The organism is Pseudomonas sp. AP3_22 TE3818 (assembly GCF_053628995.1).
Genome location: NZ_JBRJHL010000001.1, coordinates 5698431 through 5877500, shown reverse-complemented (window position 1 = coordinate 5877500; position 179070 = coordinate 5698431). Strand labels below are relative to the sequence as shown.

Genomic DNA, 179070 nt, shown 5'->3' with positions numbered 1-179070 from the left:
GTGCCGAGCATGGGAGACACACGGCGGGTGCTAACGTCCGTCGTGAAAAGGGAAACAACCCAGACCGTCAGCTAAGGTCCCAAAGTTATGGTTAAGTGGGAAACGATGTGGGAAGGCTTAGACAGCTAGGAGGTTGGCTTAGAAGCAGCCACCCTTTAAAGAAAGCGTAATAGCTCACTAGTCGAGTCGGCCTGCGCGGAAGATGTAACGGGGCTCAAACCATACACCGAAGCTACGGGTATCACCTTCGGGTGATGCGGTAGAGGAGCGTTCTGTAAGCCTGTGAAGGTGAGTTGAGAAGCTTGCTGGAGGTATCAGAAGTGCGAATGCTGACATGAGTAACGACAATGGGTGTGAAAAACACCCACGCCGAAAGACCAAGGTTTCCTGCGCAACGTTAATCGACGCAGGGTTAGTCGGTCCCTAAGGCGAGGCTGAAAAGCGTAGTCGATGGAAAACAGGTTAATATTCCTGTACTTCTGGTTATTGCGATGGAGGGACGGAGAAGGCTAGGCCAGCTTGGCGTTGGTTGTCCAAGTTTAAGGTGGTAGGCTGAGATCTTAGGTAAATCCGGGATCTTAAGGCCGAGAGCTGATGACGAGTTACCCTTTGGGTGACGAAGTGGTTGATGCCATGCTTCCAAGAAAAGCTTCTAAGCTTCAGATAACCAGGAACCGTACCCCAAACCGACACAGGTGGTTGGGTAGAGAATACCAAGGCGCTTGAGAGAACTCGGGTGAAGGAACTAGGCAAAATGGCACCGTAACTTCGGGAGAAGGTGCGCCGGTGAGGGTGAAGGACTTGCTCCGTAAGCCCACGCCGGTCGAAGATACCAGGCCGCTGCGACTGTTTATTAAAAACACAGCACTCTGCAAACACGAAAGTGGACGTATAGGGTGTGACGCCTGCCCGGTGCCGGAAGGTTAATTGATGGGGTTAGCTAACGCGAAGCTCTTGATCGAAGCCCCGGTAAACGGCGGCCGTAACTATAACGGTCCTAAGGTAGCGAAATTCCTTGTCGGGTAAGTTCCGACCTGCACGAATGGCGTAACGATGGCGGCGCTGTCTCCACCCGAGACTCAGTGAAATTGAAATCGCTGTGAAGATGCAGTGTATCCGCGGCTAGACGGAAAGACCCCGTGAACCTTTACTATAGCTTTGCACTGGACTTTGAATTTGCTTGTGTAGGATAGGTGGGAGGCTTTGAAGCGTGGACGCCAGTTCGCGTGGAGCCATCCTTGAAATACCACCCTGGCAACTTTGAGGTTCTAACTCAGGTCCGTTATCCGGATCGAGGACAGTGTATGGTGGGTAGTTTGACTGGGGCGGTCTCCTCCTAAAGAGTAACGGAGGAGTACGAAGGTGCGCTCAGACCGGTCGGAAATCGGTCGTAGAGTATAAAGGCAAAAGCGCGCTTGACTGCGAGACAGACACGTCGAGCAGGTACGAAAGTAGGTCTTAGTGATCCGGTGGTTCTGTATGGAAGGGCCATCGCTCAACGGATAAAAGGTACTCCGGGGATAACAGGCTGATACCGCCCAAGAGTTCATATCGACGGCGGTGTTTGGCACCTCGATGTCGGCTCATCACATCCTGGGGCTGAAGCCGGTCCCAAGGGTATGGCTGTTCGCCATTTAAAGTGGTACGCGAGCTGGGTTTAGAACGTCGTGAGACAGTTCGGTCCCTATCTGCCGTGGACGTTTGAGATTTGAGAGGGGCTGCTCCTAGTACGAGAGGACCGGAGTGGACGAACCTCTGGTGTTCCGGTTGTCACGCCAGTGGCATTGCCGGGTAGCTATGTTCGGAAAAGATAACCGCTGAAAGCATCTAAGCGGGAAACTTGCCTCAAGATGAGATCTCACTGGGACCTTGAGTCCCCTGAAGGGCCGTCGAAGACTACGACGTTGATAGGTTGGGTGTGTAAGCGCTGTGAGGCGTTGAGCTAACCAATACTAATTGCCCGTGAGGCTTGACCATATAACACCCAAGCAATTTGACTACTCGAAAGAGCATCAGATTGCGGTGTGTGAAGACGAAACGAACCGAAAGTTCGAGAGACTCGCAAAACACCAGACTATCACCTACCCAATTTGCTGAAGCGAGGCCACCTGGCCGCGACTCAGTACCCGAATTTCTTGACGACCATAGAGCGTTGGAACCACCTGATCCCATCCCGAACTCAGAAGTGAAACGATGCATCGCCGATGGTAGTGTGGGGTTTCCCCATGTGAGAGTAGGTCATCGTCAAGATTAAATTCCGAAACCCCAATTGCGAAAGCAGTTGGGGTTTTGTTTTTGCGCCTCCATACACCTCAAACGCTGTTCCCTGTAGGAGCGAGCCTGCTCCGGGCGGCGTTCCGACGAAGAACTTCAGGGCACCGCGTTACCCCAGACAACCCCCGTCATCGTTGACGACCTTCGCGAGCGAGCTCGCTCCTACAAATGCTAAAGTCGTCCCTCGAATTTGCATTTTCCAAGGAAGCCTTATGCCGGACGCAACGTCCCTCAGTGCTGGATTCATGGTGGTTCACGGCAACCGCCTGGACGAGTTGCGCAGCCTGGTGGTCAGCTGGATGCGGCGCTACCCGCTGGCTCCCCTGGAGAATGAAATCGCGTTGGTGCAAAGCAACGGCATTGCCCAATGGCTGAAGCTGGCCCTGGCGGAAGATTCTGAAGAAGACGACATGGGCGGCTGCGGCATCGCCGCCGCCATCGACGTGCAGTTGCCCGGCAGTTTCATGTGGCAGCTCTATCGCATGGTCCTTGGGCGCGATGAAATTCCGGCCAAGTCCCTGCTCGATAAAGCCCCGCTGACCTGGCGATTGATGCGCCTGCTGCCGCAGTTGATCAACCAGCCACACTTCGAGCCGCTGCAGCGCTTCCTGACTCATGACACCGATCTGCGCAAACGCTATCAATTGGCTGAGCGTCTGGCGGACCTGTTCGACCAGTACCAGGTCTATCGGGCTGACTGGCTTGAAGACTGGGCAGAAGGTCGACATCAGACAAGAAGCGCCAGGGGCGAGGCCAAACCCCTGACGCCGGCCAATTGCTGGCAGGCAGAGTTATGGCGCGCACTCTTGCTGGATGTCGGAGAGCAAGGTATGGCGCAAAGCCGTGCCGGGGTCCATCAGCGATTCGTCGAGCGCATCAACAACCTCGAAACAGCTCCCCAGGGATTGCCCTCGCGAGTGATCGTTTTCGGGATTTCTTCGCTGCCTGCCCAAGCCCTGGAAGCACTGGCGGGGCTGGCACGATTCAGTCAGGTCCTGCTGTGCGTACACAACCCGTGTCGTCACCATTGGGCGGACATCGTCGCCGATAAAGACCTGTTGCGGCATCAATACAAGCGTCAGGCTCGCAAGAGCGGCATGCCGGTAGTGATCGATCCGCAAACCCTGCACCAGCATGCTCACCCGCTGCTGGCTGCCTGGGGTAAACAGGGGCGGGACTACATCAACCTGCTCGACAGTTACGACGATCCCAACAGCTATCGCTCGGCATTCCGTGACGGGCGCATCGACCTGTTCAGTGACGGTCAGCCGCTGAATGTGCTCAACCAGTTGCAGGATGACATCCTCGAGTTGCGTCCCCTCAACGAGACTCGGGAGCGCTGGCCGGCTATCGATCTGCACACGGACGAATCGATCCGTTTTCACATTGCCCACAGTGCCCAGCGAGAAGTCGAGATTCTCCACGACCAACTGCTTGCGCGCTTCAGTGCCGATCCGGCATTGCGCCCCCGGGATATCATCGTCATGGTCCCGGACATCGACAGCTACGCCCCGCACATTCGTGCCGTGTTTGGCCAGCTCGACCGTCAGGACCCCCGCTTCATTCCGTTTACGCTGGCTGACCAGGGCCAGCGTGGTCGCGATCCACTGCTGATTGCGGTCGAGCACCTGCTCAAGCTGCCTGACAGCCGATTCCCCGTCAGTGAGATTCTCGATCTGCTCGACGTCCCGGCACTGCGCGCCCGCTTTGGTGTCGAGGAGCGTGACCTGCCGACCCTGCACCGCTGGATCGAAGGGGCCGGCATTCGCTGGGGCATGAATGCCGAGCAACGTGCCGGGCTCGGGCTGCCCAATGAACTGGAGCAAAACAGCTGGCGTTTCGGCTTGCGACGGATGTTGCTCGGTTATGCCGTTGGCAGCGCCGATGCCTATGAGGGTATCGAACCCTACGACGAGATCGGTGGTCTGGACGCTGCGCTCATTGGTCCGCTGGTTGCTCTGCTGGACGCGCTGGAGGTGGCTCACCACGAACTCTCTCAGCCGGCACCGCCGTGGCAATGGGGGGGGCGCTTGCAGGCGTTGGTGCAGTTGTTCTTCCTCGCCAGCAACGAACACGATGACTACTTGCTGGCCCAGCTCGAAGAGCTGCGCGAGACCTGGCTCGAGACCTGCGAATCCGTCGGTTTGCTGGACGAGTTGCCGCTGACGGTTGTCCGTGAAGCCTGGCTTGCAGGCCTGGACCAGGGCCGTTTGTCCCAACGCTTTCTGGCCGGTGCGGTCAACTTCTGCACCTTGATGCCCATGCGCGCTATCCCGTTCAGACTGGTCTGCCTGCTGGGCATGAATGACGGCGATTATCCGCGTGCGCAACCGCCGCTGGATTTCGATCTGATGGGCAGTGATTATCGGCCCGGCGATCGCTCCCGACGCGAAGATGACCGCTACCTGCTACTGGAGGCCTTGTTGTCGGCACGCGATCAGCTCTATATCAGTTGGGTGGGTCGCAGTATCCGCGACAACAGCGAGAGGCCGGCGTCGGTATTGATCGGCCAGTTGCGTGACCACTTGGCCAGCGGTTGGCGATTGGCACAAAGTGGCGAGGATCTGCTTGAAGCCATGACCCGGGAACACCCGTTGCAACCTTTCAGCGCCCGCTACTTTCACGAAGGGGATGCGTCGTTCAGCTACGCCACCGAATGGCAGGTCCTCCATCAAGCGGCAGAGCAACAGGCGAGCGCCGAAGTGCTCGGGCCCCACGTTCAGGACGAGCCCCTCAGCCTCGGTCAGCTGCAGGATTTCCTGCGCAATCCGGTACGGCACTTTTTCAGCCAGCGACTGAAAGTCTTCTTCGAGGCAGCTGAAGTGCCGTTGGCCGATGAAGAGCCTTTTGTCCTGGATGCGTTGCAGCGTTACAGCCTCAGCGACCGTTTGCTCGAAGCGGCGCTGGCGGATTCGGGAAATACCGCACAGGCACTGGAAGATCAGGCCAAACGCCTGCAAAACAGCGGGCTGCTGCCCATGGCCGGTTTCGGTGAGTGCCTGCAACGTGAATTGATCGAACCATTGCCCGACTTGTTGCAACGCCACCAACAGCTCCTGGCTTTGTGGCCGACACCGCTCAGCAGTGCGTTGCCGGTCAATCTTGAACTGCAAGGCCTGCACATCGAGGGCTGGCTCAGCGGCCTGCATCAGCGCGCTGATGGGGGGTTGCTATCTGTCACGACGATCCCCAACAGTATCGGCTCGATCAAATCGCGCAAATGGCATCGACTGACGCGCCCCTGGCTCACCCATCTGGTGGCTTGTGCCAGTGGTATGGCGTTGACCACCGCACTGGTGGCCAGCGACGACAGCCTGTTGCTCGCACCGATGGACGAGTCCACGGCACGGAAAATTCTCGGTGACCTGTTGATGGCCTGGCAGTCGGGTATGCGCCAGCCTCTACCGATCGCGGTCAAGACCGCCTTCGCCTGGCTGGGGCAAACCGACCCGGTCAAAGCCGCGGCCGCTGCGCGCAAAGCCTATGAAGGCGACGGACAGACGACGGACGGAGAGCGACGCGAAAGCCCGGCACTCGCACGCCAGTTCGCCGATTACGATGCCCTGAGCGCCGATGAAACCTTCCCCGATTGGTGTGATGCGCTCTATCGCCCGCTGCTTGAAGCACCCTGGCGTTCACTGTCCAGCGAGGAGTCGCGTTGATGAGTACGAAGACACCGCTGGCCCTGGCCTTCCCGCTGCGTGGCAGTCAACTGATCGAAGCCAGCGCCGGGACTGGCAAGACCTTCACCATTTCCGCGTTGTACCTGCGCCTGGTGCTGGGCAATGGCGGAGAGCACAGTGGCTTCGGACGTGAGCTCTTGCCGCCGCAAATCCTCGTCGTGACCTTTACCGACGCCGCCACCAAAGAGTTGCGCGAACGCATTCGCACGCGACTCGCCGAGGCTGCACGCTTTTTCCGCGATGAAACGCCGGCCCCCGACAGCCTGATTGCCGAGCTGCGTGATCAGTACTTGCCCGAGCAATGGCCCGGGTGCGCAAACCGCCTGGATATCGCCGCCCAGTGGATGGACGAGGCAGCGGTGTCGACTATCCACAGTTGGTGCCAGCGCATGCTGCGCGAGCACGCCTTCGACAGCGGCAGCCTGTTTACCCAGAGCCTGGAAACCGACCACAGCGACTTGCTGGGGGAAGTCCTGCGCGATTACTGGCGGTTGTTCTGCTACCCGATGCAAGGCGATGCGCTGAATTGGGTACGCAGCAATTGGGGGGGGCCAGCGGCGTTGCTGCCGCGGATTCGTGCGCTGTTCGCCAGTGAGCGCGATACGCTTCAAGGCAAAGAGCCCGCCGAGATAATTTCGCAATGCTTGCAAGAGCGACGGGCTGCCCTGATCGAGCTCAAGAAGCCATGGCCGCAGTGGGCGGACGAGTTGCTTGCCATCTGCCACGAGGGCGTTGCCAGCAAGGCTGTCGACGGTCGCAAGATGCAGGCACGCTATTTCGAGCCCTGGTTCGAAAAAATCAAAGCCTGGGCCGAAGACGAATCCCTCGAGCAACTGGATATCGGCACCGGTTTCACGCGCCTGACCCCGGATGGCATGGCCGAAGCCTGGAAGGGCGAAGCGCCTCGACATCCGGGGCTCGATGCGATGGCCGGCCTCAAGGCCTGTCTCGACGGGTTGCCAACGCCCGATGCCGCCGTACTGCAACATGCCGCCCGCTGGGTCGGGGCACGATTCGAAGAAGAGAAACGCCGTCGTGCGGAAATGGGCTTCGACGACATGCTGCTGCGCCTTGATGCGGCCTTGCAGTCCGACGGCGGCGAGCGCCTGGCCACCCTGATTCGTGAACAGTTTCCGGTTGCCCTGATCGATGAGTTCCAGGACACCGACCCGGTGCAATACCGGATCTTCGAGAGCATCTACCGGATTGAAGAGAACAGCCCCGAGTGCGGCCTGTTCCTGATCGGCGACCCGAAACAGGCGATCTACGCTTTTCGCGGGGCCGACATTCATACCTACCTGCGTGCCCGGCAGGCCACCACCGGCCGCCTGCACACCCTGGGCACCAACTTCCGCTCAAGCCATGGCATGGTCAACGCGGTGAACCATGTGTTCGAGCGTGCCGAAGCCCGGGAGTCGGGACGGGGCGCATTCCTCTTTCGGGAGCCGAATGGCAATAACCCGGTTCCGTTCATGCCGGTGGCCTCCCAGGGCCGCAAAGAAGTCCTGCATATAAATGATCAGGCAGTCCCGGCCTTGAACATCTGGCACTTGCCGGCAGAACAACCGTTGTCCGGTGCGGTGTACCGGCAACATCTGGCGGCGGCCTGCGCCAGTGAAATCACGGCATTGCTCAATGGCGGACAGCAGGGGCAAGCGGGGTTCTCCCAGGACGGTAAAGCCTTCAGAGGGCTGCTGCCGGCGGACATCGCCATCCTGGTACGCGATGGCAAGGAAGCGCAGGCGGTGCGTGGCGAATTGGCTGCGCGGGGCGTGCGCAGTGTCTACCTGTCGGACAAGGACTCGGTGTTCGCCGCCCAGGAGGCGCATGACGTGCTGACCTGGCTCAAGGCCTGCGCCGAGCCGGATGTCGAGCGTCCGCTGCGGGCCGCGTTGGCCAGCATCACCTTGAACCTTTCGTTGACCGAGCTGGAGCGGCTGAATCAGGACGAGTTGGCCTGGGAATCCCGGGTCATGCAGTTCCGTGGCTATCGCGAAGTCTGGCGCAAGCAGGGTGTGCTGCCGATGCTGCGTCGTTTGCTGCACGACTTCCGCCTGCCCCAGGCGCTGATCGCCCGCAGTGACGGCGAGCGGGTCTTGACGAACCTCCTGCACCTGTCCGAATTGCTTCAACAGGCCGCCGCCGAACTCGACGGCGAACAAGCGCTGATCCGGCATTTGTCCGAGCATCTGGCGTTGTCCGGGCAGGCGGGCGAGGAGCAGATCCTGCGTCTGGAAAGTGATGAGCAACTGGTCAAGGTCGTGACCATCCACAAGTCCAAAGGCCTCGAATACCCCTTGGTGTTCCTGCCGTTTATTTGCTCGGCGAAGCCGGTAGATGGCAGCCGCCTGCCGTTGCACTACCACGATGAATCAGGCAATGCCCAGGTCACGTTGAAGCCGACGGCAGAATTGATTGCCCTGGCCGACGATGAGCGTCTGGCCGAGGATCTGCGCTTGCTCTATGTCGCACTGACCCGGGCGCAACACGCCTGCTGGCTGGGGGTGGCTGACCTCAAGCGCGGCAACAACAATGGTTCGGTGCTGCATCTGTCGGCGTTGGGTTATCTGTTGGGGGGCGGTGCGCCATTGGCCGACTCCACGGCGTTGCAGCAGTGGTTGCGCGACCTGCAACAGGACTGCCCGGCGCTGGCGTATGCCCAGATGCCTGATGCGACAACAGAGCATTACCAGCCACCGCAAAACGACGCGGCGCTGCTGGCTCCGCTGATCCCGAAACGCAAGGCCAGTGAAAGCTGGTGGATCGCCTCTTACAGCGCATTGCGCATTGGCGACACCCTGAGTGTCGGCACGGACGAGGCGCCGGAGAGTCCGCAGGCGCAAAAACTGTTCGATGACGAACGTCTCGACCCGCAGGCTCCCAGGGAAGTGGTGGCCAGTGGCGGCGATATCCATCGCTTCCCGCGCGGCCCGAACCCCGGCACCTTCCTCCATGGTCTGCTCGAGTGGGCGGGGGGCGAAGGGTTTGCCGCGGCGCCACAGGAGGTGATCGACGCCATTGCCCGTCGCTGCAATCGCCGAGGCTGGGAGGGCTGGATCACCACGCTGAGTGACTGGCTGCAGCATCTGCTCAAGTCGCCGTTGCAACTGGGAGCCGATCAGGCGCCGGTGATATTCGCGCAGTTGACGCAATACCAGGTCGAGATGGAATTCTGGTTTGCCAGCCACAAGGTCGATGTACTCAAGCTCGATGCGCTGGTGTGCCAGTACACCCATGGCGGCATGGCCCGGGTGGCCGCCGAACCGGTGCTGCTCAACGGCATGTTCAAGGGCTTCATCGACCTGACGTTCGAGCACGACGGCCGCTATTACGTTGCCGACTACAAATCCAACTGGCTTGGCGCCGATGATGCGGCCTACACCGTGGCGGCCATGGAGCAGTCGATTCTCGACAACCGCTATGACCTGCAATACGTGTTGTACCTGTTGGCCCTGCATCGCCAGCTCAAGGCGCGTCTCGCCGATTACGACTACGACCGGCATGTCGGCGGTGCGTTGTACCTGTTTCTGCGGGGTACGCGTGCGGCCAGCCAGGGGGTGTTTTTCACCCGTCCGCCAAGAGAACTGATCGAGCGTCTGGACAGGCTGTTCCAAGGCAAGCCAGAACCCAAGGCCGAGCCCGCCTGGGAACAGGGAGTACTGTTATGAGTCGCACCTTCACCGATTTGCTGCCGACATCGCTGGCAGCCGAAAGCCTGGCCGATCTGGCGCTGCTGAGTCGTGCCGACGATTTGCTGTTGCTGCTCACGCGCTGGGTCGAACGTGGCTGGCTGCGCGCGCTGGACAAAGCCTTTGTGGCGTTTCTGCATGAGCTGGCACCGGAGGATGATCCGTTGGTCTTGCTGGCAGCCGCGTTGACCAGCCACCAGTTGGGCCACGGGCATGTCTGCCTCGACCTGTTCGAGACGCTGAAAGAACCGGACTTCGCCCTGTCATTACCGCCCGAAGGTGACGTACAAGGCGGCGCCATGCTGTTGCCGTCGCAATTGCTCGGATCGCTGGACGGTGCTCATTGGTGCAAGGTGCTGGCCGCCAGCAACCTGGTCGCCCTGGCCGCTGACAGCCGTGACAACGTGCGTGACCGACCTTTGGTGTTATCGGGCAAACGCTTGTACCTGCGCCGCTATTGGGCCTACGAGCGGCGGATCGACCTTTCGCTGCGCGAGCGCCTGACGGAGCACGAATCCACGCCGAACGACCTGCTCCAGCGCCTCACCGGTTTGTTCGGGCCTGCCCGGCCGGGTGAAGTGATTGACTGGCAGAAGCTGGCCTGCGCCCTGGCGACGCGCAGCGCCTTCAGCATCGTGACGGGGGGGCCGGGGACCGGCAAGACCACCACCGTCGTGCGCTTGCTGGCGTTGCTCCAGGCGCCGGCGGTCGAGGCCGGCATGCCTTTGCGCATTCGCCTCGCCGCACCGACCGGCAAGGCCGCGGCGCGTCTGACAGAGTCCATCAGCCAGCAAGTCCGGACCTTGAAGGTCAGCGAAGCCATACGCGAGAAGATCCCGTCCGACGTCACCACCGTTCACCGTCTGCTGGGCAGCCGGCCTGGGACACGTCATTTCCGGCACCACGCGGGCAATCGCCTGCCGCTGGATGTGCTGGTGGTGGACGAGGCCTCGATGATCGACCTGGAAATGATGGCCAATCTGCTCGACGCCTTGCCGGCCCATGCACGCCTCGTGCTGTTGGGGGACAAGGACCAGCTGGCTTCGGTCGAAGCCGGTGCGGTACTGGGGGATCTGTGTCGCGACGCAGAGGCTGGCTGGTACAGCCCGCAGACACGCCAGTGGCTGGAAGCCGTCAGCGGCGAAAGCCTGCAGGCCGGCGGACTGCAGGAGGATACGCAGGGCGCTCATCCACTGGCCCAACAGGTGGTGATGTTGCGCCATTCCCGGCGATTCGGTGAAGGCAGCGGTATTGGCCAACTGGCTCGTTGGGTCAACCAGCAGCAACCGGAAGAAGCCCGCAAGTTGTTGTCTGCGCGAAGCCATGACGATGTGTATGGCTTGTCCCTCAAAGGGGAGCAGGACCGGACCCTGGAGCGTTTGCTGCTCGAAGGTCACGGTGAGGGCCCGCAGGGTTATCGGCATTACCTGACCTTGCTGCGCAAACAGCGGCCGCCACTCGACAGCCCGCTGGAAGATTCACGCTGGACTGACTGGGCCCGGGAGGTGTTGCAAGCCTTCGACGCGTTCCAGCTGTTATGTGCGGTGCGCAAGGGGCCGTGGGGTGTGGAGGGCTTGAACCAGCGAGTGACCGAGGCCTTGCTCAGGGCACGCCTGATCGACAGCGACCAGCAGTGGTATGAAGGTCGCCCAGTGCTGATGACCCGCAACGATTACGGCCTGGGTTTGATGAACGGCGATATTGGCATCGCCCTCAAGCTCCCGGAACAGGAAGGCCATGGAAAACAGGTTTTGCGTGTGGCGTTCCCACGCAATGACGGCCAGGGCGGCGTGCGATTTGTCCTGCCAAGCCGCCTGAATGATGTCGAAACCGTGTACGCCATGACCGTGCATAAATCCCAGGGCTCGGAGTTCGCGCACACCGCGTTGATTCTTCCTGATGCCTTGAATCCGGTCCTCACCAAGGAATTGATCTACACCGGGATTACCCGGGCCAAGGACTGGTTCACCCTGATCGAATCGCGCCCAGGTGTGTTTGAAGAGGCGGTGAAACGCCGGGTCAAGCGTTTGAGCGGGCTGATGCTGGAGCTCGGCACCGACTAATCGGCAAACAACATCTCCCGGCTTTCCCCCATCAGCAGGCCCTGATTCTGCTCGGTGACCTGGCGGATGTAATCCCACAGCAGGGTGATCCGCTTGAGCTTGCGCAGATCCTCCCGGCAGTACATCCAGAACTGTCGGGTGATGTTGATTTCCTGTGGCAACACCGGCAGCAGGCGCGGGTCCTGAGTGGCGAGGAAGCACGGCAGGATCGCCAGTGAACGCCCCTGCTGCGCCGCCACGAACTGCGCGATCACGCTGGTGCTGCGCAGGTTGGCGCTGGCGCCGGGCAGTACATTGGCCAGGTACAACAGCTCCGAGCTGAACGCCAGGTCGTCGACGTAACTGATAAACGAATGTTTCGCCAGGTCTGCCGGGCGGCGGATGGCCGGGTGGTTGTCGAGATAATCCTGGGTCGCGTATAGCTGCAACCGGTAGTCGCACAGTTTGCAGCAGACGTACGGCCCATGCTCCGGACGCTCCAGGGCGATGACGATGTCGGCCTCGCGCTTGGACAGGCTGATGAAGTGCGGCAGTGGCAGGATGTCCACCGAGATCGCCGGGTAGGTGTCGACGAAGTGGCTCAACTGCGGCGTGATGAAAAAGCTGCCGAAGCCTTCGGTGCAGCCCATGCGCACATGACCGGACAGCGCCACGCCGGACCCGGAAACCTGCTCGCACGCCATGTGCAAGGTACTTTCGATCGATTCGGCATACCCCATCAACCGCTGGCCTTCGGCGGTCAGGACGAAGCCGTTGGTCCGGGACTTCTCGAACAGCAAGGTGCCCAGCGCCGTTTCCAGCGAACTGATGCGCCGCGACACCGTGGTGTAGTCCACAGCCAGGCGCTTGGCCGCGGTGCTGGCCTTGCGGGTGCGGGCGACTTCGAGGAAAAACTTGAGGTCATCCCAGTTCAGCGAACCGAGGGAGGTGATGTTTTTTTGCATGTTGGACCGGTTTTTATGTGCGTTCTTATCAGAAGTTTGCACATCTATACTCCAAAAACAGTCCGAGAACCAATTCGCGACACACAGCTCATCTCAAGGCGACTTGCTCGCCTTGGCTCCCAAGATAACAACAAAGATCCGGAGACCCACATGAACGTATCGCTCACGCCTAACGAAACCACCGTGCAAAAGGTCAAACTGTTGATCGACGGCGAGTGGGTCGAGTCCAAGTCCACCGAATGGCACGACATCATCAACCCGGCGACCCAGCAAGTGCTGGCCAAAGTGCCGTTTGCCACCGCCGAAGAAGTCGACGCCGCCATCAGCGCCGCTCATCGTGCGTTCCAGACCTGGAAGCTGACGCCAATCGGCGCGCGGATGCGCATCATGCTCAAGCTCCAGGCGCTGATTCGCGAGCACTCCAAGCGCATCGCCGCGGTCCTGAGCGCCGAGCAGGGCAAGACCATTGCCGACGCCGAGGGCGATATTTTCCGTGGCCTGGAAGTGGTCGAGCACGCCTGCTCCATCGGCAGCCTGCAAATGGGCGAATTCGCTGAAAACGTCGCCGGTGGCGTCGACACCTACACCCTGCGCCAGCCGATCGGCGTGTGCGCGGGCATTACCCCGTTCAACTTCCCGGCAATGATTCCGCTGTGGATGTTCCCGATGGCCATCGCCTGCGGTAACACCTTCGTGCTCAAGCCGTCGGAACAGGACCCGATGTCGACCATGCTCCTGGTGGAACTGGCGATCGAGGCGGGCATTCCGGCCGGCGTGCTCAACGTCGTGCATGGCGGCAAGGATGTGGTGGACGGGCTCTGCACCCACAAGGACATCAAGGCGGTTTCCTTTGTCGGCTCGACCGCCGTCGGTACTCATGTCTATGACCTGGCCGGTAAACACGGCAAGCGCGTGCAATCGATGATGGGCGCCAAGAACCACGCCGTGGTGCTGCCGGACGCCAATCGCGAACAAGCACTGAATGCGCTGGTCGGTGCCGGCTTCGGTGCTGCCGGTCAACGCTGCATGGCCACTTCGGTGGTGGTGCTGGTGGGCGCCGCCAAGCAATGGCTGCCGGACCTCAAGGCGCTGGCGCAAAAACTCAAGGTCAATGCCGGCAGCGAGCCGGGCACCGATGTCGGTCCGGTGATCTCGAAAAAAGCCAAGGCGCGGATTCTCGACCTGATCGAAAGCGGCATCAAGGAAGGCGCCAAACTTGAACTGGACGGTCGCGAGATCTCGGTTCCGGGTTACGAGAAGGGCAACTTTGTCGGCCCGACCCTGTTCTCCGGCGTAACCACCGACATGCAGATCTACACACAGGAAATCTTCGGCCCGGTGCTGGTGGTGCTGGAAGTCGCCACCCTCGACGAGGCCATCGCCCTGGTCAACGCCAACCCGTTCGGCAACGGCACGGGCCTGTTCACCCAGAGCGGTGCAGCGGCACGTAAATTCCAGAACGAGATCGACGTCGGCCAGGTCGGTATCAACATCCCGATTCCGGTGCCGGTCCCATTCTTCAGCTTCACCGGTTCGCGCGGCTCCAAGCTCGGCGACCTCGGTCCGTACGGCAAGCAAGTGGTGCAGTTCTACACTCAGACCAAGACCGTCACCAGCCGCTGGTTCGATGACAACAGCGTCAACGACGGTGTGAACACCACGATCAACCTGCGATAAGGAGCCGGACATGAAAATCGCTTTTATCGGTCTGGGCAACATGGGCGCGCCGATGGCGCGCCACCTGATCAAGGCCGGCCATGCACTGCGCCTGGTGGACCTGAACAAGGCTGTACTGGCGGAGCTGGAACAGTTGGGCGGCAGTATCAGCCCTTCGGCCCGTGAAGCGGCGGAGGGCGCCGAACTGGTGATCACCATGCTGCCTGCCGCAGTGCATGTGCGCAGTGTGTGGCTGGGTGAAGACGGCGTGCTCGCCGGTATCGGTCAAGGCGTACCGGCGGTCGATTGCAGCACCATCGATCCGCAGACCGCGCGGGACGTGGCCGCCGCCGCTGCCAAACAGGGCGTGACCATGGCCGATGCGCCGGTCTCTGGCGGTACCGGTGGTGCAGCCGCCGGGACCCTGACCTTCATGGTCGGCGCCACGCCTGAACTGTTCGCCACCCTGCAACCGGTACTGGCGCAGATGGGCCGCAACATCGTCCATTGTGGTGAGGTCGGCACCGGGCAAATCGCTAAAATCTGCAACAACCTGCTGCTGGGGATTTCCATGGTCGGCGTCAGCGAAGCCATGGCGCTGGGTGATGCGCTGGGCATCGACACCAAGGTGCTGGCGGGCATCATCAACAGTTCCACCGGGCGTTGCTGGAGTTCGGAGATGTACAACCCGTGGCCGGGTATCGTCGAAACGGCGCCGGCGTCGCGCGGTTACACCGGCGGTTTCGGGGCCGAACTGATGCTCAAGGACCTGGGGCTGGCCACTGAAGCGGCGCGTCAGGCGCACCAGCCGGTGGTGCTTGGCGCGGTGGCCCAGCAGTTGTATCAGGCGATGAGTTTGCGTGGGGAAGGTGGGCAGGACTTTTCGGCGATCATCAATGGCTATCGCAAGCCGCAATAACAAAAACTGTGGGAGCGAGCTTGCTCGCGATGAGGTCGTTACAGTCGACATTGATGGTGACTGACCCACCGCTATCGCGAGCAAGCTCGCTCCCACAGGGTACGGCGCTTACCTAAAGACTTTTGACCGGGAGATCACGTCGGGTGATCCCCCGGTTTTTTTGTATCAGGCAAACACGAAATATTTGCGCACGGTTTCCACCACTTCCCAGGTGCCTTTCATCCCCGGTTCGATGACGAAAATATCGCCGGCGCGCAGGTGGATCGGCGCCATGCCTTCGGGGGTGATGACACAGTAGCCTTCCTGGAAATGGCAGTACTCCCATTTCACATATTCCACGTACCACTTGCCCGGCGTGCAGATCCAGGTGCCCATGATCTTGCTGCCGTCTTCACTGGTGTAGGCATTGAGGTTGACGGTGTGCGGGTCGCCTTCGAGTTTTTCCCATTTGCAGGCGTCGAGTACGGGCAGCGGATGGGTGTCGCGCAGAACGGTGATCGGTGCGGTCATGATGACTCCGGGCAGTGGGCTCAAGAACTGAAGTCGCACCCTATAGCGCCCGGCGCGACATCAGTTGTCTGTGCTCGACATTGATGTATCCAGAAACGCAGCGGGCGGTATCTGGCCGCGTTAGCCGAAGCGGTTGAAATTTACCCTCGATAATTGATCGATTTGCGGCGGTTTCTGCGAAAGATCCGAGCATTACCGAAAGTTTTCGCAAGAACATGCACAGGTATCCCTCGTATCATTCACTTCGGAAAAGGCCGAGAGCTTTGCTATGAAAAAAACAATGTCGTGGTGGGACATCAGCCCGCCCTTGAGTACCGCAACCCCGACCTGGCCGGGTGATACGCCGTTTCAGGAAGAGCGCGTCTGGAGCTTCGGGCCCGAGTGCCCTGTGAATGTCGGGCGCATCACGCTGTCGCCGCACACCGGTGCCCATGTCGACGCGCCGCTGCACTACAGCGCGGATGGCAAGGCCATTGGCGAAGTGTCGCTGGACGTCTACATCGGGCCTTGCCGGGTATTGCATTGCCTGGACAGCGGCCAACTGGTGCAGCCGGAGCAATTGCGGGGGCGTCTTGAACATCTCCCTGAGCGCGTCCTGCTGCGTACCTATCGAAACGCACCGCTGACCACCTGGGACCCGGACTTCACCGCCGTCGCCAAGGAAACTGTCGATCTGCTGGCCAGCCTCGGCGTGCGGCTGATCGGCATCGATACGCCGTCGCTGGACCCGCAGCAATCCAAGACCATGGATTCGCACAACGCGGTGGCGCATCACGGCATGGCCATTCTTGAGGGCATCGTGCTCGACGAAGTTCCCGAAGGCGATTATGAGCTGATCGCGCTGCCGCTACGTTTTGCCAATCTTGATGCCAGCCCGGTCCGGGCCATATTGCGTCCACTGAATTCACCGCAACGTGAGGAGCCTGCTCAATGAGCCAATGTCCCTATTCATCGGCCAATCCGACTGCGGAATGGCATAACGCCGAGTTGAATTTTTCCGACTCCATGAGCTACGGCGACTACCTGGACCTGGGGCGCATTCTCAGTGCGCAGCACCCGTTGTCACCCGACCACAACGAGATGCTGTTCATCATCCAGCACCAGACCTCCGAGCTGTGGATGAAGCTGATGTTGCACGAGCTCAAGGCAGCCCGCGAACACATGCGCTTGGGCGAGTTGCCGCCTGCCTTCAAGATGCTGGCGCGAGTCTCGCGCATCTTTGATCAACTGGTGCATGCCTGGACGGTGCTGGCGACCATGACGCCCACCGAGTACCACTCGATCAGGCCTTTCCTGGGGCAGTCGTCGGGCTTCCAGTCGTTCCAGTACCGCGAGATCGAATTCATTTTGGGCAACAAAAGCGCGACCTTGTTGCGGCCCCACGCGCATCGTCCGCAGCTGTTGGAGGAACTCGAAAAAGCCATCGCCACGCCGTCGCTGTATGACGAAGCGATTCGCTTGATGGCCAGTGCCGGTCTGACGATTGATCCGCAGCGTTTCGAGCGTGACCCGACCAGCCCGACGCAGCATGACGCCTCGGTTGAAGCCGCGTGGCGAGTCGTCTACAAGGACCCTTCGCGCTATTGGGACCTCTATCAGCTGGCCGAAAAACTCATCGATCTGGAAGACTCGTTCCGCCAGTGGCGCTTCCGCCATGTGACCACGGTCGAGCGGATCATCGGTTTTCAACCAGGCACCGGCGGCACTGAAGGCGTCGGCTATCTGCGCAAGATGCTCGACACCGTGCTGTTTCCGGAGCTGTGGCGAGTACGTTCTACTCTCTGAGACGCAGGGCCTGATCCAAAATAAAAAAGCCCCGGCATTCATTGAGTGCCGGGGCTTTTTTTGGGTTTCGACTCGCGGTCTCCTGTAGGAGCTGGCTTGCCAGCGATGGTCGTTAACGATAACGCTGTGAACCGGATAAACGCGGCGCACTTGAGTCCATCGCCGGCAAGCCGGCTCCTACAGTTTTCCGGGTTTGCGTAAAGAACCCTGTTGAACGACGGGTAAACCGCGATCCTTCGCGACACGCACCCGGTAGAACGCGTAGATGATCAACACCCACACTGGAATGGCGATGACCGACGCGCGTATGCCCGGAATCATCCACATCACGCAGACGATCATGGCCATGAACGCCAGGCACAGGTAGTTACTGAAGGGAAACCAAAAGGACTTGAAGCTTGGCACGATGCCTTGTTGGCCCATGATTTTGCGGAACTTGAGATGGGTCAGGCTGATCAGCGTCCAGTTGATCATCAGCGACGCGACCACCAGGGCGAACAGCAGTTCGAGCGCTTCATGTGGGGCGAGGTAGTTGACCAGTACCGACAACATCGTGATGAGCGCCGAGATACCCAGGGCCCGCAATGGCACCCCTTGTTTGTTCAGCTTCATCAGCGATTTTGGGGCGTCGCCCTGTTCGGCCAGGCCATAGAGCATGCGGCTGTTGCAGTAGACGCCGCTGTTGTAGACCGAGAGCGCTGCGGTGAGCACCACGAAGTTAAGGATGTGCGCGGCGGTGTCGCTGCCGATCAACGAAAAGATTTGCACAAACGGACTGCCGCCATAGGCATCGCCGGACGCGCCCAGGGTTTGCAGCAGTTGATCCCACGGATACAGCGACAGCAATACGGTGAGTGCGCCGACGTAGAAGATCAACACGCGATACACCACCTGATTGATCGCCTTGGGAATGACCTTTCTCGGATCACTGGCTTCAGCGGCAGTGATGCCGACCAGCTCCAGGCCACCGAAGGAAAACATGATGAAGGCCATCGACATCAGCAGACCGGTGGTTCCGTTGGGGAAGAAACCGCCGTGGCTCCACAGGTTACTGACCGAAGCCTGTGGGCCGCCCGTGCCGCTGAACAGCATGTAGCAGCCCAGGACGATCATGCCGATGATGGCCGCGACCTTGATGATCGCGAACCAGAACTCCATCTCACCGAAGACTTTGACGTTCATCGTGTTGATCAGGTTGACCAGCACGAAGAACACCGCCGCGCTGACCCAGGTCGGCACCTCAGGCCACCAGAACTGCACGTACTTGCCGACGGCCGTCAGTTCGGCCATGCCCACCAGCACGTACAGCACCCAGTAGTTCCAGCCGGACAGAAAACCGGCATAACCGCTCCAGTACTTATGGGCGAAATGACTGAATGAGCCGGCCACGGGCTCTTCGACAATCATCTCGCCCAACTGGCGCATGATCAGGAACGCAATGAAACCGGCAATCGCATAGCCGAGGATCATCGACGGCCCGGCCGACTTGAGCACACCGGCAGAGCCGAGGAAAAGCCCGGTACCAATCGCCCCGCCCAGGGCGATCAGTTGAATATGACGATTTTTCAACCCCCGCTTGAGCGTTCCCTGTTGCAAGATTTCATCTGCCATCTCGTTCCCTTCTGGTTATTGTTGTCAGGCTTGATTTGCAAGATCAGATATTACTCTCGGTGAACTTTTCGTAGTACAGGTGCACGCTGTCCAGCGCCTGGGTTTGCAACCAGCTCTTGATCGACTCGACCATCGGCGGTGGGCCACAGACGTACATGTCGACCGGCGCGTCGCGCAGTTCGCTGCTGTCGAAATGCTCGGCAATGTAGCCGCGTTTTCCCGTCCATTGCGGCGAGGGTTCGCTGACCACTTCGGTGTAGCGAAACCCCGGAATGCGTTCGGCATAGGCTTCGATACGCGCGCGTTCGCACAAGTCAGCCGCATCCCGCACGCCGTAATACAAATGCACCGGTTGCCCGCAGCCGCGCTCGGCCAGTTCATCCAGCATGCCGAGCAGTGCGGAAAGCCCGGTGCCACCCGCCACCAGAATCAGTGGTTTGGCGACGTGGCGCAGATAGAAGGCGCCCAGCGGCGCCTCCAGCACGATGTCATCACCCACCTGGCAGCGTTCGCGAATGTAGTTGCTCATCACCCCGTCGGGCAGCAGGCGAATCAGGAACTGCAGTTGATTGCTGCTGCTCGGGCGGTTGGCGAACGAGTAGGCGCGCAGGCTCTCGGTGCCGGGAATCTGCAGCCGGGCGTATTGCCCCGGCAGGAAATCCAGTGGCTGACCGACCGAGCCCAGGTCCAGATGCAGAATCGCCGTGCTGGCCGAAACCTGCTTGACGTCAGTGACGGTCGCAGTCAGGCGGTCCGGGCCGGCGGCATTGCACAGGCTGGAGGCGAAGTCGAAATAAAACGCCGCGTCGGACTTCACCCGCGTCTGGCAGGTGAGCATTTTGCGCTGTTGCAGGTCCAGGCTGGAGAGGGCTTCCTCGTCCACATAGTCTTGGCTGTAGTCGCCGGATTCACAGCGACCCTGGCAGGTTCCGCAGACGCCTTCGCGGCAATCCAGGGGAATGTTGATGCCGTTGCGCAGGGCGGCGTCGAGCAGGATTTCGTTGGGCTGTACCGGAAAGAACAGGGTTTTGCCGTCGGCAAAACTGAACGCTACTTTGTGATTCATGCCTCGGTCTCCATGGATTCAGAGGTGGTAAAAGTCGAGTACCGAGTTGATGGTGTCGTTGAGCAGCAGCACATGCTTGCGGCTGATCAGCCAGCTATCGGCATGAGGCTTGAGCCGATAGGTCGCGCGGCCAAAGAACTGCTCGGCCGTGGCCAGTCGATAGAACAAGGTGTGCCAGTTCAGGCGTACCTCCAGCTCGCCGTCCTGCTGTTCGTCGACCCGCACGTTGTTGATCAAATGCAAGGTGCGCGGCATCGGCGTCGAGGATGCGGACTTGCCCGTGCGCAGGCGGAACACGCGGTCTTCCAGGCCGGAACGGTTGGGGTAGTAGATCAGCGACATCTCGCGTTTTGGGTCGCGGGTGTAGACGTGCTCCGAGTCCCATTGCGGCAGGTGGAACTCACTCTGTTCGTCGAACAATTGGAGATAGGCGTCCCAATCCTGGGCGTCGCACAGTTCGGATTTGCGATAGAAAAACTGTTCGATCTGGTACTGCAGTTGCGCATTCATCATTGCACCTCACGGAGTTTCAGGGATTTCGCGTCCAGGCCATCGAGCAGGAATTTCTGCCAGTTGCTGTGCTGGTTGACGTACAGCCCTTCGTGGGTGAATTCAGTGCCGGTCATGGCGGGGGCAATGCCGATGGCTTCGCTGTTGGGCGTGGCGCCGGTGGCCCATTGGTGACTGCCTCGGGAAATGTCGCTCCAGCGCTCCAGGCGCGCCTGGAAACCGCGCTGGGCTTCACGGAATTCCACCAGGTCGTCCGGTGTACCCAGGCCCGAGACGTTGAAGAAATCCTCGAACTGGCGAATGCGGTTTTCGCGGTCGGCGTCCGACTCGTTTTTCACCCCCAGGCACTGGCTGATGATCTCGGTCTTGTTCCAGGCCACCGGGCGGATGATGCGCAGTTGCGAGCTGATCTGATCGAGGAAAAACAGGCTCGGATAAATGTTCAGGTTGCGCAGGCGATGCATCATCCATTCGGCCTTTTGCTGGCCGTGTTCTTCGACCAGGCGCGGCATGATGGTCGCGTAGCCGGAGCGTACTGACGGGTTCGGCATGTCGCTGAACAACACGCTGTGACCGTTGTTGAAGGCGAACCAGCCGTCATCGGTGTTGGCGTCGCCGGCTCCGAGTTTGCTGTAGTCGAGGGTGCCGCCGCTGCTGGTGCCGTTCTCGCTGTTGACCTGCTGGCGGTGCTGCACCGTGGCCACGTAGTTATAGTGAACGGTGCTGACGTGATAGCCGTCGAGGCCGTTTTCGTTCTGCAGTTTCCAGTTGCCGTCGTAGGTGTAGGCCGACTTGCCGGGCAGTACTTCAAGCTCACCGGTGGGTGACTGGGCAACCATCATGTCGAAGAACACCTTGGCGTCGCCGAGGAAGTCTTCGAGGCTGTTGTCGGCGTGCACGTCGAGGCTGATGAACACGAAGCCCTTGTAGCTTTCGATACGGGCCTTTTTCAGGCCACGGGTGGCCTTGTCGAAACCTTCCGGGTACTCACCGGGCGCCTTGACCTTCACCAGGCGGCCGTCGCTTTTGTAGCACCAGGCGTGGAACGGGCAAGTGAAGGTCGACTGGTTGCCCTTGCCCACGCGGGTCAGGGTGGTGCCGCGATGCTGGCAGGCGTTGATCAGCGCGTTGAGTTTTCCTTCGCCGTCGCGGGTGATGATCATCGGCTGACGGCCGGCGCGCAGGGTGACGAAGTCGTGATTATTGACCAGTTCGCTTTCGTGGCAGGCGTAGATCCAGTTCTTCTCGAAGATCAGTTCCATCTCCAGATCGAACAACTGCGGTTCGGTGAAAATGTCCCGGGCGATGCGGAACACGCCCTCCACCGGACGGAAATCCAGGCAGCCTTGGATAAACGCTTTCCATTGCTCGACGTTTTTTTCGCCACTCATGGGTGTGTACCTGTTTTTATTGGGGCTAATCGTGGGCTCATTAGAAGGAGCGGGGCGGGTCGGGGTCTATCCGGTTAGTCGGCGAAGGCAGTCCATAAAATTGGTGCGGTAACACCCGTCCGGTATCAAGCTGGGCAGCGCCGACTCAAACGGCGCACCACGCGATGAACGGCTGCCCCTGTTTGCAGTAATCAGGTACTGTTTTGTGCAGCGTCGAATGCTGTTTGATCGCGATTACCAGCCTCTGGCCGGTGGCGTTATCCGCTTAGTCGAGGATTGTTATCCGCTAAGTTGGCGCTGATGTTTTGTGGCTTGGAACTTGCCTTTCCAATCCGGAGACGCGCCGTCAGAGCGCGCCGAAAAAATAGCCCGTGAGTGCACCGTGATGAACAGCAAAACTGATCCGCAGTGTCGCGACATTCGTGTCGACAGCGATGACCTTGAGGCCGCGAGGAGCTGGATGTCCGGGATCTGCGGGCCGCATCGACTCGTCACCACGACGCCCGAACGGATCCGTTTTCATCATAGCGCCAATATGTTCAAGTCGATGGCCACGACCCTTGGCACCATCGAGTACGGCACCGATGTCACCATCGATATCGAAGACGCCGAGCACTTCAGCAGTTACAGCCTGAGCCTGCCGCTGGTGGGCGAGCAGGAGTTGAGCAAGAACGGCAGCGTGGTGAAGTCCGACCGCGATCAAGGGGTGATCATTTCCCCGAATGAAAACCAGCTGCTGGCGATCTCCGGCGATTGCCGCAAGGTCCAGGTGGTGATTACCCGAGTCGCCATGAGCGAGTCGCTGGAGGGGCTGCTACAGCGCCCTCTGGATACGCCGCTGCGCTTCGAACCGGTGATGGATGCGGTCGATGGGGCATCGGCTTCATGGTGGCGCATGGCGCGCTATTTCATCGCCGAACTGGAGCGCAGCAGCGAACTCTATGAGCAGGTGGCCTTCACTCGTGACATTGAAAGTTCGCTGATCAAAGGCTTGATCCTCGCCCAGCCGAACAACTATTCCGAAGAGCTGCGGGAGGTGCTGGGCGTGAAGTTGCCGCACTACCTGATTCGCGCCCGGCAATACATCCACGCAAACGCCCGCGAAGCCCTGCACCTGGAGGACATCGAAGCCGCCGCCGGCGTCTCGCGCTTCAAGTTGTTCGAGGCGTTCAAGAAGTACTTCGCCTTGTCGCCGATGGTCTACCTGAAAAAACATCGCTTGAACGCGGTGCGTCAGGAGATTCTCGAGCACGGTTCTGCACGCAATATTTCCGCGATTGCCATGGGCTGGGGCTTCACCCATCTCGGGCGTTTTTCCGCCGAGTACCGCAAGTTGTTCGACGAAACCCCGACCATGACCTTGCAGCGCAACGAAGCCCGCCGCATGCGTGGCTTCTGAGGGGCAGGGCGCCTTTACTTGCGCACCACCAGATCGAGCAATTCGTCACGCTCCTTGATTTTCTGCAGGACGATTTCCGAGCGAATATCGGTGACGCCCGCCGTGCGGTTCAGGTGATTCACGATGAAATCCGAGAAGTGCTTCAAGTTGCGCGCCTGCACTCGCAACACGTAGTTGCTCGCCCCGGTAATCACATACGCGGTGACCACCTCCGGCCACGACTGGACCTTCTTGATGAAGGTCTCGTGCCAGTCCGCAACGTCCTGTCGCAACGACACATGAACGATGGCTTCCAGCTCGATTCCCAGCCGTTCGGCATTCAGCACCGCGCGATAACCGGTGATGATTCCCTCGCTTTCCAACAGGCGTAATCGACGCAGGCAAGCCGACGGCGACAGCGCAACTTTCTCTGCCAATTCCTGATTGCTGATACGGCCATCCTGTTGCAGTTGATGGAGGATTCGCAGGTCGGTCGAGTCGAGATTCATGGTTGAAATAAATCCGTTGTTATTGGAGTTAAATTCGAATTTTCTGCGAGATAAGTACTATACGGCCGCTCACTTTGCACGAAAATTCTCCAATGATTCGTTCATTATCTCTCCACCGAAAAGGCGCCAATAGCGCCTGAAACAGGGCGCTGGGCGCTCTGTTCGCCTCGACTTTCACGATGTGCCCGGACGGCATGTCATTCAAACAAACAGGACATCCAATGACTACAAGAAACGATTGCCTGGCGCTTGATGCACAGGACAGTTTGGCTCATCTGCGTCAGCAGTTTGCGCTGCCTGAAGGCGTGATTTATCTCGATGGCAACTCCTTGGGCGCACGGCCTGTCGCGGCATTGGCTCGCGCTCAGGCGGTGATTGCCGAGGAATGGGGCAATGGCCTGATCCGCAGCTGGAACAGCGCGGGCTGGCGCGATCTGTCCGAGCACCTGGGCAACCGCCTGGCCACACTGATTGGTGCTCGCGAAGGCGAAGTGGTGGTGACCGACACCACCTCGATCAACCTGTTCAAGGTGCTCAGTGCCGCGTTGCGCGTGCAGGCCACCCGGTCGCCAGAGCGCCGGGTGATCGTCACCGAAACCAGCAACTTCCCTACCGACCTGTACATCGCCGAAGGCTTGGCCGACATGCTGCAGCAGGGGTACACCTTGCGTCTGGTCGACAGCCCGGAAGAATTGCCGCAAGCGATTGACCAGGACACCGCCGTGGTGATGCTCACCCACGTCAATTACAAGACCGGCTACATGCACGACATGCAGGCCCTGACCAAGCTGAGCCACGAGTGTGGCGCGCTGGCCATCTGGGACTTGGCGCATTCCGCCGGGGCGGTGCCGGTTGATTTGCACCAGGCGGGTGCCGACTACGCCATCGGTTGCACTTACAAATACCTCAATGGCGGCCCGGGTTCGCAGGCGTTTGTCTGGGTCTCGCCGCCGTTGTGCGATCTGGTGCCGCAGCCCTTGTCGGGCTGGTTCGGCCATTCGCGTCAGTTCGCCATGGAGTCTCGCTACGAGCCGAGCAGCGGTATCGCCCGCTACCTGTGCGGCACCCAGTCCATCACGTCATTGGCGATGGTGGAGTGTGGGCTGGATGTTTTCGCCCAGACCGATATGGCTAGCCTGCGCCGTAAATCCCTGGCCCTGACCGACCTGTTTATTGAACTCGTCGAGCAGCGCTGCGCTGCTCATGAACTGACCCTGGTCACGCCACGCGAACACGCCAAGCGTGGCAGCCATGTCAGCTTCGAGCATCCCGAGGGTTATGCCGTGATCCAGGCCCTGATTGACCGCGGTGTGATCGGTGACTACCGCGAGCCGCGGATCATGCGCTTCGGCTTTACCCCGCTGTACACGACGTTCACCGAGGTCTGGGATGCCGTGCAGATCCTCGGCGAAATCCTCGACCGGAAAACCTGGGCGCAGGCGCAATTCCAGGTCCGCCACAGCGTCACCTGAGTTAACCGATGTCCGCGTCTTGCTGTCGGGTTTTCCTGGCGGCAGGGCTTCGGGTGCCGTCAATCAAGAGTTCTGTGCAAACACAATAATAAGGAGCACGCAGAATGAAGTTGTCCCCTTGGCACGCCTTGCCGCTCGCCATCACCAGTTGCCTCGGTCAAATGGCTAGCGCCGCAAACGACAATGGATTCGTCGAAGACAGCAGCCTGATCCTGACCAACCGCAACTTCTATTTCTACCGCAACAACCTCAACAACCCGGGTGGCCAGAACTATCGGGACGAATGGGCCCACGGGATCATGCTCGATTACCGGTCCGGGTATACCCAGGGCACGGTGGGTTTTGGCGTCGATGCCTATGCGCAGTTGGGCCTCAAGCTCGACAGCGGCAAGGGACGCACCGGCACCGGTTTGCTGCCGGTCGGTTCCGACGGTCGCCCCGAGGATGAGTATTCCGAAGCGGGTGGTGCGCTCAAGGCGCGGATCTCCAGTACCGAACTCAAATACGGCAACCTGACCCCGCTCAACCCGGTGTTCGGCACGGGCAATGCGCGCCTGTTTACCAGCATGGCCACCGGCTTTCAGCTGACCAGCAATGAACTCAAGGCGCTGCAAGTGGACATCGGCCACTTCACCGCCGGCAACGACAGTAACTCCACCAACGCCAATGGTGCTCTCAAAGCGCTGTATGCCGGGGTGGAAACCCGCAGCGTCGATTACCTGGGCGGCAGCTATGCAGTGAGCGATCAACTGAGCGTCAGCCTGTATGGTTCGCAGTTCACCGACATCTGGCGGCAGTATTACGCCAACACCAACTACACCTTTGTCTTGAGCGAAGGGCAGTCGCTGAACCTGGATTTCAATATTTACCGTACCAACGACGATGGCCAGAGCCTGGCCGGCAAGATCGATAACACCACCTGGTCGTTGGCCACAGCGTACAAGTTTGGCGCCCATCGTCTGACTCTGGCGTATCAACGCGTCGATGGCGATGAGCCGTTCGATTACCTGGGGTTCGATCAACAACCGGGGACTTCGATTTTCCTCGCCAACTCGATCCAGGTGCTCGATTTCAACGCCCCCAACGAACGTTCCTGGCAACTTCGCTACGACCTGGACATGGCGCCATTCGGCGTGCCGGGCCTGAGCTTCATGTCGCGTTATGTCAGCGGTGACCATATCGACGACAGCCACTACGATGGCGGCCCCAACGGCGCTTACGGGCGTTACGGCGATGACGGCAAGCGCTGGGAACGCGATCTCGAAGCGCGCTACGTCGTGCAGTCGGGCAAGGCCAGGGATCTGTCGGTGCGGGTACGTCAGGCCAGTGTGCGTTCGACCGCTCAAGTGGCGCGCGCCGACACCACGGACAACAACGAAGTCCGCGTCATCATCGAGTATCCACTGAGTATTTTCTGATCCGTGTCCTGCTGTGCGTGGCTGATCCCCACGAGACCATCCAACCACGTGCTCTCTTCAAGACAGACAATATTCAGAGGACAGACAAATGACCGATAACTCCGGTTTTGAAACGATATCCAACCGTGAACAAGGCTTGCGGCGTCAACTGACGTCGGGGCAGATGAGCATGATCGCCATTGGTGGTGCGATTGGCACCGGGTTGTTCATGGGCAGCGCCTATGCCATCGGCTATGCCGGGCCGAGCGTGCTGCTCAGCTACGCCATCGGCGCGATCATCACCCTGCTGTTGATGGGCTGCCTGGCGGAAATGACCGTGGCCCATTCGACCTCGGGTTCATTCGGTGCCTATGCCGAATTCTATGTCAGCCCGCTGGCCGGGTTCCTGGTGCGCTATGCCTACTGGGCGGCGATCGTGCTGGCGGTCGGTACGGAAGTGACGGCGGTCGCGATGTACATGAAGTACTGGTTCACCAACGTGCCGGAATGGATCTGGATCGTCTCGTTCTCCAGTGTGCTGATCGTGCTCAACGCCATCAGCGTGAAGACCTTCGGCACCTTCGAGTACTGGTTCTCGACCATCAAGATCGGCGCGATCGTCGGCTTCATCATTCTGGCGGTGTATGTGGTGTTTGGCTCCGGCAACCCGGAATACGGCGTGCATAACTACACCTCCCATGGCGGTTTTTTCCCCAACGGTTTGCAAGGCATGTGGGTCGCGGTGATCGTGTCGATCTTCAGTTACCTGAGCGTCGAGATGATCGCGGTGGCCGCCGGTGAGGCGAAGGATCCGGAGCAAGCGGTGAAGAAAGCCTTTCGCGCGACCATCGTGCGCCTGGTGGTGTTCTACCTGCTGACCCTCGCGCTGATGCTGGCGATTGTGCCGTGGGTCCAGGCCGGCAAAGCCCAGAGCCCGTTCGTCACGGTCATGCAGTCGATCGGGATTCCCGGCGCGACCGGTGTGATGAATTTCGTGATTCTGATTGCGGCGTTGTCGGCGATGAACAGTCAGTTGTACATCACCACGCGCATGATGTTCAGCCTGTCGCGTGGTGGTTATGCGCCGAAGTCCATGGGCGTGTTGAGCAAGAGCGGGATTCCGCTGAACGCACTGCTGCTGTCGAGCTCGGGCATCGCCCTGGCGACCTTGCTCAATATCCTGTATCCGGAAAGTTCGTTCACCCTGATGATGGCGATCTCGATGTTTGGCGCCATCTTCACCTGGTTCATGATCTTCCTGACGCACTACTGCTTCCGTCGTTATCACCAGCGCAACGGCGAACGCAAACTGTCGTTCCGCATGCGGCTGTTCCCCTACTCGACCCTGTTGGGGCTGGTGTTGATGGGCGCGGTGATGATCACCACCTACTTCACCGACGCCTTCAAGATGACCCTGGTCTTCGGTGTGCCTTTCCTGGTGGTACTCACGGTGATCTACGGCATCTTTTTCAGAAAACCCAAGACGGCCGAAGCCTTGCGCCCGTTGCCCAAGGTCTAGTCTGCAAGCAACTCGCAGGGGCGGCAGTCTTCAAAGGCTGTCGCCCTGCAATGCCTCGAACAAGGCTCTGGCATAACCGGGCAGGTTGTCGAATGAGCGGGCACAGAGCAGCAGTTTGCGCCGCGCCCAGTCTTCCTCTAGCGCGACACTTTTCAACGGCTCATCGAGCGACCAACGCTGGATCGCCGCCAGCGGCACAATCGCTAATCCGGCACCGTGGGCGACCATGCGCATCAAACCGTCGAAGCCGTCGGCGCGAATGCGGATCTGCATTCGCGAGCCGGTGTGCAGCGCCTGTTCCTCCAGGTACACGGCGAGGGCGCTGTTGGCGTTCAGGCCGACGTAATCGTGACGCAGCGTGTCGCTGAAACTCACCGAGGCCCCCCGTGCCAAGGGATGTTCGCGGGGCATGATCAGCACCAGCGGATCATCGCGAAACGGGCGGGTTTGCAGGTCGTGGGTGTCGATGGCGTCGGAGACGATACCGAGGTCCGCCGCCCCCTGGCGCAAGGCGTGGGTGATACGGGCGCTGGGCAGTTCCTGCAGGTCGATGTCGAGGTTGGGGTGGCTGTGCAGGAAGTCCGCGAGCAACTCCGGCAGGTATTCGGTGATGGCGGTGGTGTTGCACAACAAGCGCACCTGGCCTTTGACGCCCTTGGCGTATTCGGCCAGTTCCTGTTGCAGGCGTTCGGCCTGTTGCAGCAGAACCCGCGCGTGCCGGGCCAGGGCATCGCCGGCCGGCGTCGGACTGACCCCGCGACGGTTGCGCTGGAGAAACTCGACGCCCAGCGACGCCTCCATGGCGCGAATCCGTGCGCTGGCCGCCGCGAGTGACAGATGACTGCGTGCGGCGCCGGCGGTGATGTTGCCGGTGTCGAGGATGTTCAGGTACAGGCGCAGGTCGGTCAGGTCGAAGTGCATTGTCATCCCCGGTTTATTTGCTGTCTGGACTGGCCCCTTCGCGCGCAAGCCCGCTCCCACAGTGGTTATGTGTCGTTCACAAATCCCCTGTGGGAGCGGGCTTGCCCGCGAAGAGGCCAGTCGCTTCAGCGAAATATTCAGCCTCTGTCAAAGCAAGAGGCAACCTCAGTATATGGCAGATTTTCAATCAACCCCCGCGGGCTCACCATAGCCCCATGAACACACTCTCGGCGTTGTACCAGAATCTCGGATTGGCCCTGTCACTGTTGGTGATCGGCACCTTTGTGCTGGCCGGCATGATCAAGGGGGTGATCGGCCTCGGCCTGCCAACGGTTGCCATGGGCCTGCTCGGCCTGGCTATGGCGCCGTCGCAGGCAGCCGCGCTATTGATCATTCCGGCAACGCTCACCAACGTCTGGCAACTGGCATTCGGCGGGCATTTGTCCGGGCTGGTCAAACGACTGTGGCCGATGTTGCTGGCGATTTTCATCGGCACCGGGGCGGGCACGCTGTGGATCGGCATGAGCGGTGGCCATTGGGTGGTGCGAGGGTTGGGCGCTGCGCTGTTGCTGTATGCGCTGAGCGGATTGTGCCTGCCGTCCTTGCGCGTGGGGCGGCGCAGCGAACACTGGCTCGGTCCACTGTGTGGCCTGCTGACCGGCGTCATCACTTCGGCCACCGGCGTGTTCGTGATTCCGGCGGTGCCCTACCTGCAAGCGCTCGGTTTGCGCCGGGACGAACTGGTGCAGGCGCTGGGCCTGTCGTTCACCGTCTCGACCCTGGCCCTGGCCGGTGGCTTGTTATGGCGCGGTGCGCTCGGCGGGGGCGAGTTGAGCGCGTCGCTGCTGGCGCTGATCCCGGCCATGCTCGGCATGTGGCTGGGGCAATCGCTGCGCCAGCGGATCAGCGCCCTGTGGTTCAAGCGCGTGTTTTTCGTTGGCCTGGGTGTGCTCGGCGGCCATTTGCTGATCAGCGGCTAGCGGACGACGGGCTGATCATGTCGATGGCGCGGATGTCGAAGTCCCGTTCCAGATACTCATCGCGCTTCTCGAGGAACTGCTTCATGTGCGGCAGGTTCGAGTGCACGTCCAGATGGGCCTGGGACTGCCAGATCTCGTAGAAAATGAACAGGGTCGGGTCCTGTTTGTCGCGCAGCATGTGGTATTCGATGCAGCCGGGTTCGGCGCGACTTGCTTGCACGTAGCCGCTGAAAAACGCTTCGAAGGCGTCGGATTTTTCCGGACGGGTCTTGGCGTGCAGGATGAAGCCCTGGATTTCACTCATCTACATCTCTCCTCAGGTCAGAATGGGCGCCAGTCTAAAGCAACAATCGACTGTGGATTCGTGCCTGTGGGTCAAATGAGTTTTGTCATTTCGACGCTTATTCCGCGCGAGGCCGATCGGTACTCTGCCGCCATCCAATTCCCGACCCTTCCCGAGACCTTCCATGAAAAAAGTCCTGTTGCTCAACGGTGGCAAACAATTTGCGCACTCCGACGGCCGCTACAACACCACCCTGCATGAAGCCGCGTTGAGCGTGCTGGATCGCGGTGGTGTGGATATCAAAACCACCTTCATCGACGAGGGCTACGACGTCGCCGAAGAAGTGGCCAAGTTTCTCTGGGCCGACGTGATCATTTACCAGATGCCCGGCTGGTGGATGGGCGCGCCGTGGACCGTGAAGAAGTACATCGATGAAGTCTTCACCGAAGGTCATGGCAGCCTCTACGCCAGCGACGGCCGCACCCGTTCCGACGCCTCGCAGAAATACGGCAGCGGCGGCCTGATCCACGGCAAGCAGTACATGCTGTCGCTGACCTGGAACGCCCCGCAGCAAGCTTTCGACGACCCGACCGATTTCTTCGAAGCCAAAGGTGTGGACGCGGTGTACTTCCCGTTCCACAAGGCCAACGAGTTCCTTGGCATGACCGGTTTGCCGACGTTCCTCTGTGTGGACGTGATGAAGCGCCCGAACATCGAAGGCGATGTGGCGCGTTATGAGCAGCATTTGACAGAGGTGTTTGGCCTCAAGGCATGACGCTCGGCTACTATCGATACCTGAAGCCAGAACCTGTAGGAGCCGGCTTGCCGGCGATGGCGCTCATGAGGACGCAATCGCCGGCAAGCCGGGCTCCTACGAAAAGCGATTTAAGCGTTGTGCTGAATTATCGATAAGGGACACACGTGAAAGCCAGATCCGATGAATTGCAGATATTCGTCTGCGTGATTGAATGCGGGTCGATTTCTGCGGCGGCCGAGCAGGTCGGGCAAACGCCTTCGGCGGTCAGCCGTACGCTGTCGCGGCTGGAGGCCAAGCTCGACACCACCTTGATCAATCGCACCACGCGACGCATGGACCTGACCGAGGAGGGCAAGTACTTCTTCGAGCACGCCAAGCGCATTCTCGATCAGATGGACGAGCTCGAAGAGCGGCTGTCCTCACGCCAGCAAACACCGTCCGGGCGTCTGCGAATCAACGCGGCATCACCCTTCATGCTGCACGCCATCGTGCCCTACATCGATGAATTCCGCAGGCTCTACCCCGACATCCAGCTCGAACTCAACAGCAACGACTTGATCATCGACCTGCTGGAGCAGAGCACCGACATCGCCATTCGCATTGGCACCCTGACCGACTCGACACTGCATGCCCGCTCCCTCGGTTGCAGCCCGCTGCACATCGTCGCCAGCCCGGCCTACCTGGAAAAGCACGGTATACCGCAAGCGGTGGCTGACCTGGCCGACCATACACTGCTGGGGTTCACCCAGAACGAAGGCCTCAACCAATGGCCGCTGCGTTACGTGCATGGCGATCGCTGGCCGATCCAGGCGTCGATCAGCGCCTCCAGCGGCGAGACCATCCGCCATCTGGCACTGGACGGCCAGGGCATCGCCAGCCTGTCGCACTTCATGACCATCGAGGACATTCGTGCCGGACGCTTGAAAGTGTTGCTGGCCGAATTCAACAGCGGCTACCGCCAGCCGATCAATGCGGTGTACTACCGCAACTCGCAGCTGGCCTTGCGGATTCAATGCTTCCTGGACTTTATCCAGGGCAAGTTGGCGGATTATGCGAGCGCGGATTTCAAAGGCTGATTCGTGACCCCTGCGCAAAAGTGAATTGGGTCAGAGGGCATTTTTCGGCAGTCATCGCTGCCGGATACTCCTTGCATCACTTATCCACGCAGGGAGTTTCTCCATGAACGTATTCGTTACCGGCGCTGCCGGATTTATCGGCGGTTCCATCGCCACGGGCCTGGTCCAGGCCGGCCACGCTGTCACCGGTCTGGTGCGCAGCGCCGAACAGGCCGATGAGCTACGTGCACTGGGCATTTCTCCGGTGGTGGGCAGTCTGGACGACCGCGACCTGTTGACCGATCAGGCGCTCGCTGCCGATGCAGTGATCAACGCGGCCAGCAGCGATCATCGTGGTGCGGTGGAAGCCTTGCTCGATGCTTTGCGCGGCTCTGGCAAGGTGTTCCTGCACACCAGCGGTTCGAGCATTGTCGGTGATGCCTCGGGTGGCCAATCCAGTGATGTCATCTACTTCGAAGACAACCTGCCGGAACCGACCGTCGACAAGGCGGCGCGCGTCGCCATCGATAACCTGATCCTGGCGGCGGCCATGGAGGGGGTGAACTCGGCGGTGATCTGCAACACCTTGATCTACGGCCATAGCCTGGGCGTCCATCGCGACAGCGTGCAGTTGCCGCGCCTGCTCAAACAGGCGCGCAAAAGCGGCGTGGTGCGCCATGTCGGCACGGGCCGCAACATCTGGTCCAACGTGCACATCGAGGACGTGGTTGCGCTGTACCTGCTGGCGCTGACCAAAAATGTACCGGGCACGTTCTACTTCGTTGAAAGCGGTGAAGCGTCGTTCGTCGATATGACCACGGCGATGGCCCTGGCGCTGAACCTGGGCGAGCCACAGGACTGGCCGCTCAAGGATGCCGAAGCCGAGTGGGGCTATGAAATGGCCAACTATGGTCTGGGTTCCAACAGTCGGGTTCGCGGCAAGCATGCGCGGGAACTGTTGGGTTGGGTGCCGAAGCGCACTTCGGTGGTTGAGTGGATTCGCGACGAGATGGTGTGAGTTCGCGTTAGACCGCGTCATCGTTCATCGTCGGAACGCCGCCCGGGGCAAGCCGCGCTCCCACAGTTTCTGCGTCGTTCGATAATTTTGTGAACGGCAAAGTACCTGTGGGAGCGGGCTTGCCCGCGATGGCATTTTCGATGACACAGATGATGGCCGGTCGGCCCTCGATTCCGTAACATCCGCACACTCTTTTTCGTCTCTACCTGTGTGCGGTCCCCCCCATGAAAGCAAAACGTCTACACGCCGATGTCCTGGCCGGGCTTACCACGTCCTTCGCCCTGTTGCCCGAGTGCATCGCTTTCGCCCTGGTGGCCCACCTCAATCCGCTGATGGGCCTCTATGGCGCATTCATCATCTGCACCCTGACCGCGCTGTTCGGCGGGCGACCGGGCATGGTGTCCGGCGCGGCCGGCTCGATGGCCGTGGTGATCGTCGCGCTGGTGGTGCAACACGGCGTGCAGTACTTGCTGGCCACGGTGTTGCTGGGCGGGCTGATCATGATGGCGTTCGGGCTGCTCAAGCTCGGCAAACTGGTGCGCATGGTGCCGCACCCGGTGATGCTCGGCTTCGTCAACGGCCTGGCGATCATCATTGCCCTGGCGCAACTGGAGCACTTCAAGGACGGTGAGGCCTGGTTGAGCGGCACGCCGCTGTACATGATGCTTGGCCTGGTCGCGGTGACCATGGCCGTTGTCTACGTACTGCCGCGCTTGACCCGCACCGTGCCGCCGGCGCTGGTGGCGATTCTCGGCGTGGGCCTGGCGGTGTATCTGCTTGGCTTGCCTACCCGCACCCTGGGCGACATGGCGCACATTGCCGGTGGCTTGCCGACGCTGGCGCTGCCGGACATTGCGTGGAACCTGGACACCCTGCGCATCATCGCGCCCTACGCGATCCTGATGGCGCTGGTCGGGTTGCTGGAAACCCTGTTGACCCTGAACCTCACCGACGAAATCACCGAGAGCCGTGGCTACCCGGATCGCGAGTGCGTGGCGCTGGGGGCGGCGAATGTGGTGTCGGGTGCATTCGGCGGCATGGGCGGTTGCGCCATGATCGGCCAGACCGTGATCAACCTCAGTTCCGGTGGCCGCGGGCGTTTGTCCGGGGTGGTGGCCGGGGTGTCGATCCTGCTGTTCATCCTGTTTCTGTCGCCGCTGATCGAGCGCATTCCATTGGCCGCGCTGGTCGGGGTGATGTTCGTGGTGTCGCAACAGACCTTCGCCTGGGCCTCGTTGCGGGTGCTGAACAAGGTGCCGCTCAACGACGTGCTGGTGATCATCGCGGTGACAGTGATTACCGTGTTCACCGACCTGGCCACCGCGGTGCTCTGCGGCATCATCATCGCGGCGCTGAACTTTGCCTGGCAGCAGGCCCGCCAGCTGTATGCCGACAGTCATCTGGAGAACGACGGCAGCAAGCTGTACCGGGTGCATGGCACGCTGTTCTTCGCCTCGACCACACCCTTTCTCAATCAGTTCGATCCGGCCAACGACCCGGCGCAAGTGACCCTGGATTGCCAGCACCTGAGCTTCGTCGACTACTCGGCCATCGCCGCGCTGGGCACCTTGCGCGAGCGGTACGCCAAGGCCGGCAAGCACTTGCGTGTGCTGCATTTGTCCGAGCGCTGCAAGAAGTTGCTCAAGCGTGCCAGTGAGCATCATGACTGATCGTTCCCACGTTCTGGACTGACCCCAAAGGTTGGACGATCGTAAATCTATGTATGAGCGGATTGACCTCTGTATTCAGCAGGCTCAAGCCGCTCAAACACCTCTTTCAGCATCCTCCCTGCGGTTTCTTGACTATGTCGAAAATGATTTCGCCGTTATTAAAATCTAGGATGGGCGAGAGATATAGTTTTTTGCCCGCCGTTCTACGGCTGCCTGCAGCCGTCTTGCTTCCACAGGATTGAACGGACCCTGTGGAAGCAAACTGGCTCTTGAAGACGTAACAGGCCGCTCTACCCCAAGTAACGCAACATCCACCCGCCGAAACGCAAGTTGGCATCCGCCCACGAAGCACAAATCACAATCCGACCATCTTTCATGACTACCACGTCATCTGAAGTGTGAGTCCCTATCTCATTCTCGTAAACAGCAAAGCCCTTGCCATTGTTAAAGGTCGAATCTAAGGAGCCGTCAGTACAATAGCGTGCCGTTACCAGGGACAGATCTCGACTACCTATTTCTCCCCCCACCCCAACTACAATGATTGAGCCATTGGACTGCAATGCACATTGTCGCCAATACAATGATCCAGGTATGAGGTTGGAGTACAAGGGGGCTCCATTATTGAACACAAGATTGTAAGAGCCACTGGTGTTTAGCACGACGATTAGCCCGTGTTTTACGCCATCCCGAATTGCTTCGCCTGCCACTAAAATTGCAGTTTCGCTTACATGGATAGAGCGAAAATCAATATACTCCGAAGAGGTGATAGTTACTGGACGGTTGAGATTAAACTGGGCGTCTACTTTGCCTTCCGTGTCAAAGCGCATCACGAAGACTGCTCTGTGAGCGCCGTCACCATATTGGCCACAAACCAATACTTTGCCGTCCTGAACCGCCACCCCCCGAGCGCTGCTCCAAAGATGTTCAACACCTTGAAGCTCGACAACCGCGAACCCCCCGTTAAAACTTTGGTCGGTCGAACCATTTGAGTTCAGGCGTAGCGCAACCGCCTTTTGACGACCGGTGAAATCAATAGTGTTGCTAACCAGGACGATTTTTCCATGCGGATCCTCTGCTGCAGAAAAACCCTCATTACTTTGTGCCGTGGAGGGGCCATTGCCGTCATTTTCAGTCTCTCGATCTACACACACTTCTCCATTGGACGTTCCTAACCGAAAGTCCTCTTCAGGGATAAGGCGAATACCGCCATTACCAAAGGACTCCTCAAGGTTCCCATCCTGGCGTAGCCGAATGACGATCAAACCTCGAGTGCCTCCTGAGCTGTATAGACCTGTAATTACACATCCACCATCAGCTAGCGCACCGATCCTCAATGCTACCCGGTCAATTCCGATCCCTTCGAAAGACAATTCAACGAAGCCCAGCTGTCTATCGCCATACGAGGTATCAAATGTTCCATCCTCATTAAGCCGTGCCACCGCAATCGGACCAGACCCTTGCCAAGGTATGACAACAAGAGTTTTGTTCTGGGGAAGTGCTAGAGCACACTGCGCCATGTCTCCAGGAATTCTAGGAAGTGGTAGTGATAACACTCCCTTCTCGGCGAAGGAAGGGTCGAAAGTACCCGCGCTCAACGATGTTTGTTTCTGGCTCATGAGTTTTGCTCCCCTCAAGATGAATGAACGTCCGTTATGGAATTCAGCTTCTAAATAGAGCCCAGATACGAGTGATTAGTCAGCTGTCAGAAATAACAGGTTTAATGTCTAAGCAAGACAATTCCCTGACCTGACGAGCCACCCTGAGAGTCATTCGGTGTTGATTTTCAATGATGGCAAGCTCCTGATTGGTGACCGCCCGGGCAATACACCCTATTGACGCCATCGCTCAAGGCGATGCTGTCCACCTGCGTAGGAACGATCTTCCTGGCGCGATGAAAATCCGCCTGCCTGATTTTCATTATTTGCGACAACTCATACCTCTGAGCGACACGCCTTACCTCTTTACGAAAATTACTTTCACCTCGTTTGAAAATCACCGACCGAAATGTTTTAAGAGTTTCACAAATATTTCGACGTGACCCTCTCGAGGAGTACCGCATGACCCCGTCCTTCGGCTATTGGCTGCTGGTGTATGCCGCCGTTGCCATCATCGCGCTGATCGTTCTGATCGCCCGTTACCGGCTCAATCCGTTCATTGTCATCACCCTGATTTCCCTTGGCCTGGCGCTGGTCGCCGGGATGCCTCCGTCCGGTGTGGTGGGGGCGTACGAGGCCGGTGTCGGCAAAACCCTGGGGCACATCGCACTGGTGGTGGCGCTGGGGACCATGCTCGGCAAGATGATGGCCGAGTCCGGCGGCGCCGAGCAGGTGGCGCGGACCTTGATCGACCGCTTTGGCGAGAAGAACGCGCATTGGGCGATGGTGACCATCGCGTTTCTGGTCGGGCTGCCGCTGTTCTTCGAAGTCGGTTTCGTCTTGCTGGTGCCAATTGCCTTTACCGTGGCGCGGCGCGTGGGCGTGTCGATCCTGATGGTCGGCTTGCCGATGGTCGCCGGGCTCTCGGTGGTGCATGCGCTGGTGCCGCCACACCCGGCGGCGATGCTGGCGGTGCAGGTATATCAGGCGTCGGTGGGGCAGACGTTGATGTACGCGATCCTGATCGGCATTCCGACCGCGATCATCGCCGGTCCCCTGTACGCCAGGTTCATCGTGCCGCGCATTCCATTGCCGGCGGAAAACCCGCTGGAGCGCCAGTTCCTCGAGCGTGAACCCCGCGACAGCCTGCCGGGTTTCGGCATCACCATGGCGACCATCCTGCTGCCGGTGGTGCTGATGCTGATCGGCGGCTGGGCCAATCTGATTTCCACGCCGGGCAGTGGTTTCAACCAGTTCCTGCTGTTCATCGGCAACTCGGTGATCGCGCTGTTGCTGGCCACCTTGCTGAGCTTCTGGACCCTCGGCCTGGCCCAGGGCTTCAACCGTGAATCGATCCTCAAGTTCACCAACGAATGCCTGGCGCCGACCGCGAGCATCACCCTGCTGGTGGGCGCCGGCGGTGGACTGAACCGGATCCTGGTGGACGCCGGCGTCACCGATCAAATTGTCGGCCTGGCCCACGAGTTTCATCTGTCGCCGCTGTTGATGGGCTGGCTGTTTGCTGCGCTGATGCGCATCGCCACCGGTTCTGCCACTGTGGCCATGACCACCGCCTCAGGCGTGGTCGCACCGGTGGCCATTGGTCTGGGTTATCCCCATCCGGAGCTGCTGGTGCTGGCGACAGGCGCGGGGTCGGTTATCTTTTCCCACGTTAACGACGGCGGTTTCTGGTTGATCAAGGAATACTTCAACATGACCGTTGCCCAAACCTTCAAGACCTGGACCGTGCTCGAGACGTTGATCTCGGTCGTTGCCTTCGGACTGACCGTTGGCCTTTCTTACCTGATTTAGCCGGAGCCACTAGCATGGACATCCTCTACCAGATCCGCGCCCGCCAGGATTCCTTCAGCGCCGGTGAAGGACGCATCGCCCGCCTGATGCTCGACGATGTAGGCTTCGCCGCCTCCGCCAGCCTCGATGAACTGGCGCTGCGGGCAGAGGTCAGCAGCGCCACGCTGTCGCGTTTCGCCCGCACGGTCGGCTGCAAGGATCTGCGTGATTTGCGCTTGCAACTGGCCCAGGCCAGCGGTGTCGGCAGCCGCTTTCTCGACCCGGCGGGCACCCCCGAGCAGTCGGCGTTCTACGGGCAGATTGTCAGTGACATCGAATCGACCTTGCGCCAGCACCTGGCGGCATTCGATGAGTCGCGTTTCGCCGATGCGGTAAAACTGCTGGGCAAGGCGCGAATGATCCACGCCTTCGGCATGGGCGGCTGCTCGACCCTGTGCAGCGATGAACTGCAAGTGCGCCTGGTGCGCCTGGGCTATCCGATCACGGCGTGCCACGATGCGGTGATGATGCGCGTCACCGCCGCCAGCCTCAGTGCCGAACAGGTGGTGATTGTCTGCTCGCTGACCGGGATCACCCCGGAACTGATTGAAACGGTGGAGCTGGCGCGCAACTACGGCGCGCGCATCCTGGCCATCACTCGCGGCGATTCGCCGCTGGCGCAACTGGCCGACATCGTCCTGCCGCTGCAAAGCGCTGAAACCTCGTTCATCTACAAACCCACGGCGGCGCGCTACGGCATGCTGCTGGCCATCGATGTGCTCGCCACCGAGCTGGCCCTGGCCAACCCTGAAGACAATCAAGAACGTCTGCGGCGGATCAAACTCGCCCTCGACGAATACCGCGGCGGCGACGATCACTTGCCGCTGGGAGACTGACATGCAGTACGACACGCTGATTCGCAACGCCCTGATCATCGACGGCAGCAACAGCCCCGGTTACCCCGCCGACGTGGCGATTCTGAACGGGCGCATCGAGCGTATCGGCGACTTGCGCGATGCCCGTGCCAACGAAGAAATCGACGCACAGGGCCATGTGCTGGCGCCGGGTTTCATCGACGTGCACACCCATGACGACACCGTGGTCATTCGCCAACCGCAGATGCTGCCCAAGCTCAGCCAGGGCGTGACCACGGTGATCGTCGGCAACTGTGGAATCAGTGCTTCACCGGTGAGTTTGCGCGGTGATCCGCCGGATCCGATGAACCTGCTCGGCACGGCCGCTGCATTCGTTTATCCGACCTTCCGCGACTATCGGGCGGCGGTCGAAGCGGCGAACACCACGTTGAACGTCGCCGCGCTGGTTGGTCATACCGCGTTGCGCAGCAACCACCTCGACGATCTGTTGCGCACCGCCACAACCGATGAAATCGCCGCGATGCGCGAGCAACTGCGCGAGAGCCTGGAGGCCGGTGCGCTGGGCTTGTCCACTGGCCTTGCCTATGCCAGCGCCTTCTCGGCATCGACCGATGAAGTGATGCAGCTGACCGAAGAGTTGACCGCGTTCGGCGCGGTCTACACCACCCATTTGCGCAGCGAATTCGAACCAGTGCTGGAGGCCATGGACGAGGCGTTCCGGATCGGCCGCCATGCGCAAAGCCCGGTGATCATTTCCCACCTCAAATGTGCCGGTGCCGGAAACTGGGGGCGTAGTCCGCAACTGCTGGCGTCCCTGGAAGAAGCAGCGAAATCGCACCCCGTGGGCTGCGATTGCTATCCGTATGCCGCGAGTTCATCGACCCTGGACCTCAAGCAGGTGACCGATGCCCACCGCATCACCATCACCTGGTCGACGCCGCACCCGGAGATGGGCGGCCGCGACCTGATGGACATCGCCGCCGAATGGAATCTGTCGTTGCTCGATGCCGCCCGTCAACTGCAACCGGCCGGTGCGGTGTACTACGGCATGGATGAGGCGGATGTGCGCCGGATCCTCGCGCATCCGCTGTCGATGGTCGGCTCCGACGGCTTGCCGGAAGACCCGTTCCCACACCCACGCCTGTGGGGCGCATTCCCTCGGGTACTCGGACATTTCAGCCGTGACGTAGGACTGTTCCCGCTGCACACTGCCGTGCACAAAATGACCGGGCTGTCGGCCGCGCGGTTCGGTTTGAAGGAGCGCGGTGAGATCCGCGAAGGTCATTGGGCGGACCTGGTGCTGTTCGATCCGGCGACCATCCGTGATGTCGCCGATTTCAACGATCCGCAGCGGGCGGCGGAGGGCATTGAAGGGGTATGGATCAACGGTGTGTTGAGTTACCGCGACGGCCAGGCCAACGGGCGCAGGGAAGGGCGGTTCCTGGCCCGGGAAGGGGATTTGCGCACGGGTTTTCAGTGAGTTTCGCGGATTGCGTCACAATGATGGCACTTTGAGATTAAAGATTGGCATTTCCGCGCCGAAGGACTGACATCAAACCCGGCTACCATTGCGGGTCAGTACGTCTGTATAGGAGCGAGCTTGCTCGCGATGGACAAAAGAGCGCCGCGTTTATCCAGTAGAGACGCGTCATCGTTAACGACCATCGCGAGCAAGCTCGCTCCCACCGGTTTTTCAATGTCTGGGAGCAACCCGATGAGCTTCGGTAAAACCACTCCGATCCTGCGCATTTTCGACGAAGCCAAGGCAGTGGAGTTCTACGTCGACTTCCTGGGGTTCCAGATCGACTGGCAACATCGATTCGAAGCGAATTTCCCGCTGTACCTGCAAATCTCCCGTGGCGAATGTGTGCTGCACTTGTCCGAACACCATGGCGACGGGACACCGGGTTCTGCGCTGCGGATCGAGACCGATGAGCTGGAGAAGTTTCAGCAGCAACTGTTGGCCAAGCAATACCGGTTTTCCCATCCACAGATCCAGGCCATGCCGTGGGGCAGCCAGGACATGACCATTGCCGACCCGTTCGGCAATCGGCTGGTGTTCACCAACGCGATCAGTCTCTGAACCCTTCAGCCCCTCAGCCTTCGTTCGGCACCCGGTGGCTTTGGCGAAACTCGCCGGGCGGCATCCCGCGCCGGCTTTTGAACGTGCGGTGAAACGAGCGGGGTTCGGTGAAGCCCAGGTATTGGGCGATGTCCTGAATCGGCAAGGTGCTGTTGAGCAGGTAGTGCTCGGCCAGTTCCTGGCGCAGGTCATCGAGGATCTGCTGGTACGACGTACCGGCCTGATGCAGCTGGCGTTGCAGCGTGCGCACGGACACAGCGAGATGCTCGGCCACCTGCTCCTTGCGTGGCAGACCCTCCTTGAGCAGCTGGCGCAGGATGCTTTTGACCCGCTGTTCCAGCGACGCGTCCTCCAGTGTGGCCATCAACCCCTGGGCATGTTCTTCCAGGGTGCGCAGCAATTGCGCATCGGCCTGGCGCAAGGGCAACTGCAAATACGGCAACGGCACAATCAGCGCCGAATAAGGCTGGTCGAACAGTACCGGGCAATCGAAGAACTGCTCGTACTCTGCCAGCGTCGTGTCGGCCGGACAGGCATGTTCCAGCCAGACGGCGGCCGGCGACAGTTGCGTGTCGGCGATCCAGCGCGCGTACTGCAGCCAGGAGCCGAGCACGTTTTCCACCAGGTGCCGACGGATTCGCGGGCGTTGATGGCGGCAGGTCCAGATCAGATGTACGTCGCTGCCTTGCACCTCGGCGCGGCTGACGCCCATGTCTCCCACCAGCTTCTCGAACGGCATGATGCGGCTCATCGCATCGCCCAGTGTCGCGCAGTTCATGGTGATGTAACCCAGCACGCTCCAGGAGTTGGGCAACACAAAACGCGCGGCGTTGAGACCGAACAACGGATCGCCCGAGTGTTCGCAGAAATAATCGAGCAGCCGTTCATGGGCTTCGCCGGGCAACCGCAGGCTGTTGTCGCTCAACTGCTGTGCCTGCAACCCGGCAGCCGTCAACGCAGGCTCGATGGCCATGCCCAGTTGTTCGGCATGACGCAGGTATTTGAGCAGCGGCGGAACGGAAGTGAAGCCCAGGGATTGCATGATCGTATTCCTTTGATCAAGGCCCGCGTGCGCGGATGAATGCCCTGAAAGGTAATTTGAAACCACGGCTAAAGTAAATGGCTGACGCCTGCGCGACGTTTGACTCAATTGGCTACTCGAACTGGCCCGATGCGACCGTGACACTTTCCGGCGGCTGACTAGTATGGGGGCCTGAAATTTCACTGATCAGAACCGCAAAAGGACACACGCATGCGACGCTGGAACGGCTGGGGAGATGCAACCACGGTGGTCGAACTGCCGGCCCAGGGCGCGAGTTTTCTCGCCCGGCGGGTAGGTGACGGTCGAGCGCTGCCCGACGCGACGCTCGAGACGGCATTGGCCCGCGTGCCCCCGTCGCGGTTGCAGCAACACTTCCTGTACAGCGTGGATGCCCATGATCGTTTGCTGCATGCTCGCGGCCAGAGCCTGCCGGACTGGCTGGCGTTGCGTGAGGGCGAACTGGGCAATTATCCCGACGCCGTGGCCTATCCCACGAGCGCTGAACAGATTCGCCAGTTACTGCGGCTCGCCCATGAACAGGACCTGTGCCTGATTCCTTATGGCGGCGGCACTTCGGTGGCCGGTCACATCAACCCGCCGAGTTCCGCGCGGCCGGTGGTGACAGTTTCCCTGGCCCGCATGAGTCGCCTGCTGGACCTCGACGAAGAGAGCCTGCTGGCCACCTTCGGCCCCGGCACCAGCGGACCGCAGGTGGAAAGTCAGTTGCGCGCCCGTGGTTACACCCTGGGGCACTTCCCGCAGTCGTGGGAGCTGTCGACCCTGGGCGGCTGGGTCGCCAGCCGCTCCAGTGGCCAGCAGTCATTGCGCTATGGGCGGATCGAGCAACTGTTCGCCGGCGGGACCCTGGAAACCTTTGCCGGACCTTTGGACATTCCCTCCTTTCCGGCCTCGGCGGCCGGCCCCGATCTGCGCGAAGTGGTGTTGGGCTGTGAGGGCCGTTTCGGGATCATTTCCGAGGTCAAGGTACGGATCAGCGCACTGCCCGCCGATGAACGTTTCTACGGGGTGTTCCTGCCCGATTGGCCCAAGGCGCTGCAAGCCATCCGCCAGTTGGCCCAGGCGCGGGTGCCGCTGTCGATGCTGCGCCTGTCCAATGCGGTGGAAACCGAAACCCAGCTGGCGCTGGCCGGTCATCCGCAGCAGATCGCCTGGCTGGAAAAGTACCTGGCCCTGCGCGGCGCCGGCGAGGGCAAATGCCTGCTGACGTTCGGCGTGACCGGCAACCGTCGGCAAAATGCGCTGTCCCTGCGTCAGGCCCGGCAGCACCTCAAGGCGTTCGGCGGGGTGTTTACCGGCACCTTGCTCGGCAAGAAGTGGGCGCAGAACCGCTTCCGCTTTCCCTACCTGCGCGAGAACTTGTGGAACGCCGGTTACGTGGTCGACACCCTGGAAACGGCCACCGACTGGAGCAACGTCGATAACCTGCTCACCCTGATCGAAAGCAGCCTGCGTGACGCCTTGGCGGCGCAGGGCGAACGGGTCCACGTGTTCACCCACCTGTCCCACGTCTACGGTGAAGGGTCGAGCATCTACACCACCTATGTGTTTCGCCCGGCGGCGGATTACCCCGCCACCCTGGCGCGCTGGCAGGCACTCAAGCAGGCGGCCAGCCAGACCATCGTCGACAACCACGGCACCATCAGTCACCAGCATGGCGTGGGCAAGGACCACGCGCCGTACCTGCTGCGCGAAAAGGGCGCGCTGGCGATGGACACCCTGCAGGCACTGAGTCGGCACTTCGATCCGGCCGGGCGACTGAACCCTGGCACGCTGTTGCAGGAGTGACGGCCATGAGCCTGGACTGGAACGCGGCGTGGCGTCAGCAGGTGCTGCCGACGCTGGCGGCCGAAACCTGGGACCTGATCGTCATCGGCGGCGGCATCAGCGGCGCCGGCATCCTGCGCGAAGCCGCGCGCCGAGGGTGGCGTTGCCTGCTGCTGGAGCAGCGCGATTTCGCCTGGGGCACCTCCAGCCGCTCTTCGAAAATGGTCCATGGCGGCTTGCGTTACATCGCCAAGGGCCAGTGGCGCCTGACCCGCGATTCGGTGCATGAACGCCAGAGGCTGCTGGACGAAGCGCCGGGGCTGGTCGAGCCGATGAGTTTCATGATGCCGCATTACCGTGGCGGTTTTCCCGGACCGCGGGTGCTGGGTGGTTTGCTGTCCATCTATGACGCGTTGGCCGGGCGGCGCAGCCATCGCTTTCATGACGCGCAGCAACTGCGGTATCTGGCGCCCGGGGTGAAGGAACATGACCTGCTGGGCGGCACCTGTTTTGTCGATGCGCTGACCGATGATGCCCGCCTGGTGATGCGCGTTTTGGGCGAGGCCCGGGCCGACGGCGCCGTGGTGCTCAACGGCATGCGCGTGCAGCAATTGCTGCGTGAGGAGGGGCGCGTTTGCGGGGTTCAGGTCGAAGACTGCGAGGGGGGCGGATCACTGACAGTGCGTTGTGGGGTGTTGGCCGTGGCCACCGGCGCGTGGGCCGAGCGCTTGCGCCTGCCCGATGCGCCTCGCCAGTTGCGCCCGTTGCGCGGCAGTCATCTGTTATTGCCGGGCTGGCGCCTGCCCGTGGCGCAAGCCTTCACCTTCCTGCATGAACGCGACGGTCGACCGGTGTTCGTTTTCCCCTGGGAGGGGGCCACGGTGGTCGGTACCACGGACCTCGATCATCGCGAGGATCTGGATCAAAGCGCGAGTATCAGCGCTGAGGAGCTCGACTATCTGCTGGCGGCTTGCGCTCAACAATTTCCCGGCGCTGAAGTGGTCGCAGCCGATGTGCTGTCGACCTGGTCGGGCGTGCGCCCGGTGGTGGGCAACGTGGCGGGTGAACTCAAGCCGTCGAATGAAACCCGTGAGCATGTGCTGTGGCAGGAGCCGGGTTGTGTGACCCTGGCCGGCGGCAAGCTGACCACCTTTCGCCCGCAGGCGATCGAAGTGCTCAAGGCCTGCGCGAGCATGCTCGAGCGGCCCTTCAATGATGACGCCGCGCCGGTGTTCGCCGTCGTGCCGCCGCTGGCGATACCCGGACTCAGCGCCAGCCAGTGGCGGCGCCTGGCCGGGCGCCATGGTCGTGACCTGCCGAGGCTGGCGCAACGGATCGCCCAATTGAGCCATGAAACGGTAGGCAGCACGGACACCTTGTGGGCGGAACTGGCCGTTGCCTGCGAGACGGAAATGGTTCTGCATCTCGATGACTTGCTGCTGCGCCGCACCCGTCTGGGCCTGCTGCTGCCGCGTGGCGGCGAGGATTGTTTCGCGGCCATTCGCCAACTCTGCCAGCCACGACTGGGCTGGGACGATGAGCGTTGGCTGCAGGAGATACAGCGTTATCGGGAGTTGTGGCAACGCCATCACGGATTGCCGGATGCCACGCATTGATGCCCATTGAAGAGAGCTCCATGGATAACCACCCGAACAAGCGTTACCTGTTGGCCATCGACAATGGCACCCAGAGCGTGCGCGCGCTGCTCTTCGACCTGCAGGGCAATCTGCTGGGCAAAGGCAAGGTCGAGTTGCAGGCCTATTACTCGGCACAACCGGGGTGGGCCGAGCAAGACCCGGAATATTACTGGGATAAGTTAGGTGAAGCCTGCCAGCAGGTGTGGCAGCAAACCGGGATCGATCGCTCGCAGATTGCCGGCGTGTCCCTGACCACCCAACGCGGCACGGTGATCAACGTCGATGCCCAGGGCAAGCCTTTGCGCCCGGCCATTCTGTGGCTCGATCAGCGTCAGAGCGAAGTCGAAGGCAGTATCAAGGGACCGTGGGGCTGGTTGTTCAAACTGGTCGGCGCGCAAGCCACGGTGGACTACTTCCGCGCCCAGGCCGAGGCCAACTGGATCGCCCGCCACCAGCCTGAAGTGTGGGCGGCGACCGACAAGTTCCTGCTGCTCTCGGGGTTTCTCACCCATCGTCTTTGTGGGCGCTTTGTCGATTCCGTGGGGTGTTGCGTCGGTTACTTGCCCTTCGACTTCAAACGCCTGAAATGGGCCGCACCCACCGACTGGAAATGGCAGGCGCTGGCGGTGCGTCCCGAGCAACTGCCGAGCCTGCACAAGCCCGGTGAAACCCTCGGCTACATCAGCGCCGAGGCCAGCCGCCACACCGGCATTCCCGAGGGGCTGCCGCTGATTGCCGCGGGTGCCGACAAGGCCTGCGAAGTCGTGGGTTCCGGCGTCGTCGACGCCAGCACCGTGTGCCTGTCCTACGGCACCACGGCGACGATCACCAGCACCCGCTCGCGCTACCTGGAAATCGTCCCGTTGATTCCACCTTACCCGTCGGCGGTGCCGGATCAATTCAACTGCGAGGTGATGATCTATCGCGGCTATTGGATGGTCAGCTGGTTCAAGAACGAGTTCGGCCTGCGGGAAATGCAGCAGGCCAAAGCCCAGGGCGTGGAGCCCGAGCAACTCTTCGATGCGCTGGTCGAGGCCGTGCCGCCGGGCTCCATGGGGTTGATGCTGCAACCCTACTGGTCGCCCGGCATTCGCGAGCCGGGTGTGGAAGCCAAGGGCGCGATGATCGGCTTCGGCGACGTGCATACCCGTGCGCACATTTACCGGGCGATCCTCGAAGGCCTGGCGTACGCCTTGCGCCAGGGCATGGAGAAGATCGAGAAACGTTCGGGGGTCTGCGTCACGCGCTTGCGCGTCGCCGGTGGCGGCTCCCAGAGTGATGCCGCGATGCAACTCACGGCGAACATTTTCGGCCTGCCGGCCGAGCGTCCGCATGTCTACGAAGCCTCCGGCCTGGGCGCGGCCATTTGCTGCGCGGTGGGGCTGGGGCTGCACGCGGATTTCCCCACGGCGATGGCCGCCATGACACGGGTCGGTGCGGTCTTCCTGCCGCAACCCGAAGCGCAACAGGTCTATGAGCGACTGTACAAAGAGGTCTACCTGCGCATGTATCGACAGCTCAAGCCGTTGTACCAGAGCATCCGCAAAATCACCGGTTACCCTGCCTGAAAGAACACCGAAGATCCCCTGTGGGAGCGGGCTTGCTCGCGAATGCGGAGTGTCAGTCACTATGGATTTCACTGACACACCGCATTCGCGAGCAAGCCCGCTCCCACATTGATCCGTGGTGATTTTTGCACCGGAGTTTGGCGCTATCGGAGAACTTTTCTGGTGAGATTGGACAGTGTCAGGGGCAGGGTCGGTTGTTAGGCTCAACCCTCACTGCACATCCAATAAGAACCAGGCAATGAAGCTGACATTCCTCCTGTTGCTGCTTTGTGGAACGGCGCCGATGGCGTGGGGCTGGTCCAACCATACGGTGGGCAGCTACCTGGCGTTGCAGGACCTGCCGGCCTTGCGCGACGCACCGCAGGTCGACGTCGAGCCTTTGGAACAGTTTCTCTCGCAACAATACGAGGCCGTGAGCGCGTTGCTCGACGAGCAGGAGCGCTTCGCCCGCGAGCACTTCGCCCAGTACCCGCCGCGCCCCGACAACCTGCGATTGCCAGTCGTACCTGGGGACAATCTGCGCCACGACTTCCTCACCGCACTGCGCATCAATCCCGGGATTCATCTGGCGATGGTCATCCAGCCGATGCCGGGCAAGGATCAACCCGAGCGTGAACACCTCAAGGCCGAGCAGGTCATGGTCGAGCAGACGCTGTCACCGTGGAATCGCCAGCGCTTCATCGTTGTAACTGACCACGAACAAGTCGCGCCCCTGGCCGTGTTGGCCAGCGCCGCCGATGAGCCTGACTACGGCCACGACATCAACCTGTTCAGCGACAACCCCGGCGACGTCGGCGCGCTGTACGGCTTCGGCCCGCAGCCGTTCGGTGATGCGCGGTTTCAATACAGCTCCCAGGCGCCGTTCCACATGGGGTTCTTCCATGAAAGCCCGGTGGTGTACGCCGCTGCCGGATTTCTCGAACGCAGTTGGCCCGACTGGCGCGCCTATCAATACATGGGATTGGCGCGACTGGCCTTTGCCACCGGCCATCCTTATTGGGGTTATCGCTTTCTCGGCTGGGGCCTGCACCACATTCAGGACCTGACCCAGCCTTATCACGCCAAGCCACTGCCCGGTGTCGACCTCGCCAGTCTTCTTCTGCTGGAGGGCAAGGCACTGGCCGGTTTCGCGGCCGACAAGCAGGCGTCCATCGAACGCGTTGCGACCCGGCACATGGAAGTGGAGAAGTATCAGTCGAGCTGGCTGCGTCGTTTGCTGCGCACGGGCCAGCCCCATCCGATGCTCGACGCCTATGCCGATTCCGCCCAGGACGCCCGTTACCCGCCGTACTCGGTGGACTACCTGCGCGAAGTGGTGAGTGCCGAGTCCGTCGACGCGTCCGCGGCGTTCGATGAAGCCATCGGCCAATGGCTGGACACAGCACCGATCACCGGTGATTTCAGCCGCGGTAATCAGCTGCAGCGCGAAGACTTCGACCATCCGGCACTTAACCGACAGTTGTTCAAACTGCTGGGACATTTTGGCGCGCACAGCCGGATTTATGCCGGTGCGGGATTGGCGCCCCAACCCTCGCAGTAACGCACACAACAACAATAAATCCAGGGAAAGAGGAACAGATCATGAGCACTCGATTTCGCCTGTCTGGCGCGGCGCTTCCCGGCGTGGGCCTGGCAGGGCTGCTGCAACTGTGCGCGGTCGACGGCGTGCAGGCCGAGGAGTTCAGCGTGCTGGACAACCAGGTCACCGGTTCATTCGACAGTACCTTGTCTTATGGCCGCTTGTGGCGGGTCCAGGGCCGGGACAAGAACAACGACGACGTCAACACCAACGACGGCAATCGCAACTTCGACACCGGGCTGGTTTCCGAGGTGTACAAGATCACCTCGGAGCTCGAAGCCAACTATCAGAACTACGGGATGTTCGTGCGCGGTACCGCGTTCTATGACACCCAACTGATGGACAAGCGCAACGATTACTACGGCAACAACAACCCGTCGCAACCCAGTCAGAGTTACCCGCAGGACGACCATTTCACCAGCCAGACCCGCGATATCGCCGGTAGCCGGGTGGAGTTGCTCGACGCCTACCTCTATGGCAACTGGGACGTCGCGCAGATGCCGGTCACCGCACGTATCGGACGCCAGGTGTTCAACTGGGGCGAGGGGATTTTCTACCGTGGCGGGATCAACACCACCAACCCGGTGGATGCGGCCAAGTACCGTCTGCCCGGGGCCGAGGTCAAGGAAGTGCTGGTCCCGGTGGAAGCGCTCAGCTTCAACATCGGCCTGACCGACAGCCTGACTATGGAAAGCTTTTACCAGACCAACTGGAAGGAAACCCGCATCGACCCGGTCGGCACGTTCTACTCGCAGACGGACCTGTTCGCCGACGGCGGCAACACCGCCTACAACAACTTCAGCGGTACCGCGCTGGACACCCCGGTGCCTGGCTTCGGCAACGTGATCGATCTGTACAGCGCACTGGGCAACAACCCGCTGCTCAACCAGGCCCTGAGTACCACCGGACTGTATGCCAACGGGGTCACCCCGACCTTCGGCAACACCGTCAAGGTGGCCACGATCGGCAAGGATTTCAACGCGCGCAACGACGGCCAGTTCGGTTTCGCTTTTCGCTACATCGCCGAAGCACTCAACAGCACCGAGTTCGGGTTGTACATGGTCAACTACCACGCCAAGGAGCCGACCATTTCCGCCGATCTGGGCGGGTACCAGGGCATCGACATGAATGCCCTGACCAACCTGTTGACCGGTGTCGCCGGCAGCCAGGCGGGGCAGTTGGCCAACGGCCTGGCGACCGTGGATGTGCTGGGCAATATTCAGGCGCACCGGCGCTACGCCGAAGACATCCGCATGTATGGCTTCAGTTTCAACACCACCCTGGGCCAGGCGTCGGTGTTCGGTGAAGTGGCGTATCGGCCGAACCTGCCCATCGGGGTCGCCGCCACCAACGACCTGATCGGCGACCTGGCCAACGGCGCCGCCGCAGCGGCAGCCGGCCAGACCATCAACATCGGCGGGCAGCAGGTCACGCTCGACAGCCAGATCAATAACGCCGAGCGGGTGGAAGCGTTCAACACCTCCCTGGGCACCATTTACAACTTTGGCCCGAGCCTGTCGTTCGACTCGATGTTCGGCGTATTCGAGCTGGCGTCCGAGCACCTGCGCGGCAGCAACCTGCAATACACCGCTTATGACGGCAGTAACCGTTACTACGCGGGCACCGGCAACTTTTCCTATGTGTCCGGTGGCGAGCGCGACGACCAGGTCAACCGCAACTCCTACAGCTACACCGCGATGCTCAACGGCACCTGGAACGACGTGTATGCCGGGGTCAACGTCTCGCCCTATGTCGTCTACAAGGATGACTTCGAGGGCAACAGCTATCAGGCGGGCAACGTCATCGAGGGCCGCAAGGCCTACACCCTGGGGATCAAGGCCAACTACCAGAACAGGCTGGAGGCCGAGCTGCAATACACCGAGTTCTATGGCGGCGGGCAGGACAACGGCCTGCGTGACCGCGACAACATCGGCTTCAACCTCAAGTACTTCCTTTGATTGTTGCGCACACCCCCCTTGTGGGAGCGGGCTTGCTCGCGAATGCGGTGTATCAGGCGACACCTGTGCTGGATGTGCCGCCCTCTTCGCGAGCAAGCCCGCTCCCACATTGGATCTTTTGTGTATTTCGGAGAACGTCCATGTTTGACTTACCACGACTGACCAAGACCACCCTGGCGCTGTTCCTGAGCCTGGCCGCCGGCAGCGCGCTGGCCGCGGTCACGCCTCAACTGGCCGAACAACTGAAAACCACCCTGACCCCAATGGGCGCCGAGCGTGCTGGCAACGCCGCCGGGACCATTCCGGCCTGGACCGGCGGCATCACCCAGGCGCCGGCGGGCTACAAGCCTGGCCAGCATCACCCGGACCCGTATGCGGCGGACAAGCCGCTGTTCACCATCACCAAGGCCAACCTTGACCAGTACAAGGCCCACCTCAGCCCGGGTCAGCTCGCCCTGTTCAACAGCTACCCCGACACCTTCCAGATGCCGGTCTATCCCTCTCGCCGCTCTGGCTCGGCGCCGCAGTGGCTGTATGACAACACCTTGAAGAATGCCACCGCGACCAAGCTGCTCGATGGCGGCACCGGTTTTGCCGATGCCTATGGTGGTGTGCCGTTCCCGGTGCCCAAGGACGGGGTCGAGGTGCTGTGGAACCACATCACCCGTTATCGCGGCATCTATGTGGTCCGTCGTGCCTCCGAAGCGCCGGTGCAACGCAACGGCAGCTTCGCACTTGTGACCTCGCAACAGGAGGGACTCTTCAACTATTACCGCCCGGGTGGGCAATTCGCCGACCTGAAAAACATCCTGTTCTACTACCTGGCCTTCGTGAAGAGCCCGGCCCGCCTGGCGGGTGGTGCGGCCTTGGTTCACGAGACCCTGGACCAGCTCAAGGACCCGCGTCAGGCCTGGGTCTACGATGCGGGCCAACGCCGTGTGCGCCGGGCGCCGAACCTCGCCTATGACACCCCGATCGCCTCATCCGACGGCCTGCGCACGGCGGACGATACCGACCTGTTCAACGGCTCGCCGGACCGCTACGACTGGAAGCTCAAGGGCAAGCAAGAGGTCTACATTCCCTACAACAACTACAAAGTCGGCAGCCCCGAGGTGAAGTACGCGCAGTTGCTCACACCGGGCCACCTCAACCCGCAATACACCCGTTATGAGCTGCACCGGGTCTGGGTGGTCGAAGGCACGCTCAAGCCGGGCGCGCGGCATATCTATTCCAAGCGCGTGCTGTTTCTGGACGAGGACAGTTGGGGGGCCGCATTGGTGGATCAGTATGACGGGCGAGGGGAGTTGTGGCGGGTGTCGATGGCCTACCTGAAAAACTTCTACGACCTGCCCACCACCTGGAGCGCGCTGGACGTATTCCATGACTTGCAGGCGCGTCGTTACTACGTGCAGAACCTGGATAACGAAGAGCAGGGCACTGTGGACTTCACCCAACCGGTGCCGGAAGACGCGTACTTCATGCCGTCGGCATTGCGCCAGCGTGGGACGCGCTGATATTGGCCATTCGGAAGATTGTCGGGTTTTGGTTTGCCAGGATGTGCTAGCCTGCAATCAATGATTTCACTGATTGCAGGAGGCATCATGGCCAGCATCACAATTAGAAACCTTGATGAGAAGCTCAAGGAGCAACTGCGCATCACAGCGGCTCATAACGGACATTCCATGGAAGAAGAGGCTCGCCTGATTCTGGGCAGGGCCTTGGCGACTGTTGATCGCGCCGGTGGACTTGGAAGCAGGATCCGCAATCGTTTCAGCACTCTGGGCGGAGTCGAGCTTGATCTGCCAGCGCGTTCAGAGAAAGCAACGGCGGTGGATTTTTCTGAATGATAGTGCTCGATACCAACGTTCTTTCAGAGTTTATGCGAGTCGAGCCTGAAAGCCGGGTGCTTGCCTGGGTTGATGCGCAGCCGGCGATGGATCTGGCAGTCAGTGCGGTAACGGTGGCGGAAATACTCCACGGCATCGCACGCCTGCCTTCGGGCAAGCGCAAACAAAAACTTGAAGCCCATGCCATGGCCATGTTCGAAGAGGACTTTGCCGGACGCATTTTGCCGTTCGATGCTCATGCCGCTGTTGAGTACGCAGCGCTGACAGCGGGTGCTGAAGCAAACGGGCGTGCAGTTTCAATGGCAGATGCGCAAATTGCCGCCACTTGCCGAAGCCATGGGGCGGTAATAGCCACCCGCAATGTTCGAGATTTCGGATTTTCCGGGATTGAAGTCATCAATCCTTGGGAGGCCTGAACATCTTCGCTGACAGGTAGATTGCCATCGCGGGCAAGCCACGCTCCCACAGGGTTTTGAGTCGTTCACAGATTCTGTGTTCGACACCTTACCTGTGGGAGCGGGCTTGCCCGCGAATGGGTCTTTCAATCACCGCAGGTATACGGTCACACGCGGAAGTGGCTCACCATCTGCTGCAATTGACCACCCAACCGCGCCAGTTCAACGCTGGACTTGGCGGTCTCATCGCTCGCAGCAGCCGTCTGCTCCGACACATCGCGCACGTTGATGATGCTGCGGCTGATCTCTTCGGCCACGGCGCTTTGCTGTTCGGCCGCCGCGGCGATCTGCTGGTTCATCGACTGGATGTTGGACACCGTGCGGGTGATGCTCTCCAGTGACTCGCCGGCCTTGCGGGTCAGGGCCACGCTGCTGTCGGTGAGGACGCGGCTGTTGTTCATCACGGCGGACACTTGTTGCGTGCCGTTCTGCAGGCCGGCCACCAGCCCTTCGATTTCCTCGGTGGATTTCTGCGTGCGCTGGGCCAGGCCGCGAACCTCGTCGGCCACCACGGCAAAACCACGACCGGCTTCACCGGCGCGGGCCGCTTCGATGGCGGCGTTGAGCGCCAGCAGGTTGGTCTGCTCGGCCACGGCCTTGATCACGTCCATGACGCTGCCGATCTTGTCGCTTTCCTGTTGCAGCACGCTCATGGCTTCGGTGGAACGCACCACTTCGCTGGCCAGGCGCTCGATCTGGGCGATGGCTTCGTTGACCACTTTGTCGCCTTCACGGGCTTCGCCGTCCGCCGCCGCAGCGGCTTGCGAAGCTTCTTCGGCGTTGCGCGCGACTTCCTGCACGGTGGCGGTCATCTCGTGCATGGCGGTCGCGACCTGATCTGTCTCGACTTTCTGGCTGTTGACCCCGGCGCTGGTCTGTTCGGTCACGGCCGACAGTTCCTCGGCGGCGCTGGCGATCTGGGTCACGCCGTCGCGGATGCCGCTGATCAAGTCGCGCAGGGTCACGCCCATGCGTGCGATGCCTTGTTGCAACACGCCGAGTTCGTCACGACGGGTGACCAGCACGTTCTGGGACAGATCGCCGCTGGCGATGCGGTCGACCACCGCCAGGGTTTCGCGCAATGGACGGGTGATCTGGCGCGTGATGACTACGGCGGCAATGATGCCCACCAACAATGCCAGCAGCGTACTGATCAGCTGCAGCGTGCGCGCCCGGGCGCTTTCGGCGTCCCGGCGGTCAAGCTGGATCTGATACAGCTGATCGCTCTGGGACACGATGGCGGCGCCCTGGTCGGTCATTTCCTTGCGCGCCTGCACCGCGTCATTGCTGGCGACCTTGTAGGCCTGCAAGGCACTGCGGTAGTTGCCCAGCGCGGTTTCCAGCTGACGCAGGGCGTCTTGCTGGGTGTCAGCGAAATGCGCGTTCAGCGGTTTCAGGCTGGCGATGGCGGCGTCCAGTTGGCCGACCGCTTTTTGCTCGGTTTCGGTATTGGTGGTGGCGGTGTAACCACGGACTTCGTATCGCGCCAACAGGAACGCTTCCTTGGCCGCTGTAATGGCCTGGAACTGTTCGAAACGCTGGTCGCTCAGGGGCATTTGCTGCACGCGGGTGTTGATGTCATTGATCAGCGAGTTGGCGGTTTCGGCATTGACGCTCATGGCGTCGCGGGCGCTGTTGCCGGCGCGATAAGCGTTGCGCATTTTTCCCAGGGACGTCCTGTAGGCGTCGATCACGGTGCCCTGCTCCCGAAGCAGCTTGAGGTTTTCCGGGCTCTTGAACTTCGCCAGCAGGGCCTGTTGCTGGGCCGAGAAGGCATCGAGGGTGGTCTGCACGCCTTGCGCGGCGGTTTCGTCGCCGTTGGTCAGCATGTATTGCAGGCGAACCACGCGCAGCTTGGTCAGGCCGGCGTTGAGCTGGGTGATGTCGCTCATCCAGTTGCTGCGGTCGATCAACCCGCCCAGGCTGGTCCAGCCGGTCAGGGCGAGGACGCAGGTCAGTGCCAGCACGAGGCCAAACCCAAGGCCCAGTTTCAGGTTCACGCTGATGTTGCCGAACCAGCTATTCATCAAATTCCTCCAGGAACGTAGTGCTACTTTTTGTCGGTTGGCTGGAAGTTTGTTTTTTTTGGGGGCCGCCAAGCTGTGTAAGCAGGATGTATCGGCAGCAATGGCGGGAGCTGAAAGGATTTTTCAAAACGGATTCTGTAACAAGATTTTTACAGTGCTTTTAAGCTTTTTTTCACATGTGTTTCACCTGCCACCGACGCACGCTTCTTTAACCTCCCGGGATCTAATGAGGTGGTGCATGCCGGCGAGGCGGCTTGATGTGGAATTAAGACTGAGTCTTTTCGGGATAAAACGCTCGATCGATCTGAAGCGCTTCGCCCGCTATCGCAACGCTGCGGTGGTGTTGGCCTCGGCGCTGCTGGTGATCCCGTTGACCTTTTTTTTGCTGCGTCCCGCCACCACACCGGACCTGGCCCACGGTAATGTGGCCGGTGCACAGGCTTTGATGACGGGATGGGCCAAGGGCGACGTGATCGTGCTGGTGCGCCACGTCGAGCGCTGCGATCACTCCTCGGCCCCTTGCCTGGTTGGCAACGATGGCATTACCGAGCGCTCTCGCAGTATTGCCCAGAGCCTCGGGTCGCAGTTCAAACACCTGGGCCTGGGCAAGGCCGATATCTATCACAGCCCGATCCTGCGTACGGCTCAGACGGCCAACTTCATGTTCAACAAGGTTGGCACGGGGGAGGACTGGCTGATCAGTTGCAAGGGCACCATGCTGCGCGACGCGCTTGCGCATAAAGTGGCCGGGCGTAACCTGGTTCTGGTGACCCACAGCGAGTGCATGGAGCAACTGGAAAAAGAGCTCAATTTACCGCCTTCGACCCTGGGTTATGGCGCTTCACTGTTTATTTCCGCCGAAACCCCGCAGACTCCGCGCATGCTTGGCTTCATCGAAGCTTCCGACTGGAGCTCGGTGAGCACCTATTGAGTTTTTCCTTCCTCTTTCTGAATCAGGATTCACAATGCTGACCGCCTCTCGCTACCGCTTTTACTGGGTGAATTTCGGTATTCCGCTGGCCTGCGCGGTCGTGGTGTTCCTGATGTTCGACATGACCAGCATCGACATTGCCTTTAACAACTATTTTTTTGATCCGGTGACGCAGACGTACCCGCTGGACCAGGTCCACCTGTTCGAAAAAATCACCCACAAATGGGCGCGGATCATCCCGAACTGGACCGGCGAAATTGCGATTATCGGTGCCTTGCTGTCGTTTCTCTGGCCGCGCCTGAAGGCGGAAAAGCATTCGAAAATCATCGCCTTCCTGGAAAAAATAAAAGTCGCACCGGTGCTGCGCTTTGCCACCCGCCACCGTCGCGACTTTCTCTACGTGGTGTTCGCGTTTTCCATCAGCACCGGGGTCATTCACTACCTCAAGGGCCACACCAGCGTGTATTGCCCGATCGAGACCACCCTGTACGGCGGCAAAATGGAGCACGTCGAGTGGTACGAGAATTTCGACCTGCTGAAAGTTGCCGGTCCGGGGCGCTGCTGGCCGGGCGGACATGCCTCGGGCGGTTTCACCATGCTGGCGTTGTACTTCGTGGCTCGCCGTTATCGCTGGCGCTATTCCAAGGCGATCATGTACGGCTCGCTGACCCTCGGCTTCATCTACGGCACAACGCGGGTGCTGCAAGGCTGGCACTACATGTCCCACACCTTCTGGGCCGGGATCTTTGTGTGGCTGGCGTGTTTGCTGACGGCGCTGGCGTTTTACGGGCGAGCGAGGCTGGAACAGCCGGTGCTCTCCAAAGCGCAACAATCGGTGCCGGTGGCTCAGAGTCAGCCAGTGAATTGAGTGGGCGTAGCCGGGGAATTGCAGGAGCCAGCTTGCTGGCGATGGACTCCAGTACGCGGCGTTCATCCCGTTCCCACGCGTAATCGTTAACGACCATCGCTGGCAAGCCAGCTCCTACAGGGGGCCATGCCCACGCTGAAACTGTAGGAGCCGGCTTGCCGGCGATGGACTCAAGTACGCCGCGTTCATCCCGTTCCCACGCGTAATCGTTGACGACCATCGCTGGCAAGCCAGCTCCTACAGGGGGCCATGCCCACGCTGAAACTGTAGGAGCCGGCTTGCCGGCGATGGACTCAAGTACGCCGCGTTTATCCGGTTCACACGCGTTATCGTTAACGCCCATCGCCTGCAAGAGTCGAAAAACCAGTGAAAGCCCAAAAAAAAGCCCGCGGGAGGGCGGGCAAACCGTAGTTTCTTGAATGAGCGAGCGAAATGTACAGGCTGGCGCGAGAAGGTGGGGTGAAGAAAAATTCATCTCGATCAAAGCCCCGCACCAGAGCCTGCGACACCGCTACGGCAAATGATCGGCAGCAAAGTCGGCTTCCGACCGCGCACGCAAACGGCCCTTGCGGCAGGCTTGCTGGAAACGCTCGAAATCTCGCTCGTTCTGCTCGGTATAGCCCTGGGCGTATTTATAAAGCGCATCGGCCAATGCCTCGCTCTTGCCGATGTAGCCGCTGATCACCGCCGCCTGCCCGGAAGACTTGGCATGGGCGCGAGCCAGGGCCCGGCCACAGAGCCGGCCATAGGCCGCGAAGGCTTCGCCATCGAAGGTCTCGAGTTCGGCGGAAATTTTCATATCGCGCAATTGCCGCACATAGAAATGCCGCCCGCTGGGGCCGGTGGTCCAGCCAAGGAACAGGTCGCTGGCCGATTGCATCAAGCGTTGACCCTCGACCACCCGCTGCCCTTCATGCCGCACCCGCGACTTGGCCTTCACATAGCCGGCGAGTACCGAGCGCCGCGCTTCCTTGAATTGCAGGAACAACGGGAACTGCTGATCGTCGGTCAGCAGCGCGACCAGGCAACGGGTGCCGACACTGCCGACGCCCACCACCTTGAACGCCATGTCCTGTACGTGAAAACGCGACAGCAGATCACGGCGGTCCGCTTGCAGGGTGCCGCGATAGTCACGCATGAAGGTGTCGTAGAGCGGACGCCAGTCCGAGAGACGCAACCAGTCATCATCGGCGTCCAGCAGCGTGGTGTTCTTGTGCAGGTGGAAAATTTCCGGCAGGTCATCGCGAATGATCAGGCGCCCATGGGCGTCGCGTTCGCTGATTTTTGGCAGCAGTTCCGCATGGGTGCGACGCTCGGCTTTTGCGATAGCGCGCTCCACGTGTTCCAGGGTGCTTTTGTTGGCCTGCGCCAGCAGGTCGTCATAGCTGATGGATTCGTACCAGGTTTCCAGCGAACTTTGCTCGGCGCATTCGAACATGGTTTTCTGATAGGCACTCACCACCTCATGGCAGATGGTTTCTTCAACCGACTCGCCATGGCGCAAGTCGTGGGCGGCCACCAGAAAACTCGCCACCAGGCGCTTCAAGTCCCACTCCCACGGCCCGGGATGGGCTTCGTCGAAGTCGTTGACGCTGAACAGCAGGTTGCGTTCAGGGGTTGCGAAACCGCCGAAGTTCATCAGGTGGCTATCACCACATATCGGCGACACCAGCCCCATGTTCGAGGTGCTCGCCAGGTCATGGGCCTGCAGCAGCGCATTGCCGCGATAGAAGGAGAACGGCGACACCAGCATGCGCCCGTAACGCAGCTCCACCAGCGATTTGATGCGTCCTTCACTCGACGCCTTGATCAGCGGTATCGGGTCGCGATCGACATTGCCCAGGGCTGCTTGCGAACTGCGCGAGCACTTCTTGCGTGCATCTTTGCCTTGCTTCAAACGGTCGGTGAGGGTCGTCATGGGGGCCTATTCGACGGGTGTTTTAGGGCGTTTGCGAATGGAGTGTAGAAGGGCTTTGTGGGTTCGTGTTTGCCCGGCGACTGACCTGTCTGGCATCGGCATGGATCGATCCATCTCAAGCCTCTGCTTCCTCGAGGGGCGCGATGTTGTCCAGAGCCCGGTTCACCAGCAATTGCGCCAGCACGGCCAACTGCTGGATCGCCAGGGCGATGTTGCGACGCGAACTCTCAAGCTCGCAGGCAAGGTCGGTGCTCATGACGTTGAGCGAGGCGAGGGTTTCGCTGGCGTGGGTGAGCAGGGACGGCGTGTCGATGTCGGGGCGGATCGTAAAGACGTGGCTGACGGGGTCGAGGTGATTGGGGTTGCGCAGGCGGGCGCTGATGGCGGGTTCGGTGGTTTTGGATAGGTTGGATAAGTCGGGTGATTCGGTGGTTGTATCAGGTGAAGTGTCTTGCAGGGTGGGGCTGTGTCTTTTCATGATGGAGATCCTGTTTTGTTTATAGGAGCTGCCCCGTTTTTCAGCCTGTCAAAGCCGGTCGCTGATTTGTAGCGACCCCTGAAGGCTATCGTCGAGAAGCAGCCCCCGCCAGTTCATGAAAGGCGATGCGTTTTGCGGGAAATGTCCTAGGACGTGGTGAAGTCACAGGTCGCCCGATCTCACTGTGTGCTTGAAATGATGCTCCCAAAGCCGGACCCCCAGCTCGCCCGTCCGGTCCAGCGATGACCCCACCGTCAAATCCGTAATCAAAGTTGGCTGCAAGCCCGCATCAAACAGCGCAAACCCCGCCGCCAGGCAGCAGGTTTCGGTCTGCAGGCCGCACACCAGCACGCGCTCGACGTTCAGGCTTTTCAGGTAGTCGATGGTTTGCGGCGTGGGGGCGTAGCCGTGCTTGATGAAAATCCGGTCGGCGGGGATCAGGCTGTCATCGTCCGGCGCGGGGTGCCAGCCAAGCTGTTTTTCGAAGGGGGTTATGGACTCGTCGTGACGCTCGACCGTGGCGACACTGGGCAGGGTGCCGATGAGTGCCTGGATACCTTCGACCAGCCACTGTGGTGGGGCGAAGCTGGGTTGTACGTCGATGATCAGGAGGGCTTGGCGCATGGGCTTCTCCGGGAGAGAGGGTGGTGACGCGGGGACCTGCGGTTGGAAAACATCCGGGCGGTTTCGCTGGCCTCTTCGCGGGCAAGCCCGCTCCCACAGGGTGCGGTGTGAGGCGTGAATGATCAAACCCCAGATGCAATAAGGCCCACACTGGGTGGGCCTTGTCAGCTTTGATTGGTGGGCCGGGTCAATGGGTTACCACAATGCGATGTCATAAGTCAGGTACAGGCGATAGTTATCTCGATCGCTGGCGTAGGTAGAACGATAAGTGGCTTTTCGCACTTCGATGCCTATGCCTTGGAACGCGCTGCTCTGTATGACATATCGCAGATTGGTGTCGGATTCCCACTCCCGGGCTTCGCGTCCTTTGTAGTCCCCGTTCTCGCCCTTGTAGTAACGGGTCATCAGGCTCAGGCCAGGCACAAACGCAGCGAAGTCATAGTCGTAGCGCAGCATCCAGGTCTGCTCTCCGGCCTGGATGAACTTTCCGACGCCGGCATTGGAGAACGAATAGACCGTCGACACGCTGGTGTAGGGCAATGCCGTATCGCCGCTGACCTTCTGATAACCCAGACCAAGTGCATGGCCGCCGAGGCGATAGGTGAAAAGGCCGCTGAACATATCGGCATCCACCGCACCATTGCGCGCCTCGCCGGCATCGCCACTGATGAAGTAGCGCAAATCGCTGGTCAGGCTGCCAATGCCTATCGGTAGTTTGTGCACCAGACCGAAAAACTGCTGCCGGTAGAACTCGCGCATCTCCCCGTAATACCAGGTGCCGCTGAGGGTTGGCGTGAACTTGTAAGTGGCTCCGGCAAAATCAAAGTCAGTGCCTTTGCTACCGGTGTAGCCCTGTGGATAGATATCGACGCTGTCGGTGGAGTTGCGCTGCTTGAACTTGTCCAGATGACCGCTGTGCAAGTACAGATCGCGAATGCCGCTGTACTCGATTTGCGTACCGCGAAAGGTTTGCGGCAACAGGCGCCCATCGTTGTAGACCAGCACCGGAATCCTCGGCATCAGGTTACCGGTCTTGATCACGGCCTCGCCGATACGCATTTTTGCAGTGATACCCAGGCTGGAAAAACCATCCGCTGCATGGCCATCATCGTGCACCGGCAGCAAACCGGTGCCCGCATGGGTCGGGCTGGAATCAAGCTTCAGGCCGGCCAGGCCCAACGCATCCAGACCGAACCCCAGCGCACCCTCGGTGTAACCCGATTGCAGGTTGAGCAAGAAACCCTGCGCCCACTCTTTGCGGTCCTCGCCACCGTCGCGATAACCATCGTTGAAGTAGTAATTGCGCAAGGTCAGTTTGCCTTGGGAATCTTCGAAAAATCCTTGGGCCATCAGCGCTGGCGACAGACCCGCCAGCAATCCTGCGGACACAATGCCGCCTCTCGTGAACAGTCCACGCATGGTGTTTTCCTCAGCCCCGCATTATCGGTTTTATGGGCAGTCGCAAAGGTCCCGGAATCGGGATGGGTCTCGATTTTGTTGGTCTGCGAAGCTGGACTTAGCGGCGCATTGCGGCGGACACTAACGGCTCGACAGCGCGTCCACAACGTTATGCGCGAAGCGCATCAGGCTATGCGAAAGCTGGTTTTTCGCAGGCGTGCACCGTTGCAAAACCAGGGGAATCGGTAGCGTGAATCTCAAGCAACTCGAAGCTTTCAAAGCCATCATGGCCTCCGGTTCGACCATCGGCGCCGCCACTCGCATGGGGCTTTCCCAATCGGCCGTCAGCCGCTTGCTGACGCAGTTGGAAGAAGCATTGGGCTTCGCTTTGTTCCTGCGTAAAAAGGGCCGTTTGATGGCCACGCCGGAAGCCGAAGAGCTGCTCGCCGAGGTCGCGGGGCTGGTGGAAGGCATGCAGCGCATTCAACGCATGGCCGATGAGCTGCGCATCGGTCGCTCGCACAAGAGCCTGCTCAAGGTGGGCGTGCCGACCAGCATGACCCAGGAGCTGCTGCCGAAAATCGTTGCCGAATTTCTCAAGAGTCACGACGACATCGTCGTCGAGTTGCTCACCGGCTCGTACGACACCATCGAGCGCGCCGTGCTCGACCGGTCTGCCGATCTCGGCTTCGTGCGTTTGCCTACGGAACTGTCCGACTTCGACATTGAACCGGTACTGGAAACCGAAGGTGTCTGCGTCATGCCCGCGGATCATCCGTTGACCCGCCATGCAGTGATCGATGTGCAGCATCTGCGCAATGTGCCGCTGGTATTGCTGGGCCGGCAACGGGCCTTGCGCGCCGAACTCAATCAGGTGTTTCGCGCCGTCAACCTGACACCGCAAGTGCGCATCGAAGTGCATTCGGTCGGTGCCGCCTGCAGCTTTGTCGCCGAGGGCCTGGGGGTGTCGATCGTCAATGGATTGCTGGCCAGTCACTTCACTCACTTGCCGGTTGTCACCCGACCTTTTCGCCCGACACTGCGCTACGAATTCGGTCTGGCATTCCGTCGGGACGAGCAGCGCCCACCGATGGTGAGTGCCTTTGCCGCCCATCTCAAACAACGTCTGAACGAGTCGATGAAGACCGACCACGCATCACAAAACGCATAGCCCGACCCGCTCCACGCATAACGTTGTAGCCCCTTGGCGTTTGCCCTAGTGTCTGCCCCATCGAAACATTGACACTCAAAATAAAAACACCAAAGGGCTCACCGCCATGTCCCAGATCGACCTCGCACAACCGGGCGCTGCCGAAAGTCAGACGCAACCCGTCAAGCCGACTGTACGCAAAACCATCAACCCGGCCATCATCCTGCTGAGCATCGTGTTGCTCGCGGTCGGGTTCACGTATGCGGTCAACTCCGGCAGCTTCCAGCGCCAGAACGGGCTGGTGGTACCGGGCTCTTATCAAGTCCTGGAAAAGAGTCATTCCCTCACTCATCTGTTTGCTGTCGAACCACGCGCAGCCAAGGATGCGGTGGCCCGCCCGGTGTCGCTGATCGAAGGGTTCATGGCGATCCCGCAGGGCATCGAGAAACGCGCCGGGCTGATTTTCATGGTGCTGTTCATCGGCGGCATGTTCGGCGTGCTGAACAAGGCCGGGGTGATAGACGCCGGGCTCGAACGCCTGCTCGGCATGACGCGCGGCAACATCTACGTGCTGGTGCCGATGCTGATGCTGGTGTTCTCCGCCGGCAGTACCTTCATGGGGTTGGCCAAGGAATTCATCCTGATCGTGCCGCTGATGGTCGCGATGGCCAATCGACTGGGGCTGTCGAACCTGATCGGCCTGGCCATCGTCTGTATTTCAGTGAAGATCGGTTATCTGGCATCGATCACCAATCCGGTCGCGCTGTCCGTGGCACAACCGATGGTCGGGCTGCCGATTTTCAGCGGCATGAGCATGCGCATTGCCGCTTACGCATTGTTCCTCGCCGTTGGCATTGTCTTCGTGCTGTGGAGCATTCGTCGCCACGGCTATGACGCCAACGCGGTCATTACCTTCGAAAGCCAACCGCTGCCGTTGCGCCATTTGCTCAACCTGCTGGTGCTGGCCTTCGGCGTGGGCTTTATGGTGTTTGCGTCAAACCGCTGGGGCTGGAAGTACCACGAACTGTCGGCGTTCTATCTGCTGCTGAGCGTGATCTTCGCAGCCATCCACGGCATGGGCGCCAGCACCGCCGCCAGTGCTTTTGTCGACGGCATGAAAAAAGTCCTGATCGCCGGTGTGTTGATCGGTCTGGCGACTGCGGTGGAAATCATCCTCAGCACCGGTCAGGTGCTCGACACCATCGTCAACGGCCTGGCCAGCGTGGTCAGCGATCATGGCCCGGTGGTTTCGGCCTACGCGATGTTCTTCTCGCAGCTGGGCCTGGATGTGCTGATCCCGTCCACCTCCGGTCAGGCGGCCGTGACCATGCCGATCTTTGGCCCACTCGGCCAACTCTCCGGTGTCAGCCCGCAAACCACGGTGTATGCGTTTTTGCTCGGCAATGGCCTGACCAACATGATCACCCCGACCTCCAGCGGTCTGCTTGTACTGCTCGCCACCGCGCAAGTCGGCTGGGGTCAGTGGGCGCGCTACATCTTGCCGTTGTTCCTGATCTATACCGTGCTGGCGATGGTGTTGCTGGCGGTCGCAGTGACCACCGGCTACTGAGTTCCAGGGCGTCCACCCGCAAGGGGACGGGCGCCGGTTTCCACAAGGTTCTGATATGACTTCGCTGAACGAACAGGCATTGCCCGCCATGCGCTTGCTGCGTGACCAGATGATCCGTCTGCGTGACGGCATCCACCTCGCGACCGATATTTACCTGCCAACCGATAGCGCAGGCCCGTGGCCGGTGGTGATCGAGCGCACGCCCTACAACAAGAGCAGCCCCTCGCGCTCGGAAAAACAACTCGACGCCCAGCACATCTCCCGCGGGGCCATGGCCGCGCGTTTCACTGCGCAAGGCTTCGTGGCGATCTTTCAGGATTGTCGCGGGCGCTACGCCTCCGAAGGCGTATTCACCAAATACACCTCGGAAGGCGAAGACGGTTTTGACACCCTCGCCTGGATCGTCGAGCAACCCTGGTGCAACGGGCGAATCGGCAGCATGGGTTTGTCCTACGCGGCCCATACGCAATTGGCGATGGCCTGCCTGCATCCACCTGGACTGAAAAGCATGGTGCTCGACTCCGGCGGCTTTGCGAACGCGTTCCAGTGCGGCATTCGCCAGGGTGGCGCGTTCGAATTGAAACAGGCGACGTGGGCCTGGCGGCAGGCCAAGGAAAGTCCCGCCGCGATCGCCAACCCAAAGATCCGCGAAGCCCTCGAGCAAGAAGACATACACCAGTGGTTCGCCCGCATGCCGTGGCAGGCCGGACACTCGCCGATTCGCCATGTTCCGGAGTACGAAGCCTATCTACTGGAACAATGGTCGCAGGGTACTTTCAGCGATTACTGGCGCAAGCCCGGCATTTATGCCGAAGGACACTACGACAACCTGCCGGATATTCCGGTGCTGTTCATGTCCAGCTGGTACGACGCGTATGTCAGCTCGACGCTGGCCAACTACCGTGCCTTCAGCCGCCACAACCGCAGCGCCCAGCATTTGATCATGGGACCGTGGCTGCACGGCGATCGCAACATCAGCCATAGCGGCGATGTCGAGTTCGGTGCGGCGGCCAACTTCGATGGCAACGTGGCGCGCACCTGGCTGGATTGTCGACTGGACTGGTTTGCACGCTCGCTCAAGGACCAGACCGGCGAGGCTGCGGCCACGGCGCCGGTCCAGGTATTTCTGATGGGCGGGGGCGATGGTTCGAAAGATCAGCACGGCCGACTGCAACATGGCGGACGCTGGTTGAAGAGCTCGCAGTGGCCGCTTCCGGGCAGTCGGTCCCTGAGCCTGTACCTGAATGCTCTGCGCCAATTGACCACGGATCAGCCTTCAGTGCGCGAGTCGAGCCTGAGCTATCGCGCCGATCCCGATCATCCGGTGCCGACCATCGGGGGCGCACTGACCTCCGGTGCTCCGGTATTCGTCGGTGGCGCGTTCGATCAACGTGAGCGAGCGGATTTTTTTGGCACACAGGGTAATGACCGGCCATTGGCCGACCGTGCCGATGTGCTGAGTTTCCAGACCCTGCCATTGACCGAAGACATGATCGTCGCTGGCCCGCTAAGCATTGAACTGTGGGTGGAAAGCGACGGCCTCGATACCGACTTCACCGCCAAACTGGTGGACGTTTATCCGGATGGCTATGCGATGAACATCACCGACGGAATCGTGCGCTGCCGTTACCGCGACTCGTGGGAGAAGCCGCAGCTACTGACTCCGGGGCAACGGGTAAAAGTCGTGATCGAGCCGTTTGCCACCTGCAACCTGTTCAAACGCGGGCACCGCGTGCGCCTGGACATTGCCAGCAGCAATTTCCCGCACTTCGACGTCAATCCCAACAGTGGTGAGGCCGAGGGCCAGGCCTTGTACAAGCGCATCGCGACCAACACGGTTCATATGTGCGCAGACTTCGCCTCACGCCTGGTGCTGACTACCCTTGCACCCGAAGTGCTGGCGAATCTGGATTGTGAGGTTATCGATTCGGATTGATGCAGGGCGGCCGGTGTTGTTGTTTATCAACCGGGGCCGAGAGCTATCTCTGACCCTGTTTTGATTTTCCAAAAAAAGGCTCTTCACGCATTGCCGGGAAATTGTAGGAGCCGGCTTGCTGGCGATGGACTCAGGTGCACCGCGTTTATCCAGCTCACACGCGTTATCGTTAACGACCATCGCTGGCAAGCCAGCTCCTACAGTAGACTGCGTCCGAGTCAAAAATGAAGTGACCTCCAAACTGGTGAAGGCCCCCAAAAAAAAGCATTGGATGGCTTGGAACACCGTTTGGAACACCGTTTGGAATACCCAAGCGGCTGGAGCGCAAAGAAACCTCTGCGCAGCCCAATAGCGCTAAAACCCTTGATTTCACTGGATTTCAGGCACAAAAAAAGACGTCCGAGGACGTCTTTAGATGATGAAGTGGTGGAGCCGGGGGGATTTGAACCCCCGTCCGCCAGTACTCCGCTGTCGGTACTACATGCGTAGCCGTGTCTATTAAGTTAACCCTCAGCGACCCGACGGGCAGGGTGCTTTGGGCGAGTTGTGTAAGTTTTAGCCGCTTCGTCCACAACGTACTGCACGGCGATTCTGTTCTATATGACAATCACTTTGGGTTTACAGACATCCCCTGATGATTGCTGGACCCGAAGGTACCAGGAGGGAAGGGCTAAGGCTGCTTACGCAGCGAGAGCGTATTCCCCGTAGGTTTCGTCATTGGCAACTATAGGAAGTTGCAACAGTGGATTTACGAGTTCTGTTACCAACTCGGCATGCACCTAAAGTTTCGCAACCGGCGTCGAATCCTAAACGGCCCCGAGCCTGGTGCTCTGTGAATCAATTGAGCAACAAGCCTGCACAGTGTACGTCAACGCGACTCAGAAGGCCAACCCGAAGGTAGGCCACCACACATTATGGGGTTGGCTGGTTGCTCTGTTTGTCAGCGAGTGCCAATGCCTGGGTGGCTTCGGTGACGCATTTTGTGTCGTCTCCGGAGGCTTGTGAGGCTTCAGCGCTGGACATCAGTCTCTTGATCTCCATGGCGGTGCTTCCGGAGGTCGCCGGCAGCGCGTTCACTTTGCCTTTGAGCTCTTGCAGTTTGCTCGTACACAGGTTGTTGTCCGCAGCAAATGCAGGAGAGGCCAATATTGCAGCGGAAATGAACAGACCAGCGAGTGTGGTGCGCTTCATGGGTATCACCTTGAACGGATGGGGCCTACCTCAAAGACTACGATTCAACACAAGAATTCGGTTTTTTCAGACAACGTGCCAAGCTTTTCCCGCGATGCGGGCGGTTACACATTCCCTGACCCCCGATGCAAAAAAACCCGCCGTTGGCGGGTTTTGTTTTGCTTCGTATCGGATTACTTCCCGCCTTTTTTCGCGTCGGTGAGGGCCTTGATGACGTCGTTGGTCTCGGCGATGCAATCATCAGTGCCCTGCTTGGTGCCTTTTGCATGGTCGGCTTCGGCTTGCTCGACGGAGGCTTTTACCTGGTCAACCATTTCCGGAGGAATCTGTGCCTTTGCGTTTTCGATGGTTTGCAGATTGACCGCGCACTGATCTTTTTCTGCGGCAAACGAGGGGGAGGCGAGCATAGAGGCAGTAATAAACAAACCTAACAGCACAGAACGATTCATGTGTATCTCCTTGAGCTGAAGGGCCAGGCATTGCTGGCCATCAAATCGAGCTACCGAGTGTTGGGAGAGTCCCGCATTGGCGGGACTTGATCAGTGGACTGCGGTGGCACCTCAGGGTTCTGTTTTTTACTGTGGAGCTATCGATTCCGGCAAGTAGGTACATCTATGCACCTTCCTTGGGTCCTGCTATCAGGGCACCCTAGCCTGGGTAACGCGGTCCACCAGATAGACTAGACCGTGGTAATCAATGCCGCCATGTTGCGTCAAACCGATCTCACAGGTGCGGCTGGTGGAAATACCTTCGCTGCATTGTTGCACCGCATCCTTGAGCGTGCGCAGCGAATGGGCATTCAATTGCGGCGTGGTGAAACCCTTGTCGCCGGCGAAGCCGCAGCAGTGAATGCCTTCGGGAATGACCACGTTTTTGCTGCATTTGCGCGCCAGATCGATCAGCGCCTGACTTTCGCCGAGGTGCTGAGTGCTGCAAGTGACGTGCACTGCAATCGGCGCTTCCTGCGGTGTGAAGTCGAGGCGATCCATCAGGTGCGTGCGGATGAACCGCACCGGGTCGTAGAGGTCCAGTCGAACGTCGCCAAGGTCTTGAGTGAGCCGTAACGTACAGGGACTGGTGTCGCAATAAATCGGGTCGAGCCCGCCGCGACTGGCGTGCAGCAAGGCGCCGATCAGTTCCTGGCGTTTGTGTTCGGCGTGTTCGGCGTAGCCTTTGGAGGCGAATGGCTGGCCGCAGCAGAGGTTGTCCAGATTGTCCGGGAAGACCACCTGGTAACCAGCCTTTTCCAGCAGCCCGCGGGTTTTGTCGTACAACGACACCTGCTCTTTATCCCCCGCCGCTGGCCCCATGACCCGCGACACACACGCCGCCAGGTACACCACCCGAGGGCGTTCGTCCGACACTGCGGGACTGAAGCGGATGGCTTTTTCCGGCTGCGGCATGGCGTTGGTCCATTGCGGGACCTGACCTTTGGACAGCTTCGTCAGCGTTGCCGAGAGTTTTGCCAGGCGTGGCGCGCCCAACAACATCCGTGCGCCATTGGCGACGTGCAGGGTGAGCCGCGCCCCTTGTAACGCCGTGGCGAAATTTCCTTCAAGCCAGTTGGCGGTTTTCGTATGGGTGGCCGTACGGCTACGGAGTTTTTTCACCAGCTCGCCGGTGTTGATACCGACCGGGCAACGTTGCGCGCACAGGCCGGTGGCGGCGCAGGTATCGATGCCCTGGTATTCGTACGCGGCTTCGAGTTCGGTGGTATCGATGCCGGCGCGTTTTCGCGCCTGAATGTCGCGCCAGATCACGATGCGTTGGCGTGGGCTCAGGGTCAGGCCCTTCGATGGGCAGACCGGTTCGCAGAAGCCGCATTCGATGCACTTGTCCACAATCTCGTCGGCGGCCGGCAAGGGCTTGAGGTGCTTGAGGTGGATCTGCGGATCTTCGCTGAGCACCACGTCCGGGTTGAGAATCCCGTTGGGATCGAGCAGGCGCTTGAGTTGCCACATCAACTGGTAGGCATCGCTGCCCCATTCCAGCTCGACGAACGGCGCCATGTTGCGTCCGGTACCGTGTTCGGCTTTCAGCGAACCGCCGAACTCCACTGCCACCAGTTGCGCCACGTCGTCCATGAACGCCTGATAGCGTGCGACTTCTTCCGTGTTGTTGAAGCCTTGGGTGAAGACGAAGTGCAGATTGCCTTCCAGTGCGTGTCCGAAAAGGATCGCTTCATCGTAGTGATGTTTGTCGAACAGTTCGATCAGGCGATTGACGCCGATGGCCAGTTGTTCGACCGGGAAGGTGACGTCTTCGATGATCACCGTGGTGCCGGTCTTGCGCACCGCGCCGACGGCGGGGAAGGTGTCTTTGCGGATGGCCCAGAGACGGGCGTTTTCCCGTGGGTCCTCCGTGAAGTCGACCTGTTTTTCCACCGGGAACGTCTGCAGCGACGCCATGATCTGCGCCAATTGTTCATGCAGCAGGGCGGACGAGGCGGCGCGGGATTCGATCAGCAGGGCGCAGGCATTGTTCGACAGATGCTGTACGAAAGACGGCATGCCGGGTTTGTCCTGCACTGAGCGCAGGCTGCGCCGGTCCAGCAGTTCCACGGCCGACACCGGTTGGCTTTTCAGTACGGTGACCGCGTTGCAGCAGGTCTCGACATCCGGGAAGACAATCAGGGCCGATGCCTTGTTCGGGTGGTCGATCACCGTGTCGTAGGTCACCGCACTGATGAACCCGAGCGTGCCCTCGGAGCCCACCAGCAAGTGGCTCAAGATATCCACAGGCTCGTCGAAATCCACCAAGGCATTGAGCGACAGGCCGGTGGTATTTTTCAGACGGTATTTGTGGCGGATTCTCGCAGCCAGATCAGCGTTGGCGCGGGTCTCGCGACCCAGAGTCGCCAGGCGCTCCAGCAACGCGGCATGGCTTTGGCGAAACGCCGCGACGCTGGCGGCATCTTCAGTGTCGAGACGACTGCCGTCGGCCAGCACCAGACGAATGCCGGCCAGGGTGTGGTAGGTGTTTTGCGCCGTGCCGCAGCACATGCCGCTGGCGTTGTTGGCGACGATACCGCCGATCTTGCAGGCGTTGATCGAGGCCGGGTCCGGGCCGATCTTGCGTCCGAACGGCGCCAGCCAGGCGTTGGCCTGGGCGCCGATCACACCCGGTTGCAGGCGGATTTGCGTGCCCTGGTCGCGGATCTCGCGCGCGTTCCAGTTGTCCCCCAGCACGATCAGCACCGAGTCGCTGATCGCCTGGCCGGACAGACTGGTGCCAGCGGCGCGGAAGGTCACCGGCACCTGATCGCGTTGCGCCAGTTGCAGCAGTGCCACGACTTCGTCTTCGGACTCGACGCGGATCACCAGTTGCGGAATCAATCGATAGAAACTGGCATCGGTGCCGAAGGCCAGGGTCGACAGCGGGTCGTCAAAACGTCGCTCTTGTGGAATCAGTTGCTGTGCATCGCGCAGGAAAGCGGCCGGTAGACTCATTGGTCCTCCAGGATCAACACCACCAGGTCTTTCGGGCCGTGGGCGCCGTACGCCAGCACTTGTTCGATGTCGGCGGTCTTCGACGGGCCGGACACCAGCAACGCGTTGGTCGGCATGCCTTGGGCCCATTCGAATTCCTGTTGCACCTGATAGAAGTTGTCGCGGATTTCACTGGCCTTGAGCAGGGCGAAATGCACCGGTGGCGCCAGGCTCATCAAGCGCGGTTCTTCCCGGGTCGGCCAGATAATCAGGCTGCCGGTTGCCGCGATGGCGCCGAGGCTGCCGGTCAGGCTCGCCGGGGTATCGTTGAACAACTCGGCTTTCCATTCTTCGACCGGACGGTCGTAGGCCTTGAGCGTCGGCAGATCGGGATTATTCGCCCAATGCTGTGTGATGCGTTGACCGTGGGGCGTTGTCGGTGCGATCAGCAGGCTTGGCAACTGGCGGTCCCGCAGCAATTGCGCCAACAGCGCCGGCCATTGTTCACCGGACGTCAGGTGGATTTCCGTGTGCACCGCCTCCATCAGTTTGCGTAGTTGTGGAATGCGTTGCTCAGGCGCGTAGGTGTAAGGCTGGGTCACCAGATCGACATCAAAGTTGTCGGCCACCGGCGTGGTGCCTGTCAGACTTTTACGCAGTTTGGCGAGGATATTTTGCTTGGCGCTCATCAGCGGTCTCCCTGTTTGGCCAAATGCTCGCGGGCCATGTCATGCAGTGAGCGGGCGGCGGGTTTCGGTGCGCTGTGGTTTTGCGTCCACGGGCCGACATTACTCGGCGTGAGGGCGCGCAAACGGGTGGCGAAGAAGCCGAACAGGCGATACAGCGTCGGCGAACTGTTGAGCTTCGCCCAGGCGTTCCAGAGGAACCGCTCCTTGCGCGAATACTTGCTGCCCTGGCCACGCATCACTTGATGGGGGCTGTCCGGGGCCTTGACGTTTTCTTCCCGCAGACGTCGCAGCAGAGCAGGGATCGGGATTTTTACCGGGCAGACTTCGCCGCAGGCACCGCACAGCGAAGACGCGCTCGGGTGATCCGGGACTTTCGCCAGGCCGACCATGTGCGGGGTGACGATTTTTCCGATAGGGCCGGGGTAGACCTCTCCATAGGCATGGCCGCCGATTCGGGTATACACCGGGCAATGATTCATACAGGCACCGCAGCGGATGCAGTTCAGGGTCTGGCGTAATTCGCTGTCGGCAAAGGCCTGGCTGCGACCATTGTCGAGCAGTACCAGGTGCACTTCCTGCGGGCCGTCGAGTTCATGTTCCTTGCGCGGGCCGGAGATCATGTTGACGTAGGTCGTGATCGGAATGCCCAGGGCCGAGCGGGTCAGCAGCGACAGCAACGGCACCACGTCGCGCAGGTTTTCCACGACTTTTTCGATGCCGGTAACGGCGATGTGCACGGGCGGTACGGTGGTGGTCATGCGCCCGTTGCCTTCGTTTTCCACCAGCAGCAGGGTGCCGGTTTCGGCCACGGCGAAGTTGACACCGGAGACGCCGATGTCCGCTTCGAAGAATTTCTGCCGCAAGACCTTGCGACCGATCTGAATGAGTTGGTCAACGTCCTTGGTGTATTCCACCCCAAGTTTGTCGTGGAACAAGGACGCGACCTGACCGGCATTCTTGTGGATCGCCGGCATGATTATGTGTGAAGGCTTCTCGTGGTCGAGCTGGACGATGTACTCGCCCATGTCCGATTCCAGGCATTCAATGCCCCGGTCAGCCAGGAAATGGTTCATCTCCATCTCTTCACTGACCATCGATTTGCCCTTGATCACTTGCCGCCCCTCGTGAGCGCGGATGATCGAGAGGACGATGCCATTGGCCTCGTCCACCGTTTCCGCCCAGTGCACTGTCACACCGTTGCGGGTCAGGTTCTGTTCCAGTTGCTCGAGCAGGTCGGGCAACTTGGAGAGCGCGCGGGCACGGATTGCATTGCCCAGTGCGCGCAAGTGTTCTCTTTCATGGGCATCGCTGAACGCCGCTGCCCGTTTGGTCATCAGTGAATCCATCGCCTTGCGAAAGTTGCCTCGCAATTGCGCGTCACCCAGCGCGTTGTGGGCGCGGGTGCGGAAATCTTCTTCTACGGCAACCGTAGGAATAATCGTCGAGGTGCTCATTTCGCACCTCCGGTACGCTGCCAGAGGAAGCTGGCCAGATGTTGGCCGCGCAGCGCTTCTTTCTGTTTCTCCAACGAGCCGTTGATGTTCATCAAGCAGCCGCAATCGGCACTCAATACCTTGTGCGCGCCGGATTCCTTCAACGCCCGGGTCTTGTCAGCCACCATCGCGCCGGAAATGTCTGGCATACGGACGCTGAATGTTCCGCCAAAGCCACAGCACTCACTTTCGTGATCGTGATTGACCCGCTCCACATTGCTCAACTGCGACAACAACTCGCGGCCGTGCAGGTGGGTGTTCATTTCGCGGCGTGCCGAACACGAAGTGTGCAGCGCCACTTTCACCGGCTCGCCGCTGTCCTTGAACTGCACCTTGCAGACAAACAACAGGAACTCGGCCAGCTCAAAGGTTCTGGCAGCCAGCGCCTGAACCTGTTTCAACGTGTGTGGCTCGTCCTTGAACAAGTCGGCATAGTGTTCGCGCAACATCCCGGCACAAGAGCCCGACGGCACCACCACCGGATAATCCCCGGCGAACAGCGCCAGTTGTGAGCGCGCCACGGTCCGTGCCTGTTCGGTGTAACCCGAGGTGTAGGCCGGTTGTCCGCAGCAGCTTTGCCCTTGCGGGTACTCGACACGAATGCCTTCGCGTTCCAACAGGTGGATCGCATCCATCCCGGCTTCGGGGTAGAACAAATCGACCACGCAGGTCCCGAACAGGTAGACCCGTGACGGTTTCTCGCTGGGGTATTGCCGAGGCTCGGGCAGTGGCGGGGCGACACGGGTCGCATTCGGCACAGCGTTGTAAAAAAGCTCGCTCATCAGGCGGTCTCCGGGTGGTCCCGGTTATTCGTCTGTTGAGGCCGCTGAATATAGTGAGGGAAGCTTTCAGCAGCCTTACAGACCGGGGTGTGAATTGCGGACGCCGGGGGCGTGGCCCGGCGTCGGTTTTTACCGTTTTGCTTGTAGTCCTTAGTGCACCAGCATGCCGGTGAACCAGTAGGCCTGAGCCAGGGTGATCAAGCCGACAATCGTTGCAAAGAATAGGCTGTGCTTGAGGGTGAAGCGGAACAGATCCGATTCCTTGCCCACCAGGCCGGTCGCGGCGCAGGCCACGGCGATCGATTGTGGCGAGATCATCTTGCCGGTCACGCCGCCGCTGGTGTTCGCCGCCACCAGCAAGGTGTCGTTGACACCGATCTGGTGCGCGGTGGTCGCTTGCAGCGAACTGAACAGGGCGTTGGACGAAGTATCGGAGCCGGTGAGGAACACGCCCAGCCAACCGAGGAACGGCGAGAAGAAGGGGAACGCCGCGCCCGTCGCCGCCAGTACCAGGGCCATGGTCGAGGACATGCCCGAGTAGTTGGTGACGAAGGCAAACGCCAGCACCATGCCGATGGACAGGATCGGCCAGCGCAGTTCGTAGAAGGTCTCCTTAAAAGTGGTAAGACCAGTTTTGACGTTGATCTTCAGCACCAGCATCGAGATCAGCGCCGAGAAGAAGATCGCTGTGCCAGTGGCAGAAATCGGGTCGAGTTTGAACACTGCCGGAATAGCCGTTGGCGTAGCCACGATCGGCGCGACCTTGATCACCATCTGGTCCAGGTGCGGAATGGCGAAGTTGAACACGAAGCTGTACATCGAACCGCCGGCGGCGAACATCGCCTTGAACGGTTTCAGGGTCCAGATGGTGACCAGTACGGTCAGAATCAGGAACGGCGACCAGGCCTTGAAGATTTCCCCAAGGCTGTAGGGCGAAGCCACGGTTGTGCGTTTCTGGCCGAAACCACCGACGCTGGCGCTTACCACGGAGGCCGAGACAGCGCCGACGATGTGCTGGCCAGCGGCGCGTTTTGGTTGCCAGACTTTCAGGAACAGGGTCAGGGAGATCAGTGCGGCCAGGGCCGAGGTGATGTCCGGCAGTTCCGGGCCGATGAAGTTCGAGGTGAAGTACTGGGTCACGGCAAAGCTCAAACCGGCCACCAGCGCTGCCGGCCAGGTTTCCCGCACGCCGCGCAGGCCGTCCATCATGAACACCAGCCAGAACGGCACGAACAGCGACAGCAGCGGCAGTTGGCGGCCGGTCATGGCGCCGATCTTGAAGGCGTCGATACCGGTCACTTGCCCGGCCACGATGATCGGAATGCCGAGGGCGCCGAAGGCCACCGGCGCGGTGTTGGCGATCAGGCACAAGCCGGCGGCGTACAGCGGGTTAAAGCCCAGTCCTACAAGGAGTGCAGCGGTAATCGCCACCGGCGCGCCGAAACCGGCGGCACCTTCCAGGAATGCACCGAAGCAGAAGCCGATCAGCAGTACCTGCAGGCGCTGGTCATCGGTGATCGACAGGACCGAACTGCGGATGACTTCAAACTGGCCGCTCTTGACCGTCAGTTTGTAGAGGAACACCGCGGCCACGATGATCCAGGCAATCGGCCACAGGCCATAAGCGAAGCCATACCCGGCGGCGGCGAGTGCCATATCGACCGGCATCTGGAAAGCGAAGATCGCCACCAGGATCGACAACGCCAGGGTGATGCTGCCGGCCACGTGCCCTTTGAGGCGGAACACGGCCAGGGCCAGGAAGAAAAACACGATGGGGATGACGGCTGCGAGTGCGGACAGGCCGAGGCTGCCGAGCGGGGTATAGAGCTGTTGCCAGGTTTGCATATGGGGTGGCCCCTAATTGTTGTTGGTCAGGCACTGATCAGCGTTCTTGGGTAATTGGTAAGACCAATTTACAATCGCTGTTGGCTAGGGTAAAAGCCTTGTAGGCGGTGTGTCAATTTGCCGCCCTAAAACTTTTGTCGAATGCAAAGTGCGCAGGTCGTCCGTCTGGTATGACCAAATGCGTTGTGGCAGGTGCTGGCGCGGCGCCGATAGGCCAGAATAGAGCCCCGGCGAGCCGTCGGATCGTGGAGAAATCGAGTTATGGGGTTTGATCAGATTCGTCAGCGCCGTTTGTCTGACGATATTGTCGAGCAGCTTGAGGGCATGATCCTCGAGGGCACGCTGAAGGCTGGAGAGCGCTTGCCGGCCGAGCGCGCGTTGGCCGAACAATTTGGCGTGTCCCGCCCTTCGTTGCGTGAAGCCATTCAGAAGCTGACCGCCAAGGGGTTGCTGGTCAGTCGCCAGGGCGGTGGCAACTATGTGGTGGAATCACTGGGGACCACCTTCAGTGATCCCTTGTTGCAGCTGCTGGAAAGCAACCCCGAGGCGCAGCGCGATCTGCTCGAGTTTCGCCATACGCTGGAAGCGTCCTGTGCCTACTACGCGGCGTTGCGCGCCACTGATGTGGATCGCGAGCGGCTGACCGCGGCATTCAACAAGTTGCAGGACTGCTATTCGCGTCACGAAGAGGTGAGTCGTGCCGAAGAGGGGGCGGCGGACGCAAGCTTTCACCTGGCGATCGCCGAGGCCAGCCACAATGCCGTGCTGCTGCATACCATCCGCGGGCTGTTCGACTTGCTCAAGCGCAACGTGGTGACCAACATCGGTGGCATGTACAAGCAGCGCACTGAAACCCGCGACATGCTGATCACGCAGCATCGGGAGTTGTACCAGGCGATTATCGAAGGGCGGGCGGAGCAGGCACGGGAAGTTTCCAGCCGGCACATTCTGTATGTGCAGGAGGTGCTGGAAGAGGTGCGTCAGGAAGTGCAGCGCGTGGCCCGGGCGGAGCGGCGCAAGGGGATGTAGTCAGTCGGATTTGTATGGCTTGTGGGATTGCTTTCGCGGGCAAGCCCGCTCCCACAGGGTTTCAGGGTTGCCGCAAAAACTATTGGCAGCCACAGACCTTGTGGGGGCGGCGGTGCGGCGATCCGACTTGCCCGCGAAGGGGGCCTCAAGGCGAAGGAGTTACTCTTCCTTGCCCTTGTTGCGCACCGCACGCTGCAACTCGCGACCTGCGTCGCGTTCGCGCTCGGTATCACGCTTGTCGTATTCCTTCTTGCCCTTGCCCAGGGCGATCTCGCACTTGACCATGTGCTTGCTCCAGTACCAGGACAGGCACACGCAGGCGTAACCCTTTTGCTGCACCGCAGCGGACAGCTTGTCCAGCTCGCGACGGTTGAGCAGCAGCTTGCGGCTGCGCACCGGATCGGCGATGACGTGGGTGCTGGCGGTCGTCAGGGGCGTGATGTGACTGCCGAGCAGCCAGGCTTCGCCATCCTTGAGCAGGACATAACTGTCCACCAGTTGCAGCTTGCTTGCCCGCAGACTTTTTACTTCCCAGCCGGCCAGGACCAGACCAGCCTCGAACTTGTGCTCGATGAAGTAATCGTGTCGCGCCTTTTTATTTTGCGCGATGGTCCCTGTTGGGTGTTTCTTCTGTTTAGCCATAGGGGCGGCATTATAGGGAGTTACAACAGAGTCGGCTACGGGGTTGCTACGTGCTTGAGCAGGTTGATTGAATCCCGGACAATGCGGCCTCTTTTTTTGAACGCTTGGGCGTGATAACGATGTCGACAGACAAGGTTTCTGTCCACGGCAGTTGGGCTAGCCGCTGGGTCTTCATACTCGCCGCGACCGGTTCGGCCGTGGGGCTGGGTAGTATCTGGAAATTCCCGTACATGGTCGGCGTCTATGGCGGCGGTGCCTTCGTGCTGATGTTCCTGGCCTGTATCGCGCTGATCGGCGTGCCGGTCATGCTGGCCGAAACGCTGATCGGCCGGCGTGCACGGCAGAGTCCGGCCAATGCCTTGAAGGTGCTGGCGGTCGAGGCGGGGCACTCGGGCAAATGGTCCTGGGGTGCATTTGCCGGAATGATCACGGCGTTGCTGATCCTGTCGTTCTACAGTGTGGTGGGTGGCTGGTCGCTGGATTACATCATCGACATGGGGCGTGGCGACTTTCAGGGTGTGACGGCGGATCAGGTGGGCGCTTACTTCGGCAATGTCATTGCCGATCCCTGGCGCCTGACACTTTGGCACACGATTTTCATGCTGCTGTCAGCGGTGGTGATCGCAAAGGGCGTGGTCGCCGGGCTTGAGCGCAGTTTGCGCATCATGATGCCGTTGTTGTTCGTGATGGTCCTGGTGCTGCTGGGCTACAGCATGACCACCGGTCATTTCATGGAGGGCGTGCATTTCATGTTCGACTTCCACCCGGAAAAGGTCCTGGACGGCTTGTTGCCCGCGATGGGGCATGCGTTCTTTTCCCTGAGCGTGGGCGTCGGCTCGATCATGATCTATGGCGCCTACATGCCGAAGAGCTCGTCGATATCGGGGACTGTCGTTGGTGTGGCGCTGCTCGACACCTTCGTTTCCCTGGTGGCCGGCCTGGCATTGTTTCCGATTGTTTTCGCGGCGGGCCTGAACCCGAGCGAAGGGCCGGGGCTTATGTTCGTCAGCCTGCCGTTTGCCTTCGGCAACGTGGCGTTCGGGCAATTGATGGGGGTGGTGTTTTTCGTGCTGGTGGCGGTCGCTGCCTGGAGCTCGGCGATTTCCCTGCTTGAGCCGATGGTGGCCTACCTGGTCGAGCGCACTAAAGTGAGTCGTGCCTGGGTTACCTTCTGGCTGGCTTTCAGCTGCTGGTTCGTCGGTCTGGGCACGGTGTTCTCCTTCAATATCTGGAAGGAGGCCAAGTTCTTCGTGAACGAAGGTGGGATGTTCCACCTCTACCAATGGGGAGCAACCGGTGGTCTCGACTTCTTTGGCGTGATCGATTTCTTCACCTCGCGACTCATGTTGCCGCTTGGCGGTTTGTGTTTCGTGGTGTTTGCGGGCTGGATCATGGGGCGTGAAGCGGTGCGCGACGAGTTGTCGATCCGTAACCCTGCGCTGTTTGGTCTGTCCTTGTTCTTGATGCGCTATGTGGCGCCCATCGGCATCCTCGTAGTGTTTGCCGCCCAGCTGTGGAAGTGACGCTGACATGACGACACACATTTCGCGTTCGGCCTTGCTGCCGTACCCGGCACAAGCGCTGTATGACCTGGTCAACGACGTCGCGCGCTACCCGGAGTTTCTGCCGTGGTGCTCGTCGGCCGAAGTCCTGGAGAGCTCACCCGAGCATATGCGGGCGAGCGTCGGCGTGGCGAAGGGCGGCCTCAGCCAGCATTTCGTCACGCGCAACACCCTGGTTCCTGGGCAGTCGATCGAAATGAACCTCGAAGAGGGTCCTTTCACCCAATTGCATGGCATCTGGGTATTCAAGGCGTTGACCGACAAGGCCTGCAAGATCAGCCTTGATCTGTCGTTCGATTACGCCGGGCCACTGGTTCGTGCCACCTTGGGGCCGCTGTTCAATCAGGCCGCCAACACCCTGATGGATGCGTTCTGCCAGCGCGCCAAGCAGATACATGGTTGAGGTCATGATTGAAATCGAAGTGGTCTACGCGGCGGTAGACCGTCAGGTGCTGCTGACAGTGGCTGTGCCTGTCGGAACGTCCGTGCGTGCGGCCTTGCTCAGGTCGACCGTGGCTGAAGAGTTTCCGGAACTGGATCTGACCCATTGCCCTGTGGGGATCTTCGGCAAGGTGGTAGCTGACCCGGAGAGTCGGGCAGTCCAGGCCGGGGATCGTATCGAGATTTACCGCCCGTTGCTGGCCGACCCGAAAGAGGTGCGCCGACTGCGCGCGGCAAAAGCTGCCGAGGCCAAGACCCGGAATCAGTGAGTGGCTTGAACGCCAGACAATAAAAAGCCCGGGCATGCCGGGCTTTTTATTGCGTCGCAAATTATTGCGGCGAGGTGTCCAGTGGTTGCGGCGTCGGGACCGGAACGGTTTCTACGCCGTCGACGTCCTTCTGGATCTGGTCCAGCAACGAACCTGGCTTGACCGGCTTTTCCGGTTTTGGCTTCTCGACGTTTTCTGTCGGGGCAGCCACTGTCGTGCCGCTGTCCTTGCCGAGAATGGCTTCGTCACGGCTCACGCCTGGCATGAAATCACCAGAGAGGCTGACAAGCTGATCATTTGGGTTGAAGATAACGCTGATGCGTTCCTGTTGGCGTTCACCGCCACCCGGTTGCAGGCTGTACAGATAATCCCAGCGATCGGCATGGAACGTGTCAGTCAGCAGAGGGTTGCCCATGATAAACCGTACTTGCTTACGGGTCATTCCCGGGCGTAACTGGTCTATCATGTCCTGCGTGACGACATTGCCCTGCTGGATGTCGATTTTGTAAACCCCGGGGAATGAACAACCGGCGAGTGCGAGCAGTCCCACAAAGGTGAAACTGGTTAGCAAGAGCTTGGTGTTTTGCATCGGTGGGCGACTTCCACTATCTTGGCTGGGACAACGTAAACGCCGATCATACCCGCATTAAGAGAAGCTGCGAAGCAGCATCGCGAGAAAGCTGACCATGGTTGAAAATAGCGAACTACGCAAAGCCGGCCTCAAAGTGACCCTGCCAAGGGTCAAAATTCTGCAAATGCTCGATTCCGCCGAGCAACGCCACATGAGTGCCGAGGATGTCTACAAGGCCCTTATGGAGGCTGGTGAGGACGTCGGTCTGGCCACGGTTTACCGTGTTCTGACCCAGTTCGAGGCAGCTGGCCTTGTGGTGCGGCACAACTTCGACGGAGGCCACGCGGTCTTCGAACTGGACGACGGAAAGCATCACGACCATATGGTCAACGTCGAAACCAGCGAAGTGATCGAATTCTTCGACGAAGAAATCGAGCGGCTTCAGAAAGCAATCGTCGACAAGTATGGCTTCGAGATGGTTGATCACAATCTGGTGCTGTACGTGCGCAAGAAAAAGTAAGCATGTCGCGCGAGCCTCCGTTCGCGAAACGAGCGAAGGCGACCCCAGGGTCGCCTTCGTGCTTTCTGGCGTTACTCAAGCTTTGGCGGCAACCACCATTTTTTTCGCGTGAGCCAGTGACTCCTTGGTGAGATCGATGCCGCCCAGCATTCGCGCGACCTCTTCGACGCGCTCGTTTTTGCTCAATTTGGAAACCGCCGTGCGGGTGGCATCTTCGCCGCGCACTTTATGCACAAATAGATGCTGGTGACCTTGCGCTGCCACTTGCGGCAAGTGGGTCACGGTCAGCACCTGCCCGCGCTCGCCGAGCCTGCGCAGCAACTGGCCGACGATTTCTGCGGTCGGGCCGCCAATGCCGACGTCGACTTCGTCGAACACCAGGGTCGGTACACGGGAGGTCTGTGCGGTGATCACCTGAATCGCCAGGCTGATCCGCGACAGTTCGCCGCCGGACGCCACTTTCGCCAGGGCCTTCAGCGGCTGGCCGGGGTTGGCGCTGACCAGCAGTTCTACCTGTTCGAGCCCGTTTGGCAGCAGTTCGTTGCCGCTGTTCGGGCGCAGTTCAATGGTGAAGCGGCCGCCGGGCATGCCCAGTCGCTGGATTTCCTGCTCCACGGCGCTGGCCAGGCTGTTCGAGGCTTGATGCCTTAGATCGCTCAGTTCCCGGGCCTTTTCCTGATAGTGCCGGGCATAGGACGACAGCTCATCGCTCAGGCGCTCGATGGATTCGTCGTTGGCGTTCAGGGTCTCGATTTCATCCAGCAGTTTCTGCTGCATCTCGGCCACTTCAGTCGGCTGGATGCGGTGTTTGCGCGCCAGGGTGTAGATCGCATCGAGGCGTTCTTCGAGGTATTGAAGGCGCGATGGATCGGCATCGAAATTGTCGAGGAAACGGTTCAGTTCACCCACGGCCTCTTCAACCTGGATCTGTGCGCTGGTCAGCAAACTGCTGGCTTCGCCCAGGGCGCCGATCGAGCTGTTCACGCTCGACAGGCGGTTGAGGCTGGCGGTGAGGGCGTTGAGGACATTCCCGGAATCACTTTCGCTGCATTGTTCGACGACTTGCCGGCAAATGCCCAGCAGGGTTTCGGCGTTGGTCAGGTTCTTGTGTTCCTGTTCCAGCTGCTCCAGCTCATTGTCGCCGAGTCCAAGGTTTTCCAGCTCTTCGAGCTGGTAGCTGAGCAGCTGATGGCGGGCGCGTTGCTCGTCGCCGGAATTGGAGAGCCGCTCCAGTTCCTGGCGGGTCTGGCGCCAGCGTTGGGCGGCCAGTTGAACCTGGCGGGCCAGATCCGTCGCGCCGGCATATTCATCGAGCAGGCGACGGTGGGTATCGGTCTTGAGCAGGGATTGGTGTTCGTGCTGGCTGTGAATGTCGATCAGCAGCTCGCCCAGCGCCTTGAGATCGCCAAGCGGGCAGGGCGTGCCGTTGATGTAGCCGCGCGAGCGACCTTCGGATGTGATCACCCGGCGCAGGATGCACGGGCCGTCGTTTTCGAGGTCGCGTTCGGCCAGCCAGGCGCTGGCTTCCGGAATGTCGGCCAGATCGAAGGTGGCCAGGATATCGGCCTTGTCGGCGCCGGGGCGGACCACGCCGCTGTCGGCGCGATCGCCGAGGGTCAGGCCCAGCGCGTCGAGCATGATCGACTTGCCCGCGCCGGTTTCCCCGGTGATCACGCTCATCCCGCGATCGAGTTCGAGATCGAGATGTTCAACGATGGCGTAGTTGTGTACGGACAGGTGCACCAGCATATGGGCCGCTCCCAGGTGTTAGGTCTGGTTATTTATACAGTGTTTTGTTTCTGGCTGACAATGCCCCTCGTTAGCTCGATTCGCTTGGTCCCACGAAACCCTTATCGCGAGCTGGCATGACAATGCGATTGTTTTTTGTAGGGTTAATCATTGGCGCCCCTTGAAGCCGGATTTTGCGGCCCCATATAGCTGGGCAGAAGCGCGAGTTGAGCTCGCGGACGATATTGAAAGGAGAAATCTATGGCTGACGAACAGACAGTGGATACGCAAAACCCAGACGCCAACCAGGCGCCCGAGGCTTCGGGTGAAGACCTGGCGGCTCGTGTACAAGTGCTCGAAGAGCAACTGGCAGGCGCTCAGGATCAGGCTTTGCGTGTAGCCGCCGATCTGCAGAACGTCCGCCGTCGCGCCGAGCAGGATGTGGAGAAGGCTCACAAGTTCGCGCTGGAAAAATTCGCCAGCGACCTGCTGCCGATCGTCGACAGCCTGGAACGCGGCCTGGAGCTGTCCAGCCCGGACGACGAAAGCATCCGTCCGATGCGCGAAGGCATCGAGCTGACCCTGAAAATGTTCCACGACACCCTCAAGCGTTATCAGCTTGAAGCGATCGACCCGCATGGCGAACCGTTCAACGCCGTTCACCATCAGGCGATGGCCATGCAGGAAAGCGCCGATGTCGAGCCGAACAGTGTTCTGAAGGTGTTCCAGAAGGGCTATCAGCTCAATGGTCGCCTGCTGCGCCCGGCGATGGTCGTGGTCAGCAAGGCGCCTGCGCCGGTTTCGCCTTCGATTGACGAGCAGGCTTGAAATCCGCCGCAAGGCCCCCATTTATAAGTCAAGCGTTTAAGTGCTACCGCAGTTAGCCACCACTGCTGCGGCAACCAAATCCAAAGTTTCGGGAGAGTGAACATGGGCAAAATTATCGGTATCGACCTGGGGACTACCAACTCCTGCGTCTCCGTGCTGGAAAACGGCAAGGCAAAAGTTATTGAAAACGCTGAAGGCGCGCGTACCACGCCGTCGATCATCGCTTACGCCAACGACGGCGAAATTCTGGTTGGCCAGTCGGCCAAGCGTCAGGCTGTGACCAATCCGCACAACACCCTGTATGCGGTGAAGCGTCTGATCGGTCGTCGTTTCGACGAAGAAGTCGTGCAGAAAGACATCCAGATGGTCCCGTACAAGATCGTCAAGGCTGAGAACAGCGACGCCTGGGTTGAAGTGAACGGCCAGAAAATGGCACCGCCACAAATCTCGGCTGAAATCCTGAAGAAAATGAAGAAGACCGCCGAAGACTACCTCGGCGAGACCGTGACTGAAGCGGTGATCACCGTTCCGGCCTACTTCAACGACAGCCAGCGTCAGGCGACCAAGGACGCCGGCCGCATCGCCGGTCTGGACGTAAAACGTATCATCAACGAACCGACCGCCGCTGCTCTGGCTTACGGTATGGACAAGGCGAAGGGCGATCACACCGTGATCGTTTACGACCTGGGCGGCGGTACTTTCGACGTTTCCGTGATCGAGATCGCTGAAGTCGATGGCGAGCACCAGTTTGAAGTACTGGCCACCAACGGTGACACGTTCCTGGGCGGTGAAGACTTTGACATTCGTCTGATCGACTACCTCGTCGACGAATTCAAGAAAGAAAGCGGCATGAACCTCAAGGGTGACCCGCTGGCCATGCAGCGCCTGAAAGAAGCCGCTGAAAAAGCCAAGATCGAACTGTCCTCGAGCCAGTCGACCGACGTGAACCTGCCGTACATCACTGCAGACGCCACCGGTCCGAAGCACCTGAACGTGAAGATCTCCCGCGCCAAGCTCGAAGCATTGGTGGAAGACCTGGTTCAGCGCACCATCGAGCCTTGCCGCATCGCAATGAAAGATGCCGGTATCGACGTTGGCGCGATCAACGACGTGATCCTGGTGGGCGGTCAGACCCGTATGCCACTGGTTCAGAAGCTGGTCACCGAGTTCTTCGGCAAAGAAGCGCGTAAAGACGTCAACCCGGACGAAGCGGTTGCCATGGGTGCTGCCATCCAGGGCGCGGTACTGGCCGGTGACGTGAAAGACGTTCTGCTGCTCGACGTCAGCCCGCTGACCCTGGGTATCGAAACCATGGGTGGCGTGATGACTGCGCTGATCGAGAAAAACACCACGATTCCTACCAAGAAATCGCAAGTGTTCTCGACTGCCGACGACAACCAGGGCGCCGTGACCATTCACGTGCTGCAGGGCGAGCGTAAGCAAGCTGCTCAGAACAAGTCCCTGGGCAAGTTCGACCTGGCCGACATTCCACCGGCTCCACGTGGTGTGCCACAGATCGAAGTAACCTTCGACATCGACGCCAACGGCATCCTGCACGTAGGTGCGAAGGATAAGGCTACCGGCAAGACTCAGTCGATCGTGATCAAGGCCAACTCCGGTCTGTCCGACGAGGAAATCGAGCGCATGGTGCGTGATGCCGAGGCGAACGCCGAGGAAGACCGCAAGTTCGAAGAGCTGGCTGCTGCCCGTAACCAGGGCGACGCACTGGTTCACTCGACGCGCAAAATGGTGACCGATGCCGGCGATAAAGTGACTGCCGAAGAGAAGACTGCAATCGAAGCTGCCGTAGTTGCCCTGGAAGCCGCCGTCAAAGGTGACGACAAGGCCGCTATCGACGCCAAGGTTGAAGAGCTGTCGAAAGTCTCCGCTCCGGTGGCGCAGAAGATGTACGCCGAACAGGCTCAGCCTGCTGAAGGCGCTGCACCGCAGGGCGAATCGGCTGAGAAGGCTGACGACGTTGTCGATGCCGAGTTCGAAGAAGTCAAAGACCACAAGTAAGTTGTTGGTCGGCCGGTTGACTGCCTTTAGGCGGTGACTGGTAGGATGTCGCCGCGCGGGAGCTTGCTCCCGCGTTGGCGTATCTGGAATACGCGAATTTTTACAGCATGCGACAGCGTTCGCGTGCTGGCGGTATGGCCGGAAATGCTCCTGCTTTTCGAGCTGAAAGTACCGCATCGAATCAAAGACCAGGATCGTTGAATTGACGTGAGTTGGGTCCGGGCCTGTATTGGGGCTCAACGAGTTCGGCAAACTCAGGAGGGTTTTGCCGGACGTCCTCAAGAGTGCAAAGACTTATGGCAAAGCGTGACTATTACGAAGTATTGGGTGTTGAGCGTGGTTCAAGCGAAGCGGACCTGAAAAAGGCTTACCGTCGCCTGGCGATGAAGCACCACCCGGACCGTAATCCCGATGACAAGGCGTCGGAAGAGATGTTCAAGGAGGCCAACGAGGCCTACGAAGTGCTTTCCGATTCCAGCAAGCGCGCGGCGTACGACCAGTACGGCCATGCCGGTGTCGACCCGAGCATGGGCGGCGGCGGTGCCGGTTTCGGTGGCCAGAACTTCTCCGACATTTTTGGCGATGTCTTCAGTGACTTCTTCGGTGGCGGTCGCGGCGGTTCCCGTGGCGGCGCTCAGCGCGGCAGTGACTTGCGCTACACCCTGGAACTGGACCTGGAAGAAGCGGTACGCGGCACGACCGTGAATATCCGCGTTCCGACGCTGGTCAATTGCAAGCCGTGCGATGGCTCCGGTGCCAAGAAAGGTTCTTCGCCGGTGACTTGCCCGACGTGCGGCGGTATCGGCCAGGTGCGCATGCAGCAAGGCTTCTTCTCGGTACAGCAGACCTGCCCGCGCTGCCATGGCCAGGGCAAGATCATTTCCGATCCGTGCGATTCCTGTCACGGCGAAGGTCGCGTCGAAGAGTACAAGACCCTGTCGGTGAAAGTGCCGGCCGGCGTCGATACTGGTGACCGCATTCGTCTGTCCGGCGAAGGCGAGGCGGGTGCCCAGGGTGGCCCGACCGGCGACCTGTACGTGGTGATCAACGTGCGCGAGCATTCGATCTTCCAGCGTGATGGCAAGCACCTGTTCTGCGAAGTGCCGATCAGTTTCGTCGATGCGGCGCTGGGTGGCGAGCTGGAGATTCCGACCCTTGATGGCCGGGTCAAGTTGAAGATCCCCGAGGGGACCCAGACCGGCAAGCAGTTCCGTGTGCGTGGCAAGGGTGTCGCGCCTGTGCGTGGCGGTGGTGCGGGCGACTTGATGTGCCGTGTGGCGGTCGAGACGCCGGTCAATCTGAGCCGTCGCCAGCGTGAAATGCTCGAGGAATTCCGCAGTTCGCTGGCGGACGACAACAGCCATTCGCCGAAAACCACCGGCTGGTTCGAAGGCGTGAAACGCTTCTTCGGCGATTTGTAAGGAGACAGGCATGCGACGTATTGCAGTGATGGGCGCCGCCGGGCGCATGGGCAAGACCCTGATTGAAGCGGTGCAACAGGCGCCAGGCGCCGGGTTGACGGCGGCTGTGGATCGTCCTGACAGCACGCTGGTCGGTGCGGATGCCGGTGAACTGGCGGCTATCGGTCGCATCGGCGTGCCGCTGTCCGGCGATCTGGACCGGGTGGTCGACGAGTTTGACGTGCTGATCGACTTCACGCACCCGACGGTGACCCTGAAGAACCTGGCTTTCTGCCGTAAACACGGCAAGGCCATGATCATTGGGACCACTGGCTTCAGTGTTGAAGAAAAGCAGTTGCTGGCGGAAGCGGGCAAGGACATCCCGATTGTCTTCGCGGCCAACTTCAGTGTCGGGGTCAACCTGTGCCTGAAGCTGCTCGACACGGCCGCTCGCGTTTTGGGTGACGATGTCGATATCGAAATCACCGAGGCTCACCATCGGCATAAAGTCGACGCGCCGTCCGGCACTGCCGTGCGTATGGGCGAGGTGATTGCCGATGCGTTGGGTCGTGACCTGAAGAAAGTGGCGGTGTATGGCCGTGAAGGTCAGACCGGTGCGCGTGATCGTGAAACCATCGGTTTCGCCACTGTACGTGCCGGCGACATCGTCGGTGATCACACCGTGCTGTTCGCCGCCGACGGCGAGCGTGTCGAGATCACCCACAAGGCGTCCAGTCGCATGACCTTTGCCAAGGGCGCGGTACGTGCTGCATTGTGGCTGGACGGGCGCGAGCCTGGCCTATACGACATGCAAGACGTGCTCGATCTGCGTTAAGATGCACCCGAAATCGGGCTCGCGCACAGCGTTTGAGCCCGGTTTTGTTCCGCCAAGCGACGTCCTGTCGCATTCTCCAGCCTTTAAGGCTCATTGGCGGTAGACCAAAAAGGCCTTTTTCTGTAAGCTACAGCTTTAGTGTGTCCACTAAAAGCGCGCAGAATAATTCAGTGAAGAAGCGGGGTGACGTGTCCATACGTCACTCCGCTTTTTTACAACCTGCGATCGCCCTTTCAGGCTTTATTTACGGGAGGTCTTCTTGACTAAGCCAGCCATACTCGCCCTTGCTGATGGCAGCATTTTTCGCGGCGAAGCCATTGGAGCCGACGGTCAGACCGTTGGTGAGGTGGTGTTCAACACCGCAATGACCGGCTATCAGGAAATCCTTACCGATCCTTCCTACGCCCAACAGATTGTTACCCTGACTTATCCGCACATCGGCAACACCGGCACCACGCCGGAAGACGCCGAGTCGAACCGCGTCTGGTCCGCTGGCCTGGTCATCCGTGACCTGCCACTGGTGGCGAGCAACTGGCGTAACACGATGTCCCTGTCCGACTACCTGAAGGCCAACAATGTTGTGGCCATCGCCGGTATCGACACCCGCCGCCTGACGCGCATCCTGCGTGAAAAAGGCGCGCAGAACGGCTGCATCATGGCCGGTGACAATATTTCCGAGGAAGCCGCCATCGCCGCCGCCCAGGGTTTTCCTGGCCTGAAAGGTATGGATCTGGCGAAGGTTGTCAGCACCAAGGACAGCTACGAATGGCGTTCGACTGTCTGGGATCTGAAAACCGACAGCCACGCGACCATCGACGCTTCCGAACTGCCGTACCACGTGGTTGCCTACGACTACGGCGTCAAGGTGAACATCCTGCGCATGCTGGTCGAGCGCGGTTGCCGCGTGACCGTTGTGCCGGCGCAAACCCCGGCTGCCGATGTGCTGGCGCTGAAGCCGGACGGCGTGTTCCTGTCCAACGGCCCTGGTGATCCGGAGCCATGCGACTACGCGATCCAGGCGATCAAGGACGTGCTGGAAACCGAGATCCCGGTCTTCGGTATCTGCCTCGGTCACCAACTGCTGGCCCTGGCCTCCGGTGCCAAGACCCTGAAAATGGGTCACGGTCACCACGGTGCCAACCACCCGGTCCAGGACCTGGACACCGGTGTGGTGATGATCACCAGCCAGAACCACGGTTTTGCGGTAGACGAAGCGACCCTGCCGGCCAACGTTCGTGCGATCCACAAATCGCTGTTCGACGGCACCCTGCAAGGGATCGAGCGTACCGACAAGAGCGCCTTCAGCTTCCAGGGTCACCCGGAAGCCAGCCCTGGCCCGAACGACGTAGCGCCATTGTTCGATCGCTTCATCAACGAGATGGCCAAGCGACGCTGATCGCTCGCCTTGATGTAGCAAAGCTTGAGGGTGGCCCCGCACCGGCGGCCCCCTCAAGGCTTCAGAGATTGAACAAGACGGCTTGCCGACTGACCTGCGGATTTGAGTGACAAACCCATGCCAAAACGTACAGACATTAAAAGCATCCTGATTCTCGGCGCTGGCCCGATCGTGATCGGCCAGGCCTGCGAATTCGACTACTCCGGCGCCCAGGCCTGCAAAGCCCTGCGCGAGGAGGGTTACCGCGTCATCCTGGTGAACTCCAACCCGGCCACCATCATGACCGACCCGGCCATGGCCGACGCCACCTACATCGAGCCGATCAAGTGGCAGACCGTTGCCAAGATCATCGAGAAAGAACGTCCGGACGCGCTGCTGCCGACCATGGGGGGCCAGACCGCCCTGAACTGTGCCCTGGACCTGGAGCGCGAAGGCGTTCTGGAGAAGTTCGGCGTAGAGATGATCGGTGCCAATGCCGACACCATCGACAAAGCTGAAGACCGTTCGCGTTTCGACAAGGCGATGAAGTCCATCGGCCTGGCGTGCCCGCGTTCCGGTATCGCTCACAGCATGGAAGAGGCCAACGCGGTCCTCGAGAAGCTCGGCTTCCCGTGCATCATCCGTCCGTCCTTCACCATGGGCGGCACCGGTGGCGGTATCGCTTACAACCGTGAAGAGTTCGAAGAAATCTGCGCCCGTGGTCTGGATCTGTCGCCGACCAAAGAGCTGCTGATCGACGAATCGCTGATCGGCTGGAAAGAGTACGAGATGGAGGTTGTCCGCGATAAGAAGGACAACTGCATCATCGTCTGCTCCATCGAAAACTTCGATCCGATGGGCGTGCACACCGGTGACTCGATCACCGTGGCTCCGGCACAGACCCTGACCGACAAGGAATACCAGATCCTGCGTAACGCCTCCCTGGCGGTGCTGCGCGAGATCGGCGTGGAAACCGGTGGTTCCAACGTTCAGTTCGGTATCTGCCCGAACACTGGCCGCATGGTCGTGATCGAGATGAACCCGCGCGTATCCCGTTCCTCGGCGCTGGCTTCGAAAGCCACCGGCTTCCCGATCGCCAAGGTCGCGGCCAAGCTGGCCGTGGGCTACACCCTCGACGAGCTGTCGAACGACATCACCGGTGGCAAGACCCCGGCGTCCTTCGAGCCGTCCATCGACTACGTCGTGACCAAGCTGCCACGTTTCGCCTTCGAGAAGTTCTCCAAGGCTGACGCGCGCCTGACCACGCAAATGAAGTCGGTCGGTGAAGTCATGGCCATCGGCCGTACCTTCCAGGAATCCCTGCAGAAAGCCCTGCGCGGCCTGGAAGTCGGTGTTTGCGGCCTGGACGAGAAGGTTGACCTGAGCAACCCGGAAAGCATGAGCGTGCTCAAGCGCGAGCTGACCGTGCCGGGCGCCGAGCGTATCTGGTACGTGGCGGACGCCATGCGCGCCGGCATGACCGTTGAAGACATCTTCGGCATGACCATGATCGATCCTTGGTTCCTGGTGCAGATGGAAGACCTGATCAAGGACGAAGAGAAGGTCAAGACCCTGGGTCTGACCAGCATCGACCGTGACCTGATGTTCCGCCTCAAGCGCAAGGGCTTCTCCGATATGCGCCTGGCCAAGCTGCTGGGTGTGACCGAGAAGAGCCTGCGTGCTCACCGTCACAAGCTGGAAATCTTCCCGGTCTACAAGCGCGTCGACACCTGCGCTGCCGAGTTCGCCACCGATACCGCTTACCTGTACTCGACGTACGAGGAAGAGTGCGAAGCCGCTCCATCGGGTCGCGACAAGATCATGATCCTGGGTGGTGGTCCGAACCGTATCGGCCAGGGCATCGAGTTCGACTACTGCTGCGTACACGCGGCACTGGCCCTGCGCGATGACGGTTACGAGACCATCATGGTCAACTGCAACCCGGAAACCGTTTCCACCGACTACGACACCTCCGATCGCCTGTACTTCGAGCCAGTGACCCTGGAAGACGTGCTGGAAATCGTTCGCGTCGAGAAGCCGAAAGGCGTGATCGTCCAGTACGGCGGCCAGACCCCGCTGAAACTGGCCCGCGCCCTGGAAGCTGCCGGCGTGCCGATCATCGGCACCAGCCCTGACGCCATCGACCGTGCCGAAGACCGTGAGCGCTTCCAGCAAATGGTCCAGCGCCTGAACCTGCGTCAGCCGCCAAACGCCACCGTGCGCAGCGAAGATGAAGCCATTCGTGCCGCCGCCAAGATCGGTTACCCGCTGGTAGTGCGCCCGTCCTACGTACTGGGCGGTCGTGCGATGGAAATCGTCTACGAAGAAGAAGAACTCAAGCGCTACCTGCGCGAAGCGGTTCAAGTGTCCAACGACAGCCCGGTGCTGCTGGACCACTTCCTCAACTGCGCCATCGAGATGGACGTTGATGCGGTCTGCGACGGCAAAGACGTGGTAATCGGCGCGATCATGCAGCACATCGAGCAGGCCGGTGTTCACTCCGGTGACTCCGCGTGCTCGCTGCCGCCGTACTCGCTGCCGGCGCACATCCAGGACGAGATGCGCGAACAGGTCAAGAAAATGGCCCTGGAGCTGGGCGTGGTCGGCCTGATGAACGTGCAGCTGGCGCTGCAAGGCGAAGACATCTACGTCATCGAAGTCAACCCGCGTGCTTCCCGTACCGTACCGTTCGTGTCCAAGTGCATCGGTGTTTCCCTGGCGATGATCGCAGCACGCGTGATGGCCGGTAAAACCCTGAAAGAGCTGGGTTTCACCAAGGAAATCATCCCGAACTTCTACAGCGTGAAAGAGGCGGTGTTCCCGTTCGCCAAATTCCCTGGCGTTGACCCGATCCTCGGCCCAGAGATGAAGTCGACCGGTGAAGTGATGGGGGTGGGCGACACCTTCGGTGAAGCGTTCGCCAAGGCCCAGATGGGTGCCAGCGAAGTGTTGCCGACCGGCGGTACTGCGTTCATCAGCGTACGTGACGACGACAAGCCGCTGGTTGCGGGCGTGGCCCGTGATCTGATCAACTTGGGCTTCGAAGTGGTTGCCACTGCCGGGACTGCCAAGCTGATCGAGGCCGCAGGCCTGAAAGTGCGCCGTGTGAACAAGGTGACCGAGGGTCGTCCGCACGTGGTCGACATGATCAAGAATGACGAAGTCACGTTGATCATCAACACCACCGAAGGTCGTCAGTCGATCGCTGATTCGTACTCCATTCGTCGTAATGCCCTGCAGCACAAGATTTACTGCACCACCACCATTGCTGCTGGCGAAGCCATCTGCGAAGCGCTGAAGTTCGGTCCCGAGAAGACCGTACGCCGCTTGCAGGATCTACACGCAGGATTGAAGGCATGAGCATAACGAAGTACCCAATGACCGTTCAGGGCGCTCGCGCCCTGGAAGAAGAGCACACTCACCTGACCAAGGTCGTTCGTCCGAAGCTCAGCCAGGACATCGGTACGGCCCGCGAGTTGGGTGACTTGAAGGAAAACGCCGAATACCACGCTGCCCGCGAGCAGCAGGGTATGGTCGAGGCGCGGATCCGTGACATCGAAGGCCGCATGCAGAACGCGGTGATCATTGATGTGACGACCATTCCTCACACCGGCAAGGTGATTTTCGGCACCACCGTCGAAATCGCCAACGTCGAAACCGATGAAAGCGTGACTTACCAGATCGTTGGTGAGGACGAGGCTGACATCAAGCTCGGCAAGATTTCCGTCGGTTCGCCGATCGCTCGCGCCTTGATTGCCAAGGAAGAGGGTGATGTGGTCGCTGTGAAAACGCCTGGCGGTGTTATCGAGTACGAGATTGTCGAAGTTCGCCACGTCTGAAGGCCGGCGCCCGTTTCGTGCGGGCGCCATGCTTTGGCAACTGACCCAGATGTTGTGGGTCGGTGGCTTGTGGCTGTTACAAGTTGGTCTGTTGCCGGTGCTGGGCCGAATTGGCCTGGCACCGCTGCTGATCGACGAAATTGCAGGCACGCTCAATGCGTTGGTAGTGGGATTCGCTACGGCGTGTTTGATTTTTCAGGCTTTGGTGCTGATTAAGGCCGAGGGCCTTGTCAGTCTATGGCGGGATATACGCGGGCAACTGCTGTTGATGGCACTGTGTGCGTGCGCGATGTACTTCGTGGTGCGCTTCGGTTGGCCGGATGCGCTGCGTTGGCAGGCGTTCAGCTATCTTGTTCTGGGCTTTTCCGGGTTGGTGCTGGTGTTGCAGCCGGTGCCGGGATGGAGTGGCAGGGTGCGCCAGGCACACCCTTGACCCTTGCCATCACTTGAAGCGATGGACGTTCGACAGCTGCTTGTTGACGCTGAAGTTCTTGCGGTAGATCAGCGCCATCTTGCCGATGACCTGAACCAGATCCGCTTTGCCGACCTTGCAGAGCTCTGCAATGGACGCCAGGCGCGATTCGCGATCGAGGATGTTGAGCTTGATCTTGATCAGCTCGTGATCCGCCAAAGCGCGTTCGAGTTCGGCTAACACACCTTCAGTCAAACCATTGTCTGCCACAATCAAAACCGGTTTCAGATGGTGGCCAATGGATTTGTACTGTTTCTTCTGCTCTTGAGTGAGCGGCATAATCTGACCCCTGCGTCTGATCTTGTAAAAAGCGGCGGCCAGTTTACCCGAGCGAGTCCGGGACCGCCCAGTTAATCACGACCCGTTTTAATTCCGAGGTATCCCGTGGCCCGTTCCAAGACAAGCCTTAAGTGGCTGCAAGAACATTTCAACGACCCATTCGTCAAAATGGCACAGAAAGACGGGTACCGTTCCCGCGCCAGCTACAAACTGCTGGAGATCCAGGAAAAGGACCGTTTGATCCGCCCTGGCATGAGCGTAATCGACCTGGGTGCGGCTCCGGGTGGCTGGTCGCAGGTGACCAGTCGTCTGATTGGCGGGCAGGGCACACTGATCGCTTCTGACATTCTTGAAATGGACAGCATCCCCGACGTCACCTTCATCCAGGGCGACTTTACCGAGGATGCCGTGCTGGCCCAGATCCTCGACGCCGTCGGAAATAAAGAAGTAGACCTTGTGATTTCCGACATGGCCCCCAATATGAGTGGATTGCCGGCCGTTGATATGCCGCGTGCGATGTTCCTGTGCGAACTGGCACTGGATCTGTCGACGCGGGTGCTCAAGCCCGGTGGTGATTTTTTGATCAAGATCTTCCAGGGTGAAGGTTTCGACGAATTCCACAAGAGCGTTCGCCAGCAGTTCGAGAAGGTGCAGATGCGCAAGCCGACCTCGTCGCGCGACCGTTCTCGCGAGCAGTACCTGCTGGGTCGCGGTTTCCGCGGTCGCAGTGAGGAATGAGTGAATTTTCGATCAGGGTGATAGGATTTTTGTATTACGCCTTGTCAGAATTAGCGAATATTGTGTAGGAAGTGTTTCACAAAGGGTTACAGACGGCGCCTGCCAAGTTGTAGGTAATGTAGTAAGTTAGGCCGGTGAATATCATGCGAAGCGCGCGCCAGTAGCGGAGCTTGCTTCAGAGGGTAGTTAATTGAACGATATGGCAAAGAATCTGATCCTGTGGTTGATCATCGCGGCTGTCCTGGTGACGGTGATGAACAACTTCTCCAGCCCTAACGAGCCGCAGACCCTCAACTATTCCGACTTCATCCAGCAGGTCAAGGATGGCAAGGTCGAACGCGTGGCGGTTGATGGCTACGTGATTACCGGCAAGCGCAACGATGGCGACAGCTTCAAGACCATTCGCCCGGCGATCCAGGACAACGGCCTGATCGGCGACCTGGTGGACAACCACGTCGTGGTCGAGGGCAAGCAGCCTGAGCAGCAAAGCATCTGGACCCAACTCCTGGTCGCCAGCTTCCCGATCCTGGTGATCATCGCCGTGTTCATGTTCTTCATGCGGCAGATGCAGGGCGGTGCCGGTGGCAAGGGTGGGCCGATGAGCTTTGGCAAGAGCAAGGCACGCCTGCTCTCCGAGGATCAGGTGAAAACTACTCTGGCTGACGTTGCCGGTTGCGACGAAGCCAAGGAAGAAGTCGGTGAGCTGGTCGAGTTCCTGCGTGATCCGGGCAAGTTCCAGCGCCTGGGTGGCCGCATTCCTCGCGGTGTGCTGATGGTCGGTCCTCCGGGTACCGGTAAAACCCTGCTGGCCAAGGCTATCGCCGGCGAAGCCAAAGTACCTTTCTTCACCATTTCCGGCTCCGACTTCGTCGAGATGTTCGTCGGTGTGGGTGCCAGCCGTGTTCGCGACATGTTCGAACAGGCCAAGAAACACGCTCCATGCATCATCTTCATCGACGAAATCGATGCGGTCGGTCGCCATCGTGGCGCTGGCATGGGTGGTGGTCACGACGAACGCGAGCAGACGCTCAACCAGTTGCTGGTCGAGATGGACGGCTTCGAAATGAATGACGGCATCATCGTCATTGCCGCGACCAACCGTCCTGACGTGCTGGACCCTGCGTTGCTGCGTCCAGGCCGTTTCGACCGTCAGGTTGTGGTCGGTCTGCCGGACATTCGTGGCCGCGAACAGATTCTCAAGGTTCACATGCGCAAAGTGCCAATGGGTGACGACGTTGCTCCGGCCGTGATCGCTCGTGGTACTCCAGGCTTCTCCGGTGCCGATCTGGCCAACCTGGTGAACGAGGCGTCGTTGTTCGCTGCCCGTGCCGGCAAACGCATCGTCGAAATGAAAGAATTCGAACTGGCGAAAGACAAGATCATGATGGGCGCTGAGCGCAAGTCCATGGTCATGTCCGAGAAAGAAAAGCAGAACACGGCTTATCACGAAGCGGGCCACGCCATTGTGGGGCGCGTCGTGCCTGAGCACGATCCGGTGTACAAGGTGTCGATCATCCCGCGCGGTCGCGCGTTGGGTGTCACCATGTTCCTGCCGGAAGAGGATCGTTACAGCCTGTCCAAGCGTGCATTGATCAGCCAGATCTGCTCGTTGTATGGCGGTCGTATCGCTGAAGAAATGACCCTGGGCTTCGATGGCGTGACCACCGGTGCTTCCAACGACATCATGCGTGCCAGCCAGATTGCGCGGAACATGGTGACCAAGTGGGGGCTTTCGGAAAAGCTCGGTCCGTTGATGTATGCCGAAGAAGAGGGTGAAGTGTTCCTCGGTCGCGGCGGTGGCGGTCAAAGTGCAAGCTTCTCCGGTGAGACAGCCAAGCTGATCGACTCCGAGGTGCGCAGCATCATCGATCAGTGCTACGGCACGGCGAAGCAGATCCTCACCGACAACCGTGACAAGCTCGATGCCATGGCTGATGCCTTGATGAAGTACGAAACCATCGATGCCGAGCAGATCGACGACATCATGGCGGGGCGTACGCCTCGCGAGCCGCGTGACTGGTCGGGTGGCACGGGTACTTCCGGCACCCCGCCGGTGGTACAGGATGAGCGTCCCGAAACACCGATCGGCGGTCCTGCTGCTGACGTATAAGGTTTGAAATGACTTCTGTTCAGTCCTCGACCCGGTTGCCTTGCGGCAACCGGGTTCTTGATTTGGCCCAGACGCATGTCATGGGTATCCTCAATGTCACTCCAGATTCGTTCTCCGATGGTGGCCAATACAGCCAGCTCGACGCGGCCATGCGCCACGCCGAAGCCATGGTGGCGGCCGGCGCGACGCTGATCGATGTCGGTGGCGAATCCACCCGTCCTGGTGCCAGGGCGGTGTCGCCGTTGGAGGAGCTGGAGCGCGTAGCGCCGATTGTCGAGCGCATTGCTCGCGAGCTGGACGTCATCATCTCGGTCGACACCTCGACGCCAGCCGTCATGCGTGAAACTGCGCGTCTGGGGGCCGGATTGATCAATGACGTACGTTCGTTGCGTCGCGATGGTGCACTGGATGCCGCAGCGGCCACCGGTCTGCCGGTTTGTCTGATGCATATGCTGGGCGAGCCAGGCGATATGCAGGACAATCCGCAGTATCAGAACGTTACAAGGGAAGTCGGTGAGTTTCTCGCCGAGCGCATGGTTCAGTGTTCGTTGGTGGGTATTCCAGCGGAGCGGATCATTCTTGACCCCGGCTTTGGTTTCGCCAAGACCTTGCAGCACAATCTGAGCTTGTTCAAACATATGGAAGCCCTGCATGCCCTGGGGCGGCCCCTGTTGGTCGGGGTTTCGCGAAAGAGCATGATTGGCCAGGCATTGAATCGTCCGGTGGGAGACCGGCTGTATGGTGGTTTGGCGCTCGCGGCGCTGGCTTCGGCGAAAGGTGCGCGTATATTGCGCGTCCATGATGTAGCCGAAACAGTGGATGTGGTGCGGATGATCGCCGCAGTGGAATCAGCCGAATAAGAATGATGGAGCACTTATGAGCAAAAAATATTTTGGTACCGATGGTATTCGTGGGCGTGTCGGTGAATACCCGATTACTCCTGATTTCATGCTCAAGCTCGGCTGGGCTGCCGGCATGGCGTTCCGCAAGATGGGCGCCTGCAAGGTATTGGTAGGCAAGGACACCCGGATCTCCGGCTACATGTTCGAGTCTGCACTTGAGGCGGGGCTCACTTCCGCGGGTGCCGATGTGATGCTCCTGGGTCCAATGCCGACCCCGGCGATTGCCTACCTGACGCGCACCTTTCATGCCGAGGCCGGCATCGTGATCAGTGCGTCGCACAATCCGCATGATGACAATGGCATCAAGTTCTTCTCCGGCAAAGGCACCAAGCTTCCGGATGAGGTTGAGCTGATGATTGAAGAATTGCTCGATACGCCAATGACCGTGGTGGAGTCGAGCAAGATCGGCAAGGTGTCGCGAATCAATGACGCATCGGGACGCTACATCGAGTTCTGCAAGAGCAGTGTGCCCACCGGCACCAGCTTCACCGGCATGAAGATCGTGATCGACTGCGCTCACGGTGCGACTTATAAAGTGGCGCCGAGTGTGTTCCGTGAGCTGGGCGCGGAAGTCGTCGTGCTGTCGGCGCAGCCGAACGGGTTGAACATCAACGACAATTGCGGTTCGACCCACATGGGTCCGCTGCAGGCTGCCGTCGTGGCTGAGCATGCCGATCTGGGTATCGCCTTCGATGGTGACGGCGATCGCGTTCAGATGGTCGACCACACGGGTGCGGTGGTGGATGGTGACGAATTGCTGTTCATCATTGCCCGTGACCTGCATGAGCGCAACAAGCTGCAGGGCGGCGTGGTCGGAACCTTGATGAGTAACCTGGGGCTGGAGCTGGCCCTGGCTGATCTGGGTATTCCATTCGTGCGTGCCAATGTCGGTGACCGCTACGTCATTGCCGAGCTGCTGGAGCGCAACTGGATCGTGGGTGGTGAAAATTCCGGGCACATCGTGTGCTTCAGCCACACCACTACGGGTGATGCAATTATTGCGGCGCTGCAGGTGTTGATGGCGCTGAGCAGGCGTGACGAAGGCCTGGCGCAATCCCGACAGGCGCTGCGCAAGTGCCCTCAGGTGTTGATCAATGTGCGTTTCGGCGGCGGCGCAAGCCCTCTCGATCATCCATCGGTCAAGGAAGCCAGCGAGCGTGTGACCAAGGCCATGGCAGGGCGTGGGCGTGTGCTGTTGCGCAAGTCCGGAACCGAGCCGCTGGTGCGTGTGATGGTCGAAGGCGAAGACGAAACCCTGGTTCGCGGCTACGCCGAAGAGCTGGCAAAACTGGTTACTGAAGTTTCTGCCTGAATTCGGCTTGCCAGCCTTGATTGTGTTGGGTAACATCTGCGCCCACTTTGACCGACGAGGTACAGCATGCGTCGCCCTATGGTAGCTGGTAACTGGAAGATGCACGGTACCCGCGCCAGCGTCGCTGAGCTGATCAACGGCCTTCGTGACTTGGCCTTGCCGAGCGGTGTTGATGTCGCGGTATTTCCGCCTTTCCTGCATATCAACCAAGTGATTGATGGCTTGAAAGGACAGTCGATTTCGGTCGGCGCGCAGAATTCTGCGGTGGAGTCCGGGCAAGGTGCGTTGACCGGTGAAGTTGCGCCGAGTCAGTTGGTGGATGCAGGTTGTTCCCTGGTGCTTGTCGGGCACTCCGAACGCCGCCAGATCATGGGCGAGCAGGACGGAATGCTGATCCGCAAGTTCGCAGCGGCACAGGCATGTGGCTTGATTCCGGTGTTGTGCATAGGGGAAACCCTTGAGCAGCGTGAAGCCGGAAAGACTCTTGAGGTTGTCTCGCGTCAGCTGGGCAGTATCATTGAGGAGCTGGGTGTCGGTGCCTTTGCCAAGGCAGTGATCGCTTACGAGCCGGTCTGGGCCATTGGCACCGGACTGACTGCAACGCCACAACAGGCGCAGGATGTGCATGCAGCCATTCGCGCCCAGTTGGCGGCAGAGAATTCTGAGGTCGCGCAAGGTGTGCGGCTTCTATACGGCGGCAGCGTGAAGGCGGCCAATGCGGTCGAACTGTTCGGCATGCCGGATATCGATGGGGGCCTCATTGGTGGGGCTTCCCTGAATGCAGATGAGTTCGGTGCGATTTGTCGCGCCGCGGGAAACTGAAAAAATGCTGGAAACAGTCGTAGTCGTTTTTCATCTGCTGGGTGCATTGGGCGTAGTAGCTCTGGTTTTGCTGCAGCAGGGTAAAGGTGCGGACGCTGGCGCGTCTTTCGGAGCAGGTGCTTCAAATACTGTGTTCGGAAGCCAAGGTTCCTCTACCTTTCTTAGTAAGTTTACTGCTATACTTGCCGCAGGTTTCTTCATAACCAGCTTGGGGTTAGGTTACTTTGCTAAAGAGAAGGCTCACCAGCTGACTCAAGTAGGTCTCCCAAATCCAGCGGTACTGGAAGTTCCAAAGCAACAACCGGCTTCTGATGATGTCCCGGTGCTTCAAGAGCAAAAGTCGGCTACTCCAGCGACTGACGTACCTCCAGCTCAAGAGCAGAAGTAAGAAGGGTTTCAAACGTAGTATTGCCGAGGTGGTGGAATTGGTAGACACGCAACCTTGAGGTGGTTGTGCCCATAGGGTGTAGGGGTTCGAGTCCCCTTCTCGGTACCAATTAGTCAGGAGAGCCCGCTGTTGCGGGCTTTCTTGCAGGTGGAAGGTTACATTGACCCTGTAGGGGATCGGTCGTATACTTCCGCCCCAGCTTTGTCGCGGGGTGGAGCAGTCTGGTAGCTCGTCGGGCTCATAACCCGAAGGTCGTCGGTTCAAATCCGGCCCCCGCAACCAGTTTAAGGAGCCCCTTTTAAGGGGCTTTTTGTTAGCTGGACACTTTCTACGCCGCTGTTCGACGGCGTTTCAAGGATGGGCGTTTCGCCCATTTTTTTATTTTGCATAGCATGCACATACATGCACTAGGGGGTTCAGGTGTCGAGCAAGCTAGAAGAGTTGCAGGCCTTGCTGGCCCCGGTGGTCGTGGCCCTAGGCTATGAATGCTGGGGTATCGAGTTTTCGGCTCAGGGTCGTCACTCGATGTTGCGCGTTTATATCGATAAAGAGGGCGGCGTGCTGGTGGACGATTGTGCCATCGTCAGCCGTCAGATCAGCGGTGTGTTGGACGTTGAAGATCCAATTTCCGTTGAATACACCCTTGAAGTTTCCTCGCCTGGCATGGAACGCCCTCTGTTCACTCTTGAGCAGTTTGCAAAATTTGCCGGTGAACAAGTGAAGATCAAGCTGCGCTCGCCTTTTGAAGGACGACGCAACTTTCAGGGCCTTCTGCGCGGCGTAGAAGAGCAGGATGTCGTGGTGCAAGTAGAAGACCACGAGTTCCTGTTGCCGATCGATATGATCGACAAGGCCAACATTATTCCCAGTTTTGACTGAGGCGTGCCAGATACTGCGGATCCCGCGGATCCAATGGCTTGCGAAAGGCGAGGCGTACGATGAGCAAAGAAGTACTGCTGGTTGTTGAGTCGGTATCCAACGAAAAGGGTGTACCGGCAAACGTGATTTTTGAAGCGCTGGAGCTGGCCCTGGCCACTGCGACCAAAAAGCGTTTCGAAGACGAAGTTGATCTGCGTGTGGAAATCAACCGCCACACGGGTGCCTACGAGACTTTCCGTCGCTGGACGGTCGTCGAAGAGGCAGACCTGGACGATCCGGCCATCGAAACCTGGCCGAGCAAGGTTGCTGAAACGCACCCTGGCGCCAAGGTCGGTGACGTTGTCGAAGAGAAAATCGAGTCCATCGAATTCGGCCGCATTGCTGCCCAGACTGCCAAGCAAGTCATCGTGCAGAAAGTTCGCGAAGCCGAGCGCGCTCAGGTTGTTGACGCTTATCGCGAGCGCCTGGGTGAAATCATCTCCGGCACCGTGAAAAAAGTCACCCGCGACAACGTGATCGTTGATCTGGGCAACAACGCTGAAGCGTTGCTGGCCCGTGAAGACATCATTTCTCGCGAAACTTTCCGGGTTGGCGTGCGTCTGCGTGCGCTGCTCAAGGAAATCCGCACCGAGAACCGCGGCCCGCAGCTGATCCTGTCGCGTACCGCGCCGGAAATGCTGATCGAGTTGTTCCGCATCGAAGTGCCGGAAATTGCCGAAGGCCTGATCGAAGTGATGGCTGCGTCCCGTGATCCGGGATCCCGCGCCAAGATCGCCGTCCGCTCCAAGGACAAACGCATCGACCCGCAAGGCGCTTGCATCGGTATGCGCGGTTCGCGCGTCCAGGCAGTGTCGGGTGAGTTGGGCGGTGAGCGTGTTGACATCGTTCTGTGGGACGACAACCCGGCTCAGTTCGTGATCAACGCCATGTCCCCGGCCGAGGTTGCGGCAATTATCGTTGACGAAGATGCCCACGCAATGGACATCGCCGTTGGCGCAGACAATCTGGCTCAGGCCATTGGTCGCGGTGGTCAGAACGTGCGTCTGGCCAGCCAGTTGACTGGCTGGACCCTGAACGTGATGACCGAATCGGACATCCAGGCTAAGCAGCAAGCAGAAACCGGCGACATCCTGCGCAACTTCATCGACGAGCTGGAAGTCGACGAAGAACTGGCTCAGGTGCTGGTAGATGAAGGCTTCACCAGCCTGGAAGAGATTGCCTACGTACCGCTGGAAGAAATGCTCAACATCGACGGCTTTGACGAGGAAATCGTCAACGAGCTTCGCGCTCGTGCCAAGGATCGCTTGTTGACCAAAGCCATCGCTACTGAGGAAAAGCTGGCAGACGCCCATCCGGCCGAAGACCTGCTCTCGCTTGAGGGTATGGACAAGGATTTGGCGATGGAACTGGCGGTGCGCGGCGTAGTTACCCGCGAAGACCTGGCCGAGCAGTCTATTGACGACCTGCTCGACATCGACGGCATTGACGATGATCGTGCCGGCAAGTTGATCATGGCCGCCCGAGCCCACTGGTTCGAGTAATTAGGCGCGGCCTGAGGAGAGAAGTGCATGACGCAAGTCACGGTGAAACAACTGGCCGATGAGGTCAAAACACCGGTAGAGCGCCTGTTGCAGCAGATGCGTGAGGCAGGTCTGCCGCACACCGCCGCCGAAGAAAGTGTGACTGACAGTGAGAAGCAATCGTTGCTGACTCACTTGAAAAGCAGCCACAAGGCGAAAGTGGAAGAACCACGCAAGATTACGCTGCAGCGTAAAACCACCAGCACCCTGCGGGTTGCCGGCAGCAAAAGCATCAGCGTTGAAGTACGCAAGAAGAAAGTCTTCGTACAGCGCAGCCCGGAAGAAATCGAAGCCGAGCGCAAGCGTGAACTGGATGAACGTCGCGCAGTAGAAAATGCTGCACGTCAGAAGGCTGAAGAAGAAGCCAAGCGTCGCGCCGAAGAAGAAGCGCGTCGCCAGCCTGCTGCTGCGCCGACCGCTCCAGCCGAAGCTGTTGCAGCGCCTGCTGTGGTCGCCGAACCAGTGCGTGAGAGCGCACCGGTTGTGGCAGCTGCTCCGGCACCTGCGGCAGACACTCGCAAGCGCGACGAACAGCGTCGTCCGGACAAACCACGTGCCGACGACAACAATCGTCGCGGTGGTGGCGATGGCGAGCGCAAAAACGCTCCGCATCGTGCTTCGGTCAAGGAAAAGGCGCCAGCGCCACGCGTTGCCCCACGTACTACCGACGAAGAAAGCGATGGCTTCCGTCGTGGTGGTCGCGGCAAGGCCAAGCTGAAGAAGCGCAACGCCCACGGTTTCCAGAGCCCGACCGGCCCTGTCGTGCGCGAAGTGAAGATCGGCGAGACCATCACTGTGGGCGATCTGGCCCAGCAGATGTCGGTCAAGGCTGCTGAAATCATCAAGTTCATGTTCAAACTGGGTACTCCAGCGACCATCAACCAGGTACTGGATCAGGAAACTGCCCAGTTGGTTGCCGAAGAGCTGGGCCACAAAGTGACCCTGGTCAGCGACACCGCCCTGGAAGATTCCCTGGCCGAGTCCCTGAAGTTTGAAGGCGAGGCTGTTTCCCGTGCACCCGTCGTGACCGTAATGGGCCACGTTGACCACGGTAAGACTTCCCTGCTCGACTACATCCGTCGTGCGAAGGTTGCAGCTGGCGAAGCCGGCGGCATCACCCAGCACATCGGTGCGTACCACGTTGAAACCGACCGTGGCATGGTGACGTTCCTCGACACCCCTGGTCACGCCGCGTTTACCGCGATGCGTGCCCGTGGTGCCAAGGCGACCGACATCGTGATCCTGGTGGTTGCAGCGGACGACGGCGTAATGCCGCAAACCATCGAAGCTGTTCAGCATGCCCAGGCTGCTGGCGTTCCGCTGGTTGTCGCTGTGAACAAGATCGACAAGCCAGGTGCTGACCTCGATCGCATCCGTAGCGAACTGTCGGTACACGGCGTGACCTCGGAAGAGTGGGGTGGCGACACTCCATTCGTACCGGTTTCGGCGAAGATGGGTACCGGTGTAGACGAACTGCTCGAAGCCGTTCTGCTGCAAGCCGAAGTCCTGGAACTGACTGCAACCCCATCGGCTCCTGGCCGTGGTGTCGTGGTTGAATCCCGCCTGGACAAGGGCCGTGGCCCGGTGGCTACCGTGCTGGTCCAAGACGGTACCCTGCGTCAGGGCGACATGGTCCTGGTCGGTTCGAACTATGGCCGCGTTCGCGCCATGCTCGACGAGAACGGCAAGCCAATCAAGGAAGCCGGTCCTGCCATCCCTGTCGAGATCCTCGGCCTGGACGGTACCCCGGACGCTGGCGACGAGATGAGCGTGGTTGCCGACGAGAAGAAAGCCCGTGAAGTGGCTCTGTTCCGTCAAGGCAAGTTCCGCGAAGTCAAACTGGCTCGCGCTCACGCAGGCAAGCTGGAAAACATCTTCGAAAGCATGGGTCAGGAAGAGAAGAAGACGCTCAACATCGTCCTCAAATCCGACGTCCGTGGATCGCTCGAAGCGTTGAACGGCGCCTTGAACGGCCTGGGTAACGACGAAGTGCAAGTGCGTGTGGTCGGTGGCGGCGTCGGTGGTATCACCGAATCCGATGCCAACCTGGCACTGGCCTCCAACGCTGTACTGTTCGGCTTCAACGTGCGTGCCGATGCCGGCGCGCGCAAGATCGTCGAGCAGGAAGGTCTGGATATGCGTTACTACAACGTGATCTACGACATCATCGAAGACGTCAAGAAAGCCCTGACCGGCATGCTCGGTAGCGATGTTCGCGAGAACATCCTGGGCATCGCCGAAGTGCGTGACGTGTTCCGTTCGCCGAAGTTTGGCGCGATCGCCGGTTGCATGGTTATCGAAGGTGTTGTGCACCGTAACCGTCCAATCCGTGTACTGCGTGAAGACATTGTTATCTTCGAAGGCGAGCTGGAATCCCTGCGCCGCTTCAAGGATGACGCTTCCGAAGTACGTGCCGGCATGGAATGCGGTATCGGCGTGAAGAGCTACAACGACGTCAAGGTCGGTGACAAGATCGAAGTCTTCGAGAAGGTGCAGGTTGCTCGCAGCCTCTAATTCGCGCACTTCAGGAGCCGTGACGGGTAGCCGCATGCAAATGCGCAATTCGTCACCAGGACTCTAAACGCAACGCCCGGTCTGGCTTTTGTCAGGCCGGGCGTTTGCCGCTTTCAGACCTTACGGGTTTCACCGTGGGGCAGTTACAGGTAACAAGACATGGCAAAAGAATACAGCCGTACCCAACGTATCGGCGATCAGATGCAGCGTGAGCTGGCACAACTGATCCGTCGTGAAGTCAAAGACCCGCGCGTCGGCCTGGTCACCATTACCGCAGTGGAAGTCAGCCGTGACGTCGGTCACGCCAAGATCTTCATCACCGTGATGGGGCAGGACAGCGCCGAAGAAATCGCACAAAGCATCAAGGTGCTGAACTCTGCCGCCGGTTTCCTGCGCATGCAGCTGGCTCGCGAGATGAAGCTGCGCAGCGTTCCACAGCTGCACTTCCACTACGATGAAAGCGTCGTGCGTGGTGCGCATCTGTCGGCATTGATCGAGCGCGCAGTGGCTGAAGACAATCAGCATCCGGTTGCGGCAGAAGCCGAAGACACCAAGGAGTAATCGGTGGCTCAGGTCAAACGTATCCGTCGCAACGTCAGCGGCATTATCCTTCTCGATAAGCCGCTGGGGTTCACCTCCAACGCGGCCTTGCAGAAGGTTCGCTGGTTGCTCAACGCCGAAAAGGCAGGCCATACCGGCAGTCTCGATCCCTTGGCCTCCGGCGTGTTGCCGCTGTGCTTCGGCGAGGCCACCAAGTTCTCGCAATACCTGCTCGACTCCGACAAGGGTTACGAAACCCTGGCGCAACTGGGCAAGACCACCACCACGGCGGATGCCGAAGGTGAAGTTTTGCAGGAACGCCCGGTGACCGTTGGTCGCTCCGATATCGAGGCTGTACTGCCGAAATTTCGTGGGCAAATCAGTCAGATACCGCCGATGTACTCGGCGCTCAAGCGTGATGGCCAGCCGCTGTACAAGCTGGCTCGTGCAGGCGAAGTAGTGGAGCGCGAACCGCGTTCTGTTACTATTACGCGCTTGGAATTGCTGGCCTTCGAAGGAGATACTGCGCGGCTGGCGGTGGATTGCAGCAAAGGCACCTATATCCGTACCCTGGTGGAGGATATCGGTGAGCAACTCGGTTGTGGCGCTTACGTTGCAGAACTGCGACGTACCCAGGCCGGGCCATTCACCCTGGCGCAGACGGTTACCCTCGAAGAGCTGGAAGCGGTACATGCCGAAGGCGGCAACGAAGCGGTCGATCGCTTCCTGATGCCATCGGACAGCGGCCTGCTGGATTGGCCACTGTTGCAGTTCTCCGAAGCAAGCGCGTTCTACTGGCTCAACGGCCAGCCGGTACGTGCCCCGGACGCTCCGAAGTTCGGCATGGTGCGGGTACAGGATCACAATGGTCGCTTCATCGGTATCGGTGAAGTGAGCGAAGACGGGCGCATCGCGCCACGTCGACTGATTCGGTCAGAATGACCGAACGAGGGTGGCTGTTAACAGGCACGGTCACTACTCATTTTTAGATACAGGGATTTGTCCCTGGCCTGTTGAAACTGTTTTTCGACAAACAGTTTCCTGATAGAAGGATTGCCTCATGGCTCTCGACGTTCAAGAAAAAGCTCAAATCGTTGCTGACTACCAGCAAGCTGTTGGTGACACTGGTTCGCCAGAAGTGCAAGTTGCACTGCTGACCGCCAACATCAACAAGCTGCAAGGTCACTTCAAGGCCAACGGTAAAGACCACCACTCCCGTCGTGGTCTGATCCGCATGGTTAACCAGCGTCGTAAGCTGCTGGACTACCTGAAAGGCAAGGATCTGGGTCGCTATCAGACTCTGATCGGTCGCCTGGGTCTGCGTCGCTAATAAGCGATTGCGCTAGAGGTTGGTTGTCTGTCGTGCACCAGCGGGTTTCCCGCCGGCGCATGGCAGGCTCCCAGCCTCAAGTTTTATCTGGATACCTGCTTTGCCTGAGTAACACCTGGACAAACCGGTCGGGCCGACTCCCGACATTGCCCAAGAATTTCGCAAGAAACCAGTTCCCCCAAGAGCCACAAAGAAGGTAGGACACCGTGAACCCGGTAATCAAAAAATTCCAGTTCGGTCAGTCGACCGTTACCCTCGAGACTGGCCGTATCGCCCGTCAGGCCTCCGGCGCAGTATTGGTCACCGTTGACGACGACGTCAGCGTATTGGTGACCGTAGTCGGTGCCAAGCAAGCCGATCCAGGCAAGGGCTTCTTCCCTCTGTCTGTTCACTACCAGGAAAAGACTTACGCTGCCGGTAAGATCCCTGGCGGTTTCTTCAAGCGCGAAGGCCGTCCTTCCGAGAAAGAAACCCTGACTTCCCGACTGATCGACCGTCCGATCCGTCCGCTGTTCCCTGAAGGCTTCATGAACGAAGTGCAGGTAGTCTGCACCGTCGTTTCCACCAGCAAGAAGACCGATCCGGACATCGCTGCGATGATCGGTACCTCGGCTGCCCTGGCGATCTCCGGCATTCCTTTCGATGGCCCGATCGGCGCTGCCCGCGTTGCGTTCCACGAAAGCACCGGCTACCTGCTGAACCCGACTTACGAGCAACAGGCTGCTTCGAGCCTGGACATGGTCGTTGCCGGTACTTCGGACGCCGTGCTGATGGTTGAGTCGGAAGCCAAAGAGCTGACCGAAGACCAGATGCTGGGCGCGGTACTGTTTGCTCACGACGAATTCCAGGTTGTGATCAACGCGGTCAAAGAACTGGCTGCCGAAGCTGCCAAGCCAACCTGGACCTGGGCTCCTGCGCCAGAAGCCACCGAACTGCTGGGCGCTATCCGTGCCGAGTTCGGCGAAGCGATCTCCCAGGCCTACACCATCACCGTCAAGGCCGACCGTTACGCTCGCCTGGGCGAGCTGAAGGACCAGGTCGTTGCCAAGCTGTCCGGTGAAGAAGGCCAGCCTTGTTCCAGCGAAGTCAAAGCGGCTTTCGGTGAAATCGAATACCGCACCGTTCGCGAAAACATCGTAAACGGCAAGCCGCGTATCGACGGTCGCGACACTCGCACCGTACGTCCGCTGAACATCGAAGTCGGTGTTCTGCCAAAGACCCACGGTTCGGCCCTGTTCACCCGTGGCGAAACCCAGGCCCTGGTCGTTGCAACGCTGGGTACTGCCCGTGATGCACAGCTGCTCGATACCCTGGAAGGCGAGAAAAAAGACCCGTTCATGCTGCACTACAACTTCCCTCCGTTCTCGGTGGGCGAGTGTGGTCGCATGGGTGGCGCCGGTCGTCGTGAAATCGGTCACGGCCGTCTGGCCCGTCGTTCGGTTTCGGCCATGCTGCCTGCCGCTGACGTGTTCCCGTACACCATCCGTGTAGTGTCGGAAATCACCGAATCCAACGGTTCGAGCTCGATGGCTTCCGTTTGCGGCGCTTCCCTGGCCCTGATGGACGCTGGCGTTCCAATGAAGGCGCCGGTTGCCGGTATCGCCATGGGTCTGGTCAAAGAAGGCGAGAAGTTCGCCGTCCTGACCGACATCCTGGGTGACGAAGACCACCTTGGCGACATGGACTTCAAGGTAGCCGGTACCGCCAAAGGCGTCACCGCGCTGCAGATGGACATCAAGATCAAGGGCATCACCGAAGAAATCATGGAGATCGCTCTGGGCCAAGCCCTGGAAGCGCGCCTGAACATCCTCGGCCAGATGAACCAGATCATTGGCCAGTCGCGTACCGAACTGTCGGCCAACGCTCCGACCATGATCGCGATGAAGATCGACACCGACAAGATCCGTGACGTTATCGGTAAAGGTGGCGCGACCATCCGTGCGATCTGCGAAGAAACCAAGGCTTCGATCGACATCGAAGACGACGGTTCGATCAAGATCTTCGGCGAAACCAAGGAAGCGGCTGAAGCTGCACGTCAGCGCGTTCTGGGTATCACCGCTGAAGCCGAGATCGGCAAGATCTACGTCGGCAAGGTTGAGCGCATCGTCGATTTCGGCGCATTCGTCAACATCCTGCCAGGCAAGGACGGTCTGGTTCACATCTCGATGCTGAGCGACGCTCGCGTAGAGAAAGTGACCGACATCCTGAAAGAAGGCCAGGAAGTGGAAGTGCTGGTACTGGACGTGGACAATCGCGGCCGTATCAAGCTGTCCATCAAAGACGTGGCAGCAGCCAAGGCTTCGGGCGTTTAATCGCGCCTCACGCCTGACCGCTTCAACGTTGTAAAAAATGCCCCGCCGTGAAAACGGCGGGGCATTTTTTTGTCTGCGAAACATCGAGACATTGCGCGAAGTTGCCGGACCTCGATAGCAATGCTAGGTTTAGCCCACCGCCCGTGTAGCTCAGCCGGTAGAGCAGCGCACTCGTAACGCGAAGGTCGCAGGTTCGATTCCTGTCTCGGGCACCATCTCCCCCCTGGTTATTTCACTCGCTGCTGTCTGAACTTCCCACCGCCATCAGCACATCCTGTGCACAACTTTTTGTGGGGAGATGTAAAGAGACGTGCAAATCGTCCGAAAAACATCCTATATTCGGAGCCTGCATGAGCTTCGCCCAGCAGTTTTCAGATGATCCCGAATGGTTCTGAAGGCCAGACAGACCGGACTACAAGCGGTTCTTCTGCGTCAGAGAGATCCTTGATGATCCAGATCCATCTTCCATTCCCCAGATCAGCGAGAACAACATGACCGTAAAAGAATTGAGCCAAGAAGAAAGACACGAAGAAGCCCTCAAGAAGTACGTGCTGGACGCGCCCGAATTGATGGACGAGATCAAGGACTTGAGTCCGGACGATCAGAAAGACCAGATTCAATGGGCTTTCGAGGATGAAGCCGAAGCCCAGGGCTTGCAGCCGTGGGAGTTGAGTCTCAAGTACACCTCGACCCCGGAGGAGTACGAGGCCGCCCGCCTGCAGTTGCACAAAGAGGCGGCCGAAGTCTTGGGTGTCGAGTGGGAAGAGTACTGCGAGATGAACAATCTGGTGGTTTGAGCAACCTGCCTGCCAGGCCGCTTTTGTAGGAGCCCGGCTTGCCGGCGATGGCGATCTCAAGGACGCTATCGCCGGCAAGCCGGGCTCCTACACGATTGCTTTGCTTCTCAAATACTCAAGCGCATCGACAGATCGACCGCCTTCACATCCTTGGTCATGGCACCGATCGAAATGTAATCCACCCCGGTCCGGGCAATCGGCAGCAACGTGCTCTCGTTGATCCCGCCGCTGGCTTCCAGCTTGGCCTTGCCGGCATTCAGGCGCACGGCTTCGCGCATGTCGTCCAGGCTCAGTTCGTCGAGCATGATGATGTCGGCACCGGCCGCCAGCGCTTCTTTCAGTTCATCCAGGCTTTCCACTTCAATCTCGACCGGTTTGCCCGGGGCGATCTTGTGCGCGGCCGCAATGGCCTGCGCGATGCCGCCGCTGGCGGCGATGTGGTTTTCCTTGATCAGGAAGGCGTCATACAGGCCGATGCGGTGGTTGTGGCAACCGCCGCAGGTCACAGCGTACTTCTGCGCCAGGCGCAGCCCCGGTAAGGTTTTGCGGGTGTCGAGCAGCTTGACCTGAGTCTCGGCCACGAAGTCCGCCAGGTATTGCGCGCGGGTTGCCACGCCGGAGAGCAATTGCAGGAAGTTCAGGGCGCTGCGTTCACCGGTCAACAGTGAACGCGCCGGGCCTTCGAGGTGGAACAGCGCCTGATTGGGCGTCACCCGTTCACCGTCGGCAACCTGCCAGTGCACCGCCACCCGTGGGTCCAGTTGCCGAAACACGTTATCCACCCAGGCGGTGCCGCTGATGACGGCCGCATCGCGGGTGATGATGGTGGCTTTGGCCAGGCGTTCAGCCGGGATCAACTGTGCGGTGATGTCGCCGCTGCCGATGTCTTCAAGCAACGCACGGCGCACGTTGGCTTCGATTTCGGCGGTCAGATCGGCGAGACGTAGATTCGGCATAACGGACTCCACAAACAAAGTGGCTCGATTATAGGGCCATGGCACGGACCAACCCAAGGCATCAGAGCGTTACGTTGGCAATGGCGCCTGCATTTGGTCGAATCCCTGGGGGTGTCGGTGTGGACCATCGATACCGAGCAAACGCCTGTTTGAGATGGGGTGCAGAGTCTTCTGGCACAAAGGTGAGGTTTTACAAGATAATTCGCCTTGTATTTGACGTCATCGGTTTGACGAGTCGAAGCATTACCGTTCCAGGGAGGCCGAATGCACAACGACGGGAATGTAGTGCCTTTGCACAAGGCAACTACCGACCAGGTGGCTCACTCGCCACTCGCCCGACTGCCGGCGATTCTTCTCCAGGTTCGCGACAAGGCCGCGCAACAGCTGCGGCACGGATTGCAGGCGTTGTTCGATAACGCCGACGACACCCTCTTCGAAATGGCCGACCGAGCCCGCTGTGACGTCGAGCAGAACATCGTCTTTCAAACAATGCGCGATTTGCGTCTCAAGCACAAAAGCATCGAACGGGTGTTTCTCGAGCAGTTTTTCGATGCGTTCATCCGGCTTGCCCAATACCACCCCGCCATTGCGGCCATGCCCCAGGCCTTGGCGGCCGATGCATCCTTGGCGCAAACCGATGACGAGCGGGAGCGTACAGTCGCGGTGGAAGCGATGGTCAGCCGGGTGCTGGGGCGCGACGGGTTGGCCCTGGATCAACTGACGGCCCGACTCAGCGCCTTGTCGGGCAAGGCGTTGGGCGATCTGCACAACCCCCTGAGTCCGGCGATGCTCTGCGAATACTTCTTGCAGGCTGCACGCCAGCTGGGGCTGGAGATCAAGGTCAAGCTGATTATCCTCGGGTTGTTCGAGCGTTATGTCCTCAGCGAGACCGATCAGCTTTACGCCGAAGCCAATCAACTGCTGCTCGCTACCGGTGTGTTACCCGACCTTAAACCGGCCCCGGTGCGCCGTACCATGGACCGGCCCGACAGCGCCCCCGTCGAATCGACCGATGAGGGCGCCACCCCGGCCTGCTTGCCCATCGATGACAATGTCCAGGCGGTTTTCGCCGCGTTGCAGGCCCTGCTGTTCAACGTTCGCGGCAGCCTGTCGCCAACGCTGGAAGTCAGTGCCACTGCGCTGCCGATTTCCACGCGCGATCTGTTGCGCCTGCTGTCGCATTTGCAGCAATACGTGCCGGCCCCGGCAGTCGTGGACGATTTTGACCTGCGCAACCAGCTCGAACAGTTACTGACCCGGGTCAGCGTCAAAAGTGGCAGGTCGCGGGTTTTCGAGGAGGCCGATGAAGATGTGATCAACCTGGTCGCCATGCTGTTCGAATGCATGCTCGATGATCGCAATCTGCCGGATCCGCTCAAGGCGCTGATCGGCCGATTGCAGATTCCCTTGGTCAAGGTGGCGGTGCTCGACAAGAGTTTCTTCAGTCGCAGCAGTCATCCGGCACGCCGCCTGCTCAACGAAATCGCCAATGCGGCAATGGGTTGGGACGCCTGTGACGATCATCAGCGTGACAGCCTGTACGTGCGCATCGATCAGGTCGTACAGCGTTTGTTGAATGACTTTGTCGATGACCCCGCGATATTTTCCGAACTGCTGGCCGACTTTCTCGCGTTTACCCAGGACGAGCGCCGTCGCAGCGAGTTGCTCGAGCAACGCATTCGTGATGCCGAGGAAGGACGAGCCAAGACCGGGCTGGCCCGCCAGCGTGTCGAGCAGGTGCTGAATCAGGCGTTGTTTGGCAAGTCCCTGCCGCAAGGCGTGCTGGGGTTTGTCCAGGAGGCCTGGAGCAAGGTACTGCTGCTGACGTACCTCAAGCATGGCGATCAGTCGGCTCAGTGGCATGCCGATGTGCGTACCCTGGAGCAATTGGTCTGGAGCGTTCAGCGCCACCACGAGTCCGATGCGACCAGGATGTTGGCCCTGGTACCGGATTTGCTCAAGTCGTTGCGCGACGGGCTGAACTCGTCGGCGTTCGATCCGTTTGCCGCCAGCGAGTTTTTCAGCGAGCTGGAAAGCTTGCACGTTCAGGCAGCGGGGGGCTCGCCCGCCAGTGCGTCGCGGATGATCGAGGTGCTGACGCCTGTCGTCCTGCACATGGCCGAGGAAAGTCAGGTGCACAGTGAGCCGCTACGTTTGCTGGCGGACGATGCGGGTTTGCGCCAGGTCGATAAAATGCTTCCGGGCTGTTGGGTCGAGTTTCGGGAAGACCCGGAAAACGGCCTTCGCTGCAAACTGGTGGCCATCATTGCAACCACCGGCAACTACATCTTCGTCAACCGCACCGGCATGAAAGTGCTCGAGCGCAGTCGCCCTGACCTGGCCCTGGAGCTGCGCAATGGCGTGGCGCGAGTGCTTGACGACACCTTGCTGTTCGAGCGAGCTCTCGAGCGGGTGATCGGCAACCTCAAGCGCCTCAAGCGCGGCAAGTGATCGCGCCTTGGGGGAATATCGCGGCATACTGTGCCAACACAGTCGACGTTGAAGGAATCGGTATGCAGTTGGACCCCGCGAGCGGTTGGATTCAGGGTGTGCATGTCTGCCCCTCACCCAACTTCAATGCGCGCCCCACAGACGAGATTTCCCTGCTGGTGATCCACAACATCAGCCTGCCACCGGCGCAGTTCGCCACTGGCAAGGTGCAGGAATTTTTCCAGAATCGCCTGGATGTCACTGAACATCCCTATTTTGAAGGGATTGCGGATTTGCGGGTGTCCGCGCACTTTCTGATCGAGCGTGACGGAACGGTCACCCAGTTTGTTTCATGCCTTGAGCGTGCGTGGCATGCAGGGGTCTCGAGCTTCGAGGGGCGGGAAACCTGTAATGATTTTTCCGTGGGCATCGAGCTCGAAGGCACGGATGATCTGCCGTTCACTGACGCGCAATACAGCGCGTTGACGGCCCTGACCCGTCAGTTGCAACGGACGTTCACGGCGATCACTACAGAGCGTATCTGCGGGCACAGCGACATTGCACCCGGGCGAAAAACCGATCCGGGGCCAGCGTTCGACTGGGCACGTTATCGCGCCGCTCTGGCACAAGAGGATGGGCAATGAGTTTTCTGGTGTTGCTGTTGGCGGTGTGGATCGAAAAGTTCTCGGCCCTGCGCCATCGGGTTCAGCGTGACAGTGGCTGGACACACGAACTGAACAAGCTTGAGGCCAGCCCGCGGCTTTCGGGTCGGCCATGGCTGGTGTTGTCGGTAGTGGTCTTGTTGCCGGTGGCGTTGCTGGGATTGCTGCTGGTCGTCATCGAGCCGGTGGCCTACGGGTTGCTCGCGTTGCCGATCCATTTGCTGGTCGTGATCTACAGCCTGGGGCGCGGCGACCTGCTGGGCGATCTCGGGCCATTCCGCGATGCCTGGCGTCGGGAGGACCTGCAAGCAGCGGCCCTTGTCGCCAAGCGCGATCTGGATATCTGTGCAGACAGTGGCGAGCAGTTGCTGGAGCAGGTCGAAGGGCATTTGCTGTGGGAGGCCTACCAGAGCTTTTTCGCGGTGATTTTCTGGTACTTCCTGTTGGGCCCGGTCGCGGCGCTGAGTTATCGGCTGCTGGCGCTGGCCGAAGAGCACGGGAAAAACCCGGCGCTGGTCGAGCGCGCCGGGCAGCTGCGTCACGCCTTCGACTGGTTGCCGGTGCGTCTGCTGGCGGCGAGCCTGGCGTTGGTCGGCAATTTTGTCGCAGTCAGTCGGGTGATGCTGCATGAATTGCTGAACTGGAACATCAGCGCCGCGCAATTGATCGTGAAAGTCGGGCTGGTGGCCGGTGAAATTCCGGCACCGGTGGCTGGCGCAGAAGGTATCAACAACCTGGACCGCATCTGGGACCTGCTGCTACGTGCCGCCGTGCTCTGGTATGCCGGGTTTGCGTTGTGGACGGTCCTGCATTAGGCCAGCAGTTGATGCTCTTGTGGTGAGGGGCAAGCCCCCTCACCACAATGGTTCATCCGCACTGGCGGATGAAACCTGTCGTTAACCTTAAGTTACAAAACTTCCTGCCGATTTAAGTTATACAGAGATAGCGCCGCATAGTGGCTATCTGCTGTCTGTCTGCGCCTGCCAATAAAAAAAATAAGAAATTGAAGGGAGACATCCAGTGAAGAGCTTGCTCTATCCCGCTGTCGCACTGATGAATCGCCTGAGCTTCGGCATGAAGTTCAGCCTGATCAGCGTACTGTTCCTGGTGCCGATGCTGGTGACCAACTTCTATCTGGTGCGTGACTCCTACCGTGAATTTCAGGGCACGCGCATCGAACTGCAAAGTCTCGACCTGTTGGGCAGCAGTCTGACGTTACGTCGCGATCTGGAAACCCTGAACAACCTGGTGCAGATCAATGTCAGCCTCGGCCAATCCGGCAAGGCCGGCAATGTCGAATCGAAGATCAGCACCCTCGAGCAGAATATTCTGACTCGCCTGCAAGGGCTGACGGCGATGACCAGCGACCCGGAGCAGGTCGCGGTGTTTGATGGCAAGCGCGATGAGATGATCGCCGCGTTCAAGGCCCAGCAAACGGAAAACTCCCTGCAAAGCAAAAGTGCCCTGATCGGCAAGCTGGTGGGCAGCGCGCAGATTTTCGGCCAGCTCATCACCAGCCAGTCCGGTCTCAGTCGCGACAACCAGAGCGACATGCGCCTGTTGAGTGAACTCGTCACCCTCGTCACACCACGTGTCACCCAGATTCTGGGCGAAGGTCGGGCAATGGGGTCTTACTCGTTGGGGCAGGGTTTCATCAACTCGGCGTCGAGTACCCGTTTCGATGAATTGCTGGTGCAGATTGAAAAGCTCCAGGCCGAATATGGCCTGAAGTTGCAGGACGCCTTGGGTTCCAGCAAAGCCGCCCGCGATACCCTGGCCGCTCAGGCCGATAGCAGCCGGGCATCCTTGAAGAAAGCCAGCGAGCTGTTCGAGGAGCAAGTGATCATGGCCGATACCCTCGATGCGCCGTGGCAGGGCTTTTACGATCAGGTCAGCGCCCTGATGGAGCAGACTTACCAACTCAACGAAGCAACCCTCAAGTATCTGGGGCCGCAGTTGCAGCAGCGGCTGGACCAGAACCGCACGCACATGGTCTTGCAGGCCGTGGCGTTATCAGTCGTGTTCGTGTTGATCTTTTATCTCTACGGCGCTTTCTATGTCTCGACCCGCACCACGCTCAAGCGCTTGGGAGCGGTGATGGACAAGGTGGCTGCCGGCGACATGACGGTGACCTTCAGCGCCCATAGCCGTGACGAACTGGGCGAGTTGGGCGAGGTGTTCAACGGCACCGTGAAGAAAATCCATGACCTGATCGAGCGGGTCGGGCAGACCGTCAGCGAAGTCGAGCGCCAGGCCGGTCAGGTGCAAAGCGTTTCCGCGCAAAGCAACCAAGCCGTCGCCGGGCAGCGCACACAGATCGAACAAGTGGCCACGGCGATGAACCAGATGTCGGCCACTTCTCAGGAGGTCGCGCGCAGTGCTGCTGCGGCGGTGAGTAGCGCCCACAGCGTCAACGACGAAACCATCAGCGGTCGCGGTCTGGTGGAGTCGCAGCAAGGCAGCATTGCCGCACTGGCCAGCGAAATCGATCAGTCGGTGCGGGTGATCAATCAACTGGCCAGCGACAGCCAGTCCATCAGCCGCGTTCTGGAAGTGATCAAGAGTATCGCCGAGCAGACCAACCTGTTGGCGCTCAATGCCGCTATCGAGGCTGCACGGGCCGGTGAGCAGGGGCGCGGTTTCGCCGTGGTAGCCGATGAAGTCCGGACCCTGGCCAAGCGTACCCAGCAATCGACCGAAGAAATCGAGCAGATGATCGCCAAGCTCCATGGCGGAGTCGGCGCGGCGGTCAAGGCCATGGGCACCAGCCATGAAATGGCCAGCGGCACGGTGGGGCAGTCGGAAAAGGTCCAGCGGGCGCTGGAAAACATCCTGGGCGCGGTCGGCATGATCGTCGACCAGAACCAGCAGATTGCCGCCGCCGTGGAGCAACAAACCGCCGTGGCCCACGACATCGACCAGAATATCGTCGAGATCAATCGCGCCGGTGAGCGTACCGCTGAAGGTGCGCATCAGACCGAAGACGCCAGCCGGGCGTTGTCGGCTCAGGTGGTGGAGTTGAAACAGTTGATCAGTGCATTCCGGGTCTGACAGTCTCCTCGGGACCCTGTGGGAGCGGGCTTGCCCGCGATGGCGTCGGTACATCCAGCATCAATGGGACTGAACGATCGCTTTCGTCGGATCGCCGCCCGGAGCAAGCCCGCTCCCACGGTTTTGTTGTACTGTCGGAGAGTTTCGTAATACTTTTTCCCTTTCGCGGAGAGAATCTTCCTGATTCTCTCCGTGCGCTGGCTATTGGATTTCAATCAAGGAAGAGTTACGCGGCTTACCCCCATGGAGGAGCTTGGTCATGTCTGCTGCAACAACAGGAGTCCAGGGGCGCTGTGCGCATTGTCAGCGCACGTTGCTGCTTCAACCCTGGCAACTCAACGCCATTGCGATCAATGAAGCGTTTGCCTGTGCCCACTGCCGGAAACACGTTCAGTTACGTTGTCCGGAACAGATCAAGCGCTTCAAGTCTCTCGACTCTTTTTCGCTGTTGCGCGCCAGCCTGCGGGTGATGGTCTGCACGGCCTTGCTGGTGGCGCTGGTGATGGAGTGGCTGGGAATGCTCAGCGTCATCGAACAGCTGAATGCTTCGCTGATCGTCTTGTTCGTGTACTTCGCGGTGGTTCGTTACTTCCGCCAGCGTCAGCACCTGACGCTGATTCTGGAAGCTGCCAGGGCTCACGCTGACTGATTACCAGCCGAACACTTCGCAGCTGTTGGCGGTGCTGGCAGCCGCCAGTCGTGCCGGGCTGATTGCCATCCATTGCGCCAGTGCCGCGCAGATTGCCGGCAAGTGGGCCGGGCTGTTGCGCTGGCCGGGGAACATGGCGGGCGCCATGTCCGGCGAGTCGGTTTCCAGCACCACCGAATCCAGTGGCAGCTCGGCGAGCACGCGGTGCATGCGCAGCGCCTGTGGCCAGGTCGGGGCCCCGCCAAGGCCGAGCTTGAAACCGAGCTTGATGTATTCCCGCGCCTCCTCCTTGCTACCGGCGAAGGCGTGGATGATCCCGGCACGTTTCAGCCGAAACCGTTTGAGCGTGGCAATCACCGCCGCATGGCTACGCCGCACATGGATCAATGCCGGAAGATTGAAGTCCGCCGCCCGTTGCAATTGCGCCTCGAACAACGCCTGTTGGCGGTCGCGATCGAGGGATTCGATGAAGTAGTCCAGGCCGATCTCGCCCACGGCACACAGTTGCCGATGGCCAGCCAGACGGGTCAGCCAGTCACCGAGTTCGCTCAGGTGTTGCGGGCGATGATCGTCCAGATACACCGGATGCAGCCCGAACGCCGCATGCAGGTCGGGATCGGTTTGCACCAGCTCCCAGACCCGCTGCCAATTGGCCTGGTAAACCCCCAGCACCACGATCCGCCGCACCCCGAGGGCGCGGCTTTCGGCCAGCAACGCCTGGCGGTCGGCGTCGAAGTCCGGAAAATCCAGATGGGTGTGGGTATCGATCAGCTCCACGGTTCAGTCCTGGCGAATACGCTGCTTGAACGTGCGCGCAATGGCTTGTACGCCGGGCCGGTAATCCGACTGCTCGATGGCCGCCAGAGCGAGCGCGAGGGCCTTGTCGGCGATCAACTGGTGTTGCTGGGCCATGGCGTTGACCGGCAGCGGCAGGAAGTCCAGCAGCTGGGTGTCGCCGAACGTGCCGAGGCGCAGCGGGCGGTTTTTCAACGGGAAGTCGTGCAGCGCATCGAACACGCCCTGAAGCAGTACGTAGGAGGTGGTCAGCAGCGCATCGGGCAAATGGCCCAGGCGCAGCAGCAACTCTTCCATCAATTGTTTGCCGCACTCGCGGCTGAAGGATTCGCCTTCTTCGATCAGTACTTCGCCGTTGAACCCGGTGAGGGCTTCTTTGAAGCCCGCGGCACGTTCCCGGCTGATGCTCAGTTCCGGGCGGGCACCGATCAGGGCGATCTGCTTGGGCTGCGGCTCCAGCAGGCTGCGGGTCAGTTGCAGGCTGGCCTCGCGGTCGTCGCTGATCACAGAGCAGAAGCGCTCGGGGTCCATGACCCGGTCGATGGCAATGATCGGTATGCCCTTGGCTTGCAACTGGCGATAGCTGTCGTCGCCGGCCGGCAGGCAACTGGCAACAATCAGCGCGTCACAGCGCCGGGCGCGGAACAGTTGCAGCAATTGCCGCTCGCTGTCCGGGGCATCGTCGGAACTGGCGATCAGCAGCTGATAACCGCGGGCGCGGGCGCCTTGTTCCAGTAATTTGGCGATTCTTGCGTAACTGGGGTTTTCCAGATCCGGCAGAATGAACCCCAGCGTGCGCGTGTGTCGGCTGCGCAAGCCGGCGGCCTGTGGATTAGGCGTGAAGCCATGTTGCTCGACCACCGCGCGCACGCGTTCGACGGTGGCGCTGCTGATGCGCTGCTGTTCGGCCTTGCCATTGATGACATAGCTGGCGGTGGTGACGGACACACCGGCCAACTGGGCAATATCACTGAGTTTCAACCCGCTGTTTCCTTGTTTTTTCGAGATTGCCTCGACATTTTCGTCAATCCTAACCGATTAAGGCAGGCGACCATTGTCGCAACGCATCCGACAAGTTGAGCTTCAAGGATGGGACATTATCGAGTAACGTGCCATTCATTCTAGATTAAACGTTTCAGCAAGCGTATTTTCTACGTTAAAGGCGCCTTTGGCCGGTTCTGCCGTAAAACCGCCAAAAGTGACGACCACGCGCCTGAGCTGATTCATTCAAAACAATACCTGGCACCACAAGGCGCCAAAAAGGAGAAAGCATGCTCGAGCTCACAGTAGAGCAGATTTCCATGGGCCAGTCGGCCGTGGACAAGTCCGCGGCGCTGCAATTGCTGGCCCGGCATCTGGTCGCCGACGGCCTGGTTGCCGAGGGCTATCTGGCCGGTTTGCAGGCGCGGGAGGCCCAGGGCTCGACCTTTCTCGGTCAAGGTATTGCCATCCCCCACGGTACCCCTGAAACCCGCGACCTGGTGTTCACCACGGGTGTGCGCCTGATGCAGTTCCCTGAGGGTGTGGACTGGGGCGACGGTCATATCGTTTACCTGGCGATCGGTATCGCCGCCAAATCCGATGAGCATCTGCGTCTGTTGCAATTGCTCACCCGCGCCCTCGGTGAGACGGATCTGGGCCAGGCCCTGCGTCGCGCCGGTTCCGCTGAAGCGCTGCTGAAATTGCTGCAAGGCGCGCCGCAGGAGCTGGCGCTGGATGCGCAGATGATCGGTCTCGGTGTGGCGGCCGAAGATTTCGAAGAACTGGTCTGGCGCGGCGCACGTTTGCTGCGGCAGGCCGACTGCGTGAGCAATGGTTTCTCCGCCGTGCTGCAACAGGTTGAAGCGCTGCCGTTGGGCGATGGCCTGTGGTGGCTGCACAGCGAGCAAACGGTGAAGCGCCCCGGCCTGGCCTTCGTCACCCCGGACAAACCGCTGCGCTATCTCGGGCAGCCACTTAATGGACTGTTCTGCCTGGCGAGCCTCGGTGAGGCCCATCAAGCACTGCTCGAGCGTCTGTGCGCGTTGTTGATCGAAGGACGTGGCCATGAATTGGGGCGCGCCACCAGCAGCCGCAAAGTCCTCGAAGTGCTCGGTGGTGAAGTGCCCGCCGACTGGCCCAGTGCGCGCATTGCCTTGGCCAATGCCCACGGTTTGCATGCGCGGCCGGCGAAGATCCTCGCGCAACTGGCGAAAAGTTTTGAGGGTGAGATCCGCGTGCGGATCGTCGATGGCCACGACAGCGCGGTGTCGGTGAAGAGCCTGAGCAAGCTGCTCAGCCTCGGCGCCCGTCGCGGGCAGGTCCTGGAATTCATCGCCGAACCGGGCATCGCGGCGGATGCGTTGCCGGCCCTGTTGGCCGCCATCGAAGAAGGCCTCGGTGAAGAAGTCGAGCCGCTGCCGCCAGTCAGCCAGGCACGGGAAGTCGTTGCCGAGATGGCCGAAGTGATCCTCGCCCCGCTATCCGGCAGTGTGGTCCAGGCCATTGCCGCCGCACCGGGCATCGCCATCGGTCCGGCGCATATTCAAGTCCTGCAAACCGTCGATTACCCATTGCGCGGTGAGTCCGCCGCCATCGAGCGTGAACGTCTCCAGCACGCGCTGGCGCAGGTGCGCCGGGACATCCAGGGATTGATCGAGCGCAGCAAAAGCAAAGCCATTCGCGAAATCTTCATCACCCACCAGGAGATGCTCGACGACCCGGAACTGACCGATGAGGTCGATACGCGCCTCAAGCAGGGCGAAAGCGCGGAGGCCGCGTGGATGGTCGTGATTGAAGCGGCGGCCCGGCAGCAGGAAACGTTGCAGGATGCCTTGCTCGCCGAGCGCGCTGCCGACTTGCGCGACATTGGGCGTCGGGTTTTGCTGCAACTCAGTGGTATCGAAACCCCGAGTGAACCGGATCAGCCGTACATTCTGGTGATGGACGAGGTCGGCCCGTCCGACGTTGCGCGTCTCGACCCGGCTCGCGTGGCCGGAATTCTCACCGCACGGGGCGGCGCTACGGCGCACAGTGCGATTGTCGCCCGGGCCCTGGGCATTCCGGCATTGGTCGGCGCCGGCCCCGGCGTGTTGCTGTTGGCGCCGGGTACGCCATTGCTGCTCGATGGCCAGCGTGGGCGTCTGCATGTGGACGCTGACGCGATGACCTTGCAGCGTGCCACGGCCGAACGCGATACCCGCGAGCAGCGCTTGAAGGCAGCCGCCGAGCAACGCCACCAGCCGGCACTGACCACCGACGGCCATGCCGTCGAAGTGTTCGCCAATATCGGCGAAAGTGCCGGCGTCACCAGTGCGGTGGAGCAGGGTGCCGAAGGTATCGGCCTGTTGCGCACCGAACTGATTTTCATGGCCCACCCGCAAGCGCCCGACGAGGCGACCCAGGAAGCCGAGTACCGCCGTGTCCTCGACGGCTTGGCCGGGCGGCCGCTGGTGGTGCGTACCCTCGATGTCGGTGGCGACAAACCGCTGCCGTACTGGCCGATTGCGAAGGAAGAAAACCCGTTCCTCGGCGTGCGCGGCATTCGCCTGACCTTGCAGCGTCCGCAGATCATGGAGGCGCAACTGCGTGCCTTGCTGAGGGCCGCCGACAACCGTCCGCTGCGGATCATGTTCCCGATGGTCGGCAGCGTTGATGAATGGCGCCAGGCCCGTGACATGACCGAACGTCTGCGCCAGGAAATCCCGGTTGCCGACCTGCAACTGGGGATTATGATCGAAGTACCGTCGGCGGCATTGCTGGCGCCAGTGCTGGCCAAGGAGGTCGACTTTTTCAGCGTCGGTACCAACGACTTGACGCAATACACGCTTGCCATCGACCGTGGCCATCCGACGCTGTCGGCCCAGGCCGATGGCTTGCACCCGGCGGTGCTGCAACTGATCGACATCACCGTGCGCGCGGCCCATGCCCACGGCAAATGGGTCGGCGTGTGCGGCGAGCTGGCAGCCGACCCGCTGGCGGTGCCGGTACTGGTCGGCCTCGGAGTGGATGAACTCAGTGTCGGTGCGCGCAGTATTGCCGAGGTCAAGGCGCGGATTCGCGAACTAAGCTTCACTCAGACTCAAACCCTTGCCCGACAGGCCTTGGCCGTGGGCAGCGCGAATGAAGTGCGCGCACTCGTGGAGGCCCTGTAATGGCACGGATTCTCACCCTGACCCTCAACCCGGCGCTGGACCTGACCGTCCAGTTGCCGCGCCTTGAAGCCGGTCAGGTCAATCGCAGCGATGCCATGCACACCCACGCCGCCGGTAAAGGTGTGAACGTGGCGCAAGTGCTGGCCGACCTCGGGCATCAGTTGACCGTCAGTGGTTTCCTTGGCGAAGACAACCTGCAAGCGTTTGAAACGCTGTTTGCCAAACGCGGTTTTGTCGACGCCTTCGTCCGCGTTCCCGGTGAAACCCGCAGCAATATCAAGCTGGCGGAAAGCGACGGACGCATCACCGACATCAACGGACCGGGGCCGCAGGTGAGCGAAGCGGCGCAGCAGGCCTTGATGGATCGACTGGAACAGATTGCCCCGGGTCACGATGCGGTGGTAGTCGCCGGAAGCTTGCCGTTGGGCGTCAACGCGCAGTGGTTGCAGGCGCTGATTTTGCGCTTGAAGACGCTGGGTCTGAACGTTGCCCTCGACACCAGCGGCGATGCGTTGCGTGCAGCGCTCAAAGCGGGACCCTGGCTGATCAAGCCCAACGCCGAAGAGTTGGCCGAGGTGCTGGACTGCGAGGTCGTGTCGAACAGTGCGCAGGCCTTGGCGGCGGAGCGTTTGCACGCCCAAGGCATCGAGCATGTGGTGATTTCCCACGGCGCCGAAGGCGTGAACTGGTTCAGCGTCGGTTCGGCGCTGCATGCCACGCCACCCAGGGTCAGTGTCGCCAGCACGGTGGGCGCGGGTGATTCATTACTGGCGGGGATGCTCCACGGCTTGCTCAGCGCCGATACGCCGGAGCAAACCTTGCGCACTGCCACGGCGATTGCCGCGATGGCAGTGACCCAGATCGGATTCGGCATTGGCGATGCAGCGCAACTGGCGCAGCTCGAACAGGGTGTGCGCGTGCGTCCCCTGACAGAACAATAAGAGGGTTTGTCATGAAGTTAGCCATCATTACGGCCTGCCCGAACGGCATGGTCACCAGTGTGCTGTGTGCCCGGCTGCTGGATGCCGCGGCCCAGCGTCAGGGCTGGAGCACCAGTGTCGAAATCACCGATGCCGCGCATCCGGAAAAGCAATTGTCGGCGGCCACCCTCGACGCGGCCGAGTGGGTGCTGCTGGTGACCGGCGCGCCCGTGGACATGGCGCGGTTTGTCGGCAAGCGAGTGTTCCAGAGCACCCCGGCCCAGGCCCTGCAAGACGTGGAAGCCGTGCTGCGACGTGGTGCGCAGGAAGCACAGGTTTACGCCGCTTCCGAAGCGGTCATCGAGCCAGTGGCTGTAGCCCGACACGCGCCACGACTGGTGGCCGTTACCGCATGCCCGACGGGCGTCGCTCACACGTTCATGGCCGCCGAGGCTTTGCAGCAAGCGGCCAAACGCCTGGGCTATGACTTGCAGGTGGAAACCCAAGGCTCGGTCGGTGCGCGCAATCCACTGAGCGCAACGGCGATTGCCGAGGCCGATGTGGTGCTGTTGGCGGCCGATATCGAAGTCGCCACCGAGCGTTTCGCCGGCAAGAAAATCTTTCGCTGTGGCACCGGCATTGCCCTCAAGCAAGCCGAAGCAACCTTGAAAAAAGCCTTGGCCGAAGGGCAGCAGGAAAGTGCAGCGAACGCTGCCCAAACAACGGCCAAACAGGAGAAGACGGGCGTCTATAAACACTTGTTGACCGGCGTGTCGTTCATGTTGCCGATGGTGGTCGCCGGCGGCTTGCTGATCGCCTTGTCGTTCGTGTTCGGCATCACCGCGTTCAAGGAAGAGGGCACGCTGGCGGCAGCGTTGATGCAGATCGGCGGTGACACGGCGTTCAAGCTGATGGTGCCGCTGCTGGCAGGCTATATCGCCTATTCCATCGCCGACCGTCCGGGCCTCGCACCGGGGATGATCGGCGGTCTGCTGGCGAGCACCCTGGGTGCCGGTTTCATTGGCGGTATCGTTGCCGGTTTCCTCGCCGGTTATGCGGCCAGGGCGATCAATAAATACGCGCGTTTGCCCCAGAGCCTTGAGGCGCTGAAACCGATCCTGATCATTCCGTTGCTGGCGAGTCTGTTCACCGGTCTGGTGATGATCTACGTGGTCGGCAAACCGGTGGCCGGGATGCTTGCCGGCCTCACGCATTTCCTCGACAGCATGGGCACCACCAACGCGATCCTGCTCGGTGTACTGCTGGGCGGCATGATGTGTGTCGACCTCGGCGGGCCGATCAATAAAGCGGCCTATGCCTTCTCGGTCGGCTTGCTGGCCTCGCAGAGTTACGCGCCGATGGCGGCGACCATGGCCGCTGGTATGGTGCCGCCGATTGGCCTGGGCATCGCCACGTTCATTGCCCGACGAAAATTTGCGCAGACTGAACGCGAAGCCGGTAAAGCGGCGCTGGTTCTGGGGCTATGCTTTATCTCCGAAGGGGCGATTCCGTTTGCGGCGAAAGATCCGTTGCGGGTGATTCCGGCGAGCATCGCTGGCGGCGCGCTGACCGGTGCGCTGTCGATGTATTTCGGCTGTAAATTGATGGCGCCCCACGGCGGTTTATTCGTGCTGGCGATTCCGAATGCGATCAACCATGCACTGTTGTATCTGCTGGCGATCGTCGCGGGGAGTCTGTTGACGGCGGTGGTGTATGCGCTGGTCAAACGGCCGGAAACGGTGGAACTGGTGGTAGAACCGGTCACCGCCTGACCCCTGTGGGAGCGAGCTTGCTCGCGATTGCAGTGTTTCAGTCGACATAAATGTTGAATGTGAGACCGCTATCGCGAGCAAGCTCGCTCCCACAGGGATCTATGATGTTGGCAGTTTTTGTGTCATCCCCGAGTCATCCAGCCATGCTTTGGTTTTCCACTGAAGGGGGGAGCACCATGAGCGATTTCAACCTCGGGCGCCGTCGTGTCATGCAAGCGGTCGGTGTCGGATTGCTGCTGCCGGGGCTGGCGCCGGCGGTGATCGCTTCGGTCAAGGATCGGCCGCAGCTCACCGACGGCGTGCAGTCCGGCGACCTGCTGGGCGACCGGGCGATCATCTGGAGCCGCTGCGACCGCCCCGCACGGATGGTGGTGGAGTGGGACACCCGCAGCCTGTTTCCCAACCCTCGGCGATTCGTCTCGCCCCTGGCCGATGCGCGCACCGATTTCACCGCCCGGGTCGAGCTCACCGGGCTGCCCGCCGACCAGGCGATTTTCTATCGCGTGCAGTTTGAAGACGCCCAGAGCGGCGTCGCCAGCGAGCCCTGGTTCGGTCACTTGCGCAGCGTGCCGCAGACCCGGCGCGACATCCGTTTTGTCTGGAGCGGCGACTCCGCCGGCCAGGGCTTCGGCATCAACCCGGACTTTGGCGGCATGCGCATCTACGAGGCGATGCGCCGGCGGCTGCCGGACTTCTTTATCCACAGCGGCGACATCATTTACGCCGATATCCCGATCCGGGCGCAGCTCACCACAGAAGGCGGCCGGGTATGGCGTAACATCACCACCGAGGCCAAGAGCAAAAGCGCCGAGACTCTCGATGAGTACCGTGGTAATTACCGCTACAACCTGATGGACGAAAACATCCGTCGCTTCAACGCCGAGGTCCCGCAGATCTGGCAGTGGGACGACCACGAAGTGGTGGACAACTGGTCGCCCGGCAAGCAGCTGGGTGCGCGTTACCAGAGCAAAGATATCCACAGCCTGGTGGACCGCGCACGCCAGGCCTGGCTCGAATATGCGCCGATGCGCTGGCAGAGCGCCGATGGCGGCGGGCGCATCTACCGCAAGCTCGGTTACGGGCCCATGCTCGATGTGTTCGTGGTGGACATGCGCAGCTATCGCGGGGCCAATGACGACAATCTGGGCGAGGCCAAGCCATTCCTCGGTCGTGAGCAACTGGACTGGCTCAAGCGCGAAATGCAGGCCTCGAATGCGCAATGGAAAGTGATCGCCGCCGACATGCCCATCGGCCTCGGCGAAGGGGACGGCGAAGTCAGCCCCGGTGTCACGCGGTGGGACGCGGTGGCCAACGGTGACCCCGGCCCGGCCCAGGGGCGCGAACTGGAAATCGCCGAATTGCTCGGTTTTCTGCGGGCGCAGCAGGTGCGCAATTTCCTGTTCCTGACTGCGGATGTGCATTACTGCGCGGCCCATCATTACCATCCGGATCGGGCGGCGTTTCAGGATTTCGAACCGTTCTGGGAGTTCGTCGCCGGGCCTTTGAATGCCGGCAGCTACGGACCGAATCCGCTGGATAAAACCTTTGGTCCTGAAGCGGTGTTCGAAAAGGCCCCACCGGCGCAGAACCTCTCGCCGTTTGGCGGGTTTCAGTTTTTTGGCGAGGTGAACATCGATGGGCAGAGCGGAGAGTTGAGCGTGGTGTTGCGCGATCTGGATGGGGTGTCGGTGTTCGAGCAGAAGTTGCAGCCAGCCTGACTGGCACCGGATACCTGTAGGAGCAAGCTTGCTCGCGATGAACCTGAGGATAACGCGCTCATCCTGTATGAACGCGTCATCGTTAACGACCATCGCGGGCGCGCTCGCTCCTACAGGGGCTCAGGGGGTCAGTAAACGTCGCGGCGGTAGCGGCCCTGTTCGATCAGGCGCTCCACTTCGGCGGCTCCCAACACTTCGTTGAGCACCTGGTCCACACCCGAAGCCATGCCTTGAAGGCTGCCGCAGATGTAGATCACTGCACCGTCCGCCAGCCATTTCTTGAGCTCGGCCGCCGATTCACGCAGGCGATCCTGTACGTAAATCTTTTCGGCCTGGTCGCGGGAAAACGCCAGGTCGAGGCGTTCGATGTCCCCGGCAATCAACCATTCTTCCAACTCGTCACGGCACAGGTAATCGTGTTCGCGATTGCGCTCGCCAAACAGCAGCCAGTGACGTTGCTGACCCTCGGCAATCCGTGCCTTGAGCAGGCTGCGCAACCCGGCCAGACCTGTGCCATTGCCCAGCAGGATCATCGGCACCGGTTGAGCCGGCAGATGGAAACCACTGTTGCGTCGCACGCGCAGGCTGATGGAACTGCCCACCGGCGCGTGTTCGGTCAACCAGCCGGAACCTACGCCGAGGTTGCCGTCGGCATGCACTTCCTGGCGCACGATCAATTCCAGCACGCCATCGGCCGGGATCGACGCAATGGAATACTCGCGCATGGCCAGCGGCACGAGGGCCTCTGCCAGCGCCTGCGCGTGCAGGCCGACCAGGTGGGCACGGTTCTGCGGCAGCTGGCGGCTGGCCAGGGCCTGTTCGAGGGATTCCTCCAGGCCGTTGAGCTGCACCTTGGTCTCACCGTGAATCCCCAGGCCGTCGAGGAAGTGCTCGATGGCCCATGGGCAATTGCGCGGCAGCACTTCCACCAGGTCGCCCGCCAGCCAGCTGCTGGTGGAAGGAGGTTTAAGACCTAACAAGTACACCGGCGAACCATTGCTGTCCGGGTTGAGCAATTCACGACGCAGCAGGGTCCAGTTGTCGTAGCTGGGCGCTTGCCAGGTATCCACGGGGGCCTGGCCGGTCAACTGGCCCAGTTGCTGTTGCCAGTGACGCAAGGCGTAAGGGTCACCGCTGTCGACCTCTACCGGGGCGAACAAGGTCTTTGCGCCATGTTCGCCCAACCAAGCGTGCAGGCGTTTGGCGAAACCGCAGAAGTGTTGATACTGCCGGTCGCCCAGTCCAAGGACGGCGTAATTCATGCGTCCCAGGCTCGGTGTCCGGCCCAGGACCTTGCGTTCGAAACCTCGTGCGCTGTCCGGTGCTTCGCCGTCACCGAAGGTGCTGACGACGAACAAGACATTATTCGATTCATGCAGGTCCTGCTCGCTGACGTCGGCCAACGGCTGCACTTTTACCGGCAACCCTGCGGCCTGCAATTGAGCGGCGGATTGCCACGCCAACTGCTCGGCAAAACCACTTTGGCTGGCGAAGCCGATCAGCCACGTCGGAGCATCGCTGCCGGCTTGCACGAGATCTTTGCGCGCATCTTTGATCTGGCGTTTTTTGCGCCGACGATCCAGGTACAGCATCCAGCCGGTGACGAAGAACAGCGGCATGCTCAGCGCAGTGAGGGTCAGGATGATGCGCCCGACGATGCCGAAGTAACTGCCGACGTGCAGTGCATAGATGCTGGTCAGCAGTTGCGCCTTGAGGCTCTTGTCGCTGTAGCGGTCAACGCGTTTGACCACGCCGGTTGCCGGGTCGAGGGTGATCTGGTTCAGCGCCCGGTCGTGGGGCGAAGTTTTCAGCAGGAAATAAACGGTCGCCGGCTGGCCGGCCACTGGCGGCATGCGCACGTTATAGGAACTGAGTTGCGGGCCGGCCGCGCTGTAGATGCTGCTCCACATCGCCGCGTAATCGGCTGTTGGTGCCGTACCTTGCGGCGCAGGGCCACGTCCGCCGCGAACGCGTTCGTTCTGTGGTGAGTCGGAGAGCAACCGGGTCAGACCCTTGTTGTACCACTCGTAGGACCAGGACAACCCGGTCAGCGCTGCCAGGAGGTAAAACACCAGGCACCAGGTGCCGGCCACCGAGTGCAGGTCCCAGTTGAAGCTGCGACCCTTTTTCTTCCAGTCCAGGGTCAGCCAGGCGCGCCAGCTTCTCCACTGGCGCGGCCAGCGCAGGTACAGGCCGGACAGGCAGAAGAACACCAGGATCAATGTGCACGCGCCGGTGATCTGCCGACCCGTGTCGCCCATGGCGAGGAAGCGGTGCAGTTGCAGCATCAGGCCGAAGAAATCCTGGCCGGCGGCGTCGCCGAGGAACTCTGCCGTGTACGGATCGAAGTAGCGCATCTCGCCACGGCGTTCGCCCGGCGGCGGGGTGAACCACACTTTGGCGGCGTTGCCACTGTCGGTTTCCACGGTGAGCATCGAGACTTTTTTGCCCGAAGCGGCTTCGATGTGCTCCACCAGTTCGGCAGGCGGCAGCACACCGGCGAGCTGTTTTTCAACCTGCAACACAGAAGGGTTGAGTGTGCTCAGGATTTCATCCTGAAACGACACCATCGCCCCGGTGATGCCCATCAGGGCCAGGACCAGCCCGGCGCTGATGCCGAAAAACCAGTGCAACTGGAACAGGGTTTTCTTCAACACGTCGCTCGCCTTGTTCGTTCAAATTGATTCAGCACGGCGCGCATTATGCCGTGGGGTTGTCGAGAAGCATTCTTTTTACGCACAAAGGCCCCGTTCACCTGGATGAACGGGGCCTGCGCCAACACCGACCTCTGTAGGAGCGAGCTTGCTCGCGATGCACTCAAGAACAACGTGGGGTTTCAGGCTAACCGCGTCATCGTTGACGACCATCGCGAGCGAGCTCGCTCCTACAGAAGAGGTTGCGTAGTCAAATTTCCATCAGAAGTGGAAGTTGGTGCTCAGCAACGCGGTGCGACCGGCCGCCTGGTTGGCGAAGTGAGTCGAGAACGCCTTGTCGTAGTAGGTTTCGTCGGTCAGGTTCTGCACGTTCAGTTGCAGGTCGACGTTTTTGCTCAGCTTGTAGGCTGCCATCGCGTCGTAACGAACGTAGGAGTCAACCATGGTGGTGTTGGCTACGTTGCCGAACACGTCATCGACATAGAACGCACCGCCGCCGATGGTCAGCTTCGGCGTGACCTGATAGGTCGTCCACAGGCTGGCGCTGTTCTTCGGCGTGTTAGGCAGCTCGTTGCCATCGTTGGCTTTGTTGGCCGGCAGGTCGCCGCCATCGACTTGCTCGCTGTCCATGTAGGCGTAGCCAGCGAAGACCTGCCATTTATCGGTGAGCTTGCCGCTGGCCGACAGTTCGATACCTTGAACGCGGGTTTTGCCGACGTTTTCGTAGGTGGTGGTGTTGGTCTGCACACGAGCGTTGTCTTTCTCGGTGCGGAAGATATCGGCGGTCACGGACAGACGATCGTTCAACAGGTCCCACTTGGTACCGATTTCGTAGTTCTTGGTGGTTTCCGGCTCCATGTCGCTTTTCAGCAGGTTGCCGTTGCGATCCGGCGTGCCACCCAACGGGTTGCCTTCCGAACCTTCGCCCAGGGTGTTGCCCGGTGGCGTCGCAGACGTCGCGTAGGACGCATAGATGCTGCCGTTTTCCGCTGGTTTGTACACCACGCCGAACTGACCGGTGACGAATTCGCTGGTGTCATCGCCCTTGGACGTGGTCACGCTGGAACCGTTGAAGGTTTTGTAGCTGGTGTCGAAGTGGTCGTAGCGCAGGCCCATGTTCACCAGCCACTGCTCGGACAACGTCAGGGTGTCGAACACATACAGTGCGTAGGTGTCGGCCTTGGTGTCGGTGCCGGCGTAGTTGCGCGAGATGGCGCCGCTCCACGGATCATTCGGGGTCGGGTTGGACAGCGAGGTGCAGTTGTAGCCACTTGGCGCGCCGATCAGGGCCGGCGAGCAGGTGTTGGTTACCGCGGCGGTTCCCGGGGTGGTGTCCGTGTTGACGTTGTATGAGGACTTTTCACTTTCCTCGTGGGTGTATTCGACACCGGTGGAGAAGCTGTTCTTGAACCCGGCGATGTAGACGTCACCAAACAGGTCGGTCTGGTTGGTGGTGGTCTCGGTGTTGCTCACGCGGGTGTTTGCCCGGCGCCAGACGCTGCCATTGTTGACGTTGCCTTTACTGTCATCCGGCTGGGTCAGGATGTAATCCTGCATGCTGGTGCCGTGACGCAGGGTGTTCTTGATGGTCAGCGCGTCGCTCAGGTCGTGCTCGATGGCGAAGGTCGCGGTGTCGGTGCGCCCCTTGCGGAAGTCGCGGTCGGTCAGACCATAGAAATTGCTGCTGTCGCCGCCATCATTCGGCTTGTCCGGATTGGCCTTGGTACGGGCAGTCGAGCCTCCGGTCGGGATGGAGTAAGGAATGCCCGAATCCGGCGTGTCGTTGTTTTCGAGGTGGTAGTAGTCGAGGTTGACGCGAGTGTCCGTACCCAGGCCGAAGGCCAGGGACGGTGCAACACCCCAGCGGTCGTAGTCGACGCTGTCACGCCCGGCGACGTTGCTCTCGTGGCTCAGCAGGTTCAGACGGCCAGCGGCGGTGTCGGTGAACTGGTAGTTGCCGTCGAAGGTGTAGCGCTGGGTCTGGTCGGAACCCCAGGTGAAACCACCGTCGAGCGAATCGCCCAGGTGCGCTTTCTTGCTGACCAGGTTGATGCTGCCGCCCGCAGCGCCACGGCCGCCGATCGCGGAGTTCGGGCCTTTGCTGACTTCAATCGATTCAACGGCGAAGATCTCGCGGCTCTGGGAGCCGGTATCGCGCACGCCGTCCAGATAGGTGTCGCCCTGGGCGTCGAAGCCACGGATGAATGGACGGTCGCCTTGCGGGTTGCCGCCTTCACCGGCACCGAAGGTGATGCCTGGAACAGTGCGCAGCGCGTCCTGCAGGTTGAGCGAGCCGGTGTCTTTCAAGACTTGTTGCGGAACAACGGTCACCGAGCGCGGTGTGTCGATCAGCGGCGCGGTGTATTTGGGTGAGGAGGCTTTCTCTACGTTGTAGGTTGTCTCGTCCTGGGCTTCGCCGGTGATGGCGGTGGCGCCCAGCGAAATCACATTGTCCGGTGCTTTCCCGTCGGTTTTCTCCGCCGCGAAAACCATGTGGCCCGCAGAACCGGCAGTAATCGCCATGCCGATGGCCGATGCGAGCAGACGTGGTGAACTGACCGGTACTAGTGGTTGTTGACGCGACATTTGAATTCCCCTCCCCAAGGATTTGAGGCGGCGGAATATAGGGTAAACACGTATTTGTATCAATTGCGAAATATTACTATTCGCGCCGAATTTACATTCTTTACAATTTATCCTTACGGTTTTTGCTGTCTCGTTCGTCTGTGGGGTTTTACATGGGCAATAAGAATCAATACCATTGCCATCCCTTTGTTTTCAGGTGTCTTGTCATGTTGCTGCACATTCCAGGCCTGTTCGAGAAAGATGAGGTGCAGCGCATTCGCGGGGCTCTGGAACAGGCTGATTGGGCCGATGGCAAGATCACCGCCGGCTTCCAGTCGGCCAAGGCCAAGCACAATTTGCAACTGCCCGAAGGCCACCCGTTGGCCAAGGAGATCGGCGCGGCGATGCTGGAGCGGCTGTGGAAGAATCCGCTGTTCATGTCGGCTGCACTGCCGCACAAAGTCTTTCCTCCGTTGGTGAACTGTTACACCGCCGGTGGCAGTTTCGATTTCCATATCGACAACGCGGTGCGTCAGCCCAAAGGCAGCGCCGAGCGGGTACGTACGGATTTGTCCGCCACGCTGTTCTTCAGCGAGCCCGAGGATTACGACGGCGGCGAGCTGGAAATCCAGGACACCTTCGGCACGCAGCGCGTGAAACTGCCCGCCGGCGACATGGTGCTGTACCCCGGCACCAGCCTGCACAAGGTCAACGCGGTGATGCGCGGAACGCGACTCGCCTCGTTTTTCTGGACGCAAAGCCTGGTGCGCGAAGACAGCCAGCGCGCCCTGTTGTTCGAGATGGACGGGGCCATCCAGCAACTGACCCGCGATGTCCCTGATCATCCATCGCTGATCCGCCTGACCGGCACCTATCACAATCTGTTGCGTCGCTGGGTCGAGGTGTAAGTGGCGGATTTTCGTTTACGCCGCGAGGAAATGCTCGACGGCGAGCGCCTGCGCTCCATGCTCGACGAAAGTCCGGCCCGCGCCGCGCAGGCCATCCTGATCGCCGCACGTGAAGGTGAAGTCGAGGCGCAGGCCTTGCTCGGGCAGATTCTGCTCGACGGCCAGGGAATCGCGCAGGACCAGCCGCTGGCGTTGCGCTGGTTTGGCATCGCCGCGCGCCAGGGGCACCTGATGTCACGCAATATGCTCGGCCGTTGTCATGAGCATGGCTGGGGTTGTGTTGCCGATGCCTTGATAGCGGCGCGGCATTACCGGATTGCAGCGCAGGGTGGGCTGGATTGGGCGATGTACAACCTCGCCAATCTATTGGCCACCGGGCGCGGTGTGGCCGAAAATCAGACACTGGCGCTGGGCTGGTACCGGCGTGCGACGGACCTCGGCCATGCGAAGTCGATGAACCTGCTGGGGCGCTATCTGGAAGAGGGCCGATTTTGCCGGGCCGACCCGGATGCCGCTTTCGAGTGGTATAGACGTTCTGCAGAGGGCGGGGATTTTCGCGGGCAGTTCAGTTATGCAGCTGTTCTGGCGCAGGACGGGAAAGTCGAAGAGGCCCTGGTATGGCTTCATCGGGCGTTGGAAGCTGGCAACCTTAACTTCCTGCGGGTGAGCGGCCAGGCACTGCTGCAGGCGCCCCACCCCGATCTGCGGGCATTGGCCTCGCGCTTTCAGCAGCGTGCCGAACAATTGCACAATCAGGCGCAGGTGGCCTAGATACCGAGAACTGCAGCTGTCATCAGGGCGAGCGAAATGGCGTTGTGGGCGCCATCGCTCGCGCTGATCAGGATGCTACTTCCAGGTGGAGCGGACCCGGTTTAGCTTTTCCATTCCTGGCGAAGACTCTTCAAGTGTTTGATGAAGATGTTCGACTGTTCGATGAACCGTTTAACAACCGCACTGAAATCGTCGGTAGCGTCATGTTCATTAATTTCCAGGAATTTATCAATGGCGTCGGCGAGGGTGCTTATCTCATTCGTGTAAGCCTCTCTCGGGGTTTGCACGGACTGGAATTCCACCAACTGATTTTTTTGGTCTTGCAAGATTTTTACATCTTGTTTGCTGCTGGCCAGGTTTCGACGCCGGTCATCAAGTCGCGCCTGGATCTGGCGCCGGGCTTCAATCAGGTGGTCATATTTTATTCTGTCGCTGATTAAGTTGAGGATCTTGCCAGCGGCGGCAATGCCAGTCTTGACGAGTTCAACTTGAGGCGCGGAGAGGTTAAGCCCTGTAAGTTTTTCCGCCGTGAGAAACAGCTCCTTGATCAGTGAAAAAGTATCCGTCGCTTCAATGAGTTTGATGGCGCCGCTCAGCTCTGATTCGTCAGTTTTCAGTTTCTCAATGTCGCTTTCCAGTTCTGTTATATTCGGGGTGATCTTGGTGATGGATGCTTCCAGTTCCTTGATGCGATATTGGTTGTCGCTGAGGGTCACTGCTTTAAAATTCGACAAATTGTTGTTCAGCGTTGTTGAAAACTTTGAGACTTCGGACGTGCCGGTTTTAATCGAAAAATTAATTTCTTCGTAAAAACTGTCTATGGCCTCCTGTAGCTCGGGGGTAGAGGGCTCGAGTTTCAGATTCTCGATGATGGTGTGAACGCGTTGAATTTCGCCGATGGGTAATGCGGTGGGCAACAGAGTCAGGCTGCTAAGTGCTTGCTTGTCGATGGCGTTTAATTCCTTCAGCAACGATGCCAGTTCCTCCCCGAGTACCGGTAGATAGATAGTGCTCAATGTACGGATTTTATAGTGGATTTCATCCCTGTTTTGTTTGATTTTCTTCATGTCGGGAGAGGGATATTGGAATTGTGAGCCGAGAGTATGTAGGGTCATGATTTTTCCGTTTTTAAAATAATGAATGTCGGGTTTGGCGTGGGAATGCAAGCCGGGATGTCACGCGTCGCTTGTGGCATTGTTGAAGGCCGTCAGTAAGTCGCCCGCCTGCTTTTTTATCGCTGACCAGTTATCCATCATCGTGGTTAGCCTGGAGACAAAAGACACCAGGTACATGGCGTTGGTAACGCCATCCAGTCTTTTGCTGGAGGATTCGATATAAGCTTGTATCAACTCCCAGAGGCTTTCGAGGTTCGATGAACTGCCAGCAGCACCTTCAATCCTGACGTGCAGGTCCTGAAGGCTGGTTTCGAATGCCCGCAACGACGCGAGGACCGCGTTGGTGGTTGCAATCTTTGATTCGATTTCACGTCGTTCGGTAGTTAGCTGATCCAGCTCCTTACGAGCCTGGTTGGCCTTGGCTCCATATATTGAAGAACTAATAATAAAGCCGACTGCGCCACCGATGAGTCCCCACCATTTGCTTTTCGAGTATTGTTCGATTTCAGCGAGTTTTTCGGTGATGCGTTGATTGAGGATTCCAAGCCTTTCATTGTGCGCTTCTATGTCTTTGTCTAAATTGTGGCTGTTGCACAGGGTTATTTTTCGATCCAGTGCCGGCTTCAGCCAATCGCTGATTTCCTTTTTGAATTTGCTGATCTGGTCTTTGGTGGTCTTTGTGCTTGCACTGTGGTCGGTAATCACTGCTTTAAGCTCTTCAACCAGTTCCAGTAATGCCGGGATTTTTTGTTTTTCACCTTCAGTCAATTGGATTTCCGGAAGGTTGTCTATTTCCTCTGGACTCAGGTTGCCGACTTTTCCTGTTCCGCTAATGTAACTGGGAAGGCTCTCAAGGTAGTTGACGATGGACTGACTATTTGAAGTGAAATTGTCGGCAAATACATGAAGATCCGAACCGACTTTCTTCATGTTGGATTCCAGTGGTGACCAAGAGGCAGCATGGTTTCTCATGGAAAGAAACAGAGTTTGCATATCGGCAGATTTGAGTCCGGAGATATTCAGTCGGTCGAACTTGTGTATCTGTTCTATTTCATCAATTTCGATGGGGAGTTTAAGCCCGGCATTGACGTAGCGTTTGATTTTTCTGATGTCGTCATTTGTGACCAATAATCCTTGCTCGCGCTCGACACCCTCGAGAGTGCCGGAAACGGCCCCCATGAAATCCGATGTCAATGAGTTGAGTTGATCTGAGGTAATGATCTGTTCTTCAGTGGCTAACATGAAAGTCCCTTTTATGTTATTGCGCCATTGAGGCGCTTGTTGTCGTCACTGAAAAGTAAGGCTGGTTGTGGTTAAAGTTAAGTTGTGAAGAGTTTCAGTGTGTGTCTGATGACGGAGGTAAGTTGGCGATTTACTGTTTCTGCTGGATAAGGTTCGACGTTCTGATATCGAAACTTGATGTGTTTAGAGTTGGCGCTGAGTTCGTTTGAGACGGTAGAAATAAAAAAGGCCTGTGATTACTCACAGGCCTTTTTTTGGATAGCAGACGAGATTTACACGTAGAACGATTTCAGCGGCGGGAAACCATTGAACTCGACAGCGCTGTAACTGGTGGTGTACGCACCGGTCGACAGCCAGTACAGGCGATCACCGATGGCCAGGTTCAGCGGCAGGCCGTACTTGTAGTTTTCGTACATGATGTCGGCGCTGTCACAGGTTGGGCCGGCGATGACCACTTCTTCCATCTCGCCTTTCTTCTCGGTCCAGATCGGGAACTTGATGGCTTCGTCCATGGTTTCGATCAGGCCGGAGAACTTGCCCACATCCGTGTACACCCAACGCTCGACCGCGGTACGGGATTTGCGCGCGACCAGCACCACTTCGCTGACCAGGATGCCGGCGTTGGCGATCAGCGAACGGCCTGGTTCCAGGATGATTTCCGGCAGGTCATCACCGAAATCTTCCTTGAGGAAGCGGATGATTTCTTCCGCGTAGGTTTCCAGGCTGTTGGTGCGGGTGATGTAGTTGGCCGGGAAGCCACCGCCCATGTTGATCAGCTTCAGGTGGATGCCGTCTTCTTCTTTCAGGCGTTCGAAGATCACTTTGACCTTGGCGATCGCCGCGTCCCAGACGCTGATGTCGCGCTGTTGCGAGCCGACGTGGAACGAGATGCCGTAAGGCACTAGGCCCAGGTCACGAGCGAGGATCAGCAGGTCCATAGCCATGTCGGTCTGGCAGCCGAATTTGCGCGACAACGGCCAGTCGGCGGTGGTCGAGCCTTCGGTCAGGATACGCACGTAGACTTTCGAACCCGGGGCGGCCTTGGCGATGTTGCGCAGGTCGGCTTCGGAGTCGGTGGCAAACAGGCGCACGCCCTTCTCGTAGAAGTAGCGGATGTCCTTGGATTTCTTGATGGTGTTGCCGTAGCTGATGTGGTCGGCACTGACGCCACGGCCCAGCACTTTGTCCAGCTCATAGATCGAGGCGATGTCGAAGCTCGAGCCTTTCTCTTTGAGCAGGTCAATGATTTCGACGGCCGGGTTGGCCTTGACCGCGTAGTAGACCTTGGCGAATTCGAAACCGGCGCGCAGGTCGTCGTAGGCCTGGGCGATCATCGCGGTGTCGATCACCACGAACGGGGTTTCCTGTTTGTCGGCGAACGCCTTCATTTTCTGAAAGGTTTCGCGCGCGAAATAGTCTTCGACCTGGATCGACATACCTGGGAGCTCCTACTGGCAAACGTTAGTAATCAATGGGTGCAAATGAACGTCCTCCGTATCCCCACTTTGGTTCGCCTACTTCCCAAGGCATGTCGCCGAAAGCAAAAAGGCCATGGGAAGTGCAGCTTTCCCTTGGCCTTGCTGTCTCGTCGTCAGTACTTGAGCCGGATGGATCGTTTCCAGCATGGACGTTCGGCGCGAACTTTAGGGCGTGAGGGGCTTGAGATCAACAAAAAATGTCGCGTTTTTGCACTCTTCTGACGCGCGTTGCGGACATCACTCTTTGTAACCGACTCAGATGACAGTCGGATGTTCCCGAAGAATGGCGAAGTGTTAAAAATACCTGCACGTTCGATGCTGTTGTGCACCAAGTCATGGATAAGTGTGATGGCGTCAACATCGGCGACGTTAGGGGCGATAAGGGAGGATGAGAGCGGATTTGCTTGTTTTTCGGCTATTCCCTGCAGATCCATCAAGCAGGCAGGTGTTGATATTTTTTTCCGTCCTGTTAGCGGCATAAATCAGACGTCGATTCTTTAACTTTTAAATCGTCATCGCGGGCAAGCCCGCTCCCACAGTGATTTCTATCGTATACAAATTCTGTGTACACCAAAATCCTGTGGGAGCGGGCTTGCCCGCGATGGCGTCAGGTCAGGCGGCAGCAGTCTCGGCAGGCGAAACAATACTGGTCTTGCCTCCACGCGATTTACCGGAACTCAAATACTCCGCAATCGACTCCTGCGTCACCTCACCCAAAAACACCCGCTCGGCATCCATCACCGGCAACCACGAACGATTGAACTCGTACATGCGCGACAGCAGGATGCGCAAATGTTCGTCGTACGCCGCCGTGGCGTTGAAATCGCGTTGGTACTGCGAGCAGGTGCCGCTCTGACGATGCAGGTCGCGACGTCTTACGTAACCCAGTGCCTTGTTCTCCGTGCAGGTCACCACCACATAGCGACGGTCATGTTCGTCCATCAATTCCAGCGCCTCGGCCACCGGGGTTTGCGGGCTGACGGAGGGCGCATTGTCCGCCGCGTCTTCGGCTTTCACCAGCAGCAGGCGTTTCAGCGTGCTGTCCTGGCCGACGAAGTTGCTGACAAACTCATCCGCCGGGTGGGCGAGCAAGGTATCCGGGTGATCGATCTGCAATAGCTTGCCGGCGCGGAAGATCGCGATCTTGTCGCCGAGCTTGATCGCCTCGTCAATGTCATGGCTGACCATGATCACGGTCTTGTTCAGTGCCCGCTGCATCTCGAAGAATTCGTTCTGGATCATCTCGCGGTTGATCGGGTCGACCGCGCCGAACGGTTCGTCCATCAACAGCAATGGCGCATCTGCCGCCAGGGCGCGAATCACGCCGATCCGTTGTTGCTGGCCACCGGACAACTCCCGTGGATAGCGATGCAAGTACTGCTTGGGTTCGAGCTTGATCATGCTCATCAACTCGCGGGCGCGTTCGTGGCATTTCTGTTTGTCCCAACCGAGCAGTTTCGGTACGACCACGATGTTCTCTTCGATGGTCATGTTCGGGAACAGACCGATCTGCTGGATCACGTAACCGATGTTGCGGCGCAGCGTCACTTCGTCGAGGCCGGTGGTGTCTTCGCCGTTGATCAGGATCTTGCCCGAGGTGGGTTTGATCAGGCGGTTGATCATTTTCAGCGTGGTGCTTTTGCCGCAACCTGATGGCCCGAGAAATACGCAGATTTCGCCTTCATTGACGGTCAGGCTCACCGAGTCCACGGCTTTCACATCCTTGCCGTTGCTTTGGAAGGTCTTGCTGAGGTTTTGAAGTTCGATCATTTGAGCAGTCCTTTTGGAGTCAGCGAGCGTTGCAGCACTTGCAGGATCAGGTCGGCGATGATCGCCAGCACACTGACCAGCACGGCACCGACGATCAGCATCGACATGTCGCTGCGGCTGATGGAAGCGAGGATGAGTACACCGAGGCCACCGGCACCGATGGTGGCGGCGATGGTCATGACGCCGATGTTCATGACCACGGCGGTGCGTACACCGGCAAGGATCACCGGCACGGCGATGGGCAGCTCAACCATGCGCAGGCGCTGGCCGAACGTCATGCCGATGCCGCGCGCTGCTTCGCGGATGCCCGGTTCGACGCTGGTCAGGGCCAGGTAGGTGTTACGCATGATCGGCAGCAGTGAATAGAGGAACACTGCGGTGATCGCCGGCATCGGGCCGAGGCCCTGGCCGAATTTGGAGTAGAACGGCAACAACAGGCCGAACAGGGCAATCGACGGCACCGTCAGCAGCACCGTGGCACTGGCCTGCAAAGGCCCGGCGAGACTCGGCAGACGCGTCATCAGGATGCCCAGTGGCACGCCGACCAGAATCGCCAGGGTCACGGCGATGCCGACCAGCGTGATGTGTTGCCCGGTCAGGTGTAAGACCAACGGCCAGTCGAGATGGGAAAAGGCGTTCAGGAATTCCATGACTTTTCCTCCTTAATTGATCGGGTGCTGGCGCAGAAAATTGGCGGCCACGGTTGAAGGACTCTGGTGATCGACATCCACCCGTGCGTTGAGCTCGCGCATGGTGTTGTCGTCGAACAGTTCCGCCAGTGGCTTGAGCTGTGCGGTCAGTTGCGGGTGCGCATCGAGATAGGTCTGACGCACCACCGGCGCGGCGGTGTAGTCGGGGAAGTAGTGCTTGTCGTCTTCCAGCAATTTGAGCTTGAAGGCATTGAGGCGACCGTCAGTGGTGTAGACCAGGCCGGCAAACACCTGGCCATTGCGCAGCGCGGTGTAGACCAGCCCGGCGTCCATCTGCCGGATGTTGTTGCGGGTCAGGTTCATGTCGTACAGCTGCACCATGCCTGCGAGTCCGTCCGAGCGGTTGGCGAATTCGGTATCCAGTGCCACCAGATTGTTGGTCTTGGCCTCCTTGCGCAGCACGCTGTTCAGCTCACTGATGGTGTCGATCTGCGGGTATTGGTCAGCGACGTTTTTCGGCAGGGCGAGGGCGTAGGTGTTGCTGAATTTCGACGGAGTGAGCCAGACCAGGCCTTTTTGTGCGTCGAGTTCTCTCACCCGCGCGTAGGACTGTTCGCTATCGAGTTTTTCGGTGACATGGTTGTAGGCCACCAGCGACACACCGGTGTATTCCCAGAGCATGTCCAGTTGACCGCTTTCGTGGGCGCTGCGGGCGAGGTTGCTGCCGAGACCGCCGGTCACTTGCACGTCGTAACCCTTGGCGCGCAGGTATTGCGCGGTGATTTCCGCCAGCAGGGTCTGTTCGGTGAATACCCGTGCGCCGATGCGGATCAAGGGTTTTTCCGCGGCTTGGGCAAATCCTGCGCACAGCAGAACGCAGCCTAGTAAAAAGCTTGTTGTTTTCATGAGAGTTCCTTTACCGAGGCTTAAGACGGGCGCAGGCCGCGTTCGAGCCAGAGGCGGCTGCCCAGTGTGACCATGCCGTCCAGCAACAGGGCCAGCAACGCGGTGCATGCGGCACCGAGCAGCAACTGCGACTGATTGTTCAGGGCGATGCCGGGGAATATCAGGCTGCCAAGACTGTTGGCGCCGATCAGGAACGCCAGCGGCGCAGTCCCGACATTGATCGCCAACGCCACACGCACGCCACCGATGATGATCGGCACGGCGTTCGGCAGTTCGACTTTCCACAGCACCTGGCGCGGGGTCATGCCGATGCCGACGGCGGCTTCCTTGAGCGAGCCCTGAACGTTTTTCAGGCCCTCATAAGTGTTGCGCACGATGGGCAGCAAGGAGGCGAGGAACAGGGCGAAGATGGCCGGGCCGCTGCCGATGCCGAGGATGCCCAGGGCAATGGCCAGGACGGCCAGAGGCGGAACGGTGTTGCCAATGTTGAAGAGCTGCATGAAGCGTTCAGCGCGACCGACCATGGACGGGCGGCTGAGGAAGATACCGGCGGGGAGGCCCACGACAAGGGCGGCCAGCATGGAAGCGAGGACGAGAATCAGATGAGCTTGCAGGTAAAACAGCAAATCGTCGCGGTAGTGTTCGATCGTGTTGATGCCGATCCATTGGATCAGCAGGGCCAGAAGGGCGATTACCAACGCGCCTCCCATCAGCCCTTTGCCATAGCGGATAGCCACAGGCGGACTCCTTTTTTCAGTCGGCGAACACTTTTTCGCGTGGCAACGCCATTCCTGGCTGCCGAAAAAATGATCGCGAGAAGCAGCTCATGCCGAGCGCGTTCCACTGTAGGAGCGAGCTTGCTCGCGAAAAACGTCCAGGCAACGCATACATTCGCTACCCAGCGTTATCGTTGAAGTCCATCGCGAGCGGGCTCGCTCCTACAGGGGGTGGCGCAGGGCAATCGAGCCATGAGCACAGCCTCGTCAGGCCGAATTGCAGGTGTTTCAGGCCCCCGACGAGTGGTCGTAACAGGGGAGTGGACGTCTCCGTGCTTCAAAAGGTTCCCATCTAAGGCAGCATTTGGCCACCCCTGATGTGCTCAACGGTTCGGTTCTTCGATCAACTTGGGCTATAATCTGCGCCCTTTTTTGAATCACCTGCCAGGCGATTTCCCATGACCAAACAGGCCGCCGAAGTCGCGAAACGCCGCACTTTCGCCATTATTTCCCACCCCGATGCCGGTAAGACCACCATCACCGAGAAACTCTTGCTGATGGGCAAGGCGATCGCGGTAGCCGGTACGGTGAAATCTCGTAAATCCGACCGCCATGCCACCTCCGACTGGATGGAAATGGAAAAGCAGCGTGGTATTTCCATTACCACGTCGGTCATGCAGTTCCCGTATCGCGAGCACATGATCAACCTGCTCGATACCCCGGGCCACGAAGACTTCTCCGAAGATACCTACCGCACCCTGACGGCGGTGGACTCGGCGTTGATGGTTCTCGACGGCGGTAAAGGTGTAGAACCACGGACCATCGCCCTGATGGACGTCTGCCGTCTGCGTGACACGCCGATCGTCAGCTTCATCAACAAACTCGACCGTGATATCCGCGACCCGATCGAACTGCTCGACGAAATCGAAGCCGTCCTGAAGATCAAGGCCGCGCCGATCACCTGGCCGATCGGTTGCTACCGTGACTTCAAAGGCGTGTATCACCTCGCCGACGACTACATCATCGTGTACACCGCCGGTCACGGCCATGAGCGCACCGAAACCAAGATCATCGAGAAGCTCGACTCCGACGAGGCGCGTGCGCACCTGGGTGACGAGTACGAGCGTTTCCTCGAACAGCTTGAACTGGTGCAGGGTGCCTGCCACGAGTTCAACCAGCAGGAATTCCTCGACGGCCAGCTGACCCCGGTGTTCTTCGGTACGGCCCTGGGCAACTTCGGTGTCGACCACGTCCTTGACGCCGTCGTTGATTGGGCTCCGCGCCCGTTGGCCCGGGTGGCCAACGAGCGCACCGTGGAGCCGGTGGAAGAGAAGTTCTCGGGCTTCATCTTCAAGATCCAGGCGAACATGGACCCGAAACACCGCGACCGCATCGCCTTCATGCGTATCTGCTCCGGCAAATACGAAAAAGGCATGAAGATGCGCCACGTGCGCACCGGCAAGGACGTGCGGATCGGCGACGCGCTGACCTTCTTCTCCTCCGAGCGTGAGCAACTGGAAGAGGCGTTTGCCGGCGACATCATCGGCCTGCACAACCACGGCACCATCCAGATCGGCGACACCTTCAGCGAAGGCGAAGTCCTGGGCTTCACCGGCATTCCGCACTTCGCCCCGGAACTGTTCCGCCGCGTGCGCCTGAAAGATCCGCTGAAATCCAAGCAACTGCGCCAGGGCTTGCAGCAGTTGGCCGAAGAAGGCGCGACCCAGGTGTTCTTCCCGGAACGCAGCAACGACATCATCCTCGGCGCCGTTGGCGTGCTGCAGTTCGATGTGGTCGCCAGCCGTTTGAAAGAGGAATACAAGGTCGAGTGCTCCTACGAGCCGATCACTGTTTATTCCGCGCGCTGGATCGAATGCAGCGACAAGAAGAAGCTTGAGGAATTCTCCAACAAGGCTGTGGAAAACCTGGCACTGGACGGCGGCGGTCACCTGACCTACCTCGCGCCTACGCGGGTCAACCTGGCACTGATGGAAGAGCGCTGGCCGGACGTGAAATTCCGCGCGACCCGCGAGCATCACTAAGCGCTGAATGGCGACACCCGAAAGCCCGCTGTGAAAACAGCGGGCTTTTTTTTGCTCTTCTGTAGGAGCGAGCTTGCTCGCGATGGACTTTAACGATGATGCGCAAACTGGATAAACGTCGCCAGCAAGCTGGCTCCTACAGTTTCCCGGGATTGCGTGATGAACCTTTTTTTGGATTGATTTTGCGCTGGAGGCGATTGTGTAGGTCTTTTCCTTCGCGTTTGTAGCCCGCCTCTGTTTTTGCCCTGTGTGGGAGATTTGCCCGCGACAAGTCAGTCGTTGGCGTTTAGTGTTTAGGACACATTTCGCAAACAACGGCCATCTTGATGATCAAGGGAATGACGCATCGGCTGAGGCTAGACGGCTATTTCGGCGTGATGGCCTGGGTGCTCGCGACGCTGTTGTTCATCAATCGACTGAGCAGCATGGTCAAGTTGTTCATGGCGCTGTACCTGCGTCAGGAACTGGGGCTGGCTATTGAGACCGTTGGCTGGCTGTTGTCGGCCTATGGCGCTGGATTGCTGGTCGGCTCGATGCTCGGTGGTTTGCTCAGTGATCATGTGCGCACGGCACGGCTCACCGCGGCGCTGTTCTTAGTTTCGATGTGGGTTCTGATCCTGCTCGGGCTGGTCACGCAGGTGCCGTTACTGGCCGGGTTGCTGTTGCTCAGCGGCGCTGTCGACGGGGCGATCCGTACACTGCATCAGCGGCTGATCATGGAGTATTGCGAGGTTGCGCAGCGTTCCCGGGCACAGGCCTTGAGCCGGGTAGCCCGGAACCTCGGAATGGCCGCTGCCGGGGTGGCGGGCGGCGTTTTGGCGCAGACCGATTTTCGCTGGGTGTTCTTCGCCAGCGCAGCCATGACCCTGCTGGCCTTGCTCTGGTTTATCCGCACGACATGGCGCCGACCGGTGCTGGTGCCTGACGAGAAACCTGATACCGGCTCAGGCTCATGGGTGCCGTATCGCGACAAACCCTTTCTCTGGTTACTGGCGACGACGGTCTTGCTCGGGATGGCATTCGACACGGTCTACAGCACGCTGGGTAACTACCTGCGTGATTACTATCGCCTGAGCACCGAAGCTATCGGCTGGCAGTTCGCATTGAATGCCGTGTTGGTGGTGTCGTTACAGATTCCGTTGACCCATTGGGGCGAACGCTGGGGTACGCGTCGCCAACTGGTGGCGGGCAGTCTGTTGCTGGCCTGTGGGCTCGGTATGTTGCCGTTGGGTTCCGGGCTGTTCTATGCCTGTCTGTCGACGGTGGTTTGGACATTGGGCGAGGCGCTGTTCATGCCGCCACTGAATGCGCTGGTCATGCAGCATGCGCAACGTGGAAAAAGCGGACAGTACTTTGGCGTGTTTTTCATGAGCTGGAGTGCGAGTGCACTGTTGTCGCCGATGCTTGGCGGTCAGTTGTACGGCCACTTTGGCGGGCACAGTGTGTGGCTGGTCAGTGCGGCCCTGGCGTTGCTGTCCATACCCATGATTTATCAGGCTACCCGCCCTCGCGCTCCAGACAAGCTTGAGGGGCAACCTCGCCGAACTGTTTCGCTTAGTTGATCCGGCTATTGGGTTTATTTGAAACTGGTCTTTCTACCGAGTGCATTTCTGCTCGCTCGTCAGCGTCCAATCTGGAGAACCCGGCTGATCGGAACTAGATTTCACTGAGCGCCAGACAGGCACTCCACGAAAGGAAGGAATCGGCTATGAACAGGTTGTTTCGCGTTTTACTGCTGTTGAAGGTGTTGGTGATGCTATCGCTGGGGACGTCGATGGCGTGGGCCGAGTGCATCGATCACGGGGAGCAGGCTTCGAGCGGGCAAGCGGGATACGCGGGGTTGATGCTCGCCAAATCCGAATCGGAACCGGGAGATCAGGGGCAGGGTGGTGCTGACAACGACGATGACTCGACCACCGACGAGCCGGACTCCGATGAAGAAGAGGGCGATAGCCAGACGTAATCGCTCGATGGCGAGCGGTAGAAGGGGTTGGGTTACAACTCCAACCCTGTGGGAGCAAGTCCGCTCCCACTGTTTTATGCCGCGCCGTCGAGAACGGGATCAGGCCTGGAGCCCGTAGACGACCGGGCCGCGATTCCCCATTTCGATGAAAGCCTCGCCGCCAACGATAATGCGAGCACCGCTCTGGACCTTCACATCCCAGGGCAATCCTCCTGAAGGACCAAAAGAAACCCACCCGGAGCCAGTCCCGCCGAAGTGGGTGTCATAGTCTCCATTGGGCAACAACCTGCCCGCGATGATATGGAGTGCCCGGTTGTAACCGACCACGACAATCTTGCCATCCGCCTGCTGGGCCAAGGATCGCCAGAAGGTTTCAGGACCGGTGTTGGTGAATACGGGAAGCCCGCCATTCCACTCCTTGTCGGGGTGACCGTCCGCGGTAAACCTCATCGCCATGCCCATGCTCTCCTGGATACCGCCGGCACATAGCAGCTTGCCATCAGCCTGTGCGATGAGTTGACTCATTTTGAGTGAGCCATCCGTTGTTGCCAGGAAAGCAAAACCATCGACTCCAAATTGGCTATCGACCTGCCCCTGCACATCATAACGTGCAAGAACGAGCTGACCGGACGCCGTGGTTCCGCCAACAACGATTTTTCCGTCTTGAATCACAACGCTGCAAAGCAGAATGAAGTCGCCCCCGGTTTCGATCTCGACAAAACCGCTATTGCCGAAACCCGTATCGAGTTCACCGTTACTGTGCAGGCGAGCCAGCAGTGCCCCTTCGGAGTTGCTGATGAAATAGCTGAACGCCACAAGCACTTTTCCATCACCCTGCAGACAACCGTCGATCAACGCCACTTGGGAATAATCATGCTGAGCTACAGGAATAACGACACTGCCGAAGTCCAGGTCAGGGCTGCCGTTGGCATGAAAACGTCTCAGTGCTGCCCGACCAATACCGTCGGGTTCTCGGGTATCACCGATCACCAGGATCTTGCGATCCTCTTGCAGTAGCAAACGCTGCGGACTTGCCTTTTTACCGCTGACAAACTGCCACTCACCTGTGTTCCCGTCATTGCCAAACGCCTTGTCCTTGATGCCGTCAGAATCAGTGCGGTACACAGTGAAACCTTCTCCCTGCCGAGTGGCGTAGGTCAGGGAACCTTCAGCCGATAACACAACGGCCCTGACCGAGCCAGCCAGAAAGTCAGGTCTGATCTGTCCAGACACACCAAATTCCGGGTCCAGTTGACCCGCGCCCAGCATGTTTACGTCTGTTGCTTGAGTGCCCATGAGGCTTCACCTGTCCTTATAGTTTTTGAACGCTTGCGGGTTTATGCCGTGTGTCGCGTGACAAGCCTGTCATCACGACTCATGACTCACCGACAGGATTCAAACAAAACGGCTGAGCGTTCGAAGCTCTCAGGAATGACAGGTGCGTTTCTGCAAAAAGTGACGCTCAATCACCACTCGACAGGCAAAAGAAAACCCCTCCTGCATCGATTGATGCGCAATCGAATGAGAAGGGGTTTGGTTGACTCAAGCGCGCCCCAATGACCGAGGCGTTTTTTTATGCCGCGCCGTCGAGGAATTGCTCGGCGTAGTGGCAAGCCACCTGGCGGTTGTCGAGCAGGCGCAGGGCCGGCTCTTCAGTGCTGCAACGCTCGGTGGCGTACGGGCAACGCTTGTGGAAGGCGCAGCCCGGAGGCGGGTTCAGCGGGTTGGGCAACTCGCCGACGATCTTGATTTTCGGCTTGTCCGGATCCGGGTGGATGGCTGGCGTCGCCGACAACAGTGCCTGGGTGTAGGGGTGCAGGGGACGGGAGTAGATGTCCTCTTTCGTGCCCATTTCCACCGGGCGACCCAGGTACATCACCATCACATGGTCGGCCACGTGGCGAACCACCGCCAGGTTGTGGGAGATGAACACGTAGGCGGTGTTGAACTCTTGCTGCAGATCCATGAACAGGTTGAGCACCTGTGCCTGAATCGACACGTCCAGCGCCGAGGTCGGTTCGTCCGCCACCAGCACTTTCGGTTGCAGCATCATCGCGCGAGCCAGGGCGATCCGCTGGCGCTGACCACCGGAAAACATGTGCGGATAGCGCTGGTAGTGCTCGGGACGCAAGCCCACCTGCTTCATCATCGCCTGGACTTTCTCACGACGCTCCGCGGCGCTCAGGTTGGTGTTGATCAACAGCGGCTCGGCCAACTGATCACCGACTTTCTGCCGGGGGTTCAACGAGGCGTACGGGCTCTGGAATACCATCTGCACGTCTTTGCGCAGTTGCTTGCGTTGAGCCTTGTCGGCACCGGCGACTTCCTGGCCGGCGATTTTCAGGGAGCCCGAGGACGGCTCTTCGATCAGGGTCAGGGCACGGGCCAGGGTGGATTTGCCGCAACCGGATTCACCGACGACAGCGAGAGTCTTGCCGGCTTCCAGTTCGAACGACACGCCGTTGAGGGCGCGCACGGTGGCGTGACCCTTGAACAGGCCTCGGGACACCTCGTAGTGACGGGTCAGGTCGCGGGCGGTAAGAACGACGGCCATTACGCCACCTCCTGGTTCAGCGGGTAGAAGCAGCGAGCGAGGCTGTTGCTTTTCTGGTCAAGGGCCGGACGTTGTTGACGGCAGTTGTCTTTCACGTACGGGCAGCGTGGCGACAGCAGGCAACCCTGCGGACGGTCATAGCGACCGGGAACGATGCCCGGCAGGGTCGACAGGCGCGAGGCCCCCAGGCTGTGTTCCGGAATCGCCTTGAGCAGCGCTTCGCTGTACGGGTGAGCCGGAATGTCGAACAGTTGCGGTACCTGCCCGACTTCGACCGCTTGGCCGGCGTACATCACGCACACGCGCTGGGCGGTTTCGGCCACGACCGCGAGGTCGTGGGTGATCAGCACCAGGCCCATGTTCTGCTCTTTCTGCAGCGCCAGCAGCAGGTCCATGATCTGCGCCTGAATCGTCACGTCGAGTGCTGTAGTCGGTTCGTCGGCGATCAGCAGTTTCGGTTCGCCGGCAATCGCCATGGCAATCGCGACACGCTGGCTCATACCGCCGGACAGTTGATGCGGGTAGGCGTCCATACGGCTGGCGGCGCCCGGGATTTCAACTTTTTCCAGCAGTTCGATGGCACGCTTGCGGGCCGCCTTGCCGGACATTTTCAGGTGCAGGCGCAGTACTTCTTCGATCTGGAAACCGACGGTGTAGCTCGGGTTCAGCGCGGTCATCGGATCCTGGAAGACCATGGACAGGTCTTTGCCGACAATCTGCCGACGCTGGCGATTGTTCAGCTTGAGCATGTCCTTGCCGTCAAAGCTGAGCGAGTCGGCGGTAACGATGCCGGGGTGCTCGATCAGGCCCATCAGCGCCATCATGGTCACGGACTTGCCGGAACCGGACTCGCCAACGATGGCCAGCACTTCGCCCTTGTCCACTTTCAGGTCGAGGCCGTCGACCACTGGCGTGGCGTTCTTGTCGCCGAAGCGAACGTTGAGATTCTTGATTTCTAAGAGTGACATGCGAATCTCCTCAGGCGGCGTTCTTGAGTTTCGGGTCCAGCGCGTCGCGCAGGCCGTCACCCATCAAGTTGATTGCCAGCACGCTGAGCAAAATGGTCAAACCAGGCAGGCTCACCACCCACCAGGCGCGTTCGATGTAGTCGCGGGCCGAAGCCAGCATGGTGCCCCACTCAGGGGTTGGCGGTTGTACGCCAAGGCCGAGGAAGCCCAGTGCGGCGGCGTCGAGGATCGCCGAAGAGAAACTCAGGGTGGCCTGTACGATCAGCGGCGCCATGCAGTTGGGCAGCACGGTGATGAACATCAGGCGCGGCAGGCCGGCACCGGCCAGGCGTGCAGCGGTCACGTAGTCGCGGTTCAGTTCGCCCATCACCGCGGCGCGGGTCAGACGAACGTAGGACGGCAGGGATACCACGGCGATGGCGATCACGGTGTTGATCAGGCCAGGGCCGAGGATGGCGACGATCGCCACGGCCAGCAGCAGGGACGGCAAGGCCAGCATGATGTCCATCAGGCGCATGATGGTCGGGCCGAGCACGCGCGGGAAGAACCCGGCGAACAGCCCCATCAGGATCCCCGGGATCAGCGACATGACAACCGACGACAAGCCGATCATCAAGGACAGGCGCGAGCCAGTGATCAGGCGCGACAGCAGGTCGCGACCCAGTTCATCGGTGCCGAGCAGGAACTGGATCTGCCCACCTTCCAGCCAGGCCGGCGGGGTCAGCAGGAAATCACGGTACTGCTCGCTCGGGTCGTGAGGGGCGACCCACGGAGCGAAGATGGCGCAGAAAATCACCAGCAGCATGAACATCAGGCCGGCGACGGCACCTTTGTTCTTGGAGAACGCTTGCCAGAATTCTTTGTACGGAGACGGGTACAGCAGGCTTTGATCGACTGCTACCGATGGAATTGGAGTGGTCATGGTCATGGTCATGATCTCAGCGCTGATGACGGATGCGTGGGTTGGCAAAGCCGTAGAGGATGTCCACTACGAAGTTGACCAGAATCACCAGGCAGGCGATTAACAGGATGCCGTTTTGCACGACGGGATAGTCTCGGGCGCCAATGGCTTCGATCAGCCATTTGCCGATGCCGGGCCACGAGAAGATGGTTTCGGTCAGGACCGCACCGGCCAGCAGGGTGCCGACTTGCAGGCCGACCACGGTCAGTACCGGAATCAGCGCGTTACGCAGGCCGTGCACGAACACCACGCGCGACGGCGACAGGCCCTTGGCCTTGGCGGTGCGGATGTAGTCTTCACGCAGTACTTCGAGCATCGAGGAGCGGGTCATCCGCGCGATCACCGCCAGCGGGATGGTCCCCAGCACGATGGCCGGCAGGATCAGGTGGTGCAGGGCATCGACGAACGCGCCGACGTCATCGGCCAGCAGCGTATCGATCAGCATGAAGCCGGTGCGTGGCTCGATGTCGTAGAGCAGGTCGATGCGTCCGGATACCGGGGTCCAGCCCAGGCTCACCGAGAAGAACATGATCAGGATCAGGCCCCACCAGAAGATCGGCATCGAGTATCCCGCCAGGGAGACACCCATCACCCCATGGTCGAACAGGGACCCTCGCTTGAGTGCCGCGATCACCCCGGCCAGAAGGCCCAGGATGCCGGCGAACAACAGCGCGGCCATGGACAGCTCCAGGGTCGCGGGGAACAGGGAGGTGAATTCGTTCCAGACGCTTTCACGGGTACGCAGGGATTCCCCGAGGTCGCCGTGGGCCAGTTTGCCGATGTAATCCAGGTACTGGGCATACAGGGGTTTGTTCAGACCTAGGCGTTCCATTGCCTGAGCGTGCATTTCCGGGTCGACTCTGCGTTCGCCCATCATGACTTCCACGGGGTCGCCAGGGATCATGCGAATCAACGCGAATGTCAGCAAGGTGATGCCGAAAAACGTGGGGATCAGTAACCCCAGTCGGCGGGCAATAAAACTAAACATCGTAAGGTGTACCTCATCAGCCGGTTAGGCGTGCCCGGCACCCCTGTGTCAGGAATGCCGGGAGTTTTCTTATCTACTTCACCTGGGTGGTGGCGAAGTTGTTCGTGGTGAGGGGGCTAATGTGATAGCCCTCTACGTTGTTGCGCATTGCGGTAAACATTCTAGTGTGCGCCATGCTGATCCATGGCTGGTCCTGGTTAAAAATAACCTGGGCCTGCTCGTAGAGCGCTGCACGTTCGGCCGGATCGGTTTTTTCCCGGGCCTGGTCGATCAGCGCCTGGAACTTGTCATTGCACCAGCGTGCGTAGTTTTCTCCGTTCTTGGCCGCTTCACAACTGAGCATAGGCGTAAGGAAGTTATCCGGGTCGCCGTTATCGCCCGCCCATCCGGCGGAAACCATGTCGTGCTCGCCGTTTTTGGCGCGTTTGAGCATCTCGCCCCATTCCATCACGCGGATGTCGATCTTGATCCCGACCTTGGCCAGGTCGGCTTGCATCATCTGCGCGCCGAGCATCGGGTTCGGGTTGGTCGGACCGCCACCGTTGCGGGTGAACAGGGTGAAGGTGGTGCCTTCCGGTACGCCGGCTTCCTTGAGCAGGGCGCGCGCCTTGTCCAGGTCATGGGCCGGGTTCTTCAGGTCGTGGTTGTAGCCCAGCAGGGTGTCCGGGTACGGGTTGACCGCAGCGGTTGCATTGCCCTTGCCGAACAACGCATTGACGTACGCCTCTTTGTCGAAGGCGATGTCGATGGCTTTGCGCACCCGTACGTCGCTCATGTACTTGTGCGTGGTGTTCATGGCGACGTACGAGACGGTCATCGCATTCAGTTCATCGACTTTCAGCTTGTCGTCTTTCTTGATGCTCGGGATGTCATCCGGCTTTGGATACAGCGCGACCTGGCACTCGTTGGCCTTGAGTTTCTGCAGGCGCACGTTGTTGTCGGTGGCGATGGCCAGGATCAGCGCATCGGCCGGTGGCTTGCCACGGAAGTAATCCGGGTTGGCCTTGAAGCGAACCTGGGCGTCCTTGTTGTACCGCTGGAAGACGAACGGGCCGGTGCCGACGGGCTTGTTGTTCAGGTCGCCGGCCTTGTTGGCCTTGAGCAACTGATCGGCGTACTCGGCGGAGTAGATCGACGAGAAGGCCATGGCGATGTCGGCCAGGAACGGCGCTTCGCGACGGGTCAGGGTGAACTTGACCGTGTTGTCATCGACCTTCTCGACGCTTTTCAGCAGCTCCTTGAAGCCCATGCTTTCAAAGTACGGGAAGCCCACGCTCGACAGTTTGTGCCACGGATGATTCGGGTCCAGCTGGCGCTGGAAGCTCCAGACCACGTCGTCGGCATTCATGTCGCGGGTCGGCTTGAAGTATTCGGTGGTGTGGAACTTGACGCCTTTGCGCAGATGGAACGTGTAGCTCAGGCCGTCTTCACTGATGTCCCAGGAGTCGGCCAGTGCCGGAATCACTTCGGTGGTGCCGGGCTTGAAGTCCGCCAGGCGATTGAAGATGGTTTCGGCCACGGCGTCGGCGGTGACTGCAGTGGTGTACTGGACCATGTCGAAGCCTTCGGGGCTGGCTTCGGTGCAAACCACCAGGGGCTTGGCCGAAACGCCGACAGCGACACTGAGCAAAGCAGCCGCGATGGCCGCACGTAGGGGAAGCATTTTCATCAAGAACCCTCTGCAATCAGTTAAAGGACAAGAGCCGAACGGCCGGTTCATCGCTGAACCCACCGTTCGGCAGCGGCATTACAGGATGTTGAACGGAACCGTGGTCACGAGACGGAACTCGTTGATGCTGCCGTCAGCCTGGTTTTCGCTGGCACGGTGAGCGGTGTAGGTGCCGCGGATCGTGGTGGCCTTGAGCGGGCCGCTCTGCACGGCGTAGGTCGCGCCGATGCCGTATTCATAATGGTGTTCGCCATCCTGGGACTGGATGCCGTCGTAACCCTTGCCAGCCACGCCGCCGTTGCCGGTGTAGTGAGTGCCGTCGATACCCCAGCCGCGCGCCTGGTAGATGTTGAACTTCAGGCCTGGCACGCCGTATTCGGCCATGTTCAGACCGTAGGCAACCTGGAACGATTTTTCGTTCGGGCCGTTGAAGTCCGACAGCAGGGAGTTGGCCAGGTAGATACCGTTGGTTTCGTGCAGGTAGTCGAAGTACTCGTTGCCGTTCACTTCCTGGTACGAGAAGGTCAGGGTGTGGGCCTGGTGGGTCAGGCCGAACGACAGGGAATAGGTGTCGTTGTCGATAGTGCCGATCAGGGCCTTACCGGTGTCCTGGGTTTTGTAGTAGTTCAGGCCGGTGGTCAGGCTCAGTACCTGGCTGTCGCCCAGAACGTGGGAAGCGCCGAAGTAGTACTGGTTCCAGATGTCTTCCGCCTGGGTCGCCCAGAGGCTGGTGGTCAGGCTGGCGAGCGGGTTGTAGGTGATACCGCCGGTGTAGACGTGATCGGTTTCGACGATGCCGTTGGCGTATTCGGTGCGGAATTTACGCTGGCTTTCTTCGGTACGCGGTGAGTTGCGGTCGAAGGTGGCCAGGTCGAAGGCCAGGTTGTTCAGCTCTTCGCTGTGGATCGCCACACCTTCGAAACTCGAAGGCAGTGCGCGGTTACCGATCACGTCGACCATCGGGCTGCTGAAGTTCATGCGGCCGGCGGTCAGGGTGGTGTTGGAGACACGGGCCTTGACGTTGGCCAGGCCCACTTTGCTCCACTGGCCTTGAGCGTCGCCGCCCTCTTTGGTCAGGGTACGGTTGTTGCCCGCGCTTGGACGAGAGCCCGGTGCGCCACCATTGCCGGAGGCCAGGTCTTTACGGTCCCGGTCCAGTGCGATGGCGTTGTAGGCCGCCACTTCGGTGCTGAAACCGACAGTCCCTTCGGTGAAGCCCGAGTTGTACTTGACGATGGTGCCCTGGACCCAGTTGATACGACGATCGGTATCGGTCAGCGTGCCGTGATCGTTGTATTTGAATTTTGCACCACGTTTCAGTTGTTCATTGGCGTACCAGTTACGCGTGGTGCCGGTGATCGACTGGCCTTCGACAAAGCCGGTGGCTTCGCTTTGGGCGCTCTTCTCGTTCACGGTAACCGGGGTGAAAGCCTGGCTTTGGGTTTCTGCGTAAGCCGTGGCGGTTACGCTGCTGATGGCCAAGGCCAATAACGCGGTGCTGCTCAGTTTCATGGGTAAAGCTCCTTACTTTCTTTTTTTATACCGGTCTTTTTTTGTGATCCGGCTATTGGTTTAAAACTCGTTCATGGCATCGCAAACGTTTGCTGTCGGCCAAATTGGCGAAAGACGGCAAAGCGTCTGCGTGAGGGCGGAAAATCCGCCCCCCGGCATTTCTGGCTAATCGGTTATTTTTCTATGCTGACACCCGAGAACACATTGCGACCGAACGGGCTCACCTTGAACCCTTCGATTTTGGCGCTCAGCGGCTGGTTGACCGTTGAGTGGGCGACTGGCGTGATTGGCACCTGCTGTTTGAGGTACTGCTGCGCCTGTTTGTAGAGCAGGGTGCGCTGGTCACGATCGGTGACGACCTTGGCCTGCTTGATCAGCTTGTCGTAGGCCGGATCGCACCACATCGAATAGTTGTTGCCGCCAATGGCGTCGCAGCTGTAGAGCGTGCCCAGCCAGTTGTCCGGATCCCCATTGTCACCGGTCCAGCCGATCAGGCTGATGTCGTGCTCGCCATTCTTGGTGCGCTTGATGTACTCGCCCCACTCATAACTGACGATCTTGACCTTGAGGCCGATCTTCGCCCAGTCAGCCTGGAGCATCTCGGCCATCAACTTGGCGTTGGGGTTGTACGGACGCTGGACCGGCATGGCCCAGAGGGTGATTTCAGTGCCTTCCTTGACGCCGGCAGCCTTGAGCAGTTCCCTGGCTTTTTCCGGGTTGTAGGCGGCGTCCTTGATCGTGTCGTCGTAGGACCATTGGGTCGGCGGCATGGCGTTGACCGCCAGTTGCCCCGCACCCTGGTAAACGGCGTTGAGAATGCCCTGCTTGTTCACCGCCATGTCCAGCGCCTGGCGCACTTCGAGCTGGTCGAACGGCTTGTGGCGCACGTTGTAGGCGATGTAGCCGAGGTTGAAGCCAGGCTTCTCGATCAGTTGCAGGGCCGGGTCGTTCTTCAGTGCGGGCACATCGGCAGGGCGCGGGTGCAGGGTGATCTGGCACTCGCCGGCCTTGAGTTTCTGCACGCGCACCGAAGCGTCGGTGTTGATGGCGAAAATCAGGTTGTCGAGCTTGACCCGGCTCGGGTCCCAGTAATGCTTGTTGCCGGTGTAACGGATGTTCGAGTCTTTCTGGTAGCTCTTGAACACGAACGGCCCGGTGCCGACCGGCTTCTGGTTGATGTCGCTTGGCTTGCCTTCGGCCAGCAGCTTGTCGGCGTATTCAGCCGAAAGGATGGCGGCGAAGCTCATGGCGATGTTCTGGATGAACGCGGCGTCCACGCTGTTGAGCGTAAAGGCCACGGTCAGCGGCCCGGTCTTTTCGACCTTGGCGATGTTCTTGTTCAGGCTCATGCCGTTGAAGTACGGAAACTCTGTCGGATAAGCCTTACGGAAAGGCTGTTGCGGATCGAGCATGCGATTGAACGTGAACAGCACGTCATCGGCATTGAAATCGCGGGTCGGCGTGAAGTACTTGGTGGTATGAAACTTCACCCCTTCGCGCAGGTGGAAGGTGTATTTGAGGCCGTCCTCGGAAATATCCCAACTCGTGGCCAGGCCCGGTACGACGTTGGTCGCGCCTTTTTCAAACTCTGCCAGCCGGTTGTACAGCGGTTCGGCGGCGTCGTTGTCGGTCGCAGTGGTGTACTGCGCCGTGTCAAAACCAGCGGGGCTGCCTTCGGAGCAGAATACCAGGCTGTTATTGGCGGCCTGGCTGATGGAAGTGGCGGCCAACAGGCCGGTGCCCAGCAATGCGGATAAAACCAAGGTATGGCGCATAACGCTCCCTTTTCTCTCAAAGTGTTGTCAACGCGCCGTCGTCCCGTCCGTAGACGTAGAGGCATCATTGATTTCAATCCATGCACGCAGCAGTAACCGATGACCCACGCGTGCACTGGTCGGATCCCGACGGTATGAGCCACGGGGCCGGCAGTAAATGCGTAGAGTCCTAAAGACTCGTAGGAAATGGCAACGCGTCCTCACCCGATGCTGTAGTCAGCTGCGGATTTGGATGTAGGCAAATTCCTGCTTGCTCGGTAGATAAAGCAACGGCGACGTCAGAAACGTCGCCGTTGCAAAACCTTATTTGCTGACGCTGACGCCGTAGAAGGAGTTCAAGCCAAATGGGCTGATCTTGAAGTCCTGCACGTTGGCGCGCATGGGTTGGAACACCGTCGAGTGAGCGATAGGTGTCATTGGGACTGCATCTTTGAGGACGTGTTGCGCCTGCTTGTACAGTTCGGTGCGTTTGGCCTGGTCGGAAGTACGCTTGGCCTGCTTGACGATGTCGTCGAACTTCTTGTCGCACCACTTGGAGAAGTTGTTGCCTTCCAGCGAGTCGCAGCCGAACAGCACGTTCAGCCAGTTGTCCGGATCACCATTGTCACCGCTCCAGCCAATCAGCATCGCCTGGTTCTCGCCACCTTTGGAACGCTTGATGTACTCGCCCCACTCGTAGCTCTGGATCTTGACCTTGAGGCCGATCTTGGACCAGTCGGACTGCAGCATTTCTGCCATCAGTTTGGCGTTCGGGTTGTATGGACGCTGTACCGGCATCGCCCAGAGCACGATTTCGGTGCCATCTTTCACGCCAGCTTCCTTGAGCAGCTCTTTGGCTTTCTCAGGGTTGTACGGCGCATCCTTGATGGTGGTGTCGTAGGACCACTGGGTCGGTGGCATGGCGTTGACGGCCAGTTGGCCGGCGCCCTGGTACACGGAGTCGATGATCTGTTGTTTGTTGACGGCCATGTCCAGTGCCTGGCGAACTTTCAGCTCGGCCAGCGGGTTGGCATCGGTTTGACCCTTGACCTTGGGCATCACGTTGTAGGCGATGTAACCCAGGTTGAAACCGGCCTGGTCAGGCAGTTTCAGGTCCTTGTCTTCTTTCAGCGCCTTCAGGTCGGCCGGACGAGGGAACAGGGTGACCTGGCACTCGTTCTTCTTCAGCTTCTGGATACGTACCGACGGGTCGGTGGTGATGGCAAAGATCAGGTTGTCGATCTTCACGTCGTCAGGCTTCCAGTAGTCCTTGTTCCCGGTGTAGCGGATGTTGGAGTCTTTCTGGTAGCTCTTGAACACGAACGGGCCAGTGCCGACCGGCTTCTGGTTGATGTCGGCGGCCTTGCCTTCCTTGAGCAGCTGGGCGGCGTACTCGGCGGACTGGATCGAGGCGAAGCTCATGGCCATGTTCTGGATGAACGCGGCATCAACGTCCTTGAGGGTGAACTTGACAGTTTTGTCGTCGACTTTATCGATCTTGGTGATGTTGGTGTCCATCCCCATGTCGGTGAAGTACGGGAATTCGGTCGGGTACGCTTTGCGGAACGGGTCATCCTTGTTAATCATGCGATTAAAGGTGAACAGCACGTCGTCGGCGTTGAACTCACGAGTCGGCTTGAAGTACGGGGTGCTGTGGAACTTCACACCTTCACGCAGATGGAAGGTGTAAGTCAGGCCGTCATCGGAGACGTCCCAGCTGGTCGCCAGACCTGGAATGACAGCGGTGCCGCCGCGCTCGAACTGGGTGAGGCGGTTGAACATGGTTTCTGCAGAGGCGTCGAAGTCGGTTCCGGTGGTGTATTGACCTGGATCGAAACCGGCCGGGCTCCCTTCGGAGCAGAACACCAGGTTAGTCGCAGCTTGAGCGAACGGTGCACTAGCCAACAGGCTGGCGCCGACTAAAAACGGAATGACCGCTTGTTTAAGCATGGTGGCCTCATGATTTGTTGTCATTTTTGGAATTAGAGGACGACCTCGTGAGTCGTGCCTGCGGATACTTATGCAGGGGCCATACCCAATGCAAGATCCAGAGTGACTACAAGCCTTAAACGGTGGCACGAACGTACCTTAATGTCGCATTTGTATAATTCCTGACGCATTTGACCGTTTGCGCGGCGTTTTTACGGTGCAAGTCACGCACTTTTTCAGTGCGCGCCTGCCTCGGGTTGCTCCCGCGTGGGGCGGGGGTGTTACTTATTCATACCCCGGATTGTGGGGTGGGCATGGCGTGAATAAGAGTGGTTATTGTTGCACCGATAGTGGCCAATCGACGGCATTTCTCGGGTGGACCTATCCAGTTATAGCTCATGCCTGAAAACTGCCAAAAAAAACGGCGATCATTTTAATGATCGCCGTTTTTGTCTGTGGGCTATCGATTCAAGGCATCAGCACTTCAATCGAGCCATCGGCGCTCATGCTGACCTGGCTGGTGCCGGCTTCGACATCCGGTGTCACAGGGGCGGCGTCCATGGCGGCCGCTTTCATCATCATCGGCGCGCGCAGGTAAGGCGGTGGATAACCGTTGCTGTTGAGGTTCAGGTTGACGATTTTGTAGCTCTTGCCGCCGAGGGCATCGGTGGCCAGTTGGGCGCGGGCCTTGAAGGCAGCCACGGCGTCCTTGAGCAAGGCGTCTTCGCTGGCCTTGCGGGTCGGGGTGGCGATGGCGAAATCCATGCCACCCATTTTCAGGTCGGTGAGCAGCTCGCCGGTCAGCTTCGACAGCGCGGCGAAGTCCGAGCTTTCCAGGCGCAATTCGGCGCGCTCACGCCAGCCGGTGATTTTCTGGCCCTTGGTGTCGTAGATCGGGTAGCTGTTGCGACTGCCCTGGCGCAGGGTGATGTCCTTGACCTGCCTGGCCTGGGCCAGCGCCTTGTTCATGGTGGTGCTGACGTCGGCGGCGAGTTTGGCCGGGTCGCTGTTCTGTTCTTCGGTGTAGAGCGTCACGATCATCAGGTCGCGGGCCACTTCCTGACTGACTTCGGCGCGCAGGGAAATCTGGTTGTAATGCAGTTCGTCGGCGGCCAGGACCGGGAGGCTGGCGACGGTGCCGAGACTCAGGGCGAGGAGGGTGGCGCTGCGGCGGAATGTGTGCATGAAGGCTCCTTGAAAGGTGCGCAGGGGTATCGTCCGGACCTGCGTGAAACCATCAGACTCTAGCTTTTATGCTCTGGTTCGCACAGTTACAACTTCTATACAGATGCAGGCGGCCCTTTGTAGGCGCGAGCTTGCTGTGGCGAGGGGGCTTGTCGGACCGCCGCACCGCCCCGTTCGGCTGCGAAGCAGTCACAGATTGCCTCACTTGGTTCAACCGATAAAATGCGGCGGCAGGTTTTAGGACTGCTTCGCAGTCCAACGGGGGCAAGCCCCCTCGCCACAGAGTTCATTGCATGCAGTTCCACGCCAATGACTGTGGCCGTTTGCCGCACTTTTGCCTGTCAGCCCCCGCGCTTGGTTATACTCCCTGCGATCCGCCTGGAGCGCTCATCAGGAGAGCTCATGCTCGCCCCCGTTCAAATCACTTCCGCCACTCGCCAGAACCTCTGGCGGCTGACATTCATCCGCACATTGGTGCTGGCCGCCCAGGCCGGTTCCGTGGGCCTGGCCTACTGGCTCGAACTGTTGCCACTACCCTGGTTTCAACTGGCTGCGACCCTTGCCTGCTCGATGCTGCTGTGCGTGTTCACAGCGATTCGCCTGCGTACCTCGTGGCCGGTGACCGAGCTCGAATACGCCGTGCAACTGGCTTGCGACCTGTTTATCCACAGCGCATTGCTGTATTTCTCCGGTGGCTCGACCAACCCCTTCGTCTCCTATTACCTGGTGCCGTTGACCATTGCCGCCGTGACGTTGCCCTGGCGTTATTCGGTGATCCTCTCGGGTATCGCGCTGACGATGTACACACTGCTGCTGGCGCAGTTCTATCCGCTGCAAACCTTCCCCATCGCCCGGGAAAACCTGCAGGTGTACGGGATGTGGTTGAGCTTTGCCCTCGCGGCTGCGGTCATCACGTTCTTCGCCGCGCGCATGGCCGAGGAACTGCGTCGTCAGGAAGAGTTGCGCGCCATTCGCCGCGAAGAAGGCCTGCGCGATCAGCAGCTGTTGGCCGTCGCCACCCAGGCCGCTGGTGCCGCCCATGAGCTGGGCACACCGCTTGCGACCATGAGTGTGTTACTCAAGGAAATGCGTCAGGACCACCTTGACCCGATGTTGCAGGATGACCTGAGCGTGCTGCAGGATCAGGTCAAGCTGTGTAAAGAGACCTTGCAGCATCTGGTGCGCGCCGCGGAGGCCAATCGCCGGTTGGCGGTGGAGATGCAGGACGTCACCGACTGGCTTGATGAAGCCCTCAATCGCTGGCACCTGATGCGCCCGGAAGCCAGCTATCGCTTCCAGCGCCTCGGCCAGGGCCCGGTACCCCGTATGGCGCCGCCGCCGGACTTGACCCAGGCGTTGCTGAATCTGCTGAACAACGCCGCCGATGCCTGCCCCGAAGGGCTGCAAGTGACGCTGGACTGGGATTGGGAAAACCTCACCATCAGCATCCGTGACCATGGCGCCGGCGTGCCGCTGGCCATCGCCGAGCAAATCGGCAAACCGTTTTTTACCACCAAGGGCAAAGGTTTCGGCCTGGGCCTGTTTTTGAGCAAGGCCAGCGTGACACGCGCCGGCGGCTCAGTGAAACTCTACAGTCATGAGGAAGGCGGAACGCTCACCGAGCTGCGCCTTCCCCGTGTCGCCCGAGGAGACGAACATGAGTGAAGAGATCCAAGTCGAAGGCGAAGAACTGCCGCATTTGTTGCTGGTCGATGACGACGCCACATTCACCCGCGTCATGGCCCGCGCCATGGCCCGCCGCGGTTTTCGCGTCAGCACTGCCGGTTCCGCCGAAGAAGGCCTGGAACTGGCCAAGGCCGATCTGCCGGACTACGCCGCCCTGGACCTGAAAATGGACGGTGATTCGGGCCTGGTGCTGCTGCCCAAGTTGCTGGAAATGGACCCGGAAATGCGCGTGGTGATCCTTACCGGTTATTCGAGCATTGCCACCGCCGTCGAGGCGATCAAGCGCGGTGCCTGCAACTACCTGTGCAAACCGGCTGACGCCGACGACGTGCTGGCGGCGCTGCTGTCCGAACACGCCGACCTCGACAGCCTGGTGCCGGAAAACCCGATGTCCGTGGACCGCCTGCAGTGGGAGCACATCCAGCGCGTGCTGACCGAGCACGAAGGCAACATCTCCGCCACTGCCCGCGCCCTGGGCATGCACCGCCGCACCCTGCAGCGCAAACTGCAGAAGCGCCCCGTTCGCCGCTGAACCTGCGCTGAACGAATGCGGGCCGTATCTCGCGACAAAGCGGACCGATCATCTATGATCGGTTCGTGCGTGTTCTTTTCTTTATCGAGCCTTATCCATGAATCAGAACGCTGAGTATTCCGCGGTCAACGACGCCGTGCGCGGGCAGTTTTTTCGCAAAGTGTGGGCGATGATCACGCCTTACTGGCGCAGTGAAGAGAAGGTCAAGGCCTGGACACTGCTGATCGCGGTGATTGCGCTGTCGCTGATCAGCGTGGGGATCTCGGTGTGGTTCAACACCTGGTACAAGGACTTCTACAACGCGCTGCAAAAGAAGGATGAGGCAGCGTTCTGGCAACTGATCCTGTATTTCTGTGCGATTGCGGCGGTGGCGATCGTCGGCGCGGTGTATCGGCTCTACCTGACGCAGATGCTGACGATCCGCTGGCGGGCGTGGCTCACCGAAAAGCATTTCAGCCGTTGGCTGGCGGACAAAAACTATTACCAGCTGGAGCAGGGCGGTTACACCGATAACCCGGACCAGCGGATTTCCGAAGACCTCAACAACTTCACCTCCAACACCCTTGAACTGGGTATCGGGCTGCTGCGCAATATCGTCAGCCTGGTGTCGTTCTCGATCATTCTGTGGGGCGTGTCGGGCAGTATCGAAGTGTTCGGCATCACCATTCCCGGCTACATGTTCTGGTGCGTGCTGGTTTACGCCGTGGTGGGCAGTTGGCTGACGCATTTGATCGGTCGTCGCTTGATCGGTCTGAACAACCAACAACAACGCTTCGAAGCCGACCTGCGTTTCTCCATGGTGCGGATTCGCGAAAATGCCGAAAGCATCGCGTTGTACAACGGCGAACCGAACGAGAATCGGCGGTTGAGCAGTCGCTTCGGGATGGTCTGGCATAACTTCTGGGACATCATGAAGGTGTCCAAGCGCCTGACGTTTTTCACCGCCGGTTACAGCCAGGCAGCCATCATCTTCCCGTTCATCGTTGCCTCGCCGCGTTACCTCTCAGGCAAGATCGAACTGGGCGAACTGATGCAGATCAGCTCGGCGTTCGGCAATGTGCAGGAAAGCTTCAGCTGGTTCATCAGCGCCTACCAGAGCCTCGCTTCCTGGCGCGCCACCTGTGATCGTCTGCTGAGCTTCCACCAGGCCATGCGTGACAACGAAGAGCGTGCGCCAGCGATCGACGTGCAGAATTCGGGCTCCGTCCTGAGGGTGCATAACCTCGGTCTCGACCTGGCGGAAGGTCGTCACCTGCTGACCAACGCCGACATGACCGTGGAGGAGGGCGACCGTGTGATGCTCAGCGGTCGTTCCGGCAGCGGCAAGTCGACCCTGCTGCGGGCAATGGGGCATCTGTGGCCGGCCGGCCACGGCAGTATTCGCCTGCCATCGGCGCGTTACCTGTTCCTGCCGCAAAAACCGTATTTGCCGATTGGCACCCTGCGTGATGTCCTCAGTTATCCACAGCCCGGCGATACCTATCCGAACGAGCGCTACGTGCAGGTGCTGGAAACCTGTCGTTTGCCGCACCTGATTGCCCGTCTCGACGAAGCCAACCACTGGCAGCGCATGTTGTCTCCGGGTGAACAGCAGCGCCTGGCCTTTGCCCGTGCGCTGCTTTATGCACCGCAATGGCTGTACATGGACGAAGCGACCTCGGCGATGGACGAAGAAGACGAGGCCACGCTGTACCAGGCGTTGATCGATGAATTGCCGGGGCTGAGCATTGTCAGCGTCGGCCATCGCAGCAGCCTCAAGCGCTTCCATCCGCGGCATGTTCGTATCGAGAATGGCCATCTGGTGGAGCAGGCCGTGACCGCGTAAACACCCCGATACCTTGTGCGAGCGAGCTTGCTCGCGATGGACTTGAAAGCGCCGCATTTATTCAGAATGCACGCGTTATCGTTAGCCTCCATCGCGAGCAAGCTCGCTCCTGCATGGGGCGGTGGTGATCGTACAACCGCGTTGCGCTATGATGCGCTTTCAGCCGCCGAACTTTTCGAGACCGATGTTCACCATGGAAAACCCGATCGACACACCACGCCTCCCACGCAAGCGTCGCAGCCTCGCTCAGGAACTGGTGACGGTGCTGTCCGAGCAGATCCGCGACGGTCATCTCAAGCGTGGCGACAAGTTGCCCACCGAGTCGGCCATCATGGATGCCCATGGTGTCAGCCGCACGGTGGTGCGCGAAGCGATATCCCGTCTGCAGGCGGCCGGCCAGGTGGAAACCCGCCATGGCATCGGCACCTTCGTGCTCGACACGCCGAGCCCGAGTGGCTTTCGTATCGACCCGGCGACCGTGGTGACCTTGCGCGATGTGCTGGCGATCCTGGAGTTGCGTATCAGTCTCGAAGTGGAGTCCGCCGGCCTGGCGGCGCAACGCCGTAGTCCGGAACAACTGGCCAACATGCGCGCCGCCCTCGATGCGTTGAATGAAAGCGCCGCCCACGCCAGTGACGCCGTGGCTTCGGACTTCGCCTTCCACCTCGAAATTGCGCTGTCCACCGGCAACCGCTACTTCACCGACATCATGACTCACCTGGGCACCAGCATTATCCCGCGCACACGGTTGAATTCCGCGCGCCTGGCCCATGACGACCAGCAGCACTACATGGGTCGCCTGAGCCGCGAGCACGAGGAAATCTACGACGCCATTGCCCGTCAGGATTCCGATGCGGCCCGGGCCGCCATGCGTTTGCACCTGACCAACAGTCGTGAGCGGTTGCGCCATGCCCATGAAGAGGCTGAGGCGCAGCGGGGCTGAGTGTTTTGATCCAAGCCGGTATTGGCTGACAGATTGCCTTCGCGAGCAAGCCCGCTCCCACACTTGATCTGCGTCGTTCACAAATTGTGAGTTCGCATAAATTCAAATGTGGGAGCGGGCTTGCTCGCGAAGAGGCCGTAAGCCATCCCACAAAACCTTCAGTCAGCCTCTATTGTACTTATCCCTCGCCACAATCTTCCGACAACGTATCTCCTGAGCACCTGTTTTTCGAGGTGTGATCATCCCTGTTCTCTCCGCGCAGTCCCTCTAAAACAAGGGTTTTGCATATTCGTGTCGAACAATTTTCACCACCAGCGATGAAATGCAGTTGACGGTTGTATTTTAAGTTGTACGATGACCTACAACTTCGGCGCAGGCTGAACGGTTTTCTCACACAACGTCGCTATCCAGGGTGTTCGAATAATGAATCCACAAGAACTGAAGTCCATCCTCTCTTCCGGTCTGCTGTCTTTCCCGGTCACCGATTTCAATGCTCAGGGCGACTTCAATCGCGCGGGTTATATCAAGCGTCTCGAATGGCTGGCCCCATACGGCGCCTCGGCGCTGTTCGCCGCGGGCGGCACCGGTGAGTTCTTCTCTCTGGCGGCCAGCGAATATTCGGAAATCATCAAGACGGCGGTCGACACTTGCGCCACCAGCGTGCCAATCCTGGCCGGCGTGGGCGGTTCGACCCGTCAGGCCATCGAATATGCACAGGAAGCCGAGCGTCTGGGTGCCAAGGGCCTGTTGCTGCTGCCGCACTACCTGACTGAAGCCAGCCAGGACGGCGTTGCCGCCCACGTTGAAGCCGTGTGCAAATCGGTCAACATCGGCGTGGTGGTCTACAACCGTAACGTCTGCCGCCTGACCGCACCGCTGCTGGAACGCCTGGCCGAGCGCTGCCCGAACCTGATCGGCTACAAGGATGGCCTGGGTGATATCGAGTTGATGGTGTCGATCCGTCGTCGCCTCGGTGATCGCTTCAGCTACCTGGGTGGCTTGCCGACCGCCGAAGTTTACGCCGCGGCCTACAAGGCACTGGGCGTGCCGGTCTACTCCTCGGCGGTGTTCAACTTCATCCCGAAAACCGCGATGGATTTCTACCACGCGATCGCTCGCGAAGATCACGCCACCGTCGGCAAGATCATCGACGACTTCTTCCTGCCGTACCTGGACATCCGTAACCGCAAGGCCGGTTATGCCGTGAGCATCGTCAAGGCCGGGGCAAAAATTGCCGGCTACGACGCGGGTCCTGTGCGTGCACCGCTGACCGATCTGACCGGCGAAGAGTACGAAATGCTCGCCGCGCTGATCGACAAGCAGGGTGCGCAGTAACACATCCGATTAAGTAAGGCCGCTGAGCGATCAGCGGCTTTTTGCGTGAGGAGAACATCTCGTGGCAGATGCAAAGCGTTTCGATAACTACATCAATGGCGAATGGGTCGCGGCCAGCGATTACTCGACCAACATCAACCCGTCCGAGCTGAGCGACGCCATCGGCGACTACGCCAAGGCTGATCTGGCCCAGGTCAACGCTGCCATCGAAGCTGCCCGAGCGGCGTTCCCGGCGTGGTCCACTTCCGGCATCCAGGCGCGCCACGATTCCCTGGATAAAGTCGGCACCGAAATCCTCGCCCGTCGCGAAGAACTCGGCACCCTGCTGGCCCGCGAAGAGGGCAAGACCCTGCCCGAAGCCATCGGTGAAGTGACCCGTGCCGGCAACATCTTCAAGTTCTTCGCCGGTGAATGCCTGCGTCTGTCCGGCGACTACCTGCCGTCGGTACGTCCTGGCGTCAACGTTGAAGTCACTCGCGAAGCCCTGGGCGTGGTCGGTCTGATCACGCCGTGGAACTTCCCGATCGCGATCCCGTCGTGGAAAATCGCCCCGGCCCTGGCCTACGGCAACTGTGTGGTGTTGAAACCTGCAGACCTGGTACCGGGCTGCGCCTGGGCCCTGGCGGAAATCATTTCCCGCGCCGGTTTCCCGGCCGGCGTGTTCAACCTGGTGATGGGCAGCGGTCGCGTAGTCGGCGAAGCGTTGGTCAACAGCCCGAAAGTCGATGGCATCAGCTTCACCGGTTCCGTGGGCGTGGGTCGTCAGATCGCCGTCAACTGTGTATTGCGCCAGGCCAAGGTGCAGCTGGAAATGGGCGGCAAGAACCCGCAGATCATTCTCGACGACGCCGACCTCAAGCAAGCGGTCGAGCTGTCAGTACAGAGCGCGTTCTACTCCACCGGCCAGCGTTGCACTGCATCCAGCCGCTTTATCGTCACCGCTGGCATTCATGACAAGTTCGTCCAAGCCATGGCCGAACGCATGAAGTCGATCAAGGTCGGCCATGCGTTGAAGGCTGGCACCGATATCGGTCCGGTGGTCTCGCAAGCGCAACTTGAACAGGACATGAAGTACATCGACATCGGCCAGACCGAAGGTGCACGTCTGGTCAGCGGCGGAGGTCTGGTGACCTGCGACACCGAGGGCTACTTCCTCGCGCCGACCCTGTTTGCCGACAGCGAAGCGTCGATGCGCATCAGCCGCGAAGAGATCTTTGGCCCGGTGGCCAACATCGTCCGCGTCGCCGATTACGAAGCCGCGCTGGCCATGGCCAACGACACCGAGTTCGGGCTGTCGGCGGGCATTGCCACCACCTCGCTGAAATACGCCAACCACTTCAAGCGCCACTCCCAGGCCGGGATGGTGATGGTCAACCTGCCGACCGCCGGTGTGGATTACCACGTTCCGTTCGGTGGGCGTAAAGGTTCATCCTATGGATCACGTGAGCAAGGTCGCTATGCGCAAGAGTTCTACACGGTCGTGAAGACCAGCTACATCGGTTCCTGATCTACCTGTAGGAGCCGGCTTGCTGGCGATGCAGGCACCTAGGTGTGTCATTCACACCACGGGGATGCGATCGCCAGCAAGCCGGCTCCTACAAGCGACACCGTTATTACCCGCATAAAAATAATCAGTGGGAGTACATCTACATGCAATCGACCAAGCCGACTCACGTCCGCTATTTGATCCTGCTCATGCTGTTTCTGGTGACCACGATCAACTACGCCGACCGCGCGACCATCGCCATCGCCGGCTCGAGCCTGCAAAAAGACCTCGGCATCGACGCGGTCACCCTCGGTTATATCTTCTCCGCATTCGGTTGGGCCTACGTGGCCGGGCAAATCCCCGGTGGCTGGTTGCTGGACCGTTTCGGTTCGAAAAAAATCTACGCGTTGAGCATCTTCACCTGGTCGCTGTTCACCGTCCTGCAGGGTTATGTCGGCGAGTTCGGCATGTCCACGGCGGTGGTTGCGCTGTTCATGCTGCGCTTTTTGGTCGGCCTGGCCGAAGCGCCATCCTTCCCCGGCAACGCGCGCATCGTGGCGGCCTGGTTTCCGACCGCTGAACGCGGCACCGCTTCGGCGATCTTCAACTCGGCGCAATACTTTGCCACCGTGTTGTTCGCACCGCTGATGGGCTGGATCGTCTACAGCTTCGGCTGGCAGCATGTGTTCATCGTCATGGGCGTGATCGGCATCATCTTCTCCGGGATCTGGCTGAAGGTTATCCACAGCCCGCGCCAACACCCGATGATCAACGATGCCGAGTTCAAGCACATCGCCGACAACGGCGGCATGGTCGACATGGACCAGGACAAGGGCAAAGGCAAGAAGACCGACGGCCCGAAATGGGACTACATCCGTCAGTTGCTGACCAATCGCATGATGCTCGGCGTGTACCTGGGCCAGTACTGCATCAACGGCATCACTTACTTCTTCCTGACCTGGTTCCCGGTGTACCTGGTGCAGGAGCGCGGCATGACCATCCTCAAGGCCGGTTTCATCGCGTCCTTGCCGGCGATCTGCGGCTTCATCGGTGGCGTGCTCGGCGGGGTGATTTCCGATTACCTGTTGCGCAAAGGCCATTCCCTGACCTTCGCCCGCAAGGCGCCGATCATTGCCGGCCTGCTGGTTTCCAGCAGTATCGTGGCGTGCAACTACGTGGACGTAGAATGGATGGTGGTCGGCTTCATGGCCCTGGCGTTCTTCGGCAAAGGCGTTGGCGCACTGGGCTGGGCCGTGGTGTCCGATACTTCGCCCAAGCAGATCGCCGGTCTGAGCGGCGGCCTGTTCAACACCTTCGGTAACCTGGCTTCGATCACCACCCCGATCGTCATCGGCTACATCATCAGCTCCACCGGTTCGTTCAAGTGGGCGCTGGTGTTCGTCGGTTGCAACGCGCTGGTCGCGGTGTTCAGCTACCTGGTGATCGTAGGCCCGATCAAGCGTGTGGTGCTCAAAGAGCCTCCCGCGAATGGTACTGAAGCCCCTGGCAAATTGTCTCAAGCGCATTCCTGAGGAGCGGCGTCATGCAATTGATTGAGCATTCCGATTCGCCGCGCTACATCCGCCTGCACGAGCGGGATAACGTGGTGATCGTGGTCAATGATCAGGGCGTACCGGCCGGTACCGAATTTGCGGACGGCCTGGTCACCGTGGACTTCGTACCACAGAGCCACAAGGTCACCCTGGAAGACATTCCCGAGGGCGGCCAGGTGATTCGTTACGGCCAGGTCATCGGTTACGCCTTGCAGCCGATTCCCCGCGGCAGCTGGGTCAAGGAAGATCAACTGCGCATGCCGACCGCGCCACCGCTGGACAGCCTGCCGCTGTCCACCGACGTGCCCGCGGCGCAGGCACCGCTGGAAGGCTTCACCTTCGAGGGTTATCGCAACGCCGACGGCACCGTCGGCACGCGCAACATTCTTGGCATCACCACCACCGTGCAATGTGTGACAGGCGTGCTGGATCATGCGGTCAAGCGCATCAAGGCCGAGTTGCTGCCCAAGTACCCGCACGTCGATGACGTGGTCGCCCTGACCCACAGCTACGGCTGTGGCGTGGCGATCACCGCCACCGACGCGTACATCCCGATTCGCACGGTGCGCAACCTGGCGCGCAACCCGAACCTGGGCGGCGAAGCGCTGGTGATCAGCCTGGGCTGCGAGAAATTGCAGGCCGGGCAGGTGATGCACGAGAACGACAGTTCGGTGGATTTGAGCGAGCCATGGCTGTACCGCTTGCAGGACTCCAGCCACGGCTTCACCGAGATGATCGAGCAGATCATGGCGCTGGCCGAAACCCGTTTGAAGAAGCTCGATCAACGTCGCCGGGAAACCGTGCCGGCGTCCGAGCTGATTCTCGGCATGCAGTGTGGCGGCAGTGATGCGTTCTCCGGCATCACCGCCAACCCGGCGCTCGGTTATGCCTCGGACCTATTGCTGCGGGCCGGTGCGACGGTGATGTTTTCCGAAGTCACCGAAGTGCGCGATGCCATTTACCTGCTGACCTCCCGCGCGGAAAACCAGGACGTCGCCCAGGAACTGGTGCGGGAAATGGATTGGTACGACCGTTACCTGGCCAAGGGCGAAGCGGACCGCAGCGCCAACACCACGCCGGGCAACAAGAAGGGCGGGCTGTCGAACATTGTCGAGAAGTCCCTGGGCTCGATCGTCAAGTCCGGTAGCAGCGCGATCAACGGCGTGCTTGGCCCTGGTGAGCGTTTCAAGCGCAAAGGCCTGATCTTCTGCGCGACCCCGGCCAGCGACTTTGTCTGCGGGACGCTGCAACTGGCGGCGGGGATGAACCTGCATGTGTTCACCACCGGTCGCGGCACGCCTTACGGACTGGCCATGGCACCGGTGGTGAAGGTATCGACCCGGACCGAACTGGCGCAGCGCTGGCCGGACCTGATCGACATCGACGCCGGGCGCATTGCCACCGGCCGCGCTTCCATTGAAGATCTCGGCTGGGAGTTGTTCCACTACTATCTGGACGTGGCCAGCGGCAAGAAGCAGACGTGGGCGGAGCAGCACAAGCTGCATAACGACATCACCCTGTTCAACCCGGCGCCGATTACCTGAGACCGAGTAGCCTGCATCGCTGGCAAGCCAGCTCCTACAGAATATGTGTTCGGCGCGATCCTGTAGGAGCTGGCTTGCCAGCGATAGCGGTCTACCAGACGCCGGAGTCTCCAGTGGCTTATCATTAGCCCCCTAACGACGCCCACCCCAAGGTCCTCTCCGGCATGCTGGCAATTTTTCTCGAAACCCTGAACATCACCGCGCCGGTATTCGCCATGCTGTTTCTGGGGGTGCTGCTCAAGCGCATCGACTGGATCAACGACAACTTCATCCACACCGCGTCGGCCCTGGTGTTCAATGTCACCATGCCGGCGCTGCTGTTTCTGGGCATCCTGCATGCCGACCTGCACGCGGCGTTGCAGCCGGCGCTGCTGATCTATTTCTCCCTCGCGACCCTGGTGGGCTTTGCCATCGCCTGGGGCTGGGCGATCTGGAAGTGTCCGCGGGAAGATAGGGGGATCTATACCCAGGGCGCCTTTCGCGGTAACAACGGGGTGATCGGCCTGGCGCTGGCGGCCAGCATGTACGGCGACTACGGGATTTCCCTCGGGGCGATCCTCGCGGCGCTGGTGATCCTGTTTTACAACACGCTCTCGACCATCGTCCTGGCGGTGTACAGCCCGGTGATCAAGTCCGATCCTTGGAGTATCTGCAAAAGCGTGTTCAGCAATCCGTTGATCATCAGCGTGATGGCGGCGGCGCCCTTCGCCTATTTCAAGATCGGCTTGCCAGGGTGGCTGGAGACCTCCGGCCAATATCTGGCACAAACCACCTTGCCACTGGCGCTGATCTGCATCGGCGGCACTTTGTCCATGGCGGCGCTGCGCAAAAGCGGCAACATGGCGCTGAGTTCAAGCCTGGTAAAGATGATCGGCTTGCCGGTATTGGCAACGCTGGGGGCGTGGTTGTGGGGTTTTCGCGGCGCGGAATTGGGGATTCTGTTTCTGTACTTCGGCAGCCCGACCGCCGCTGCCAGTTTTGTGATGGCGCGGGCGGCCGAGGGCAATCATGAACTGGCGGCAGCGATTATCGTGATCACCACGCTGATGGCGGCGGTCACCACCAATGTCGGGATCTTCTTTTTGCAGTGGGGTGGGTGGATCTGACCTCAGGCTTTGCGGTGTTCTTTCGAGCCATTCGCGAGCAAGCCCGCTCCCACATTTGGAATGCATTCCTCTGTGGGAGCGGGCTTGCTCGCGAAGGCGTCATGTCGGGCGCCCCGATTTCAATGACTCACTCAGGCTTCTGGTAACTGTCGATCACTTCCTGCGCCGCGCGAAACGCATCAATCGCCGCCGGCACGCCGGCATACACCGCGCAATGCAGCAACGCCTCGCGAATTTCTTCCACGGTGCAGCCGTTGTTCAAGGCCCCACGCACGTGACCTTTCAATTCCTGCGGGCACTTGAGTGCGGTCAGGGCGGCGAGGGTGATCAGGCTGCGGGTTTTCAGCGGCAGGCCTTCGCGATTCCACACGCCGCCCCAGGCGTGTTCATTGACAAAGTCCTGCAGCGGCTGGGTGAACTCGGTGGCGTTGCCCAGTGCGCGGTCGACGAAGGCGTCGCCCATTACTTGGCGACGGACTTCAACGCCGTTTTTTTTATTCTCGGTCATGGGACTTCCTTTTTATGGTGTTGGCGATGCCAGGCGCGTAGCGACGTGAACAGCAAAAACGCCACCAGCGCCGGCAGGACGAAAAACAGCATCAGGTGTTCCAGCCTGCCGGCCAGTGGCATGCCGGTGGTGAACGACACTACGTGCAGCCCATACGCCAGGTACAAACCCAGAAACAGCAGGCCTTCGGCGCGGGTCACCCGGTAACCGGAGTAGAACACCGGCAGGCACAGCGCCGCGACGCCGAGCATCACCGGCAGGTCGAAATCCAGGGCATTGGGCGACACCGACAGCGGCGATGGCGCCACCAGCGCGGTAAAGCCGAGCACCCCCAGGAGGTTGAACAGGTTGCTGCCAATCACGTTGCCCACGGCGATATCGCGCTCGCCGCGCATTGCCGCAATCAACGAAGTGGCGAGCTCAGGCAGTGAGGTGCTGACGGCGACGATGGTCAGGCCAATGATCCGCTCCGACAACCCGAGATCGGTGGCGACCGCAACCGCGGCGCCCAGCAGCAAGTGCCCGGCGTACACCAGCATCGCCAGCCCGGCGACGATCATCAGCAGGCTGCTCAACCATGGCGCTTGCACGTTGTGATCATGGCTCGATAGCGGGCGTGCCGAGTGTCGCGACTGGCGCAGCAGCAACCCCAGGTAAATCGCCAGTGCCGTCAGCAGCATCACGCCGTCGACACGGGTCAGTTCTTCATTCCAGGCGAGTACGAACACCAGCAGGCTGGCGCCGATCATCAGTGGAATATCCAGGCGCACCAGTTGCCGGGAAACACGTAATGGAATGATCAGGGCGGACAGCCCGAGGGTGACGAGGATGTTGAAAATGCTGCTGCCGATCACACTGCCGACGGCAATGTCGGCATTGTGCGCCAGGGTCGCCTGCAGGCTGACCGCCATTTGCGGTGCGCTGCTGCCGAGGGCGACGATGGTCAGGCCGATGATCAGCGGGCGTATGTGCAACCGCGCGGCAATGCGTACGGCGGCGCGCACCGTCAATTCGGCGCCGACAATCAGCAGAAACAATCCGCTGAGCAATTCGATCACGCTGATCAGGGGTAAGTCGGCTAGTCCGAAAATGGTCGGGGCTCCATCGGTCAGTCGTCGAGGGCTTGCACGCGAACCCGCGCGGTGCCGCTGCGCAGCATGCCCAGGCGCTCGGCGGCTTCATGGGACAGGTCGATCAGGCGGCCACGGGTGTGCGGTCCGCGATCATTGATGCGGACCACGCAGGATTTGTCGTTGTTCAGGTTGGTCACCTTCACCCGCGTACCGAAGGGTAGCTGGCGATGGGCGGCGGTCATGGAATTCTTGTCGAAACGCTCGCCGCTGGCGGTGCGTTTGCCTTGGTGTTTGGAGCCGTAGTACGAAGCCACGCCGGTTTTGTCGTAGCCGTGCGGGTCGACGGTGTCGGTGCTGGCGCAACCGGCCAGGAGTGAGAGAAGGGCGCAAAGTCCAAGTAGACGCTTCATTTGAAAGCTTCCGAAAACAAATGTGGGAGCGGGCTTGCTCGCGAATGCATTCTGACAGTCAACTTTGAGTTGAGTGCCGAGCCGCATTCGCGAGCAAGCCCGCTCCCACAGGAAAATGGAGCCAGTGAGTCGGGCTGGCTCCATTCTCATCAGCCTTCGAGCTTGCTTTTCAGCAGTTCGTTGACCTGTTGCGGGTTAGCCTTGCCTTTGGAAGCTTTCATGGCCTGGCCGACGAAGAAGCCGAACATCTTGCCGCGCTTGGCTTCGTCTGCCGCCCGGTATTGTTCGACCTGCTCGGCGTTGGCCGCGAGCATTTCGTCCAGCACCGCCGAGATCGCGCCAGTGTCGGTCACTTGCTTGAGGCCGCGCTTGTCGATGATCTCGTCCGCGCTGCCTTCGCCGTTGGCCATCGCTTCGAACACCACCTTGGCGATCTTGCCGGAGATGGTGTTGTCCTTGATGCGCAGCAGCATGCCGCCCAGAAGCTCGGCGGAAACCGGCGAATCTTCGATATCCAGGCCTTGCTTGTTGAGCAGGCTGCCCAACTCGACCATCACCCAGTTCGCCGCCAGCTTGGCGTCGCCGCCGATGCTTGCGACTTTCTCGAAATAATCGGCTTGCTCGCGGCTGGTGGCCAGGACGCTGGCGTCGTAGACCGACAGACCGAACTGCGCCTGGAAACGCTCGCGCTTCTGCGGCGGCAACTCCGGCAGGGTGGCGCGCACGTCGTCGAGGAAGGTGTTTTCGATCACGACTGGCAGCAGGTCCGGATCAGGGAAGTAACGGTAGTCGTTGGCTTCCTCTTTGCTGCGCATCGGACGTGTTTCGTCCTTGTTCGGATCGTACAGACGGGTCTGCTGGATCACCTTGCCGCCGTCTTCGATCAGCTCGATCTGACGCTGGATTTCGCTGTTGATCGCTTTTTCGATGAAGCGGAACGAGTTGACGTTCTTGATCTCGCAGCGAGTGCCGAACTCGACCTGGCCTTTCGGACGGATCGATACGTTGCAGTCGCAACGCAGCGAACCTTCGGCCATGTTGCCGTCGCAGATGCCCAGGTAACGCACCAGCGCGTGGATCGCCTTGACGTAAGCCACGGCTTCCTTGGCGCTGCGCATGTCCGGTTCGGAAACGATTTCCAGCAGCGGTGTGCCGGCACGGTTCAGGTCGATGCCGCTGGCGCCGCTGAATTCTTCGTGCAGGCTCTTGCCGGCGTCTTCTTCAAGGTGCGCGCGGGTGATGCCGACCCGTTTGACCGTGCCGTCTTCCAGAGCGATGTCCAGGTGGCCCTTGCCAACGATCGGCAATTCCATCTGGCTGATCTGGTAGCCCTTGGGCAGGTCCGGGTAGAAGTAGTTTTTACGGGCGAACACGTTGTGCTGGCCGATCTCGGCGTCAATCGCCAGACCGAACATCACCGCCATGCGCACCGCTTCCTGGTTCAGCACCGGCAATACGCCGGGCATGCCCAGGTCTACCAGGCTGGCCTGGGTGTTCGGCTCGGAGCCGAACGTGGTGGAACTACCGGAAAAGATTTTCGACCGGGTGGTGAGCTGGGTGTGAATCTCCAGCCCGATCACGACTTCCCATTGCATGTGTGTCTCCTCAGAAGCCGGTTGGGGTGCGGGTGTGCCAGTCAGTGTTCAACTGGTACTGGTGCGCAACATTGAGCAAGCGGCCTTCCTGGAAATATGGAGCGAGCAATTGCACGCCAACCGGCAGACCGTCGACAAAACCGGCCGGCATCGACAGGCCCGGCAGGCCCGCGAGGTTGGCGGTGATGGTGTAGACGTCTTCCAGGTACGCAGCGACCGGGTCGCTGTTCTTGGCGCCGAGCTTCCAGGCCGGGTTCGGCGTGGTTGGGCCGAGGATGATGTCGACCTCATTAAAGGCCGCCATGAAGTCGTTCTTGATCAAGCGACGGATCTTCTGCGCCTTGAGGTAGTAGGCGTCGTAGTAGCCGGCGGACAGTGCGTAGGCACCGACCATGATCCGGCGCTGCACTTCCGCGCCGAAGCCTTCACCACGGGAGCGCTTGTACAGGTCTTCCAGGTTTTTCGGGTCTTCGCAGCGATAGCCGAAACGCACGCCGTCGAAACGCGACAGGTTGGAAGAGGCTTCCGCCGGGGCGATCACGTAGTACGCAGGAATCGCGTGCTGCATGTTCGGCAGGCTGATTTCCTTGATCACGGCGCCGAGCTTTTCCAGCTCCTTGATGCTGTTGTGGATCAGTTCGGCAATGCGCGGGTCGAGACCGGCGCTGAAGTATTCCTTCGGCACACCGATGCGCAGGCCTTGCAGCGAGCCGTTGAGGCTGGCGCTGTAGTCCGGCACGGGTTCATCGATGCTGGTGGAGTCGTTCGGATCGAAGCCGGCCATACCTTGCAACAAAATCGCGCAGTCTTCGGCCGTGCGCGCCAACGGGCCACCCTGATCGAGGCTGGAGGCGTAGGCGATCATGCCCCAGCGCGAAACACGACCGTACGTCGGTTTCAGGCCGGTGAGGTTGGTCAGGGCCGCCGGCTGACGAATCGAACCGCCAGTGTCGGTACCGGTGGCCGCAGGCAACAGACGAGCGGCCACCGCCGCCGCCGAACCACCGGACGAACCGCCCGGTACGTGTTCCAGGTTCCACGGGTTTTTCACCGCGCCGTAGTAGCTCGACTCGTTGGCCGAACCCATGGCGAATTCGTCCATGTTGGTCTTGCCCAGGGTCACGGCCCCGGCGGCAGCCAGCTTGGCGACGACAGTGGCGTCGTACGGTGCTTTAAAGTTGTCGAGCATCTTCGAGCCGCAACTGGTGCGAATGCCCTGGGTGCAGAACAGGTCTTTGTGTGCGATCGGCGCGCCGAGCAGGGCGCCGCTCTCACCATTGGCCCGGCGGGCGTCAGCGGCTTTCGCCTGCGTCAGCGCCAGGTCTTCGGTGAGGCTGATGAAACTGTTGAGCTGCGGATCGAGCTGGGCGATGCGCGCCAGCAGGACTTTGGTCAGCTCTTCGGAGGAAAACTTTTTATCGGCGAGTCCGCGGGCGATCTCGGCCAGAGTCAATTGATGCATTGCAGGCTCTTTCCCTTTAGTCGATGACTTTCGGAACCAGGTACAGGCCGTTTTCGACCGCTGGTGCGATGGACTGGTAGGCCTCGCGGTTATTGGTCTCGGTCACGACGTCCGCGCGCAGGCGCTGGCTGGCTTCCAGCGGGTGGGCCAGCGGTTCGATACCGTCGGTATTGACCGCCTGCATTTCGTCGACCAGCCCGAGAATGCTGTTGAGGGCCGAAGTGATGTGTGGAAGATCGGCATCATTGAGGCCCAGACAGGCCAGATGAGCGATTTTTTCCACGTCGGAGCGTTCTAGCGCCATTGGGATTCTCCAGTGGAAAACAAAACGGACGGCGTCCGTGTGTTAGATTGTCGGAACACTACCGCACTTCTACGGTCATAAGGCCGCGATTGTGGGGCTTGGTGCACAGAAAAGCGGCCAATTTAACATATTGGCGCCTTGCCCAAAATCCCTGTCGTTGTTAGAGTTTGCCGCACTTTTTTACCCACGCGTTGCCTAGGGTCCCTTTCCCATGTTCAAGAAACTGCGTGGCATGTTTTCCAGCGATCTTTCCATTGACCTGGGCACTGCCAACACCCTTATTTACGTGCGCGAGCGCGGTATCGTCCTGAATGAGCCCTCCGTTGTGGCCATTCGGACACACGGTAACCAGAAAAGTGTCGTTGCTGTCGGCACCGAAGCCAAGCGCATGCTCGGCCGTACTCCGGGCAACATTGCTGCCATTCGTCCGATGAAGGACGGCGTGATCGCCGACTTCAGCGTTTGCGAAAAAATGCTGCAGTACTTTATCAACAAGGTTCACGAAAACAGCTTTCTGCAGCCAAGCCCGCGCGTGTTGATCTGCGTTCCATGCAAATCCACCCAGGTTGAGCGTCGTGCCATCCGTGAGTCGGCCCTTGGCGCCGGTGCTCGTGAAGTGTTCCTGATCGAAGAGCCAATGGCCGCTGCGATCGGTGCCGGCCTGCCGGTTGAAGAAGCTCGCGGTTCGATGGTCGTGGATATCGGTGGCGGTACCACCGAAATCGCGCTGATCTCCCTGAACGGTGTGGTTTACGCCGAATCCGTACGCGTTGGCGGCGACCGCTTCGACGAAGCGATCATCACCTACGTGCGTCGCAACTACGGCAGCCTGATCGGCGAATCCACCGCCGAGCGCATCAAGCAGGAAATCGGCACGGCCTACCCGGGCGGCGAAGTTCGCGAAGTCGACGTTCGTGGCCGTAACCTGGCCGAAGGCGTTCCACGCGCATTCACCCTGAACTCCAATGAAGTGCTGGAAGCTCTGCAAGAGTCCCTGGCAACCATCGTTCAGGCCGTGAAAAGTGCCCTGGAGCAATCGCCTCCGGAACTGGCTTCCGACATCGCCGAGCGCGGTCTGGTACTGACCGGTGGTGGCGCCTTGCTGCGCGACTTGGACAAGTTGCTGGCCCAGGAAACCGGTCTGCCGGTGATCGTTGCCGAAGACCCGCTGACCTGCGTTGCTCGCGGCGGTGGCCGTGCATTGGAAATGATGGATAAACACACCATGGACCTGCTTTCCAGCGAATAAGTCGTCGGATCGCTTCTATGCTGTTGAGCGCGCAGGCGGCACTTTGCAGTGCTGCCTGTTCGCGTTTATCTTCTGTCAGTCTGCATCCAGGCCGGATTGCTGCCGTATGAATAAACAGAACATTTGCCTGGGAGGAGCGGCTTATTAAACCGCTTTTCACCAAGGGTCCTTCGCTGGGCGTGCGCCTGTTGGTGCTGGTCGTGCTATCGGTCGCGCTGATGGTGGTCGATGCCCGCTTCAGTCTGCTCAAGCCTGCACGCAGCCAGATGTCGCTGGTGCTGATGGACGCCTACTGGATCACCGACTTGCCCGGACGACTGTGGGAAGGCGTTGCCAGCCAGTTTGGCAGCCGGACCGAACTCGTCGCCGAAAACGAAAAACTCAAGACCGAGAACCTGCTGCTGCAGGGGCGCATGCAGAAGCTTGCCGCCCTGACCGAGCAGAACGTTCGGCTGCGCGAGTTGCTCAACTCTTCGGCACTGGTCAACGAGAAGGTCGAAGTGGCCGAGTTGATCGGCATGGACCCCAACCCCTTCACCCATCGCATCATCATCAATAAAGGTGAGCGCGACGGCGTGGTCCTCGGTCAGCCGGTACTCGACGCCCGCGGCCTGATGGGCCAGGTGGTCGAGTTGATGCCCTATACCTCCCGCGTCCTGCTGCTGACCGACACCACTCACAGCATTCCGGTGCAGGTGAACCGTAACGGATTGCGGGCGATTGCCAGCGGCACCGGCAACCCGGAACGCCTTGAGTTGCGTCATGTGGCCGATACCGCCGACATCAAGGAAGGCGACTTGCTGGTCAGCTCCGGCCTCGGCCAACGTTTCCCGGCCGGTTATCCGGTGGCGACGGTCAAGGAAGTGATTCACGATTCCGGCCAGCCGTTTGCCATTGTCCGCGCCATTCCGACCGCCGCCTTGAACCGCAGCCGCTACCTGCTGCTGGTGTTCAGCGACACCCGTACCCCGGAAGAACGCGCCAACGCTGCCGCCCAGGCCCAGGAAAGCTTGGATGCACAGGGCGGTGGCCCGATGATTCCGGCGACCGTTCCGAAGCTGGTCAACCCCGCAGTTCCCGCGGCACCGGTCGCCGCACCGGCAGTTCCTGCCACGGCGGCGCCTGCGGCCACCGCACCCGTCAAGCCGGCCACCACGCCAGCCAAGCCTGCGGCCACGCATCCTGCGGCGGCTAAACCGCCGGCGGCGCAACCCGCTGCCGCGAAGCCTGCCGCCAAACCGCCAGTCTCCGCGCCGGCCACTCCAGTGGGGAGAGAATAATGGGCGGTGTAAAAGCATCCCGAAACGGCTGGATAGTCTGGCTGACGTTCGCCGTCGGACTACTCCTCAGTGTTTCGCCTTTGCCGCAATTCATGGAAATCCTGCGCCCGCTGTGGCTGGCCTTGTTGCTGGCATTCTGGGCGTTGAACCTGCCGCA

General features: G+C 60.0%; 141 protein-coding genes, 3 tRNA genes, 2 rRNA genes, 1 other RNA gene and 2 pseudogenes (2 of these 149 running past the window's edge). 92 read left to right on the top strand and 57 right to left on the bottom strand.

All coding sequences use genetic code 11. The annotated features are described in order from the left end of the window. From AB7M25_RS26755 to recD, 5 genes are all read left to right on the top strand, one after another. Window positions 1–1977: ribosomal RNA gene (locus AB7M25_RS26755) — 23S ribosomal RNA — on the top strand; it begins 917 nt to the left of the window's first position. Between the two features lie 157 nt (window positions 1978–2134). Further along, window positions 2135–2250: ribosomal RNA gene (gene rrf / locus AB7M25_RS26750) — 5S ribosomal RNA — on the top strand. Window positions 2251–2486: 236 nt separating this feature from the next. Next, window positions 2487–5936, top strand: coding sequence for an exodeoxyribonuclease V subunit gamma (recC, locus tag AB7M25_RS26745; protein WP_454238202.1), 3450 nt, complete (start codon window positions 2487–2489; stop codon window positions 5934–5936). Further along, entirely contained in the window at window positions 5936–9625 is a 3690-nt protein-coding gene (recB, locus tag AB7M25_RS26740; protein ID WP_454238201.1) for an exodeoxyribonuclease V subunit beta, read from the top strand. The genes recC and recB overlap by 1 nt, the downstream gene beginning before the upstream one ends. Beyond that, window positions 9622–11709, top strand: coding sequence for an exodeoxyribonuclease V subunit alpha (gene recD / locus AB7M25_RS26735; protein WP_454238200.1), 2088 nt, complete (start codon window positions 9622–9624; stop codon window positions 11707–11709). Before recB ends, recD begins: the two co-directional genes overlap by 4 nt. On the opposite strand, the gene AB7M25_RS26730 is transcribed toward recD, so the two are convergent. Next, window positions 11706–12653, bottom strand: coding sequence for a LysR family transcriptional regulator (locus AB7M25_RS26730; protein ID WP_104450826.1), 948 nt, complete (start codon window positions 12651–12653; stop codon window positions 11706–11708). The genes recD and AB7M25_RS26730 overlap by 4 nt on opposite strands. Before the next feature lie 150 nt (window positions 12654–12803). Between AB7M25_RS26730 and AB7M25_RS26725 the strand changes: the two genes are divergently transcribed. Both AB7M25_RS26725 and mmsB read left to right on the top strand, forming a co-directional pair. Next, window positions 12804–14330, top strand: coding sequence for a CoA-acylating methylmalonate-semialdehyde dehydrogenase (locus tag AB7M25_RS26725; RefSeq protein WP_429384411.1), 1527 nt, complete (start codon window positions 12804–12806; stop codon window positions 14328–14330). A gap of 10 nt (window positions 14331–14340) precedes the next feature. Beyond that, window positions 14341–15228 carry a 3-hydroxyisobutyrate dehydrogenase gene (mmsB, locus tag AB7M25_RS26720; RefSeq protein ID WP_454238199.1) on the top strand — a complete coding sequence of 296 codons (888 nt, stop codon included), beginning with the start codon at window positions 14341–14343 and terminating at the stop codon, window positions 15226–15228. A 165-nt stretch (window positions 15229–15393) separates the two neighbouring features. Here mmsB and AB7M25_RS26715 read toward each other — a convergent pair whose 3' ends face one another. Then, the gene (locus AB7M25_RS26715; RefSeq protein ID WP_007988984.1) at window positions 15394–15738 is read right to left on the bottom strand and encodes a cupin domain-containing protein; all 345 of its coding nucleotides are present in this window, start codon (window positions 15736–15738) and stop codon (window positions 15394–15396) included. Between the two features lie 268 nt (window positions 15739–16006). On the opposite strand from AB7M25_RS26715, the gene kynB reads away from it, so the two are divergent. Both kynB and kynA read left to right on the top strand, forming a co-directional pair. After that, window positions 16007–16672, top strand: a complete 666-nt coding sequence (kynB, locus tag AB7M25_RS26710) for an arylformamidase (RefSeq protein WP_429384405.1) — start codon at window positions 16007–16009, stop codon at window positions 16670–16672. After that, on the top strand, window positions 16669–17523 hold the full coding sequence (gene kynA / locus AB7M25_RS26705) for a tryptophan 2,3-dioxygenase (RefSeq protein WP_104450832.1): 855 nt from the start codon (window positions 16669–16671) through the stop codon (window positions 17521–17523). Before kynB ends, kynA begins: the two co-directional genes overlap by 4 nt. Window positions 17524–17700: 177 nt before the next feature. Here kynA and AB7M25_RS26700 read toward each other — a convergent pair whose 3' ends face one another. From AB7M25_RS26700 to antA, 4 genes are read right to left on the bottom strand one after another with little or no spacing between them, the layout of a single operon-like run. Beyond that, window positions 17701–19134 carry an amino acid permease gene (locus tag AB7M25_RS26700; RefSeq protein WP_454238198.1) on the bottom strand — a complete coding sequence of 478 codons (1434 nt, stop codon included), beginning with the start codon at window positions 19132–19134 and terminating at the stop codon, window positions 17701–17703. 43 nt (window positions 19135–19177) lie between these two features. Then, window positions 19178–20200 carry an anthranilate 1,2-dioxygenase electron transfer component AntC gene (gene antC, locus AB7M25_RS26695; protein ID WP_454238197.1) on the bottom strand — a complete coding sequence of 341 codons (1023 nt, stop codon included), beginning with the start codon at window positions 20198–20200 and terminating at the stop codon, window positions 19178–19180. Window positions 20201–20218: 18 nt separating this feature from the next. Then, a complete protein-coding gene (gene antB / locus AB7M25_RS26690) occupies window positions 20219–20710 on the bottom strand; it encodes an anthranilate 1,2-dioxygenase small subunit (protein WP_454238196.1) in 492 nt (163 codons plus the stop codon). Continuing rightward, window positions 20710–22101, bottom strand: coding sequence for an anthranilate 1,2-dioxygenase large subunit (antA, locus tag AB7M25_RS26685; RefSeq protein WP_429384395.1), 1392 nt, complete (start codon window positions 22099–22101; stop codon window positions 20710–20712). The genes antB and antA overlap by 1 nt, the downstream gene beginning before the upstream one ends. A 385-nt stretch (window positions 22102–22486) precedes the next feature. On the opposite strand from antA, the gene AB7M25_RS26680 reads away from it, so the two are divergent. Then, window positions 22487–23500, top strand: coding sequence for a cupin domain-containing protein (locus AB7M25_RS26680; protein WP_429384392.1), 1014 nt, complete (start codon window positions 22487–22489; stop codon window positions 23498–23500). 14 nt (window positions 23501–23514) lie between these two features. Here AB7M25_RS26680 and AB7M25_RS26675 read toward each other — a convergent pair whose 3' ends face one another. After that, window positions 23515–23988 carry an Lrp/AsnC family transcriptional regulator gene (locus AB7M25_RS26675; RefSeq protein WP_085719050.1) on the bottom strand — a complete coding sequence of 158 codons (474 nt, stop codon included), beginning with the start codon at window positions 23986–23988 and terminating at the stop codon, window positions 23515–23517. A 221-nt stretch (window positions 23989–24209) separates the two neighbouring features. Here AB7M25_RS26675 and kynU point away from each other — a divergent pair, with 221 nt between their 5' ends. The 3 genes from kynU (at window position 24210) to AB7M25_RS26660 (ending at window position 28376) form a co-directional block, all read left to right on the top strand. Continuing rightward, window positions 24210–25460 (top strand): kynureninase, encoded by a 1251-nt coding sequence (gene kynU, locus AB7M25_RS26670; RefSeq protein ID WP_429384390.1) that lies wholly within the window; start codon window positions 24210–24212, stop codon window positions 25458–25460. Between the two features lie 104 nt (window positions 25461–25564). Next, window positions 25565–26878 (top strand): OprD family porin, encoded by a 1314-nt coding sequence (locus tag AB7M25_RS26665; protein WP_429560352.1) that lies wholly within the window; start codon window positions 25565–25567, stop codon window positions 26876–26878. A gap of 88 nt (window positions 26879–26966) precedes the next feature. Continuing rightward, window positions 26967–28376 carry an amino acid permease gene (locus tag AB7M25_RS26660; protein WP_428609306.1) on the top strand — a complete coding sequence of 470 codons (1410 nt, stop codon included), beginning with the start codon at window positions 26967–26969 and terminating at the stop codon, window positions 28374–28376. 30 nt (window positions 28377–28406) lie between these two features. On the opposite strand, the gene AB7M25_RS26655 is transcribed toward AB7M25_RS26660, so the two are convergent. Then, entirely contained in the window at window positions 28407–29297 is an 891-nt protein-coding gene (locus AB7M25_RS26655; RefSeq protein ID WP_454238195.1) for a LysR family transcriptional regulator, read from the bottom strand. A 215-nt stretch (window positions 29298–29512) separates the two neighbouring features. On the opposite strand from AB7M25_RS26655, the gene AB7M25_RS26650 reads away from it, so the two are divergent. Next, window positions 29513–30277 (top strand): sulfite exporter TauE/SafE family protein, encoded by a 765-nt coding sequence (locus AB7M25_RS26650; RefSeq protein WP_454238194.1) that lies wholly within the window; start codon window positions 29513–29515, stop codon window positions 30275–30277. Here AB7M25_RS26650 and AB7M25_RS26645 read toward each other — a convergent pair. Then, on the bottom strand, window positions 30267–30581 hold the full coding sequence (locus AB7M25_RS26645) for a putative quinol monooxygenase (protein ID WP_454238193.1): 315 nt from the start codon (window positions 30579–30581) through the stop codon (window positions 30267–30269). The two genes, AB7M25_RS26650 and AB7M25_RS26645, sit on opposite strands and share 11 nt — an antisense overlap. 163 nt (window positions 30582–30744) lie before the next feature. On the opposite strand from AB7M25_RS26645, the gene AB7M25_RS26640 reads away from it, so the two are divergent. The 4 genes from AB7M25_RS26640 (at window position 30745) to AB7M25_RS26625 (ending at window position 35060) form a co-directional block, all read left to right on the top strand. Further along, complete coding sequence (locus AB7M25_RS26640) at window positions 30745–31335, top strand: NAD(P)H-dependent oxidoreductase (protein WP_104450844.1); 591 nt, start codon at window positions 30745–30747, stop codon at window positions 31333–31335. A gap of 146 nt (window positions 31336–31481) precedes the next feature. Beyond that, window positions 31482–32393 carry a LysR family transcriptional regulator gene (locus tag AB7M25_RS26635; protein ID WP_429560349.1) on the top strand — a complete coding sequence of 304 codons (912 nt, stop codon included), beginning with the start codon at window positions 31482–31484 and terminating at the stop codon, window positions 32391–32393. Window positions 32394–32496: 103 nt separating this feature from the next. After that, the gene (locus tag AB7M25_RS26630; RefSeq protein ID WP_454238192.1) at window positions 32497–33390 is read left to right on the top strand and encodes an NAD-dependent epimerase/dehydratase family protein; all 894 of its coding nucleotides are present in this window, start codon (window positions 32497–32499) and stop codon (window positions 33388–33390) included. 224 nt (window positions 33391–33614) lie between these two features. After that, on the top strand, window positions 33615–35060 hold the full coding sequence (locus AB7M25_RS26625) for a SulP family inorganic anion transporter (RefSeq protein ID WP_454238191.1): 1446 nt from the start codon (window positions 33615–33617) through the stop codon (window positions 35058–35060). A gap of 290 nt (window positions 35061–35350) precedes the next feature. On the opposite strand, the gene AB7M25_RS26620 is transcribed toward AB7M25_RS26625, so the two are convergent. Beyond that, a complete protein-coding gene (locus tag AB7M25_RS26620) occupies window positions 35351–36676 on the bottom strand; it encodes a hypothetical protein (RefSeq protein WP_454238190.1) in 1326 nt (441 codons plus the stop codon). A gap of 441 nt (window positions 36677–37117) precedes the next feature. On the opposite strand from AB7M25_RS26620, the gene AB7M25_RS26615 reads away from it, so the two are divergent. From AB7M25_RS26615 to AB7M25_RS26600, 4 genes are all read left to right on the top strand, one after another. Next, complete coding sequence (locus tag AB7M25_RS26615) at window positions 37118–38467, top strand: GntP family permease (protein WP_429518237.1); 1350 nt, start codon at window positions 37118–37120, stop codon at window positions 38465–38467. Window positions 38468–38481: 14 nt separating this feature from the next. Then, on the top strand, window positions 38482–39342 hold the full coding sequence (locus tag AB7M25_RS26610) for a MurR/RpiR family transcriptional regulator (protein ID WP_429384373.1): 861 nt from the start codon (window positions 38482–38484) through the stop codon (window positions 39340–39342). Between the two features lies 1 nt (window position 39343). Next, window positions 39344–40801 (top strand): N-acyl-D-amino-acid deacylase family protein, encoded by a 1458-nt coding sequence (locus AB7M25_RS26605; RefSeq protein WP_429384370.1) that lies wholly within the window; start codon window positions 39344–39346, stop codon window positions 40799–40801. 234 nt (window positions 40802–41035) lie between these two features. Then, window positions 41036–41404: a glyoxalase superfamily protein gene (locus AB7M25_RS26600; protein WP_429384367.1), complete on the top strand. Its 369-nt coding sequence runs from the start codon at window positions 41036–41038 to the stop codon at window positions 41402–41404. Window positions 41405–41417: 13 nt separating this feature from the next. Here AB7M25_RS26600 and gliR read toward each other — a convergent pair whose 3' ends face one another. Further along, window positions 41418–42446 carry an AraC family transcriptional regulator GliR gene (gene gliR / locus AB7M25_RS26595; protein ID WP_429384364.1) on the bottom strand — a complete coding sequence of 343 codons (1029 nt, stop codon included), beginning with the start codon at window positions 42444–42446 and terminating at the stop codon, window positions 41418–41420. A 210-nt stretch (window positions 42447–42656) separates the two neighbouring features. Here gliR and AB7M25_RS26590 point away from each other — a divergent pair, with 210 nt between their 5' ends. The 8 genes from AB7M25_RS26590 (at window position 42657) to AB7M25_RS26555 (ending at window position 53236) form a co-directional block, all read left to right on the top strand. Beyond that, complete coding sequence (locus tag AB7M25_RS26590) at window positions 42657–44252, top strand: FAD-binding oxidoreductase (RefSeq protein WP_429384361.1); 1596 nt, start codon at window positions 42657–42659, stop codon at window positions 44250–44252. Between the two features lie 5 nt (window positions 44253–44257). After that, window positions 44258–45847 (top strand): glycerol-3-phosphate dehydrogenase/oxidase, encoded by a 1590-nt coding sequence (locus tag AB7M25_RS26585; RefSeq protein WP_454238189.1) that lies wholly within the window; start codon window positions 44258–44260, stop codon window positions 45845–45847. A gap of 20 nt (window positions 45848–45867) precedes the next feature. Then, the gene (locus tag AB7M25_RS26580) at window positions 45868–47436 is read left to right on the top strand and encodes an FGGY-family carbohydrate kinase (RefSeq protein WP_454238188.1); all 1569 of its coding nucleotides are present in this window, start codon (window positions 45868–45870) and stop codon (window positions 47434–47436) included. Between the two features lie 238 nt (window positions 47437–47674). Beyond that, complete coding sequence (locus AB7M25_RS26575) at window positions 47675–48976, top strand: phospholipase C/P1 nuclease family protein (RefSeq protein WP_429384353.1); 1302 nt, start codon at window positions 47675–47677, stop codon at window positions 48974–48976. 41 nt (window positions 48977–49017) lie between these two features. Next, complete coding sequence (locus tag AB7M25_RS26570; protein ID WP_454238187.1) at window positions 49018–50973, top strand: DUF1302 domain-containing protein; 1956 nt, start codon at window positions 49018–49020, stop codon at window positions 50971–50973. Between the two features lie 140 nt (window positions 50974–51113). Beyond that, the gene (locus AB7M25_RS26565; RefSeq protein ID WP_429560341.1) at window positions 51114–52487 is read left to right on the top strand and encodes a DUF1329 domain-containing protein; all 1374 of its coding nucleotides are present in this window, start codon (window positions 51114–51116) and stop codon (window positions 52485–52487) included. An 87-nt stretch (window positions 52488–52574) separates the two neighbouring features. After that, window positions 52575–52820, top strand: coding sequence for a FitA-like ribbon-helix-helix domain-containing protein (locus AB7M25_RS26560; RefSeq protein WP_429384346.1), 246 nt, complete (start codon window positions 52575–52577; stop codon window positions 52818–52820). Beyond that, complete coding sequence (locus AB7M25_RS26555) at window positions 52817–53236, top strand: type II toxin-antitoxin system VapC family toxin (protein WP_429518249.1); 420 nt, start codon at window positions 52817–52819, stop codon at window positions 53234–53236. The genes AB7M25_RS26560 and AB7M25_RS26555 overlap by 4 nt, the downstream gene beginning before the upstream one ends. Window positions 53237–53382: 146 nt before the next feature. Here the strand turns inward: AB7M25_RS26555 and AB7M25_RS26550 are convergent, their stop codons facing one another. After that, window positions 53383–54246: a methyl-accepting chemotaxis protein gene (locus AB7M25_RS26550; RefSeq protein WP_371317832.1), complete on the bottom strand. Its 864-nt coding sequence runs from the start codon at window positions 54244–54246 to the stop codon at window positions 53383–53385. After that, window positions 54241–55167 (bottom strand): annotated as a pseudogene (locus tag AB7M25_RS26545) (methyl-accepting chemotaxis protein); the annotation flags it as partial. The gene AB7M25_RS26550 and the pseudogene AB7M25_RS26545, both read right to left, overlap by 6 nt. Window positions 55168–55561: 394 nt before the next feature. On the opposite strand from AB7M25_RS26545, the gene pmrG reads away from it, so the two are divergent. After that, window positions 55562–56233 carry a lipopolysaccharide core heptose(II)-phosphate phosphatase PmrG gene (gene pmrG / locus AB7M25_RS26540; protein ID WP_454238186.1) on the top strand — a complete coding sequence of 224 codons (672 nt, stop codon included), beginning with the start codon at window positions 55562–55564 and terminating at the stop codon, window positions 56231–56233. Between the two features lie 34 nt (window positions 56234–56267). Further along, window positions 56268–57101, top strand: a complete 834-nt coding sequence (locus tag AB7M25_RS26535) for a phosphatase PAP2 family protein (RefSeq protein WP_429518251.1) — start codon at window positions 56268–56270, stop codon at window positions 57099–57101. Window positions 57102–57612: 511 nt separating this feature from the next. Here the strand turns inward: AB7M25_RS26535 and AB7M25_RS26530 are convergent. From AB7M25_RS26530 to AB7M25_RS26515, 4 genes are all read right to left on the bottom strand, one after another. Continuing rightward, window positions 57613–59019 (bottom strand): DUF2252 domain-containing protein, encoded by a 1407-nt coding sequence (locus AB7M25_RS26530; RefSeq protein ID WP_454238185.1) that lies wholly within the window; start codon window positions 59017–59019, stop codon window positions 57613–57615. A 115-nt stretch (window positions 59020–59134) separates the two neighbouring features. After that, window positions 59135–59497, bottom strand: a complete 363-nt coding sequence (locus AB7M25_RS26525) for a DUF6124 family protein (protein ID WP_429560337.1) — start codon at window positions 59495–59497, stop codon at window positions 59135–59137. 162 nt (window positions 59498–59659) lie between these two features. Further along, a complete protein-coding gene (locus AB7M25_RS26520; protein WP_454238184.1) occupies window positions 59660–60121 on the bottom strand; it encodes a cysteine hydrolase family protein in 462 nt (153 codons plus the stop codon). Window positions 60122–60316: 195 nt separating this feature from the next. Further along, the gene (locus tag AB7M25_RS26515) at window positions 60317–61540 is read right to left on the bottom strand and encodes an OprD family porin (protein WP_454238183.1); all 1224 of its coding nucleotides are present in this window, start codon (window positions 61538–61540) and stop codon (window positions 60317–60319) included. Window positions 61541–61769: 229 nt separating this feature from the next. Here AB7M25_RS26515 and AB7M25_RS26510 point away from each other — a divergent pair, with 229 nt between their 5' ends. From AB7M25_RS26510 to AB7M25_RS26500, 3 genes are all read left to right on the top strand, one after another. After that, window positions 61770–62690 (top strand): LysR family transcriptional regulator, encoded by a 921-nt coding sequence (locus tag AB7M25_RS26510; RefSeq protein ID WP_454238182.1) that lies wholly within the window; start codon window positions 61770–61772, stop codon window positions 62688–62690. A gap of 106 nt (window positions 62691–62796) precedes the next feature. Then, complete coding sequence (locus AB7M25_RS26505; protein ID WP_454238181.1) at window positions 62797–64239, top strand: YfcC family protein; 1443 nt, start codon at window positions 62797–62799, stop codon at window positions 64237–64239. Window positions 64240–64327: 88 nt separating this feature from the next. Next, complete coding sequence (locus tag AB7M25_RS26500) at window positions 64328–66175, top strand: CocE/NonD family hydrolase (RefSeq protein WP_454238380.1); 1848 nt, start codon at window positions 64328–64330, stop codon at window positions 66173–66175. A gap of 424 nt (window positions 66176–66599) precedes the next feature. Here the strand turns inward: AB7M25_RS26500 and ssrA are convergent. From ssrA to AB7M25_RS26460, 8 genes are all read right to left on the bottom strand, one after another. Then, window positions 66600–66993: a transfer-messenger RNA gene (gene ssrA / locus AB7M25_RS26495) on the bottom strand. Window positions 66994–67087: 94 nt separating this feature from the next. Continuing rightward, on the bottom strand, window positions 67088–67366 hold the full coding sequence (locus AB7M25_RS26490; protein ID WP_454238180.1) for a hypothetical protein: 279 nt from the start codon (window positions 67364–67366) through the stop codon (window positions 67088–67090). A 173-nt stretch (window positions 67367–67539) separates the two neighbouring features. Beyond that, complete coding sequence (locus tag AB7M25_RS26485; RefSeq protein ID WP_007973159.1) at window positions 67540–67815, bottom strand: hypothetical protein; 276 nt, start codon at window positions 67813–67815, stop codon at window positions 67540–67542. Between the two features lie 189 nt (window positions 67816–68004). Then, the gene (locus AB7M25_RS26480; RefSeq protein ID WP_454238179.1) at window positions 68005–70815 is read right to left on the bottom strand and encodes an FAD-binding and (Fe-S)-binding domain-containing protein; all 2811 of its coding nucleotides are present in this window, start codon (window positions 70813–70815) and stop codon (window positions 68005–68007) included. Next, window positions 70812–71483 carry a LutC/YkgG family protein gene (locus AB7M25_RS26475; protein WP_454238178.1) on the bottom strand — a complete coding sequence of 224 codons (672 nt, stop codon included), beginning with the start codon at window positions 71481–71483 and terminating at the stop codon, window positions 70812–70814. Before AB7M25_RS26475 ends, AB7M25_RS26480 begins: the two co-directional genes overlap by 4 nt. Then, a complete protein-coding gene (locus tag AB7M25_RS26470; protein WP_104450878.1) occupies window positions 71483–72937 on the bottom strand; it encodes a LutB/LldF family L-lactate oxidation iron-sulfur protein in 1455 nt (484 codons plus the stop codon). Before AB7M25_RS26470 ends, AB7M25_RS26475 begins: the two co-directional genes overlap by 1 nt. Beyond that, window positions 72934–73758, bottom strand: a complete 825-nt coding sequence (locus AB7M25_RS26465) for a (Fe-S)-binding protein (protein WP_007973147.1) — start codon at window positions 73756–73758, stop codon at window positions 72934–72936. The genes AB7M25_RS26470 and AB7M25_RS26465 overlap by 4 nt, the downstream gene beginning before the upstream one ends. A 150-nt stretch (window positions 73759–73908) precedes the next feature. Continuing rightward, window positions 73909–75603 (bottom strand): lactate permease LctP family transporter, encoded by a 1695-nt coding sequence (locus tag AB7M25_RS26460; RefSeq protein WP_454238177.1) that lies wholly within the window; start codon window positions 75601–75603, stop codon window positions 73909–73911. A gap of 261 nt (window positions 75604–75864) precedes the next feature. On the opposite strand from AB7M25_RS26460, the gene AB7M25_RS26455 reads away from it, so the two are divergent. Continuing rightward, a complete protein-coding gene (locus AB7M25_RS26455) occupies window positions 75865–76632 on the top strand; it encodes a GntR family transcriptional regulator (protein ID WP_007973145.1) in 768 nt (255 codons plus the stop codon). A 159-nt stretch (window positions 76633–76791) separates the two neighbouring features. On the opposite strand, the gene smpB is transcribed toward AB7M25_RS26455, so the two are convergent. Then, window positions 76792–77274, bottom strand: coding sequence for an SsrA-binding protein SmpB (gene smpB, locus AB7M25_RS26450; protein WP_104450881.1), 483 nt, complete (start codon window positions 77272–77274; stop codon window positions 76792–76794). A 119-nt stretch (window positions 77275–77393) separates the two neighbouring features. Here smpB and AB7M25_RS26445 point away from each other — a divergent pair, with 119 nt between their 5' ends. Genes AB7M25_RS26445 through AB7M25_RS26435 form a run of 3 tightly spaced genes read left to right on the top strand, consistent with a single transcriptional unit; the run spans window position 77394 to window position 79546 of the window. Next, window positions 77394–78797 (top strand): sodium-dependent transporter, encoded by a 1404-nt coding sequence (locus tag AB7M25_RS26445; RefSeq protein ID WP_429384294.1) that lies wholly within the window; start codon window positions 77394–77396, stop codon window positions 78795–78797. A 7-nt stretch (window positions 78798–78804) separates the two neighbouring features. Next, complete coding sequence (locus AB7M25_RS26440; protein WP_104450883.1) at window positions 78805–79239, top strand: type II toxin-antitoxin system RatA family toxin; 435 nt, start codon at window positions 78805–78807, stop codon at window positions 79237–79239. Then, entirely contained in the window at window positions 79232–79546 is a 315-nt protein-coding gene (locus AB7M25_RS26435) for an RnfH family protein (RefSeq protein ID WP_454238176.1), read from the top strand. The genes AB7M25_RS26440 and AB7M25_RS26435 overlap by 8 nt, the downstream gene beginning before the upstream one ends. 61 nt (window positions 79547–79607) lie before the next feature. Here AB7M25_RS26435 and AB7M25_RS26430 read toward each other — a convergent pair whose 3' ends face one another. Further along, window positions 79608–80135 carry an outer membrane protein assembly factor BamE gene (locus tag AB7M25_RS26430; RefSeq protein WP_218482314.1) on the bottom strand — a complete coding sequence of 176 codons (528 nt, stop codon included), beginning with the start codon at window positions 80133–80135 and terminating at the stop codon, window positions 79608–79610. 97 nt (window positions 80136–80232) lie between these two features. Here AB7M25_RS26430 and fur point away from each other — a divergent pair, with 97 nt between their 5' ends. Continuing rightward, complete coding sequence (fur, locus tag AB7M25_RS26425) at window positions 80233–80637, top strand: ferric iron uptake transcriptional regulator (RefSeq protein ID WP_003197684.1); 405 nt, start codon at window positions 80233–80235, stop codon at window positions 80635–80637. A 75-nt stretch (window positions 80638–80712) separates the two neighbouring features. Here fur and recN read toward each other — a convergent pair whose 3' ends face one another. After that, window positions 80713–82386, bottom strand: a complete 1674-nt coding sequence (gene recN, locus AB7M25_RS26420) for a DNA repair protein RecN (RefSeq protein WP_429384288.1) — start codon at window positions 82384–82386, stop codon at window positions 80713–80715. Between the two features lie 240 nt (window positions 82387–82626). On the opposite strand from recN, the gene grpE reads away from it, so the two are divergent. The 8 genes from grpE to AB7M25_RS26380 all read left to right on the top strand — a co-directional run bounded on the left by grpE (window position 82627) and on the right by AB7M25_RS26380 (window position 93094). Further along, the gene (grpE, locus tag AB7M25_RS26415; protein ID WP_007993584.1) at window positions 82627–83193 is read left to right on the top strand and encodes a nucleotide exchange factor GrpE; all 567 of its coding nucleotides are present in this window, start codon (window positions 82627–82629) and stop codon (window positions 83191–83193) included. A gap of 102 nt (window positions 83194–83295) precedes the next feature. Next, window positions 83296–85212: a molecular chaperone DnaK gene (gene dnaK / locus AB7M25_RS26410; RefSeq protein WP_429384285.1), complete on the top strand. Its 1917-nt coding sequence runs from the start codon at window positions 83296–83298 to the stop codon at window positions 85210–85212. A gap of 296 nt (window positions 85213–85508) precedes the next feature. Next, window positions 85509–86633: a molecular chaperone DnaJ gene (gene dnaJ / locus AB7M25_RS26405; protein ID WP_007973132.1), complete on the top strand. Its 1125-nt coding sequence runs from the start codon at window positions 85509–85511 to the stop codon at window positions 86631–86633. 10 nt (window positions 86634–86643) lie between these two features. Next, window positions 86644–87447 carry a 4-hydroxy-tetrahydrodipicolinate reductase gene (gene dapB / locus AB7M25_RS26400; RefSeq protein ID WP_007973131.1) on the top strand — a complete coding sequence of 268 codons (804 nt, stop codon included), beginning with the start codon at window positions 86644–86646 and terminating at the stop codon, window positions 87445–87447. Between the two features lie 259 nt (window positions 87448–87706). After that, complete coding sequence (gene carA, locus AB7M25_RS26395) at window positions 87707–88843, top strand: glutamine-hydrolyzing carbamoyl-phosphate synthase small subunit (RefSeq protein WP_007973130.1); 1137 nt, start codon at window positions 87707–87709, stop codon at window positions 88841–88843. A gap of 117 nt (window positions 88844–88960) precedes the next feature. Continuing rightward, a complete protein-coding gene (gene carB / locus AB7M25_RS26390) occupies window positions 88961–92182 on the top strand; it encodes a carbamoyl-phosphate synthase large subunit (protein ID WP_429393939.1) in 3222 nt (1073 codons plus the stop codon). A gap of 2 nt (window positions 92183–92184) precedes the next feature. Beyond that, window positions 92185–92661, top strand: coding sequence for a transcription elongation factor GreA (gene greA / locus AB7M25_RS26385; RefSeq protein WP_032829443.1), 477 nt, complete (start codon window positions 92185–92187; stop codon window positions 92659–92661). A gap of 28 nt (window positions 92662–92689) precedes the next feature. After that, complete coding sequence (locus AB7M25_RS26380; RefSeq protein WP_429384431.1) at window positions 92690–93094, top strand: MFS transporter; 405 nt, start codon at window positions 92690–92692, stop codon at window positions 93092–93094. 9 nt (window positions 93095–93103) lie between these two features. Here the strand turns inward: AB7M25_RS26380 and AB7M25_RS26375 are convergent, their stop codons facing one another. Further along, entirely contained in the window at window positions 93104–93412 is a 309-nt protein-coding gene (locus AB7M25_RS26375; RefSeq protein ID WP_007942889.1) for a YhbY family RNA-binding protein, read from the bottom strand. 105 nt (window positions 93413–93517) lie between these two features. On the opposite strand from AB7M25_RS26375, the gene rlmE reads away from it, so the two are divergent. From rlmE to AB7M25_RS26290, 17 genes are all read left to right on the top strand, one after another. Further along, window positions 93518–94150: a 23S rRNA (uridine(2552)-2'-O)-methyltransferase RlmE gene (gene rlmE / locus AB7M25_RS26370; RefSeq protein WP_007988685.1), complete on the top strand. Its 633-nt coding sequence runs from the start codon at window positions 93518–93520 to the stop codon at window positions 94148–94150. A gap of 199 nt (window positions 94151–94349) precedes the next feature. Beyond that, window positions 94350–96260, top strand: a complete 1911-nt coding sequence (gene ftsH, locus AB7M25_RS26365; RefSeq protein WP_015093436.1) for an ATP-dependent zinc metalloprotease FtsH — start codon at window positions 94350–94352, stop codon at window positions 96258–96260. Between the two features lie 8 nt (window positions 96261–96268). Beyond that, the gene (gene folP, locus AB7M25_RS26360; RefSeq protein ID WP_102698876.1) at window positions 96269–97120 is read left to right on the top strand and encodes a dihydropteroate synthase; all 852 of its coding nucleotides are present in this window, start codon (window positions 96269–96271) and stop codon (window positions 97118–97120) included. Window positions 97121–97136: 16 nt separating this feature from the next. After that, on the top strand, window positions 97137–98474 hold the full coding sequence (glmM, locus tag AB7M25_RS26355) for a phosphoglucosamine mutase (protein WP_454238175.1): 1338 nt from the start codon (window positions 97137–97139) through the stop codon (window positions 98472–98474). Window positions 98475–98540: 66 nt separating this feature from the next. Then, on the top strand, window positions 98541–99296 hold the full coding sequence (gene tpiA, locus AB7M25_RS26350) for a triose-phosphate isomerase (RefSeq protein ID WP_429384277.1): 756 nt from the start codon (window positions 98541–98543) through the stop codon (window positions 99294–99296). Between the two features lie 4 nt (window positions 99297–99300). Next, on the top strand, window positions 99301–99684 hold the full coding sequence (gene secG / locus AB7M25_RS26345; RefSeq protein WP_017336473.1) for a preprotein translocase subunit SecG: 384 nt from the start codon (window positions 99301–99303) through the stop codon (window positions 99682–99684). Window positions 99685–99706: 22 nt separating this feature from the next. Continuing rightward, window positions 99707–99792 (top strand) — tRNA-Leu (locus AB7M25_RS26340). Window positions 99793–99889: 97 nt separating this feature from the next. Further along, a tRNA-Met gene (locus AB7M25_RS26335) sits at window positions 99890–99966 on the top strand. Between the two features lie 138 nt (window positions 99967–100104). Continuing rightward, window positions 100105–100563, top strand: a complete 459-nt coding sequence (gene rimP, locus AB7M25_RS26330) for a ribosome maturation factor RimP (RefSeq protein WP_007973115.1) — start codon at window positions 100105–100107, stop codon at window positions 100561–100563. A gap of 59 nt (window positions 100564–100622) precedes the next feature. Next, window positions 100623–102104 (top strand): transcription termination factor NusA, encoded by a 1482-nt coding sequence (gene nusA, locus AB7M25_RS26325; protein ID WP_007973112.1) that lies wholly within the window; start codon window positions 100623–100625, stop codon window positions 102102–102104. A 27-nt stretch (window positions 102105–102131) separates the two neighbouring features. Further along, entirely contained in the window at window positions 102132–104657 is a 2526-nt protein-coding gene (gene infB / locus AB7M25_RS26320; protein ID WP_429384274.1) for a translation initiation factor IF-2, read from the top strand. Between the two features lie 159 nt (window positions 104658–104816). Further along, window positions 104817–105218, top strand: a complete 402-nt coding sequence (rbfA, locus tag AB7M25_RS26315; RefSeq protein ID WP_007973108.1) for a 30S ribosome-binding factor RbfA — start codon at window positions 104817–104819, stop codon at window positions 105216–105218. Between the two features lie 3 nt (window positions 105219–105221). After that, a complete protein-coding gene (gene truB, locus AB7M25_RS26310) occupies window positions 105222–106139 on the top strand; it encodes a tRNA pseudouridine(55) synthase TruB (protein ID WP_007973105.1) in 918 nt (305 codons plus the stop codon). A 118-nt stretch (window positions 106140–106257) separates the two neighbouring features. Continuing rightward, complete coding sequence (rpsO, locus tag AB7M25_RS26305; protein ID WP_015093441.1) at window positions 106258–106527, top strand: 30S ribosomal protein S15; 270 nt, start codon at window positions 106258–106260, stop codon at window positions 106525–106527. Between the two features lie 206 nt (window positions 106528–106733). Beyond that, the gene (pnp, locus tag AB7M25_RS26300; RefSeq protein ID WP_454238174.1) at window positions 106734–108839 is read left to right on the top strand and encodes a polyribonucleotide nucleotidyltransferase; all 2106 of its coding nucleotides are present in this window, start codon (window positions 106734–106736) and stop codon (window positions 108837–108839) included. 139 nt (window positions 108840–108978) lie between these two features. Next, window positions 108979–109054, top strand: a tRNA-Thr gene (locus tag AB7M25_RS26295). 276 nt (window positions 109055–109330) lie between these two features. Further along, window positions 109331–109636, top strand: a complete 306-nt coding sequence (locus tag AB7M25_RS26290) for a DUF6388 family protein (protein ID WP_429384270.1) — start codon at window positions 109331–109333, stop codon at window positions 109634–109636. 107 nt (window positions 109637–109743) lie between these two features. On the opposite strand, the gene nadC is transcribed toward AB7M25_RS26290, so the two are convergent. Then, window positions 109744–110592, bottom strand: a complete 849-nt coding sequence (nadC, locus tag AB7M25_RS26285; protein WP_429518286.1) for a carboxylating nicotinate-nucleotide diphosphorylase — start codon at window positions 110590–110592, stop codon at window positions 109744–109746. 264 nt (window positions 110593–110856) lie between these two features. Here nadC and AB7M25_RS26280 point away from each other — a divergent pair, with 264 nt between their 5' ends. The 6 genes and pseudogenes from AB7M25_RS26280 (at window position 110857) to AB7M25_RS26255 (ending at window position 117384) form a co-directional block, all read left to right on the top strand. Further along, window positions 110857–113043, top strand: a complete 2187-nt coding sequence (locus AB7M25_RS26280; RefSeq protein WP_454238173.1) for a DUF1631 domain-containing protein — start codon at window positions 110857–110859, stop codon at window positions 113041–113043. 62 nt (window positions 113044–113105) lie between these two features. After that, a complete protein-coding gene (gene ampD / locus AB7M25_RS26275) occupies window positions 113106–113666 on the top strand; it encodes a 1,6-anhydro-N-acetylmuramyl-L-alanine amidase AmpD (protein ID WP_429384262.1) in 561 nt (186 codons plus the stop codon). Then, on the top strand, window positions 113663–114499 hold the full coding sequence (ampE, locus tag AB7M25_RS26270) for a regulatory signaling modulator protein AmpE (protein ID WP_429384259.1): 837 nt from the start codon (window positions 113663–113665) through the stop codon (window positions 114497–114499). Before ampD ends, ampE begins: the two co-directional genes overlap by 4 nt. Before the next feature lie 238 nt (window positions 114500–114737). Beyond that, window positions 114738–115877, top strand: a pseudogene (locus AB7M25_RS26265) (HAMP domain-containing protein); the annotation flags it as partial. 144 nt (window positions 115878–116021) lie between these two features. Then, a complete protein-coding gene (locus AB7M25_RS26260; protein ID WP_429384430.1) occupies window positions 116022–116735 on the top strand; it encodes a methyl-accepting chemotaxis protein in 714 nt (237 codons plus the stop codon). 259 nt (window positions 116736–116994) lie between these two features. Then, window positions 116995–117384 (top strand): hypothetical protein, encoded by a 390-nt coding sequence (locus tag AB7M25_RS26255; RefSeq protein ID WP_454238172.1) that lies wholly within the window; start codon window positions 116995–116997, stop codon window positions 117382–117384. On the opposite strand, the gene AB7M25_RS26250 is transcribed toward AB7M25_RS26255, so the two are convergent. Beyond that, window positions 117385–118161 (bottom strand): TatD family hydrolase, encoded by a 777-nt coding sequence (locus AB7M25_RS26250; RefSeq protein ID WP_454238171.1) that lies wholly within the window; start codon window positions 118159–118161, stop codon window positions 117385–117387. A gap of 3 nt (window positions 118162–118164) precedes the next feature. Beyond that, window positions 118165–119160 (bottom strand): catabolite repressor/activator, encoded by a 996-nt coding sequence (cra, locus tag AB7M25_RS26245; RefSeq protein ID WP_454238170.1) that lies wholly within the window; start codon window positions 119158–119160, stop codon window positions 118165–118167. A 290-nt stretch (window positions 119161–119450) separates the two neighbouring features. Between cra and ptsP the strand changes: the two genes are divergently transcribed. The 4 genes from ptsP to AB7M25_RS26225 all read left to right on the top strand — a co-directional run bounded on the left by ptsP (window position 119451) and on the right by AB7M25_RS26225 (window position 126722). Next, window positions 119451–122312, top strand: a complete 2862-nt coding sequence (gene ptsP / locus AB7M25_RS26240; protein WP_454238169.1) for a phosphoenolpyruvate--protein phosphotransferase — start codon at window positions 119451–119453, stop codon at window positions 122310–122312. Continuing rightward, on the top strand, window positions 122312–123253 hold the full coding sequence (gene pfkB / locus AB7M25_RS26235) for a 1-phosphofructokinase (protein ID WP_429518297.1): 942 nt from the start codon (window positions 122312–122314) through the stop codon (window positions 123251–123253). The genes ptsP and pfkB overlap by 1 nt, the downstream gene beginning before the upstream one ends. A gap of 11 nt (window positions 123254–123264) precedes the next feature. Continuing rightward, complete coding sequence (locus AB7M25_RS26230; RefSeq protein ID WP_429384245.1) at window positions 123265–125004, top strand: PTS fructose-like transporter subunit IIB; 1740 nt, start codon at window positions 123265–123267, stop codon at window positions 125002–125004. A 176-nt stretch (window positions 125005–125180) separates the two neighbouring features. Next, window positions 125181–126722: an alkaline phosphatase D family protein gene (locus AB7M25_RS26225; protein ID WP_454238168.1), complete on the top strand. Its 1542-nt coding sequence runs from the start codon at window positions 125181–125183 to the stop codon at window positions 126720–126722. Between the two features lie 128 nt (window positions 126723–126850). On the opposite strand, the gene AB7M25_RS26220 is transcribed toward AB7M25_RS26225, so the two are convergent. Beyond that, window positions 126851–129379, bottom strand: coding sequence for a PepSY domain-containing protein (locus AB7M25_RS26220; RefSeq protein WP_454238167.1), 2529 nt, complete (start codon window positions 129377–129379; stop codon window positions 126851–126853). Window positions 129380–129637: 258 nt separating this feature from the next. Next, window positions 129638–131962: a TonB-dependent receptor gene (locus AB7M25_RS26215; RefSeq protein ID WP_429518302.1), complete on the bottom strand. Its 2325-nt coding sequence runs from the start codon at window positions 131960–131962 to the stop codon at window positions 129638–129640. 206 nt (window positions 131963–132168) lie between these two features. On the opposite strand from AB7M25_RS26215, the gene AB7M25_RS26210 reads away from it, so the two are divergent. Both AB7M25_RS26210 and AB7M25_RS26205 read left to right on the top strand, forming a co-directional pair. After that, the gene (locus tag AB7M25_RS26210) at window positions 132169–132849 is read left to right on the top strand and encodes a Fe2+-dependent dioxygenase (RefSeq protein ID WP_429560317.1); all 681 of its coding nucleotides are present in this window, start codon (window positions 132169–132171) and stop codon (window positions 132847–132849) included. Beyond that, on the top strand, window positions 132850–133620 hold the full coding sequence (locus AB7M25_RS26205; protein WP_454238166.1) for a tetratricopeptide repeat protein: 771 nt from the start codon (window positions 132850–132852) through the stop codon (window positions 133618–133620). A 101-nt stretch (window positions 133621–133721) separates the two neighbouring features. Here the strand turns inward: AB7M25_RS26205 and AB7M25_RS26200 are convergent, their stop codons facing one another. The 7 genes from AB7M25_RS26200 to AB7M25_RS26170 all read right to left on the bottom strand — a co-directional run bounded on the left by AB7M25_RS26200 (window position 133722) and on the right by AB7M25_RS26170 (window position 141491). Beyond that, window positions 133722–134735 carry an alpha-xenorhabdolysin family binary toxin subunit B gene (locus tag AB7M25_RS26200; RefSeq protein ID WP_429384230.1) on the bottom strand — a complete coding sequence of 338 codons (1014 nt, stop codon included), beginning with the start codon at window positions 134733–134735 and terminating at the stop codon, window positions 133722–133724. Window positions 134736–134795: 60 nt separating this feature from the next. Continuing rightward, window positions 134796–135977: an alpha-xenorhabdolysin family binary toxin subunit A gene (locus AB7M25_RS26195; RefSeq protein ID WP_429384228.1), complete on the bottom strand. Its 1182-nt coding sequence runs from the start codon at window positions 135975–135977 to the stop codon at window positions 134796–134798. A gap of 272 nt (window positions 135978–136249) precedes the next feature. Continuing rightward, window positions 136250–137413: a type III PLP-dependent enzyme gene (locus AB7M25_RS26190; protein WP_429384226.1), complete on the bottom strand. Its 1164-nt coding sequence runs from the start codon at window positions 137411–137413 to the stop codon at window positions 136250–136252. A 654-nt stretch (window positions 137414–138067) separates the two neighbouring features. Beyond that, window positions 138068–139225, bottom strand: coding sequence for an osmoprotectant ABC transporter ATP-binding protein OsmV (locus AB7M25_RS26185; RefSeq protein WP_454238165.1), 1158 nt, complete (start codon window positions 139223–139225; stop codon window positions 138068–138070). Beyond that, window positions 139222–139875, bottom strand: a complete 654-nt coding sequence (locus AB7M25_RS26180) for an ABC transporter permease (RefSeq protein WP_454238164.1) — start codon at window positions 139873–139875, stop codon at window positions 139222–139224. Before AB7M25_RS26180 ends, AB7M25_RS26185 begins: the two co-directional genes overlap by 4 nt. Window positions 139876–139887: 12 nt before the next feature. Then, the gene (locus AB7M25_RS26175; RefSeq protein ID WP_454238163.1) at window positions 139888–140781 is read right to left on the bottom strand and encodes a glycine betaine ABC transporter substrate-binding protein; all 894 of its coding nucleotides are present in this window, start codon (window positions 140779–140781) and stop codon (window positions 139888–139890) included. A 20-nt stretch (window positions 140782–140801) separates the two neighbouring features. Next, window positions 140802–141491 carry an ABC transporter permease gene (locus AB7M25_RS26170; RefSeq protein ID WP_429384428.1) on the bottom strand — a complete coding sequence of 230 codons (690 nt, stop codon included), beginning with the start codon at window positions 141489–141491 and terminating at the stop codon, window positions 140802–140804. Between the two features lie 464 nt (window positions 141492–141955). Between AB7M25_RS26170 and AB7M25_RS26165 the strand changes: the two genes are divergently transcribed. The 3 genes from AB7M25_RS26165 (at window position 141956) to AB7M25_RS26155 (ending at window position 145502) form a co-directional block, all read left to right on the top strand. Beyond that, a complete protein-coding gene (locus AB7M25_RS26165; RefSeq protein ID WP_007973058.1) occupies window positions 141956–143539 on the top strand; it encodes a peptide chain release factor 3 in 1584 nt (527 codons plus the stop codon). Window positions 143540–143865: 326 nt separating this feature from the next. Next, window positions 143866–145101: an MFS transporter gene (locus AB7M25_RS26160; RefSeq protein WP_454238162.1), complete on the top strand. Its 1236-nt coding sequence runs from the start codon at window positions 143866–143868 to the stop codon at window positions 145099–145101. A 146-nt stretch (window positions 145102–145247) separates the two neighbouring features. Continuing rightward, entirely contained in the window at window positions 145248–145502 is a 255-nt protein-coding gene (locus tag AB7M25_RS26155; protein WP_310057572.1) for a hypothetical protein, read from the top strand. Window positions 145503–145601: 99 nt separating this feature from the next. Here the strand turns inward: AB7M25_RS26155 and AB7M25_RS26150 are convergent, their stop codons facing one another. The 10 genes from AB7M25_RS26150 to AB7M25_RS26105 form a co-directional block, all read right to left on the bottom strand. Continuing rightward, on the bottom strand, window positions 145602–146798 hold the full coding sequence (locus AB7M25_RS26150; RefSeq protein WP_429384217.1) for a hypothetical protein: 1197 nt from the start codon (window positions 146796–146798) through the stop codon (window positions 145602–145604). A 277-nt stretch (window positions 146799–147075) separates the two neighbouring features. After that, window positions 147076–148056, bottom strand: coding sequence for a peptide ABC transporter ATP-binding protein (locus tag AB7M25_RS26145; RefSeq protein ID WP_015093469.1), 981 nt, complete (start codon window positions 148054–148056; stop codon window positions 147076–147078). Further along, window positions 148056–149024: an ABC transporter ATP-binding protein gene (locus tag AB7M25_RS26140; protein ID WP_007973051.1), complete on the bottom strand. Its 969-nt coding sequence runs from the start codon at window positions 149022–149024 to the stop codon at window positions 148056–148058. Before AB7M25_RS26140 ends, AB7M25_RS26145 begins: the two co-directional genes overlap by 1 nt. 10 nt (window positions 149025–149034) lie before the next feature. Next, a complete protein-coding gene (locus AB7M25_RS26135) occupies window positions 149035–149946 on the bottom strand; it encodes an ABC transporter permease subunit (protein ID WP_104450920.1) in 912 nt (303 codons plus the stop codon). Window positions 149947–149962: 16 nt separating this feature from the next. Next, window positions 149963–150973, bottom strand: coding sequence for an ABC transporter permease subunit (locus tag AB7M25_RS26130; RefSeq protein ID WP_104450921.1), 1011 nt, complete (start codon window positions 150971–150973; stop codon window positions 149963–149965). A 73-nt stretch (window positions 150974–151046) separates the two neighbouring features. Then, the gene (locus AB7M25_RS26125) at window positions 151047–152642 is read right to left on the bottom strand and encodes an ABC transporter substrate-binding protein (protein WP_429384214.1); all 1596 of its coding nucleotides are present in this window, start codon (window positions 152640–152642) and stop codon (window positions 151047–151049) included. A gap of 78 nt (window positions 152643–152720) precedes the next feature. Further along, a complete protein-coding gene (locus AB7M25_RS26120) occupies window positions 152721–154154 on the bottom strand; it encodes an OprD family porin (RefSeq protein WP_429384212.1) in 1434 nt (477 codons plus the stop codon). Between the two features lie 173 nt (window positions 154155–154327). Further along, a complete protein-coding gene (locus AB7M25_RS26115; RefSeq protein WP_429384210.1) occupies window positions 154328–155929 on the bottom strand; it encodes an ABC transporter substrate-binding protein in 1602 nt (533 codons plus the stop codon). A gap of 303 nt (window positions 155930–156232) precedes the next feature. After that, a complete protein-coding gene (locus tag AB7M25_RS26110; RefSeq protein WP_454238161.1) occupies window positions 156233–157858 on the bottom strand; it encodes an ABC transporter substrate-binding protein in 1626 nt (541 codons plus the stop codon). 447 nt (window positions 157859–158305) lie between these two features. Then, window positions 158306–159022, bottom strand: coding sequence for an SIMPL domain-containing protein (locus tag AB7M25_RS26105; protein WP_429518322.1), 717 nt, complete (start codon window positions 159020–159022; stop codon window positions 158306–158308). A gap of 402 nt (window positions 159023–159424) precedes the next feature. On the opposite strand from AB7M25_RS26105, the gene AB7M25_RS26100 reads away from it, so the two are divergent. From AB7M25_RS26100 to AB7M25_RS26060, 9 genes are all read left to right on the top strand, one after another. Continuing rightward, window positions 159425–160687 carry an ATP-binding protein gene (locus AB7M25_RS26100; protein WP_429384204.1) on the top strand — a complete coding sequence of 421 codons (1263 nt, stop codon included), beginning with the start codon at window positions 159425–159427 and terminating at the stop codon, window positions 160685–160687. After that, the gene (locus AB7M25_RS26095) at window positions 160680–161240 is read left to right on the top strand and encodes a response regulator transcription factor (protein WP_007973041.1); all 561 of its coding nucleotides are present in this window, start codon (window positions 160680–160682) and stop codon (window positions 161238–161240) included. Before AB7M25_RS26100 ends, AB7M25_RS26095 begins: the two co-directional genes overlap by 8 nt. A gap of 97 nt (window positions 161241–161337) precedes the next feature. Beyond that, complete coding sequence (locus AB7M25_RS26090) at window positions 161338–163065, top strand: ABC transporter ATP-binding protein/permease (RefSeq protein WP_429384202.1); 1728 nt, start codon at window positions 161338–161340, stop codon at window positions 163063–163065. 193 nt (window positions 163066–163258) lie between these two features. Next, window positions 163259–164008, top strand: a complete 750-nt coding sequence (locus AB7M25_RS26085; RefSeq protein ID WP_015093478.1) for a FadR/GntR family transcriptional regulator — start codon at window positions 163259–163261, stop codon at window positions 164006–164008. Between the two features lie 423 nt (window positions 164009–164431). After that, window positions 164432–165343, top strand: a complete 912-nt coding sequence (gene kdgD, locus AB7M25_RS26080) for a 5-dehydro-4-deoxyglucarate dehydratase (protein ID WP_007976489.1) — start codon at window positions 164432–164434, stop codon at window positions 165341–165343. Between the two features lie 61 nt (window positions 165344–165404). Next, window positions 165405–166850, top strand: a complete 1446-nt coding sequence (locus AB7M25_RS26075; RefSeq protein ID WP_429384199.1) for an aldehyde dehydrogenase family protein — start codon at window positions 165405–165407, stop codon at window positions 166848–166850. Between the two features lie 143 nt (window positions 166851–166993). Then, on the top strand, window positions 166994–168361 hold the full coding sequence (locus AB7M25_RS26070; RefSeq protein ID WP_223546322.1) for an MFS transporter: 1368 nt from the start codon (window positions 166994–166996) through the stop codon (window positions 168359–168361). Window positions 168362–168372: 11 nt separating this feature from the next. Next, window positions 168373–169926 (top strand): galactarate dehydratase, encoded by a 1554-nt coding sequence (gene garD / locus AB7M25_RS26065; RefSeq protein WP_429384197.1) that lies wholly within the window; start codon window positions 168373–168375, stop codon window positions 169924–169926. 164 nt (window positions 169927–170090) lie between these two features. Beyond that, complete coding sequence (locus AB7M25_RS26060) at window positions 170091–171032, top strand: AEC family transporter (RefSeq protein ID WP_218482343.1); 942 nt, start codon at window positions 170091–170093, stop codon at window positions 171030–171032. Window positions 171033–171159: 127 nt separating this feature from the next. On the opposite strand, the gene AB7M25_RS26055 is transcribed toward AB7M25_RS26060, so the two are convergent. From AB7M25_RS26055 to gatC, 6 genes are all read right to left on the bottom strand, one after another. Then, window positions 171160–171540 (bottom strand): carboxymuconolactone decarboxylase family protein, encoded by a 381-nt coding sequence (locus AB7M25_RS26055; RefSeq protein WP_429384195.1) that lies wholly within the window; start codon window positions 171538–171540, stop codon window positions 171160–171162. Further along, window positions 171537–172598, bottom strand: a complete 1062-nt coding sequence (locus tag AB7M25_RS26050; RefSeq protein WP_454238160.1) for a calcium/sodium antiporter — start codon at window positions 172596–172598, stop codon at window positions 171537–171539. Before AB7M25_RS26050 ends, AB7M25_RS26055 begins: the two co-directional genes overlap by 4 nt. A gap of 50 nt (window positions 172599–172648) precedes the next feature. Continuing rightward, complete coding sequence (locus AB7M25_RS26045) at window positions 172649–173023, bottom strand: septal ring lytic transglycosylase RlpA family protein (protein ID WP_429384191.1); 375 nt, start codon at window positions 173021–173023, stop codon at window positions 172649–172651. A gap of 149 nt (window positions 173024–173172) precedes the next feature. After that, window positions 173173–174618: an Asp-tRNA(Asn)/Glu-tRNA(Gln) amidotransferase subunit GatB gene (gene gatB / locus AB7M25_RS26040; protein ID WP_429384189.1), complete on the bottom strand. Its 1446-nt coding sequence runs from the start codon at window positions 174616–174618 to the stop codon at window positions 173173–173175. Between the two features lie 10 nt (window positions 174619–174628). Next, window positions 174629–176080: an Asp-tRNA(Asn)/Glu-tRNA(Gln) amidotransferase subunit GatA gene (gatA, locus tag AB7M25_RS26035; protein ID WP_007976467.1), complete on the bottom strand. Its 1452-nt coding sequence runs from the start codon at window positions 176078–176080 to the stop codon at window positions 174629–174631. A gap of 16 nt (window positions 176081–176096) precedes the next feature. Continuing rightward, window positions 176097–176384 (bottom strand): Asp-tRNA(Asn)/Glu-tRNA(Gln) amidotransferase subunit GatC, encoded by a 288-nt coding sequence (gene gatC, locus AB7M25_RS26030; RefSeq protein WP_007976465.1) that lies wholly within the window; start codon window positions 176382–176384, stop codon window positions 176097–176099. 211 nt (window positions 176385–176595) lie between these two features. Here gatC and mreB point away from each other — a divergent pair, with 211 nt between their 5' ends. The 3 genes from mreB to mreD all read left to right on the top strand — a co-directional run. Next, on the top strand, window positions 176596–177633 hold the full coding sequence (gene mreB / locus AB7M25_RS26025) for a rod shape-determining protein MreB (RefSeq protein WP_002555108.1): 1038 nt from the start codon (window positions 176596–176598) through the stop codon (window positions 177631–177633). A 143-nt stretch (window positions 177634–177776) separates the two neighbouring features. After that, a complete protein-coding gene (mreC, locus tag AB7M25_RS26020; protein ID WP_429394097.1) occupies window positions 177777–178913 on the top strand; it encodes a rod shape-determining protein MreC in 1137 nt (378 codons plus the stop codon). After that, window positions 178913–179070, top strand: partial view of a rod shape-determining protein MreD gene (gene mreD, locus AB7M25_RS26015; RefSeq protein ID WP_007970244.1) — the start only. The gene runs 334 nt beyond the window's last position; only the first 158 of its 492 coding nucleotides appear in the window; the start codon lies at window positions 178913–178915; its stop codon lies beyond the right edge, outside the window. The genes mreC and mreD overlap by 1 nt, the downstream gene beginning before the upstream one ends.

What these genes read in the sequence shown, in the direction of transcription:
- AB7M25_RS26525 (WP_429560337.1), bottom strand. Translation starts at nt 59,497, where the DNA reads ATGAAAAGACACAGCCCCACCCTGCAAGACACTTCACCTGATACAACC.
- AB7M25_RS26170 (WP_429384428.1), bottom strand. Translation starts at nt 141,491, where the DNA reads ATGGGAGGCGCGTTGGTAATCGCCCTTCTGGCCCTGCTGATCCAATGG.
- AB7M25_RS26225 (WP_454238168.1), top strand. Translation starts at nt 125,181, where the DNA reads ATGAGCGATTTCAACCTCGGGCGCCGTCGTGTCATGCAAGCGGTCGGT.
- AB7M25_RS26060 (WP_218482343.1), top strand. Translation starts at nt 170,091, where the DNA reads ATGCTGGCAATTTTTCTCGAAACCCTGAACATCACCGCGCCGGTATTC.
- folP (WP_102698876.1), top strand. Translation starts at nt 96,269, where the DNA reads ATGACTTCTGTTCAGTCCTCGACCCGGTTGCCTTGCGGCAACCGGGTT.
- gatC (WP_007976465.1), bottom strand. Translation starts at nt 176,384, where the DNA reads ATGGCGCTAGAACGCTCCGACGTGGAAAAAATCGCTCATCTGGCCTGT.
- AB7M25_RS26535 (WP_429518251.1), top strand. Translation starts at nt 56,268, where the DNA reads ATGCTGACCGCCTCTCGCTACCGCTTTTACTGGGTGAATTTCGGTATT.
- tpiA (WP_429384277.1), top strand. Translation starts at nt 98,541, where the DNA reads ATGCGTCGCCCTATGGTAGCTGGTAACTGGAAGATGCACGGTACCCGC.
- AB7M25_RS26555 (WP_429518249.1), top strand. Translation starts at nt 52,817, where the DNA reads ATGATAGTGCTCGATACCAACGTTCTTTCAGAGTTTATGCGAGTCGAG.
- AB7M25_RS26515 (WP_454238183.1), bottom strand. Translation starts at nt 61,540, where the DNA reads ATGCGTGGACTGTTCACGAGAGGCGGCATTGTGTCCGCAGGATTGCTG.
- AB7M25_RS26500 (WP_454238380.1), top strand. Translation starts at nt 64,328, where the DNA reads ATGCGCTTGCTGCGTGACCAGATGATCCGTCTGCGTGACGGCATCCAC.
- AB7M25_RS26290 (WP_429384270.1), top strand. Translation starts at nt 109,331, where the DNA reads ATGACCGTAAAAGAATTGAGCCAAGAAGAAAGACACGAAGAAGCCCTC.
- AB7M25_RS26375 (WP_007942889.1), bottom strand. Translation starts at nt 93,412, where the DNA reads ATGCCGCTCACTCAAGAGCAGAAGAAACAGTACAAATCCATTGGCCAC.
- AB7M25_RS26520 (WP_454238184.1), bottom strand. Translation starts at nt 60,121, where the DNA reads ATGCGCCAAGCCCTCCTGATCATCGACGTACAACCCAGCTTCGCCCCA.
- AB7M25_RS26615 (WP_429518237.1), top strand. Translation starts at nt 37,118, where the DNA reads ATGACCCCGTCCTTCGGCTATTGGCTGCTGGTGTATGCCGCCGTTGCC.
- AB7M25_RS26565 (WP_429560341.1), top strand. Translation starts at nt 51,114, where the DNA reads ATGTTTGACTTACCACGACTGACCAAGACCACCCTGGCGCTGTTCCTG.
- AB7M25_RS26530 (WP_454238185.1), bottom strand. Translation starts at nt 59,019, where the DNA reads ATGACGACCCTCACCGACCGTTTGAAGCAAGGCAAAGATGCACGCAAG.
- AB7M25_RS26200 (WP_429384230.1), bottom strand. Translation starts at nt 134,735, where the DNA reads ATGACCCTACATACTCTCGGCTCACAATTCCAATATCCCTCTCCCGAC.
- AB7M25_RS26095 (WP_007973041.1), top strand. Translation starts at nt 160,680, where the DNA reads ATGAGTGAAGAGATCCAAGTCGAAGGCGAAGAACTGCCGCATTTGTTG.
- glmM (WP_454238175.1), top strand. Translation starts at nt 97,137, where the DNA reads ATGAGCAAAAAATATTTTGGTACCGATGGTATTCGTGGGCGTGTCGGT.
- AB7M25_RS26730 (WP_104450826.1), bottom strand. Translation starts at nt 12,653, where the DNA reads ATGCAAAAAAACATCACCTCCCTCGGTTCGCTGAACTGGGATGACCTC.
- AB7M25_RS26445 (WP_429384294.1), top strand. Translation starts at nt 77,394, where the DNA reads ATGTCGACAGACAAGGTTTCTGTCCACGGCAGTTGGGCTAGCCGCTGG.
- AB7M25_RS26650 (WP_454238194.1), top strand. Translation starts at nt 29,513, where the DNA reads ATGAACACACTCTCGGCGTTGTACCAGAATCTCGGATTGGCCCTGTCA.
- AB7M25_RS26085 (WP_015093478.1), top strand. Translation starts at nt 163,259, where the DNA reads ATGGAAAACCCGATCGACACACCACGCCTCCCACGCAAGCGTCGCAGC.
- AB7M25_RS26150 (WP_429384217.1), bottom strand. Translation starts at nt 146,798, where the DNA reads ATGGGCACTCAAGCAACAGACGTAAACATGCTGGGCGCGGGTCAACTG.
- AB7M25_RS26160 (WP_454238162.1), top strand. Translation starts at nt 143,866, where the DNA reads ATGATCAAGGGAATGACGCATCGGCTGAGGCTAGACGGCTATTTCGGC.
- AB7M25_RS26100 (WP_429384204.1), top strand. Translation starts at nt 159,425, where the DNA reads ATGCTCGCCCCCGTTCAAATCACTTCCGCCACTCGCCAGAACCTCTGG.
- AB7M25_RS26580 (WP_454238188.1), top strand. Translation starts at nt 45,868, where the DNA reads ATGGATAACCACCCGAACAAGCGTTACCTGTTGGCCATCGACAATGGC.
- fur (WP_003197684.1), top strand. Translation starts at nt 80,233, where the DNA reads ATGGTTGAAAATAGCGAACTACGCAAAGCCGGCCTCAAAGTGACCCTG.
- AB7M25_RS26655 (WP_454238195.1), bottom strand. Translation starts at nt 29,297, where the DNA reads ATGCACTTCGACCTGACCGACCTGCGCCTGTACCTGAACATCCTCGAC.
- secG (WP_017336473.1), top strand. Translation starts at nt 99,301, where the DNA reads ATGCTGGAAACAGTCGTAGTCGTTTTTCATCTGCTGGGTGCATTGGGC.
- AB7M25_RS26660 (WP_428609306.1), top strand. Translation starts at nt 26,967, where the DNA reads ATGACCGATAACTCCGGTTTTGAAACGATATCCAACCGTGAACAAGGC.
- AB7M25_RS26090 (WP_429384202.1), top strand. Translation starts at nt 161,338, where the DNA reads ATGAATCAGAACGCTGAGTATTCCGCGGTCAACGACGCCGTGCGCGGG.
- AB7M25_RS26640 (WP_104450844.1), top strand. Translation starts at nt 30,745, where the DNA reads ATGAAAAAAGTCCTGTTGCTCAACGGTGGCAAACAATTTGCGCACTCC.
- AB7M25_RS26630 (WP_454238192.1), top strand. Translation starts at nt 32,497, where the DNA reads ATGAACGTATTCGTTACCGGCGCTGCCGGATTTATCGGCGGTTCCATC.
- AB7M25_RS26175 (WP_454238163.1), bottom strand. Translation starts at nt 140,781, where the DNA reads ATGAAAACAACAAGCTTTTTACTAGGCTGCGTTCTGCTGTGCGCAGGA.
- AB7M25_RS26590 (WP_429384361.1), top strand. Translation starts at nt 42,657, where the DNA reads ATGCGACGCTGGAACGGCTGGGGAGATGCAACCACGGTGGTCGAACTG.
- AB7M25_RS26575 (WP_429384353.1), top strand. Translation starts at nt 47,675, where the DNA reads ATGAAGCTGACATTCCTCCTGTTGCTGCTTTGTGGAACGGCGCCGATG.
- AB7M25_RS26260 (WP_429384430.1), top strand. Translation starts at nt 116,022, where the DNA reads ATGAACCAGATGTCGGCCACTTCTCAGGAGGTCGCGCGCAGTGCTGCT.
- kynU (WP_429384390.1), top strand. Translation starts at nt 24,210, where the DNA reads ATGACTACAAGAAACGATTGCCTGGCGCTTGATGCACAGGACAGTTTG.
- ampD (WP_429384262.1), top strand. Translation starts at nt 113,106, where the DNA reads ATGCAGTTGGACCCCGCGAGCGGTTGGATTCAGGGTGTGCATGTCTGC.
- AB7M25_RS26665 (WP_429560352.1), top strand. Translation starts at nt 25,565, where the DNA reads ATGAAGTTGTCCCCTTGGCACGCCTTGCCGCTCGCCATCACCAGTTGC.
- AB7M25_RS26145 (WP_015093469.1), bottom strand. Translation starts at nt 148,056, where the DNA reads ATGGCCGTCGTTCTTACCGCCCGCGACCTGACCCGTCACTACGAGGTG.
- kynA (WP_104450832.1), top strand. Translation starts at nt 16,669, where the DNA reads ATGAGCCAATGTCCCTATTCATCGGCCAATCCGACTGCGGAATGGCAT.
- AB7M25_RS26120 (WP_429384212.1), bottom strand. Translation starts at nt 154,154, where the DNA reads ATGAAACTGAGCAGCACCGCGTTATTGGCCTTGGCCATCAGCAGCGTA.
- AB7M25_RS26380 (WP_429384431.1), top strand. Translation starts at nt 92,690, where the DNA reads ATGCTTTGGCAACTGACCCAGATGTTGTGGGTCGGTGGCTTGTGGCTG.
- dnaJ (WP_007973132.1), top strand. Translation starts at nt 85,509, where the DNA reads ATGGCAAAGCGTGACTATTACGAAGTATTGGGTGTTGAGCGTGGTTCA.
- AB7M25_RS26560 (WP_429384346.1), top strand. Translation starts at nt 52,575, where the DNA reads ATGGCCAGCATCACAATTAGAAACCTTGATGAGAAGCTCAAGGAGCAA.
- rpsO (WP_015093441.1), top strand. Translation starts at nt 106,258, where the DNA reads ATGGCTCTCGACGTTCAAGAAAAAGCTCAAATCGTTGCTGACTACCAG.
- AB7M25_RS26460 (WP_454238177.1), bottom strand. Translation starts at nt 75,603, where the DNA reads ATGCAAACCTGGCAACAGCTCTATACCCCGCTCGGCAGCCTCGGCCTG.
- AB7M25_RS26165 (WP_007973058.1), top strand. Translation starts at nt 141,956, where the DNA reads ATGACCAAACAGGCCGCCGAAGTCGCGAAACGCCGCACTTTCGCCATT.
- AB7M25_RS26210 (WP_429560317.1), top strand. Translation starts at nt 132,169, where the DNA reads ATGTTGCTGCACATTCCAGGCCTGTTCGAGAAAGATGAGGTGCAGCGC.
- AB7M25_RS26605 (WP_429384370.1), top strand. Translation starts at nt 39,344, where the DNA reads ATGCAGTACGACACGCTGATTCGCAACGCCCTGATCATCGACGGCAGC.
- gatB (WP_429384189.1), bottom strand. Translation starts at nt 174,618, where the DNA reads ATGCAATGGGAAGTCGTGATCGGGCTGGAGATTCACACCCAGCTCACC.
- kynB (WP_429384405.1), top strand. Translation starts at nt 16,007, where the DNA reads ATGAAAAAAACAATGTCGTGGTGGGACATCAGCCCGCCCTTGAGTACC.
- AB7M25_RS26130 (WP_104450921.1), bottom strand. Translation starts at nt 150,973, where the DNA reads ATGTTTAGTTTTATTGCCCGCCGACTGGGGTTACTGATCCCCACGTTT.
- AB7M25_RS26155 (WP_310057572.1), top strand. Translation starts at nt 145,248, where the DNA reads ATGAACAGGTTGTTTCGCGTTTTACTGCTGTTGAAGGTGTTGGTGATG.
- recB (WP_454238201.1), top strand. Translation starts at nt 5,936, where the DNA reads ATGAGTACGAAGACACCGCTGGCCCTGGCCTTCCCGCTGCGTGGCAGT.
- AB7M25_RS26435 (WP_454238176.1), top strand. Translation starts at nt 79,232, where the DNA reads ATGGTTGAGGTCATGATTGAAATCGAAGTGGTCTACGCGGCGGTAGAC.
- AB7M25_RS26180 (WP_454238164.1), bottom strand. Translation starts at nt 139,875, where the DNA reads ATGGAATTCCTGAACGCCTTTTCCCATCTCGACTGGCCGTTGGTCTTA.
- AB7M25_RS26115 (WP_429384210.1), bottom strand. Translation starts at nt 155,929, where the DNA reads ATGCGCCATACCTTGGTTTTATCCGCATTGCTGGGCACCGGCCTGTTG.
- AB7M25_RS26600 (WP_429384367.1), top strand. Translation starts at nt 41,036, where the DNA reads ATGAGCTTCGGTAAAACCACTCCGATCCTGCGCATTTTCGACGAAGCC.
- recC (WP_454238202.1), top strand. Translation starts at nt 2,487, where the DNA reads ATGCCGGACGCAACGTCCCTCAGTGCTGGATTCATGGTGGTTCACGGC.
- antB (WP_454238196.1), bottom strand. Translation starts at nt 20,710, where the DNA reads ATGAATGCGCAACTGCAGTACCAGATCGAACAGTTTTTCTATCGCAAA.
- mreB (WP_002555108.1), top strand. Translation starts at nt 176,596, where the DNA reads ATGTTCAAGAAACTGCGTGGCATGTTTTCCAGCGATCTTTCCATTGAC.
- AB7M25_RS26485 (WP_007973159.1), bottom strand. Translation starts at nt 67,815, where the DNA reads ATGAATCGTTCTGTGCTGTTAGGTTTGTTTATTACTGCCTCTATGCTC.
- grpE (WP_007993584.1), top strand. Translation starts at nt 82,627, where the DNA reads ATGGCTGACGAACAGACAGTGGATACGCAAAACCCAGACGCCAACCAG.
- mmsB (WP_454238199.1), top strand. Translation starts at nt 14,341, where the DNA reads ATGAAAATCGCTTTTATCGGTCTGGGCAACATGGGCGCGCCGATGGCG.
- AB7M25_RS26505 (WP_454238181.1), top strand. Translation starts at nt 62,797, where the DNA reads ATGTCCCAGATCGACCTCGCACAACCGGGCGCTGCCGAAAGTCAGACG.
- AB7M25_RS26125 (WP_429384214.1), bottom strand. Translation starts at nt 152,642, where the DNA reads ATGAAAATGCTTCCCCTACGTGCGGCCATCGCGGCTGCTTTGCTCAGT.
- ptsP (WP_454238169.1), top strand. Translation starts at nt 119,451, where the DNA reads ATGCTCGAGCTCACAGTAGAGCAGATTTCCATGGGCCAGTCGGCCGTG.
- dnaK (WP_429384285.1), top strand. Translation starts at nt 83,296, where the DNA reads ATGGGCAAAATTATCGGTATCGACCTGGGGACTACCAACTCCTGCGTC.
- nadC (WP_429518286.1), bottom strand. Translation starts at nt 110,592, where the DNA reads ATGCCGAATCTACGTCTCGCCGATCTGACCGCCGAAATCGAAGCCAAC.
- ampE (WP_429384259.1), top strand. Translation starts at nt 113,663, where the DNA reads ATGAGTTTTCTGGTGTTGCTGTTGGCGGTGTGGATCGAAAAGTTCTCG.
- recN (WP_429384288.1), bottom strand. Translation starts at nt 82,386, where the DNA reads ATGCTGGTGCACCTGTCCGTACACAACTACGCCATCGTTGAACATCTC.
- antA (WP_429384395.1), bottom strand. Translation starts at nt 22,101, where the DNA reads ATGAGTGGCGAAAAAAACGTCGAGCAATGGAAAGCGTTTATCCAAGGC.
- rbfA (WP_007973108.1), top strand. Translation starts at nt 104,817, where the DNA reads ATGGCAAAAGAATACAGCCGTACCCAACGTATCGGCGATCAGATGCAG.
- AB7M25_RS26185 (WP_454238165.1), bottom strand. Translation starts at nt 139,225, where the DNA reads ATGATCGAACTTCAAAACCTCAGCAAGACCTTCCAAAGCAACGGCAAG.
- AB7M25_RS26455 (WP_007973145.1), top strand. Translation starts at nt 75,865, where the DNA reads ATGGGGTTTGATCAGATTCGTCAGCGCCGTTTGTCTGACGATATTGTC.
- smpB (WP_104450881.1), bottom strand. Translation starts at nt 77,274, where the DNA reads ATGGCTAAACAGAAGAAACACCCAACAGGGACCATCGCGCAAAATAAA.
- AB7M25_RS26110 (WP_454238161.1), bottom strand. Translation starts at nt 157,858, where the DNA reads ATGCTTAAACAAGCGGTCATTCCGTTTTTAGTCGGCGCCAGCCTGTTG.
- AB7M25_RS26675 (WP_085719050.1), bottom strand. Translation starts at nt 23,988, where the DNA reads ATGAATCTCGACTCGACCGACCTGCGAATCCTCCATCAACTGCAACAG.
- AB7M25_RS26280 (WP_454238173.1), top strand. Translation starts at nt 110,857, where the DNA reads ATGCACAACGACGGGAATGTAGTGCCTTTGCACAAGGCAACTACCGAC.
- AB7M25_RS26470 (WP_104450878.1), bottom strand. Translation starts at nt 72,937, where the DNA reads ATGAGCACCTCGACGATTATTCCTACGGTTGCCGTAGAAGAAGATTTC.
- gatA (WP_007976467.1), bottom strand. Translation starts at nt 176,080, where the DNA reads ATGCATCAATTGACTCTGGCCGAGATCGCCCGCGGACTCGCCGATAAA.
- AB7M25_RS26140 (WP_007973051.1), bottom strand. Translation starts at nt 149,024, where the DNA reads ATGTCACTCTTAGAAATCAAGAATCTCAACGTTCGCTTCGGCGACAAG.
- AB7M25_RS26190 (WP_429384226.1), bottom strand. Translation starts at nt 137,413, where the DNA reads ATGTCGATCCAGGTCGAAGACTATTTCGCGCGCGAAACCTTTCAGAAA.
- AB7M25_RS26625 (WP_454238191.1), top strand. Translation starts at nt 33,615, where the DNA reads ATGAAAGCAAAACGTCTACACGCCGATGTCCTGGCCGGGCTTACCACG.
- dapB (WP_007973131.1), top strand. Translation starts at nt 86,644, where the DNA reads ATGCGACGTATTGCAGTGATGGGCGCCGCCGGGCGCATGGGCAAGACC.
- kdgD (WP_007976489.1), top strand. Translation starts at nt 164,432, where the DNA reads ATGAATCCACAAGAACTGAAGTCCATCCTCTCTTCCGGTCTGCTGTCT.
- ftsH (WP_015093436.1), top strand. Translation starts at nt 94,350, where the DNA reads ATGGCAAAGAATCTGATCCTGTGGTTGATCATCGCGGCTGTCCTGGTG.
- AB7M25_RS26105 (WP_429518322.1), bottom strand. Translation starts at nt 159,022, where the DNA reads ATGCACACATTCCGCCGCAGCGCCACCCTCCTCGCCCTGAGTCTCGGC.
- antC (WP_454238197.1), bottom strand. Translation starts at nt 20,200, where the DNA reads ATGAATCACAAAGTAGCGTTCAGTTTTGCCGACGGCAAAACCCTGTTC.
- AB7M25_RS26550 (WP_371317832.1), bottom strand. Translation starts at nt 54,246, where the DNA reads ATGGGCGTGACCCTGCGCGACTTGATCAGCGGCATCCGCGACGGCGTG.
- AB7M25_RS26620 (WP_454238190.1), bottom strand. Translation starts at nt 36,676, where the DNA reads ATGAGCCAGAAACAAACATCGTTGAGCGCGGGTACTTTCGACCCTTCC.
- gliR (WP_429384364.1), bottom strand. Translation starts at nt 42,446, where the DNA reads ATGCAATCCCTGGGCTTCACTTCCGTTCCGCCGCTGCTCAAATACCTG.
- AB7M25_RS26585 (WP_454238189.1), top strand. Translation starts at nt 44,258, where the DNA reads ATGAGCCTGGACTGGAACGCGGCGTGGCGTCAGCAGGTGCTGCCGACG.
- AB7M25_RS26725 (WP_429384411.1), top strand. Translation starts at nt 12,804, where the DNA reads ATGAACGTATCGCTCACGCCTAACGAAACCACCGTGCAAAAGGTCAAA.
- AB7M25_RS26490 (WP_454238180.1), bottom strand. Translation starts at nt 67,366, where the DNA reads ATGAAGCGCACCACACTCGCTGGTCTGTTCATTTCCGCTGCAATATTG.
- AB7M25_RS26610 (WP_429384373.1), top strand. Translation starts at nt 38,482, where the DNA reads ATGGACATCCTCTACCAGATCCGCGCCCGCCAGGATTCCTTCAGCGCC.
- carB (WP_429393939.1), top strand. Translation starts at nt 88,961, where the DNA reads ATGCCAAAACGTACAGACATTAAAAGCATCCTGATTCTCGGCGCTGGC.
- AB7M25_RS26045 (WP_429384191.1), bottom strand. Translation starts at nt 173,023, where the DNA reads ATGAAGCGTCTACTTGGACTTTGCGCCCTTCTCTCACTCCTGGCCGGT.
- AB7M25_RS26135 (WP_104450920.1), bottom strand. Translation starts at nt 149,946, where the DNA reads ATGACCACTCCAATTCCATCGGTAGCAGTCGATCAAAGCCTGCTGTAC.
- nusA (WP_007973112.1), top strand. Translation starts at nt 100,623, where the DNA reads ATGAGCAAAGAAGTACTGCTGGTTGTTGAGTCGGTATCCAACGAAAAG.
- recD (WP_454238200.1), top strand. Translation starts at nt 9,622, where the DNA reads ATGAGTCGCACCTTCACCGATTTGCTGCCGACATCGCTGGCAGCCGAA.
- garD (WP_429384197.1), top strand. Translation starts at nt 168,373, where the DNA reads ATGCAATTGATTGAGCATTCCGATTCGCCGCGCTACATCCGCCTGCAC.
- AB7M25_RS26255 (WP_454238172.1), top strand. Translation starts at nt 116,995, where the DNA reads ATGTCTGCTGCAACAACAGGAGTCCAGGGGCGCTGTGCGCATTGTCAG.
- AB7M25_RS26700 (WP_454238198.1), bottom strand. Translation starts at nt 19,134, where the DNA reads ATGGCAGATGAAATCTTGCAACAGGGAACGCTCAAGCGGGGGTTGAAA.
- AB7M25_RS26440 (WP_104450883.1), top strand. Translation starts at nt 78,805, where the DNA reads ATGACGACACACATTTCGCGTTCGGCCTTGCTGCCGTACCCGGCACAA.
- AB7M25_RS26645 (WP_454238193.1), bottom strand. Translation starts at nt 30,581, where the DNA reads ATGAGTGAAATCCAGGGCTTCATCCTGCACGCCAAGACCCGTCCGGAA.
- AB7M25_RS26070 (WP_223546322.1), top strand. Translation starts at nt 166,994, where the DNA reads ATGCAATCGACCAAGCCGACTCACGTCCGCTATTTGATCCTGCTCATG.
- AB7M25_RS26230 (WP_429384245.1), top strand. Translation starts at nt 123,265, where the DNA reads ATGAAGTTAGCCATCATTACGGCCTGCCCGAACGGCATGGTCACCAGT.
- AB7M25_RS26215 (WP_429518302.1), bottom strand. Translation starts at nt 131,962, where the DNA reads ATGTCGCGTCAACAACCACTAGTACCGGTCAGTTCACCACGTCTGCTC.
- pfkB (WP_429518297.1), top strand. Translation starts at nt 122,312, where the DNA reads ATGGCACGGATTCTCACCCTGACCCTCAACCCGGCGCTGGACCTGACC.
- AB7M25_RS26195 (WP_429384228.1), bottom strand. Translation starts at nt 135,977, where the DNA reads ATGTTAGCCACTGAAGAACAGATCATTACCTCAGATCAACTCAACTCA.
- AB7M25_RS26055 (WP_429384195.1), bottom strand. Translation starts at nt 171,540, where the DNA reads ATGACCGAGAATAAAAAAAACGGCGTTGAAGTCCGTCGCCAAGTAATG.
- AB7M25_RS26430 (WP_218482314.1), bottom strand. Translation starts at nt 80,135, where the DNA reads ATGCAAAACACCAAGCTCTTGCTAACCAGTTTCACCTTTGTGGGACTG.
- AB7M25_RS26570 (WP_454238187.1), top strand. Translation starts at nt 49,018, where the DNA reads ATGAGCACTCGATTTCGCCTGTCTGGCGCGGCGCTTCCCGGCGTGGGC.
- AB7M25_RS26475 (WP_454238178.1), bottom strand. Translation starts at nt 71,483, where the DNA reads ATGAGCGCCAAGCAAAATATCCTCGCCAAACTGCGTAAAAGTCTGACA.
- AB7M25_RS26715 (WP_007988984.1), bottom strand. Translation starts at nt 15,738, where the DNA reads ATGACCGCACCGATCACCGTTCTGCGCGACACCCATCCGCTGCCCGTA.
- AB7M25_RS26480 (WP_454238179.1), bottom strand. Translation starts at nt 70,815, where the DNA reads ATGAGTCTACCGGCCGCTTTCCTGCGCGATGCACAGCAACTGATTCCA.
- infB (WP_429384274.1), top strand. Translation starts at nt 102,132, where the DNA reads ATGACGCAAGTCACGGTGAAACAACTGGCCGATGAGGTCAAAACACCG.
- AB7M25_RS26465 (WP_007973147.1), bottom strand. Translation starts at nt 73,758, where the DNA reads ATGAGCGAGCTTTTTTACAACGCTGTGCCGAATGCGACCCGTGTCGCC.
- AB7M25_RS26680 (WP_429384392.1), top strand. Translation starts at nt 22,487, where the DNA reads ATGAACAGCAAAACTGATCCGCAGTGTCGCGACATTCGTGTCGACAGC.